The organism is Micromonospora sp. DH14 (genome assembly GCF_029809455.1).
Classification (GTDB): domain Bacteria; phylum Actinomycetota; class Actinomycetes; order Mycobacteriales; family Micromonosporaceae; genus Micromonospora; species Micromonospora parva.
In genome coordinates, this window is the sequence record NZ_JARVKT010000001.1 from 225,520 (window position 1) to 453,673 (window position 228,154).

206 protein-coding genes, 1 tRNA gene, 3 pseudogenes and 1 riboswitch (2 of these 211 running past the window's edge) are annotated in these 228,154 nt (G+C 72.0%); of the genes and pseudogenes, 123 read left to right on the forward strand and 87 right to left on the reverse strand.

Annotation, left to right across the window (positions count from 1 at the left end; translation table 11 throughout):
• A protein-coding gene (gene eccE / locus QCZ28_RS01080; RefSeq protein ID WP_279515279.1) for a type VII secretion protein EccE crosses the window boundary here: on the reverse strand, positions 1-230 show its 5' end (the start). Its footprint begins 1,585 nt before the window's first position; the window shows 230 of its 1,815 coding nt (coding positions 1-230); it begins with the start codon at positions 228-230; its stop codon lies off the left edge, out of view.
• A gap of 434 nt (positions 231-664) precedes the next feature.
• Here eccE and QCZ28_RS01085 point away from each other — a divergent pair, with 434 nt between their 5' ends.
• Together QCZ28_RS01085 and QCZ28_RS01090 are read left to right on the forward strand one after the other, a co-directional pair.
• Positions 665-985, forward strand: coding sequence for a WXG100 family type VII secretion target (locus tag QCZ28_RS01085; RefSeq protein ID WP_030334170.1), 321 nt, complete (start codon positions 665-667; stop codon positions 983-985).
• A gap of 21 nt (positions 986-1,006) precedes the next feature.
• Positions 1,007-1,300 carry a WXG100 family type VII secretion target gene (locus QCZ28_RS01090; RefSeq protein WP_030334171.1) on the forward strand — a complete coding sequence of 98 codons (294 nt, stop codon included), beginning with the start codon at positions 1,007-1,009 and terminating at the stop codon, positions 1,298-1,300.
• An 85-nt stretch (positions 1,301-1,385) separates the two neighbouring features.
• Here the strand turns inward: QCZ28_RS01090 and mycP (QCZ28_RS01095) are convergent, their stop codons facing one another.
• Positions 1,386-2,609 carry a type VII secretion-associated serine protease mycosin gene (gene mycP / locus QCZ28_RS01095; RefSeq protein ID WP_279514790.1) on the reverse strand — a complete coding sequence of 408 codons (1,224 nt, stop codon included), beginning with the start codon at positions 2,607-2,609 and terminating at the stop codon, positions 1,386-1,388.
• Between the two features lie 152 nt (positions 2,610-2,761).
• Between mycP (QCZ28_RS01095) and QCZ28_RS01100 the strand changes: the two genes are divergently transcribed.
• Together QCZ28_RS01100 and QCZ28_RS01105 are read left to right on the forward strand one after the other, a co-directional pair.
• Positions 2,762-5,635: an SseB family protein gene (locus tag QCZ28_RS01100; protein WP_279514791.1), complete on the forward strand. Its 2,874-nt coding sequence runs from the start codon at positions 2,762-2,764 to the stop codon at positions 5,633-5,635.
• Complete coding sequence (locus QCZ28_RS01105; RefSeq protein ID WP_030334177.1) at positions 5,632-5,997, forward strand: hypothetical protein; 366 nt, start codon at positions 5,632-5,634, stop codon at positions 5,995-5,997. The genes QCZ28_RS01100 and QCZ28_RS01105 overlap by 4 nt, the downstream gene beginning before the upstream one ends.
• Before the next feature lie 3 nt (positions 5,998-6,000).
• Here QCZ28_RS01105 and QCZ28_RS01110 read toward each other — a convergent pair whose 3' ends face one another.
• The 4 genes from QCZ28_RS01110 to acs form a co-directional block, all read right to left on the reverse strand.
• The gene (locus QCZ28_RS01110; RefSeq protein ID WP_279514792.1) at positions 6,001-6,933 is read right to left on the reverse strand and encodes an alpha/beta hydrolase; all 933 of its coding nucleotides are present in this window, start codon (positions 6,931-6,933) and stop codon (positions 6,001-6,003) included.
• A gap of 211 nt (positions 6,934-7,144) precedes the next feature.
• Positions 7,145-9,580 (reverse strand): immune inhibitor A domain-containing protein, encoded by a 2,436-nt coding sequence (locus tag QCZ28_RS01115; RefSeq protein WP_279515280.1) that lies wholly within the window; start codon positions 9,578-9,580, stop codon positions 7,145-7,147.
• A gap of 335 nt (positions 9,581-9,915) precedes the next feature.
• Entirely contained in the window at positions 9,916-12,711 is a 2,796-nt protein-coding gene (locus QCZ28_RS01120; protein WP_279514793.1) for an immune inhibitor A domain-containing protein, read from the reverse strand.
• Between the two features lie 233 nt (positions 12,712-12,944).
• Entirely contained in the window at positions 12,945-14,909 is a 1,965-nt protein-coding gene (gene acs / locus QCZ28_RS01125; protein ID WP_279514794.1) for an acetate--CoA ligase, read from the reverse strand.
• Positions 14,910-15,264: 355 nt separating this feature from the next.
• Here acs and QCZ28_RS01130 point away from each other — a divergent pair, with 355 nt between their 5' ends.
• Positions 15,265-16,011 carry an oxidoreductase gene (locus QCZ28_RS01130; protein ID WP_279514795.1) on the forward strand — a complete coding sequence of 249 codons (747 nt, stop codon included), beginning with the start codon at positions 15,265-15,267 and terminating at the stop codon, positions 16,009-16,011.
• A 143-nt stretch (positions 16,012-16,154) separates the two neighbouring features.
• On the opposite strand, the gene QCZ28_RS01135 is transcribed toward QCZ28_RS01130, so the two are convergent.
• Complete coding sequence (locus QCZ28_RS01135; protein WP_030334188.1) at positions 16,155-16,958, reverse strand: HAD-IB family hydrolase; 804 nt, start codon at positions 16,956-16,958, stop codon at positions 16,155-16,157.
• 387 nt (positions 16,959-17,345) lie between these two features.
• Here QCZ28_RS01135 and QCZ28_RS01140 point away from each other — a divergent pair, with 387 nt between their 5' ends.
• The 11 genes from QCZ28_RS01140 (at position 17,346) to QCZ28_RS01190 (ending at position 26,458) form a co-directional block, all read left to right on the forward strand.
• The gene (locus tag QCZ28_RS01140) at positions 17,346-17,816 is read left to right on the forward strand and encodes a hypothetical protein (protein WP_279514796.1); all 471 of its coding nucleotides are present in this window, start codon (positions 17,346-17,348) and stop codon (positions 17,814-17,816) included.
• Between the two features lie 159 nt (positions 17,817-17,975).
• Entirely contained in the window at positions 17,976-19,166 is a 1,191-nt protein-coding gene (locus QCZ28_RS01145) for a serine hydrolase (protein WP_279514797.1), read from the forward strand.
• A 108-nt stretch (positions 19,167-19,274) separates the two neighbouring features.
• Complete coding sequence (locus QCZ28_RS01150) at positions 19,275-19,829, forward strand: sigma-70 family RNA polymerase sigma factor (protein ID WP_279514798.1); 555 nt, start codon at positions 19,275-19,277, stop codon at positions 19,827-19,829.
• Complete coding sequence (locus QCZ28_RS01155; RefSeq protein WP_279514799.1) at positions 19,829-20,830, forward strand: CU044_5270 family protein; 1,002 nt, start codon at positions 19,829-19,831, stop codon at positions 20,828-20,830. The genes QCZ28_RS01150 and QCZ28_RS01155 overlap by 1 nt, the downstream gene beginning before the upstream one ends.
• A gap of 220 nt (positions 20,831-21,050) precedes the next feature.
• Positions 21,051-22,154 carry a septum site-determining protein Ssd gene (ssd, locus tag QCZ28_RS01160; protein ID WP_279514800.1) on the forward strand — a complete coding sequence of 368 codons (1,104 nt, stop codon included), beginning with the start codon at positions 21,051-21,053 and terminating at the stop codon, positions 22,152-22,154.
• On the forward strand, positions 22,151-23,362 hold the full coding sequence (locus tag QCZ28_RS01165) for a TadA family conjugal transfer-associated ATPase (protein WP_279514801.1): 1,212 nt from the start codon (positions 22,151-22,153) through the stop codon (positions 23,360-23,362). The genes ssd and QCZ28_RS01165 overlap by 4 nt, the downstream gene beginning before the upstream one ends.
• Positions 23,359-24,654: a hypothetical protein gene (locus QCZ28_RS01170; RefSeq protein ID WP_279514802.1), complete on the forward strand. Its 1,296-nt coding sequence runs from the start codon at positions 23,359-23,361 to the stop codon at positions 24,652-24,654. Before QCZ28_RS01165 ends, QCZ28_RS01170 begins: the two co-directional genes overlap by 4 nt.
• Positions 24,655-24,722: 68 nt before the next feature.
• Complete coding sequence (locus tag QCZ28_RS01175) at positions 24,723-25,406, forward strand: type II secretion system F family protein (protein WP_279514803.1); 684 nt, start codon at positions 24,723-24,725, stop codon at positions 25,404-25,406.
• Positions 25,407-25,428: 22 nt separating this feature from the next.
• Positions 25,429-25,596, forward strand: a complete 168-nt coding sequence (locus QCZ28_RS01180) for a DUF4244 domain-containing protein (RefSeq protein WP_081883916.1) — start codon at positions 25,429-25,431, stop codon at positions 25,594-25,596.
• A 47-nt stretch (positions 25,597-25,643) separates the two neighbouring features.
• Positions 25,644-26,039, forward strand: coding sequence for a TadE family type IV pilus minor pilin (locus tag QCZ28_RS01185; RefSeq protein WP_279515281.1), 396 nt, complete (start codon positions 25,644-25,646; stop codon positions 26,037-26,039).
• Positions 26,039-26,458 (forward strand): Rv3654c family TadE-like protein, encoded by a 420-nt coding sequence (locus QCZ28_RS01190; protein ID WP_279514804.1) that lies wholly within the window; start codon positions 26,039-26,041, stop codon positions 26,456-26,458. Before QCZ28_RS01185 ends, QCZ28_RS01190 begins: the two co-directional genes overlap by 1 nt.
• A 543-nt stretch (positions 26,459-27,001) precedes the next feature.
• Here QCZ28_RS01190 and QCZ28_RS01195 read toward each other — a convergent pair.
• The 3 genes from QCZ28_RS01195 to QCZ28_RS01205 all read right to left on the reverse strand — a co-directional run bounded on the left by QCZ28_RS01195 (position 27,002) and on the right by QCZ28_RS01205 (position 30,532).
• The gene (locus QCZ28_RS01195; protein WP_279514805.1) at positions 27,002-27,580 is read right to left on the reverse strand and encodes a hypothetical protein; all 579 of its coding nucleotides are present in this window, start codon (positions 27,578-27,580) and stop codon (positions 27,002-27,004) included.
• Between the two features lie 165 nt (positions 27,581-27,745).
• A complete protein-coding gene (locus tag QCZ28_RS01200; RefSeq protein WP_030334221.1) occupies positions 27,746-27,955 on the reverse strand; it encodes a hypothetical protein in 210 nt (69 codons plus the stop codon).
• A 99-nt stretch (positions 27,956-28,054) separates the two neighbouring features.
• On the reverse strand, positions 28,055-30,532 hold the full coding sequence (locus QCZ28_RS01205; RefSeq protein WP_279514806.1) for a DEAD/DEAH box helicase: 2,478 nt from the start codon (positions 30,530-30,532) through the stop codon (positions 28,055-28,057).
• Between the two features lie 140 nt (positions 30,533-30,672).
• On the opposite strand from QCZ28_RS01205, the gene QCZ28_RS01210 reads away from it, so the two are divergent.
• The 7 genes from QCZ28_RS01210 to QCZ28_RS01240 all read left to right on the forward strand — a co-directional run bounded on the left by QCZ28_RS01210 (position 30,673) and on the right by QCZ28_RS01240 (position 39,801).
• Positions 30,673-31,029, forward strand: coding sequence for an STAS domain-containing protein (locus QCZ28_RS01210; protein WP_030334225.1), 357 nt, complete (start codon positions 30,673-30,675; stop codon positions 31,027-31,029).
• On the forward strand, positions 31,026-31,463 hold the full coding sequence (locus QCZ28_RS01215; RefSeq protein WP_030334228.1) for an ATP-binding protein: 438 nt from the start codon (positions 31,026-31,028) through the stop codon (positions 31,461-31,463). Before QCZ28_RS01210 ends, QCZ28_RS01215 begins: the two co-directional genes overlap by 4 nt.
• A 316-nt stretch (positions 31,464-31,779) precedes the next feature.
• A complete protein-coding gene (locus tag QCZ28_RS01220; protein ID WP_279514807.1) occupies positions 31,780-34,140 on the forward strand; it encodes a sodium-translocating pyrophosphatase in 2,361 nt (786 codons plus the stop codon).
• A 51-nt stretch (positions 34,141-34,191) separates the two neighbouring features.
• Positions 34,192-34,731 (forward strand): hypothetical protein, encoded by a 540-nt coding sequence (locus QCZ28_RS01225; RefSeq protein WP_279514808.1) that lies wholly within the window; start codon positions 34,192-34,194, stop codon positions 34,729-34,731.
• Between the two features lie 131 nt (positions 34,732-34,862).
• Positions 34,863-35,468 carry a hypothetical protein gene (locus QCZ28_RS01230; RefSeq protein ID WP_279515282.1) on the forward strand — a complete coding sequence of 202 codons (606 nt, stop codon included), beginning with the start codon at positions 34,863-34,865 and terminating at the stop codon, positions 35,466-35,468.
• Between the two features lie 407 nt (positions 35,469-35,875).
• Positions 35,876-38,719 (forward strand): type I DNA topoisomerase, encoded by a 2,844-nt coding sequence (topA, locus tag QCZ28_RS01235; protein WP_279514809.1) that lies wholly within the window; start codon positions 35,876-35,878, stop codon positions 38,717-38,719.
• 116 nt (positions 38,720-38,835) lie between these two features.
• Positions 38,836-39,801 (forward strand): hypothetical protein, encoded by a 966-nt coding sequence (locus QCZ28_RS01240; RefSeq protein ID WP_279514810.1) that lies wholly within the window; start codon positions 38,836-38,838, stop codon positions 39,799-39,801.
• 57 nt (positions 39,802-39,858) lie between these two features.
• On the opposite strand, the gene QCZ28_RS01245 is transcribed toward QCZ28_RS01240, so the two are convergent.
• Entirely contained in the window at positions 39,859-41,175 is a 1,317-nt protein-coding gene (locus tag QCZ28_RS01245) for a D-arabinono-1,4-lactone oxidase (protein ID WP_279514811.1), read from the reverse strand.
• Between the two features lie 226 nt (positions 41,176-41,401).
• Between QCZ28_RS01245 and QCZ28_RS01250 the strand changes: the two genes are divergently transcribed.
• The gene (locus tag QCZ28_RS01250; protein WP_279514812.1) at positions 41,402-42,007 is read left to right on the forward strand and encodes a TetR family transcriptional regulator; all 606 of its coding nucleotides are present in this window, start codon (positions 41,402-41,404) and stop codon (positions 42,005-42,007) included.
• A 52-nt stretch (positions 42,008-42,059) separates the two neighbouring features.
• Here the strand turns inward: QCZ28_RS01250 and QCZ28_RS01255 are convergent, their stop codons facing one another.
• A complete protein-coding gene (locus QCZ28_RS01255; RefSeq protein ID WP_279514813.1) occupies positions 42,060-43,268 on the reverse strand; it encodes an amino acid deaminase/aldolase in 1,209 nt (402 codons plus the stop codon).
• Positions 43,269-43,576: 308 nt separating this feature from the next.
• Here QCZ28_RS01255 and tmk point away from each other — a divergent pair, with 308 nt between their 5' ends.
• The 6 genes from tmk (at position 43,577) to ricT (ending at position 49,532) form a co-directional block, all read left to right on the forward strand.
• Complete coding sequence (tmk, locus tag QCZ28_RS01260) at positions 43,577-45,676, forward strand: dTMP kinase (protein ID WP_279515283.1); 2,100 nt, start codon at positions 43,577-43,579, stop codon at positions 45,674-45,676.
• On the forward strand, positions 45,676-46,956 hold the full coding sequence (locus QCZ28_RS01265) for a DNA polymerase III subunit delta' (protein ID WP_279514814.1): 1,281 nt from the start codon (positions 45,676-45,678) through the stop codon (positions 46,954-46,956). The genes tmk and QCZ28_RS01265 overlap by 1 nt, the downstream gene beginning before the upstream one ends.
• A 121-nt stretch (positions 46,957-47,077) precedes the next feature.
• Positions 47,078-47,407 carry a YbaB/EbfC family nucleoid-associated protein gene (locus QCZ28_RS01270; protein WP_007454690.1) on the forward strand — a complete coding sequence of 110 codons (330 nt, stop codon included), beginning with the start codon at positions 47,078-47,080 and terminating at the stop codon, positions 47,405-47,407.
• Between the two features lies 1 nt (position 47,408).
• On the forward strand, positions 47,409-47,714 hold the full coding sequence (locus tag QCZ28_RS01275; RefSeq protein ID WP_279514815.1) for a hypothetical protein: 306 nt from the start codon (positions 47,409-47,411) through the stop codon (positions 47,712-47,714).
• Entirely contained in the window at positions 47,714-48,394 is a 681-nt protein-coding gene (locus QCZ28_RS01280) for a hypothetical protein (RefSeq protein WP_279514816.1), read from the forward strand. Before QCZ28_RS01275 ends, QCZ28_RS01280 begins: the two co-directional genes overlap by 1 nt.
• 298 nt (positions 48,395-48,692) lie before the next feature.
• Positions 48,693-49,532 (forward strand): regulatory iron-sulfur-containing complex subunit RicT, encoded by an 840-nt coding sequence (gene ricT / locus QCZ28_RS01285; protein ID WP_279514817.1) that lies wholly within the window; start codon positions 48,693-48,695, stop codon positions 49,530-49,532.
• 120 nt (positions 49,533-49,652) lie between these two features.
• Here ricT and QCZ28_RS01290 read toward each other — a convergent pair whose 3' ends face one another.
• Complete coding sequence (locus tag QCZ28_RS01290) at positions 49,653-51,395, reverse strand: metallophosphoesterase (protein WP_279514818.1); 1,743 nt, start codon at positions 51,393-51,395, stop codon at positions 49,653-49,655.
• A gap of 144 nt (positions 51,396-51,539) precedes the next feature.
• Between QCZ28_RS01290 and QCZ28_RS01295 the strand changes: the two genes are divergently transcribed.
• Positions 51,540-51,616: transfer RNA gene (locus QCZ28_RS01295), tRNA-Thr, on the forward strand.
• 374 nt (positions 51,617-51,990) lie between these two features.
• On the opposite strand, the gene QCZ28_RS01300 is transcribed toward QCZ28_RS01295, so the two are convergent.
• From QCZ28_RS01300 to QCZ28_RS01310, 3 genes are all read right to left on the reverse strand, one after another.
• The gene (locus QCZ28_RS01300; RefSeq protein ID WP_279514819.1) at positions 51,991-52,851 is read right to left on the reverse strand and encodes a patatin-like phospholipase family protein; all 861 of its coding nucleotides are present in this window, start codon (positions 52,849-52,851) and stop codon (positions 51,991-51,993) included.
• 67 nt (positions 52,852-52,918) lie between these two features.
• The gene (locus QCZ28_RS01305) at positions 52,919-53,563 is read right to left on the reverse strand and encodes a class I SAM-dependent methyltransferase (protein WP_279514820.1); all 645 of its coding nucleotides are present in this window, start codon (positions 53,561-53,563) and stop codon (positions 52,919-52,921) included.
• Positions 53,564-53,571: 8 nt separating this feature from the next.
• On the reverse strand, positions 53,572-54,189 hold the full coding sequence (locus QCZ28_RS01310; RefSeq protein ID WP_279514821.1) for a pyridoxamine 5'-phosphate oxidase family protein: 618 nt from the start codon (positions 54,187-54,189) through the stop codon (positions 53,572-53,574).
• A 154-nt stretch (positions 54,190-54,343) separates the two neighbouring features.
• On the opposite strand from QCZ28_RS01310, the gene QCZ28_RS01315 reads away from it, so the two are divergent.
• Genes QCZ28_RS01315 through QCZ28_RS01325 form a run of 3 tightly spaced genes read left to right on the forward strand, consistent with a single transcriptional unit; the run spans position 54,344 to position 56,513 of the window.
• Positions 54,344-54,847: a DUF2231 domain-containing protein gene (locus tag QCZ28_RS01315; RefSeq protein ID WP_279514822.1), complete on the forward strand. Its 504-nt coding sequence runs from the start codon at positions 54,344-54,346 to the stop codon at positions 54,845-54,847.
• The gene (locus QCZ28_RS01320) at positions 54,847-55,398 is read left to right on the forward strand and encodes an Hsp20/alpha crystallin family protein (protein WP_030334267.1); all 552 of its coding nucleotides are present in this window, start codon (positions 54,847-54,849) and stop codon (positions 55,396-55,398) included. The genes QCZ28_RS01315 and QCZ28_RS01320 overlap by 1 nt, the downstream gene beginning before the upstream one ends.
• A gap of 8 nt (positions 55,399-55,406) precedes the next feature.
• Complete coding sequence (locus QCZ28_RS01325; RefSeq protein ID WP_279514823.1) at positions 55,407-56,513, forward strand: glycosyltransferase family 9 protein; 1,107 nt, start codon at positions 55,407-55,409, stop codon at positions 56,511-56,513.
• Position 56,514: 1 nt separating this feature from the next.
• Here the strand turns inward: QCZ28_RS01325 and QCZ28_RS01330 are convergent, their stop codons facing one another.
• Positions 56,515-57,393 (reverse strand): glycosyltransferase family A protein, encoded by an 879-nt coding sequence (locus tag QCZ28_RS01330; RefSeq protein ID WP_279514824.1) that lies wholly within the window; start codon positions 57,391-57,393, stop codon positions 56,515-56,517.
• A complete protein-coding gene (gene rfaE2, locus QCZ28_RS01335) occupies positions 57,390-59,213 on the reverse strand; it encodes a D-glycero-beta-D-manno-heptose 1-phosphate adenylyltransferase (RefSeq protein ID WP_279514825.1) in 1,824 nt (607 codons plus the stop codon). Before rfaE2 ends, QCZ28_RS01330 begins: the two co-directional genes overlap by 4 nt.
• A gap of 169 nt (positions 59,214-59,382) precedes the next feature.
• Here rfaE2 and QCZ28_RS01340 point away from each other — a divergent pair, with 169 nt between their 5' ends.
• Both QCZ28_RS01340 and QCZ28_RS01345 read left to right on the forward strand, forming a co-directional pair.
• Complete coding sequence (locus QCZ28_RS01340) at positions 59,383-59,925, forward strand: type 1 glutamine amidotransferase (RefSeq protein WP_279514826.1); 543 nt, start codon at positions 59,383-59,385, stop codon at positions 59,923-59,925.
• A 131-nt stretch (positions 59,926-60,056) separates the two neighbouring features.
• On the forward strand, positions 60,057-61,733 hold the full coding sequence (locus QCZ28_RS01345; RefSeq protein ID WP_279514827.1) for an MDR family MFS transporter: 1,677 nt from the start codon (positions 60,057-60,059) through the stop codon (positions 61,731-61,733).
• A 14-nt stretch (positions 61,734-61,747) separates the two neighbouring features.
• Here the strand turns inward: QCZ28_RS01345 and QCZ28_RS01350 are convergent, their stop codons facing one another.
• Positions 61,748-62,380: a TetR/AcrR family transcriptional regulator gene (locus tag QCZ28_RS01350; protein WP_279514828.1), complete on the reverse strand. Its 633-nt coding sequence runs from the start codon at positions 62,378-62,380 to the stop codon at positions 61,748-61,750.
• 124 nt (positions 62,381-62,504) lie between these two features.
• Between QCZ28_RS01350 and QCZ28_RS01355 the strand changes: the two genes are divergently transcribed.
• Complete coding sequence (locus QCZ28_RS01355) at positions 62,505-63,539, forward strand: aldo/keto reductase (RefSeq protein ID WP_279514829.1); 1,035 nt, start codon at positions 62,505-62,507, stop codon at positions 63,537-63,539.
• A gap of 36 nt (positions 63,540-63,575) precedes the next feature.
• Here the strand turns inward: QCZ28_RS01355 and QCZ28_RS01360 are convergent, their stop codons facing one another.
• A complete protein-coding gene (locus QCZ28_RS01360; RefSeq protein ID WP_030334282.1) occupies positions 63,576-64,067 on the reverse strand; it encodes an NUDIX domain-containing protein in 492 nt (163 codons plus the stop codon).
• A 56-nt stretch (positions 64,068-64,123) separates the two neighbouring features.
• Here QCZ28_RS01360 and QCZ28_RS01365 point away from each other — a divergent pair, with 56 nt between their 5' ends.
• A complete protein-coding gene (locus QCZ28_RS01365) occupies positions 64,124-65,773 on the forward strand; it encodes a fatty acid--CoA ligase (RefSeq protein ID WP_279514830.1) in 1,650 nt (549 codons plus the stop codon).
• Positions 65,774-65,960: 187 nt separating this feature from the next.
• Here QCZ28_RS01365 and QCZ28_RS01370 read toward each other — a convergent pair whose 3' ends face one another.
• From QCZ28_RS01370 to QCZ28_RS01395, 6 genes are all read right to left on the reverse strand, one after another.
• Positions 65,961-66,971, reverse strand: a complete 1,011-nt coding sequence (locus QCZ28_RS01370) for an NADPH:quinone reductase (RefSeq protein WP_279514831.1) — start codon at positions 66,969-66,971, stop codon at positions 65,961-65,963.
• Positions 66,972-66,999: 28 nt separating this feature from the next.
• Positions 67,000-67,653 (reverse strand): HAD family phosphatase, encoded by a 654-nt coding sequence (locus QCZ28_RS01375; protein WP_279514832.1) that lies wholly within the window; start codon positions 67,651-67,653, stop codon positions 67,000-67,002.
• Between the two features lie 31 nt (positions 67,654-67,684).
• Positions 67,685-68,512 (reverse strand): hypothetical protein, encoded by an 828-nt coding sequence (locus QCZ28_RS01380; protein ID WP_279515284.1) that lies wholly within the window; start codon positions 68,510-68,512, stop codon positions 67,685-67,687.
• A 188-nt stretch (positions 68,513-68,700) separates the two neighbouring features.
• Positions 68,701-69,372: an FKBP-type peptidyl-prolyl cis-trans isomerase gene (locus tag QCZ28_RS01385; RefSeq protein WP_279514833.1), complete on the reverse strand. Its 672-nt coding sequence runs from the start codon at positions 69,370-69,372 to the stop codon at positions 68,701-68,703.
• 148 nt (positions 69,373-69,520) lie between these two features.
• A complete protein-coding gene (locus QCZ28_RS01390) occupies positions 69,521-70,159 on the reverse strand; it encodes a DUF4241 domain-containing protein (RefSeq protein ID WP_279514834.1) in 639 nt (212 codons plus the stop codon).
• A 73-nt stretch (positions 70,160-70,232) separates the two neighbouring features.
• Entirely contained in the window at positions 70,233-71,261 is a 1,029-nt protein-coding gene (locus QCZ28_RS01395; protein ID WP_030334296.1) for a Ku protein, read from the reverse strand.
• A gap of 85 nt (positions 71,262-71,346) precedes the next feature.
• Here QCZ28_RS01395 and ligD (QCZ28_RS01400) point away from each other — a divergent pair, with 85 nt between their 5' ends.
• Together ligD (QCZ28_RS01400) and ligD (QCZ28_RS01405) are read left to right on the forward strand one after the other, a co-directional pair.
• Positions 71,347-72,288 carry a non-homologous end-joining DNA ligase gene (gene ligD, locus QCZ28_RS01400; protein WP_279514835.1) on the forward strand — a complete coding sequence of 314 codons (942 nt, stop codon included), beginning with the start codon at positions 71,347-71,349 and terminating at the stop codon, positions 72,286-72,288.
• A complete protein-coding gene (gene ligD / locus QCZ28_RS01405) occupies positions 72,278-73,195 on the forward strand; it encodes a non-homologous end-joining DNA ligase (RefSeq protein WP_279514836.1) in 918 nt (305 codons plus the stop codon). The genes ligD (QCZ28_RS01400) and ligD (QCZ28_RS01405) overlap by 11 nt, the downstream gene beginning before the upstream one ends.
• Before the next feature lie 156 nt (positions 73,196-73,351).
• On the opposite strand, the gene QCZ28_RS34475 is transcribed toward ligD (QCZ28_RS01405), so the two are convergent.
• The 3 genes from QCZ28_RS34475 to QCZ28_RS01420 are packed head-to-tail and all read right to left on the reverse strand — an operon-like array spanning position 73,352 to position 76,776.
• Entirely contained in the window at positions 73,352-74,953 is a 1,602-nt protein-coding gene (locus QCZ28_RS34475) for an esterase-like activity of phytase family protein (protein WP_347815077.1), read from the reverse strand.
• Complete coding sequence (locus QCZ28_RS01415; protein WP_279514837.1) at positions 74,875-75,657, reverse strand: hypothetical protein; 783 nt, start codon at positions 75,655-75,657, stop codon at positions 74,875-74,877. Before QCZ28_RS01415 ends, QCZ28_RS34475 begins: the two co-directional genes overlap by 79 nt.
• A gap of 54 nt (positions 75,658-75,711) precedes the next feature.
• Positions 75,712-76,776 carry a hypothetical protein gene (locus QCZ28_RS01420; RefSeq protein ID WP_279514838.1) on the reverse strand — a complete coding sequence of 355 codons (1,065 nt, stop codon included), beginning with the start codon at positions 76,774-76,776 and terminating at the stop codon, positions 75,712-75,714.
• Between the two features lie 144 nt (positions 76,777-76,920).
• On the opposite strand from QCZ28_RS01420, the gene QCZ28_RS01425 reads away from it, so the two are divergent.
• The 4 genes and pseudogenes from QCZ28_RS01425 to QCZ28_RS01440 form a co-directional block, all read left to right on the forward strand.
• Positions 76,921-77,673, forward strand: a complete 753-nt coding sequence (locus QCZ28_RS01425) for a TIGR03089 family protein (RefSeq protein ID WP_279514839.1) — start codon at positions 76,921-76,923, stop codon at positions 77,671-77,673.
• Positions 77,674-77,832: 159 nt separating this feature from the next.
• Positions 77,833-78,795, forward strand: coding sequence for a zinc metalloprotease (locus QCZ28_RS01430; RefSeq protein WP_279514840.1), 963 nt, complete (start codon positions 77,833-77,835; stop codon positions 78,793-78,795).
• A gap of 156 nt (positions 78,796-78,951) precedes the next feature.
• Positions 78,952-79,692: a hypothetical protein gene (locus tag QCZ28_RS01435; protein WP_279514841.1), complete on the forward strand. Its 741-nt coding sequence runs from the start codon at positions 78,952-78,954 to the stop codon at positions 79,690-79,692.
• Between the two features lie 30 nt (positions 79,693-79,722).
• A pseudogene (locus QCZ28_RS01440) lies at positions 79,723-79,995 on the forward strand (TetR-like C-terminal domain-containing protein); the annotation flags it as partial.
• 22 nt (positions 79,996-80,017) lie between these two features.
• On the opposite strand, the pseudogene QCZ28_RS01445 reads toward QCZ28_RS01440, so the two are convergent.
• A pseudogene (locus QCZ28_RS01445) lies at positions 80,018-80,241 on the reverse strand (hypothetical protein); the annotation flags it as partial.
• Between the two features lie 285 nt (positions 80,242-80,526).
• Complete coding sequence (locus QCZ28_RS01450; protein ID WP_030329662.1) at positions 80,527-82,206, reverse strand: DNA repair helicase XPB; 1,680 nt, start codon at positions 82,204-82,206, stop codon at positions 80,527-80,529.
• A 171-nt stretch (positions 82,207-82,377) separates the two neighbouring features.
• Between QCZ28_RS01450 and QCZ28_RS01455 the strand changes: the two genes are divergently transcribed.
• Both QCZ28_RS01455 and QCZ28_RS01460 read left to right on the forward strand, forming a co-directional pair.
• Complete coding sequence (locus tag QCZ28_RS01455; RefSeq protein WP_279514842.1) at positions 82,378-83,256, forward strand: L,D-transpeptidase family protein; 879 nt, start codon at positions 82,378-82,380, stop codon at positions 83,254-83,256.
• 97 nt (positions 83,257-83,353) lie between these two features.
• A complete protein-coding gene (locus tag QCZ28_RS01460) occupies positions 83,354-83,590 on the forward strand; it encodes a hypothetical protein (RefSeq protein ID WP_210864968.1) in 237 nt (78 codons plus the stop codon).
• A 30-nt stretch (positions 83,591-83,620) separates the two neighbouring features.
• Here the strand turns inward: QCZ28_RS01460 and QCZ28_RS01465 are convergent, their stop codons facing one another.
• Entirely contained in the window at positions 83,621-86,104 is a 2,484-nt protein-coding gene (locus QCZ28_RS01465; RefSeq protein ID WP_279514843.1) for a helicase-associated domain-containing protein, read from the reverse strand.
• Between the two features lie 83 nt (positions 86,105-86,187).
• Between QCZ28_RS01465 and QCZ28_RS01470 the strand changes: the two genes are divergently transcribed.
• Entirely contained in the window at positions 86,188-86,811 is a 624-nt protein-coding gene (locus QCZ28_RS01470) for an HAD hydrolase-like protein (RefSeq protein WP_279514844.1), read from the forward strand.
• A 27-nt stretch (positions 86,812-86,838) separates the two neighbouring features.
• Positions 86,839-87,225, forward strand: a complete 387-nt coding sequence (locus QCZ28_RS01475; RefSeq protein WP_030329652.1) for a cold shock domain-containing protein — start codon at positions 86,839-86,841, stop codon at positions 87,223-87,225.
• Here the strand turns inward: QCZ28_RS01475 and QCZ28_RS01480 are convergent.
• The gene (locus QCZ28_RS01480; protein ID WP_279514845.1) at positions 87,186-88,034 is read right to left on the reverse strand and encodes a 1,4-dihydroxy-6-naphthoate synthase; all 849 of its coding nucleotides are present in this window, start codon (positions 88,032-88,034) and stop codon (positions 87,186-87,188) included. The two genes, QCZ28_RS01475 and QCZ28_RS01480, sit on opposite strands and share 40 nt — an antisense overlap.
• Before the next feature lie 464 nt (positions 88,035-88,498).
• Here QCZ28_RS01480 and QCZ28_RS01485 point away from each other — a divergent pair, with 464 nt between their 5' ends.
• Together QCZ28_RS01485 and QCZ28_RS01490 are read left to right on the forward strand one after the other, a co-directional pair.
• A complete protein-coding gene (locus tag QCZ28_RS01485) occupies positions 88,499-88,753 on the forward strand; it encodes a hypothetical protein (RefSeq protein WP_279514846.1) in 255 nt (84 codons plus the stop codon).
• A 92-nt stretch (positions 88,754-88,845) separates the two neighbouring features.
• The gene (locus QCZ28_RS01490) at positions 88,846-89,787 is read left to right on the forward strand and encodes a helix-turn-helix transcriptional regulator (protein WP_279514847.1); all 942 of its coding nucleotides are present in this window, start codon (positions 88,846-88,848) and stop codon (positions 89,785-89,787) included.
• A 12-nt stretch (positions 89,788-89,799) separates the two neighbouring features.
• Here the strand turns inward: QCZ28_RS01490 and QCZ28_RS01495 are convergent, their stop codons facing one another.
• Positions 89,800-90,450: a futalosine hydrolase gene (locus tag QCZ28_RS01495; protein WP_279514848.1), complete on the reverse strand. Its 651-nt coding sequence runs from the start codon at positions 90,448-90,450 to the stop codon at positions 89,800-89,802.
• The gene (locus QCZ28_RS01500) at positions 90,447-92,048 is read right to left on the reverse strand and encodes an MFS transporter (protein ID WP_279514849.1); all 1,602 of its coding nucleotides are present in this window, start codon (positions 92,046-92,048) and stop codon (positions 90,447-90,449) included. Before QCZ28_RS01500 ends, QCZ28_RS01495 begins: the two co-directional genes overlap by 4 nt.
• 88 nt (positions 92,049-92,136) lie before the next feature.
• On the opposite strand from QCZ28_RS01500, the gene QCZ28_RS01505 reads away from it, so the two are divergent.
• Positions 92,137-92,976, forward strand: coding sequence for a DUF3027 domain-containing protein (locus tag QCZ28_RS01505; protein WP_279514850.1), 840 nt, complete (start codon positions 92,137-92,139; stop codon positions 92,974-92,976).
• A gap of 36 nt (positions 92,977-93,012) precedes the next feature.
• Here QCZ28_RS01505 and QCZ28_RS01510 read toward each other — a convergent pair whose 3' ends face one another.
• Positions 93,013-93,258 carry a DUF2530 domain-containing protein gene (locus QCZ28_RS01510; RefSeq protein ID WP_030329642.1) on the reverse strand — a complete coding sequence of 82 codons (246 nt, stop codon included), beginning with the start codon at positions 93,256-93,258 and terminating at the stop codon, positions 93,013-93,015.
• Between the two features lie 88 nt (positions 93,259-93,346).
• Between QCZ28_RS01510 and QCZ28_RS01515 the strand changes: the two genes are divergently transcribed.
• The 5 genes from QCZ28_RS01515 (at position 93,347) to thpR (ending at position 97,953) form a co-directional block, all read left to right on the forward strand.
• Complete coding sequence (locus tag QCZ28_RS01515) at positions 93,347-94,825, forward strand: NCS2 family permease (RefSeq protein WP_279514851.1); 1,479 nt, start codon at positions 93,347-93,349, stop codon at positions 94,823-94,825.
• Between the two features lie 114 nt (positions 94,826-94,939).
• The gene (locus QCZ28_RS01520) at positions 94,940-95,389 is read left to right on the forward strand and encodes a MarR family transcriptional regulator (protein ID WP_279514852.1); all 450 of its coding nucleotides are present in this window, start codon (positions 94,940-94,942) and stop codon (positions 95,387-95,389) included.
• A gap of 71 nt (positions 95,390-95,460) precedes the next feature.
• A complete protein-coding gene (locus tag QCZ28_RS01525; RefSeq protein ID WP_279514853.1) occupies positions 95,461-96,744 on the forward strand; it encodes an MFS transporter in 1,284 nt (427 codons plus the stop codon).
• Positions 96,745-96,849: 105 nt separating this feature from the next.
• Positions 96,850-97,359, forward strand: a complete 510-nt coding sequence (locus QCZ28_RS01530; RefSeq protein ID WP_279514854.1) for a hypothetical protein — start codon at positions 96,850-96,852, stop codon at positions 97,357-97,359.
• Between the two features lie 12 nt (positions 97,360-97,371).
• A complete protein-coding gene (thpR, locus tag QCZ28_RS01535; protein ID WP_279514855.1) occupies positions 97,372-97,953 on the forward strand; it encodes an RNA 2',3'-cyclic phosphodiesterase in 582 nt (193 codons plus the stop codon).
• Here thpR and QCZ28_RS01540 read toward each other — a convergent pair.
• Entirely contained in the window at positions 97,923-98,435 is a 513-nt protein-coding gene (locus QCZ28_RS01540) for a MarR family transcriptional regulator (RefSeq protein WP_347815078.1), read from the reverse strand. The two genes, thpR and QCZ28_RS01540, sit on opposite strands and share 31 nt — an antisense overlap.
• 96 nt (positions 98,436-98,531) lie before the next feature.
• Positions 98,532-99,047: pseudogene (locus QCZ28_RS34480) on the reverse strand (helix-turn-helix domain-containing protein); the annotation flags it as partial.
• Here QCZ28_RS34480 and QCZ28_RS01550 point away from each other — a divergent pair.
• Both QCZ28_RS01550 and QCZ28_RS01555 read left to right on the forward strand, forming a co-directional pair.
• Positions 98,977-99,642 (forward strand): DUF4097 family beta strand repeat-containing protein, encoded by a 666-nt coding sequence (locus QCZ28_RS01550; RefSeq protein WP_279514856.1) that lies wholly within the window; start codon positions 98,977-98,979, stop codon positions 99,640-99,642. The pseudogene QCZ28_RS34480 and the gene QCZ28_RS01550 sit on opposite strands and share 71 nt — an antisense overlap.
• A 15-nt stretch (positions 99,643-99,657) precedes the next feature.
• Positions 99,658-100,488: an alpha/beta fold hydrolase gene (locus tag QCZ28_RS01555; protein ID WP_279514857.1), complete on the forward strand. Its 831-nt coding sequence runs from the start codon at positions 99,658-99,660 to the stop codon at positions 100,486-100,488.
• A 54-nt stretch (positions 100,489-100,542) separates the two neighbouring features.
• Here QCZ28_RS01555 and sepH read toward each other — a convergent pair whose 3' ends face one another.
• The 3 genes from sepH to QCZ28_RS01570 all read right to left on the reverse strand — a co-directional run bounded on the left by sepH (position 100,543) and on the right by QCZ28_RS01570 (position 104,237).
• A complete protein-coding gene (gene sepH, locus QCZ28_RS01560) occupies positions 100,543-101,622 on the reverse strand; it encodes a septation protein SepH (RefSeq protein WP_279514858.1) in 1,080 nt (359 codons plus the stop codon).
• Between the two features lie 185 nt (positions 101,623-101,807).
• Positions 101,808-102,935, reverse strand: a complete 1,128-nt coding sequence (gene serC, locus QCZ28_RS01565; protein ID WP_279514859.1) for a phosphoserine transaminase — start codon at positions 102,933-102,935, stop codon at positions 101,808-101,810.
• 195 nt (positions 102,936-103,130) lie between these two features.
• On the reverse strand, positions 103,131-104,237 hold the full coding sequence (locus tag QCZ28_RS01570) for a citrate synthase 2 (RefSeq protein ID WP_030329620.1): 1,107 nt from the start codon (positions 104,235-104,237) through the stop codon (positions 103,131-103,133).
• 279 nt (positions 104,238-104,516) lie between these two features.
• On the opposite strand from QCZ28_RS01570, the gene pdxH reads away from it, so the two are divergent.
• The 7 genes from pdxH to QCZ28_RS01605 all read left to right on the forward strand — a co-directional run bounded on the left by pdxH (position 104,517) and on the right by QCZ28_RS01605 (position 110,607).
• Positions 104,517-105,146, forward strand: a complete 630-nt coding sequence (pdxH, locus tag QCZ28_RS01575; protein ID WP_279515287.1) for a pyridoxamine 5'-phosphate oxidase — start codon at positions 104,517-104,519, stop codon at positions 105,144-105,146.
• Positions 105,143-106,441, forward strand: coding sequence for an MFS transporter (locus QCZ28_RS01580; protein WP_279514860.1), 1,299 nt, complete (start codon positions 105,143-105,145; stop codon positions 106,439-106,441). Before pdxH ends, QCZ28_RS01580 begins: the two co-directional genes overlap by 4 nt.
• Positions 106,442-106,459: 18 nt before the next feature.
• Entirely contained in the window at positions 106,460-107,389 is a 930-nt protein-coding gene (locus QCZ28_RS01585) for an aldose 1-epimerase family protein (protein ID WP_279514861.1), read from the forward strand.
• Positions 107,389-107,991: a nitroreductase family protein gene (locus QCZ28_RS01590; RefSeq protein ID WP_279514862.1), complete on the forward strand. Its 603-nt coding sequence runs from the start codon at positions 107,389-107,391 to the stop codon at positions 107,989-107,991. Before QCZ28_RS01585 ends, QCZ28_RS01590 begins: the two co-directional genes overlap by 1 nt.
• Positions 107,992-108,178: 187 nt before the next feature.
• A complete protein-coding gene (locus QCZ28_RS01595; protein WP_030329612.1) occupies positions 108,179-108,484 on the forward strand; it encodes a type II toxin-antitoxin system VapB family antitoxin in 306 nt (101 codons plus the stop codon).
• A 35-nt stretch (positions 108,485-108,519) separates the two neighbouring features.
• The gene (locus QCZ28_RS01600; protein WP_279514863.1) at positions 108,520-109,683 is read left to right on the forward strand and encodes an acyl-CoA dehydrogenase family protein; all 1,164 of its coding nucleotides are present in this window, start codon (positions 108,520-108,522) and stop codon (positions 109,681-109,683) included.
• Between the two features lie 99 nt (positions 109,684-109,782).
• Entirely contained in the window at positions 109,783-110,607 is an 825-nt protein-coding gene (locus QCZ28_RS01605) for a DUF4230 domain-containing protein (protein ID WP_279514864.1), read from the forward strand.
• A 213-nt stretch (positions 110,608-110,820) separates the two neighbouring features.
• Here the strand turns inward: QCZ28_RS01605 and QCZ28_RS01610 are convergent, their stop codons facing one another.
• Entirely contained in the window at positions 110,821-111,030 is a 210-nt protein-coding gene (locus QCZ28_RS01610) for a PspC domain-containing protein (protein WP_030329606.1), read from the reverse strand.
• 335 nt (positions 111,031-111,365) lie between these two features.
• On the opposite strand from QCZ28_RS01610, the gene QCZ28_RS01615 reads away from it, so the two are divergent.
• The 10 genes from QCZ28_RS01615 to QCZ28_RS01660 all read left to right on the forward strand — a co-directional run bounded on the left by QCZ28_RS01615 (position 111,366) and on the right by QCZ28_RS01660 (position 124,919).
• A complete protein-coding gene (locus tag QCZ28_RS01615) occupies positions 111,366-112,736 on the forward strand; it encodes an L-serine ammonia-lyase (protein WP_279514865.1) in 1,371 nt (456 codons plus the stop codon).
• Positions 112,737-112,807: 71 nt separating this feature from the next.
• Entirely contained in the window at positions 112,808-113,635 is an 828-nt protein-coding gene (locus QCZ28_RS01620; protein ID WP_279514866.1) for an ABC transporter permease, read from the forward strand.
• 1 nt (position 113,636) lies between these two features.
• A complete protein-coding gene (locus QCZ28_RS01625; protein ID WP_279514867.1) occupies positions 113,637-114,383 on the forward strand; it encodes an ABC transporter ATP-binding protein in 747 nt (248 codons plus the stop codon).
• 41 nt (positions 114,384-114,424) lie between these two features.
• Entirely contained in the window at positions 114,425-116,434 is a 2,010-nt protein-coding gene (locus QCZ28_RS01630) for a DUF5941 domain-containing protein (protein ID WP_279515288.1), read from the forward strand.
• Positions 116,435-116,449: 15 nt separating this feature from the next.
• Entirely contained in the window at positions 116,450-118,660 is a 2,211-nt protein-coding gene (locus QCZ28_RS01635; protein ID WP_279514868.1) for a bifunctional glycosyltransferase family 2 protein/CDP-glycerol:glycerophosphate glycerophosphotransferase, read from the forward strand.
• Between the two features lie 123 nt (positions 118,661-118,783).
• Positions 118,784-120,082, forward strand: a complete 1,299-nt coding sequence (locus QCZ28_RS01640) for an ABC transporter ATP-binding protein (RefSeq protein WP_279514869.1) — start codon at positions 118,784-118,786, stop codon at positions 120,080-120,082.
• 121 nt (positions 120,083-120,203) lie between these two features.
• Positions 120,204-121,172 carry a hypothetical protein gene (locus QCZ28_RS01645; RefSeq protein ID WP_279514870.1) on the forward strand — a complete coding sequence of 323 codons (969 nt, stop codon included), beginning with the start codon at positions 120,204-120,206 and terminating at the stop codon, positions 121,170-121,172.
• Between the two features lie 62 nt (positions 121,173-121,234).
• Positions 121,235-121,699 carry a DUF4442 domain-containing protein gene (locus tag QCZ28_RS01650; RefSeq protein WP_279514871.1) on the forward strand — a complete coding sequence of 155 codons (465 nt, stop codon included), beginning with the start codon at positions 121,235-121,237 and terminating at the stop codon, positions 121,697-121,699.
• A gap of 59 nt (positions 121,700-121,758) precedes the next feature.
• A complete protein-coding gene (locus tag QCZ28_RS01655) occupies positions 121,759-122,550 on the forward strand; it encodes a beta-phosphoglucomutase family hydrolase (RefSeq protein ID WP_279514872.1) in 792 nt (263 codons plus the stop codon).
• Positions 122,547-124,919 (forward strand): glycoside hydrolase family 65 protein, encoded by a 2,373-nt coding sequence (locus QCZ28_RS01660; protein ID WP_279514873.1) that lies wholly within the window; start codon positions 122,547-122,549, stop codon positions 124,917-124,919. The genes QCZ28_RS01655 and QCZ28_RS01660 overlap by 4 nt, the downstream gene beginning before the upstream one ends.
• A gap of 43 nt (positions 124,920-124,962) precedes the next feature.
• Here QCZ28_RS01660 and QCZ28_RS01665 read toward each other — a convergent pair whose 3' ends face one another.
• Positions 124,963-125,157: a hypothetical protein gene (locus QCZ28_RS01665; protein WP_279514874.1), complete on the reverse strand. Its 195-nt coding sequence runs from the start codon at positions 125,155-125,157 to the stop codon at positions 124,963-124,965.
• Positions 125,158-125,348: 191 nt separating this feature from the next.
• Here QCZ28_RS01665 and QCZ28_RS01670 point away from each other — a divergent pair, with 191 nt between their 5' ends.
• Complete coding sequence (locus tag QCZ28_RS01670) at positions 125,349-126,002, forward strand: dienelactone hydrolase family protein (RefSeq protein ID WP_279514875.1); 654 nt, start codon at positions 125,349-125,351, stop codon at positions 126,000-126,002.
• Here QCZ28_RS01670 and QCZ28_RS01675 read toward each other — a convergent pair whose 3' ends face one another.
• On the reverse strand, positions 126,003-127,103 hold the full coding sequence (locus QCZ28_RS01675) for an AI-2E family transporter (protein ID WP_279514876.1): 1,101 nt from the start codon (positions 127,101-127,103) through the stop codon (positions 126,003-126,005). It abuts the gene before it with no gap.
• A gap of 200 nt (positions 127,104-127,303) precedes the next feature.
• On the opposite strand from QCZ28_RS01675, the gene QCZ28_RS01680 reads away from it, so the two are divergent.
• Positions 127,304-127,486: an antitoxin gene (locus tag QCZ28_RS01680; RefSeq protein WP_279514877.1), complete on the forward strand. Its 183-nt coding sequence runs from the start codon at positions 127,304-127,306 to the stop codon at positions 127,484-127,486.
• Positions 127,487-127,547: 61 nt separating this feature from the next.
• Here the strand turns inward: QCZ28_RS01680 and QCZ28_RS01685 are convergent, their stop codons facing one another.
• Positions 127,548-128,153 carry a hemerythrin domain-containing protein gene (locus QCZ28_RS01685; RefSeq protein WP_279514878.1) on the reverse strand — a complete coding sequence of 202 codons (606 nt, stop codon included), beginning with the start codon at positions 128,151-128,153 and terminating at the stop codon, positions 127,548-127,550.
• Between the two features lie 172 nt (positions 128,154-128,325).
• Here QCZ28_RS01685 and QCZ28_RS01690 point away from each other — a divergent pair, with 172 nt between their 5' ends.
• Complete coding sequence (locus tag QCZ28_RS01690; RefSeq protein ID WP_279514879.1) at positions 128,326-129,642, forward strand: FUSC family protein; 1,317 nt, start codon at positions 128,326-128,328, stop codon at positions 129,640-129,642.
• A 10-nt stretch (positions 129,643-129,652) separates the two neighbouring features.
• Here the strand turns inward: QCZ28_RS01690 and QCZ28_RS01695 are convergent, their stop codons facing one another.
• The 8 genes from QCZ28_RS01695 to eccB all read right to left on the reverse strand — a co-directional run bounded on the left by QCZ28_RS01695 (position 129,653) and on the right by eccB (position 136,286).
• A complete protein-coding gene (locus QCZ28_RS01695) occupies positions 129,653-130,297 on the reverse strand; it encodes a C39 family peptidase (protein WP_279514880.1) in 645 nt (214 codons plus the stop codon).
• A 224-nt stretch (positions 130,298-130,521) separates the two neighbouring features.
• Entirely contained in the window at positions 130,522-130,929 is a 408-nt protein-coding gene (locus QCZ28_RS01700) for a TIGR03618 family F420-dependent PPOX class oxidoreductase (protein ID WP_279514881.1), read from the reverse strand.
• Between the two features lie 30 nt (positions 130,930-130,959).
• Positions 130,960-131,331, reverse strand: a complete 372-nt coding sequence (locus QCZ28_RS01705; RefSeq protein WP_279514882.1) for a YkvA family protein — start codon at positions 131,329-131,331, stop codon at positions 130,960-130,962.
• A gap of 33 nt (positions 131,332-131,364) precedes the next feature.
• Positions 131,365-132,183: a hypothetical protein gene (locus tag QCZ28_RS01710; protein WP_279514883.1), complete on the reverse strand. Its 819-nt coding sequence runs from the start codon at positions 132,181-132,183 to the stop codon at positions 131,365-131,367.
• Positions 132,184-132,337: 154 nt separating this feature from the next.
• Positions 132,338-132,712 carry a hypothetical protein gene (locus QCZ28_RS01715; RefSeq protein ID WP_279514884.1) on the reverse strand — a complete coding sequence of 125 codons (375 nt, stop codon included), beginning with the start codon at positions 132,710-132,712 and terminating at the stop codon, positions 132,338-132,340.
• A gap of 206 nt (positions 132,713-132,918) precedes the next feature.
• Positions 132,919-134,214 (reverse strand): hypothetical protein, encoded by a 1,296-nt coding sequence (locus tag QCZ28_RS01720; RefSeq protein ID WP_279514885.1) that lies wholly within the window; start codon positions 134,212-134,214, stop codon positions 132,919-132,921.
• Positions 134,207-134,617 carry a hypothetical protein gene (locus QCZ28_RS01725; RefSeq protein WP_245233545.1) on the reverse strand — a complete coding sequence of 137 codons (411 nt, stop codon included), beginning with the start codon at positions 134,615-134,617 and terminating at the stop codon, positions 134,207-134,209. The genes QCZ28_RS01720 and QCZ28_RS01725 overlap by 8 nt, the downstream gene beginning before the upstream one ends.
• 46 nt (positions 134,618-134,663) lie before the next feature.
• Positions 134,664-136,286 (reverse strand): type VII secretion protein EccB, encoded by a 1,623-nt coding sequence (gene eccB, locus QCZ28_RS01730; protein ID WP_279514886.1) that lies wholly within the window; start codon positions 136,284-136,286, stop codon positions 134,664-134,666.
• A gap of 163 nt (positions 136,287-136,449) precedes the next feature.
• Here eccB and QCZ28_RS01735 point away from each other — a divergent pair, with 163 nt between their 5' ends.
• Positions 136,450-137,637: a type VII secretion protein EccE gene (locus QCZ28_RS01735; protein ID WP_279514887.1), complete on the forward strand. Its 1,188-nt coding sequence runs from the start codon at positions 136,450-136,452 to the stop codon at positions 137,635-137,637.
• 16 nt (positions 137,638-137,653) lie between these two features.
• Here QCZ28_RS01735 and eccD read toward each other — a convergent pair whose 3' ends face one another.
• Positions 137,654-139,051, reverse strand: coding sequence for a type VII secretion integral membrane protein EccD (gene eccD, locus QCZ28_RS01740; protein WP_279514888.1), 1,398 nt, complete (start codon positions 139,049-139,051; stop codon positions 137,654-137,656).
• Positions 139,052-139,215: 164 nt separating this feature from the next.
• Between eccD and eccCa the strand changes: the two genes are divergently transcribed.
• From eccCa to QCZ28_RS01755, 3 genes are all read left to right on the forward strand, one after another.
• Positions 139,216-143,181, forward strand: coding sequence for a type VII secretion protein EccCa (eccCa, locus tag QCZ28_RS01745; protein ID WP_279514889.1), 3,966 nt, complete (start codon positions 139,216-139,218; stop codon positions 143,179-143,181).
• 208 nt (positions 143,182-143,389) lie between these two features.
• Complete coding sequence (locus tag QCZ28_RS01750) at positions 143,390-143,698, forward strand: WXG100 family type VII secretion target (protein ID WP_030329557.1); 309 nt, start codon at positions 143,390-143,392, stop codon at positions 143,696-143,698.
• A gap of 25 nt (positions 143,699-143,723) precedes the next feature.
• Positions 143,724-144,002, forward strand: a complete 279-nt coding sequence (locus QCZ28_RS01755) for a WXG100 family type VII secretion target (protein WP_030329555.1) — start codon at positions 143,724-143,726, stop codon at positions 144,000-144,002.
• 87 nt (positions 144,003-144,089) lie between these two features.
• On the opposite strand, the gene mycP (QCZ28_RS01760) is transcribed toward QCZ28_RS01755, so the two are convergent.
• Positions 144,090-145,319, reverse strand: coding sequence for a type VII secretion-associated serine protease mycosin (gene mycP / locus QCZ28_RS01760; protein WP_279514890.1), 1,230 nt, complete (start codon positions 145,317-145,319; stop codon positions 144,090-144,092).
• Positions 145,320-145,369: 50 nt separating this feature from the next.
• The gene (locus tag QCZ28_RS01765; RefSeq protein ID WP_279514891.1) at positions 145,370-145,705 is read right to left on the reverse strand and encodes a MarR family winged helix-turn-helix transcriptional regulator; all 336 of its coding nucleotides are present in this window, start codon (positions 145,703-145,705) and stop codon (positions 145,370-145,372) included.
• Between the two features lie 225 nt (positions 145,706-145,930).
• Between QCZ28_RS01765 and QCZ28_RS01770 the strand changes: the two genes are divergently transcribed.
• A complete protein-coding gene (locus QCZ28_RS01770) occupies positions 145,931-146,650 on the forward strand; it encodes a carbonic anhydrase (protein WP_279514892.1) in 720 nt (239 codons plus the stop codon).
• A 57-nt stretch (positions 146,651-146,707) separates the two neighbouring features.
• Here QCZ28_RS01770 and QCZ28_RS01775 read toward each other — a convergent pair whose 3' ends face one another.
• Both QCZ28_RS01775 and QCZ28_RS01780 read right to left on the reverse strand, forming a co-directional pair.
• Positions 146,708-147,727 carry a hypothetical protein gene (locus tag QCZ28_RS01775; protein ID WP_279514893.1) on the reverse strand — a complete coding sequence of 340 codons (1,020 nt, stop codon included), beginning with the start codon at positions 147,725-147,727 and terminating at the stop codon, positions 146,708-146,710.
• Positions 147,728-147,731: 4 nt separating this feature from the next.
• A riboswitch (cyclic di-AMP (ydaO/yuaA leader) is annotated at positions 147,732-147,862 on the reverse strand.
• A 166-nt stretch (positions 147,863-148,028) separates the two neighbouring features.
• Positions 148,029-149,399: a YibE/F family protein gene (locus QCZ28_RS01780; protein ID WP_279514894.1), complete on the reverse strand. Its 1,371-nt coding sequence runs from the start codon at positions 149,397-149,399 to the stop codon at positions 148,029-148,031.
• 360 nt (positions 149,400-149,759) lie between these two features.
• Here QCZ28_RS01780 and QCZ28_RS01785 point away from each other — a divergent pair, with 360 nt between their 5' ends.
• Entirely contained in the window at positions 149,760-151,796 is a 2,037-nt protein-coding gene (locus QCZ28_RS01785; protein ID WP_279514895.1) for a copper-translocating P-type ATPase, read from the forward strand.
• 7 nt (positions 151,797-151,803) lie between these two features.
• Here the strand turns inward: QCZ28_RS01785 and QCZ28_RS01790 are convergent, their stop codons facing one another.
• Positions 151,804-152,100 carry a metal-sensitive transcriptional regulator gene (locus QCZ28_RS01790; protein WP_030329541.1) on the reverse strand — a complete coding sequence of 99 codons (297 nt, stop codon included), beginning with the start codon at positions 152,098-152,100 and terminating at the stop codon, positions 151,804-151,806.
• 95 nt (positions 152,101-152,195) lie between these two features.
• On the opposite strand from QCZ28_RS01790, the gene QCZ28_RS01795 reads away from it, so the two are divergent.
• The 7 genes from QCZ28_RS01795 to QCZ28_RS01825 all read left to right on the forward strand — a co-directional run bounded on the left by QCZ28_RS01795 (position 152,196) and on the right by QCZ28_RS01825 (position 158,232).
• A complete protein-coding gene (locus tag QCZ28_RS01795) occupies positions 152,196-152,405 on the forward strand; it encodes a copper ion binding protein (RefSeq protein ID WP_279514896.1) in 210 nt (69 codons plus the stop codon).
• 13 nt (positions 152,406-152,418) lie between these two features.
• Entirely contained in the window at positions 152,419-153,366 is a 948-nt protein-coding gene (locus QCZ28_RS01800) for a hypothetical protein (RefSeq protein WP_279514897.1), read from the forward strand.
• A gap of 12 nt (positions 153,367-153,378) precedes the next feature.
• The gene (locus QCZ28_RS01805) at positions 153,379-155,625 is read left to right on the forward strand and encodes a heavy metal translocating P-type ATPase (protein ID WP_279514898.1); all 2,247 of its coding nucleotides are present in this window, start codon (positions 153,379-153,381) and stop codon (positions 155,623-155,625) included.
• A gap of 73 nt (positions 155,626-155,698) precedes the next feature.
• Complete coding sequence (locus QCZ28_RS01810; RefSeq protein ID WP_036410891.1) at positions 155,699-155,872, forward strand: CsbD family protein; 174 nt, start codon at positions 155,699-155,701, stop codon at positions 155,870-155,872.
• A gap of 162 nt (positions 155,873-156,034) precedes the next feature.
• Positions 156,035-156,382, forward strand: coding sequence for a helix-turn-helix domain-containing protein (locus QCZ28_RS01815; RefSeq protein ID WP_124818380.1), 348 nt, complete (start codon positions 156,035-156,037; stop codon positions 156,380-156,382).
• A complete protein-coding gene (locus tag QCZ28_RS01820) occupies positions 156,379-156,648 on the forward strand; it encodes a hypothetical protein (protein WP_279514899.1) in 270 nt (89 codons plus the stop codon). Before QCZ28_RS01815 ends, QCZ28_RS01820 begins: the two co-directional genes overlap by 4 nt.
• A 123-nt stretch (positions 156,649-156,771) precedes the next feature.
• Positions 156,772-158,232: an alpha/beta hydrolase gene (locus tag QCZ28_RS01825; protein ID WP_279514900.1), complete on the forward strand. Its 1,461-nt coding sequence runs from the start codon at positions 156,772-156,774 to the stop codon at positions 158,230-158,232.
• Between the two features lie 59 nt (positions 158,233-158,291).
• Here QCZ28_RS01825 and QCZ28_RS01830 read toward each other — a convergent pair whose 3' ends face one another.
• The 8 genes from QCZ28_RS01830 to QCZ28_RS01865 form a co-directional block, all read right to left on the reverse strand.
• On the reverse strand, positions 158,292-158,930 hold the full coding sequence (locus QCZ28_RS01830; protein WP_279514901.1) for a class I SAM-dependent methyltransferase: 639 nt from the start codon (positions 158,928-158,930) through the stop codon (positions 158,292-158,294).
• A gap of 92 nt (positions 158,931-159,022) precedes the next feature.
• On the reverse strand, positions 159,023-160,276 hold the full coding sequence (locus tag QCZ28_RS01835) for a DUF6596 domain-containing protein (RefSeq protein WP_279514902.1): 1,254 nt from the start codon (positions 160,274-160,276) through the stop codon (positions 159,023-159,025).
• A complete protein-coding gene (locus QCZ28_RS01840) occupies positions 160,273-160,629 on the reverse strand; it encodes a YciI family protein (protein WP_245233552.1) in 357 nt (118 codons plus the stop codon). The genes QCZ28_RS01835 and QCZ28_RS01840 overlap by 4 nt, the downstream gene beginning before the upstream one ends.
• 147 nt (positions 160,630-160,776) lie before the next feature.
• Entirely contained in the window at positions 160,777-162,036 is a 1,260-nt protein-coding gene (locus QCZ28_RS01845; RefSeq protein ID WP_279514903.1) for a DUF2786 domain-containing protein, read from the reverse strand.
• Between the two features lie 770 nt (positions 162,037-162,806).
• Positions 162,807-163,904, reverse strand: coding sequence for a CaiB/BaiF CoA-transferase family protein (locus QCZ28_RS01850; protein WP_279515289.1), 1,098 nt, complete (start codon positions 163,902-163,904; stop codon positions 162,807-162,809).
• A 116-nt stretch (positions 163,905-164,020) separates the two neighbouring features.
• The gene (locus QCZ28_RS01855) at positions 164,021-166,186 is read right to left on the reverse strand and encodes a 3-hydroxyacyl-CoA dehydrogenase NAD-binding domain-containing protein (protein ID WP_279514904.1); all 2,166 of its coding nucleotides are present in this window, start codon (positions 166,184-166,186) and stop codon (positions 164,021-164,023) included.
• A 14-nt stretch (positions 166,187-166,200) separates the two neighbouring features.
• Positions 166,201-167,415 (reverse strand): acetyl-CoA C-acetyltransferase, encoded by a 1,215-nt coding sequence (locus QCZ28_RS01860; protein ID WP_279514905.1) that lies wholly within the window; start codon positions 167,413-167,415, stop codon positions 166,201-166,203.
• On the reverse strand, positions 167,405-168,571 hold the full coding sequence (locus QCZ28_RS01865; RefSeq protein WP_279514906.1) for an acyl-CoA dehydrogenase family protein: 1,167 nt from the start codon (positions 168,569-168,571) through the stop codon (positions 167,405-167,407). The genes QCZ28_RS01860 and QCZ28_RS01865 overlap by 11 nt, the downstream gene beginning before the upstream one ends.
• Positions 168,572-168,772: 201 nt before the next feature.
• Here QCZ28_RS01865 and QCZ28_RS01870 point away from each other — a divergent pair, with 201 nt between their 5' ends.
• Positions 168,773-168,949, forward strand: a complete 177-nt coding sequence (locus QCZ28_RS01870; protein WP_279514907.1) for a hypothetical protein — start codon at positions 168,773-168,775, stop codon at positions 168,947-168,949.
• A 50-nt stretch (positions 168,950-168,999) separates the two neighbouring features.
• On the opposite strand, the gene QCZ28_RS01875 is transcribed toward QCZ28_RS01870, so the two are convergent.
• A complete protein-coding gene (locus tag QCZ28_RS01875) occupies positions 169,000-169,215 on the reverse strand; it encodes an AlpA family phage regulatory protein (protein ID WP_110564596.1) in 216 nt (71 codons plus the stop codon).
• 137 nt (positions 169,216-169,352) lie between these two features.
• Between QCZ28_RS01875 and QCZ28_RS01880 the strand changes: the two genes are divergently transcribed.
• From QCZ28_RS01880 to QCZ28_RS01890, 3 genes are all read left to right on the forward strand, one after another.
• Positions 169,353-169,610, forward strand: a complete 258-nt coding sequence (locus tag QCZ28_RS01880; protein ID WP_279514908.1) for a hypothetical protein — start codon at positions 169,353-169,355, stop codon at positions 169,608-169,610.
• 118 nt (positions 169,611-169,728) lie between these two features.
• Positions 169,729-170,358, forward strand: a complete 630-nt coding sequence (locus QCZ28_RS01885; RefSeq protein ID WP_279514909.1) for a TetR/AcrR family transcriptional regulator — start codon at positions 169,729-169,731, stop codon at positions 170,356-170,358.
• A gap of 143 nt (positions 170,359-170,501) precedes the next feature.
• Positions 170,502-171,851 (forward strand): hypothetical protein, encoded by a 1,350-nt coding sequence (locus QCZ28_RS01890; protein WP_279514910.1) that lies wholly within the window; start codon positions 170,502-170,504, stop codon positions 171,849-171,851.
• 42 nt (positions 171,852-171,893) lie between these two features.
• On the opposite strand, the gene QCZ28_RS01895 is transcribed toward QCZ28_RS01890, so the two are convergent.
• Positions 171,894-172,742, reverse strand: coding sequence for a zf-HC2 domain-containing protein (locus QCZ28_RS01895; RefSeq protein WP_279514911.1), 849 nt, complete (start codon positions 172,740-172,742; stop codon positions 171,894-171,896).
• A gap of 72 nt (positions 172,743-172,814) precedes the next feature.
• Here QCZ28_RS01895 and QCZ28_RS01900 point away from each other — a divergent pair, with 72 nt between their 5' ends.
• From QCZ28_RS01900 to QCZ28_RS01935, 8 genes are all read left to right on the forward strand, one after another.
• Positions 172,815-173,855, forward strand: a complete 1,041-nt coding sequence (locus QCZ28_RS01900) for an SAM-dependent methyltransferase (protein WP_279514912.1) — start codon at positions 172,815-172,817, stop codon at positions 173,853-173,855.
• Positions 173,856-174,328: 473 nt separating this feature from the next.
• Positions 174,329-174,418: a K(+)-transporting ATPase subunit F gene (kdpF, locus tag QCZ28_RS01905; protein WP_036410889.1), complete on the forward strand. Its 90-nt coding sequence runs from the start codon at positions 174,329-174,331 to the stop codon at positions 174,416-174,418.
• Complete coding sequence (gene kdpA / locus QCZ28_RS01910; protein ID WP_279514913.1) at positions 174,418-176,073, forward strand: potassium-transporting ATPase subunit KdpA; 1,656 nt, start codon at positions 174,418-174,420, stop codon at positions 176,071-176,073. Before kdpF ends, kdpA begins: the two co-directional genes overlap by 1 nt.
• Before the next feature lie 20 nt (positions 176,074-176,093).
• Complete coding sequence (gene kdpB / locus QCZ28_RS01915) at positions 176,094-178,268, forward strand: potassium-transporting ATPase subunit KdpB (RefSeq protein WP_279514914.1); 2,175 nt, start codon at positions 176,094-176,096, stop codon at positions 178,266-178,268.
• Complete coding sequence (locus tag QCZ28_RS01920) at positions 178,268-179,149, forward strand: potassium-transporting ATPase subunit C (RefSeq protein WP_279514915.1); 882 nt, start codon at positions 178,268-178,270, stop codon at positions 179,147-179,149. The genes kdpB and QCZ28_RS01920 overlap by 1 nt, the downstream gene beginning before the upstream one ends.
• A 73-nt stretch (positions 179,150-179,222) precedes the next feature.
• Positions 179,223-181,775 (forward strand): DUF4118 domain-containing protein, encoded by a 2,553-nt coding sequence (locus QCZ28_RS01925; protein WP_279514916.1) that lies wholly within the window; start codon positions 179,223-179,225, stop codon positions 181,773-181,775.
• Entirely contained in the window at positions 181,772-182,452 is a 681-nt protein-coding gene (locus tag QCZ28_RS01930) for a response regulator (RefSeq protein ID WP_279514917.1), read from the forward strand. The genes QCZ28_RS01925 and QCZ28_RS01930 overlap by 4 nt, the downstream gene beginning before the upstream one ends.
• A gap of 99 nt (positions 182,453-182,551) precedes the next feature.
• Entirely contained in the window at positions 182,552-184,561 is a 2,010-nt protein-coding gene (locus QCZ28_RS01935; protein WP_279514918.1) for an FAD-dependent oxidoreductase, read from the forward strand.
• On the opposite strand, the gene QCZ28_RS01940 is transcribed toward QCZ28_RS01935, so the two are convergent.
• Both QCZ28_RS01940 and QCZ28_RS01945 read right to left on the reverse strand, forming a co-directional pair.
• Positions 184,462-184,875, reverse strand: a complete 414-nt coding sequence (locus QCZ28_RS01940) for an SAV_915 family protein (RefSeq protein WP_347815074.1) — start codon at positions 184,873-184,875, stop codon at positions 184,462-184,464. The genes QCZ28_RS01935 and QCZ28_RS01940 overlap by 100 nt on opposite strands.
• Positions 184,876-184,895: 20 nt before the next feature.
• The gene (locus tag QCZ28_RS01945; protein ID WP_279514920.1) at positions 184,896-185,828 is read right to left on the reverse strand and encodes an SDR family oxidoreductase; all 933 of its coding nucleotides are present in this window, start codon (positions 185,826-185,828) and stop codon (positions 184,896-184,898) included.
• Between the two features lie 182 nt (positions 185,829-186,010).
• Here QCZ28_RS01945 and QCZ28_RS01950 point away from each other — a divergent pair, with 182 nt between their 5' ends.
• Positions 186,011-186,766, forward strand: a complete 756-nt coding sequence (locus tag QCZ28_RS01950) for a dienelactone hydrolase family protein (protein WP_279514921.1) — start codon at positions 186,011-186,013, stop codon at positions 186,764-186,766.
• A gap of 25 nt (positions 186,767-186,791) precedes the next feature.
• Here QCZ28_RS01950 and QCZ28_RS01955 read toward each other — a convergent pair whose 3' ends face one another.
• From QCZ28_RS01955 to QCZ28_RS01990, 8 genes are all read right to left on the reverse strand, one after another.
• Complete coding sequence (locus QCZ28_RS01955) at positions 186,792-187,895, reverse strand: L-dopachrome tautomerase-related protein (protein ID WP_279514922.1); 1,104 nt, start codon at positions 187,893-187,895, stop codon at positions 186,792-186,794.
• Between the two features lie 100 nt (positions 187,896-187,995).
• On the reverse strand, positions 187,996-188,877 hold the full coding sequence (locus tag QCZ28_RS01960; RefSeq protein ID WP_279514923.1) for an SMP-30/gluconolactonase/LRE family protein: 882 nt from the start codon (positions 188,875-188,877) through the stop codon (positions 187,996-187,998).
• Between the two features lie 20 nt (positions 188,878-188,897).
• Positions 188,898-189,839 carry a sugar kinase gene (locus tag QCZ28_RS01965; protein WP_279514924.1) on the reverse strand — a complete coding sequence of 314 codons (942 nt, stop codon included), beginning with the start codon at positions 189,837-189,839 and terminating at the stop codon, positions 188,898-188,900.
• On the reverse strand, positions 189,836-190,456 hold the full coding sequence (locus QCZ28_RS01970; RefSeq protein ID WP_279514925.1) for a bifunctional 4-hydroxy-2-oxoglutarate aldolase/2-dehydro-3-deoxy-phosphogluconate aldolase: 621 nt from the start codon (positions 190,454-190,456) through the stop codon (positions 189,836-189,838). Before QCZ28_RS01970 ends, QCZ28_RS01965 begins: the two co-directional genes overlap by 4 nt.
• 10 nt (positions 190,457-190,466) lie before the next feature.
• On the reverse strand, positions 190,467-191,303 hold the full coding sequence (locus tag QCZ28_RS01975) for a hypothetical protein (protein WP_279514926.1): 837 nt from the start codon (positions 191,301-191,303) through the stop codon (positions 190,467-190,469).
• Positions 191,300-192,445 carry a galactonate dehydratase gene (gene dgoD / locus QCZ28_RS01980; RefSeq protein ID WP_279514927.1) on the reverse strand — a complete coding sequence of 382 codons (1,146 nt, stop codon included), beginning with the start codon at positions 192,443-192,445 and terminating at the stop codon, positions 191,300-191,302. Before dgoD ends, QCZ28_RS01975 begins: the two co-directional genes overlap by 4 nt.
• Complete coding sequence (locus tag QCZ28_RS01985) at positions 192,442-193,152, reverse strand: FadR/GntR family transcriptional regulator (protein ID WP_279514928.1); 711 nt, start codon at positions 193,150-193,152, stop codon at positions 192,442-192,444. Before QCZ28_RS01985 ends, dgoD begins: the two co-directional genes overlap by 4 nt.
• A gap of 35 nt (positions 193,153-193,187) precedes the next feature.
• The gene (locus QCZ28_RS01990) at positions 193,188-193,934 is read right to left on the reverse strand and encodes an SDR family oxidoreductase (RefSeq protein WP_279514929.1); all 747 of its coding nucleotides are present in this window, start codon (positions 193,932-193,934) and stop codon (positions 193,188-193,190) included.
• A gap of 160 nt (positions 193,935-194,094) precedes the next feature.
• Between QCZ28_RS01990 and QCZ28_RS01995 the strand changes: the two genes are divergently transcribed.
• From QCZ28_RS01995 to QCZ28_RS02015, 5 genes are read left to right on the forward strand one after another with little or no spacing between them, the layout of a single operon-like run.
• Positions 194,095-195,390, forward strand: coding sequence for an extracellular solute-binding protein (locus QCZ28_RS01995; RefSeq protein ID WP_279514930.1), 1,296 nt, complete (start codon positions 194,095-194,097; stop codon positions 195,388-195,390).
• Between the two features lies 1 nt (position 195,391).
• Positions 195,392-196,309 (forward strand): sugar ABC transporter permease, encoded by a 918-nt coding sequence (locus QCZ28_RS02000; RefSeq protein WP_279514931.1) that lies wholly within the window; start codon positions 195,392-195,394, stop codon positions 196,307-196,309.
• The gene (locus QCZ28_RS02005; RefSeq protein ID WP_279514932.1) at positions 196,309-197,130 is read left to right on the forward strand and encodes a carbohydrate ABC transporter permease; all 822 of its coding nucleotides are present in this window, start codon (positions 196,309-196,311) and stop codon (positions 197,128-197,130) included. Before QCZ28_RS02000 ends, QCZ28_RS02005 begins: the two co-directional genes overlap by 1 nt.
• The gene (locus QCZ28_RS02010; RefSeq protein WP_279514933.1) at positions 197,127-199,214 is read left to right on the forward strand and encodes an alpha-galactosidase; all 2,088 of its coding nucleotides are present in this window, start codon (positions 197,127-197,129) and stop codon (positions 199,212-199,214) included. Before QCZ28_RS02005 ends, QCZ28_RS02010 begins: the two co-directional genes overlap by 4 nt.
• 45 nt (positions 199,215-199,259) lie before the next feature.
• The gene (locus QCZ28_RS02015; protein ID WP_279514934.1) at positions 199,260-201,473 is read left to right on the forward strand and encodes a glycoside hydrolase family 27 protein; all 2,214 of its coding nucleotides are present in this window, start codon (positions 199,260-199,262) and stop codon (positions 201,471-201,473) included.
• 38 nt (positions 201,474-201,511) lie between these two features.
• On the opposite strand, the gene QCZ28_RS02020 is transcribed toward QCZ28_RS02015, so the two are convergent.
• From QCZ28_RS02020 to QCZ28_RS02035, 4 genes are all read right to left on the reverse strand, one after another.
• A complete protein-coding gene (locus tag QCZ28_RS02020; RefSeq protein WP_279514935.1) occupies positions 201,512-204,013 on the reverse strand; it encodes an AAA family ATPase in 2,502 nt (833 codons plus the stop codon).
• Positions 204,014-204,112: 99 nt separating this feature from the next.
• Positions 204,113-207,139 carry a S8 family serine peptidase gene (locus QCZ28_RS02025; RefSeq protein ID WP_279514936.1) on the reverse strand — a complete coding sequence of 1,009 codons (3,027 nt, stop codon included), beginning with the start codon at positions 207,137-207,139 and terminating at the stop codon, positions 204,113-204,115.
• Positions 207,140-207,664: 525 nt separating this feature from the next.
• Complete coding sequence (locus tag QCZ28_RS02030) at positions 207,665-208,915, reverse strand: HNH endonuclease signature motif containing protein (protein ID WP_279514937.1); 1,251 nt, start codon at positions 208,913-208,915, stop codon at positions 207,665-207,667.
• Positions 208,916-209,179: 264 nt separating this feature from the next.
• Positions 209,180-209,659, reverse strand: coding sequence for a helix-turn-helix domain-containing protein (locus QCZ28_RS02035; protein WP_279514938.1), 480 nt, complete (start codon positions 209,657-209,659; stop codon positions 209,180-209,182).
• Positions 209,660-209,762: 103 nt separating this feature from the next.
• Here QCZ28_RS02035 and QCZ28_RS02040 point away from each other — a divergent pair, with 103 nt between their 5' ends.
• On the forward strand, positions 209,763-211,325 hold the full coding sequence (locus QCZ28_RS02040) for an MFS transporter (RefSeq protein ID WP_279514939.1): 1,563 nt from the start codon (positions 209,763-209,765) through the stop codon (positions 211,323-211,325).
• Between the two features lie 155 nt (positions 211,326-211,480).
• Here QCZ28_RS02040 and QCZ28_RS02045 read toward each other — a convergent pair whose 3' ends face one another.
• Positions 211,481-211,930 (reverse strand): helix-turn-helix domain-containing protein, encoded by a 450-nt coding sequence (locus QCZ28_RS02045; protein WP_279514940.1) that lies wholly within the window; start codon positions 211,928-211,930, stop codon positions 211,481-211,483.
• A gap of 167 nt (positions 211,931-212,097) precedes the next feature.
• Between QCZ28_RS02045 and QCZ28_RS02050 the strand changes: the two genes are divergently transcribed.
• The 5 genes from QCZ28_RS02050 (at position 212,098) to QCZ28_RS02070 (ending at position 216,611) form a co-directional block, all read left to right on the forward strand.
• Positions 212,098-212,430 carry a nuclear transport factor 2 family protein gene (locus QCZ28_RS02050; RefSeq protein ID WP_279514941.1) on the forward strand — a complete coding sequence of 111 codons (333 nt, stop codon included), beginning with the start codon at positions 212,098-212,100 and terminating at the stop codon, positions 212,428-212,430.
• Between the two features lie 52 nt (positions 212,431-212,482).
• Positions 212,483-213,025: a TetR family transcriptional regulator gene (locus tag QCZ28_RS02055; RefSeq protein ID WP_279514942.1), complete on the forward strand. Its 543-nt coding sequence runs from the start codon at positions 212,483-212,485 to the stop codon at positions 213,023-213,025.
• Between the two features lie 87 nt (positions 213,026-213,112).
• Positions 213,113-214,144, forward strand: coding sequence for a medium chain dehydrogenase/reductase family protein (locus QCZ28_RS02060; RefSeq protein WP_279514943.1), 1,032 nt, complete (start codon positions 213,113-213,115; stop codon positions 214,142-214,144).
• 117 nt (positions 214,145-214,261) lie between these two features.
• Positions 214,262-215,476: a PP2C family protein-serine/threonine phosphatase gene (locus tag QCZ28_RS02065; RefSeq protein WP_279514944.1), complete on the forward strand. Its 1,215-nt coding sequence runs from the start codon at positions 214,262-214,264 to the stop codon at positions 215,474-215,476.
• A 67-nt stretch (positions 215,477-215,543) separates the two neighbouring features.
• Positions 215,544-216,611 carry a DUF2855 family protein gene (locus tag QCZ28_RS02070; RefSeq protein WP_279514945.1) on the forward strand — a complete coding sequence of 356 codons (1,068 nt, stop codon included), beginning with the start codon at positions 215,544-215,546 and terminating at the stop codon, positions 216,609-216,611.
• Positions 216,612-216,617: 6 nt separating this feature from the next.
• Here the strand turns inward: QCZ28_RS02070 and QCZ28_RS02075 are convergent, their stop codons facing one another.
• Together QCZ28_RS02075 and QCZ28_RS02080 are read right to left on the reverse strand one after the other, a co-directional pair.
• The gene (locus QCZ28_RS02075; protein WP_279515290.1) at positions 216,618-217,340 is read right to left on the reverse strand and encodes a SigB/SigF/SigG family RNA polymerase sigma factor; all 723 of its coding nucleotides are present in this window, start codon (positions 217,338-217,340) and stop codon (positions 216,618-216,620) included.
• Positions 217,341-217,632: 292 nt separating this feature from the next.
• A complete protein-coding gene (locus tag QCZ28_RS02080) occupies positions 217,633-217,818 on the reverse strand; it encodes a hypothetical protein (RefSeq protein WP_279514946.1) in 186 nt (61 codons plus the stop codon).
• Positions 217,819-218,137: 319 nt separating this feature from the next.
• On the opposite strand from QCZ28_RS02080, the gene QCZ28_RS02085 reads away from it, so the two are divergent.
• Complete coding sequence (locus tag QCZ28_RS02085) at positions 218,138-220,009, forward strand: sigma-70 family RNA polymerase sigma factor (protein WP_279514947.1); 1,872 nt, start codon at positions 218,138-218,140, stop codon at positions 220,007-220,009.
• Positions 220,010-220,038: 29 nt separating this feature from the next.
• On the forward strand, positions 220,039-220,692 hold the full coding sequence (locus QCZ28_RS02090) for a DUF305 domain-containing protein (protein WP_279514948.1): 654 nt from the start codon (positions 220,039-220,041) through the stop codon (positions 220,690-220,692).
• 17 nt (positions 220,693-220,709) lie between these two features.
• Here the strand turns inward: QCZ28_RS02090 and QCZ28_RS02095 are convergent, their stop codons facing one another.
• Complete coding sequence (locus tag QCZ28_RS02095; protein ID WP_279514949.1) at positions 220,710-221,270, reverse strand: GNAT family N-acetyltransferase; 561 nt, start codon at positions 221,268-221,270, stop codon at positions 220,710-220,712.
• 81 nt (positions 221,271-221,351) lie between these two features.
• On the opposite strand from QCZ28_RS02095, the gene QCZ28_RS02100 reads away from it, so the two are divergent.
• The 6 genes in view from QCZ28_RS02100 to QCZ28_RS02125 are tightly spaced (at most 50 nt apart) and all read left to right on the forward strand, a layout consistent with a single transcriptional unit that may run on beyond the window.
• The gene (locus tag QCZ28_RS02100; RefSeq protein WP_279514950.1) at positions 221,352-222,062 is read left to right on the forward strand and encodes a siderophore-interacting protein; all 711 of its coding nucleotides are present in this window, start codon (positions 221,352-221,354) and stop codon (positions 222,060-222,062) included.
• Complete coding sequence (locus QCZ28_RS02105) at positions 222,059-223,345, forward strand: MFS transporter (RefSeq protein ID WP_279514951.1); 1,287 nt, start codon at positions 222,059-222,061, stop codon at positions 223,343-223,345. Before QCZ28_RS02100 ends, QCZ28_RS02105 begins: the two co-directional genes overlap by 4 nt.
• Complete coding sequence (locus tag QCZ28_RS02110; RefSeq protein ID WP_279514952.1) at positions 223,342-224,841, forward strand: MFS transporter; 1,500 nt, start codon at positions 223,342-223,344, stop codon at positions 224,839-224,841. The genes QCZ28_RS02105 and QCZ28_RS02110 overlap by 4 nt, the downstream gene beginning before the upstream one ends.
• A 50-nt stretch (positions 224,842-224,891) precedes the next feature.
• Entirely contained in the window at positions 224,892-226,061 is a 1,170-nt protein-coding gene (locus QCZ28_RS02115) for a siderophore biosynthesis protein (RefSeq protein ID WP_347815079.1), read from the forward strand.
• Positions 226,058-227,686: an IucA/IucC family siderophore biosynthesis protein gene (locus tag QCZ28_RS02120; RefSeq protein WP_279514954.1), complete on the forward strand. Its 1,629-nt coding sequence runs from the start codon at positions 226,058-226,060 to the stop codon at positions 227,684-227,686. The genes QCZ28_RS02115 and QCZ28_RS02120 overlap by 4 nt, the downstream gene beginning before the upstream one ends.
• Positions 227,683-228,154: the start of an IucA/IucC family protein gene (locus QCZ28_RS02125; protein ID WP_279514955.1), read on the forward strand. The gene runs 1,127 nt beyond the window's last position; 472 of the gene's 1,599 nt are visible here — the first part of the coding sequence; it begins with the start codon at positions 227,683-227,685; its stop codon lies off the right edge, out of view. Before QCZ28_RS02120 ends, QCZ28_RS02125 begins: the two co-directional genes overlap by 4 nt.

A 228,154-nucleotide genomic window follows, 5' to 3' on the forward strand; every position in this document is an offset into this window, starting at 1 on the left:
CGGGTGAGGTGCCCGACGGCGGTGCCCAGCCACTCGAAGAGCCACCGCCCCCGAAGCGGCACCCAGGCGGCCGCCACCAGCAGCACGGCCACCAGGGCGGCCGCCGCGACGACCGGTGCGGGGCGGCCCAGGGCGACGAGGACGAGCGCCGCCGCGACCTGCGCGGTGACCAGTTGGCCGGCTCGCGTGCGGGCACCCGCGCGACGGCCGACCGCCACCCAGCGGCCCACCGTCGACCGACGACCGGGCGCGCGCTGACCGGCCGACGCCGGGCCACTGTCGGTGGGTCGGGCCGGCCCGGTCGCCGGTGCGCGGGCCCCTGCCCCGGAGTCGACAGGGGTCGGTGGGTGCGGCCCTCCGGTGGTGATCGCCGGCACCGTGCCTCCTCGACCAGTGGGACCGGGTCGGGCGGTCGGCCGCCGCTGACGGCCCGTCACGCGCCGCGACGTGGCTGCGGCACATCGTAAGCGACCGATGGCCGCCTCGGTTGTCCACAGGGGAAGCCCGTGGGGTGGCAGAACTGCTACGAGGTCGCTACCGTCAGCCACGAAGTCCTTCGCTGACCCGTGTCTCAGTGCTCGACGACCGGGCCAAGCGACGACGCGTCGCCCACCGTGGACGCGTCGACGGCCAGGTTCGATCCGAGAAACGAGGTGACGTCCGGGTGTCCCAAACCAAGGCAGAAGCCGCAGTCATGCAGCAGACCGCCGCGAAGTTCGAGCAGGTGGACCAGTCGTTGCAGTCCATGCTGACCGGCCTGTTGGCCGAGCTGGAGGTGTTGCAGCAGGCCTGGCGTGGCGCTGGCGGCCGGTCGTTCGAGCAGGTCAAGCAGCAGTGGTCACAGGACCAGGCCGCGCTGCACCGCGCCCTGCGGGAGACCGCCGGTGCGATCCGCACCGCCGGCCGGCAGTACGACGTGTCCGACGACGAGGTGGCCAGCCGGGTGGCCGGCACCAACCGCGGCGGCATCCAGCTGCCGCTCTGATCCCGCTGGGGAGGGAATCCGATGGACCATGGTGTGCTGGTCGTCAACTTCGCCGCGCTGCAGCAGGCCGGCGCTGACATCCAGAAAGCGTTGAACACCCTCGACGCGCAACTCGGTCAACTCGAACGGGACGCCGCCCCGCTGGTGGCGAGCTGGACGGGCGAGGCGCGGCAGGCCTACGAGCAGCGGCAGGCGCGGTGGCGCTCGGCCTCACAGGACCTCCAGGCGATGCTGCGTGACATCAGGCTGGCGGTGAACGACTCCGCCACCGACTACCTGGACACCGAGAAGAAGAACACCGGGCTGTTCCAGTGAGCGATGTGGGCCGGGAGCGCTGACCGTGTCCGGGTCAGCGCCCCGCCCGCGGCCGGTCGCAGGGCCGGGCCGCGAGTGGGTGGGCTCAGGCCGGGCCGGCCGGGCGCCAGCGCCGACGGGCGCCCCGGGGCACCACCACTGCCAGCAGCGCCACGGTGAGCGCCGTCATGCCGACCACCGCGCCGACCAGCAGGGCCCGGTCCCGCGCGGCGGCCCGGCGGGTCTGGCGGGCGCGTTGCGCCGGGTCGGCCCGGTCGTCGGCGAGCGCGGCGACCGGCACCGCGCCCGCCGGCCGGCCGCCGCTGGTCTCGGTGACCGCCCGGTATGGGTTCAACACCCCGGCGCCGTACCCGCCGCCGTGGCCCGCGCCCGGAGCTGGATCGGCGGTGGCGATGATCCGCTCCGCGACCTGGGCGGCGGTCAGCTCCGGCCGGTACTCCCGCAGCAGAGCTGCCGTGGCGGCCACGAAGGGCGCCGCGTAACTGGTGCCTTCGACCCGGTGGTGGCCTGCGCCGGGGGCGGCGGTCAGCACCTCGCTGCCGGGTGCCACCAGGTCGACGTACGGGCCGGTCTGCGAGAAGGTCGCCCGCCCGCCGTCCGCCCCGATCGCGCCCACACCGAGCACCCCGTCGTAACCGGCGGGGAACGGTCGGGGGTTCCCGCTGTCGTGCAGGTTCCCGGCGGCGGCCACCAGCACCACGTTCCGGTCGACCGCGTACCGGACGGCAGCACGGACCTCGGGGTCGTCCGCGTACAGCACCACGGACAGGTTCACCACGTCGGCGTCGTGGTCGACGGCCCACCGGATGGCCCGGGCGAACTCGTCGGCGCTGACCGTACGCCCCGACTCCCGCCCCTGCACCACCTGTTGCTCACTCACCCGCACCGGCAGGATCCGGGCACCCGGCGCGAGCCCGCGGAAGGCGACGTCGGGGTGGGGCGCCGCCGCGATGATGCTCGCCACACCGGTGCCGTGCCCGGCGCAGTCCCGACGGCCGTCCCCGCCGGGGTCGAGCAGGTCGGCACCGGCCAGCACCCGCCCGGCCAGCTGCGGGTGCACCCGGTCCACCCCGGAGTCGACCACCGCGACGGTCACCCCGACGCCGGTGGCCAGCGGCGCGAGCCGGGCGGGGTCGTACCGTTGCTGCGGCCAGGGCGCGGCGGTGACCGGCCGGACGGGGGCGAGTGCCGTCGCGCAGGCCGGCGCCGCCCGGAACCCGGCGGCGACGGCGACGGTCGGAAGGGCCGGTACGGTCAAGAGGCTGGCGGCCAGACCGGCGAGGACCGGGCGCGTGATCGACCGGGACATCGACGCCCTCCGTATCGTGTCGGCTCCGGAACGGGATGTTATCGCCTCCCCGACACCCTGACCGGCCGCCGCCGGCCAGCCATTGTGATCTTGGTGCCACCTTGTAGGTTGTACGCGATACCTGTGGCCTGTTCTCGGAAGGGGAGGTGGCCGTGACCGCATGGGAGCCGGCCACGGAGGCCGAGGTGGCGATGCGCGACGCGCTGCGCGCCAACGACCAGGAGCTCTACTTCCGGCTCCTATCCCGCACCGATGTGCTGCTGCCGGTCTCCGCGCCGACGCGGCCCGGCCAGCCACCCGCCGGATGGGGCACCTGGACCACCGGCGGCCGGACCCACGTCCTGGCCTTCACCTCCGCCGCCGCACTGCGGGCCTGCCTGGGCGACAACGCCGGCAGCAACCGGCGCATCCCCTTCGCCGATCTCGCGGCCAGTTGGCCCAACCACGAGTGGTGGCTCGCCGTCAATCCGGGGCTGCCGGTCGAGGGTTACCTGCCGGCCTGGTTCGTGTCGCAGCTGTCCCGGGGCGACGTGCGGCTGCCCGGCCGGGCCATGGGTGCCCGCGCTCGGCTGGAGCGAGCCGAGACGTTGGCCCGCACCCGGCCCGGCATGCCACCTCGCGACGCCGCGCCAGCCGCCGGATCGGCCCCGGCGACCGGGGCGGCCCCGTCCGGGCCCGAGAGCGCTCCGATCTCGCCCCGAAGGCCGAGCCGGGGCGGACTGCCCCGGGTCGGTACGCCGTCGGTGCCGGGCCCGGCACCCCGGCCACCCGTTCCCGCCGAGCCGCCGCGCCGCGCCGGCCAGGAGGACCTGCCCGCCGCCGGCCAGCGGCACCCGAGCGAGCCACCCCGGCCCGCACCCGGCAGCGGAGCCCTGCCCCGCACCGGCCGGCCGTCCCGGTTCACCCCGTTGGCGTCCGCCGCCCCCACCACCGAGCAACAGGGGCCGAGCGGGGGCTGGCCGGCGCCGACCCGGCCGGTGGACGACGGCCCCGCCGTGGGTAACGGCAACAGCGGCCCCCAGGCGGCGCCCCGGCGCTCCTTCTTCGACCCCAGCCCCGCCCGCGATCCGGCCCCGAGCGGGGGTCGTCAGGGTGACCGGGCGGCCCCGCCGACCCGGTTCGGGCGAGGCAGCCAGCCCTTTCCCCGCCGTCGCCCAGCCGACGCTCCGGCCGACGAGACGGCGACGCGGGCCTTCCAGGTGGCAGCGGACCCGGCGGCCACCCAGCCGATCCGGCGGCCGGAGGGCGGCCCCGGCACGTCCCGGAGGGTGGACGTGCCGGCATCCGGCGAGGAGATCACCCAACCGCTGCGGCCGCGTCGGCACAACCCGCTTGCCGAGGAGCCCACCCGCGCGTTCCGGGTGACCGCTGAGCCTCCCCTGACCGGTGCCCCTGGGCGGCCCGATCCCTCGGCGGAGGCGACGCAGGCCATCCCGCAGGACCGGCAGGGCCGGTTCGGGCCGACAGAGGACCTGCCGGAGTCCGTCGCGGAACCGGTCTCCGGGCCACCCGCGCCGCGCCGCGGCTTCACGCCCATCGTCATCGAGGGCACCATCATCGAGTCCCGCGACCTCACCGACCCGGTCGAGAGCGGCGCGCCGGCCGAGACGGCCCACCGGCCCAGCCCCGCCGAGGCCGCCCCGCCACCGTTCGGCTCGCCGCCCCCCGGTCCGGGCCTGTTCGTTCCCTCGTCTCCCGGCCCCAGCGCCGCCGAGGCCGCCCCGCCACCGTTCGGCTCGCCGCCCCCCGGCCCCGGCCTGTTCGATCCGTCGCCCCCCGGCCCCTCCGCTCCCGCGTCGTTCAACCTCGGTCAACCGGTCGCGAGCCCGCCCGTCCCGCCCCCCTCGATTCCGACGGAGGCCGGCGATGGCAGCGGTGATCCGGGTTTCGACGGCCGTGTCGACACCCCGCTCGGTGCCGACCGCGCCGACAGCGGTGCCCCGTCGGCCGGCCTGAACGGTTCGGAGCAGGCCGGCGGCGAGGGCATGTTCGGCGGCGAGAGCGTGTTCGGCGGCGACGGCCCGCATCCGCCGGCCGACGAGCCGGCGCCGGTCGAGTTCGAGCCGGCCAACACGGTCGAGGAGGACCTGCTCAGCGCCGCCAGCTCCGGCAGCACCGACACCTTCCTGTCCACCCTGCTGCTGGCCCGGGTGCTGCTTCCGGCGGCACCGGACTCGGCACCGGGAAGCCGCCCGGGAGATCCCGGCTTCGTCTGGCGTACCGGGCAACTCGACGGCGAGACGTACGTGGTGGTCTACACGTCACCGGAGCGCCTCGCCGACCACGTCGACGGGGACGTCGACACGGTCCGGGTGAAGTTCGCCCAACTGATCCGGCGCTGGCCCGACGAGGACTGGTCGTTCGCGGTCAACCCGGGCACGCCGGTCGGTGCGAAGTTACCCGGCGAACAGATCGTCGCGTTGGCCAACTGGGCCGCCGAGGTGGGGCTCGGCGACGACCTGGAAGTCGACCAGGTGGAGGCGCCGGCCGCGGCCGAGCCGGCCGCCCGCCCCCGGTACGCCCCGGCGGCTGTCGACCCGACCCGGCCGACGGTCATGCAGAAGGCGATCGCACCGAGCCAGCTCGCGTACTACCTGGACCGTGGGTACGACCGGGTGTCCGGGTTCGTGCACCGGGCCGGTGAACTGTCCCACCTGACCACACCGGCTCAGCTGCACGAGGCGCTCGGCCTCAGCTACCCCGGCTCGCCGTTCGCCCCGGACGCCGACGAGATCTACGTGCTGCGCTGGCCGGCGCACCGGCCGAGTCTCTACCGCATCCCCTACGGCGGTCAGAACGAGTCGGCGATGCGGGCCATGGAGGGCTGGGTCATCGAACGCCCGCCGTTCCGGGGCAACGGCTTCGCCCCGGGCGAGAGCAGCGACGTGGTGGCGGAGTTCAAAGTGGACAGCGCGCGCCTGCCGCACGGTGCCCAACTCTGGCGGATCGGCGCGGACGGCACCGAGCGGGTGGTCGCGGAACTGGACACCGACTCGGTCACCTGGCGACGGGTCGGGGAGGCGTGATGCGCGACGGTTACGTGGCCCGGTGGCAGGGCCGGGAATACCAGGCCAGCCCGGACGGCGACGACATCCGCCTCTACCAACCCGAGCCCGGTGAGGGCTTCGAGGAGGTCCGGGCGGGCCGTTACGTCCGGGTGCTGCCGGCGAGCGAGATCGAGGATCTGGCGTACGTGCGGACCACCTGCACCTGGAAGGGGCAGCCGTTCATCGTGCTCGGTGAGCACGACGCGTGGCTGCGGGTGGAGTACACCGGTGGTCGCTGGCCGGTGGCCGAGGCGATGCGGCTGGAGGTCTTCGACTTCGGCGTCTACCAGGGTTGGGCACCGGCCGCCGAGGTCACCGACCTGCGCGAACAGCGGGTCTGACGGTCAGGTCTTCGCCCACCGCAGGATCTCACCGAGCACCAGCTCCGGTGCCTCCAGGTGCGGGAAGTGCCCCACCCCGTCGAGCAGTCGCCACTCGTACGGGGCGACGACGTACCGGCCGGACCCCAGCGCGGTCCGGGGCAGCGAGGCGGCGTCCAGGGCGCCGTGCAGTTGCAGGGTCGGGGTGGACAGCGGCTTCTGCATCAGGCGGACGAACCGGTAGCCGTGCAGCCGCAGCAGGGAGCGGAACGCCCAGCGGTAACCCTCCAGCGCGCAGAACGCGGCCTGCGGGATGCACATCGCCTCCCGGCACCGCTCGGCGTACGCCTCGAAGCCCGGCCCGGCCACCCACTGTGGGCCGCCCCACCGGCGCATGATCTCGCCGACCGCCGCGGCGCCGTCGCGGGTCAGCACGTGCTCGTAGCGGGGTAGCTGGAACTTCAACGCCGGCGTGGAGGCGGTGAACTGCCCGCGTGGGTCGGCGAAGATGGCGGCGCGCAGCCGCAACGGGTGCGGTGCCGCGAGCACCACGAGCCGGCGGACCAGGGACGGGTGGAACGAGGCCACCGTCCAGGCCACCATGCCACCGAGTCCGCTGCCGACGATGGTCGCGGATCGTTCACCGAGCGCGCGGATCAGCCCGGCGATGTCGGCGGCGAGGGTGTAGCCGTCGTACCCCCGGGGTGGTTTGTCGCTGGCGCCGTAGCCGCGCAGGTCGACGGCGACCGCCCGGAAGCCGGCGTCGGCGATCGCCGGCAGCATTTGGTGCCAGGCCCACCAGTGCTCGGGGAAGCCGTGCAGGAAGAGCACCATCGGCCCGGTGCCGGCCTCGACCACGTGGAACCGGCTGCCGTTGGCGCCGACGAAACGGTGCGTCCACGGCCCCTCGGTGAGGACACAGGACTCGTCGACGGCTCCGTCGCGCTGGTCGGTCATGGCAGACAGCCTAGGACCCGGTTGCCGCAGCCGGCCCCGGTGGTCGCGTTGAACAGGGGAAAGCCCCGGGTTGTCCCGGACCGGGGGCCAGGGAGGCCGGCTCGACCGTCAGTGGGGGAAGCCGGTCCGGGTCGTCACCGGGTCTCGTACAACGGGCGACGCCCGGGCAGTTGACCTGCCCGGGCGTCGCTTGTTGGTGCGGGATCAGTGGTCAGCTGATCCGGATCTTCATCGAGGTGCCGTCCTGCTCCAGAACCTTGATCTTGACACCGGTCGCGGGGAGCTTGACGCCGTGGTTCGGCAGCTCCTCGTAGAAGTACTTCTTGGTGTCGTCGAACAGCGGCTCAGCGGCCTGGCCACGGATGTACTGCGGCTGGCTGTTGAGGTGCAGGGTGAACGAGTCGGCCTTGTTCAGGCTGAACGGGGCGTCGTACATCTGGACGCGGGCCCGCCACGGTGCCCCGGTCAGGTTGTAGATCGGGCGCGGGTGCGCGTCGATGTACAGGTTGCGACCCTCACCGGGGTGACCACCCGGGTTGGTCGGGGAGGCCGGGGCGGTGTTGTTGTCGGAGAACCGGGTGTTCCAGTACGAGATGAGCAGGCCCTCCTGGTACGCGTAGTGGTCCACCCAGTCTGGGCGGGTGTTCGCGTAGCCGAAGAAGTACGGGCCGGTCTTCAGGTACTTGTCGTACGAGACGTACGACCGGTTGCCGGCGATGTAGAAGTTGTCGAACAGTCGGGTGTAGGTCGCCCCGACCACCTCGAACTTCTCCAGGTTCCAGCCGGCGGCGGTCTCGGCGCCGTCGCTGAACACGGTCTGGCCGTCGGCGGTCACGGTGATCGCGTCACCGAAGAAGCCGCCCTCGGACACGCCACCGTCGGTGACGTAGTGCAGGCGGACCTGCGCCGACTTGCCGGCGACCGAGGTCAGCGGGATGTTGATGTCCGCCCAGGCGCCGTTGCTGCTGCCGGCGAGGGCCGGGCGACCGGCACCGTCCACGCCGATCGGCTTGCCGTTGACAGTGCCGTCGAGGTCGGTCCAGGACTGACCGCCGTCCGTCGACGCCTCGAAGTAGAGGTAGTCGTAACCCGCTTCGATGCTGTACTTGCCCTTGAGCGACAGCGCCGCCGAGGACTTGCCGGTGAGGTCGAACGTCCTCGTCATCTTGCTGTCGAGGTTGTCCTCGTTACCGGAGAAGTACTGCTTGGAGCCCTCGAACGGCGGACCGTAGTTGAAGGTGTATTCCCTCTGGGGCAGCACGACCACGACGGCCTGTGCTTCCTTCGAGTTGTATTCCTGTGGGCCGAGCTTCAGCGTCTGCTTCTGCCCCGCCGCGACCACCTCGTAGTCGAGCCAGCCGAGCTGGAACTTGTTCCACGCGCCGAGGTCGCCGCCACGGTCACCGATGCCGACGTCGTTCTTCGCGCCGAGCCGGCTCTGGGCCATCAGGGTCCAGTGCTCGTTGCTGTTGTCGGCGGGGCCGTAGTCGTCCGGCAGGCCCAGGTCGTGGCCGTACTCGTGGTAGAAGACGCTGCGGCCGCCGTTTTCCGGCTGGATCGTGTAGTCGCGGATCCAGACGCCGGTGTTGCCGATCTGGGTGCCGCCGATCGGGAAGTTCGGCGGGCCCACGGGCGAGCTGTTGAAGGCCGACCAACGGTGGCTCCAGATCGCGTCCTCACCCTGCTGCGGGTCACCGTCGGCCTGGTCGCCGCCGGAGTGGACGATCTGGAAGTGGTCGATGTAGCCGTCCGGCTCGTTGAAGTCGCCGTCACCGTCGTAGTCGAAACGGTCCCACTGGTCGAAGGACTTCATCTCGGTGGCGATCTGCGCGTCGGTGCGGCCCTTGGCCTTCTGGTCGGCGACCCACTGGTTGGCGGCGTCACGGATCAGGTTCCAGGTGTTCGAGCAGACGTTGTCGCCGCAGACGGCGGGGTCGCCGGTCGGGTCGTCGTCGGCCTTCGGGTCGTCGGAGCGACCGTAGCGGGCCTCGTTGTACCGGACCTTGACCCAGTCGGTCACCTCACCCTCGACGGTGTAGCGACCCGAGGACTGCGCCTCGTAGTACTGCTTGAGCGACTCGTCGCCCGGGTTGGTGCCGAAGTAGAGCTGGCGGAAGTGATCCGGGCTGAAGTCCGGCTGCCAGATGGTGGAGTTGTCCACGGCCCGGTTGGGCTCGGGGATCTTGTTGTGCAGCGGGCCGTCGAACGTCGCCGGTCCGGCGATGTCCGGGTTCATGTCCTTGTCCGGGTAGGACGGGTGCCGCTCGTCACCGAACTCGGCCAGGATCACGAAGATCTTGTCGGTCCGCTCACGCTTGAGCTCGACGTACTGATCCCTGGTCTCCTGGCCGCCGCCGGCGGCGGAGCGCGCCTTGGCGTTGGTGCCCGTCTTGCCGACCTGGCCGACCTTGACGACAGTGCTGCCGTTGCGCTCGATCGGCTTGCTGCGCCCGCTCAGCACGTCGGCGAGGCCCTGCTCACGCAGCTCGCGGCGCTTGTCCTCGAGCTTGTCGGGGAGCTCATCCTTCAGCGCCTGTGGTTCGGCAGCGGCCGGTGCCGCTGCCGGCAGTTTGGGCTGCGGGGCGGCCGAGGCGGACGGGCCGAACGCCAGGCCTGTCGCCGTCAGTGAAAGCCCGAGCAGACCCACTGCGACTTTGCGCACGTGGTACCTCCGGTGTGAGGGATCCGGCCCAACGGGGGTACGGGCCGGTGGGAGATCGATCCCACTAGTGGGACCATTGGTGAACATAGACACTGGCGGGACGGGTGGGAAGACGATCGCGTCGATTTGTTGCAAGATTTTGTTGGGAATGCTTTTCACCGTCACACCCCACCGGTTCATCAGCCGTGCTGAGCAGCTCGGACCCGGACGTGAACGTATACAACGACGTCCCTCGATCACGTTGATCGCACATACGACAGTGGGGCCGGCAGCGTCTCCGCCACCGGCCCCACCGTTTCAGTTGTCGATCTGCGAAACCGTTACTTCTTGGCCGGCGTCACGTAGATCGTGGCGGACGAGTTGTCCGCGGCCGCCTTCTTGATGGTGAGCGAGACGCCGTAGTTCACACCCTGGTCACCGGGGTTGCCGGTGCCCAGCACGATCGCGCCACCGCCCAGGGTCACGCCGTAGAACTCCGGCGCCGGGCTGCCGTCCGGGTTGGTGACCCGGGTGGTGTACGGCGCGTTGCCACGCGACGGCAGAACCACCGACGCGTCGTTGTCCCGGGCGTACGCCGCGCCGTCGCGCATCTCGATGCCCGGGTACCAGCCCTTGGCGTCGGTGAACGCCTTGACCGGCGCCTGGCCCTTGAACTTCGTGCAGTACGCGCTGTACGGCTCGTTCGCGGCCTCCAGGCACTCGGTGAACGGGTAGGTCCGCTGCAACGAGAAGGCCGCGTTCGACGACTGCGGACGGCTGGGCAGGTTGTCCGTCACCGACGGGTCCTTCACCGCCGCCTCACCCGTACGCCGGTACGGGTCGAAGTGCGAGTCGACGATGAGCAGGCCACCCTTCGCGCCGTAGCTGGGCAGCGCGGTCATCTGCCCGGTGACGTGGTTGACGTCGCCGAGCGCGGTGTCCCGGTACCAGACCAGCATGCCCGGCGCGTTGTACTTGATCCGGTCGACCTTCCACGCCTCGTGGGAGTAGATGGTGTCGTAGGTGTACTGCAGGCCCTTGTCGAAGCCGTCGAAGTTGCGCCACTCCGCCAGGTAGTACTGGGCGTGGACCTCGGTGCCGCTGGAGACCTTCCAGCCCGCGCCGGTGGTGTCGACGAAGGTGCCGCCGGTGGCGGTCCAGCCGTTGTCGCCGCCCTCGACGTCGTCACTCCAGGTGGTGGCGCCGCCGCCGGTGACCGAGAAGTCGTCGACGAACCAGTTGCGCTCCTCGAACGCCTCGTCGGTGGCGAGGCGCAGCCGCAGCTGCACGGTCGTCCCCGCGTACGCCGACAGGTCGACGTAGTCGTGCCGCCAGCCGTCGGTGCTGCCGGTCAGGCCGTACTTCTTGCCGCCGAAGTCGTTCATCCGGCCGTTCGGGTCCGGGTAACCGTCCGGCGTGGTGACGACAGTGCCACCCTCGTCGTACACCTTCTGCTCGGTCCAGGTCGTGCCACCGTCGGTGGAGAGCTCGACGAAGCCGTAGTCCCAGTCGTCCTCGATGATGTAGTTGTTCCACATCCAGAACTTCGAGTCGGCGGCCGCCGGTACGTCGACCGAGCGGCTGAGCTTGACGTCGGCCCACTCCTGGTCGTTGTTGCTGTGCCACATCTTCGTGCCGCTGTGCGGGGTCGCCAGCGTCGTCACCTTGTCCGGCAGGTCGACCTTGATGCCGTCCTCGGAGTCGATCGGGGTACGTGACGTCTGGCCCAGCTTGACCTCGCGGGGGTTCGACCCGGGGCGGATGGTCAGCGGGTCGGCCCAACCGAGCACCCACTTGTCCCAGATGCCCATGTGCGTCGGCAGCGCCTGGAAGATCTCACCCGAGTGCGAGCCGGAGGCCATCAGGTCCCAGAAGTCCACGTCGGAGTCGGCGTTGCCGGACGTGTCGTAGAGGTCCGGCAGGCCCAGGTCGTGGCCGAACTCGTGAGCGAAGACGCCGACACCGGCGTCCTCCGGCTGCACGATGTAGTTCGAGGCCTTGAGGTTGGTGCCCGGGATGGTGTAGCCACCGGCGATCGTGGAGGAGTGCGCCCACACGGCGTACACGCCCTCGGCGCCGCCGCCACGGGACTTGCCCTGACCGGCGTGCACCAGCACGAGGTGGTCGATCACGCCGTCCGGCTCGAAGACGTTGCCGTCACCGTCGCGGTCGGCCTGGTCCTCGATGTCGTAGTCGGCCCAGGGGAAGTTCGGGTCCTTCGCGACGAGCGCGTCGATCGCGTCGGTCGCCAGGCGGCCCGCGCCGGCCGGGTTGTCCGGGTGGCCGTTCATCGACTGCTCACGGCCGGGAACCCAGGCGCCGGTCTCGTCCTGGAAGCAGCGGTTGGCCGCGTACCAGCCCTCCGAGTGCGGCACGGTGATCCACGGGCTGGCCTGCCCGTCCACCGTGTACGCGTTCTTGGACATCTCCAGGTACATGTTGTGCATGGTGCGACCGGACAGGTCGATGCCCTTCTTGCCGTCCGGGCCCTTCAGGTCCGTGCGGACCCGCTCGGTGATGCCCTTCTTGCTGTACAGCATCTTGTTGTAGTGCTGCGGCGAGAAGTCCGGCACCCACATCGAGTTGTTGTCCTCGTGGGGCAGGCGCGCCGGGTCCGGGATCTTGTTGTGCTTCGGGCCGTTCTGGACCGTGCCGGGCACGCAGGTGCGGTCCTCGAACACCGTCTTGGGGACCATCACGTCGGTGAAGTCGTCGTTGGCCTTGTCGTTGAACTCGACAAGCAGCGTCAGCAGCTTCGCCGTCTGGGTGGTCGGCGCCTTCTTGAACTTGCGCGGGTTCTGGCCCGTCTTCAGCGACTTGGCCTCGTCCTTGGCCAGCTGCCGCGCGGTCACCGGGTTGCCCCGGGCGTGCTTCTGGTCGAACTCGCGCGCGGACTCCACGGCAGGGGTGTAGACGCCACCCTTGCCCTTCACCTCACGGCCGGCGGTGTCCGGCTGCACCTCGGGCTCGGCGTAGTTGATGTAGTACTCGTCCGCCCCGATCACCGCCCGCGGGGTGTCGGACGAAGGCTTGGCGGCCGCGCTGCCACTCACGGTCAGTGACGTGGCCGCGAGGGCGATGACGGGTAGCGCGACGAGTAGTCGTCGGCGCGACCCCGGACGGGAGTTTCTGTTCATGCCACTCCGTTTCTCGGGCAGAGGACGTCGGCCGGATCCGGTGGCGTGGGCTCATCGGGGCCGCCCGACGAGCGTGAAACTAAATGACAAACAACCCGTACGGCGGGATCGTGATCGATGCGTTATCTGTTTAACTCCCGTATCACATATGCGCGGCGGGCGTGCCTCCACAAAAGACGACGGTGGGTGACGGTCCGTCCGGACCGCCACCCACCGTTGGGGTACGCCTACCGTCAGTCCTCGTCGGACTTCGCGCCGCCCATCCCTGACGAGATGAGGTCCATCACCGAGGAGTCCTGCAACGTCGTCACGTCGCCCAGCGACCGGTTCTCCGCCACGTCCCGCAGCAACCGGCGCATGATCTTGCCGGAGCGGGTCTTCGGCAGCTCCGGCACCAGCATGATCTGGCGCGGCTTGGCGATCGGGCCGAGCGTCTTCGACACGTGATTGCGCAGGTCGGCGATGAGCTGCTCGCCCGCGTCACCACTGATGTCAGTGCTGCCCCGCGGGATGGCGAACGCGACGATCGCCTGACCGGTGGTCGGGTCGGTGGCGCCGACGACCGCTGCCTCGGCCACCGACGGGTGCGACACCAACGCCGACTCCACCTCGGTCGTCGAGATGTTGTGCCCGGACACCAACATCACGTCGTCCACCCGGCCGAGCAGCCAGATGTGCCCGTCGTCGTCCTTCTTCGCGCCGTCACCGGCGAAGTACATCCCCTGGAAACGCGACCAGTACGTGTCGATGAACCGGTCGTCGTCACCCCAGATGGTGCGCAGCATCGACGGCCACGGCTCACGCAGCACCAGGTAGCCGCCACCACCGTTCGGCACCGACTGGCCCTGGTCGTCCACCACGTCGGCCACGATGCCCGGCAGCGGCGTCATCGCCGAACCCGGCTTGGCAGCGGTGACCCCCGGCAACGGCGAGATCATGATCGCGCCCGTCTCGGTCTGCCACCAGGTGTCCACGACCGGCAGCTCGCCCCGGCCGACGTGCTGGCGGTACCACATCCACGCCTCCGGGTTGATCGGCTCGCCGACGCTGCCCAGCAGGCGCAGCGAGGACAGGTCGAAGCCGGCCGGAATGTCGTCGCCCCACTTCATCATCGTCCGGATCAGGGTGGGCGCGGTGTACAGGATGCTCACCCCGTACCTGTCGATGATCTCCCAGAACCGGCCCTTGTGCGGCGTGTCCGGGGTGCCCTCGTACATCACCTGGGTGGCGCCGTTGGAGAGCGGGCCGTACACGATGTAGGAGTGCCCGGTGACCCAGCCGATGTCGGCGGTGCACCAGTAGACGTCGGTCTCCGGCTTGAGGTCGAACACCGCGTGCGTCGTGTACGACGCCTGGGTGAGGTAGCCGCCGGTGGTGTGCAGGATGCCCTTCGGGCGGGCCGTGGTGCCGCTGGTGTACAGGATGAACAGCGGGTGCTCGGCGTCGAACGGCTGCGCGGTGTGCTCGGCCGAGGCGGTCTCCACCGTCTCGTGCCACCAGTGGTCCTTCGCCGACCACGCCACGTCCTCGCCGGTGCGGCGAACCACCAGCACGTGCTCCACTGACGGGGAGTTCGCCACCGCCTCGTCCACAGTGGGCTTCAACGCCGACGGCTTGCCCCGCCGGTAACCACCGTCCGCGGTGATCACCACCTTGGCGCTGGCGTCCTGGATCCGGTTGCTCAACGAGTCGGCGGAGAAACCACCGAAGACCACGCTGTGCGCGGCGCCGATCCGGGCGCAGGCCAGCATGGCCACCGCCGCCTCCGGGATCATCGGCAGGTAGATCGCCACCCGGTCGCCGGCGGTCACCCCCAGGTCGGTGAGCGCGTTCGCCGCCCGGCAGGTCAGCGCGTGCAGGTCCGCGTACGTGATGGTGCGGGTGTCGCCCGGCTCGCCCTCCCAGTGGATCGCCACCTTGTCGCCCAGGCCCGCCTCGACGTGCCGGTCCAGGCAGTTGTACGCGACGTTGAGCTGCCCGCCCACGAACCACTTCGCGAACGGCGGGTTCGACCAGTCGAGCACCTCATCCCACTTCTTCGACCAGGCCAGCCGGTCGGCCTGCTTCGCCCAGAAGGCCAGCCGGTCGGCCTCGGCCTCGGCATACGCGTCGACGGTGACGTTGGCGTGCGCGGCGAGTTCGGCCGGCGGGGGGAACTGGCGCGTCTCGTTCAGCAGATTGGCCAATGCCTCGCTCATGCCGTGACTCCTCATCCTCGGGGTGACCTGGGTCTCGATGGCACGAGGGTAGTCGCGGACCCCCCCACCCGGCCACGGCTGCCCACTCCGTCGCGCCGAGTGGCCCCCGCCGCGCGCCCGACGGCCCGTGCTGGCCGGTCCCCGCCCGGGTCGTCTGCGCGGGGCACCTAGATCGACACGGGTTCCTTGAAGTTGCGGTGTCCTGGTGAGGTGGACGCCCCGACTTCAAGAAACCCGTGTTGACCTTGCGCCGCGCCGCGCCGCGCCGGGTCGGGGTGGGGCGGCTCGGGTGGTCCGGGTCGCGTTGCGGGCGGGTGCGGCCCGCCGGGTCGGGTCGGGTCGTTAGCGTGACGGGGTGACCACCGACCCGCTCGCCCCGTTGCTCGCGCTCGCCGACATCGCCGCCGCCGTCGAGCAGGCCCGCGAACGGTTCGACCAGGCGCTCGGGCACCGGGCGCTGCGCCGACACGGCGGACAGGTCGCCGCCGAGGTCAGCCTGCGCTCCGCGGTGGCCAGCGCCGCCCTGGAGGGGGCCGGACACGAGCGCGAAGCCGTCCGGGCCGGCACCGTCACCGACCCGGTGCTGCAAGGGGCGCTGCGCGTCGCCGGGGCGTTGCCGGGCCTGAGCGAGCTGTGGCCGAAGGCGCCCCGCCAGGCACTCGCGAAGCTGCACGTGCTCGCCGCCCGGGACCTGGTGCCGGAAGCCGAACTGGGCCGCCCGGTGGCCGACCCCGTCGTCGCCACCCGGCTGGACGGGCTCGCCGGCCTCATCGCCGGTGGCACGAAGGTCTCCCCGTTGGTGCTCGCCGCCGTCGTCCACGGGGAGCTTTTGAACCTGCGCCCGTTCGCCGGGCCGTCCGGCGTCGTGGCGCGCGGAGCCGCCCGGCTGGTGCTGCTCGCCACCGGCCTCGACCCGCGTGGCCTGCTCGCCGTCGACGTCGGGCACCGCGAACGGGAACCCGAGTACGTCGGCGCGGCCGGTGCCTTCGCCACCGGCACCCCCGACGGGCTGCGCTCCTGGCTACGCCACTACATGGCGGCCGTCGAGGTCGGCGCCGACCAGCTCACCACCATCGGAGACGAGATCCTCGCCGCCGCCTGAGCGGCGATCAACCCCGCCGCCGCCGGAGCGGCCCGCCCTCGGCGTCGATCATGGAGTTGTGGTCCCCCGCAAAGGGTGCCCATTGGTCGAAGTCGCCCACCATACGTCCAAGATCGACGTGAGGGGGCGGGTGAGCGGCGTAGTCAGGCGGTGGTGGCAGCCCGGGTGCGACGGTGCCGCCCGTACCAGGCGATGCCGATGGCCACACCCACCCCGACCCCCAGGGCCGCCGCGGCCACCGGAACCGCAGGCCGTTCCCGCCAGCGCCGGCCCAGCGGGATCGGGTGCCGGAACTCCAGCACCGGCCACGCGTTCTCCGACGCCAGCTTGCGCAACTGCCGGTCCGGGTTGACCACGCTCGGGTGGCCCACGCACTCCAGGAGCGGACGATCGCTGTACGAGTCGGAATAGGCGTACGAATCAGCCAGGTCGTAACCCCGGACGGCGGCCAACTCGCTGACCGCCTCCACCTTGCTCGGGCCCGCCGCGTAGAACTCGACCTCGCCGCTGTACCGGCCGTCGCGCACCGTCATCCGGGTGGCGATCACGTCGGTCACCCCGAGCAGCTCGCCGATCGGACGGACCATCTCCTCGCCGGACGCCGACACCAGCACCACGTCCCGCCCAGCCGCCTGGTGCTCCTCGATCAGAGCGGCGGCTTCGGCGTACACATAAGGGTTGATCAGCTCGTGCAGCGTCTCCGCGACGATCTGACGAACCTGCTCCACCTGCCAGCCCTTGCAGAGCGCAGCCAGGTAGTCCCGTGTTCGGGCCATGGTCTGCTCGTCGGTGCCGCCCAGCCGGAACATCAGCTGCGCGTACGCCGACTTGACCACGTCACGTCGAGTGATCAGCCCGTCCCGGTAGAACGGCCGACCGAACGCCAGGGCGCTCGACTTGGCGATGACGGTCTTGTCCAGATCGAAGAAAGCGGCACTTCGGCCCACGGCGCGAAAGTCTAGCCGGATGGTCTATCGTCGGCGGGTGCCCGGGGTCATGCCACCCCTCAGACCTGCGGGCTGGCAGCACCATCTCCGCTCCGCGTGATCACGCTCACACTCTGCGAGGAGATTTTCGCACTGAGTGGAGTCGGCACCACTCGACGTGACGGGCCCGCTCAGGCAGACTTGTCCGTACGACGAGCTTTCACATCCTCGAAACAGGCAGACCCTCAGCGGTTGCACCCCCCGTGACCGCTGAGTGGTTCGGCTCGACCCCCCCGGAGCCGAACCTCCGACGACCCCCGTCTCCCCCCGACGGGGGTCGTCCCTTTCTCCTGGGAGCGCGCCACCGCAGCTCATGCTGACGAGCCGCACTCCGACTAGCCTGCCCCCATGGCCCCGCCGTTGGACCTCTCCAGTCCGGCCGCACGTCGGGAAGCGCTCCGGATGGTTGACGTGGACGATCCCGGCCCGCGGCACGCGATGCTCCGTGAGATCTTCGACCTCGAAAGAACATGGCGCGAAGGTCCGGACCCGGGCGAGAACGACGAGTACGAGCAGATCTACCTGGCAGCGTTCCTGCTGTTCCTGATCGGCGATCCGGCGGACTCGCCCCGCCTGTACGGGGCGAAGTTCCGCACCGGCGACATGGACCTGGGTATCGGCTTCGATGCGCAGGCGATCTTCGGAGCGGGCACCGGCGAAACGCTCCGGTGGCTCCTGGCCAACGGCTACACCGACGAGCACGCGCATCTGTCTGAGTGGCTGTCGCAGGGGGCGGACCCCACGATCGAAGACTGGGCCACGCACGTACGCCGGTACTTCTACTCCGCAAACGGCGCACTGCGCCTGGATCCGCTCTAGGCGCACGCAGTTTCAGCCGTCCGTCCCTCGCGGCCTTGGCGATGACGTCCTTGAACCTGAGCGGGTCGGATTCAGCCCTCCCGCCCCACCTCGTGGCGGACAGTGCGATCGCCGCGTGGCGGGTAATTTGCCGAACGGGACGAGCTGAGGAGGTAACAGGTGGCTGCTGGTGGCTTCTCGTCGAAACGGCTGGCTCGGGTTCGGGGGTTGCTGGAGCACCACGTCGAGTCCGGCTTCGTCCCGGGCGCGGTGGTCGTCCTCGCCCGCCACGGTGAGGTGCACATCGAGGCAACGGGTCGCCTCGCCTTCGAGGGGTCCGGGTCGCAGACGCCGATGGCGGCCGACACGATCTGTCGCCTGGGCTCGATGACGAAGCCCATCGTCGCCGTGTGCGCGATGACCCTCGTCGAGGACTGCACCCTCCGCCTCGATGACCCGGTCGACGATTTTCTGCCGGAGTTGGCGGACATGACAGTGCTCGCCGATCCGCACGGCCCACTGGACGACACCGTCCCGGCGGCACGGCCGATAACGCTGCGGGACGTCCTGGACGGCACCCTTGGCACGGGCATGGTCCCCGCCGAACCCGGAACGGTACCCATCGCCGACGCGCTGGACGCTCTCGTCTATCCGTCGCTGGACGAGTGGATCCGCCAGCTCGGCGCTCTTCCCCTCGTCCACCAGCCGGGTGAGCGTTGGATGTACGACACCGCCGCCAACGTCGCCGGTGTGCTCATCGCCCGGGCCACCGGCATGTCCTTCGGGGATGCCATCCGGGAGCGGGTCTGCAAGCCACTGGGCATGACCGACACCGCCTTCCACGTGGGTAGCGAGAGCATCAGCCGGCTCGCGACGGCGTACGAGCGCGACAACGCCGCCACCGACGAACCGGTTGTCGAAGACGCTCCCGACGGACGGTTCAGCCGACCGCGGTTGTTCGAGTCCGGGGGCGGCGGGCTCGTGTCCACCGCCCAGGACTACCTCGCCTTCGCGTCGGCTCTGCTCGCGGGCGGCACGCATCGCGGTGAGCGGGTGCTGTCCCGGCCGGCGGTGACGCTGATGACCAGCGACCACCTGACCTCGGAGCAGAAGGCCCACTCCGGGTTCTGGCCGGGGTACTTCGACGCCATCAGCTGGGGTCTCGGATTGTCGGTCCGCACCCGCCGTACGCACCTCGGGCCCTCGGTCGGCAGCTACGGCTGGCCCGGCTTCTATGGCACCGCCTGGTACAACGATCCCGCCGAGGACCTGACGGCGATGGTGTTCATGCAGCGGGCGCACGCGGGTGACCAGCGGCTGCCGATGTGGCACGACTTCTGGACCACCGTCTACCAGGCGATCGACGACTGACCGCAGCGTTCGCTTCCCGGTCGGGCATCCGCCCTTGGCCGCGCGGTAATCCCGAGGCCCTCAGCGACACAAGCCAGGGTGAGAGTCACCGAGGCAATGGGGGTTCGGGTGGGTCCACCGAAGAAGCGGGACGAGGGCTGGTTCACCAGTCTCTACGCCGCCGAGTACGAGCACATGGTCCGATACGGCCTGCGCCGGCTGGCTGATCGGGATGCGTCGGCGGAGCTTGCCCAGGAGGTCTTCGTCGTCGCCTGGCGTCGTCGCGCCGAGGTGCCTGACCGCAGTCTTCCCTGGCTGTACGGGGTGGCCCGGCGCCTTCTGGCGAACCAGTGGCGGTCGCGACGTGCCGCCCCGGACCTCCTTTCGATCACCGATGTCGACCTTGAGCGGCTGGCCGGATCATCGGGTGCCGACACGAGCGTCGGGGTCGCCGACATCTGGGCTGCTCTGACCGGCCTCAACGACCTCGACCAGGAGATCCTCCGGCTGGTCGGGTGGGAGGAGCTGACGGTGTCCGAGGCGGCCAAGGTTCTCGGTTGCACCGGGGCCACCGCTGCGGTGCGCCTGCACCGCGCACGTCGCCGTCTTGCCGAAGTGATGTCGGACCGGCCCACGCCGACCCGGCGTAGCCCGATGTTGGTGACCAGCCGAGAGGATCTGTGATGTTCGGAGCAGAGCGAACCCGTACTCTTCTCGGCCCGGCCGACCCGGCCCGGAACGCCGCCGTCGGGCCACCGCTGGTCTCGGCGCGAGAGCTGATCGACCGCGCCGACGCTACTGGCACGGTGGCCGGGCGTCGTCGCGTACGACCGACCCGCCGGGTGGTCCTGACCGCCGGGACGCTGGCGGTCGCGGCCGGTGCGGTGGCTGTGCTCCAACCGTTCGGTGGGGCCACACCGGACACCCCGGGGTCGGCGCCGGGCACGGTGCTCGTGCCGGTCGCGTACCAGTTCGACGCGGATCCGCCGGCGGCGGGCCCGCAGCTGCGCCTGCTGGCCGACAAGATCAAAGATGCGGGGTACGACCACCAGAGCGGGCGCTACATGTACCACCACACGAAGGTGTGGGGCGATCCGGTGATGACCTCAGCCGACGGCCGCCACCACGTGGCCTTCGCCAGTGAGACGAAGCTCTGGCAGGCCGTCGACGGGACCGGTAACCAAATCAGGACCCAGCTGGAGCCGCAGTACCCCGACCAGGAGTCTCGGGACTACTGGCAGCGCGAGAGCATCGGGCGACCAGCAGCTACCGGCACCCCCGCACCGAGCGTCAGGCCGCTGCCGCCCGAGGCGCTCAGGCCGCTGTCGGCCGACCCGTCCGAGCTCCGGGAGCGGCTGAAGGTCGAGTACGGCGCGGGGGCGGCGAGCAAGTGGGTCGGCACGCTCTATGGGCAGTACGTCGTGCCCCGTGCGACCCGAGCGGCGGTCCTGCGGGTTCTCGCCGACGTGCCCGGTTTCCGCTGGCGGGGGCAGGTCACGGACCGTGCCGGCCGCAATGGAGTCGCCGTCACCTTCGACGACCGCGAACACGACCAGCAATCTCTTCTGATCTTCGATCCGAACACGGGCGAATTGCTCGCCCATGAGCTGTTGACGCTGTCGCCCATGCGGATCAGCTCGTACGAGGTGATCCTCGATGCCGCCTGGACAAATCAGCCCGGCTGACCACCGACTCGCGGGGCCGCTCCGTTCGGGAGCGGCCCCGCTGTCTTCACCGCAGCGGCGCTAGCTGCGGGGTTGCCCGTGCCCGTAGCAGATCAACTGTCTCGTCGGGTGTTATCCACAGCCCACCAGGTTGTCCACAGGCGGCGACATTGGGGCGGCCTACGTGGCGGATTCCGAGCAGGGTCGGCGGCATACCAGAGCCCGACCGCTGGAGGCCGCGATGCCACCCCGTACCACGGTTCCGCCGATCCGCCGGCTTCCGCTGGTCGTCACCGGCGACGACGATCTGCTCGATGATGTGCTCCGGCTCGCCGCCGTCGGCGGGACGGAGGTGGAGTTCGCCCGCGACGCGGCGGCTGCCCGTACCCGCTGGCTTCCCGCACCTCTGGTGCTGCTCGGCGCCGACCAGGCGCAGGCGTGTCTGCGGGCTCGGCTGCCGCAGCGGCCCCGGCTGGTGCTGGTCGGCCGGGCCGGTCAGCTCGACCCCGGCTGGCAGGTGGCGGAGCTGATCGGCGCCGAGCACGTCGCCACGCTGCCGGCCGCGGAGCCGTGGCTGGTGGATCGGTTCGCCGAACATGATCCGGACCGTCCGGCCGGCGTCGGCGCCCGGATCGTCGCGGTCCTCGGCGGTCGGGGCGGTGCGGGCGCGAGCGTGCTCGCCGGTGGCCTCGCGGTGACCGCCGCCCGGGCCCGGCTGCGCACTCTCCTCGTCGACGCCGATCCGCTCGGTGGTGGCCTCGACCTCGTGCTCGGTTGGGAGCAGTTGGAAGGCCTGCGCTGGCCGTCGCTGACCAGCGCCGACGGACGGGTGGACGCGCCGGCGTTGGTGCGGGCCCTGCCCAGCCGGGGTGATCTCGTGGTGCTCTCCTGGGATCGCGGCGAGATGCTGGCATTGCCGGCGACGGCGATGGCGGCGACTGTGGACGCCGCCCGGCGTGGGCGTGACTTCGTGGTGATCGACCTGCCCCGACAGCTCGACGACGCGGCGGTGGTGGCGTTGCAGGCCGCCGACCAGGCATTCGTCGTCGTGCCGGCCGAGTTGCGCGCCACCGCGGCGGCAACTCGGGTGGTGGCCGCAGCCGCCCCGCACTGCGCTGCGCTCTCGGTGGTGGTGCGTGGGCCCGCCCCGGGGCGGCTGAGGGCGGCGGAGGTGGCACGCGCGTTGGGCCTTCCGCTGGCCGGCACGCTGCGCCCCGAGCCGGGGCTCTGCCGTGGGCTGGAGCGGGGTGAGGCGCCGGCCGCCGGGGGAAAGGGCCCACTGGCCGCACTCTGCCAACGGATCGTCACCGACCTGACCGGCGTACCGGCCACGGGTGCGGCATGACCGGCCGGCCGGAGGACGGCACGCTCGCCGCCCGGGTGCGGCAGCGGATCGCCGCCGCCACCACCCCGGTCACCGCGGCGGCGATCGTCTCCGCGGTACGGGCCGAGCCAACCGCCGCGGTGCTCGGTGACACGGCCATGCTGCGCATCGCCGACCGGGTACGCGACGACCTCGTCGGCGCTGGGCCGCTGGCGCCGCTGCTCGCCGACCCGGAGGTCACCGACGTCCTCGTCAACGGCGTTCGGGTCTGGGTCGACCGGGGGTCGGGGCTGCATCAGGTCGCCGTTGCGTTGGGCTCGGTGGACGACGTCCGCCGGCTGGCGCAGCGGCTGATCGCCAGCGCCGGGCGGCGACTCGACGACGGCTCCCCGTACGCGGACGCGCGCCTTCCCGACGGCACCCGACTGCACGCCGTGCTGCCGCCGGTGGCCACCGAAGGTCCGTACCTGTCCCTGCGGACCTTCCGGCACCGGCCGTTCACCCTCGACGAGTTGGTGCGCCAGGGGACGGTGCCGCGACCGCTGGCACCACTGCTCGCCGCCGTCGTCGCCGCCCGGCTGGCGTACCTGGTGACCGGGGGCACCGGGTCGGGCAAGACGACGTTGCTCAACACGCTGCTGGGGATGGTGCCGGCCACCGAACGGATCGTGCTGGTGGAGGACGCCGCCGAGCTGCGTCCGGGGCATCCGCACGTGGTGAGCCTGCAGGCGCGTACCGCCAATGTGGAGGGCACGGGCGTGGTCAGTCTCGCGGACCTGGTGCGGCAGGCGTTGCGGATGCGCCCGGACCGGCTGGTGGTCGGGGAGTGCCGGGGCGGTGAGGTTGTCGACCTACTGGCCGCGCTCAACACCGGCCACGACGGGGGTGCCGGCACGCTGCACGCCAACGCACCGTCCGACGTGCCCGCCCGGTTGGAGGCCCTGGGCATGTTGGGTGGGCTGCCCCGCGCCGCGCTGCACGCCCAGGTGGCAGCCGCGTTGCAGGTGCTGTTCCAGGTGCGACGCGGCGATCAGGGCCGGGTCCTGGAGTCGGTCTGCCTGCTACTGCCCGAGGGGCCCGAACGGATGGTGACGGTGGTGCCCGCCTGGGTGCGCGGCGGTGGGCTCGGGCTCGCCGCCCGTGCTCTCGGGGCGCTGCTGCGGGAGCGTGGGGTGGCGGTGCCGCCCATCCTCAGCGAGCCGTGGCCCGGATCGGCGGGTCCGGCATGACCGCCCGGACGATGCTGGGGGCGGCGCTGCTCCTGGTCGCCGCCGCCCTGGTGGCATGGCCCGTACGGAGCGTGCGGGCCCGTCGACGTCGGGTGCTGACGCCGGGGCGGAGGGTCGGCGGTCTCGATCCGGATGACGCCCTGGTGCAGTGGATCAGGGAACTCGGCAGCACTCCGGACTTGCTGGTCGACGGCATCGGCGCTGCCCCGACCTCGGGTCGTCCGGTCCGGATCACCGATGAGCCGGGTACCGCCGCCGGTGCCAACGGAAGGCGGACGGCACTCGGCTGGCCCGACCGGGACGTCATCCGCAGCCCGAGATGGCCGGGCGCGAAAGGCGGCTTCACCCGTCCGGAGGGCCCGACGCGTCCGCCGGCCCGTCGAGATCCCCGACGCCCGATCGGCACCGCCCGGCCGGAGCAGGCCACCACCATGCTCGACGCGGAACAACCGCCTGCGGCGGCGGCCACGGTCACGATCGCTGTCGGTGGCGTGGACGTGGACGGTCCGACCGGCGTCCCCGGCCCGGCAACTGCCGACGGGTGCGGCCAGCTGGATGCGGGCTCTCGGGGCGACGTGTCCGGTGCGGCGGTGGCCGGCGGATGGGCGATCGCCGATCACCACGACGACCTGCGCGTCGACCCGACCGGCAGAACGCCGGGTACGCCTCCGTCGGTGCGCATCTCCCGATCGGCAAGGCGCGTGCTGCCGCTGGTCGGCCTCTTCGGCGGCGCTGTGGGCGCCCTGGTCGGCGGTCCGGTGGCGGCGGTGGCGATGGCCGGGTACGGCACGCTGGCAGTGCGCGCCGCGCTGCGTTGGCGACTGAACCGGAGCGCCGAGCGGACCCGACGACGCGGACTGGACCAGCTCTGCGGCCTCGCGGCGGACCTGCGGGCCGGGCTGCCCGTCGCCCGTGCGCTCGACGTCGCGACCGTGGAGCGTGACGGGGCCGGCCGACTCCGCCGGCTGACCTCGGCGGCGGTGCGGTTGGCCGACCGGACCGGCGCGCCGCTGGCGGAGCTCGTCGAACGGATCGAGGCGGACGCCCGGGCGACCGATCGGGGCCTGGCCGCAGCGGCAGCCCAGGCAGCTGGTGCGCGGGCCACCGCCTGGCTACTGGCAGCGCTGCCGATTGGCGGGATCGGGCTGGGGTACGGCATCGGTGTCGACCCCATGGCAGTGCTCCTGCACAGCACAGTCGGTGGAGCCTGCGCCGTTGTCGCGGTCGCCCTTCAGGCGGTGGGTCTCCTCTGGGCGGAACGGCTGGGCGCGACCCCGGGGCGGGCCGGATGACGGCCCGGCGCCCTGCTGGCCAGGCCGGCCCGGCGGACCAACGCAGGGCAACGGGCCAGCAGGTCTCAATGGGCCAGCCCAATGGAGCGAGTCAGCCCAGCTCAACGGGCCAGCCCAGTGCAGCGGGTCAGCCGATCTCGGCCGGTCGCCGTCGGCGGCGGCCGGACGCGATCCGGCTCGTGGCGGCGCTGGGTGGGCTCGCCGTGGCCATCGTCGTCGGGGGCTGGCTCGGGCTGCTCGGTGCTGTCCCGGCCGCGTTCCTGCTCGATGTCCTGCTGCGGCGGATCGAGTCGCCCGCTGCGCGCAGGCAGCGGCAGCAGGAGGCCGCCGACCTGCCGCTCGCCGCCGACCTCCTGGCCGCGGCGATGCGGGCGGGAGCCCCGGTGGACCGCTCGGTGCTGGCCGTCGCCGAGGCGTTGGACGGGCCGCTCGCCGGTCGGTTGGCCCGGGTGGGCCGCACGCTGCTGCTCGGTGGTGGTCCAGCGGAGGCGTGGTCCGCCCTGGACGGAGTGCCCGGCGCGGATCGGCTGACCTCGGCGGCGTTGCGCTCGGCCAACAGTGGTGCCGCCCTGGCCGGCGCACTGACCCGGCTCGCCGACGACCTGCGCGCCGACCGGGCCACCGCCGCCGAGGCGTCGGCCCGCCGGGCGGGTGTGCTCATCGTCCTGCCGCTGGGGCTCTGCTTCCTGCCGGCGTTCATTCTCGCCGGACTCGTGCCGGTGATCGTCGCCGTTCTCGGCGACGTGCTCTGACCCATCGAGAAGGGAAACAATCATGCGCAAACTCATCGCTCGCCTGCGCGGGGATGCCGGAATGAACACGGCCGAGTACGCCGTGGGCACCCTCGCCGCGGTCGCCTTCGCCGGGATCCTGCTGAAGGTGCTGACCTCCGGCAACGTCCAGTCGGCGCTGACCGCTGTCATCGACCGGGCACTGAAGTGATCAGGCGCCGGCGGGCCGGCCGTCCCTCAGGATCGAGCGTTCCCGGGCTGGCGGCAGGCGGCGGGCGCAGAGGTCGCCTCCTCGTACGGGCCGCTGGTGGGGACCGGGGGTCCTTCACCGCCGAACTGGCGGCCGGCCTGCCGGCGCTTCTGCTGCTCCTGCTTGCCGGCCTGACCGCGGTCAACGCCGTCAGCGCACAGGCGGGTTGTCTGCACGCGGCCCGGGAGGCGGCGCTCGCCGCCGCCCGGGGCGCGGACGGCGACGCGGAGGGTGGCCGTGCGGCGCCGCCGGGGGCGGCGGTGTCGGTGTCAGTCGAAGGCGACCGGGTGCACGCGACGGTAAGGGCACCCGTCCGGACGTTGGGCGGGCGGCTACCCCGGATCACCGTGGTCGCCACCGCCGTCGCGGCCGTCGAACCGGGTGCAGACGAGAGGAGTTGGTAGTGCGACGAACTCGCGGTCCGTCGCTCGGCTCCGGTCACGCCCCGGCCGCCCGAGGGCTCGTCGCTGGTCGGCCGGACCGGCAACGCGGTGGCGCGACAATCCTGCTGCTGGCGATGGGGCTCGTCTTCGTGGTGTTCGGGACGTTCGGCGCGGCCATCGTCGCGGCCGGCATGGCGAGCCAGCGGGCGGCGGTGGCAGCCGACCTCGGCGCGCTGGCCGGGGCCGCCCGGGCGCTCGACGGCGACGCGGTGGCCTGCGCGTCCGCGTCCGACCTCGCCGGTCGCAACAACGGCCGGCTGGTCAGCTGTCACCTCGACGGGCTGGACGTGCTGGTGACAGTCGAGGTGGCGTTCACGCCGCTACCCGGCCTGACCAGGGTGGCTGCGGCGAGCGCCCGTGCCGGCCCGGTGCGAAGCTGACCCTCGCGGTGGCGTCGCTACTAACCGCTGTCGCGGCTAGCACAGGGCGCGGCCAGCGGAGGGCGCGGCCAGCGGAGGGCGCGGTCCGTCGAGGGTTCGGCCGGTGGACGGTTCGGCCGGTGGGGGGCGCGGTCTGTCGAGGGCGCGGCCGGTGAAGGGAAGGGCTTGGCCCTCATCGCAGCGTGAAGCACAAGTACGGGCTGGCGCGTGGTCGGAGGAACCAAGGGCCTGCGTCAGATTGGTGGGTGCTTTGGAGCTGAATCGGTTACGACATCAAGGCCGATGCGTTTACGACATCAGCTCCAAAGGGGCGCCAGACCAGTCAGGGGGTCGAGTCACCAGCGGCCCGCTGTCTGGGGCAGCGCGGTCCGACGGCCTGCCGGCCGGGGGCAGTGCGGTTCAACGGTCTGCCGGCCGGGGGCAGTGCGGTCCGGCGGCCTGCCGGCCGGGACTGGTCCAGGTCCAGGCCGGCAGCCGAGGATTGGGTGGCCGCGACGGCGACCGCTGAGGGTCATCGCACCGCCCTCGTCCGGGCCGGTTGCGTCAGCGGGACTGGAGCGCGTCGAGGGCGACGGCCATCGCGATGACCAGGCGACGGTCGATCTGCGGGTGCTGCACCTCGACGACGTACTTGTCGCGCAGGCCCCACTTCTTGATCACAGAGAAGACCGGCTGGCCGCCCGCGGTGAAGTCGAAGTGGTACGGCAGCCAGGACAGCGAGTCGACGAATCGACGCAGCAGCGCCACCGGCAGGCTCCGCTCCTGGCCGGTCACCTGCGGCAGGCCGGCCTGCTCGACGTGCCAGGTGGAGCGCAGCAGCGACTGGGCGAAGTCCTTACGGAACAGGCCGATCGGGTTGCCGGCCGCGTCGGTGACGTCGTACGTGGCCCCGAGGTCGATGCGCTGGCGGGCCTTGAAGCCGAGCAGCGGCTGCTGCTTGGAGTCATCCGTGTAGATGGTCACCTGCTCCTTGAAGGCGAGCCGCTTCTGCTGCGCGAACGCCAACAGCTCACCCTCGCTGCCGTCCGGGGAGACCGCCCGGACCTCGTACTGGTTGACCATCATGCGCAGGCGCTGGCGAATGTGGAACTGGTGCTGGCCCTGCAAGTTGTCGAGCTGCATCTGAACTCCTCTGGGGGTTGGTGCGCCGGAGTCTCGCACAGCCCGACAACCGTCGCGCCCCCTGCGGTCCATGATCAGTTGCTGCTGGGTAGTCGTCGAGCCCGTCGGACGACTACCCAGCCCGGAGTGATCACTGGTGCCCTTGCAGGACCACCCCGGCAGACCTCAGCGACTGTCGACGGAGGTCGCGGCCCGCAGCGCCCAGGTGTTGAGCACCTGGTGGATGCCGCGCAGCCGCTCGTTGATCTGTTCCAGCCGTTCCGCCTGGGCCAGGGCGGCCAGTGCCGACCCCAGCGCGATCTGCTGGTCGAGGGTGAGATTGTCCTGGTCGATGGTGTAGAGCAGGTCGACGGTCTCGGCGATGGTGTCGGCCACAGCTTCTCCTCGGGCACGGGGGGCGATCAGCAACAAAGGCATCGATGGAAGCGCTCCCACATCATTGTGCCCCGTGCCATGCCGGTTCATGCAAGCTGCTCAGCGCGGCAGGTTGGCCAGCACCACGTCGAGCACCCGGATCGCGTCCGGTTTGGAGAGGGGGTTGTTGCCATTGCCGCATTTCGGTGACTGCACGCAGGATGGACATCCGGTCTCGCAGCCGCACTCAGCGATCGCGTCCCGGGTGGCCCGCAGCCACGCCGCCGCCGTCCCGTACGCCCGCTCGGCGAACCCGGCGCCACCCGGGTGCCCGTCGTAGACGAAGACGGTCGGCGCTTCGGTGTCCGGGTGCAGTGCGGTGGAGAGCCCGCCGATGTCCCAGCGGTCGCAGGTGGCCATCAGCGGCAGCAGGCCGATCGCGGCGTGTTCGGCGGCGTGCAACGCACCCGGCACATCGGCCGGCTGGACCCCGGCGAGGGCCAACGACTGCGGCGACAGGGTGAACCAGACCGCCACGGTGCGCAGCTCCCGGGTCGGCAGGTCGAGCGGCCGGGTGTCGATCACCTCGCCGGTGGCGATGCGCCGCCGCTGGTACGACACCACCTGGCTGGTCACATCCACCTCACCGAGGAACATGCCGACCGGCCCGGCGTCCACGTAGGAACGCACCGACACCACTGACAGGTCGGTGACGTCGCGGGCGTGGGTGGACCAGTCCGGCTCCTCGGCGTGCACCAGCGCGCACCCGTCGACGAGGTCGAGCCGGTCGACCACGTACGAGACGCCCTGGTGCAGGTAGACCGCGCCGGGGTGCAGCAGGAAGTGCGAGGAGCCACCGTCGACGGTGCCGAGCAGCCGGCCGGTCGACGACTCCACCACGGCGACCGGGGCGCCGCCCTCGCCGCGCAGGTCCACCTCGGGCCGCTCCCGGTGCCGCCAGTACCAACCGGTGGGCCGTTGCCGCAGCGCCCCCGCCGCGACCAGCTCGTCGACCGCCTCCTTCGCCCCGTCGCCGAAGAGCGCCAGGTCGGCCGGGGTGAGCGGTGCCTCCGCCGCCGCGCAGGCGAGCTGCGGGGCCAGCACGTACGGGTTGGCCGGGTCGAGCACCGTCGCCTCCACCGGTGCCCCGAAGATCGCCTCCGGGTGGTGCACCAGGTAGGTGTCCAGCGGGTCGTCCCGCGCCACCAGCACCGCCAGGGCCTCCTGCCCGGAACGCCCGGCCCGGCCCGCCTGCTGCCACAGTGACGCCCGGGTGCCCGGGTAGCCGCAGATCAGCACCGCGTCGAGCCCGACCAGGTCCACGCCCAGCTCCAGCGCGTTGGTCGAGGCCAGGCCGAGCAGGTCGCCGTGCAGCAGGGCGCGTTCCAGCTCGCGCCGCTCCTCCCGCAGGTAGCCGCCCCGGTAGGCGGCCACCCGGTCGCCGAGCCCCGGCACCGCGTCGTCCAGTGCGCGACGGGCGTTGGCGGCCACCACCTCGGCGCCCTTGCGGGACCGGACGAACGCGAGGGTGCGTACCCCTTCGGCGACGGTGTCGGCGAGCAGGTCCGCGGTCTCGCGCAGCGCCGACCGGCGGACCTGCCGGAGGTCGTCGTGGTCACCGTTGCCCTGCGGCGGCACCGACCGGGAGGGGTCGTCGCCGGTCGCCTGCGGCGGCACCGGGGACGACGAGCCCGGTGACACCGGCGGGGACGAGCCCGCGTCGGGTGGCAGCAGCGGCGGCTCCCAGAGCGCGAAGGTCACCCCGCCCCGGGGGGAGGCGTCCTCGGTGACCGCCGTCACCGGCAGACCGGTCAACCGCCCGGCCGCCGTCGCCGGGTCACCGGACGTCGCCGAGGCGAGCACGAACACCGGGGTGGCCCCGAACCGGGCGCACTGCCGGCGTAGCCGACGCAGCACGTGCGCGACGTGCGAGCCGAACACGCCCCGGTAGGTGTGGCACTCGTCGATCACCACGTACGCGAGGCGGCGCAGGAAGCCGGACCACTGGGCGTGCCCGGGCAGGATGCCGTGGTGCAGCATGTCGGGGTTGGTCAGCACGAACCGGGAGTGCCGGCGGATCCACTCCCGCTCGGTGCGCGGAGTGTCGCCGTCGTAGCAGGCGGGGCGTACCCCTTCCAGTTCCAGCGCGGCGACGGCGCGCAACTGGTCCGCGGCGAGCGCCTTGGTCGGCGCCAGGTAGAGCACTGTCGCCCGGGGGTCGGCCAGCAGGGTGGCCAGGGCCGGAAGCTGGTACGCCAGGGACTTGCCGGACGCGGTGCCGGTGGCGACGACCACGTGCTGGCCCTCGTACGCCAGGGTGGCCGCCTCGGCCTGGTGCTGCCAGGGCGCGACCACGCCGCGCCCGGTGAACGCCGTGCGCAGTTGCGCCGGTGCCCACGACGGCCAGGGCGCGGGCACCCCGGCGCGGGCCGGCACCCGCTCGACGTGGGTGACCGGGTCGGCGGCACCCCGGGCGCGCAGCCGGCGCAGCAGGTCGACCGGCGCTGGCCCGGGACCAGCGGATACGGTGGCCGCGGACGACGACTCCAGGTCGTGGCGCGGTGTGCCGCGCGCGGAGCTGAAGTCGTTGGAGGTCACGCCCTGCACTCTCGCACTGGTGTTCGGAGATGAAAAGTCGGACACCGGGGTAAGGGGTAGCCTCCGCTGGCGTCCGCAGGCCGCCCCGGCGGTAGTGGTTAGATGCCCACGAGAGTTTACGGCTCTGGCGAGGAGGACCGATGGAGCTGTCACTGGCGACCCGCACCGTGGGCGAGCACACGGTGCTCGAGGTCGGTGGTGAGGTGGACGTCTACACCGCACCCCGGCTCCGTGAGCGGCTCCTCGAGCTGATCGACGGTGGGGCGCGTCACGTGGTGGTCGACCTCGGTCGGGTGGACTTCCTCGACTCCACCGGGCTGGGTGTGCTGGTCGGCGCGCTCAAGCGGCTCCGTTCGGCCGGCGGTTCGTTCGCGCTGGTCTGCGACAAGGAGCCCCTGCTCAAGATCTTCCGGATCACCGCACTGGACCAGGTGTTTCCGCTGCACCCGACTGTCGACGCGGCGGTCAGCGCCGACTCGGCGGGCGCCGGCGCGTGATGGCGACAGTCAAGCTCTCGTTCTCGCCCGCGCCGGTGCACGTGCGTACCGCCCGTCTGGTCGGCGTCGCCGTCGCCCGACGGGCCGGGGTCCGCGAGGACCTGCTGGACGAGGTGCGCCTGGCCATCGGTGAGGCGTGCACCCGCGCGGTGGCCCTGCACCGGCAGTACGGCTTGGCCGACCCGGTGCTGGTGGAGATGTCCGACGGTGGCTCGTACGCCGTGCGGGTGGTGGACCGGGCGCCGATCGAGGCGGGCATCGGTCTGACCGCGTTGCCGCCGGACGAGCTGGCCAACGAGTCGCTGACCGACGAGGCGCTGACCACCGGTGTGGGCTTCGCGCTGCTCGCCGGGTTCGTCGAGGACCTGCAGGTGCGCCCGGTCGACGAGGGCATCGGCACCGAGGTGCGGATGGTGTGGCCGGTCGGCCGCTGAACGGTTCCGCTGCGTAGGTCGCGTCCCCAGCTGGGGACGCGGCCTTCTTTGCATGGACCGGGCCCTATATCAGATTTCGTTTCATAACACAGCGACGAAGATCATCGCGACACGGTGCCACCTGGGTGTGACCTCTAACACTGGGGAGGGCTACAGTACCCGGGTTGTCAGCAAGTGACCCATCCCGCAGCCAGCGGGTATGGGTGGTCATCGCTGGTCCGCTGGTGGGTTGGCGCGCGCTTGCGAGTCCGCATCCAGGCGTCGGTCAGTGCGTCTCCACTCACCGGCGCGAGTGTTCGGTAACAGGAGGACACAGATGTCCGAGACCTTGGCCGCCGACGGCGGCGGGCTTTCCCTTACCGGAAGCAATGTCACCTACGTCGTCATCGCCGCGGTTGTCGCGCTGGTGGCGCTCGGTTTCGCTGCCGCCCTGACAAAAACGGTGCTGGCCGCTGGTAAGGGCACCGAGAAAATGCAGGAGATCTCGGGGGCGGTCCAGGAGGGCGCCTCGGCCTACCTGCTCCGTCAATTCCGCACCCTGGCGATCTTCGTCGTCGTCGCCGTCGTCCTGCTCTTCCTGCTCCCGGTGCACGACACCGATGGCAGCGAGCTGGCGGTGAAGATCGGCCGTTCCCTCTTCTTCGTGGTGGGCGCTCTGTTCAGCGCGTTCATCGGCGGGGCCGGCATGTGGCTGGCCACCCGAGCCAACCTGCGCGTGGCCGCCGCCGCGAGAGAGCGAGCAGGCGGCCGCGAGGCGGCCATGAAGATCGCCTTCCGCACCGGTGGCGTCGTCGGCTTCCTCACCGTCGGCCTCGGCCTCTTCGGTGCGGCGATGGTCGTCATCGTCTACCGGGGTGACGCGCCCACCGTGCTGGAGGGCTTCGGCTTCGGCGCCGCGCTGCTCGCGATGTTCATGCGGGTCGGCGGCGGCATCTTCACCAAGGCCGCCGACGTCGGCGCCGACCTGGTCGGCAAGGTCGAGCAGGGCATCCCCGAGGACGACCCGCGCAACGCCGCCACCATCGCCGACAACGTGGGCGACAACGTCGGCGACTGCGCCGGCATGGCCGCCGACCTGTTCGAGTCGTACGCGGTGACGCTGGTCGCCGCGCTGATCCTCGGTCGCGCCGCGTTCGGTGAGGAAGGCCTGGTCTTCCCGCTGATCATCTCCACCATTGGCGTGCTGATCGCGATCGTCGGCGTCTTCATCACCCGGCTGCGCGCGTCCGACCGCAACGGCCTGACCGCGATCAACCGGGCCTTCTACCTGTCGGCGGCGCTCTCCGCCGTGCTGGTGGCGATCGCCGCGTACGCGTACCTGCCGGCGACCTTCGGCGAGTTCGACACTGGCCTCACCGACGCTCCGGGCAACCCGCGGCTGGTGGCCATCGGCGCTGTCGTGATCGGCATCGTGCTGGCCGGCGCGATCCAGGCGCTGACCGGCTACTTCACCGAGACCAACAAGCGTCCGGTGCAGGACATCGGCAAGAGCTCGCAGACCGGTGCGGCGACGGTGATCCTGGCCGGCATCAGCGTCGGTCTGGAGTCGGCTGTCTACTCGGCGGTGCTGATCGGTGCCGGTGTGTTCGGCGCGTTCCTGCTCGGCGGCAGCTCCATCACGCTGTCGCTGTTCGCCGTGGCGCTGGCCGGCACCGGCCTGCTCACCACCGTCGGCGTGATCGTCGCGATGGACACCTTCGGGCCGATCTCCGACAACGCCCAGGGAGTCGCCGAGATGTCCGGCGACATCGACGAGCACGGCGCGCGCACGCTCACCGAGCTGGACGCGGTGGGCAACACCACCAAGGCGATCACCAAGGGCATCGCGATCGCCACGGCGGTGCTCGCCGCGACCGCCCTGTTCGGCTCGTACACCGACACGCTGCGCAGCGCGTACGCGGACGCCGGTGTGGCTGATGTCGGTACGGAGATCCTCAACTCGCTGAACGTGGCGAACCCGCGCAACCTGGTCGGCCTGATCATCGGCGCGGCGGTGGTCTTCCTCTTCTCCGGTCTGGCCATCAACGCGGTGTCCCGCTCGGCCGGTGCCGTGGTGATGGAGGTCCGTCGGCAGTTCCGTGAGCTGCCCGGCATCATGGACGGCACCCAGCGCCCGGAGTACGGCAAGGTCGTCGACATCTGCACCCGGGACGCGCAGCGCGAGCTGATGACCCCTGGCCTGCTCGCCATCCTGGCGCCGATCGCTGTCGGTTTCGGCCTCGGGCCCGGCGCGCTCGCCGCGTACCTGGCCGGTGCGATCGGTGCCGGCACCCTGATGGCGGTGTTCCTGTCCAACTCCGGTGGGGCCTGGGACAACGCCAAGAAGCTGGTCGAGGACGGCGCGTACGGCGGCAAGGGCTCCGAGTCGCACGCCGCCACGGTCATCGGCGACACCGTCGGTGACCCGTTCAAGGACACCGCTGGCCCGGCGATCAACCCGCTGATCAAGGTGATGAACCTGGTCTCGTTGCTGATCGCGCCCGCCGTGGTGGCGTGGAGCGTCGGCGACGACCGCAATGTCGGCCTGCGCGTCAGCATCGCGCTGGTAGCAACGCTGATCATCGTGGCGTCGGTGGTGTTCAGCAAGCGCAAGGGCATCGCGATGTCCGACTCGGACGTCGATGGCAACACCGGCGCGGGCAGCACCGATCACCGTCCGGAGACGGTGAACGCCTGACCCAGGAACGGCCCGGTGCCACACCTGGCCAAAGGCCGTACGCTGCAACGCATGCGTACGTGCCGGGCGTCTGCCGCCGGAAAGCTCACGGTGGTCCTGGCCACGATCGTCGTCCTGGCCGGCTGCGGCGGCGGCCCCAGCCCACGGGCCTGGGCGGCCTCGGTCTGCGGCGCGCTCACGCCGTGGCGCTTGGAGATCAACAAGCTGACCAGCAGCACCGACGAGCAGATGACCGCGCAGACCACGCCGGCGCAGGCCAAGGAGAACCTGGTGCGGCTCTTCGACGGGGCGGAGCAGGCCAGCGAGGCCGCGCGCCGCAAGGTGGAGAAGGCGGGCATCCCGGAGACCGACAACGGCGAGGCCATCTCCGTGGGTTTCCGCAGCTCGCTGGGGAAGATGCGGGACGCGTACGGCCGTGCCCGGGACACCATCGACGGTCTGGGCACCGCCGAGCCGACCGTCTTCTACGACGGCGTGCGGGCCGCGGTGGAGACGCTCAACAAGGAGTACGACGCCAGCGCGCTGGACACCAGCAAACTCAACTCCGAGGAGTTGAAACAGGCATTCGACGAGGTGCCGGAGTGTCGCTGAGCGGGCTCGGTGACACCGGGAAGGCGCAGCCGCCCCCGGCGCTGTTCCCCGCGCCCGAGTCCGACACGCCCACCCCCGGGCGACGCCGTGGCGGCGCGCCGCGGAACGGCCCGTCGCAACACGGCTCCCCAGTGAACGGCCCGGCCCCGGGTGACGACGCGGGCCGGCAACTTGTCTTCTTCGGCGCGGATGCCGCCGAACCGGCCGTCGCCGACCTCGCCGGGTTGCTCGCCGGGCCGGCTGAGGTGGTCCGGATGGGCGGGACCGCCCGGCTCTCGGTGCGGGTGGACGCCGCGTGGCGGGTGCACGTGCTCGTCGCCGAACTGGCGTCGCGGGGGCTGGCGGCCAGCTGGGAGCCGATCGAGGGCGAGGGACACGCCGTGCGTACGTCGTACACCCGGGTCTTGAAGCCGCTCGCGGCCGCCTGGCTGCACGGTTCGACGAAACGCCCGCCGGCGGCCTTCCATCTGACCGGCCGGCGGTTGCGGCTGTGGCTCGCCGCCGCCGGGACGCCGGAGCCTCCCGACTGCTACCTGTTGGGGCTGGGCCCCGACGACCAGGAGTGTTGGGAGTCGATCGGCGTCGCGCTCGCGGCGGCCGGGCTGGCCGGGACGCTGCTCGGCCCGGCGGAGGGTGGCCCGGCGTACCGGATCACCGGCCGCCGCCGGTTGGCGCGGCTTGCCGAGCTGGTCGGCGGACCGCCGCCCGCGGCACCGGTCGACGCCTGGCCGACCTGACCCTGCACCCGGCGCGCGTCGATCATGGAGTTGTGGTGGGGGACAGACTGCTTGTCCGGGGTGAAAACGCCCACCATAAGTCCATGATCGACGCGGTTGGGCGGCGGCCCGGGGTGCGGCGGACGGGTGTCCGGTGCCGGACAGCCGGCGGGTCGATCCAGGCGGAAAACGGGCGGGTCGGACCTCGGTCGTGCGTCCGCCATCGTCACAGTGACCCGCTTCGAGCCCTACTCACGGTGTACGGTGGCGCCGTCCGGCAGTGCCGAAGCGGTTTGCGGCCCGCGAAACCCGAATCGCGGGCAACGCGTTACGTTGGACATCCGGACCGCCGGTGCTACGGCGGGGTCGAAAGCGGTCGCTGTCCGGGCGCCGGCAGGCCACGAGCAGGAGTGAGGTCGGGGAGAGACGTGCCGAGCAACGCTGGAACCACCCGTCTGGTCATCGTCGAGTCACCGGCGAAGGCCAAGACGATCTCGGGCTACCTCGGCCCGGGGTACGTCGTGGAGGCCAGCTTCGGTCACGTCCGCGACCTGCCGCGTAACGCCGCCGACGTGCCGGCCAAATACAAGAAGGAGCCCTGGGCCCGCCTCGGGGTGGACGTCGACAACGGCTTCCACGCGCTCTACGTCGTCTCCGCCGACCGCAAGCAGCAGATCAGCAAGCTGGTGAAGCTGGCCAAGGAGGTCGACGAGATCCTCCTGGCCACGGATGAGGACCGCGAGGGCGAGGCGATCGCCTGGCACCTGGTGGAGACGCTCAAGCCCAAGGTGCCGGTCAAGCGGATGGTCTTCCACGAGATCACCAAGCCGGCGATCCAGGCGGCGGTCGCCAACCCCAGGGAGATCGACCGCGATCTGGTGGACGCCCAGGAGGCGCGCCGGATCCTCGACCGCCTGTACGGCTACGAGGTCTCCCCGGTGCTGTGGAAGAAGGTCATGCCGCGGCTCTCGGCGGGCCGGGTGCAGTCGGTGGCGACCCGCATCGTGGTCGAGCGGGAACGCCAGCGGATGGCCTTCCGCACCGCCGAATACTGGGACATCCTGGCCACCCTCGCGGTGGCCAACGCCGGCGAGGGGCCGCGCAGCTTCAACGCCACCCTGATCGCCCTGAACGGCGACCGGATCGCCACCGGCAAGGACTTCGAGCCGACCACCGGTCGGGTCCGGGCCGGCGCCGGGGTCGTGCACCTCGACGAGAGCGGTGCCCGGGGTCTCGCGGCCCGCCTCGACGGGCGGCCGTTCACCGTCACCCGGGTCGAGGAGAAGCCCTACCGTCGTCGCCCGTACGCGCCGTTCATCACCTCGACCCTCCAGCAGGAGGCGGCCCGCAAGCTGCGCCTGTCCTCGCAGCAGACGATGCGCACCGCGCAGCGCCTGTACGAGAACGGCTACATCACCTATATGCGTACCGACTCGGTCAACCTGTCGGAGACCGCCATCTCGGCGGCCCGTCGACAGATCGTCGAGCTGTACGGCGAGCGCAGCGTTCCGCCGGAGCCGCGCCGCTACACCGGCAAGGTGAAGAACGCGCAGGAGGCGCACGAGGCGATCCGCCCGGCGGGGGACAACTTCCGCACCCCGGGCGAGGTGGCCAAGGAGCTGTCCGCCGAGGAGTTCAAGCTCTACGAGCTGATCTGGCGGCGCACCATCGCCTCGCAGATGACCGACGCGGTCGGCTCCAGCGTGTCGGTGCGCATCCGGGCGGTCTCCACCGCGCAGGAGGAAGCCGACTTCGGCGCGACCGGCAAGACCATCACCGACCCGGGCTTCCTGCGCGCGTACGTCGAGTCCAGCGACGACGAGAACGCCGAGGCCGAGGACGCCGAGCGCCGGCTGCCCACCCTGGCCAAGGACCAGCCGCTGACCGCCGACGAGCTGGCCGCGCAGGGCCACCACACCCAGCCGCCGTCGCGCTACACCGAAGCGTCGCTGGTCAAGGCCCTGGAAGAGCTGGGCATCGGCCGCCCGTCCACCTACGCGTCGATCATGCAGACGATCCAGGACCGGGGGTACGTCACCAAGCGCGGCCAGGCGATGATCCCCACGTTCCTGGCCTTCGCGGTGATCGGGCTGATGGAGCGGCACTACCCCCGCCTGATCGACTACGACTTCACCGCCACCATGGAGAACGAGCTGGACGAGATCGCCGGCGGCGACCACGCCGCGGTCGACTTCCTCACCGCGTTCTACTTCGGCGGCTCCAACGGTGCCGGCGACCAGGACATCGCCCGTTCCGGCGGGCTCAAGAAGCTGGTCACCGAGAACCTCAGCGACATCGACGCCCGCAGCGTCAACTCCATCCCGCTCTTCACCGACGACGACGGTCGCGAGGTCGTGGTGCGGGTCGGCCGCTACGGGCCGTACCTCCAGCGTGCGGTGCCCGGCGAGGCCCCGGCGGCACCTGCCGAGGGCGAGGAGGCCGGTGCCCAGGGTGACCGGGCGCCGATCCCCGAGGGCCTGGCCCCGGACGAGCTGACCCCGGAGAAGGTGCACGAGCTGTTCCTCGGCGGCAGCGGCGAGCGCAAGCTCGGCGACGACCCCGCCACCGGCGAACCGATCGTGCTCAAGTCCGGCCGGTTCGGCCCGTACGTGTCCAGCGGGGAGCGGAAGTCTTCGCTGCTGCGTACGCAGACCCCCGACGCGCTGACGCTGGAGGAGGCGCTCAAGCTGCTCAGCCTGCCCCGGCTGGTCGGTGTCGCGCCGGACGGCGTCGAGGTCTTCGCGAACAACGGTCGCTACGGCCCGTACGTGAAGCGGGGCGAGGAGTTCCGCTCGCTGGAGTCCGAGGACCAGATGTTCACCGTCGGTCTGGACGAGGCGCTGGCCCTGCTGGCCGCTCCGAAGACCCGGGGCCGGCGTGCCGCGGCACCGCCGCTGCGGGAGATGGGCGTGGACCCGGCGACCGAGAAGCCGCTGGTGATCAAGGACGGCCGGTTCGGCCCGTACGTGACCGACGGGGAGTTCAACGCGTCGCTGCGGCGTGGGCAGACGCCGGAGGCGTTGAGCCTCGAGGAGGCGTCCGAGATGCTGGCCGAGAAGCGGGCGAAGGGTCCGGCGCCGCGCAAGAAGGCGGCGGCGAAGAAGGCGCCCGCGAAGAAGGCCACGGCCACCAAGAAGACGGCCGCGGCGAGCAAGTCCACGGCCACCAAGAAGACCACCACGGCCAAGGCGACGACGGCCAAGGCGACGACGGCGAAGAAGGCCCCGGCCAAGAAGGCCGCCCCCCGCAAGGCCGCCACCAGCACGGAGTAGACCGGATCTGCGAGATCTTGGAAGGAAACGACCCCTCCAGGGGCAGACTCCTTCCAAGATCTCGGCGTTGTCCACAGGGACAGCTTGCGGGGTCGGTCATCGGGAGACTGGCGGTCATGAGTCTTCGGGGAACGTCGTCGTTGGCTGGCTGGGGTCGCCGGCTTCCGGGCGACGACGCGGACGAGTTGACCTGGTTGCTGTTCCATCAGGACGACGTGGTGAGCCTCGACCAGGCCCGGCGGCACCTGTCGACCAAGGCGATTCGGCACCGGGTGGCGACCGGAAAGTGGCGACAGGTCCACCGAGCTGTGTTCGTCGCGCACAACGGGCCGGTCAGCCCCGACCAGCTCCGGTGGGCGGCGGTCCTCGCCGCAGGGCCGCGGGCGATCCTCGGTGGCCTGACCGCGGCGCAGGCCGGAGGGCTCCGGGGGTTCGCCGCTCGTCCGATCCACATCCTGCTCCCCGCCTCCTGCCGGCGGGGCTCTTTGCCAGCGGGTGCGGTGGTGCACCGGAGCACGATCCTGAGCGACGATGACGTGCTCGCTGTCGGGCGACCCCGGCGGACCGCGGCGGCTCGTTCAATCGTGGACGCCGCCCAGTGGGCCGGTGATGACCAGCAGTCGCGGGCGATCATCGCCGCCGCCTTTCAGCAGCGGATCGTGGCCGGCGATGACCTGCGCCAGGTCGTCGACCGGTTGCCACGGGCCCGCCGTCGCCAGCTGATCCTGGCCGCGGCCGCAGACGCCGCAGGCGGTGCCCACTCCCTGGCGGAGTTGGATTTCCTGGATCTGGTTCGTCGTGCAGGGCTTCCCGAGCCGGCCCGGCAGAAGGTCCGCTACGACTCGACCGGACGACGTCGCTACCTGGACGCCTACTTCGAGCAGTGGGGTGTGCACGTCGAGATAGACGGTGGCCAACACGCCGATCCACGGGCCTGGTGGGCGGACATGCGCCGCCAGAACGGACTCTGGGTGGCCGGTGACCGCCTTCTGCGCTTTCCGGCCTGGGTCGTCCGGGCTCACCCCGACGAGGTGGTAACCCAACTCCGCGCCGCACTGGAAGCCGCAGGCTGGCCAGGCTGATCTTGGAAGGAAGCGGCCCCTGGAAGGGCAGATTCCCTCCAAGATCTGCAACGGCCGCTACGCGCCGAGGACGTGCGTCAGGTGGGGGTTGGTGAAGACGCGGTCCGGGTCGAGGCGGTCGCGGACGGCCTGGAAGTCCGGGAAGCGGGGGTACGCAGTGGCCAGCGAGGCGGCGTCGCGGTAGTGCAGCTTGCCCCAGTGCGGGCGACCGCCCAGCCCGGCGGCCACCTTCTCGAAGGCCCGGAAATACGGCTCGTACGGCATGCCGACGTACTGGTGCACGGCGATGTAGGCGTTGTCCCGGCCGTAGCCGTGCGACAGCCAGATGTCGTCGGCGGCCGTGAACCGCACCTCCACCGGGAAGAGCACCTTGAACGGCAGGCCGTCCACGATGCGCTGGAGCGCGGCGAGCGCCTCCGGCAGCGCCTCGCGGGGCAGTCCGTACTCCATCTCCACGAAGCGGACCCGGCGCGGGGTGCAGAAGACCCGGTCGGAGCGGCCGGTGTACTGGCGTTCGGTGAGGGCGCGGGCGGAGACCGCGCTGATCCCGGGGGCCAGCGCGGGCACGGCCCGGCCGAGCCGGCAGGCCCCGGCGAAGACCCGGTTGGACAGGAAGTCGTCGTCCATCCAACCGCGCCAGCGCGACAGCGGCCGGTCGTTGGCGGGTACCCGGTCGTTGGCCTTGACCTGGACCCGGGACGTGTACGGGAACCAGTAGAACTCGACGTGGTCGTGCCGGCCGATCAACTCGGGCAGTTCGCCGAGCACGTCGGCCAGTTCGGCCGGGCGTTCGTGGGCGCGCAGGACGAAGGCGTCGACGCAGCGCAGGGTCACCTCGACCAGGACACCGAGCGCGCCGAGTGACACCCGGGCGGCGGCGAGGACGTCGGGGTTCTCGTCGGCGGAGCAGCGCAGCACCTCGCCGGCACCGGTGACCAGTGTGATCGCCTCGACGAAGGTGGAGAGACACCCGTAGCCGGCGCCGGTGCCGTGGGTGCCGGTGGAGATCGCCCCGGCGACGGTCTGCGCGTCGATGTCGCCGAGGTTGGGCAGCGCGAGGCCGTGCCGGGCGAGCAGGCCGTTGAGCGCGTTCAGGGTCATTCCGGCCGGAACTGTGACAAGTCGATGGGCGACGTCCACGCTGACCAGGGTGTCCAGCTCGGACAGGTCCATCCGCCGATCGTCGGCGAGCGCGACGGCGGTGAACGAGTGGCCGCTGCCGGTCACCCGGATTCGAGCGCCGTCGGCCACTGCGGATCGGACGGCTTCTGCGACGTCGGCCGGCGAGCCGGGGCGCAGGATCGTGCTGGCGCTGCCACGCTGGTTCCCGGCCCAGTTGGACCAGCCAGCCCGGGGCGGTGCGATGCGAACCATGCGCACTCCTCATTCATGAATATGAACTGACTTCATATCAGGAACGTTGTAGCTGGTAAATACCGCAATTGCGATCCGCTCGTTGTACCGGTAGTCACGGACTCGTGACGTGGAGATATGTTCATCCGTCGAAGGGGGGTGGCGCAGAGTGTCCACACCAGCCGCCACGACCGGGCCGCTGCGCCGCGTACCGGTGCAAGGTCGAAGTGTCGCGCGGGTACAGCGCATGTTGGATGCCTGCGCCGAACTCGTCGACGAGGTGGGGTACGAGGGGCTGACCACCACCCTGCTCGCCGAGCGGGCCGAGGTGGCGATCGGGTCGGTCTACCAGTTCTTTCCGGACAAACGGGCGATCGTGCAGGCGTTGACCCTGCGGACCATGGAGTCCTACCTCCAGCGCCTCGACGAGCGGTTCGCCTCCGACGAGATGACCCACTGGTGGGACGGCGTCGACGCGGGCATCGACGAGTACATCACGATGCACCGCACCGTCCCCGGCTTCCGTACCCTGCACTTCGGCGACGTGGTCGACCTGCACCTGCTCGACGAGCAGCGGGACAACAACGGCGTGATCGCCGACCAGTTGGCCCGGGTGCTCACCGAGCGTTTCGGGCTCACCGACGTGCCCCAGCTGCGCTTCGTGCTGGAGATCGCGGTCGAGGCGGCGGACGCGCTGATCAAGCTCGCGTTCCGCCGGAAGTCCGACGGCGACGAGCGGGTGCTGCTGGAGGCGAAGGCGCTGATCCGGGAGTACCTGCACCGCCAGGTCGACGGCCCGGACAACGGCCGGCCCGCCGCCGGGAAGCAGACCGAGGCCGCCCAGCCCGTCTGAGTCGGCGCGGGGCGCGGGCTCCGGCCGGCGGTGGGGCGCGGCCCTCCGGCCGTCAGAGGAAGGCCTGCCCCTCACCCCGGTAGGTGGGGACTGTCGCCACCACCGCGTCCCCCTCGACCAGGTGCAGCTCGTTGACCCGTTCACACAGCTCACCTGCCTTGGCGTGGCGGAACCACACCCGGTCGCCGACGCGCAGGTCGGCCGCCGCCGCGCCGGACAGCGGCGTCTGCACCTCGCCGGCACCCTCGGTGCCGACCAGCTTCAGCCCCGCCGGTAGCCATGGCCGGGGCAGCCGACTGTCGGCGGCCGGGCCGGAGGCGATCCAGCCGCCGCCGAGCACCGTGGCCAGCTCCGGCGTCGGCCGGCGGACCACGGTGCAGGCGAAGAAGGCCGCCGGGGTGGGCCGCCAGGCGCGGTACGCGTCGAACAACGTCGGCCCGTACAGGCCCGATCCCGCGGTGACCTCGGTGACCGCGGGATCGGCGCTGGTCGCGGCCACGCTGCCGGTGCCGCCGCCGTTGACGAACTCCAGGTCGGCGTGTTCGCGTACCGCGGCGACCGCCGCACCACGGCGGGCCAGCAACTCGCGGTACGACCCGCGCTGGGCCAGCCTGATCGCGCCGGCCAGCAGCGTCTGCCCCGGCGGCGCGTCGCCCAGGCCGGCGATCTGCGCCTCGTACGACATGAGCCCGACCAGCCGGAAGCCGGGCCGACCGGCGACGGCGGCGGCGAGCGCTCCGGCGGCCCGCGCGCTGTGCACCGGTGAGCGGCGGACGCCGACGTGCACCCGGCCGCGCAGCGGTCGCCAGGAGGCGTCCAGATCCAGGCACAGCCGTAGCTCGGCGCGCTGCCCCGGTGCCGCGACGGCGTCGATGAGGTCGAGTTGGCCGGTGCCGTCGATCATCAGGGTGATCGCGGCGGCGAGCGTCGGGTCGGCGCCCAGCTCGGCGAGGGCGGCCCGGTCCCCGCTCGGGTACGCGACCAGCACGTCGTCGCTGACGCCGGCGCGGACCAGCCAGATCGCCTCGGGCACTGTGAACGCCATGATGCCCCGCCAGCCGGGTCGCCCGAGAGCTCGGCTGATCAACTCCCGGCTGCGGACCGACTTGCTGGCGAGGCGGACCGGCTTTCCGGCGGCGCGATCGGCCAGGGCGGCCGAATTGGCGTCGAAGGCGCTGAGGTCGACCACCGCGTACGGGGGGTCGAGATGGGCAGTCGCCCGGTCCAGGCGCTCGCGAAGTTTGTCGCTTTCGATGGCCACGTGTGCACGCTAACTGTCTGACGGAGAATGCGAAATACCCTCGCGTACGTCCGGGCTGCGGCCGGTACCTCCGGCGGCCTAGGCTCAGCGAGCAGGAGAATGTCGCCCGGAGGGTGGCCCCCACCCGGGTCTAGAGTGTTGCACCGGAGGTGCCCAGCGATGGGCCGGCACGTGGAGGTACGGCCATCGAAAGCCAGAACAGCGGCGAGTCGCCCGGCGTGTCGCGATCGAGCGACCATCCGGGCAACGCCGCCAACCCGTCCAGCGGTGGTCAGGTAGATCCGTCCGGTTATGCCGCCATCCGGTCCGTGCTGCGCATCCAGCCGTTCCGGCGGCTCTGGATCGTGCTCGGCGCGGCCTCCTTCGGCGACTGGCTCGGCCTGCTGGCCACCGCCCTCTTCGCCGCCTCGCAGGTGCAGGGCAGTACCGCCCAGGGTGCCGCGTTCGGCGGGGTCACCGCGATCCGGCTGCTGCCCGCGCTGGTGCTCGGCCCGGTGGCCGGCGTCTTCGCCGACCGGTTCGACCGGCGCTGGACGATGGTCATCTGCGACCTGCTGCGCTTCGTGCTCTTCGCCTCCATTCCGCTCTACGCCCTCAGCGGCGCCGCCGGCGGCCTGGTGGTCGGCTGGGCGCTGATCGCCACCTTCCTGATCGAGTCGCTCACCCTGCTGTGGATTCCGGCCAAGGAGGCCGCGGTCCCGAACCTGATCCCCCGGGCCCGGCTGGAGGCGGCCAACCAGCTCACCCTGATCACCACCTACGGCCTCACCCCGGTCGCCGCGGCCATCGGCCTTGCCGTGCTCGACCGTGGCGTCCGTGGCGCCGTGGGCGGCGACCTGCCCTCCTGGGCCGAGCCGGCCCAGCTCGCGCTCTGGTTCAACGCCTTCTCCCGGCTCGCCACCGCGTTGGTGGTGGCGTTCGGGATCAAGGAGATCAGCGAGGCGCAGCGCGGCGAGGCGGAGCGTGCCGAGCAGAGCATGTTCCGGCAGTTCTCCGAGGGCTGGAAGTACATCGGCCAGACCCCGCTCGTCCGGGGCCTGGTGCTGGGCATCTTCGGCGCGTTCGCCGGCGGCGGCATCGTGGTCGGCACGGCCAAGTTCTTCGCCAACTCGCTGGGCGCCGGTGACGCCGCGTTCTCACTGCTCTTCGGCGCGATCTTCGTCGGTCTGGCGCTCGGCATCGGGCTCGGCCCGATGGTCGTCAAGGAGATGTCCAGGCGTCGCTGGTTCGGCATGAGTATCGTGCTGGCCAGCGCCGCCGTGATGACCCTCGCCTTCGCCATCCACCTGTCGATGGCGATCGTCGGCGCGGTGCTGGTCGGCGCGGGCGCCGGGATGGCCTTCCTGGCCGGCACCACCCTGCTCGGCGGCGAGGTTGCCGACGAGGTGCGCGGCCGGGTCTTCGCCGTGGTGCAGATCGGCACCCGGCTGGTGCTGATCCTGGCCATCGGGCTGAGCAGCGTGTTGGTCGGCGTCGGCGGCTCGCGCAAGCTGGAGATCGCTGACCTGGGCCTGTCCATCTCGTCGACTCGGCTGCTGCTGCTCGCCGCCGGTGCCGCCGGCATCTTCGCCGGGATCAGCGCGTTCGGCCAGATGGACGACAAGAAGGGCGTACCGGTCCTCGCCGACCTCTGGGGCTCCATCCGGGGCCGGCCGCTGATGCCGGCCGAGCCGTTCGTCTCCGCCGGGCTGTTCGTGGTGTTCGAGGGTGGCGAGGGTGCCGGCAAGTCCACCCAGCTCACCGCGCTCGCCGAACGGTTGAGTGGCCAGGGGTGCGACGTCGTGGTCACCCGTGAACCCGGGGCCACCGCTGTCGGTCAGCGGATCCGGTCGCTGGTGCTGGACACCTCCGGCGACGACGCGCCCTCCCCCCGGGCCGAGGCGCTGCTCTACGCCGCCGACCGGGCGCACCACGTGGCCACCGTCGTCCGGCCCGCGCTGGTCCGGGGCGGCGTGGTGATCAGCGACCGGTACGTCGACTCGTCCCTGGCGTACCAGGGCGCCGGCCGTACGCTGCCCGTCGACGAGGTTTCCTGGCTCTCCTCCTGGGCCACCGGTGGGCTCAAGCCCGACCTCGTGGTGCTGCTCGACGTCGAGCCGCACACCGGCCTGTCCCGGGTGGCCTCGCGCAACACCGGCACCGACCGGCTGGAGGCCGAGTCGATCGCCTTCCACGAGCGCGTCAGGTACGCGTTCCTCGACCTCGCCGCCGCCGACCCGAAGCGCTACCTGGTGCTCGACGCGTCCCGGCCGGTCGACGAGATCACCAAGCTGGTGGTCCGGCGGGTCGAGGAGATGCTCGGTAAGCCGGGCGGCATCGTGCACCCGCGCCCGGCGCAGGGCCCGGACACCTCGGTGCAGCCCGAGTTATCCGACGCGGAGCTGGTGACGATGGAGCACAAGACCTGATGCCCGACGTTTTCGCCGACCTGGTCGGTCAGGACGAGGCGGTGGTGGAGCTGCGCCGGGCCGCCGCCGCGGCGGCGGCCGTGCTGCGGGCCGGCGTGGCCGACCGGGCACCCGCGTTGGTCGCCGCCGGACCGGCCAGCGGCGACGAGTCCGCGCGCACGGCCGGCGATGCCGCGCCCGGTGCCGTGGACCCGTCGACCGGGATGACCCACGCGTGGATCTTCACCGGGCCGCCCGGCTCCGGTCGCTCGGTTGCCGCACGGGCGTTCGCCGCCGCGCTGCAGTGCCGGCACGGCACCGGCTGCGGTGAGTGCCCCGGCTGCCACACCACGATGGGCGGCACCCACGCCGACGTGCGGATGGTGGTGCCGGAAGGGCTCTCCATCGGCGTCGGCGAGATGCGCGCGCTGGTGCTCCGCGCGGCCAGTACCCCATCCGGCGGGCGCTGGCAGGTGGTGATCATCGAGGACGCCGACCGGCTCACCGAGGCCGCCGGCAACGCGCTGCTCAAGGCGATCGAGGAGCCCCCGCCGCGAACTGTCTTCCTGCTCTGCGCGCCGTCCACCCACCCGGACGACATCTCGGTGACCATCCGGTCGCGCTGCCGGGTCGTACCCCTGCGGCAGCCCCCGGCAGCCGCGGTGGCCGAGGTGCTGGTTCGTCGGGACGGCATCGCGCCCGACGTGGCCCAGTGGGCGGCGGCGGCCGCGCAGGGCCACGTGGGTCGGGCCCGCCGGTTGGCGCGCGACCCGGAGGCCCGCAAACGGCGTGAGGCGGTGCTCGCGGTACCCCGCCGGTTGACAGGTGTCGGCGCGGCGTTCGACGCGGCGTCCGCGCTGATCGAGGCGGCCGAGGCGGAGGCCGCGGCGTCGGTCACCGAGGCCGACACGGCCGAACGGGCGGCCCTGGAGACCGCGCTCGGCGCGGGCGGCACCGGCCGGGGCGCGGCCGGCGCGATGCGGGGCGCCGCCGGGCAACTCAAGGAGCTGGAGAAGCGACAGAAGTCCCGGGCCACCCGGGCCCAGCGTGACGCCCTGGACCGGGCGCTCGTCGACCTGGCGGGCTTCTACCGGGACGCGCTCACCATGGCGCTGCGCGCACCCGTCGCCCCGGTGCACACCGACACGGCGGCGCTGGCCGGTGCCGGCGCCCAGAAGTGGGACGCCGAGGGGGCGCTGCGCCGGCTGGAGGCCGTGCTCGCCTGCCGCGCGGCGATCGAGGCGAACGTCAAGCCGCGGATCGCGGTCGAGGCGATGATGCTCGCCCTCTGGAAGGGCTGACCCGCACGTCCCGGCGTTGTCCACAGGCATCGACAGGTTCGATTGCTGTGCGGTACGGTCCGTGTGCCGTGGTGACGGTGGCGGCACACTGAGTGATGAATCGCCCGGGAGGAGTCGGCCGATGCCGCGGGGGGAGATCGACGAAGCCTGGATCGAGGAGGCGGTGCGACGCTACCGCCGGATCGAGTCCCTCCAGGCCGAGTTCGACCAGGCGGTGTCGACCGTCGAGGTGACCGTCCGGTCGCCGGACGGTCTGGTCGAGGTGGTGGTCACCGCCGGTGGGCGGATCACCGACGTCCGGTTCCTCGGGCCGCTGCACACCCGCAGTCCACGCGACGTGGCCGGGTCCGTGCAGGCCGCGGTCACCGCGGCGGCCGACGCCGCCGAATGGGCCCGGGAAAAGCTGCACAACGAGACGTTCGCCGCCTACCGACCGCTCGCGGGGGCCTGAGATGGACACACTGCGCGCGCTCTCCGCCCGACTGGACGAGGCGAGCGCCACCCTCACCCTGGTCTCGCACACCGTCACCGCCAGCGATCCGGCCCAGGCCGCGTTCGGTGCCGACGCGCCGGGCCGGCCGGGTGAGATCGGTCGGGCGCTGCACCGGCAGTGGACCACCGCCACCAACGACCGGGCCCGGGAGGCCCGCGCCGCCGCCGGTCGACTGGCCGCCGCCGCGGCGGCGGTGCGGGAGGCCGCCGACCGCTACGCAGAGGTCGACCGGGCGGCCCGCCGCCGACTCACCGGGGAACCGTGATGGACGCACTGGACCGGCTCGCCGAGCCCGGCCTCGACCTGCTCCGCCGGGTGGACACGCTGATCGCCGCCGGCGTGCCCGAGGGGCACCGGGTCTGGCCGCTGCTGCGCCGCATGCAGGTGCTGCCGGGCGACGCCGTCCGCAGCTTCCTCGACCTGCACCCGGCGCCGCTCGCCAGCGCCGGGCACGCGGTGCGCCGGCTCGTCCGGGGGTACGACGACGTCTGCGCCGCGCTCACCGACTCGGTGCTCTGGTCCGGCCCGGCCGCCACCGCGTACGGGCAGCAGCGGGCCGCGCTGCTGCGTCACCTCGACGAGGGGCCGGACAGCCTGGTCGGGCGACTCGACTCCACCGCTGGATACGCCGACGCCCTCGCCGACTGGGTGGAGGGCAGCCGTCTCGCGCTGGCCCGCACGTTGGCCGACGTGCTCCGCTCGGCCGAGGCGGTCGCCGTGGTCGCCGCCACCGCCACCCGCGCGTCGACGCGCCCCGGGCCGGTCGGGCCCGGCGTCGCCGACGCGGCCGAGATCGCCGCCCGGGTGCTGGCGGTGCTGTGCGTCGCGTACGACGGTGCGGAGACGCTGCTGCGGCAGTGGGCGCCGAGCCTGGCCGAGACCGCGTGGCGTCCGCCGACGGACGGGCGACCCCGCTACGACCAGCCCACCCGGGTCGGCTGGTGACCCGACCCTTGTGCCCCGCGCCGCCCCGGACAGGCCACGGCGTCGCTCGCGGGCACCTGACCTGAGCCGGTGCCCACGGCGACGCCGTGGTCTTCCCCCTGCACCCCCCGCAGGTCTGTCTCCACTCAACGCGGTCGCGGCGCGTTTTGTCTCCTGCCCGGCCCCGGATTCAACCGTCCGGGCGAGGAGCAACGGCACGACGGGACGCCCGGCAATGGGTCGAGTCGACGGCGATGAATGGCAGCGGTGCGTAGCCGGCCGGTGCGCCCTGCGCCGCGACCCGTCGTAGGGTGGGGGGATGGGCATGCTCTGCGCGGTCAGCTTCAACCGGTACGGGCGGCTCTACTACCTCGACCCGGGTGACCTGCGTCCGCAGGTGGGCGACCGGGTGCTGGTGCCCACCGATGACGGGCCCGAGGTGGCGGAGTGCGTGTGGGCCGCGCAGTGGGTGACCGAGGACACCGACGGCTTCCCCCGCCTGGTGGGGCTCGCCGGCGACGACGACCTCCGCCGGGACGAGGCGTTGCGGCGGCGCAAGGCCGAGGCGAAGGTGGCCGCGAAACGGCTGATCCGCTCGCACGGCCTGCCGATGAAGGTGGTGGCGGTCGACCACGTGCTCGGCTCCGCCGAGAGCGGCGGCGAGCGCAGCACCGTCTACTTCACCGCCCCGCACCGGGTGGACTTCCGATCCCTGGTCCGCGACCTGGGTGCGACCCTGCACTGTCGGGTGGAGCTGCGTCAGCTCTCCGCCCGCGACTCGGCGCGGGTGCAGGGCGGCATCGGCTCCTGCGGTCGGGACCTGTGCTGCGCCACCTTCCTCACCGACTTCGAGCCGGTGACCATCCGGATGGCGAAGGACCAGGACCTGCCGCTCAACCCGCTACGCATCTCCGGCGCGTGCGGCCGGCTGATGTGCTGCCTCAAGTACGAGCACCCGCTGTACCAGCGCTTCCAGGAGACCGCCCCGGCGGTCGGCAGTCGGGTCTCCACGCCGGAGGGTGACGGCCGGGTGGTCGGCCACAGCGTCCCGAGAGACGCGGTGACCGTACGCCTGGACGCGGACGGCTCCCGCTGCTCCTGCTCCCGCGCCTCCGTCTGCGCCCCCCGCCAAGCCCACGACCAGCACTACACCCAGTAACCCCCCACCCCCACCCCCGCCGGTCCCCGTTGATCATGAAGTTATTGCCATCCGGATCGGCGTGTCGTGGCAATAACTTCATGATCAACGGGGTGGGGAGGGAGGGGTTAGGGGGGTGGGTTAGGGGAGGACTGTGGGGGGTTCGGTTAGGTGGGGGGTCAGGGGGGATTTGGGGGTCAGCCAGCTTTCGGTGGGGGACTGGTCGGGGTTCACCTGCCAGTCGCGGGAGACGCGGTCCACCCCGATCGGGTAGATGGTCAGCGTGCCGTCCGGGTCGATGCGCAGCCGCAGGAACGACTTGGAGTCCTCAATGCCCTGGCCGGCGAACAGTTCGTTGACGTTCACCCCGAACGAGCTCGCCACCAGCAGGTACGCGGCCACCAGCTGGCTGGCGACCAGACCGATCACCGGGCCGTAGAGCACCGCCGCGGCGACTGCCGGAAGCGGCCACGGCCAGTCGTAGAACGGCAGCGCCAACCAGACCCAGGTGCCGGCCGCCCCGAGGGCCACCTGTGCGACGCCGTGGCCGACGCCGAGGATCCAGTGCCGCGCGTGGCGCTTGCCGCTCGCGTTCGGCGGCTTGGCGAACAGGGCCGCCGCCAACACCGTCACCAGCACCATCGCCACCAGCGGGACGGTGAACAGCCGCTGGTCGGTGCTGTCGGCCCAGTTCGCCGTCGCGCCCGCCATGGCCAGCATCAGCAGGGTGTGCAGGGTGCCGAGCAGGGTGGTGAAGCCGGGATTGCGGAACGGCAACCGGGCGAAGATGCCCCACCCGTAGCGACGGGACCGCGCGGCGTCCGGGTAGCGGGCCACCAGGTCGTACGGCTGGGCGGAGCTGGCCTTGCGGGTCGGCGTGTCCCGCGGTGGCACCTCGATGTGCTCGGGCAGCTTGTGGGTGGGATAGAGGTACGCGCCGCCCCCACCGCAGGTGATCAGCTGCCGGTCCGCCCCGGAGTAGCGGGCGTAGTGGTGCAGGTCGCCGGAGAGCAGCAGCCGCACCCGCGCCCCGGTCGGGTCGATGATCGTACGGATGAAGTAGTCGATCGAGTCGTACGCCGTGGGGTTGTCGACGGCCTTGACCCAGGTCGGCGCCGGCGCCGCGATGATCACCTTGGACTCGGGGCCGAGCCGCCGGGCCACCTCGTCGAAGTAGGCCAGCTGCGGGTCGTCGAGGTACGAACCGGACTGGTCGTCCACGCCGAGCAACCACCAGTCGGCCGGCAGCTCCACGGCGAAGTACGACCGGGACTGCCCGGTGCCCCAGCCCGCGAAGTTGCGGTCCCGGGAACGGACGAACAGCCGCAGGAAAGCGGTGAGACCGTCGTACCAGTCGTGGTTGCCCGGCACCGCGAAGAGCGTGGGCTTCTCGGCCGGCGCCACCGGCAGCGCGGCCTGGTACGGCCCCTTGCACCGGTCCTCGTACGCGGCGTAGGCCGCCGACGGGTACACCTGGTCGCCGCCCATCACCAGGGTCTGCGCCCGGGGCAGGCGGTGCCCGTCGACGGTCAGCTCGGGCTGCGCCAGCAGGTACGCCACCGAGTAGGTGGCGTTGAAGCCGTCACCCAGGTCGGCCACGTAGTCGAGCCACAGCCCGCCGTCCGGCCCGACCTGGCGGAAGATGCCGTCGCCGAACGCGTTCTGCAACTCGCGCTTGTCGAGGTACGCCCCGAAGAGCACCGCGAGCAGCGTCCGGATGCCGGTGCTGACCAGCAGGAACGGTGCCAGCCACGGCACCGGCTTGCGGGGCGTGAAGCCCAACTCCAGCGGGTCGGTGCTGCGCGGCCGGTGGGCGGCGCGTTCACCGGCCGGCGGGCGGTCGGGACGCTCCGGGCGGGGGGAATCGTCGCGTTCGTCGCTCACCCGCCGCAGCGTAGTCCCGGTCCCGATCATCCGCTGTCCGGTAAACGTCCAGATGGCGGCCGATGTCCGGTTGGTGCTGGCGGGCGCGACGGGGGTATCCCGTTCGGTCGCTGCCGCCGGGGTGCCGTACACTTGCTGATCGTTGCCGCCTTAGCTCAGTCGGCTAGAGCGACGCACTCGTAATGCGTAGGTCGACGGTTCGATTCCGTCAGGCGGCTCCATAGAAAGGCCCAGGTCATCGGTTTGATCGCCGATCATGACCTGGGCCTTTTGCTTGCCTTCGACCGCTCCCGGCGAAGGCCGTCGTAGCCCCACCCGTTCGGCAGCACGAACCCGGGCTTCCGGTGACCGGTGTCGGCGTGGCCGGCATCGGTGGCGCTGCGATCGTACTGCTGGCCGCCGGTGCCGGGCTGCTTCTGATGGTCCGCCGCCGCCGTAGGGTCAGGTTCACCGTCTGAACGACAGGGTCCTGAGGCCGGCGGGGACCGTCCCGCCGGCCTCAGTGGTCCCGCCGACTGTGGCAACTGCTGCCCGTCGCTGGCCTGCAGCAGGCAGCGCATCGTTATCCGGGCCGTTTTGCATGTCGCCGTGCCGCTTATGGATGGCTGGCTGTCGACAGTGCGGCGGCCACCCGGGATGCCTCGCGCCGCCCTTGTTCGCGGGCGGCGGCTACGAGCGCCGGCACCACGGATCGGTCCATCACGCTGGTGCCCTGGGCTCGTTTGCAGGCGGCGTCGCGCAGCAGCAGCTCCACCCGGCGGCCCGTACCCAGCGCTGCCCGTTGTTTGTCGATGCGCGCCCACGGCCCGATTGCGGCGGTGCTCGGTGCGAGGGCGATGACCGGGCCGTTTCCGGGGGCGAGGTCGAGGTTGAGGGTGGACCGCATACCGCCGTCCATGTACCGGCGGCCCTGGATGGCAATCGGGGCGGCGGAGATCGGCATGGCGCAGCTCGCGGCGACGGCGTCCACCAGGGGTACGCCGTCGTGTCGGGTGATGGTGCGGCTGGCGCCTGTCTCGGTGTCGACGACCACGACGCGGAGGTCGGCGTCGGTCTGCCAGTCGTGGCTGGGCAGGCGGGCCTCGGCTGTCCGGCGCTGCCGGGACGGGTCGTCGATGTGTGCGGTGCGGGCGAGCCGACCGAGGCGGCGCGCGGCCTGCTCGGGGCTGCGCGCGAACAGTTGGGCCCGCGCGAGCCGGAGCAGGTCGAGCAGGCGCAGGGCGGGTGAGGTCTCGTGGGGGACGCCGCCGCGCTGGCGTTCGAAGAGCTCCGTCAGCGGGGTGCCGCTGGTGAGCTGGGCGCCGACGACGGCACCGGAGCTGGTGCCGATCAGGACGGCGTCCGGGGTCGCCGTCACCCCCTCGTCGGCCAGCCCGGTGAGGATGCCGACCTCCCAGGCGATGCCGGCCACTCCGCCGCCACCGAGCACCCAGACGGGCCGCGTGTCGTCCGTCATCAGTTCCCCCTCGCTCCCAATACTGCTAACACCGTTCGCAGTTGAGGGTAGCATTGACGACGGCGGATCACCGTTGTCGTCGTCCGACGATGATCCCGCCGAGCCGGCTCTCCGCCGAGGTGACAGTGGTCTGCGAGTCGACGGTGAACCCGTTCTCGGCCAGCCAGGTTGCCACCTGGGCTGGCTGCCGACGATGGACGTGCACGTTCATCGGGTGGCCGCCGTAGCCCTGCGTCTTGAGCGTCGTCTCGTCACCCACGTGGAAGCCGAGCAGCAGCGGACCGCCGGGACGGACCACCCGCCGGAAGTGCGCGAACACGGCATCCATGTCGCCGTCGGGGATGTGGATGAGGGAGTACCAGGCGACCAGGCCGGCCACCGAGCCGTCGGCCAGATCGAGGTCGGTCATCGAACCGACCTCGAACCGCAGCCCAGGGTGATCACGGCGGGCCACCTCGATCATCCCGGGTGAGAGATCGATCCCGAAGGCGTCGACGCCGAGCGTGTGCAGGTGGGCGGTGATGCGACCCGTTCCGCAGCCCACGTCCGCGACCGGCCCACCGCCGGCAACCCGCACGAGGTCGGCGAACGACGCCAGCGCGGCTCGTTCGTGCGGTGCTCCCGCCAGGAGGTCACCCACCAGGCGCGCGTAGCTGACCGCGACCGTGTCGTACGAGGTGCGGGTCTCCGACAGCCAATCGTCTGCTGTCACCACGATGATCAGACGTAGATTTTCTTGGCGTACTCCGGGCCGTAGTGCCGTTCCAGGTCCTCCAGGGTCTCCGCCGGCGCCTCGACCTCCTTGATCAGGCGTGCCCGGGACGGCAACACCTCGGGCTGCCAGGTCTCCGGCCGCCACAGCTCGGACCGCAGGAACGCCTTCGCGCAGTGGTAGAAGATCTGCTCGATCTCCACCACCACGGCGAGCACCGGCCGGTGCCCCTTGACCACCATGTCGTCGAACCAGGGCGCGTCGCTGACCAGGCGGGCCCGCCCGTTGATCCGCAGCGTGTCGGTCCGGCCGGGGATCAGGAAGAGCAACCCGATGTGCGGGTTGTCGAGGATGTTGCGGTAGCCGTCGGCCCGCCGGTTGCCGGGCCGCTCCGGCAGCGCGATGGTCGTGTCATCCAGCACCAGGGTGAACCCTGCCGGGTCGCCCTTGGGTGAGACGTCGCAGGTGCCGTCCGCGCCGGAAGTGGCCATCAGACAGAACGGCGAGGCGTCCAGCCACTCGCGGTCCCGGTGGTGCAGGCGGGGGCGGTCCTTGCTGGCGGCCCGCGGGTGCGGCACGCCGAGCAGCTCGCGCAACTCCTCATGAGTGGTGATCTCCACCGTCACGTCGATCCTCCCTCGACCGTTGAGCCGGTGGCGGGTACCACCATTCGTCAGCCTAGGCCGCCGTGACCAGCGCGAGGTTTGCGCCGGACCGCGGGGGGTACGGCCCGCCGTACGAGACCGTCGCGCAGTGCAGCCGACCAGTGGAGGCCGGGAGATGGAGAGCCGACTCAAGGTGCTGGGCCACCCGGTCCACCCGATGCTGGTCATGTTCCCGGTCGCGTTGCTGGCCACCGCGGTGCTCTTCGATGTGGTGGACACCGTCGGTGGTCCCGACTTCCTCGGCGAGGTCGCGTACTGGAACATCACCGTCGGCCTGATCGGCGGCCTGCTCGCCGCGGCCGCCGGCTCGTTCGACCTGCTGGCGATCCCGACCGGCACCCGCGCCAAGCGGGTGGGTCTGCTGCACGCCAGCGCCAACGTCGCGGTGATCCTGCTCTTCGCCGCCGTGTGGGCCGTCCGGCTCAACGCGGATTCCCGGGCCGCCGGTGGGGCCCTGGTCGCCATCGAGGTGGTCGCGGTGGCGATCCTCGGCGTGAGCGCCTGGCTCGGTGGTGAGCTGGTCGACCGGCTCGGTGTGGGCGTCGACCGCGACGCCGGCCTGGACGCGCCCAGCTCGCTGCGGTCGTCGGCGGCCACCCAGCGGATCGGAGAGATGTGATGAGTGAGCAGCAGTTCGGCGGCTTCGGTCGGGGATGGCGGGGCGGCCGGCAGCAGGGCTGGGACCCGATGGGGGAGCTGCAGTCGCTGCGCGCCGAGTTGAGTCGCCTGGTCGGTGGTCGCGCCGGGGCGTCCGACGTCGAGTTGACCGAGACCTCGGACGGCTGGGAGGTCGTCGTCCGGCTGCCCGGGGTGGCGCCGGAGGAGGTGGCGGTCGAGTTGGACGACCGCGAGCTGTGCGTACGGGCCCGCTCGGAGGCGGAGGTCAACGCCGATCAGGGCATCCCCGGCGGCTTCGAGACGCGCGGCTTCGAGTACCGGGTCAACCTGCCGGCGCGGGTCGACCCGGATGCCATCGACGCGGTGATGGACCACGGTCTGCTCCGGGTCCGGCTGCCTCGGGCGACCCGGCCCGCGCCGCGCACCATCACGGTGGGTCGCACCGGGCCGCGCTCCGGCGACCTCCTGCCGGGTACGCCGATGCCGGCCGACCCCGCCGCGGACCGGGAGCTGCACCGCCCGGACACCGCTGACGAGATCGACCGGCCGTAGCGGGCCGCGTGGTCAGCCGTCCCGTGCTCGTCCCGACCGCCGAGCGCCTTCCCGACGTGCGGCGGATCGCCGTGCTGCGCGCCAACGCGCTCGGCGACTTCATCTTCGCCCTGCCGGCGCTGGACGCGTTGCGCGCCGCGTACCCCTCGGCGGAGATCGTGTTGCTCGGTGCGCCGTGGCACGCGAAGCTCTGGCGCGACCGGCCCGGCCCGGTGGACCGGGTGCTGGTGGTGCCGGCGGCGCCCGGCATCCGTACGGCGGAGCCGGGTGAGCCGGAGTCGTCGATGGACGACTTCCTGGCCGCTGCCGCCGGTGCGGAGTTCGACCTGGCGGTGCAGATCCACGGCGGGGGCGCCAACTCCAACCCGCTGGTCAGTCGGCTCGGTGCCCGGTTGACCGTCGGCCTGCGCAGCGAGGACGCGCCGCCGCTGGACCGGTGGCTCCGCTACGTCTACTACCAGCACGAGGTGATCCGCTACCTGGAGGTGGTGGCGCTGGCGGGAGCGCCGGCCACGACCATCACGCCGAGGCTCGCGGTGACCGACGCCGACCGGGCCGAGGCCGCCCGGGTACTCGGCCCGGCCGACCGTCAGCGGGTGGCGCTGCATCCGGGTGCCACCGACACCCGCCGCCGCTGGCCCGCCGAGCGCTTCGCCGAGGTGGCCCGTGCGCTGCACGCGGACGGCTACGAGGTGCTGGTCACCGGCACCCCGGCCGAGCAGGAGGTGGTGGACCGGGTCGTCGCCACGGCGCAGGTGCCGGTGCGCCCGCAGGTGGGCACGCTCAGCCTCGGTGGGCTGGTGGGTTGCTACGCCGACTGCGCGGTGGTCGTCTCGAACGACACCGGCCCGCTGCACCTGGCCGCCGCGGTGGGCGCTCCCACGGTGGGGATCTTCTGGGTCGGCAACCTGATCAACGGGGCGAGCCCGCTGCGGGGCCGGCACCGACCGATCAGCTCGTGGACCGTGCACTGCCCGGTCTGCGGGGTCGACTGCACACCGGGCATCTACCCGCACCGGCCGGGCGACGGCGAGTGCCCGCACCGGGACTCGTTCGTGACCGACGTCCCGGTGATCGAGGTGCTGGAGGCCGCCCGGGAGGTGCTCGGCCGGTAGGTCACGCCAACTGCGGGGTGTCCTCGTCGGCGAGGACGACCTCCCACGCCTCCACGTCCCGGTCCGTGACGGTGGTGGGGGACTCCAGGTGGTACGCGCCGCTGGGCAGGATGCCCGCGCCGCCGTAGCGGGACATCACGGCGAGCTGCGCGGCCACGTCCTCGCCCTGGTGCTTCTCCTGCACCCGACGCCAGAAGTCGAAGCCGCCGGCGTCGACGAGCTTGGCCCGGTCGTAGAGCACGCAACCGCCGATCCAGGAGACCTTGTACGCCCGCCACGCCCCCGGCGGCAGCGCCAACTGCTCGGTGATGTGCAGCAGGTTCGCGGCGGAGTGGATCCGGGCCCGGTTCCACTGCGGGGTGTCGGGCCGGATCCGCTCCGGGGTGGGCGGGCCGGCCCACTCCTCGTAGAGGCCGTGCGTCTCCGGCCGCACGTCATCGGTGTACGACAGCCCGTGCACGCCGTTGCCGACGAACCCGCAGCCCAGCTCGCCGATCGCGGTGACCAGTCGGCGCAGCGCACCCGGTGCCAACCAGATGTCGTCGTCGAGGTTGAGGACGTACCGGGCGGTCGAGGCGGCGAGCAGGTACGCCCGGTGTTCGGCCAGCCCTCGCCGTGGCAGCCGGCGGGTCAGCAGCACCGGGTGACCCCGGTGGCGCAGCGCCCGGACCATGGTGGCTGCCGCGGGGTGCGCGTACGCCGGTTCACCGTCGGACTGATCGCTGACGACCACACCGAAGCCGGGCAGCCCGTCCTGGGCGGCGAGCCCGCTCAGCGTGACGGCCAGCTCGGCGGGCCGGTTCCGGGTCGGAATCAGCACGTCGAGCAGCCGGTCCGCCCGGAATGCCGCCGGGGTGCCGAGGTCGAGGGGGCGGTTCACGACGCCTGGGTGTGGGTGCGCAGCGACGGGTCCGGCTCCCGGTCGTCGACGTGCGGCGACAGGTCCTGGCTGTGCGACCGGATCCGCTCGATGATGGCGGAGGTGGACCGGTCCGGCACGTACCCGAGGGTGCGCACCTGGCCGCCCAGCCGGCGCACCAGCGGCGCCTCCGGCACCAGCTCCGGCGGATAGTCGCCGCCCTTGACGTACACGTCCGGCTGGACCGCCTCGATCAGCGCGGCGGGTGAGTCCTCCTCGAAGACCACCACGTGGTCCACGCAGGCGAGCGCGGCGAGCAGGGCCCCCCGGTCCTCGACCGGGTTGACCGGCCGGTCCGGGCCCTTCAGCCGCCGTACGCTGCCGTCGGAGTTGACCGCCACGATGAGCAGGTCACCCAACGCGCGGGCCTGCTCCAGGTAGCGCACGTGCCCCCGGTGCAGCACGTCGAAGCAGCCGTTGGTGAAGACGATCGACCGTCCCGCCTCGCGGTGTTCGGCGACGATCGTGTCCAACTCGTCCCCACCGACCAGCGCGGGGTGGCCCGTGGTGTCGGTCGGCTGGTCGAGCGCGGCGAGCAGGTCGTCGCGTCGGCACACGCAGGTGCCGGTGTCCGAGACGGTGATGGTGGCCGCCAGCTGGGCGAGTTGGGCGGCGGTGGGCAGCGGCGCGTCGGCGGCCAGGGCCAGCGTCATCGCCGCCAGGTACGCGTCGCCGGCACCCACGGCGTGGCTGGCCGGCACCGGGGTGCTGTGGCTGCGTCGTGGCTCCCCGTCCGCGCCGCCGACCACCGCGCCCTCGGTGTCCAGGGTCACCGCGACCACGTCGGCGCCGGTGTGCGCCCGCAGTTCGGCCAGCCGCGACTCGGCCAGGACGGCCCGGTCGACGCCCTCACCGGCCCGGGTGTTCACTGTGACACCGGTGCCGGTGACGCTGAGCCCGTCGTCGGTGAGGGCCACCCGTCCCTCGCCCGGGGTGGGCTCACCGACCGGCCCCGGGGCAGTGCTGCCGGTGCCGTCGTCGGCGCGTACCGCGCCCGGGGCGGCGCCCACTGTCATCTCGGAGGGACCGTCGGTCGGGTCGCCGTGCGGGTGTTCCAGGTGCAGTTCCGTCCCGCCGGTCGGTCGGGTGGTGCCGCCCGCGCGGGCCAACAGCCGGGTCGCCTCGGCGAAGCTGGGGGTGACCACTGTCGGCGCGAGGCCCCGCCAGTCGGCCAGGTCGTGGGCGTCCAGCGCGACGGTGGCGTACCGCTCGCGGTTGTCGACCAGCCACGCGCGGACCGGCGCGGGCAGCGCGCCCAGGCCGTAGTCGCAGACCACCAGGGTCGGCGCTTCCCCACCGGCGGCGGCGCGCAACTCCTCGGTGGCGCACCTCAGGGCGGTCAGCAGTCGGGCCACCCCGTCGTGGTCCAGGGCGTCCTCCGGGTCGCCGGAGTCCTCGCGCAGGAGGATCTGGTTGCCGGCCAGCATCCGCCGCTTCACCGGGGTGGGCCGCCCGGGCTGGTTGACAGTGCGGTCCCAGACGCCCGCCCGGTCCAGGCAGTCGTGCAGTTCGTCCCCGGCGACGTCGGCGCCGACCGGTGCCACCAGCACCGCCCGGCCACCGAGGGCGGCGACGTTGACGGCGGTGTTCGCGGCCCCACCGGCGGCGGAGATCCGCCGTCGCAGGGTGAGGACGGGGGCGGGTGCCTCCCGGCAGAGCCGGTCGGAGTCGGCGAACCGCCATTCGTCCAACATGGCGTCACCGACGATCAGGACTGGGCGTTCGAGCCAGCTCTCCACGACGGTGGCGAGCCGGCGCTGTTCCGCTGCTGCTCCTGCCATGCCCCTCCGGGTCCCCAGCGGCCTGGCCGACAAACCTGGCTGGCGACTGGTCCCGCCGCTGGTCATGCCACCTTCGGTGGCGCCTGGCCGGTCCGAACGTCTCCGACCCGTTTCGGGCGTTCGAGCGCGGGAAGGGGATTGAGGTACCCCCGGAGAGGAGATGTCCGAGATGGCAGCGACATTGCAGGGCAAGCGGATCGCCTTCCTGGCCGCCGACGGCGTCGAGGAGGTCGAGTACGTCCAGCCACGCGAGGCGGTGGAGAACGCCGGCGCGACGGCGGAGCTGGTCTCGCTCAAGCCCGGTTCCATCCAGTCCTTCAACCACCTGGACCAGTCCAAGACCTACGACGTGGACGTGACGGTCGACAAGGCCGACGCCGCCGGGTACGACGCGCTGGTGCTGCCCGGTGGGGTGGCGAACCCGGACTTCCTGCGCGGCGACCCGGACGCGGTGCGGTTCGTGAAGGCGTTCTTCGACGCGGGCAAGCCGGTCGGGGTGATCTGTCACGGCCCGTGGACGCTGATCGAGGCGGACGTGGTGCGCGGCCGGCGAATCACGTCCTGGCCCACCCTGCGTACCGACCTGACCAACGCCGGAGCCACCTGGGTGGACGAGGAGTGCGTCACCGACGGCAACCTCACCAGCAGCCGCAAACCCGACGACCTCCCCGCCTTCTGCGCGGAGATCACCAAAACCTTCACCACCCCCTGACCCCGAACCTCCCCGGTTGATCATGAAGTTATTGCCGCCTCGCGCGGCGTGTCGTGGCAATAACTTCATGATCAACGCTGCTGGGGTGGGGTTTCGGCGCATGTTCTGCGGGTGACGGGATAGAAGGGCACATGACCACCGAAGCCTCCGACGCGCCGGTGCTGAACCGTCAGCAGATCCGGCTGCTCATGCTCGGCCTGATGACCGGCATGCTGCTGGCCGCCCTCGACCAGACCATCGTCGGCACGGCACTGCCGACCATCGTGGGCGAGCTGGGCGGGATCAACCACTACTCCTGGGTGGTCACCGCGTACCTGCTCGCCTCGACCGCGTCGACGCCCCTGTACGGCAAGATGGCCGACCTGTACGGGCGTCGACCGGTCTTCCTCTTCTCGATCGGCACGTTCCTGGTCGGGTCGTTGCTGGCCGGGCTGTCGCAGAACATGACCCAGCTGATCGTCACCCGAGGGATCCAGGGTCTCGGCGCTGGTGGTCTGCTGACGCTGGCCTTCACCATCATCTCGGACGTGGTGTCACCCCGTGAGCGTGGCCGCTACCAGGGTCTGTTCGGCGCGGTCTTCGGGATCTCGTCGGTCGCCGGGCCGCTGGTGGGTGGTTACTTCGCGGAGACCGACTGGCGATGGATCTTCTACATCAACGTGCCGTTGGCGATCCTGGCCATCGTCGTCTGCTACCACGTGATGCGGCTGATCCCGTTCGAACGTCGGGACCACTCGATCGACTGGCTCGGTGCCGGTCTGCTGGTGGCCGGGGTGAGTTCCCTGCTGCTGGCGCTGAGCTGGGGTGGCAACGAGTACCCCTGGGGCTCTGGCGTGATCATCAGTCTCTTCGTGGTCGGCGCGGTGCTGGGGGTGCTCTTCGTCCTCCAGGAGGCCCGGGTGGCCGAGCCGATCCTGCCGCTGCGGTTGTTCCGCAGCGCCACCTTCGCGCTGGCCAACTCGGCGCTGCTCGTCATCGGTCTGGTGATGTTCGGTTCGATCATCTTCATCCCGCTGTACCTGCAGATCGTCAAGGGCGCGTCGCCGACCCAGAGCGGTCTGCTGATGCTGCCGATGATGGCCGGCATCATCATCACCTCGATCCTGACCGGTCGCGCGATGACCCGGATCGGCCGCTACAAGTGGTTCCCGGTGGCCGGTTCGGTGACCCTTCTGGCCGGCATGTTCCTCTTCACCCAGCTGGCGGTGACCACCTCGCTCTGGGTCGCGTTCGGGTACATGGTGGTGATCGGCATCGGGTTGGGTCTGTGCATGCAGTCGCTGATCCTGGCGGTGCAGAACGCGGTCTCCGTCCGCGACCTGGGGGCGGGCACCTCCTCGGCGACGTTCTTCCGGTCGCTGGGCGGTTCGTTCGGGGTGGCGATCCTCGGCACGGTGCTCTCGTCCCGGCTGACCGGCGGGCTCGCCGACCGGTTGCCCGGCGCGATCGCGCAGCTCCCGCCGCAGGAGCAGGCCGCCGTGGCGGCGAGTGGTGGCACCAACATCTCGATCAACGATCCGGCCACCATCCTGGCCCTGCCGGGGCCGGTCCGCGCGGCCATCCAGGGCGCCTTCGTCGACGCGCTGGACATGGTCTTCCTGACCGCCGGCCTGATCGCGATCGTGGCGGTGGTGGTCACCCTGACGCTGCCCAACACCCAGCTGCGGGGCGCCGGCCCGAAGGGCGCCACCGGTGGTGCCGACCCGCTCGGCGGCGAGGCCCCGGCCCCGGGTGGCAAGCCGCTGACCCGCGAGTCCAAGGAGGAGGCGGCCGCCGACATGGAGGCCAAGTCCCAGACGATGATCTGAGTGCGGCCGGTTGGTCAGGCGGGGCGGCGGTAGACGCCGTACCACCAGGTCGCCGCCAACTCCCGGGCGGCCGCCGCGTCGGTCTCGGGGTCGGCCGAGGTGGCGCTGACGTGATCGGCGAGGAAGCGGTCACCGCCGATCACGATCAGTCGGCCCGCGGTCTCCGGGTCGACGCCGGCGGGGGTCCGTCCGGCCTCCTGCTCGACGCGGAGCGCCTGAACGGTACGAGCCACGAACCGCTCCAGCCCCGCCGCCCAGTACTCGCGGACCACCTCGTCGTACGCGGCGACCTCGCTGACCGCTGCCAGGACCGGGGCATATGTCCGGTAGATCCGGATCACGTCGGCGAAGACCTCGGTCAGCGCCACGAGCGGATCGCCCGGCCCGGCCGGACTCCACTCGCCGGTGCGGCCGAAGGAGGTCTCCCGCATGGTGCCGGCCAGGCGCATGAGCAGTTCGGTCTTGTCCCGGAAGTGGGTGTAGAAGGTCGATCGCGCCACCCCCGCCTCGGCGGCGATCCGCTGTACCCCGAGATCGGTGAAGCGGATGCCCTCCCGCAGCAGGCGCTCGGTGGCCGCCAGCACCCGTGCCTCGACGGCGGCTCGTCCGTCGGGGTTGCGCGGGCGGCGGCGGGTGATCGAGGGCATAGCCGGAATCCTAGGTGGCCGGGGGCCGGATGGGCGACGTACGCTCGTTGCCGGACACAGTGTCCGACATAGTGACCAGGGAGGGCCTGACCTCGGCCTCCCCCCACCACGAGGAGCAAGACACGTGAAGTACCGACTGCTGGGCACCACCGGGGTGTACGTCTCGGAGATCTCGCTCGGCGCGATGACCTTCGGCGGCAGCGGGCACCCACTCTGGGGCACCCTCGGTGGGCTGGCGCTGCCCGAGGTGCAGCGGCTGGTGGACACCGCGCTGGACGCGGGCGTCAACTTCGTCGACACCGCCGACGGCTACAGCGACGGCGAGAGCGAGGAGCTGCTCGGCAAGGCGCTCGGCAAGCGGCGACGCGACGTCGTGCTGGCGACGAAGGTGCACTCCCGCACCGGGCCCGGCCCGAACGACGTCGGCACCTCCCGGCTGCACATCATGCAGAACCTGGAGGACAGCCTGCGGCGGCTGGGCACCGATCACATCGACCTGTACCAGATCCACAACTTCGACCACATCACTCCGATGGAGGAGATGCTGCGCGCGCTCGACGACGCGGTCCGGCAGGGCAAGGTCCGCTACATCGGGGCCGCCAACTTCGCCGCCTGGCAGATCTCCAAGGCGCTGGGCATCTCCGCCCGGGAGAAGCTGGCCGGGTTCGTCTCGGTGCAGGAGTACTACTCGCTGCTGGGCCGGGACGTGGAGCGCGACGTGGTGCCGATGGCGCTCAACGAGGGAGTCGGGCTGACCGTCTGGAGCCCGCTCGCCGGTGGATTCCTCTCCGGCAAGGTCAGCCGGGACGGGGCCGTCGCCGACAGCGGCGCGCGCAGCGCCCAGCCCGGTTACGCCAGCTTCACGCCGTTCGACCCGGAGCACGCCTTCGGGGTGGTCGACGTGCTCAAGGGCGTCGCCGAGCGGCACGAGGTCAGCCCGGCCCGGGTGGCGGTCGCCTGGCTGCTGTCCCGGCCCGCGGTGACCAGCGTGATCGTCGGAGCCCGCAAGCACGAGCAGCTGGTGGACAACATCGCCGCCTCGGACCTCACCCTGACCGAGCAGGACCTCACCGAGCTGGACGAGGCCACCAAGCTGCCGGTCGCGTACCCGAACTGGATCCAGGAGGGGTACTTCGCGGGGGTTCGGCTGCCCCAGTAAGGCACGGCCCCGGAGTCAGCGGACTCCGGGGCCGACCTACTTCAGGATGAGCCGGTTCGTCTGCTCGAAGACGTCCAGATCGGCCAGGGTCTCGATGACCGAGGTGGAGAGCGGGGCGGGGAACCGGTCCCGGGCGAAGAAGCCCGCGTCGGTGGTCTCGTCGGTGACCCGGGCCAGTTGCCCGTCCCACTCCTCCACCTTGAACGCCGTCGTGAACACCTGGTACGTGTGGCCGTACATGTTGGTGCTCGTCCGGTCGGGGCCGGTGTAGAGGGCGAACGCGCAGACCCGCAGGGCCCGCAGCCCGGTTTCCTCACGGACCTCGCGGACCGCGCAGTCGGCGATCGACTCGCCCAGTTCCATCGCGCCGGCCGGCATGGCCCACTGGCCGTTGTCCGAGCGTTTGATCAGCAGAATGCGTCCGGCGTCGTCGTTCACCACGGCACGGGCGCCGACGAACATCAGCGTCCGGTCCCCGGCGAGCGCGCGCAACTGCCCCACGTATGAGTCGGCCCAGGAGATGCTCACCTGCGACAACTTACGGGGGTTCCCAACGTGTGACCCGCGACACTAGCTTGTTACCCATGCGTAGCACGATGATGGACGCCCCTCTGCAGATCTCCCGGATCCTCGAGCACGGCGCAGGAGTGCACGGCACGGCCGAGGTCGTCACCTGGACGGGTGCCGAGCCCCGCCGGATGACGTACGCCGAGGTGGGCCGGGCCGCCGCCCGGTTGGCGCACGCGCTGCGCGACGAGTGCGGGGTGACCGGCGACGAGCGGGTCGCCACCTTCATGTGGAACAACAACGAGCACCTGGTCGCCTACTTCGCGGTGCCGAGCATGGGCGCGGTGCTGCACACGCTCAACATCCGGCTCTTCCCCGACCAGGTCGTCTACATCGCCAATCACGCCGAGGACCGGGTGGTGCTCGTCGACAGCACGCTGCTTCCGCTGCTGGCCCGGGTGATCGGCGAGCTGAGCACGGTGCGGCACGTCGTGGTGGTCGGTGGGGGTGACCCGGCGCCGCTGGTGGCGGCTGCCGGTGACCGGATCACCGTGCACCACTGGGACGCGTTGCTCGCCGACCGGCCCGAGGCGTACGACTGGCCCGAGGTGGACGAGCGCGACGCCGCCGCGCTCTGCTACACCTCGGGCACCACCGGGAACCCGAAGGGTGTGGCCTACTCGCACCGGTCCATCTACCTGCACTCGTTGCAGGTCTGCATGCCGGAGGGTTTCGGTCTCGGGCCGACCGACCGCGAGTTGGCCATCGTGCCGATGTTCCACGCCATGTCCTGGGGGCTGCCGTACGCGGCCTTCCTCTCCGGCGCGTCGCTGATCATGCCGGACCGGTTCCTCCAGGCCGCGCCGATCGCCGAGATGATCGCCGCCGAGCGACCCACCCTGGCCGGTGCGGTGCCGACCATCTGGACCGACCTGCTGGCCTACCTGGACACCCACGACGTGGACACCTCGTCGCTCGGTGAGGTGATCGTCGGCGGGTCGGCGTGCCCGCCGGCGTTGATGCACGCGTTCGACGAGCGGCACGGGATCGAGGTCATCCACGCCTGGGGGATGACCGAGATGTCTCCGCTGGGGTCGGTCTCGCGTCCGCCCGCCGGTGCGACAGGTGAGCAGGCGTGGCGTTACCGCTACACGCAGGGGCGGGTCCCGGCGGGCGTGCAGGCGCGGATCGTCGGCCCGTCGGGCGAGCCGATGCCCGCCGACGGCACGGCCGTGGGCGAGTTGGAGGTCCGTGGGCCGTGGGTGACCGCGCGGTACGTCGGTGACGACGCCCCGGAGGAGGAGAAGTTCCGCGACGGCTGGCTGCGTACCGGCGACGTGGGCACCCTCTCGCCGGACGGGTACATCACGCTGACCGACCGCGCCAAGGACGTGATCAAGTCCGGTGGTGAGTGGATTTCGTCGGTGGAGCTGGAGAACGCGCTGATGGCCCACCCGGCGGTGCTGGAAGCGTGCGTGGTGGGTGTCCCGGACGAGCGGTGGGACGAGCGGCCACTGGCGACCGTGGTGGTCCGGGAGGGCGCGTCGGTGACCGCGGAGGAGTTGCGGGACTTCCTGGCCGCGTCGGTGGCGCGCTGGCAGTTGCCCGAGCGCTGGGCGTTCATCGACACCGTGCCGAAGACGAGCGTGGGCAAGTTTGACAAGAAGGTCGTCCGTTCGCGGTACGCCGGGGGTGAGCTGACTGTCCGGGAGCTGACAGCCCCGTAACGTTTTGCCGGGCACTGTCGCCTGTTGGGGCGGGAGTACTCCTGCAACAACCCTCCCCAGGGGCGGCCCCGGCGTTCGCACCGCGCCGGGGCCGCCCGCTCCATGCGGGGTGACCCGCACCATCATTGTTGCGAAAGTTATTCGCTTCTGTCCTGCTGACGGGGAAATCAGGCGGTCGGCGACCCGATCAGGCGTCGCTGGTGGTGATGAGCACCTTGCCCACCGTCGAGTCCTCCACCGCCTGGTGCGCCGCTGCCGCCTCGGCCAGAGGGTAGTAGTGCAACGGCAGCCCGGCGTCCGCACCCACCCGGATGCCGCCCTGGCTGGCCGCCGCCGCCACGTCCTTCACGCCCAGCGCCTTGGCCGCCTTCGGCTCCGTGTAGACAAGCACGAACTGCCAACGGGCGTTCGGCGCCATCATCGCCCGGATCGGGATGCTGACCTCGCCCCCACCGTCGTCGGCGTACATGCAGACCGCGCCGCCGTGCCGCAGCACCTGCGCGTCGATCGGGGCGTTGCGGGCGGGAGAGACCTCCACGATCGTGTGGACCCCGTCGGGGGCGATCTTGTGGACCTCCTCGACCACGTCCTGCTCCCGATAATTGATCACAAAGGAGGCGCCGGCCGACGCGGCGAGCTGCGCCTTCTCCGCGCTGCTCACTGTGGCGATCACCGTGGCGTCGGACCACAGGGCGAGCTGGATCGCGGCGTTGCCGACCGCGCCCGCGCCGCCCTGAACCAGGACCGTGTGATCCGCCAACGCGCCGGCCCGCAACGTGTCCGGCATGAACTCACCAGCGGTCAGACAGCGGTGCGCGGTGAGGAACGGAATGCCCAGGGCGGCGCCCAGCTCGAACGGGGCGTCGCCGAGGCGTACCGCCTGCCGGACCGGCACCAGCGTGTACTCCGCCGCCGTACCCCACTGTCGCTGCCAGGCCGCTTCCCAGATCCACACCCGCTCACCGATCAGGTCGGGGTCGACCCCCGCGCCGACCGCCTCGACCACCCCGGCGCCGTCCTGCCCGGGAATCTGCCACCCGTCCGGCGGTGAACTGCGGCGGGACTTCCAGTCGGTCGGGTTCACCCCAGAGACCGCCACCCGCACCAGGACCTCGCCCGCACCCGGTTCCGGCACCGGCCGGTCGACCAGACCCAGCACCGACGGGTCGCCGGTGCGCTCGTACACGATGGCCTTCATCCGTGGTCTCTACCCGGCTCGGCCCCGGTCAACCCAGCTCGTCCACCAGCTCCGGGGTCAGCGCACCGATCGCGTCGAGCGTCACCACCGCCAGCCCGGCGGCGTCCGGATCGAGCGGGTACGAGCCGTGCGGCACCGCCACCACCCGCATCCCCGCCGCCGCTGCCGAACGCACCCCGTTGGACGAGTCCTCCACCGCCACGCAGCGGGTCGGGTCGACGCCCAGGCGCCGCGCCACGCTCAGGTAGACGTCCGGCGCGGGCTTGCCCCGCTCGGTCTGCTCGGTGGAGAGGGTGGCGCCGAACGCGTCGGTCAGGCCGGTCGCCGCCAGCGCCGCCTCGATCAACCGGGTCGGCGACGAACTCGCCAGCCCGAGCGGCCACCGCGCGGCCAGCCGGCGGACGACCTCGTCGGCACCGTCGATGAGGGGTACGTGCTCCCGGTAGCGGCGGGTCATCTCCTCGACCACCTCGACGGCGACCTGGTCGGCGGTGCGCCCGACGCCCAGCTCCCCGCTGAGGTAGTGGGCCCACTCGCCGGTGCTCATCCCCATCAGTCGGCGTTGGGTGTCCGGCTGCCACGTTCCGCCGTGCGCCGCCACGTACGCCCGGCGGACCTCCTCCCACACGGGCTCGGAATCCACGATCACGCCGTCCAGGTCGAAGACCACCGCATCCGTCACGGGCCCATCCTGCCCGACCGGCGGGTGATCGTCAGCCGGGCAGCGCCGGCAGCCCGACCGGGCTGCCCTCCGGGACCAGGGTGTGGCAGGAGCGGGCGATCGGCTCCAGCAACTCCCGGAGCCGGTCCGTGTCGTGCGGGGTGAACGCCCGCCACGGGTGCGCGGCGGCCCGGTCGGTGGCGTCCTCGACGGCCTGGAGCCCGGCCCGGGCATCGTCGGTGGCAGCACCGTCACCGGTCAGCCAGCAGTGCTCGGTGAGCCGCTCACGGGCGGCCTGCCACTGCTCCTCGGACCAGCCCCGGCCCAGCAGGTACTGCGGCGGCGAGCCGTCCAGCGCCACCCGCGCGGTCAGGGTCTCCACCGGGTCCAGCCCGGCGGCGACCAGCGCCGCCACGTGCCCGTCACCACGGTGCTCGCGCAGTGTGGTGGCGGCCTGCCACAGCCGGGCCAGCGGGTACTCGCCGGCCGGGAGCGCCGCGTTGGCCGCGCCGAGCACCCGGCCGGCGGTCTGCGCCGCCGACGCCGCCCGCTCCAGCAGGTCGGCCGCCTCCACCAGGTGTGACTCCGGCAGCTCGTAGGTCAGCTCGGCGAGCGCCTGCACCGCGCCGGTCAGGCGGGCCCGCAACGCCTCCTGCGGGGTGGCCAACCGCCACACCGCAGGCAGCGCGCGGGCCACCATCGGCGGTGCGAAGGTGAAGAAGGCGGCGACCACCGGGGCCGCCTCGGTGGCGCCCAGTGGCGCGGCCCGGCCGGCGAAGTAGCCGCGCCAGTAACCGCGCAGCCCCACCGCCTCGTACGCGGCACGGGCCCGGGGGTGGAGGTAGGTGACGGCGTGCACCGGCTCGAAGTACGCCCACATCGACCGGGCGGTCCGCCCCGGCTCGTCCAGCGCCGTCACATGCACCTCCGCGTCCGGTTCCAGCTGGGCACCCCGGGCGGCGAACCGCCCGGGGTGACGCCGAACCTACTGCCGCTGGGTGACGGGCCGGAAGCCCCATGTGAACAACCCCATCGCGTCCCGGCAACAACCGGGACGATCCGGGCAGGTCACTGGGCGGCGAGCACGTCCACCACGAAGCGCAGCGGACCGGTCGGACGTCCACCGGCGGCGGCCTCGTCGTTGCCGTACGCCAGCTCGCCCGGAATGTCGAGCTGCACCCGGCTGCCCACGGTCACCCCGACCAGGCCCTGGTCCCAGCCCGGGATCACCTGGCCGACGCCGATCGGGAAGGTGGCCGGCTGGCCGGCCTTCCAGGAGGAGTCGAACTCCTTGCCGTCCTTGTAGAACACCCCCACGTAGTTGGTGGTGATGTTCTGGCCCTTCTGCACGGCCGGCCCGGTGCCCTTGATCAGCGGCGTGACGACGAGCTTCTTGAGCTCACCGGTGCCCGGCGTCACCGTCGGCTTGCTGCCCAGCGCGGGATCGGCGCCCTCGGGCAGCTGCGGCGCGGGAGGTGCGCCGGCCTCGTCGGGGGCCGGGGCGGAGGCGGACGGGGTGGAGTCGGCCGAGTTCTTGGGCTTGTCGTCGCCACCGCCGATCGTCACGAAGACGCCGATCAGCACCCCGACCACGGCGACGGCGGCGAGGCCACTGGCCCACGCGTTGCGCTTCCGCCTCCGGTCGGCGGCCTTCTTCGCCGCCAACTGCGCGGCCAGCCGTCGCCCCGACTTGGTCGCCGGGCTCTGGTCTGGGCCCTTCTGCTGCGTCCGCTCGCTCACGTCGTCGACTCCCTGCTGCGAAGTGTGGCCGGCACACCCGGTGCCGGGGGGAAAGCCGACGCACACGGTACCCGCAACGCGGCCTACCGTGCCCGCCGCGGACGCCCCGGATCGCCCAGCGCGACAGTTCCGGGGCGTTCTCGGGCGGCTATTCCGGGACGACCATGAAGTCGGTCACGAACGAGGTGACCCGGTCATCGGCGGCCCGACCGATCCAGGTGCCGTAGCAGCCGTCACCCCAACCGCTCGCCACGGTGACCACGTTGGCGCCGCTGACCTCGTCCAACACCGCACCGATCAGCCCCGGGACCGGGGACGAGGGCAGTTCGGCGGGGATGAAGACCTCCTCGACCCGATCGGAGTCCCAACCCTCCAGGACGGCGAGCGCGCTCGGGTCGGCGAAGGTGCCGACGCCGGCGTCCACCCCGTACCCGAAGTAGTCGTCAGCGCCGAGCGTGGCGACGTCCTGGTCACCCGCGACGGCCGGATCCCAGCGGACCGTCGGCTCGGCGGAGACGACCAGCTCCAGCGCGGCGACCCGGCGGTCCACCTCGGCGTCCTCCCGGAGCACCACCGCCACCCAGGCGCGGGCGGGATACCGCCCCGGGGGCACGGTCACCGTGAACGGCTCCGCCTCCGGGCAGACCAGCGGGTCACACCCGACCACGCGGCCGGTCGGCAACACGATGTCGCCCACCGGGTGGACCTCGATCAGGTATCCGCCGTGCTCGTCGGTGAAGCGGGCGCCGGGCGTCAACAACCGGTCCAGATCAGGGGTGTACGGCATGGGGGCTCCTCCGGTCGCCAGCGGCCGGCGGAGCGTACCCGGCCCGACGGACACCGCCGTCGGGGCCGTACGGTCAGGCGCTCTTGCGGGGTGCGGTCTTGCGCGCGGCGGTCTTCTTCGCCGGCTCCGCCTTCTTCGCGGCGGTCTTCTTCGCGGCGGTCTTCTTCGCCGGCTCGGCCGCCTTCTTCTCGGCCGTCTTCTTCGCCGCGGTCTTCTTCGCGGGCGCCTTGGCGGCCTTCTTCTCCGCTGCCTTCTGTGCGGACCGGGCCGACGAGATGGGCGTCGGCTCGCCAGCACCGCCACCCGCGCGGGCGGGCTGCTCGCCGCGAGCCGCCTTGGCGCGCTCCACCGACGCCTTCAACGCGGCCATCAGGTCCACCGCCGCGGCCGGGGCCTCCTCGACCTCCTCCGGCTGGACGACCTCGCGACCCTCCACCTTGGCGTCGATGACCTCCTGCAACGCGGCCCGGTAGTCGTCGGTGAAGACATCCGGCTCGAACTCGCCGGTCATCGAGTCGATCAGGGAGCTGGCCATGGCCAGCTCCGGCGGGCGCACCTTCAGGTCCTCGTCGAGGAAACCGAAGTCCGGGGTACGGATCTCGTCGGGCCAGAGCATGGTGTTGAGCAGCAGCACACCCTCGCGGACCCGCAGCGTGGCCAGCTGTTCCCGCTGGCGCAGCGCCACCTTGACGATGGCCACCCGCTCCGAGTCGATCAGCGCGTCGCGCAGCAGCACGTACGGCTTGGTGGCCGCGCCCTCCGGCTCCAGGAAGTACGCCTTGTTGTAGAGGATCGGGTCGACCTGTTCGGCCGGGACGAACTCCAGCACGTCGATGGCGCGGGAGCTGGTCAGCGGCAGGTCGGCGAAGTCCTCGTCGGTGAGGATCACCATCTCGCCGCCGCCGATGTCGTAGCCCTTGGCGATGTCGTCGTAGGTGACCTCCTCGCCGCAGACCGAGCAGGTGCGCTTGTAGCGGATGCGACCGCCGTCCTCGCGGTGCACCTGGTGGAACCGAATGTCCTTCTCCTCGGTGGCGGAGTAGAGCTTCACCCCGATCGAGACGAGCCCGAACGACACGGCTCCCTTCCAGATGGCACGCATCCTGCGCTCCCTTCCCCGGTATCGACCATGCTCGCATCCGAAAGAACCGGACGCGAGGTGTTCGGCCTGCTACTACAGTCGGGTCGTGCCCGGCGCGCCGCTCAAGCCGATGCTCGCGATGACCGGGCCGCTCCCGGCGGGTGACGGCTGGGCGTACGAGTTCAAGTGGGACGGCGTCCGCGCGCTCGCCGACATCTCCGGCGGCGACCAGCACCTGTATGCCCGCTCCGGCGTGGAGATCACCGCCGCGTACCCGGAGCTGGCCACCCTGCCCGAGCAGGTCGACGACGCGCTGCTCGACGGCGAGGTCGTGCTGCTCGGGCAGGGTGGGCAGCCGTCGTTCACCGCGCTGGCCGAGCGGATGCACGTACGGGACCGGAACAAGGCGGCCCGGTTGGCGGCGGTCATGCCGGTGACGTACATGATCTTCGACCTGCTGCGGCTGAACGGCGACGACCTGACCGGCTGGCCGTACGAGCGCCGCCGGGAGGCGCTGGACGTGCTCGCTCTCGGCGGCCCCCGGTGGGCGGTGCCGCCGATGTTCGCCGACGGCCCGGCGACCTACGAGGCGGCCGGCGAGCACGGCCTGGAGGGGGTGATGGCCAAGCGCGTCGGTGCCGTCTACCGCCCGGGGGTGCGCTCGCCGGACTGGGTGAAGGTCAAGCTGGAGGTGACCGGCGACTTCGTCATCGGCGGTTGGCGACCGGGAGCGCGCCGGATCGGCGGACTGCTGGTGGGGGTGCCCGGCCCGGACGGCCGGCTGATCTACCGGGGCCGCGTCGGTGGTGGGATCGGTGCCGCCATCGAGCGGCAGCTCCTCGCCGAGCTGGAGCCGCTGCGCTCCGGCGTGTCACCGTTCGCCGCGGGTGTGCCGCGCGAGGATGCCCGGGGCGCCATCTGGGTAGAACCCCGGGTGGTGGTGGAGGTGAAGTACGGCCAGCGCACCCCCGACGGCCGGCTGCGCTTCCCCCGGGTGCTGCGGTTGCGCCCGGACAAGCCTCCGGAGGAGGTCGACGATGCCGGCTGAGCGGCTACGGGTGGACGTCGAGGGCCGCTCGCTGGAGCTGTCCAATCTGGACAAGGTGCTCTACCCGGCGGCCGGGTTCACCAAGGGTGAGGTGATCGACTACTACACCCGGATCTCCCCGGTGCTGCTGCCGCACCTGCGGGACCGACCAGTCACCCGGATCCGCTTCCCCAACGGGGTGGACGACAAGTCGTTCTTCGAGAAGAACACGCCGGCCGCGACCCCGGACTGGGTGCGGGTGGAGAATCTGCCCGCGCCCGGGTCGACGAAGGGCCGGGAGACCATCGACTACGTGGTCGCCGACGACCTGCCCACCCTGGTCTGGCTGGCGAACCTCGCCGCCTTGGAGCTGCACACGCCGCAGTGGAAGGTCGGCGAGCACCCGGACATGATGGTCGTCGACCTGGACCCGGGACCGCCGGCCGGGCTCGCCGAGTGCTGCCCGGTGGCGGTCCTGATGCGCGACCGGCTCGCCGACGACGGCATCGAGTCGTACCCGAAGACCTCCGGCAAGAAGGGCATGCAGCTCTGCTGCCCGATCGCCGGCACCCAGTCGTCGGACGACGTCTCCGCCTACGCCCGCCGGATCGCCCAGGAGTTGGAGAAGGCCCACCCGAAGCTGATCGTGTCGAAGATGGCGAAGAACCTCCGACCGGGCAAGGTCTTCATCGACTGGAGCCAGAACAACGCGGCGAAGACCACCGTGGCGCCGTACTCGCTGCGGGCCCAGTCGGTGCCGTCGGTGTCGACGCCGCTGACCTGGGACGAGGTGGAGACCGGCGCGCGCGGCCGGAAGCCGGCCGTCCGCCAGTTCACCGCCGCCGAGGTCCTGGACCGGGTCGAGGAGTACGACGACCTGCTCGGCCCGCTGCTCGACGGCGGCCCGGAACTGCCGGTAACGGGCTGAACCTGACTCGGCCGGTCGGCGGTCACCGTCGGTCACCTCCGTCGGGGCGGATGTGACAGTGAGCGGTATGCCTCAGAGGCATCAATATGACTCTGAGGCATACCGCTCAACAGCACGTCGACCTGGCGGGCCGGGTCGCGCACGGCCCGTGCCGGATCAGCGGTGTCCGAAGACCTTCCGGCTGGAGCCGAGGCGCAGCAGCACCGTCTCGCCGGTGGCGTCCTGGACCGCGTCGTTGTCGGTGATCGCGTACACCTCGCCGTTGCCGGCGACAGTCAGACCCTCCAGCTTCTCCTGGGTCCAGCCGTTGGTGGCGCGCAGCGCGGGCAGCACGTCGACGGCGAGGCTCTTCGGCAGCACTGTCAGCGGGCCGGTGGCAGCCGCACCGGGCAGCGGCACCGTGTAGATCCGCTTGACGGTCGCGGCCGGGCCGTTCAGCTTGTCCCGCTCGATGACCGCGAGCCGGTCGCCGACCACCGTGATCTCGGAGAGGCCCATCCAGTCGCCGGGCACACTGGTGGCCCCCAACCGGTAGCCGAACCAACTCCAGGTGCCCGCCGCGACGTCGTACCGACCAAGTCGGACGATGCCGGCCGGATCGGTGCTCAGCTCCCGCTGCACGGCCACCCAGACGATTTCCCGACCCTGCCGGTCGGTGGTCGCGGTGACCCCCTCCAGGCCCTGCTTGCCGAGGCCGGCGGCGACCTCGGCGGGCAGCGCGACGGTCTGCCGGGTGACCCCGGCGGCGTCGAGCCGGACCAGCTTGTTCTGCGCGCCAGTGGCGCCCTCCACGGCGAGCCAGAAGCCACCCTGCGGGCGGGCGAACACGCCCTCCGCGTCGTAGCCGACCGGCGCGCCGGCCGCGTCCCGCACCGGCAGCGCACCGGTGATCACGGCCGGCGTCCGCTTCGTGTCGATGGTGAGGATGCGGGTCTGGCTGTACGCGGCGTCGGTGACGCTGTAGAGCTGGTCCCGCTTGCCCGGGACCGCGCTCAGCGCGCCGAGCGCGCCCCAACCGATCGGGGCGCCCGCCCGGTCGGTGCCGGAGACGATGCTCGGGAAGGCCGGGGTGCCAGTGCCGAGCTGGAACAGCGACACCGAGGCCCGGACGTTGACCGAGGCGTCGTCCTCCTCGCTGGAGACCGCGAGCAGCCCGCGCGACGGGATGGGCAGCAGCCCCTCCGGCCCGTTGGTGGTCGGCAGCACCTGCCGGAACACCGGCCGGGTGGGGTCGCTCAGGTCGTAGACGGCGACGAAGTTGCTCCGTTCCGAGCCGACGAACGCGTACCGCACGCCGTCGTACTCGGCGACCGCCACGCCCTCCGGCTCGGTGCCCTTCTTGCCGGCCCGGTCCTCGTTGTGCAGCCCGTAGGTGACGGCGAGCCGCTCGAACGTGCTGCCGGCGTCCCAGGCGACCCGTCCGCTGCGGCTGTCGAAGACCGACCAGCCCCGGGTGCCGCCGCGCCAGTCGCCCTCGTTGGCCGTGGCGAGATAGCGGTCGTCGATCCAGGCCACCGCGTCCGGCTCGCGCGGCACGTCGGTGATGCTGCCGGTCAGGTCGATGACACCGTCCTTCCTGGTGTCGATGCCGCTGATCGTGGCGGTGCCGGCGCTGAACACGCTGGTGATCCGCCCGGTGGGCAGGTCGACCACCGCGACGCCGTTGTTCTCCTGCAGCGTCACTGCCAACTGGTTCCGGCTGTTGATCGAGACGTACTCCGGCTCGGGGTCGGTCGGCGCGGCGAGACCGGCCCGCACCAGCGCGGGCAGCGCGCTGCCGTCGACCCGGTCAGCGCTACCGGCCGCAGCCGCCAACCGGCCGGGGACTTCCCGGTCAGGTCGACGATCTGCACGAAACCGGCGGGTGCCTGGGGCAGGTCGCCCTCCTCGCCGCCGGGCGGGGTGGCCTCCTCGTCGCGCTCGTTCTCGATGGCGATCGCGGCGTACCGCTTGTCAGCGCTGATCGCGATCGAGTCGGGCTGGCCGCCGAGGTCGAAGCTGGCCACCCGCTGCCGACTGGCCAGCTCGATCACGTCGAGCCGGCCGGACGGCGCGGTGAAGCTGGCGCTGGTGTTCACCACCACCAGCACGTACCTGCCGACCACGGCGACCGAGGTCGGCTCGTCCTCGGCGTCGCCGAGCTGCGCCAGGGAGAGCGTGCCGAGGCCGCGCGGCCGGTCGGCACGGGAGATGTCCAGGAAGCCGATGCGCCGGGCCAACGCGTCGGTGTGGATCAGAGTGCGACCGTCCTCGCTGACCGCCGAGATCTCGGCGACCGTCGCTGTCGTCGGATCCTCGCCGGCCGGGCGGTTCTGGAAGACCGGGTACGTGGCGACCCGGTCGAAGGCGAGCGACCTGGCTGGGTGGTGGTGCCCGCCGGCCGACGCGGGAGTGGCCCCGGTCAGGCTGGCGGCGGCGACACCGGCTGCGGTGAGCGCGGTGAATGCTCTTCTGAGTGTCAAGGACTTCCTCCGTTAGGTCGTACCCGCACGGAGGCTGACAGCCGTTGGGGAGCATCAGCTTGCGCCGACGTGAACAGTCGGCGAAGCACGGCGCAGCCGCCACCAGGCGCCGCCGACCAGGGCCACGGTGATGACGGTGACCGCGACGTCGCCGGCCAGCGCCGCCGCCGGGTTCCCCGGGGAGTACGGCGGCACCAGGTAGGCGAACGCGGCGGCGCTGACCACGCTGGCCGAGCCGGCCGCGAGCACGTGCCGCTGCACCCAGCGCACGCCCGACGACCAGTACGCGATGGCGGCCCCCACGACGGCGGCGAGCCCCAGCGCGATGGTCACCCCCGCCCAGCCCGGCGCGAGGTCGGCGCCGAGCCGGACGAGGACGACCAGCAGGCCCAGCCACAGCGGATGCGGCAGCCGGCGGGGTCGGCGCGGAGCGGGGCGACGCCAGCGGGGCAGCATCGCCGTCGCGACCAGGGCGAGCACGACCACTGCGGCGAAGGTCAGTTGGAGGGGGCTGGCCAGGAAGTTCTTCCGGCCCCCGTCGGACGCGAAGATCAGCAGACTGCCGAGCAGGTACAGCACGGCGACCACGGCCAGCCCGGGTCGGCCGAGCCACGGCCGGAGGCGGCGGCCCGGTCCGAGGAACGACTCGACGAGCACGATCGGCGCGCAGATGGTCAGCACGATGTGGTTGCCCACGTAGTCGAAGGCCTGCCGGAGACTGAATTCGAGCCCCGGCACCAGCGACGCCTCGGCGGCGGCACGGGTGTCGGCGTACTGGGTGTCGTCGAGGTAGTGCGGGTTGAACAGCGACTGGTCGACCAGGCCGGCCTGGAGGACGCCGAACGCGGCGGCGAGCAGCACGATCGTCGGCCAACCCGCGCCGAGGTGCCGGGCGGTCTCCCGGATCAGGATCGCCGCCCCGCCGTACATCGGGCCGAGGAAGATCAGCACCGGCAGGAAGTCGTCGATGGCGAAGCCACCCCACGAACACTCGGCCGCCCACGGCGCGAGCAGCAGCAACGCGATCACCGGCAGGAGCCGCCGACGCGGACGGTCAGCGGCGGCCGGGCGGCCGACGGCGGGATCGGTGGCGGTGCCGGGGTCGGATCCGGTCGGCATGAGTGCTCCTCGGCGGTGTTTCGCTGTCGTCCCCCGCACCGTGCGCGAGCCACCCGGCCAACCGCTACGGCCATCGGCCGACGACGGGTACAACCAAAGTCGTTGAGTAGGCTGAAGCCGTTGTCGTCACCGGGGAGCGCGCAGATGCAGCCAACCGTTACCGCCGACCTGGCGGCCCGACCCGTCGAGGCCGAGAGTCCGCTGCTCAGCTACCGCGACGAGGCGACCGGCGAGCGGGTCGACCTGACCGCACAGCAGGTCGGCTCGTGGGCGGCGCGCAGCGCCAGCCTGCTGCGGGACGGCTGTGGACTTGGCCCCGGCAGCCGCGTAGCGGTCCTGCTGCCGCCGCACTGGCGTACCGCCGCGGTGTTGTTGGGCGCGTGGGCCTCGGGCCTGGCGGTGTCGTTCCGGCCGCGCGCCACGGCGGGCCTGCCGGTGCTCGAACCGGGCGGTGACCGGCCGTTCGACGCGGTCTTCGTGACCCCGCAGCGGCAGGACGACTGGCTGGAGGACGTGCCGGACGCCCCGCACCGCTACCTCGTCGGCACCGAGGCGGGTCGGCTGACCGACGTGCCGTTGGGCTGGCTGGACTGGTCCGCCGAGGTGCTCCGCCACTCGGATGTCACACCCGACCACACCGCCATCCGCCCGTCGGACCCGGCCAGCGCGGACGGCACCACCTACGGCCAGTGGGGGGCGCTCGCCCGGGAGGTCGCCGCGATGATGGACCTGCGGGCCGGCGACCGGCTGCTGGTCGACGCGGCCGAGACCGAGCAGCCGCTGAAATGGTTGCTCGCGCCGCTGTCGGCCGGCGCGTCCGTGGTGATCAGCGCCAATCTCGACCCGGCGCGGCGGGACGCGGTCGTCGCCGCCGAACAGGTGACCCGGGTCCTCTGAACTTCGCCGGGAGCGCCCCAAACAGCGCTGCCCGGTCCGGTTCCGTTACATCGCCATCTGCCCTGCTCAGAGGGGCTTTTGTCGATGCCGTCGGCGTGTTCTCATACCGAACAGCGACGCCATCGACCCGGCACCGCCTCCCTCACGAAAGGTGCACCGATGCGCAGAAGATCGACCTTCCGACTTGCGGTCCTCACCGCCACCGCCGCGACGGTCCTGGCGTCCGGCGGCGCCTCCGGGGCGCTCGCCACGGCCGCGCCCGCGACCGTCTCCCCGGGCGTCGCCGCCTGCGAGCCGGGTGCCGACGCGCCCGGCGCGGCCCGGGTCGCCAAGGGCGCCACCGTCCAGGAACCGGCGCTGTACGCCAAGAACGAGGCCAACGCCTACGGCGTGATCAAGGACGCGCCACGCCTGCCCAACGGCAGCGTGACCATCCCGACGGTCTTCCACATGATCTCCGACCATCCGCTCACCGCAGCCGAGACGGCCAGGTGGAACACCCTGATCGCCGCGCAGATGACGGTGCTCAACGACTCGTTCGCGGGCCGCACGGCCGGCGACGCCGCCAACACGCCGTTCCGGTTCTCGCTCGTCGACACCACCTGGACGGTGAACAGCGCCTGGTACACGGTGGTGCCCGGCAAGAACGAGCGGGACATGAAGAAGGCGCTGTACACCGGCGACTCGGAGACCCTGAACGTGTACGCGGCCAACATCGGCGGTGGGCTGCTCGGCTGGGCGTACTTCCCGAAGGGCTACAACAACGGGCGCGACTACATCGACGGCGTGGTGATGCTCGACGAGTCGATGCCGGGTGGCACGGCCGGCAAGTACGCCCTGGGTGACACCCTGACGCACGAGGTCGGGCACTGGCTGATGCTGGAGCACACCTTCGCGCACGGCTGCTCCGCGTCCGGCGACTTCGTCGCGGACACCCCGCGCGAGGCGGCCCCGCAGTTCGACTGCCCGGTGGGTGCGGACTCCTGCACCGCGCCCGGGCTCGACCCGATCCACAACTTCATGGACTACACCGAGGACTCCTGCATGAACATGTTCACGCCCGGTCAGGCCGACCGGATGAGCGACGCCTGGGTGGCGTTCCGGGCCGGCGGTGCCGGGTAACCCACCTGAGACTCTGGGCCGGCGGGTCGCTGCGGTGACCCGCCGGCCCCGTCCGCCTCACCCTTCCGGTGGAGCCCGACCATTACGGCAATCCTCACGTTCTGCCTGCTCCTACGCTTCGCCGAGAGCATCTGGCACTTTGGCGGCGGAGGGCGCATGGCGTCGAGGCGTACCCATCGGACACTGCTGTCGGCGGTCGCCGGTGGGCTGTTCGCGCTGGGCGTCGTCGCGCCCGGCCCGGCAGCGGTGCCCGGTCCGGCAGCGGCCCCTCTGCCCCGCGCGGCCCAGGCCGACGGTCCTTCGGTCCCCGACCCGCGCGAGCCGCGCCCGCCGCTGCTCCCCGCGGACTTCCAGGGCACCGGCCGGTACATCGTGCGGGACCTCGGCATCGACGTGCCGTTCTCGTGGCAGGGCCGCGACGGCAACAGCCAGATGATCGCCGGCGGCCCGGACCACCCGATCTGGTTCACGAACCTGATCTACGAGAACACCCTCTACACGCTCACCTACAAATGGCCGAACATCCCACTGTTCCCGCCGCGCGAATGCAGCAAGGTCCCGGGGTTCCTCAACCGGCAGATCTTCAACGACAAGCTGAAGACCGCCCGCTACGTGGGGCCGGAGATCCTGCAGGGTGCCAAGGACCGGCACGTCGACCACTGGCGGGTCGGCGTCGTCGGCGGGTCCACAGTGCCGGGGGAGTTCTTCCGGTTCCCGCTCGCGCTCGGCGACATCTACGTCGACCAGCGCGACCCGAGCCGCTGGTGGCAGGTGTTGCAGTTCGGCCTGCAGAACCTCTTCGACCCGGAACTGGACGAGTGGTTCACCATGGACACCTTCGACCACCGCCCCGGCGAGGTCACCCTCCCCGACCGCTGCCCACCCCCCACGTCGTGAGCCGGGGGCCCGGCGCGCTACGTCGCGTACGCCCAGCAACGACCCGCGATCTACGACGCGATGTTCACCCTCGCCGTGGACCTGCCGTTCGCCAGCCAGGACGTCCCGACCGATCTGGCTCGGGGCATCGCCGAGTTGGCCGAGACGGTGCGCCCGTTCGTCGGGGACGACGACCTGGAGGCGGTCACCGAGACGTTCTGGAGCGGCCTACACGGGCTGGTTACGTTGATGCGCAGCGGGCGGCTCCGCCGCGCCGACCACGATCGCCGGCTGGCGATGCTGGTGGACCGCTTCTCCCGCTGAGCGTCGCCGGTCGGGGCTGACTCGGCCGCCGCGCGCACGGTGCGAGGTGGTCGACCGGCAGGGCGCATCGCGCGCCGCGCCGGGTAGTGGTCGATCGCAGAAGACCCAATGTCGTACGCCCCGCTGGTCCTCCGCCGAGACGGTCACCTCGCCCGGCTCGACCCGCGCGCCGAGCCGGACCAACACCCGAGCCGCGGTACGCGCGAAGATCCGGGCGGAGCGCGAAATCGTTGAGATCTTGGATATTTTCCGTTCGGACGGAAAGTGTCCAAGATCTGGAGCGACGGACCAGCGGCACGGATCAGGGTGGCGCGACGACAGTTACCGCGTGCTGCTGGCGGCCCCACGCGGGCGACTGATTCGTTTACGACATCAGCTCTATAGCGAGCACGAGAGACATCCCGTTCCCGGGCCGTGCCCCGCGCTCACCGAGCTGATCGACTCGGCTTTCAGGAAACTGGGGCATCACAGCGCGGCGGACACCGCGACTTCCTGAAAACCGAGTCGATCGAGGCCGCGCGTGGCGTGAGGTCAGTCGAAGGACGGCAGGGACGGGCCGAGGACGTCGTCGGCGTCGACGATCGTGTACGCGTACCCCTGCTCGGCGAGGAAGCGCTGCCGGTGCGCCGCGTACTCCGTGTCGATCGTGTCCCGGGACACCACCGTGTAGAAGTGCGCCTGCCGGCCGTCGGCCTTCGGCCGCAGCACCCGGCCCAGGCGCTGCGCCTCCTCCTGGCGTGACCCGAACGTCCCGGACACCTGGATCGCCACCGCCGCCTCGGGCAGGTCGATGGAGAAGTTGCCGACCTTCGAGATCACCAACGTGCGGATCTCCCCGGTGCGGAACGCGTCGAAGAGCCGCTCCCGCTCCTTGTTGGTGGTCGAGCCCTGGATGATCGGCGCGTCGAGGTACTCGCCGAGCTGGTGCAACTGGTCGATGTACGCGCCGATCACCAGCACCTGGTCCTCCGGGTGCCGGTCGACAAGCGCCTTCACCACCGGCAGCTTCGTGCGGGCGGTCGCCGCCATCCGGTAGCGCTCCTCGGCCTCCGCCGTCGCGTACGACATCCGCTCCGCGTCGGTCAGGGTCACCCGTACCTCGGTGCACTCGGCCGGGGCGATCCAGCCCTGCGACTCGATGTCCTTCCACGGGGCGTCGTACCGCTTCGGGCCGATCAGGCTGAACACGTCACCCTCGCGGCCGTCCTCGCGTACCAGGGTCGCCGTGAGGCCCAGCCGACGGCGGGCCTGGAGGTCCGCGGTGAACCGGAAGATCGGCGCGGGCAGCAGGTGAACCTCGTCGTAGACCACCAGGCCCCAGTCGCGGGCCCCGAACAGGTCCAGGTGGGTGAACGCGCCGCCGCGCCGCGAGGTGAGCACCTGGTACGTGGCGATGGTGACCGGGCGGATCTCCTTGCGCTCGCCCGAGTACTCGCCGATCTCCTCCTCGGTCAACGAGGTGCGGGCGATCAGCTCCCGCTTCCACTGCCGTCCCGCCACCGTGTTGGTGACCAGGATCAGCGTGGTCGCCTTCGCCTCGGCCATCGCCGCCGCGCCGACCAGGGTCTTGCCGGCGCCGCAGGGCAGCACCACCACGCCCGACCCGCCGGCCCAGAACGCCTCGACGGCCTCCCGCTGGTACGACCGCAGCGTGAACGGCTTGCGCCCGTCCTTGCCGGCCTCGGCCAGCTCGATCGGGTGCGCCTCACCGTCGACGTAACCGGCCAGGTCCTCCGCCGGCCAACCCAACTTCAGCAGCGCCTGCTTGAGCCGGCCCCGCTCGGACGGGTGCACCCTGATGGTGTCGTCGTCGATCTTGTCTCCGAGCATCCCGGCGAGCTTCTTGCTCTTGGCCACCTCGATCAGCACCAGCCGGTCCAGTGCGCGCAGCACCAGCCCGTACGCCGGGTCGTTGGCGAGCTGCAACCGGCCGTACCGGTCCATCGTCTCGGCCACGTCCACCAGCAGCGCGTGCGGCACCGGATAGCGGGAGTACTTGATCAGCGAGTCGACGACACCCTCGGCGTCGTGCCCCGCCGCACGGGCGTTCCACAGGCCCAGCGGGGTCAGGCGGTAGGTGTGCACATGCTCCGGCGAGCGTTCCAGCTCCGCGAACGGCGCGATCGCCATCCGGCAGGCCTGCGCGTCGGGGTGGTCGATCTCCAGCAGCAGGGTCTTGTCCGACTGCACGATCAGTGGTCCACCGCTCACGCCAGCGTCCTCTCCTCGGTTGACCGTCGGCCGGAACGGGTCGCATACCCGCCGCTGGCCGACCATCCAGTGTTGCACGATGCGGGACGGCGGAAGAAAGATGCGCACCCGGCGCAACCGTGACGGCACTCACGAACGTCTAAGAAGGGGACGATTGTCAGGGGAGGCTCCATGAAGCGCTTTCGGACCACTTCCCGGCTGCTCGCCCTCGTGGTGGTCGTGCTGGTCGGCGCGGGTGCGTGCGCGTTCGAGGCGCAGTCCGGTGGGAGTGGTGGCGGGGGAGCCGCCCCAGCCGGTGCGGCAGAACGGGCAACGGGGGCGAGCGACACGCCCCGGCCGGACCAGCACGGCCCGCCCACGTCGGCCGTACCCACTCCGAAACCCTCCCGGAAACCCACGCCGAAGCCGACCCGCACGAGCACGACCAAACCGACCCCCAGCGGTACGCCGACCGTCGCCGGCTGCCCCCAGGGCCAGCACCAGCGCGCGGTGGAGACCTACCTGGCCCGGTTGGGTGGGTTCGGGGCGGTGACCGTTGACGGCCGGCAGTCCGCCGCCGACTGCGCCGCGATCAAGAAGTTCCAGAAGAGGTACGGCATTCGCCCCGTCGAGGGTCGCGCCGGGCCGACCACCCTCGACGTGGCCCAGCGCCTCGCCACCACCGACCCGGCCCGCTGCAAGGGCGGCACGGGCACCACGTTCTGCGTGGACCTGACCCGGCAGACCGTCTGGGCGCTCCGCGCCGGCAAGGTGATCATGGCGCCGACGGTGACCCGCACCGGCATGTCCGGCTACCGCACCCCGGCCGGCACCTACACCGTCAACTACCGCAACCCCAAGGAGTGGTCCGACCCGTACGAGGTGTGGCTGCCGTACTGGCAGCACTTCACCCAGGGGATGGGCTTCCACGAGACCACCACCTACCTGCACGAGAAGTCGATCGGCTCGCACGGCTGCGTCAACCTCCTGCACGCCGACGCCGTCCGGATGTGGGAACTCGGCAAGGTCGGCACCCGGGTGGTCCTGATCGGCCGCCGCCCCGGCACTTGAGCGACACGCAGCGAATTGCGGCGGTAACCCCCTGTCCGACCGGACTCTCGAGTGTCACTCTTGGAGTCCAGGGCCGGACCGGGCGGGGAGGCTGGGCATGACGGTCGACCATGACGTGATCGCGGAGCATGAGCAAGCACCACCGGACGAGGTGTCCCGAGCGACCGTGATCGCGTACGCCGTCGCGGCGACGCTCCTGCTCGGGTGGTTCCTCTTCGGCTGGCTGGTGCTCCAGCAGGGCTTCATCGACTCGGTCGGGGAGGCCGCCGGCGCCGGCTTCGCGCTGCTGCTGGTCATCTCGGTGATCGGCACCGTGCGCCGCAGCCGCCGCTGACCGAAGCGCCCCGCGCGACGGCGCCGTCGGTCAGTCCGCCACCACCGCCGCGGTGATCCGGTGCAGCGCGAACGTGTGCAGCATCTCGGTCCGCTCGTCCTCGGCCCGCAGGTAGCCAGCGCCGATCGAGACCGGTTTGAGCAGACGCGACGCGGTCGCCCCGTGCGCGTCGACGTAACCGACCCAGACCAGCGCCTTGTCCCGGACCGCCTGCTGGAGCACCGCCAGGGCCTCGCTGTGGGTGTGCGCCGGCACCGGGCCGCCGCCCAGCCCCGGAGCGCCGCCGCGCACCACCGCCGGTGCGCGTCGGGCCGCCCGCGCCGCCGCGTCGCCCCGCCGGATGTGCTCCACCACGCCGAGCAGCCGGGGCATGGGCAGCTTCGGGGCGGCCAGCGGATCAGTCGTACGACTGGTCACCGACACCCGGGGCGGGGCCCGCCGGATGCGCGGCCGGGCCAGCACGGTGCTGCCGGTGCCGTCCTCCTGCACCGGCGCGTACCCGGCGTCGCGGAGCGCGCCCAGCAACCGGCCGACCTGGTACTGCGTGCACAGCACCGTCGGCGCGAGCCGGCGCAACGCCAACGACTCCAGTCGCCGGTCGGCCAGCACCTCACTGATCAGCGTCTCGTCGTCGCTGCGCAGGTACGCCCCGGCCAGGCCGACCCGCAACCCGCCGTGCTTACGGGCCACGTCGTCGATCAGGTAGGTGAGCCCCTGCGGCACCGGGGTACGTGACCGGCGCCGGAACACGTCGTGCAGGTCGTCGGCGGTGTAGCCGGAATCCAGCGCCCGTCGCACGCTCGCCGTGGTGACCCGGTGCACGCTGGCCCCGCCGGCCGACTCCAGCTCGGTCATCGCCTCCAGTTCGGCGGCGAGCGCCGGCTCGGGTGGGCCGGGCACCACCACGGTCAGGTCGGCCTGCACCAGGAAGTGGTCGACCGGCGCGGGCAGCAACGCGTCCAGCGCCCGCGCGGCACTGGACGGGTCACCGCTCTCGATGTCCGCGTGCACGCCCAGCGGGTCGTCGGTCCGCTCGTCGGTCGACGTCAGGTCACCCAGCAGCAGCCGACCGTACGTGGTGAGCGCCCCCAACCCCGTCACGCCCAGCTGCGCGGCTTCGGCCAGCACCTCCCGGTGGGCGGCGTCCCGGCCCCGGCTGCGGCGCGGGGCCCGCCAGTCCAGCAGGTCCTGCACCTCCTGCGGGGTGGGCGCGGTGGCCGGTTCCAGATCGGCGAGTACGCCCAGCACCGCCCGGCGGGTGGCCGGCACGCCGGCCCGTTCGGCTTCGGCGGAGAGCGCGGCGATCGGCCGGTCCCGGTCGTCCCGGCGGCCGACCAGCCCCACCTGCCGGGTCATGGTCAGCCACGCTCGGGCGAGCTGCTCCCACCGTTGGGCCAGTGAGGCGGCCCGCCACACCTCGTACCCGCCGGTCGGCAGCACCTGCTGGTCCGCACCGTACCGGCCGGTGGCCGAGCCGGGTATCTCCAGCTCACCGGCGAGCCCCGCCGCGTACGCGACCTCCAGCAGCAGTGCGGTGGCCGGTTCGTCCAGCCCGGCGGTACGCGCCAACCGGCGCAGATCCCGCACACCGATGCCACCCGAACGCAGCACCGGCGCGGGCTCGTCGGCGAGCTGCTCCAGCAGCCCTTCGGTGTTCCGGACCACCTCCATGGTCTGCCCGGCCCCGGCCGAGTCGACAGCCTTCGGCTCCCGCGGTGCGGCGGCCACCGGCGGTGGGCTGGTGCGCAGCGGCCCGAGCGGGCCGGTGTCGCGGCGCAGCAGCAGGCCGACCTCGCGGGGCAGCTCCACAGTTCCGCTGGCCGTGGACGAGCCGGTCGTCACGGGGACCAGCAGCCGGTTGTCGACGAGCCACCGCACCGGGGAACCGGTCGGGGCACCCCCGTTGGTGGGGTCGGAGAGGACCGGGTCCTCCGTACCGAGCGGCGGCGCCTGCAACGCCCCCGGCGGCACGCTGCCGACCGGCGGGCCGGCCGCCAACCGGTCCAGGATCGCCCGGGCCGAGGGCGGGGCGGCGAGCACCGTCCGGCGGAGTTTCGCCGGGTCCGCGCAGAGCGCTGCCGTGCGCGGGTCCAGCTCCGCGGCGGGCCGGCCGAGCCCGGCGGGGTACGGGGACACCTCGTCGACGGCGGGCACCACCTGGAGCGCGTGCTCCGGGCCGTACAGCAGGAAGAGCGCACGCAGTCGGCCCACGGCGGCCCGGACGGCCGTCGGAGCCGGCGGCTGCGGCCCGGCGGTCGCCATCGCGAGCACGGTGTCGGTGGCCGTGGTGGCGTCGTCCGGGTTCCGGGTGAGGCGGGCGGCGTCGAGGATCTGGAGGGTGAACTGGTCCAGCCCGTCCAGCGCGCGGGCCACGGAGACCCGGGACTGGGCCCGGATGGCCAGGGCGGAGACATCGGCCGGCACGGGCACGACGAGGTCGGGCCGCAGCTGGAGGAGCGCGGCCAGTGACTCGTCGGGCAGCGACCGCAGGTGGTCGGCGAGTGAGGTGGTCATCGTCTTTCCACGCTAGCCCGGCATTGGGCTTCCGCGCCCCTCGGACGTCCGGCCGACCGGGAGTAGCCGGTACGTTTCTCGACATGCCCGCACTGACCGTCGGATTCGACCTCGACATGACCCTGGTGGACTCCCGCCCCGGCATCGCCGCGGCGTACCGGGCGCTGACCGCGAGGACCGGTGTGCCGGTCGACGCCGAGCTGGCGGTGTCCCGGCTGGGGCCGCCGCTGCGTACCGAGATCGCGCACTGGTTCCCGCCGGAGCAGGTCGAGTCGGCCGTACGGGTGTACCGCGAGCTGTACCCGGCGTACGCGATCACGCCGACGCTCCTGCTGCCCGGTGCCCGGGAGGCCATCGACGCGATCCGGGACCGGGGTGGCCGGGTGCTGGTCGTCACCTCCAAGATCGGCCGGTTGGCCCGGTTGCACCTGGACCATCTCGGCCTCGCGGTCGACGAGTTGGCCGGCGACCTGTTCGCCGAGCAGAAGGCGACCGCCCTGCGGGAGCACGGCGCCACCCACTACGTCGGTGACCACGTGGCGGACATCGCGGCGGCGGCAGCTGCCGGGGTGCCCGGCATCGGTGTCGCGACCGGGCCGTGCTCCCGTGCTGAGCTGCGCGCGGCCGGGGCGGAAGTGGTGCTGGACGAGCTCACCGAATTCCCAGCGGCGCTCGACGGGATGATCCAGCTAGCCTTGGAGCAGTAGCGGCTCAAGTGAAGCAGGGGTTTTCAGGTGCCTACGGGTCGAGTGAAGTGGTACGACACGGCCAAGGGATACGGCTTCGTCACCAGTGACGAGGGCGGCGACGTGTTCCTGCCCAAGGGGGCGCTGCCGGCGGGTGTCACCGACCTCAAGGGTGGCCAACGGGTCGACTTCAGCGTGGTGGACAGCCGCCGGGGCGCGCAGGCCATGGGAGTCAAGCTGCTGGACGCGCCGCCGTCGATGGCGGAGCTGCGCCGTCGACCGGCCGAGGAGCTGCACGGCCTGGTCGAAGACATGATCAAGGTGCTGGAGGCGAAGGTCCAGCCGGACCTGCGCCGGGGACGGTACCCGGACAGGAAGGCCGCGCAGAAGATCGCTCAGCTGGTCCACGCGGTGGCCCGCGAGCTGGAGGTCTGAGGCACCAGGCCGGCGGTGGCGGCCCGGTCGAGCAGTGCCGCCACCGCGGCGAAGCCGGCTTCGCCCAGGTCCGCGGTGAACTCGTTGACGTAGAGGCCGATGTGCCGGTCCACCACGTCGAGTTCCATCTCCTGGGCGTGCGCCAGCACGTACTCCCGGCTGGCCACCGGGTCCGCCCAGGCCTGCCGGACCGACTCGCGGATCCAAGCGGCCGCGGCCTCCGGGTCGACCGCGCCACGCTTGGCCAGGATCGCGCCGAGCGGGATGGGCAGGCCGGTGTCGGTTTCCCACCATTCGCCGAGGTCGACCAGGGCGCTCAGGCCGTGCCGGTGGTAGGTGAACCGGGCCTCGTGGATGACCAGCCCAGCGTCGTAGCGGCCCGCCGCCACGCCCGGCATGATCTCGTGGAACGGGACCACCTCGATCCGGGCTGGCGGTCGCCCGGCCGACCAGAGCCGGAACAGCAGGTACGCGGTGGTCCGGTCGCCCGGCACCGCCACCGTCGCGCCGGTCAGGTCGGTGCGGTCCGGCCCGCCGTCACGATCTCCCCGGGTGAGCACCAGCGGGCCGCACCCGCGACCGAGCGCGCCGCCGCAGGGCAGCAGGTGGTAGTCGTCGAGCAGCCAGGGCAGCGCCGCGAAGCTGACCTTCACCAGGTCGAACGCGCCCCGCTCGGCCGCCGTGTTGGTGACGTCCACGTCGGCGTACGTCACCTCGACCGGCGGCGCGTCGGGCACCAGCCCGTGCACCAGCGCGTGGAAGACGAACGTGTCGTTGGGGCAGGGCGAGATCGCCAGAGAGAGCGCCACACTCCCACGCTAGCCCCGCCGCCGCCTCGCCGTCCGCGCCCACCCCGCTCGGTGTGATCCGCGACGGAGATCGGCGACGGAGATCGTCGACGGGAGGTCCGTGACGGAGGTCCGCGACGGGTGTCCGTGACGGGAGATCCGTGACGAACGGCCGTCGGCACCGGGACTGTGGCCGGCCGCTGGCCGCCGGCAGCAGCGTGAGCGGTGATCCGCCCGGGGCGCGGGGTCCGTCACCTGCCTCGGACTCCCTTTGGAGCTGATGTCGCAAACGAATCGTGCTGGACCCAGCGTCGGAAGGGTCCGCAGTCCTGGTGCGGCCGACGTGTTCCGGAGTGGGCCGAAGTCGTGGTGCGACCACAGCGGTACGGGGTCGTGGTGTGGGCCGCAGCGGTCCGCAGTCGTCGTGGCGCGGGTCGTGGTGGTGCGGGTCGTGGTGGTGTGGGCCGCAGCGGTCCGCAGTCGTCGTGGCGCGGGTCGTGGTGGTGCGGGTCGTGGTGGTGCGGGCTGTGGTGGTGCGGGTCGTGGTGGTGCGGGTCGTGGTGGTGCGGGTTGTGGTGGTGCGGGTTGTGGTGGTGCGGGTTGTGGTGGTGCGGGTTGTGGTGGTGCGGGTTGTGGTGGTGCGGGTTGTGGTGGTGCGGGTCGTGGTGGTGCGGGCTGTGGTGGCGCGGGCTGTGGTGATGTCGCAGACGATTCAGCTCCAAAGGAGGTCTGCGGAGTAGGTCGTCCACCGATCCGAGGGGTTGTCCACAGCTTTATCCACAGCCCCGATGAGGGTGTTGATAGTGCGCTGACCAGCGGGGAGCATCGGTCCGTGACCGAGACGAGCGACCGCACCGACGAGGGCGACGGCACCGACGGGGGCAATGGCACCGACGAGGGTGACGGCGTCGACGAGGGCAATGGCGCCAGCGAGGGCAATGGCGTGGAGCTCGGCGTGGCGCTGCGCGCATTGCGTCGGCGGGCCGATCTGAGTCAGCGGCAGTTGGCCGAGAGATCCGGGGTGCCGCAGCCGACGCTGGCCCGAATCGAGTCGGGGCGGTCGGCCGATCCCCGATTCCGGACAGTGGAGCGTCTCGTCCGGGCAGCGGGTGGGCGGTTGGCCGTCGGCACCCCGACCGCGACCTCCGGCATCACCGAAACCACGCCGGTGCCGCACGACGACATGCGGGACGAGGCCGACCGTCGTTACCCGGCTCACCTGGACGTGTGGCCGGTCCACGAGCCTCGGGACTGGCCCGGCGCGTGGTGGGCGGAGTGGTACAGGTTGCCGCCCCATCGGTATCCACTTCCGCTGCCACCGGCGGCCTACGAGCTGAACCGGCGCTACCGCGACAACCGACGGTGGGGTGCCGAGGTCCGACGAACTGCGCGGGTGCGTCGGGTGATCGGTGGCGACCTGCCGGCCACCTCCTGGCGGTACGTCGCCGAGCTTCCCGACGGGAAGCTGGTTGGTGAACTGCGGGCCCACGAGCGCAGCCCGTTTCTGGAGTTCGGGGAGTGGCATCCGGGCATGCCAGAGCGGGAGATGGTGCTCGACGGTGTGCTCGTCGATGCCCGCTATCGGCGGTTGGGGCTCGGACGTCGGCTGGTCACCGCACTGGTGGCTGACATGCGCGAGGCCGGCATCGACGACGCGGCCGCCATCGCCGAGGGGTTCGGCACCGATCTGCTGCTGGCGTGCGGCTTCGAGATCGAGGGACCACGTCCAGCCGCACTGCGTCTGGGCCAGCCGGGCAAGCGTTGGTTCTCCTGAACGCAGGCCTGGTCAGCGCAGTGCCGGGGCCGCTGCGGTCAGGGCGGCGAGGGCTTCGCGCAGCCGCCAGGCGTCCCGGTCGCGCGGGCCGATCGGGTTGGAGATGGTGCGCAGTTCGGCGAAGGGCAGCCCGGCCTGCGCGGCGGCGACCGCCACGCCGTACCCCTCCATGGCCTCGGCGACCGCTTCCGGATGCCGCCGGCGCAGCTCGTCGGTGCCGGCGCTGGTGCCGGTGACGGTGCTGACCGTCAGCACCGGCCCGGTCGTTGCCGTCGGGAGGGCGGCCCGCAGCGTGGCCAGCAGGCCCGGGTCCGCCGTCACCCTGCTGCCGGCGCCGAGCAGCGCGGGCGGCATGCCCAGCTCGTCGACGGGGATGAAGCCGTCGGGCGACTCGGCACCCAGGTCGGCGGCGATGCTGGCGGTGCCGAGCACCGTGTCGCCGACCTCGGCCCGCCCGGTGAAGCCGCCGGCCACACCGGCGCTGACCACCGCACGGTACGGCCGGCCGGCGGCCTCGGCGAGTGCCAACAGCCGGGCGGTGGCGGCACCGGCGATGGCCGGGCCCACACCGATCGGGGCGACGGTCACGGTGCTCTCGGTCAGCCCGGCGCGGACCGCGTCCGCCTCGGCGGGAACCGCCGTCACCACCAGCAGACCGGTCACGAGACTGAGCCGGGGGACTCCCGGCGGGTCTCGTCGTCGGCCCCGCCACCCGGGCCGCCGACCGCCGACGACGGGCGGTAGATGTGGTAGCCCGGCGGGGCGAGGCTCGGGTCGTCGTGCTGCGGGGAGCTGGTCTGGGCCGGCGCCGGTGAGGTCGGTGCCGAATCCCCGGGCTCGTCCGCCGGCTCGTCCTCGGTCAGCTCGTCGTCGCCGAGCGGCCGGCCGGCCAGCTTCTCGCCGCGCAGCCGGGCGGCGGCCAGCACACCCCGGATCGCGGCCAGTACGCCGACCCCGGCGGCGACGGCGATGCCCATCCGACCGTCGAACGGCACCAGCCCGAGCCCGCCGCCGGCGACGAAGGCGAGCATCAGCACCGTCTCGGAGTGGGCGAAGGAACTGGCCCGCAACCGTTCCGGGATGCGCTCCTGGATCGAGGCGTCCACGGCCAGCTTCGCCACCCCGCTGACCAGAGCGGCGACCAGGCAGAGCAGGGCGACCATCACCAGCGAGAACTGGATCACGGCGAGCACCGCGACGCCGGCCACGATGATCATGCTGCTCGACTGGATGGCGGTCGGCCGGTGGATGCGCAGTCGGGTGCCGATGGCGGTGGCCAGGAAGGTGCCGACCGCGAGCGCGCCGCCGACGACGCCGAGCGCCCACTCGGCACCCAGGTCCCGGCCGAACACCACTGTGGTCAGGTCGCCCTTCTTGATCGCGAAGGCGAGGAAGAGCAGCAGGAAGCCGTAGAGCGCGCGGAGCATCGCGGCGCCGATCAGGGTGGCGATCACCAGCCGGCCGGACGGTCGGCCCCGGCCCAGTGGCCGGTCACCACGACGGCGGCCCAGCGCGCGCAGGGGCCGGGGGACCCGCTCGGGTGGCTCCGAGTCGGCCTTCGGTGGCAGCCGCAGCGAGATCACCATGCCGACCAGGAAGATCACCGACGCGACCCGTAGCGGCCACTGCGGGCCGAACCAGAACGCGGCCAACCCGATCGGCGCCACCAGCGCGCCCGCGACAGTGCCGTAGACGCTGGCCCGGGCGCCCACCTGGGACAGGCCGAGCCCCTCCGGCAACAGCCGGGGCACCGCCGCGGAGCGGGCCACACCGTACGCCCGGGAGAGCGCGAGCACCCCGAACGCGGCCGGATAGAGCCCGAACCCGTGGATGTAGTCGGAGATCAACCAGGCGAGGAAGGCGCGGCCGAGCATCGTCGCGGCCAGGGCGTACCGGCGGCCGTGTCGGAAATGATCCAGCAGCGGGCCCACCACCGGGGCGAGCATCGCGAAGGGAACCATGGTCACCAGCAGGTAGAGCGCGACCTTGCTGCGGGCCTCGCCGAGCGGCACGTTGAAGAAGATCGTGCCGGCCAGGCCGATGGCGATCAGGGTGTCACCGGCGCAGGAGAGCGCGTGCAGGTCGAACAGGCGAACCATGCCGACCTCGCCGCCGGCACCCCGGGCGCGGGCCCGACCGGCCCGGCGGGTCACCCAGCGGCCGCTGCCCACCGAACCGCGCAGCAGCAGACGGACGGCGCGAATGCCGGTGCCGACGGTCCGCCCGAGGACGGAACGCCCGGAGCGGGAGTACGACGGCATGTGCACCATCCTCGCCCATCTGATCCGGGTACGCCGCACCACCGCTGGGAAAGGTTCCCCGGGAGTCCCTGTCACCCCTGCGAGGCGCATGGGGAACAATGGTGAGGTGACCAGGCCCGCCTCCACCCGTGCCGCCCGCCTCGACCAGGTCTGCGCCGCCGCCGTCGAGGTGGCTCGCGCTGGCATCACCGAGGTGGACGCCGACGAAGTCGGCGACCACCTGCAGGTTGTGGCCGAGGGTGATCGGCTGGTCACCCACTACTTCGAATGCCGCCTCGCCGGTTACCGCGGTTGGCGCTGGGCGGTCACCGTCACCCGGGTGCCGCGCAGCAAGACGGTGACCATCTGCGAGACGGTCCTGCTGCCCGGCCCGGACGCGCTGCTCGCGCCGGGCTGGCTGCCCTGGCAGGAGCGGCTCAAGCCGGGCGACCTGGGCCCGGGTGACCTGCTTCCGACCTCGCCCGACGACGACCGACTGGTCCCTGGTTACCTGCTCTCCGACGACCCGGCGGTCGAGGAGACGGCGTGGGAGTTGGGCCTCGGGCGTGCCCGTGTTCTCTCCCGGGAGGGCCGCATCGACACGGCGCAGCGCTGGTACGACGGTGACCACGGCCCCGCCGCGGCCATCTCGACCGCTGCCCCGTCCGCCGCCCGCTGCGGCACCTGCGGTTTCTACCTGCCGTTGGCAGGTGCGATGCGGCAGGCCTTCGGGGCGTGCGGCAACTTCTACGCTCCCGACGACGGCCGGGTGGTGAGCGCCGATCACGGTTGCGGCGCCCACTCCGAGACGTTGATCGAGGCGGCGGAGACCGCTGTCGACGAGCTGCCCACGGTGTACGACGACAGCGCGGTGGAGGCCATGTCGGTCAGCCGGGCCCCGGGCTCGGTCGAGGCGGCCGAGCCGGCGGAGCCGTACGGGCACTCCTGATCGTCCGCGCCGGAGCGCGCCGGCGCGGTGCCCAGCTCACCTAGCGCGGCGGCGGCGTCGGTTGGCGTCGTGGCGCATCATCACGGCGAGGCCCGGGAAACCCCAGAGGAAGCCGGCGAGGCAGGTCCAGAGCCAGTTCTGGTGACCGTTGTCGGTGAGCCAGCCCCGGAAGAAGATCAGCAGGACCAGTCCGGCCACCGCCCACGCGACCAACCCGGCGAGCGCGAACGGCACCATCGGCGGATCCAGTGGTGCGGGTCGCGGTGGCTGCTCGTTCGGCACCCGGCAAGCGTACGGGATGTACTTCCGCTGCCCACCGACGATCTGGGACGATGCGCGCGACAATCGGAAGATCACCTGCGAGGACCTGATGGCCGTAGCGCCGCCCGAGAACGGCACACCTCCCAACCCTGCTCATCCGCGTAACGGTTTCGACCGGTTTTTCGAGATCTCCGCCCGTGGCTCGACGTTGAGCCGCGAGGTACGCGGTGGCCTGGCGACCTTCTTCACGATGGCGTACATCGTGGTGCTCAACCCGCTGATCCTGGGCGGCGCCGTCGACGGTGACGGCAAGAGCCTCCCGATTCCCGCACTGGCAGCCGCGACCGCGCTGGTCGCCGGCCTGATGACCATCCTGATGGGCGTGGTCGGCCGATTCCCGCTGGCGCTCGCCGCCGGTCTGGGTGTCAACGCCCTGGTGGCGTACGAGATCGCCCCCGAGATGACCTGGGCCGACGCGATGGGCCTGGTGGTGATCGAGGGTGTGATCATCGCGGTGCTGGTGCTGACCGGTCTGCGGACCGCGGTCTTCCGCTCGGTCCCGACCCAGATGAAGACCGCGATCGGGGTCGGCATCGGCCTGTTCCTGACCATCATCGGTCTGGTGGACGCCGGCTTCGTCCGGCGCATCCCGGACGCCGCCAACACCACCGTCCCGGTCGGCCTGGGCATCGGCGGCAAGTTGGTGAGCTGGCCGATGCTGGTGTTCGTGGTCGGTCTGCTGATCACGCTGGTGCTGGTGGTCCGGCGGGTGAAGGGCGCGATCCTGATCGGCATCCTCGCCTCGACGGTGCTGGCGGTGATCGTGGAGGCGATCGGCAACATCGGCCCGTCGTTCGTCAACGGTCAGCCCAACCCGAAGGGCTGGTCGCTGAACGTGCCGGAGCTGCCGAAGACGGTGGTCGACCTGCCGGACCTGTCGCTGCTCGGCAAGTTCAACGTGCTGGACTCGTGGGGCCGGGCCGGCTGGCTGGTCGTGCTGATGTTCATCTTCACGCTGTTGATCACGGACTTCTTCGACACCATGGGCACCATGGTCGCGGTTGGCCAGGAGGGTGGTCTGCTCGACGAGCAGGGCACTCCGCCGAAGGCCAAGGAGATCCTGCTTGTCGACTCGATCGCCGCGGCGGCCGGCGGTGCGGCCAGCACCTCCAGCAACACGTCGTACATCGAGAGCGCCGCCGGTGTCGCGGAGGGTGCGCGGACCGGCGTGGCCAACCTGGTCACCGGCGCGCTCTTCCTGCTCGCGATGTTCCTGGCGCCGCTGGTCGTGATCGTGCCGTTCGAGGCGGCGTCGACGGCTCTGGTGGTGGTCGGTTTCCTGATGATGACCGCCGTGCGGACCATCGACTGGTCCGACTACGAGATCGCCATTCCGGCGTTCCTCACCATCGTGCTGATGCCGTTCACCTACTCGATCTCGAACGGGATCGGCGCTGGCCTGATCACCTTCGTGGTGGTCAAGCTGGCGCGGGGCAAGGCCCGGGAGATCCACCCGTTGCTGTACGGGGTGGCCGCGCTGTTCGTGTTGTACTTCCTGCGGGGGCCGATCGAGTCCCTGGTGCTCTGAGGTACGTGCGGGCGGGGAGTCGGTCAGGATTCCCCGCCCGTACCATCTGAGGCCCCTCGTGAGCCTGGTCATAACGGATGTCGTTAGCCATGCTCATTAGTTAAGCTAACTACTGTGACGGAGCGGACGGTGACGGCGAAACGCGTGCCACCGGCGCAGCTGGCTCCCCAACTGCGTGATGCGATCACCCGACTCAACCGACGGGTCCGACAGGCCCGGCCGGTCGGCGACCTCACGGTCACCCAGGTCTCCGCGCTCACCAGCCTGCGGCTGGCGGGCGCGATGACACCCCGGGAGCTGGCCGACGTGGAGCGGGTGCAGCCGCCGACGATGACCAAGATCGTCGGGAAGTTGGAGGAACGCGGCCTCGTGCAGCGGACACCCCATCCGACCGACGGACGGCAGGTCATTCTCGCGGCGACCGAAGGAGCGCAGGCCGTGCTCGACCAGTTCGAGCGGGCCCGCGACGAGTGGTTGGCCCACCGGCTGGCCGCACTCGACGAGGACGAACGGGAGACCCTGCAGAGGGCCGCCGAGATTCTTCAGCAGCTCGCTCGCGCCTGAGCCGCACCCGCGCCACCGGGTCCGTGCCGTCACCTGTCGATGACGCGTACGTCCGAGGAGGCGCACCAAGAGTGCAGGCGAAGCTGAGCACGATGTTCCAGTCCCTACAGGTCCGCAACTACCGCCTCTTCGCATCCGGGCAGCTGATCAAGCTGATCGGCGTCTGGATGATGTTCATCGCCCAGGACTGGCTCGTCCTCGATCTGTCCGACAACTCGGCGACCGCGCTCGGCGTGGTCACCGCGTGTCAGTTCACCCCGGTGCTGCTGCTCACGCTCTTCTCCGGCCGGCTCGCCGACCGGTACGACAAGCGGGTGCTGCTCTTCGCCGCGAACGCCTTCTGGACCGTGCTGGCCCTCGGCATGTCCGTGCTGGTCCTCACCGACCTGGTGCAGCTCTGGCACGTCTTCGCGTTCGCCGCGCTGCTCGGCACCGCCAACGCCGTGGAGACCCCGGTCCGCCAGGCGTTCGTCTCCGAACTGGTCGGCACGCCCCTGCTGCCCAACGCGCTGTCGCTCAACGCCGCCGTGTTCAACTCGGCCCGGATCGTCGGCCCGGCCGTCGCCGGCCTGGCCATCGCCGCGTTCGACGTGGGGCCGGTCTTCCTCTTCACCGCACTCAGCTCGGTCGCGCCGCTGGTCAACGTGGTCCGGATGCGGACCGCCGAACTGCACCGCGACGCCCTGCTGCCGCGCGACGAGCGGGCGTCCGCGAAGGTGGTCGACGGGCTGCGGTACGTCTGGCGCCGCCCCGACCTGCTGCTGCCGATGGCGGTCATGTCGGTGATCGGCATGTCGCTGTTCAACTTCCAGCTCACCCTGGCCGCGCTGGCCAAGACGGTCTTCCACACCGGGGCGGCGTCCTTCGGCCTGTTCAGCACCGCCCTGGCCGTCGGCGCGCTCGGTGGCGCGCTCAGCGGCACCGGTCGGCGCAGCCGCCCGTCGGTCTGGCTGGTGCTGGGTGCGGCGATCGCCTGCGCCAGCTTCGGCACCCTGGTCGGCTTCGCCGGGACGTACTGGCTGGTGGTGGTGCTGCTGGTGCCGACGGGCTTCTTCATGGTCTTCTTCGCCCAGGCCGCCAACCAGCGGGTCCAACTGGGTGTGGACGCGGCCTTCCGGGGTCGGGTGATGGCCCTGTGGGTGCTGGTGTTCCTGGGGACCAACCCGGTCGGCGCGCCGCTGATCGGCTGGGTCGCTGAGCACTTCGGTGCCGGTGCCAGCATCTGGATGGGCGGGCTCATCTCGCTGGCCGCCGCGCTGGTCGGCCTCACCTGGCAACTGCGCCACTCCGGTGCCCGGCTGCGCTTCCGGGTGCTGCCGATGCCCCGCTTCTACGTCACCTCCACCGACTGCTGAGGTTTGCCGCGCGCCCGAGCGGGGCGGGCCACGCCCGGTTGCACGGATCGCGCGGATGCGGCCAAATCGCTGGCGGGGTGGCACGTCGGGGCTTAGCGTCGATACGTGGGTGTCGGACGCGCGCTGATGCTGGCCCTGGCGTTCCTCGCCGTGGCCACCCTGCCGGCGGCATTCGCCCTGCTCTTCTGTTACGACGAGATCGTCGACCGGGTGGTCTGCGGCTGGTCCGAGTGGCGTGAGCGCCGACGGGAGAAACGCACCATCGCCCGCCTCGACCGGGCCGTCGAGGCCGACGCGCTGACCCGGGACATCGACCTCAGCGAGTTCGACAGCGATGACCGCCGGCCGCTGGAGCAGCTCGCCGCCGACCTGCGCCGGCTCGGCGGTCAGCGGATCGGTGGCGCGGGCCGGTCGATGGTCTGGCACAGCGCGCTGCTGCAGGCGTACGACGACCGGCTTCGCCGCGCCTGCCGTGCCCTCGGTGTCGCCGAACACCTCGCCGAGTTGGAGGGCGTCGACCAGGAGATCGAGCGGGTCCGGGTGGAGGGTGTGCTGCACGCCGCCGGGCTGTCCCTGCCGGCGGCCCGGGCCGGGCACCGGCAACGGCACCGCTGAGAGACGTGGCGGTTGCGGCTCTTCTGCGCGGTCTACCCGGGTGCCGAGCCGGTGCGTCACCTCGCCGGGCAGGTCGCTGCTCTGCGGGTCGCCGCGGCGGCTGCCACCGGCAGCGGCGTCCGGCTCGCCGACCTGGGTCACCTGCACGTCACGGTGGCCTTCCTCGGTGACATCGAGGCGGCCCGGCTGGTCGACGTGGAGAGCGCGCTCGGGCTGGCCGCCGAGTGCTTCCGGGACGGCCGGCACTCCTCGCCCCGGCTCAGCCTCGGCGGCGGTGGCCGCTTCGGCCAGGGCCGGCTCACCGTGCTCTGGGTGGACCTGCGGGGCGACGTCGAGGCTCTGCACGAGCTGGCTGGGCTCGTCCGGGACCGGCTGCGCCGGGCCGACCTGCCGTACGACGGGAAACCCTTCCGCCCGCACCTGACCGTGGCCCGCCCCGGCGACCGGATGGACCTTGCTGACATCGACGCCGACCGGGTGGCCCTGGACGACTACCGGGGACCGGAGTGGCCGGCGACCGAGCTGGTGCTGATGCGGAGCCGCCTCGGTGCCGGGCGACCGCGCTACGACCGGCTCGCCGGCTGGCCGCTCTGACCCGACAGGGTCGGCGCGACGGCTGGCTGCCCGTCGTCCGGACCCGGCGGGGTCGGGTCGCCCGGCGGGGTCGCGCGTTGGCTGTGCAGAACTTCGCGGGCCTGCTCGGCGGCGCGGACGATGCTCTCGCTGATGAAGTCGAGGAAGCGGGCGATGTTCTCCAGCCGGGCTGCGGCGGGGGTGTGCGCACCGAGGACGGCGACGCCCTGGCGTGCGGTCTCGACGAGCTGGTCGTTGGCCCGGGCGCTGGCGATCGTCGCCTGGTAGAAGAGCTCGTCGTCGACGAGGTAACGGTCGCGCCGCCGATCGTCGCGTTCCCGGCGGACGAGGCTCTGGCTTTCCAGGAAGGCGATCGCCTTGGAGATGGACGCCGGGCTGACCTGGAGGCGCTGGGCGAGCTGGGACGCGGTGAGGCTGCCCGCGTCGGTGGTGAACAGGCAGGTCAGCACCCGGGAAGCCATCTTGTTCAGGCCCGAGGCCATGAGGACCGTGGTGAACCCCTCCTCGTACTCGGCCAGGGCCTCGGCGTCGCGTCCGTGCGGCTGGGCGAGGGCGGCTGCTGCCCCGGGGGTCGAGCTGGGTCTGCGCCGGTGGGCGCGGCGTGCGGTGGCACGGTGGGCCAGGTCGGCGCGGTAGGCGGTGGGGCCGCCGTTGCGCATCACCTCGCGGGTGATGGTCGAGGTGGGCCGGTCGAGTCGTCGGGCGATCTCGGCGTAGGGGAGGTCGTCGGCCAGCCCCAGCGCGATCTGTTGACGTTCCTGCTGGCTGAGTCTGCCACCCGGCATCGCGATCTCCCTGGTGCTCCTGTGCGGCTTCGCTGACCCGCGCACTATAGCGTTCACGTTCTGGCCATTGCAATGAATGACTTGGCACCTGTTGCGTTGCCCGGCAACTGGTTGCAACGAAATAGTCATCTTGAACTGGTGTGATGCCAGTCCATCGCAATAACGGCGTTGCCTGATTCTTGAAACGCAACGTAGCGTTTCCAATGTCAGAAACAAGCAGCGAGCACCGGAGAGCATGATGCAGACGTTCGACACCCCCACCCCGATCTCCGCCGTCCTGGACATCCCCGCCGGCCGCATCCAGCTCATCGCCGCGGACCGCGCCGACACCACCGTCGAGGTCCGGCCCACCGACCCCGCCAGGAGCCGCGACAGCAGGGCCGCCGAGCGGACCACTGTCGCCTACGCCGACGGCGTCCTGCGGATCACGGCGGCACCCTCCGGCAACCCGCTGGTCGGCCCGTCCGGGTCCCTGGAGATCACCGTCCAACTGCCCGCCGGCTCGCGCATCGACGCCAGGACCGCCAGCGCCGAACTCCGTGGTGTCGGGCGTCTCGGCGATGTCGCCTTCGAGGGCGCGTACCGGCAGATCAAGATCGACGAGGCGGCGAGCGTCCGGCTCACCGCGATCGACGGCGACGTCGAGGTCGGCCGGCTCAACGGCCCCGCGGAGATCAGCACCGCGAGGGGCGACATTCGGATCGCCGAGGCCGCGCGCGGCACCGTCGTGCTCAGCACCCAGTCCGGCAACATCTCGGTCGCCGCAGCCGCCGGAGTTTCGGCCGCCCTGGACGCCGGCACTGGCCACGGCCGGGTCAGCAACGCCCTCAGGAACGACGGCACCGTCGCACTCGACATCCGCGCCACCACCCAGCACGGCGACATCAACGCCCGCAGCCTCTGAACAGGACGGATCAAGATGACGAAGAACAGCACGTCCCCGACCGGCTCGCCCTGGCACGGCCTGGTGCCGGTCGACGACACCGCACTGGCCGTCACCGACACCGGCGGCCCCGGCATCCCCGTGGTCTACCTCAACGGCCAGTTCGCCACCCAGGGCTACTGGCGGCGGGTCATCGCCGATCTGGGCACCGGGTTCCGGCACATCACCTACGACGAGCGGGCTCGTGGCAGAAAGTCCAAACGCTCAGCCGACTACTCGTTCGAGGCGGCCGTCCGGGACGTCGACGCCGTTCTCGCCGCCCGCGGGGTGCACCAGGCGGTGCTGGTCGGCTGGTCGTACGGCGCGGTGGTCGGGGCGCACTGGGCCCGCCGGAACCCGGAGCGTGCCCTGGGGGTGGTCCTCGTCGACGGCGCGTTCCCGCACGACTGGCTCGACGAGGCCATGGCGCAGCGGATCCGCAGGATGTTCCGGCGGATGAACGTGTTCATGCCGCTGCTACGCCCGACCGGCCTGACCCCACGGATGACCGCCGACCAGATGGCGAACAGCAACATCGAGCTCGGCGAACTCTCCCGCGAGCGGGAACTCGGCCCGGTGCTGGACGCCATCACCGTCCCGGTGCGGTACGTGGTCGCCTCGGGCACGTCCCTCGGCAGCCGCGGCGACGAGCAGGAACAGATCCGGGCCGGCCTCGACGCGGTGATCGCCCGCAACCCGAACATCACGATCGGCGCGAAGGTCGCCAGCAACCACGGCGCGATTCTCAAGAAGGACTTCCGGGCCGTGGCCGACGCCGTACGCCTGGTCGCCGCGCCGCACCGCGAAGCCGCCGCAGACAGTCGGTGAGGTCCGAACGCCCGCGTTGACGGGTGACACGAGGTCACCCGTCAACGCGCGGCGTCAGGAGGATTCGCGGGCGGCCGGGCCGCTGCCGAAGAGCACGTCGTCCCAGCTCGGCAGCCGCTTGCGCGGCTTGCCGGTGGCGTCGGTCGACTCGCCGCCGGCGGCCGCCGCAGCGCCCGCGCGGCGGGGCCGGAGCACCGCCAGCGACGGCACGGCCGGCACCTCCTTGGGCGCGTCCGAATCGTCGTCGAAGGCCGACCCCTGGCCACCGCCGAGCAGGGCGGCGGCACCCCCACCGACCGGCCGCTGCCGGGGCGCGTCCGAACCGGCGAGCGCAGCCGGGGTACGCGGCTCCAGCCCACGACCCGACGAGGCGCCGAGCGGACGGTCCAGCGACGCGAGCAGGGCGTCCCGGCCGGCCCGGATCGGATCGCGGCCCGGGCGCGGGTGCTCGGACGCCGCCGGCAACCCGTGCCCACCACGACTCGGCTCACCACGCGACGGACCAGGCAGGCCGTGCCCGCCCCGCTCCGGTGCCGGCTCCTGGCCGAGGATCGGCGTGGGCCGCTCCGCGCACAGGTACTGCGCCATGTCGTCGTGCGGGGTGACCTGCTGCCGGGTCTTGTCGAGATCCCAGATGGCCTGCGCGGTGGCCTTGCCCGACGGCCAGGTGGCGATGATCCGCCAGGTGCCGTCGTCACGCCGGTACGCGTCCCAGGAGATCTTCTCGGTGTCGATGCCGTGCTGGCTCAGCCGGCCGTTGACCACCTCGGCGAGCGGGGTGGGCTTCTCCGCGCCCTTGAGACGGGTGCGGCGGGCGTGCTGGGCGAGCATCGCCCGCTCCTGCAGCACCGGGCCGGCATAGCGCAGCACCCGGTCGACCGGCACGCCGGCGATCCGGGCGACATCCTCCGCGGACTCACCGGAGCGGATGCGGGCCTGAATGTCCCGAGGAGACAGAGACGGAACCGGGTCGGCGGCGGTCGGTGCCACCGCGAGCGGCGGCGACCCGGGCTCGGCGTGCAACGCACCGGAGATCCGTTCGTCGATGGGCAGGGCGAGCAGCCGCCCCACCTCGTCGGCGAGAACCAGGGCATGGCCGTCCTCGGAGAGGGCGACGAAGCGTACTGGGCGCATAGCGTTGCCTCCGTCCCGCTTCGCTGGCCGCACGCCACGAGTCGGCCACCCAGGCGTCTCGGACCACCGTACGCGCATCTGCCTCGAGGTGGGGGAAGCGACACCCCGCATGTCGTGACTGAGCTGCGGCAATGATCACGTTCGGTGTCCGTGGAGGCCTCCACGGACACCGAACGTGACGAACCTCAGAGTCGCTCGACCACGTAGTCGATGGACGCGGTCAGCGCCTCGACGTCGGCCGGCTCGACGGCCGGGAACAGCGCCACCCGCAGCTGGTTGCGACCGAGCTTGCGGTAGGGCTCAGTGTCCACGATGCCGTTGGCGCGCAGCGCCTTGGCGATCGCCGTGGCGTCCACCCCGTCGGCGAAGTCGATGGTGGCGACCACGTTGGAGCGCAACGACGGGTCGGTGACGAACGGGGTGGCCACGCTGGACCGCTCCGCCCAGCCGTAGACCGCGGCGGCGCTCTCGGCGGTGCGCTTCGCCGCCCAGGACAGACCGCCCTGCGCGTTCATCCAGTCGGTCTGCTCGGCGGCCAGGAAGATGGTGGCCAGCGCCGGGGTGTTGTAGGTCTGCTCCAGCCGCGAGTTGTCGATCGCGGTGACCAGATCGAGGAAGGCCGGGATGTAGCGCCCGGACGCCTTGATCTCGGCGGCCCGGTCCAGTGCGGCCGGGGACATCAGAGCCAGCCAGAGCCCGCCGTCGGAGCCGAAGCACTTCTGCGGAGCGAAGTAGTAGACGTCGGTCTCGCCGACGTTGACATCCAGGCCACCCGCGCCGGAGGTCGCGTCGACGAGCAGCAGCGCGCCCTCGTCGGCCCCGGCCACCCGGCTGATCGGAACCGCCACACCGGTCGAGGTCTCGTTCTGCGGCGTCGCGTACGCGTCCACGCCGGACTCGGCGACCAGGGTCGGGGCGCTGCCCGCGTCGGCCTTGCGGACCGTCGGCTCACCCAGGAACGGGGCGTCCTTGACCGACTTGGCGAACTTGGCGCCGAACTCGCCGAAGCTGGCGAACTGGGCCCGGTCGCGGATCAGGCCGAAGGTGGCGACCTCCCAGAACGCGGTGGTGCCACCGTTGCCGATCACCACCTCGTAGCCCTCGGGCAGCGAGAAGAACTCGGCGATGCCGGAGCGCAGCCGGGCCACCTGGTCACGGACCGTCTTCTGCCGGTGCGAAGTGCCGAGGTAGCTGGTCGCGACCTCGGCGAGAGCGGACACCGCCGCCGGGCGGACCTTGGACGGGCCGCAGCCGAAACGTCCGTCGGCGGGCTTGATCTCATCGGGAATCCGGATGATCGGTGCGTCAGCCACGGTCTTGAAGATCCTTCCGCAAGGGCGAGGGCGGGCCGGCGACACTGCCGGCCCCCATCCTCGCACCCGGACCCATCGGTGGAAGCCGGGCCCCCGAGGGCAGGTCTGAGGCCTTCGCCACAGTTGGCGCCGGCAGCCGTCGAAAGGGGCCCCGCCCCGACGCCCGGCGTCGAGGAAGGGCCCCTTTCGCACCGCTCAGACGCCGTGCGGAATGGCCGCCCAGCCCTCGACGTCGGACGGCTTGCGGGTCTCCGGGCCGACGTAGCGGGCGGACGGGCGGACCAGCCGCTGCAGCCGCTTCTGCTCCAGGATGTGCGCGCTCCAGCCGCCCATCCGGGCGCAGGTGAACATCGAGGTGAACATGTGCGCCGGCACCTCGGCGAAGTCCAGCACCACCGCCGACCAGAACTCGACGTTGGTGGCCAGCACCCGGTCCGGGCGGCGGGCCTGAAGCTCGGCCAGGGCGGCCTTCTCCAGCGCCTCGGCGATCTCGAAGCGCGGCGCGCCCAGCTCCTTGGCGGTACGCCGGAGCACCCGGGCGCGCGGGTCCTCCGCGCGGTAGACGCGGTGGCCGAAGCCCATCAACCGCTCGCCGCGGTCCAGAACGCCCTTGACGTAACCCTCCGCGTCGCCGCTGCGCTCCACCGCCTCCAGCATGCTGAGCACCCGGGACGGGGCACCGCCGTGCAGCGGGCCGGAGAGGGCGCCGATGCCCGACGAGATGCAGGCCGCCGCGTCCGCCCCGGTGGAGGCGACGATGCGGGCGGTGAAGGTGGACGCGTTCAGGCCGTGCTCGGCGGCCGAGATGAAGTACGCGTCGACGGCCTTGACGTGCCGGGGGTCGGGCTCGCCGCGCCAGCGCTTCATGAACCGCTCGACGATGGTCTGCGCCTTGTCGATCTCCTTCTGCGGCACGGCCGGCAGGCCGAGGCCGCGAGCGGACTGGGCGACGAAGGAGAGCGCTGTCACCGAGACCCGGGCGAGATCCTCACGGGCCTGCTCGTCGGAGATGTCCAGCAGTTGGTTGAGACCCCAGTACGGGGCCAGCATGGCGACCGCGGACTGCACGTCGACGCGGATGTCACCGGAGTGCACCGGCACCGGGAACGGTTCCGCCGGCGGCAGGCCCGGCCCGAACCGGCCGTCGACCAGCAATGCCCAGACGTTGCCGAACGACACCTGGCCGATCAGATCCTCGATGTCGACCCCGCGATAGCGCAGCGCGCCGCCCTCACGGTCAGGTTCGGCGATCTCGGTCTCGAAGGCGACGACGCCCTCCAGCCCGGGTTTGAAATCGGCCATGTCGCTCTCCTGGATCTGGTCGGTGCGCCCGAACAGCTCATCCGGCCCGATCGGCCGGGCGCCTTAGGCGACCCTCAGGGATGTGTTCGGAACATCTTGCCTGCTGAGTAAGGGATACGCGACCCGCTGCGACTGTGCTGCACGCGACATCCCCGGACGCGCATTCTCCGCCTGGCTCAGTGAGACTGGGCAGGGCGGGCTGGTCAGCGCGGGAGGGTGCTGGCGGGGCCCCCGAGAAGGAGTGGGGACGTGACGGGTGACACACCCGCCCCGGCCGCGATGCGTAACGAGTACGCCGCGGACCTGGGCCTGACCGAGGCTGACCTGGCCGCCGACTGGCACACCCAGTTCGACAGCTGGTTCGCCGACGCGGTGGCCTTCGGGCTGCCCGAACCGAACGCCATGGTGGTGGGCACCGCCGACCCGGCCGGCCGGCCGAGCGGGCGGACGGTGCTGTTGAAGGGGTACGACCCGGACGGCTTCGTCTTCTTCACCAACCACCTGTCGCGCAAGGGCGTCGAGGCGACCGCGAACCCGTACGCCAGCCTGGTCTTTCCGTGGTTTCCCATGCAGCGTCAGGTGGTGGTCGCCGGGCGGGTGACGCCCGTCGACCGCGCGACGAGCGAGGCGTACTTCGCCAGCCGGCCGCGCGGCTCCCAACTGGGCGCCTGGGCCAGCCCGCAGTCGCAGGTCGTGTCGGGCCGGGTGGCGCTGGAGCAGCGGTACGAGGAGGTGGCCGAACGCTTCGCCGGTCAGGCCGAGATCCCGACCCCGTCGCACTGGGGCGGGCTGCGGGTGCAACCCGAGTCGGTGGAGTTCTGGCAGGGTCGGGCCGGCCGGCTGCACGACCGGCTCCGCTTCCGTCGCCTGGACGAGGGCGCCTGGATCGTCGAACGGTTGGCGCCGTGACGGGAGTGCAGGAGAGCCGGCCGCGCGCCGCGCGCCGCTGGGCGATCGACGTGCGTCCGCTGCGGGTTCCGGCGTACCGGCGGCTCTGGCTCGGCAACACCGTGGCGATGTTCGGCTTCCAGTTCACCGCCGTCGCGGTGCCGGTGGAGATGTACGCCCTGACCCGGGACTCGTTCTGGGTGGGCCTGCTGGGGGTTGCCGCCTTCGTACCGTTGCTGGTCTTCGGGCTCTGGGGCGGCGCGGTCGCCGACGCCCGCGACCGGCGTGCGGTGCTGCTCGGTGGCTCATTGTTGCTTTGGGCATCCACCCTCGGTCTGTTGCTCCAGGCGGTGCTGGACGTGGGCAGCCCGGTGCTGCTGCTGGCGTTGATGGCGGTGCAGTCGGTGGCCTTCGCGATCAGCTCGCCGGCCCGCAGCGCCATGCTGCCCCGGCTGGTGCCGGACGACCTGGTGGCGTCCGCCACCACGCTGAACTACACGACCTTCACCGCCGCCTCGGTCGCCGGCCCGCTCGCCGCCGGCCTCATCCTCTCCGCCTCGCCGGACACCACTGTGGTGCTGCCGATCGCGTACGGGTTGGACGCGGTGCTGTTCACCGCGATGCTCTGGGCCGCGCTGCGGCTGCCGTCGCTGCCGCCCGAGCCCACCGCCGACGGCCAGGCCCGAAAGGCCGGCCTGGCCAGCGTCATCGACGGGTTCCGCTACCTGGCCACCACCCCGGTCCTGCTGCTGTCCTTCGCGGTGGACCTGATCGCGATGATCCTCGCCATGCCGCGGGCTCTCTTTCCGGAGATCGCGCACGAGCGGTTCGGCGGCGGTGGCGCGGTCGGCCTGCTCTACAGCGCCATCGCGATCGGCTCGATGATCGGCGGGCTGACCTCCGGCTGGATCGGCCGGCTCCGCCGGCAGGGGCTCGGCCTGGTGCTCGCGGTGGTCGGCTGGGGCCTGGCGATCGCCGCGGCGGGCTTGGCCCACCAGCTCTGGCTGATGGTCGTGCTGCTCGCCGTGGCCGGCGCGGCCGACCTGATCAGCGCGGTGCTGCGTCAGTCCATGTTGCTGGTCTACGCGCCGGACCGGATGCGCGGCCGACTCCAGGGCGTCAACACGGTGGTGGTGGCCGGTGGCCCGCGCCTGGGCGACCTGCGGGCCGGCACCATGGCTGCCGGGTTCGGCGGCGGGGTGGCCTGGGTGGCCGGTGGGCTCGCCTCCGCGGTGCTGGTGGTGGTGCTCGCTGTCGCGTTCCCGGTGCTGCTGCGTTACCGGGCGGCGACGGCGTCAAGCGGGGACCGGGCCTGACCGGTTAGGGTCGCCGGCATGGAAAGCCCCGATCAGCGCCCGTTCTCCGGCGCCCAGTGGACCATCTCCGCCGCCGGCCACGAGGCCGTCATCGTGGAGGTGGGCGGTGGGCTCCGGACGTACCGGCACGACGGCGTCGACGTGGTCGACGGGTACCGGACCGACGAGGTCTGCCCGGGTTGCACCGGGCAGGTGCTGGCCCCCTGGCCGAACCGGATCCGCGATGGCCGCTACTCGTTCGGTGAGCGGACGCACCAGCTCGCACTGACCGAGCCGGAGCGGCACGTGGCGATCCACGGGCTGGTCAACTGGGTGCCGTGGCAGTTGCTGGAGCAGTCCACGGACGCCGTGACGGTCGGCTACGATCTGCCGCCGCAGCTCGGCTACCCGTGGCCGCTGCGGCTGCGCAGCCGGTGGAGCGTCGACGCGGACGGGCTGCGCGCCGAGCACGAGGTGACCAACATCGGCACGGAGTTGGCCCCGTTCGGCTTCTCCGTGCACCCGTACCTGCAACTGCCCGGCGTCGCGGTGGACGACCTGGTGCTGCGGCTGCCCACCCGCCGTCGGGTGCTGGTGGACGGTCGGCTGCTGCCGGTGGGGGTGACCCCGGTGGGCGGCACCGAGTACGACTGGACCAGCCCCCGCCGGATCGGCGCCGCCGTCCTGGACTCCTGCTTCGGTGACGTGATCCGTGACGCCGACGGCGGTTCGTCGGTGAGCCTCTCCGCGCCGGACGGCTCGACCGGTGTGAGCATCTGGGCGGATGCCGAGTTCGGCTGGTGGCAGGTGTTCACCGGGGACGCCCTCACCGGTGAACGGCACCGCCGCTCGGTGGCGGTCGAGCCGATGACCTGCCCACCGGACGCGTTCCGGTCGGGCAAGGATCTGCTCACCCTCAAGCCCGGCACGACCTGGCGAGGTGCCTGGGGCATCCGCCCCGGCGCCTGATGGAGTTCGCCGAGGTCGTCCGCCGTCGGCGGATGGTGCGCAACTACGACCCGGACCGTCCGGTCCCGCCCGAGGTGGTGGACCGGCTGCTCGACCACGCGGTCCGCGCGCCGTCGGCCGGCTTCGCCCAGGGCTGGGGTTTCCTGGTGCTGGAGGAGCCGGTCGACCGGGACCGGTTCTGGGCTGCCACCACCCCCGACGGGGGCGGGCGTCAGCGGTGGCTCGCGGGCATGCGCCGCGCTCCCCTGATCGTGGTGCCGCACGCCAACGAGTCGGCCTACCTGCGGCGGTACGCGGAGCCGGACAAGGGTTGGACGGATCAGTCCCCGGACCGGTGGCCGGTGCCGTACTGGCACGTGGACGCCGGCTTCGCCGCGTTGCTGATGCTGCTCACCGCGGTGGACGAGGGGCTGGGGGCGTGCTTCTTCGGCATTCCGCCGCAGCGACTCGGCACCTACCGGGAGGCGTTCGGCGTGCCGGCGGAGTATCAGCCCATCGGTGCCGTCACAATCGGTTACCGGGCCGCTGACCATCGGTCACCGTCGTTGCGTCGAGGGCGTCGTCCGATGGACGAGGTTGTGCGGCGCGGCCGGTGGAACTGAGGCTGACGTCCTGTTCGTCCGGTTGAGGATCGGACGAGCGATAGCGAAACTGACATCAGGGAGCAGAACGCAGCGTGCGCTGGGCGGCTAGGCTGGCACGGTCATCGGTGCCGCGCCGCGCGGTGCCCGCCGCGGCCCGGCTCGGCGCCGTCGGTCGGCCCGGCCACGGGGAGGGGAGCGTGCCGTCGTGATCTTCAGAGCGGTCCGGGACGGGCGTCCCTATCCGGAGCACAATCTGACGCTCAAGCAGTGGGCGGAGATCCCGCCGCGGCCACTGCGCCTGGACCAGATGATCACCACCAAGCGCGAGCTGGCGCTGGACAAGCTCCTCGCCGAGGACTCCACCTTCTACGGTGACCTCTTCCCGCACGTGGTGCAGTGGAACGGCGGGCTCTACCTGGAGGACGGGCTGCACCGGGCGCTGCGCGCCGCCCTCCAGCAGCGCAACCAGATCCACGCCCGGGTGCTGGTGCTCTCCGAGCCCATCGAGTGAGCGGTCCGGCCTGAAGCTTCGTTAGGGTGGCGTCCATGACCGCTCCGCTGGACCTGCTCGACCTGGACCCGTCGCTCAGCGAGGAGGAGCGGCAGGTCCGTGACGTCGTCCGCCAACTCGTCGACGACCGGGTGCGGCCCCACGTCGCCGAGTGGTACGAGGACGGCCGGGTGCCCGCCCGGGACCTGGCCCGCGAGTTCGGCAAGCTCGGCCTGCTCGGCATGCACCTGGCCGGCTACGGCTGCGCCGGCACCTCAGCGGTCGCCTACGGGCTCGCCTGCCAGGAACTGGAAGCCGGTGACTCCGGCATCCGCTCGCTGGTCTCGGTGCAGGGATCGCTCGCCATGTACGCCATCTGGCGCTACGGCAGCGAGGAGCAGAAGCAACGCTGGCTGCCGTCGATGGCCACCGGTGAGGCGATCGGGTGCTTCGGTCTGACCGAGCCCGACCACGGTTCCGACCCCGCCTCGATGGCCACCCGGGCCCGCCGCGACGGCGACGACTGGGTGCTCACCGGCGGAAAGATGTGGATCACCAACGCTCCGATCGCGGACGTCGCGGTGATCTGGGCCCGCACCGACGAGGGCGTACGGGGTTTCGCCGTACCGATGGACACGCCCGGCGTCACGGCCCGGGAGATCAGCCGCAAGATGTCGCTGCGCGCGTCGGTGACCGGCGAGATCGTGCTCGACGACGTCCGGCTCCCGGCCGACACCCAATTGCCCGAGGCGGTCGGCCTCAAGGCGCCGCTGAGCTGCCTCACCGAGGCCCGCTACGGCATCGTCTGGGGTTCCGTCGGCGCGGCCCGCGACTGCCTGGAAACCACACTGGCGTACGCCACCACCCGCACCCAGTTCGGTCGCCCACTGGCCGGGTTCCAGCTCACCCAGGCGAAGCTCGCCGACATGGCCGTCGAGTTGGTGAAGGGGCAACTGCTCGCGCTGCACCTGGGCCGGCTCGCCGACGCCCAGCGGCTGCGGCCCGAGCAGGTCAGCGTGGGCAAACTGAACAACGTACGGGAGGCGCTGGCCATCGCCCGGCAGTGCCGCACCATCCTCGGCGCCAACGGCGTCTCCGGTGAGTACCCGGTGATGCGGCACGCCAACAACCTGGAGAGCGTGCTGACCTACGAGGGCACCTCGGAAATCCACCAACTGGTCATCGGGCAGCGACTCACCGGGCTCTCCGCATTCGCCTGACCTGCACCTTTGTCGCTTCCTGGCGCTCGCCGCGCGACTGTCGTAACGGGGCCGTACCGTCATTGACAGACGACGTGTCTGACGAGGACGGTGAGCGTGATGGCCCGCGACGCTGGCAGCAACGAGCCCACGAGGGAGTTCCCCGGTTACCCGACCGGCGACGATCTCAAGGTGCGGTCGACCGCTACACCCGAGTGGACCACCGACACTGCGGAGGGCGCCGCCGACCCGGCCGACCCGGCTGGTCCCGGTGGCCCGACGGCCGGTGGCACCGGCGGGGGTGGTGGGGCGGCCCGAGGTCTGCTCCTGCTGCTCGGCGCCGCCGCGCTGGCCGTGATCGTGCTGCTCGGCATTCAGGCGACCGGCATCCTGCCGGAGTTCCGCAACCCGTTCGCCAAGGAGCAGACCGACCGCAGCCAGCCACCGCTGCTCAAGTCGATCCAGGACCTCAGCCGCTACGTGGCCGCCGAGGGCAACTTCCAGGTCGTGGTCGACACCCAGAACGACCGGCGCAACGTTCCGGACTTCCTGCTCAACGAGCGCACCCTGTTCGTCGGCGCCGGCAGCGTCGAGGCGTACGTCGACTTCACCAAGATCGGTGACGGGGCCATCGTCCAGTCCGCCGACGGCAAGTCCGTCGAGATCAAGTTGCCGGCGCCGCAGCTCGGCGAGACCAACCTCGACATGGAGAAGAGCTACGTCTTCGCCGAGCAGCGCGGTCTGCTCAACCGACTCGGTGACCTGGTCGGCAACGACCCCAACCGGCAGCAGCAGGTCTACCAGCTCGCCGAGGAGCGGATCACCGCCGCCGCCCGGGACAGCGGGCTCTCCGCCCGCGCCGAGGAGAACACCCGCAAGATGCTGGAGGGGCTGCTCCGCTCCCTCGGCTACCAGCAGATCACTGTCACCTACGTGGCTCCCTGACCTGCCCTCCGTACGCCGAAGCGCCCGGGCCGACTTCCGTCGGAGCGGGCGCTCCCGCATGTCGTCCTGCTCGTGTCGCGTCCCGCCCGCCCGCGCCGTCGCGCGGCAAGATCCGCGCAACATCAGGGATGTTGGTGCTTCGAGGGGCCGGGAGGCAGCAACATCACCGATGTTGCTGCCTCGCCTGGCCCCGGGCGGGGTGTGCGGGGCGGGTCAGTGGCCGGTGGAGGCGAGGTAGCGGTCCTCGTTCGGCATCAGCACCCAGAGGATCAGGTAGACGATCACCTGCGTGCCGGGTAGCAGCAACGACAGCAGGAACAGCAGTCGGACCATCCCGGCGGACATGCCGAACCGTCGACCGAGGCCGGCACAGACACCGGCGAGCATGCGCCCCTCACGGGGCCGGACCAGTTTGCGACTCATCGTCGTACTCCCACTCTGCGGCGGTGCGCCGCGTCTGCAATCCACGGTAGAAGGGGATGACCAGCTCGCCCTCGGTCCCGAGGTGGAGTGGCAACCAGTGGACCCGTAGGTGCATTACCCGGGCGGACCCCCGCTGACGCCTCCCCGAACCGTCCGCCGTGTTCACGTCCCGGACCGGGTGGGCGGTGACCTGGGCGGGTAGGCTGGCTGATCGGCCTTCCACACCCCGGAGGGCCGGCACCCATACCCCGGACGGTCACCATCGGGGCCGCCAGACCGGTGGTCACGACCCGCCCGGGTCCCGTACGCCGGGACGACGGCGAGGAAGCGCAGCCATGATCAGTGTTTTCGACCTCTTCAGCGTCGGTATCGGGCCGTCCAGCTCGCACACGGTGGGGCCGATGCGGGCCGCGCGTACGTTCGTCGGCGGGTTGAAGGCCGACGGGTTGCTCACTGACACGGCGCGGGTGCAGGCCGAGTTGTTCGGTTCGCTGGGTGCCACCGGGCACGGCCACGGCAGTGACCGGGCGGTGCTGCTCGGGTTGGCCGGTGAGTCGCCGGAGACTGTCGACACGGACACCGTCGGTCCTCGGGTCGAGCGGATCCGCGCCGAGCGGCGGATCAACATCCTCGACGTGCACGAGATCGCCTTCGACCCGGATCGGGACCTGACGCTGCACCGCCGTCGGTCGCTGCCGTACCACCCGAACGGGATGACCTTCGTGGCGTACGACGGTGCCGGTGCGGAGCTGCGCAGCCGCACCTACTACTCCGTCGGTGGCGGTTTCGTGGTCGACGAGGAGGCGGCCGGCGCGGACCGGATCAAGCCGGACAGCACCGTGGTGCGGTACCCGTTCCTGACCGGGGCGCAGCTGCTCGACGTCACCACCCGCACCGGTCTGTCGATCAGCGAGGTGATGTTGGCCAACGAGCGTTCCTGGCGCAGCGAGGCGGACATCCGGGCCGGTCTGCTGGAGATCTGGCGGGTGATGCGGGAGTGCGTGCAGCGCGGCTGCGAGCGGGACGGCGTACTCCCTGGGGGGTTGAAGGTCCGGCGGCGCGCGGCGGAGCTGCGGCGCGGCCTGGAGGCGGAGGCCGGGACGGTCGACCCGCTGCACGCGATGGACTGGGTGACGCTGTTCGCGCTCGCTGTCAACGAGGAGAACGCGGCGGGCGGCCGGGTGGTCACCGCGCCGACCAACGGCGCGGCCGGGATCGTTCCGGCGGTGCTGCACTACTACACCCGGTTCGTGCCGGGCGCCGATGACGAGGGTGTGCTGCGGTTCCTGCTGACGGCGGGCGCGATCGGTGTGTTGTTCAAGGAGAACGCGTCGATCTCGGGTGCCGAGGTGGGCTGCCAGGGTGAGGTCGGGTCGGCGTGTTCGATGGCGGCGGCGGGGTTGGCCGAGGCGCTCGGTGGCACCCCGGAGCAGGTGGAGAACGCGGCCGAGATCGGGATGGAGCACAACCTCGGGTTGACCTGTGACCCGGTGGGTGGCCTGGTGCAGATCCCCTGCATCGAGCGGAACGCGGTGGCTAGCATCAAGGCGATCACGGCCGCCCGGCTGGCGCTGCGCGGCGACGGTGTGCACAAGGTGTCGCTGGACAAGGTCATCAAGACCATGCGGGAGACGGGCGCCGACATGAAGGTCAAGTACAAGGAGACGGCGCGTGGCGGTCTGGCCGTCAACGTGATCGAGTGCTGAGTCCGGTCGATTCGGGGCAATCGTTCACCGACTGCTAACCTGTCGTCCGTTTCAGGAGGCGGGAGGCGGCGGTGACCTCTGGCGTCGCGGCGTTGTGGTCGCACCGCAACTCGCTGCGCATCCTGGTCAGGCGGGATCTGGCGGTCAAGTACCAGCAGTCGGTGCTGGGCTACTTCTGGTCGTTGATCGAGCCGCTCGGCATGGGCGCCATCTACTGGTTCGTCTTCGGGGTGCTCTACTCCCGCGACACCGGTCGGCACCTCGGTGAGGCGGCCGGGTCGTACCCGTTGTTCCTGATCACCGGCATCTTCGCCTGGATGTGGACCAGTTCGGCGCTGAGCGAGGCGACGAACGCGCTGACCGGCCAGTCCCGGCTGATCACCACGATGAACGTGCCGCGTCAGGTCTTCCCGATCGGCCGGGTCACCGGCCGGTTCGCCGAGTACGCGGCCGGCCTGCCGATCCTGGTCGCCATCGCGGTGATCTACGCGGTGCACGGTCGGATCCACCCCGGTTGGTCGCTGCTGTCCCTGCCGCTGGCGGTGGCCGTGCAGGCCGTCCTGCTGACCGGGCTCGCCCTGCTGCTGTCCGCCTGGAACGTGCTGATGCGCGACGTGGAACGGCTGATGCGTCTGATCATCCGGGTGCTCTTCTACGCCACGCCGATCATCTACCCGCTCAGCCTGGTCCGGGAGTCCGGCCTGCCGGGCTGGTTGAAGGTGGTGTACGAGCTGAACCCGCTGGTGGGGATCTTCCAACTGCACCACGCGATCTGGTACCCGGACGAGTTCCCGGACGCCCGTCTGCTCGCCACCACTGTCGGCGGCAGCCTGCTGGTGCTGGTCGCCGGTTGGTGGTCGTTCCGCCGGCTGGAGCCCGCCGTGCTCAAGGAGCTGTGACGTGGCCACGCCGATCATCGAGGCGGACGGCCTGGGCATCCGGTTCGTCCGCAACCGTCGCCGCCAACTGCGGCTGCGTGAGTTGTTCATCCACCGCGGGAAGCGCGGTGCGCTGCCCGGCCAGTTCTGGCCGCTGCGGGACGTGTCGTTCACCGTGGAGCCCGGCGAGACGGTCGGGGTGATCGGGCGCAACGGCACCGGCAAGAGCACCCTGCTGCGGCTGATCGCCGGGGTGCTCATTCCGGACGAGGGTGGCATCCGGGTGCACGGCGCGGTGGCGCCGCTGCTGGAGTTGTCGGCCGGTTTCTCCAACGACCTGACCGGGCGGGAGAACCTGCACCTGGTCGGTGGCCTGCACGGACTGTCGGCTGGCTACCTGAAGCGGCACTTCGACGAGATCGTCGAGTTCGCCGGTGAGCAGGTGGAACGGGCCATCGACACGTCGGTGCGGCACTACTCGTCGGGGATGAAGGTGCGGCTGGGCTTCGCGATCATCTCGCACCTGCCGCATCCGATCCTGCTGATGGACGAGGTGACCGCGGTCGGCGACGCGGAGTTCCGCAAGAAGTGTTACGCGACGATTGATCGTCTGCTCGGGGAGGGGCGCACGCTGGTGCTGGTGTCACACAACGAAAAGGACCTGACCCGGTTCTGCCGTCGGGGGTTGTACCTCGACGCGGGCCGGTTGACGCTCGACGGCACCATCGCCGAGGCGCTCGACGCGTACCACGCAGCGGTTCCGCGGTGACGCTCGCGATCGTGCTCGCCGCCGGACCATCCGCGGCGGGCCTGACCACGGCGACCGGTGAGCCGCTGGCCGACCGACTGGCCGCCCAGTTGCGCCGGGCCGGTGCGGACGAGGTGCGCTTCGCCGCCACCCTCGACGAGCTGACCGACCTGATCGCCACCGCGACCGCCCCGGTGCTGATCACCGGAACGGACCTGGTCGCGCACACCGCCGTCCTGCGGCACCTGGCCACCAGCCCGGTGGGGCCCACGGTGGCGCTGGTGCTCGGCGACCCGCCGGTGCCCGGTCGGACCGCCGTCCGGGAGGAGCGCGGCCAGGTGGTCGACGCCGCCGCGTTGGACGCCCTCGACGGGGACGCCACCGGCGTGTTCGGCGGTGCGCTGCGCGTCGGCGTGGACGACCTGCCGACCCTCGCGGCCGCCGCCCGGGCCGCCGCGTCCGGGATGCTCCCCGTCGCCGCCCCGATCGGTCCGGTCGGCGACGTGGCGCCGATGCCGACGACCGCCGGGGGCGGCGGGTCGGTCGCGGCCGGTGCCCCCGGGCCCGCCGTGGACCGGCTCTTCGCGGGCCTCGCGGCGCTCGGCACCCTGATCTTCGCCCAGCGGGTACGCCTGCTCGTCGCGCACCGGGTCGAGGACCCGGCCGGGCTGGCCGCTGCCGAGGCGGCGGTGACCGCTGTCGACGAGGACCGGGCCGAGCTGCGGTTGTCGGTGAAGGAGAAGGACGACTTCTTCTCCACCTACTTCGTCAGCACCTGGTCGCCGTACCTGGTCCGGCTGTCGGCGCGGCTCCGGCTCACCCCGACCGGGGTGACGGTGATCTCGGTGCTCTTCGCGCTGGCGGCGGCGGTACTGTTCGGGGTCGGTGGGCGACCCGCGCTGGTCGGTGGCGCGGTGCTGCTCTACCTCGGCTTCGTGCTGGACTGCGTGGACGGCCAGCTGGCCCGCTACACCCGGCACTTCAGCGCCTGGGGCGGCTGGCTGGACACGATGGCGGACCGGGCCAAGGAGTACGTGGTCTACGCCGGTCTGGGCTTCGGGGTGAGCCACGCCGGGCTGGGCAACGGGTGGGCGCTCGCCATCGCCGCAATGACGTTGCAGACCGTCCGGCACATGACCGACACCTGGTACGGGGTGCTGCACGACGAGGCGGCCCGTCGGCCGCGTACGGCGACGAACGCCAGCGGCGGGATCGGTGACCGGCTCAACGCGGCGTCGACCCGGGTGCAGGCGGACACCGGTTCGCTGTCGTACTGGCTGAAGCGGACCGTGGTCTTCCCGATCGGTGAGCGGTGGGCGCTGATCGCGCTGACCGTGGCGCTGTTCAACCCGCTGGTCAGCCTGATCGCCGTGCTGGTCTGGGGGGTGCTGGCGTTCGCGTACACCGGGGCGTTGCGGACGCTGCGGGCCCGCTGGATGTGGGTGCCGGTGCTGGACACTGTCGACGCCACCCTGCACCGCGACGACGGCCCGTTGGCCCGCTGGTTGCCGGTGGTCCGCCCGATGGGGCCGCTGACCCTGGCGGTGATCGCCGCGCTCGGCCCGGCGGTGCTGCTGGTCGGGGCGCTGCTGGACGACGCGCCCGATCAGCTCCGGTGGGCGGTGCCGGTGGCGCTGCTGGTGCTGCTGGTCGGCGGCCTGGGTGCCGGGGCGGCGCACAACGGTCCGCTGGACTGGCTGGTCCCGGCGGCGTTGCGGGCCGCCGAGTACCTGTTCGCGATCGCCGTCGGCGTGGTCGGCGGGGTGCCCGGCTGGCTGATCTTCGGGTACGTCTTCGTGCTCACCGTGCACCACTACGACCTGACCGCCCGGCTGGAGAAGCGGCAGGCGGCACCGCCGCTGCACGCGGCGACGCTGGGCTGGGAGGGACGTTCGGTGCTGGTGGCCCTCGCGGCGATCGCCGGTATTGCGGGTGTTGGACTGGCTACACTCGGTGCGTACCTTCTCGTGGTTTTCGTGGTGAGCGTCGTCCTGGCCTGGTTCGTGCGACCGGCCCGTAGCGCGCGGGCGTCGGTCGCGCCGGCGGGCGTTGGAGGTGCCGCGCCGCGCTGACGGAGGGACGGCCGGATGACCCTGATCAGCTTCGTGGTGCCGGCCTTCCGGGTGCAGGGGTACCTGCGGGAATGCCTGGACTCCATCCTCGGTCAGCCGGAGACCGACATCGAGGTGATCGCCGTCGACGACTGTTCGCCGGACGCCAGCGGCGACATCATCGACGAGTACGCGGCCCGCGACCAGCGGGTCCGCTCGGTCCGGTTGCCGGAGAACGTCGGCCTCGGTCCGGCCCGGAACATCGGGCTGGACCGGGCCGTCGGCGAGTACGTGTGGTTCCTCGACGGCGACGACTGGCTGGCGCCGGAGTGTCTGACCGAGGTCGCCGAACGGTTGCGGGTCACCCGCCCGGACGTCCTGCTCGTCGATCACGTCCGCACCCACTGGAACAACACCGCCACCCGCAGCGCGATGGCGGAGGTGTTTCCGGAGTCGCCGGGCTCGGGCACCTTCCGGTTGCGGGACCGGCCGCAGGCGATGCACCTGCTGCACACCGCGTGGAACCGGCTGGTCCGTCGGGAGTTCCTGGTCGACCTGGGGCTGCGCTTCGCATCCGGCTGGTACGAGGACGTCTCGTTCAGCTACCCGGTGCTGATGGCGGCGCGGCGGATCGGCGTACTGGACCGGGTCTGTGTCAACTACCGCCAACGCCGCGCGGGCGCGATCACCCGGACCCGGGGCGACCGGCACTTCGAGGTCTTCCCGCAGTGGCACCGGGTCTTCCATCTGATGGAATCGTGGGGGTCGGCGACGGAGGCGCTGCGGCCGGTGGTCTTCGAACGGATGATCTGGCACTACCTGACGGTGCTCGGCAACGGTCAGCGGATCGCGCCGGAGCTGCGGGAGGCGTTCTTCGCGCAGATCACCGCCGACTACGAGCGTTGGCTGCCGTCCGGTGGCTATCCGGTGCCCGACGGGGTCGAGGGGATCAAACACAAGCTCGTCGCCACCGGCCGGTGGCGTACCTTCAGCGCGTTGCGGGCCGCCAGCCGGGCCCGGGACGCCGCCCGCCGGCGGGCCCGCACCGCTCGGCGCACCGTCGGTCCGGTCGCCCGGCGTGGTGCCCGGCTGACCCGCGACGGGTTGCTGCGCGAGTACTACCGGGCCGAGTTGCGGCGTCCCGTCGACCCGACGCTCGCGGTGTACGCCGCGTACTGGTACCGGGGCTACTCCTGCAACCCGGCGGCCATCTACGAGGTCGCCCGCCGGTTGGCGCCGGGGGTGCGCGGGGTGTGGGTCGTGCGCCGGGACCGGGTGGACGCCGTGCCGGCCGGGGTGGAGTACGTGGTGGCCGGCACGCCGGCGTACTACCGGGTGCTCGCCCGCGCCCGGTGGTTGGTCAACAACGTCAACTTCCCGGACTTCGTCCGCAAGCGACCGGAACAGGTGCACGTGCAGACCCACCACGGCACGCCGGTCAAGGTGATGGGGTTGGATCAGCAGCGCTACCCGATCGGCGCGGGCCGGATGGACTTCGCCGGGCTGCTGCGCCGGGTGGACCGCTGGGACTACAGCGTCAGCGCCAACAGCTTCTCCACCCAGATGTGGGACCGGGCGTACCCGGCCACGTACACCACCCTGGAGGTGGGGTACCCGCGCAACGACCGCCTGGTCACGGCCGGTCCGGACGAGGTGCGTCGACTCCGCGCGGAGTTCGGTCTCGACCCCGACGAGCAGGTCGTCCTGTACGCCCCGACGCACCGCGAGCACCTGCCCGGCTACCGGCCGCCGTTCGACCCGGACCGCTTCGTGCAGGCGTTGGGTGACTCGGGCCGGTTGCTGATGCGCAGCCACTACTTCCACGACCGGGATCGACGTCCGGGTCGGCCGAAGGACTGGGAGCGGGTGCGGGACGTCAGCGGCCACCAGCGGGTGGAGGATCTCTACCTGGTGGCGGACGTGCTGGTCACCGACTACTCGTCGGCCATGTTCGACTACGCGGTGCTGGACCGGCCGATCGTGCTCTACACCCCGGACTGGGAGGCGTACCGGCTGGCCCGGGGTGTCTACTTCGACGTCACCGCCGAGCCGCCGGGCGCGGTGGCCGCGACTTTCGCCGATCTTCTCGATGTGTTCCGCACCGATGCGGCGCGCTCGGACGCGGCGGCGAAGGCGCGTGAGCAGTTCCGGGCCCGGTTCTGCACAATGGACGACGGGCGGGCGGCGGAGCGGGTGGTGCGCCAGGTGTTCCTCGGGGAGCCCGGCGAGAGGTCCACGCACTGCTGATCGACCGTCTGTCGTGTAATAGCAGCGACATCGATCGAACATGAGACGTTTACCCGATGTGCTAAAGCCATGATCCTGGTCACAGTCTTGGAGGGTTCGGCCGACGCGCTGGGGGGGAAGACGGTGAGCACCGTCACGCTCAAGGATGTGACCAAGGTTTTCCGGGATGGCACTGTTGCCGTCGACAGCATCAATCTCGATGTCAACGACGGTGAGTTCATGGTGCTGCTCGGGCCCTCCGGGTGCGGCAAGTCGACGGTGCTGCGAATGATCGCCGGGTTGGAGGAACCCACCACCGGCGCGGTGATGCTCGACGGCGAGTTGGCGAACGACCTCCCCCCACGGGACCGCAAGATCGCCATGGTCTTCCAGGACTTCGCCCTCTACCCGCACATGACCGTTGGCGACAACATCGCGTTCCCGCTGCGGCTGGCCGGGATCGAGCCCGAGCCGAGGGGTGAGCGGGTCAGCGACGTGGCGAGCGCGCTGGGCATCGGTGACGTGCTGGCCCGCAAGCCGGGTCAGCTCTCCGGCGGGCAACGGCAGCGGGTGGCGATGGGTCGGGCGATCGTCCGCCGGCCCGGCCTGTTCCTGATGGACGAGCCACTGTCGAACCTGGACAGTGGTCTCCGTGCCGAGCTGCGCGCGGAGATCTCGGGCCTGACCCGTGAGCTGGGCGTCACCACCGTCTACGTCACGCACGACCAGGCCGAGGCGCTCACCATGGCCGACCGGGTGGCCATCATGCGCCGCGGCGTGCTCCAGGACGTGGGCACACCGACCCAGGTGTACGGCCGGCCGGCGACGCTGTACGTGGCGGCGTTCCTGGGCAGCCCACGGATGAACCTGCTGGAGGCGTCGGTCTACGTCCACCTCGACCGGTACGTCACGCTCAACCTCGGTGACCAGTCGCTCTACCTGCCCTGGAACGACATCCGCAGTCGGGCGGTGGCGCACTACCACGGTGAGCGGATCGTGGTCGGCATGCGTGCCGAGGCGCTCACCCCGGTCGCCCCGGACAGCCCCGGTGACGTGCTGCGCGGGCGGATCCGCTACCTGGAACATCACGGGCACGAGTCGTTGGCGTTCCTCGACATCGGCGCGACCGCGATCATGGTGGACGAGATGGGCACCCCGCTCGATCCGCCGCCGGTCGGCCAGCGCGGCCTGCGCCGGTTCGGCTCGGTGATGCAGCGGCTCACCGGCAAGCCGGTGGAAACGCAGGAGCCCACGACAGGTGGCGTCCAGACCAGCGTGCTCCCCGATCCGGGCCGGCACCACCGACGGCCGGCGGAGCTGGCGGTGCGGCTGGCGCCGTACCCGGCGGTCAGTGCCGGTCACCCGCTCGCCGTCTCGGTGCGGATGGACGCGCTGCACTTCTTCGACGAGCGTGGCGACCGGATCGACGTGGGGTGGCGCTGACGACGCGCCGGAGCGGGGTGGCGGACCGGCCACCCGGTGCCCTACCGTCTGCCCACCCAGTCCACTGTGCAAAAGCATCGAGAGGGGTCCACCCGTGTCGGGTGACCGTCCCAGCCCGCTCGTGATCGAGCGAATCCTGCGCGATCGCGAGGGCATCTGGCAGCAGATCGTGGCCGAGCGTGACCTCAACGGCCTGACCGGGCGGATGCTGACCAGCTCCGCCATCGCGTTGGCCTGTTACGGGGCGGTGTTGGGCTTCTTCCACAGCCCGCTGATGGCGCTGACCTCGGCGCTGAAGCTGCCACTGCTGTTCCTGGTCACGCTGGCCATCTGCCTGCCCACGCTCTACCTGTTCAACCTGGTCTTCGGCGCCCGGCTCTCGGTGCGGCAGTCGTTGGCGCTGGTGATGGTGGCGATCACCGTCACCTCGATGCTCGCGGTGGCGTTCGCGCCGATCAGTCTCTTCTTCCTGATCACCGCCAACGACTACGGGTTCTTCAAGCTGCTCAACGTGGCGATCCTGACCCTGTCGGCGCTGGTCGGGTTGCGTTTCCTGACCGGCGGCATGCAGGTGCTCAACGACCACGGCCTGCTCGCGCCGGAGGCCCCCGCCGCCAAGGCCACCGAGCAGGTCAGCGCCCCGGCGCCGGCCCAGGCTGTGCCGGCCGCGGTGCCCGCCGGGGCGACGCCGGTCGGCACTCCGCCCGCCGGTCAGAGCGCCGCTGCGGTGGCCGTGCCGGCCGGGGCGGCGGTGGCCGAGTCGACGTCGAACGGCGCGGTGACCACCGCTCCAGCTCCGGCGCAGGTTCCGGCCCAGTGGACCGGACAGCCGGCGGGTGCCTCGTTCCCGCCTGGCTACCCGCCGCAACGCCCGTGGGACAACGCTCCGATCCGACGCGGCGAGCCGACGCAGCGGCCGGCGAGCATGACCCTGCTCTACATCTGGATCCTGCTCTTCGGTTTCGTCGGCACCCAACTGGCCTGGACGCTGCGGCCGTTCTTCGGTGACCCGGGCCAGGACTTCGCCTTCTTCCGCAGCATCGACGGAAACTTCTACGCGGAGATCCTGCGCACCATCGCCAACCTCTGAGCGTGCCCGGTCGGCGGATGTCGCTGGTTGCCGGCCTGGTTACCGATGAGTAACGTCGGGTCATGACTATCGACTCCCGCCAAGTGGCGGCCGGCATGCTGGAAGCGGTGCCGTTCGCTCGTACGCTCGGACTTGAGTTCGTCGAGGTGGCACCCGAGGCGGAGGGTGGCGTCCGGGCGGTCGTCCGGCTGCCCGACTCGCCGGCCACCCACAACCACATCGGCGGGCCACACGCCGGCGCTATGTTCACCCTCGGCGAGACGGCCTCCGGTGCGGTCGTGCTGGCCGCCTTCGGGCAGCTGCTCGACCGGGCCGTGCCGTTGGCCGTCCGGGCCGACATCGCCTACCGGAAACTCGCCATGGGGCCGGTGCTGGCCACCGCGCGACTAGGTCGGCCGGCCGCCGAGGTGATCGAGGAGTTCGCGGCCGGGCAGCGTCCGGAATTCCCGGTCGCCGTGGAGATCTCCACCGAGAGCGGAAAGCCGACCTCGGTGATGACAGTGATCTGGACGCTGCGACCGAACTGAACCGCCTCGGGGCGGCGGAAATGGGTTTGCGGGTCCAGCAGGGTGGATAGATTCGTACCGTGCTGGGCCTACCTGCTCACGTGACCGCCTGTCTCTTCGATCTGGACGGTGTGCTGACGCAGACCGCCCGCGTACACAACGCCGCCTGGACGCAGACCTTCGACGAGTTTCTCCGCCAACGCGCCGTGGCCTCCGGCACGCCGTTCCAACCATTCGATCCCGGCCCGGACTACAACCGCTACGTCGACGGCCGGCCCCGGGCCGACGGCGTCCGGTCGTTCCTCGCCTCCCGGGGGATCGTGCTGCCCGAGGGCGACCCGGACGACCCGCCGGAGGCCGAGACCGTCAACGGCCTGGGCAACCGCAAGAACGTCCTGCTGCTGCACCGGCTGCGCAGCTCCGGCGTCGAGGTCTACCCGGGCTCGGTGCGCTACCTGAAGGCGGCGGCCGCCGCCGGGCTGCACCGCGCCGTGGTCACCGCGAGCGCGAACGGGGCCGAGGTGGTCGCCGCCGCCGGCTTCGAGCCGTTGCTGCAGGCCCGGGTCGACGGGCTGGTCGCCCGCGCCGAGGGACTGCGCGGCAAACCACACCCCGACACCTTCCTCGCCGGGGCCCGGCTGCTCGGCGTCGACCCGACACAGGCCGCCGTCTTCGAGGACGCACTCTCCGGGGTGGCCGCCGGCCGCGCCGGCGGCTTCGGCTACGTGATCGGCGTCGACCGGGTCGGGCAGGCCGACGAACTGCTCGCCCACGGCGCCGACACCGTCGTGACGGACCTCGCCGACCTGCTCGACGTCGCCGACCCGCCGACGCCCACCCGCACCGCCACCACCGAACGGGGCTCCGCATGATTCGTGAGCGCGCCTATCCGGTCGAGCCGTGGCACGTCCGGGAAACCCGGCTGGACATGGACGTGCTGGCCCAGTCGGAGTCGGTCTTCGCGCTCTCCAACGGGCACGTCGGCCTGCGGGGCAACCTCGACGAGGGCGAGCCGCACGGCCTGCCCGGCACCTACCTGAACTCGTTCTACGAACTGCGCCCGTTGCCGTACGCCGAGGCGGGCTACGGCTTCCCCGAGTCCGGGCAGACCATCGTCAACGTCACCAACGGCAAACTGATCCGGCTGCTGGTCGACGACGAACCGCTCGACGTGCGCTACGGCGAGCTGCTCGCCCACGAGCGGATCCTCGACCTGCGCGCCGGCACGCTGCACCGGGAACTGCACTGGCGCTCACCCGCCGGCCGTGAGGTCAAGGTGCGCAGCACCCGCCTCGTCTCGTTCACCCAGCGGTCCGTGGCCGCCATCAGCTACGAGGTGGAGGCCGTCGACGGCCCGCTGCGGCTGATCGTGCAGTCCGAGCTGGTGGCCAACGAGTCGCTGCCCGCGCAGAGCAAGGACCCACGGGTCGCGGCGGTGCTGGAGTCGCCGCTGCAGGCCGAGGAGGAGTTGACCACCCCCGACGGCGGGCAGCTGATCCACCGCACCAAGGTCTCCGGTCTGCGGGTCGCCGCCGCCATGGAGCACGAGGTGCACGGCCCGGACCACACCACCATCGAGTCCGAGGGCTACCAGGACTGGGTGCGTACCACCATCGCCTGCGTGCTCAAGCCCGGCGAGAAGCTGCGGGTGATCAAGTACCTGACGTACAGCTGGTCGAGTCGCCGGTCCCTGCCGGCGCTGCGCGACCAGGTCGGCGCGGCACTGGCCGGCGCCCGGCTGGACGGATGGGACGGGCTCCACCGGGAGCAGCGCAACTATCTCGACGCGTTCTGGGACGCCTCCGACGTGCTGGTCGAGGGCGACCCGGAGGTGCAGCAGGCGGTCCGGTTCGGTCTCTTCCACGTGTTGCAGGCCGGCGCGCGCGCCGAGCAGCGGCCGATCTCGGCGAAGGGGCTGACCGGCCCCGGTTACGACGGCCACGCCTTCTGGGACACCGAGATGTTCGTTCTGCCGGTGCTCACGTACACCCAACCGAGCGCGGTACGCAGCGCCTTGCAGTGGCGGCACAGCACGCTGGATTCGGCGCGGGAACGGGCCGAGACGCTCAACCTGCGGGGCGCCGCCTTTCCCTGGCGGACCATCGAGGGCCCCGAGTCATCCGGTTACTGGCCGGCCGGCACCGCCGCCTTCCACATCGCCGCCGACATCGCCGACGCGGTGCGCCGCTACGTGATGGTCACCGGGGACACCCAGATGGAACGGGAGATCGGGCTGGAGCTGCTGGTGGAGACCGCCCGGCTGTGGCGCTCGATCGGCCACCACGACCGGCACGGGCAGTTCCACATCGACGGTGTCACCGGCCCGGACGAGTACACCGCTGTGAAGAACGACAACGTCTACACCAACCTGATGGCGCAGCGGAACCTCCTCGCCGCCGCCGACGTGGTGATGCGCTACCGGGACGAGGCGTTCCACCTCGGGGTCACCGACGAGGAGGCCGCGAGCTGGCGGGACGCCGCCACCTCCATGCACGTCCCGTACGACGACGAACTCGACGTGCACCAGCAGGTCGAGGGCTTCACCCGGCTCCAGGAGTGGGACTTCACCCACACCCCGGCGGAGAAGTACCCGCTGCTGCTGCACTACCCGTACTTCGAGCTGTACCGCAAGCAGGTGGTCAAGCAGGCCGACCTGGTGCTCGCCATGCACTGGCGGGGGGACGCCTTCACCCCCGAGGAGAAGGTGCGCAACTTCCTCTACTACGAGCGCCGCACCGTACGCGACTCGTCGTTGTCGGCCTGCACCCAGTCGGTGCTCGCCGCCGAGGTGGGTCACCCCGAACTCGCGCACACCTACCTGCGTGAGGCAGCGCTGATGGACCTGCACGACCTGAACGAGAACACCCGCGACGGCGTGCACATGGCGTCGCTGGCCGGTGCGTGGCTCGCCCTGGTCAGCGGGTTCGGTGGTCTGCGGGACCACGACGGCGAGCTGTCCTTCGCCCCCCGGCTCTCCAGCCGGCTCAGCCGGTTGGAGTTCTCGCTGCAGTGGCGCGGGCTGGCGTTGCGGGTGGACGTCCGACCGCACCAGACGACGTACTCGCTGCGCCACGGCGGCCCGGACGACGTGGTGGAACTGCGCCACCACGACCAGATGCTGCGGGTGACCTGCGACGAGCCGGTGACGGTGCCGGTCCCACCGGCCGATCCGTCCGGCCCCGCGCCCGAGCAGCCACCGGGCCGCTCGCCGCTGCTGCGGTTGCCCGAGCGCGAACAGTGACGGGTGGGGCGGGAGTGTTCCCGCCCCACCCCGCACTGGTCGATCAGACCGGCTCGCCGGTCGACGGACGGCCGATCGCGTCCCTGGGCGCCGCCGCCTTCGGGTCGTCGGGCAGCCGGGCCGACGCGGCCTGGTCGCCGAAATCCTGATCCCCGACGTCCTGGTTACGCCCGGCATCCTGTTCCCGCTGGGCCTGCTCGGTCAGCTGCTGCTGCCGGGAGATCTGCTGCTTGGCCATGGCGATCCTCGCGATCCGTCGGGGCGCGGTGGCGCCGACACGGTCTGCGGTCGCTCGTCGCGTACCCGACGCCCCAGCGGGCAAACGCGGCCCGCCGGCGTGCCCACGGCCCGGCGGTGACACCGCCCCGGCGTGCGTGGCGCGCGGCGGGCCGGGTACCCGCAGCACCGGTGAGCACTCGGAGGTGAGGCATGGACGAGCAGCGCAGCACGGTGATGGTGCCGACCGGGGAGGCCCAGCTCCCCGCCGACCTGACGCTGCCCGCCCAGCCGGTCGGCGTGGTGCTGTTCGCGCACGGCAGTGGCAGTTCCCGGCACAGCCCGCGCAACGTGTCGGTGGCCCGGACGCTGAACGACAGTGGGCTCGCCACCGTGCTGGTGGACCTGCTCACCCCGGTCGAGGACGAACTGGACGCGCGAACCGCCGAACTGCGCTTCGACATCGGGCTGTTGGCCAGCCGGCTGGCCGGGATCGTCGACTGGCTCGCCACCGGGCATCCAGCCGGCGACGTGCCGATCGGCCTGTTCGGGGCCAGTACGGGTGCTGCCGCTGCCCTGGTCGCGGCGGCGTCGCGCGCCGATCGGGTGGCTGCCGTGGTCAGCCGGGGCGGTCGACCGGACCTGGCCGGGGACGCGCTGGCCCAGGTGCGTACCCCGACGTTGCTGTTGGTGGGCGGGCTGGACGAAGAGGTGATCGCGCTCAACGAGCAGGCGCTGGCCGAGCTGGGGGAGGTCGGCGAGCTGCGGGTGATCCCCGGCGCCACCCATCTCTTCGAGGAGCCCGGCACCCTTGAGCAGGTCGCCGACCAGGCCGGCGCCTGGTTCACCACGCACCTCAGCCGATGATCACTGCGTGGGTAGCAGGGCCGAGGCCGAGCGGCGCTGTTGAACGGTGTCGATGATCCGCCAGAGGACGGCGGTGATCGGGACGCTGACGAAGGCGCCAGCGATCCCCGCGATCAGCGTGCCCGCGGTGACCGCCACCAGGATCACCGCCGGATGCAGCCGGACCTGCCGTTTCATGACCAGCGGTTCCAGCAGGTTGCCCTCGATCTGCTGGACGGCGATCACCGCCGCGAGGGTGAGCAGGGCGGTGGTGGGACCGTTCGCGGCCAGCGCCACCAGCACCGCCACCGCGCCCGCCACCGTCGCCCCGATGATCGGCACGAACCCGCCGAGGAACGTGATCAACGCCAACGGCAGGGCGAGGGGCACCTGGAGCACCACGAGAGCCAACCCGATGCCCAGCGCGTCGACGGCGGCGATGAACATGGTGCCCCGGCTGTACGCGCCCAACGTCTGCCAACCGGCCCGGCCGGCCTCGGCCAGCACCGGCTGGTTCGGGCCGGACACCCGCGACAGCACCCAGTGCCACATCGAGCGGCCATCCTTGAGCAGGAAGAACAGCAGCACCAGCGCCAGCAGCGCGGAGCCGAACACCTCGGTGGCGGTCCGGGCGCCGGCCACCGGGTCCGGAGAACTGCCACTGAGCCCCTCCCGGGCCTGGTCCGTCAGCCGGTCCAGCTGAGCCTCGCTGACCGGCAGCGTGGACGTCACGAAGTCGCGGCTGCGATCCACCCCCTGCGTCAACTCCTGGCTGAGCTGGTCGAACTGGCTGGCGGTCAGGTTCCACACCAGCGCGCCGACGCCGACCAGGATGCCGAGCAGCAACAGGACCGTGCAGAGCGCGGCGAGCGCCGCCGGCAGCCGCAACCGGCGCAGCAGCAGCAGGACCGGATCGAGCAGCGCGGTGAGGAAGATGGTGGCGGCCAGCGCGATGGCCAGCGGCGCCAACAGGACGGCGATCCGGCCCAGCAGATAGAGCCCGGCGGCGATCACCACCAGGCAGGCGCTCCACAACACCGCGGTTCGGACCAGCCACGGCAACGCCGTCCAGGTCTGGCGCGGCCCGGGGCCGCCTGTCGCTCCGGCTTCCTCTGCGGCCATGTCGGTCCTCCTCGATCTCGACGAGGTCGGTACCCGGTCGGTCGTGCCGCGACACCCGAATGACCGGCCGCCGCCCGCGCGGATCGTACGCCGGCCGGGGTGACGCGGGTAGGTGTTCGCCAATCGCACCCGCAACGGCGGCGTTTGCGCTGTCGGGTCGAGGGAACGCGAAGGGACGGACCGGACTGAGGAGGAACGCCGTGGGTGACTTCATGGACAAGGCCAAGGACTTCGCGGACAAGCACGACAAGCAGGTCGACCAGGGCGCGGAGAAGGCCGGCGAGATGGCCGACAAGCGCACCGGCGGCAAGTACGGCGACCAGATCGACAAGGGCGTGGACCAGGCCCAGGCGCGTACCGGTGAGGGTGACCAGGTCCGCTGACCCGCGCTGCTCCCGGGCCGCGTCGGCGACCCGGGAGCGCCCGGTCCACCCGCTGCGCGGGTCAGCGCTGTCGCTTGTGGTGCAGCTCGTCCATCGAGGTGGGCCGGCCGCTCAACGCGTCGCGCAGCCGGTCGACCAGACCGATGCCGGGTGCGATCAGCTTGTTCGCCGGCGGATGGTCCGGGCTTCCCGGATGTGGCCGGGTCGGCCCGATCTCCTTGATCGCCGTCACCTTGGCCGCCGCCTCGACCAACTCCTCCCGGGCGGTCGCCGCGCGCAGCCGCGGAAAGAGCTCCTTCTCCTCCTCCGCCACGTGGCCGCGCACGATGGCGGTCAACTGGGTGAGCAACTCGTCGAAGCGGGGGTCGGACGCGTCGGTGGACTCCAACTCCTTCATGGTCCGCTCGGCGTCGGCGTGCTCCGCGATCTCGCGGTCGGCGATCTCGTTTCCGTCGGGCAGCACCTTGCGGGCGACCGGATACACGTACGCCTCCTCGGCCACCGAGTGGCGGACGAGTTCGGCGATCACCACGTCGACGAGGTGCCGGCGGTGCTCGGGGGTGCCCTGCCGGGTCGCCAACTCGACGAGGACTGCCTCGATCTCCCGGTGGTCGGAGACCAGGATGTCGACGGCATCGTGGTCGTCGGCGGTCGGTGGATTGGTCATGTCACGGCCCCTTACCGGTTGCGGATCGGTGGGAGGTGTGTGGCTCTGATACCCCCACGGGGCTGCGCAAACCAATGGTTGACGATGTGTTCGAGGGTGTCGTTGGGGCGCGCGGAGACACCGGCTGACCAGCCGTCGAGATTGCAGGGCCATTGCCGGGGTAACCGCCGCCATGGCCGACGACCGCCCACCCGCCGACCCGCGACGGTCGCGGCTCGACGAGACCGCCGAGCGGACGGTTCGGCGGGTGCGGCACCGTGGTGGGCAGGCCGGCAAGATCCGAGCCCGGCAGTGGGAGGTCACCCTGGTGATCTCCGTCCAGTCCGGGTTGGCCGCGGCGATCGCCGCCCTGCTCGCCAACCACCTGCTCGGCCAGGGATCGCACGTCTTCGCTCCCGCCGCCGCCGTCGGTACGATCGCCACCGCCATCGGGCAGCGGGCCCGGCGTACCTTCGAGCTGTTGGGCGGCGTCGCCCTGGGCATCATCATCGGCGACACGCTGCGGTTCGTGCTCGGCTCGGGGCCGTGGCAGACCGGCGTGGTCGTCGCACTGGCCATCGCCGCCGCGTTGCTGGTGGCCGGGAAGGGGGGCCCGCTGGTCGGTCAGGCCGGTGGTACCGCGGTGCTGATCGCCACGCTGGCACCGATGGAACGTGGCCTGGAGCTGCCCCGGATCTTCGACGCGCTCGTCGGCGGGGCGGTCGGTCTGGTGGTGGTCGCCCTGTTGTTGCCGGTCAACCCAATGCGGGTGCTGGACCGGGCCGCGGCGCCGATCTTCACGATCGTCTGCGACCAACTCGCTGAGCTGGCGCAGGCGCTGCGCGACCGCGACGGTACCCGGACCCTGGGCGTCCTGGAGCGGCTGCGCGGCACCGATGACGACCTGGGCCGGCTGCACGACGCGCTCAGCGGCGCTGAGGAGGTGGTCACCATCGCTCCGGTCCGTTGGCACCGCCGGCAGCAGTATCACCGGTACGCCCGCAGCGCCGCTCACCTGGAGCGGTTGTTGCTGGACAGCCGTGCCATGGCCCGCTGGTCGACCACCGCGCTGCAGTACGACGAGCCGATCCCGGCGGAGCTGCCGGAGGCGATGCGTCGGTTGGGTCAGGCGGTGGTGGTGATGCGTACGGAGTGCAGGGTCGGTGACGACCCCCGGTGCACCCGCCAGTTGGTCGAGCAGTGCGCCGAGTTGGCCGGGCGGGCCTCGGCGAGCGGGGTCCACTCGTTCGGCGAATCCCTCGTCACCGGACTGCGTACCGCCGCCAGCGACCTGCTCCGGGCCGCCGGTTGCGAACCCGAGGACGCGAACCGGATCGTGCGCCGGGCGGCCGGCGCCGGCGAGGCGGAGATCCACCCGCCGGTCCGGCGGCAGCTGCACCGCACCCGACCGACGCGGGCCGCTCGGGCCCGTCGGCGCGCACACCTCGCCGCCCGGAGCCGTAACGAGGGCCGGGCCGGCCTCCCCGCACGGGAGAGGCCGGCCCGGTGAACCGTCACGGTCAGGAGGAGTAGCCGCGCTCGGCGATCCAGTTGGCGACCTTCGGCAGGCTCATCCAGTACTCGCCCACCGCCGGGTCGGCCGGGTCGGCGACCCGGATGGTGTCACCACCGTCGCGGTAGCCGACCAGGGTCAGGTAGTGGCCGCCCTCGTACGAGTGCGGGTTGCCGTCGGTGTCGACCGTCGTGCCCTTGATGTTCGCCACCACGGGCCGGCCGGCGTCCACCGCGGCCAGCACGTCCCGGCGCAACTGCTCGACCTGGTCCGGGCGGGCCACCGAATCACGGATCTCGGTGGTCCGGTACTTGCCGCCGGTCAGTTCGTTCAGCACCCGGGTGGTGTCCAGGGCCGAGGGGGTGCCCGCCTCGGTGGTGCCGAGCAGTCGGGCCACCTCGTCCTGGGAGAGCGCCTTGCCCTGGGCGGACAGTGCGATCCGGGTCGCGGCCGGGCCGCAGTAGTAGAAGTTCGGCTGGGCCTGGTAGTCGACGCCGAGGATCCGCTCGGCGTGCCGGTCGTTCTGGCTCGACGACGCCGGGGCGGCCGGCGCGGGGGCGGCCTGCGCGGCCACCGCCGGGCCGAGGGCGCAGCCACCGGCGACAAGCAGGCCGACGACGGACAGGCCGCTCTTCTGGACGATCGGGTTCATTGTCGAGTCTCCGTTCGGGGGTTGGCGCCTCCGGCAGGCGGACGGCGGCAGCACCGGGAATGGCGCTCGGCGCAACAGAGGGGCCGACCATCGGTGGTCTCGGCCCGGGGCGTACCGACTGCGTAACCGCTCTGCTTCACCGAGAATTCCGCCGGCTGCGGGCACCGGGGGATGGCACAACCTCCCGGTCGGCCCGAACCGGGCACCGGGGACGAACGGTCAGCTCAGAGACTGCCCAACAGCCTGGTCACGGTGATCTCGATGACCACCCGCTCCGGATTCGGGCGCGGTGTCCGATACCGCTCGGCGTACCGCCGCTCCGCCTCCGCCACGGCGGCCGGATCCGACCGCAGCACGGCGCGACCCTCGACGGTCAACCAGCGGCGGCCATCCACGTGGCACACGGCCACCGCCGCGCCCTCCGGGCCGGCCGCCGCCACCTGGCGGGCCTTGCGGGAGGTACCGGAGGTGATCACCCGGGCCAGCCCGGCCGCCGGGTCGAGGGTCACCCCGACCGGTACGACGTGCGGGGTGCCGTCCGCACGCAGTGTGGTCAGCGTCGCGAGGTGCCGTTCCGCGCAGAAGGCGACAACACGCTCATCGTGCAGGTCCAACCGATGATCGCCCGCCATGCCCGTCCCCCGTCCCCGAACCGACCTGGATCATCGCACGCGGCGGCGGGCCCGGTCCGGGTTCGGGTTCGGGTTCGGGTTCGGGTTCGGGTTCGGTGGAGCGTCCGGCTGACCGGGCAGCTGGCGACCAGCCGCCCGCCGCTGGTGCACCAGCCGGGTCAGATAGATCAACGCGGCGGCCAGCACCCCCATGTCATCCAGGTAGATCGGGTCCGGCAGCACGTCGACCGGGAAGATCGTGTAGATCAGCGCCCCGTAGAAGGCGACCTTGCCGCCCGCGCCGAGCCCGGTCAGCATCCGCCGGGTACGCACCACCCGCACCGCCAGCACCACGGCACCGACCAGTGTGGCCAGCGCCAGGATGCCGGCGACCACCACGAGGACCCACGCCTGTCGGGACATGCCGTCACGCTAACCCAGATGAACCCGCCGGGCTCAGAACGCGGGCACCGTCGCGCGGCCGCGGGCGGCCACCTTGTTCTCCCGGGTCTGCTCCACGTTCTCCCGGGCCTGCGCGCCCAACGGTCGGGCAACCTCGCTCAGCGGCAACACCGACGCCGACTCGGCGACCCGTCGTCCGGTCGCCGCGTGCGCCTCCTCGCGCAGACTCCGGGCCGCGGCCACCGCCAACTCCGCCGCCCGCCACGCGGCCTGCTCCCGCTCGCGGGCCGCAGCGTGCCTGGCCGCCAGGTTGTCCCGGATCGCCCGCTGGAGCACCAGCTCCTGCTCGACCGGGTGCAGTCGCGGGTCCCAGCCGTCGCGGTGCGCGAAGACGTCGCTGAGCTGCTCCACCGACAGCTCCCGCCGCCAGTACGCGTCCAGGGCGGCCCGGTGCAGGTAGCGCTCGCGGTCGGCGTACTCCGCGGGAGTCCGTGCGGTGTGCGGCAGCGGCATCGCGGCCGCCGCGTCGAGTCGCCGCACGCCGGCCTCGGCCGCCTCGTACGCCGACCAGGCCGCCTCGACCTCCTCCTGGGCGGCCACCCACTCCGACCGGCGACGCCGCACCGTGGTGCTCGCCCGTTCGGCGGCCACCGCGACCTCCTGGGCGTAGCGGCTCTGCTCCCGTTCCTCCTGCGCCTGTTCCAGTTGGCTCGGCATGGCGGCGCGGCGGATCCGGGCGCCCGGGTCGAAGCGGAACCGGCCCGGCCGCAGCAGCAGCGCGGAGACGGCGACGGCGACCACCCCGAGCAGGCTCAACCAGATGACGGCGGCCCGGGAGAGGTCCGGCAGGACGGCGGAGAGGACGGTTTCCATGATCAGCACCTCGCGGTCGAAGGCGGGTATCGACGGGCGGCAGGAGGGCGCGGCAGCACCGGTCGGCCCGGTGGCGGGATCGTCCCGTCGACGGCCAACTCAGGTGCCGTACGGGATCAGCCGGGATCGGGCCCCGGGGGTCGCCGAGCCTGGATCAGCGGGCGGGCGGGCCGCGTCGCGCGGGAGTGTCACGGCCGGGATCGATGGCCGGAACGTACGCCAGGACCGCCGCGACCGGACCGGTCGCCGTGGCGGTGTCGGCAGTGGCGGTGTCGCGCGTGCCAGCCGGCGGGGCGACAGCGGGTCGGCTGGCCCGTTCGATGGCCGGGCTGGCGTCGGGGCGGACACTCGCCACCCGACTGCTCACGGCACTGGGCCGCAGCTGCGTGGGGGCGGGCGGCGGGGACGCGGAGAGAGCGGCACCAAGGCCGACCGCGAGCACCAGGGCGGTGACCGCCAGGCGGGTCAGTTCCCGCAGTGACCGCAGCACAGCCCACCGAACCGGGCGGACAGCAGCTGCGGACGACACCCGACCAACCTATCGCCAGCGCTGGCGAACCGCAGCACGGCGACGGGCCGCGCTGAAGTGACAGCCACCACCCTGGGCACTGTGGACGCCGCCGACCGGGGCCTCCAAACGGCGGCGCCCCCGACCGGATCGGGTCCGATCGGGGGCACCCCGCGTGGTCCGGGTGGCGTCGCCGGTGGTGCGGGCCCGCCGGTGGCGGACCGTGGTCAGTTGCCGGTGCCGAGCACCGGGGGAGCGGGCTTCTCGTCGCCCTGCCACACCATCTCGTCCTCGGTCAACCAGGTCAGCCGCTCGTCGGAGTCGTCGTCCTGCCCCCGACCGTGCCCACCGAGCACACCGGGACGGCCGCCGCCGGAGCCCGGTCGGGCGTTGCCGCCGGCCACAGCCGCCCGGCCGCCGGCCCCGCCGCGCTGCCCGTCAATGCTGCGCCCGACGCCGTTGGCGGCGCGACTCTCCGCCGGGGACGCGGCACCACCGGCCGGCCGAGCCGACGCGGGGGGCGCGTTGCCCGAGCCGGCGAGCGCGCCACTGCGCAACACTCCGCCCGCCGGTGCCCCGCCCGGTGCTCCGTACAGCAGGCCGGGGCCGGTGCTCGTCGCGGCGGGCGCGCCCGCCGGCGTGGACAGGCCCGCCAACCCTGCGACACCCCCGCCCAACAGCGCGCCGCCGACCACCGGGTCGGCCCCGGCGAGGGAGGTGCCGCCGCTGGGGATGACGCTGCCGGCGCCGACCGGGCCGGTGCCCACAGCCGGGCTGCCACCGGTGCCCGCGCCGACCTCGTCAGTGCCGGAACCGTGGCCCGGCAGCTCGGCGGCGCGGTCCGGCGTCGAGATGGTCGCGTCACCCGTGCGCGCGGTGTGCGTGCCGGTGTTGGGCCCACTCGTCACCTTGGCGATGGCCGAGACGCTCTGCGGCGTCGTCGGATCCTTGCGGGCGGTGGTCGGCGTGTCCGGGTCCGGCGGAGGCGGGTCGACCACCCGGTCGTAGGCGGAGATGTCGTAACTGCTGGCCAGATCGGCCACCAGGTTCACCATCCGCTGGTGGGCCTTCTCCTGCTCGGCCTTGTCCTGCTGGTGGCCGGCGATGCCCCCGACGATCAGACCCGTCAGACCGAAGACCGCGCCACCCTTGATCGCACCGCCGATCGCCTTGTCGTTGTCGTCGGTCTCCTCCGGGCTCTCGGCCTGCTTGTGAGCGGCCCGCAGGTGGTCGGCCATCATGGTCAACCCCTGCTTGACGCCGGCCATCCCCTCGCCCAACGCATCGGTGTGGGCGACGATCAGGCTGAGGCGCCGGTGGAACTCCCGACCCGCCGAACCCGTCCAGGTGTTGGCGAGCTTGTCGAGGTCGCCGCTCAACTCCCGGCCGAGGCCGTCGAGGATGCCCTTGAGCTCGGCCCACTGGGCGGCCACGCCCTCGATCTGCTCCGGCTTGCCCGCCATCAGGCCGTCGTACAGCTGCTGGTGGCTGCTGCCCTGGTAGCGCTGGGTGTACTCAGACACGCCCGTCCTCCTTCGGCTGGAACGCCCGGTCGACCGGGTTCAGCGCGGCGGTGACGTCGTCGGCGTTGGCCGCGTTACGCGCCTCGGCGGTGCGGTAGTTGCTCAGGATCGTGCTCGTCGCCTGCTGAGCCGCCAGCACCGCCTGTCGGATGCGCTCGGCCTGCTCCACGTAGGACTGGTGGACCTCGCTGTAGCGACGCGCCTTGTCGGTGGCGTCGAAGAACGAGCCCAGCGCCGGAGGGCGGCACTGCATCTCGGTGTTGAGCTTGCGCAGCACCGACTCGGCCTGGCTCAACCGAGACGCCAGGTGATCGTGGAAGTCCTCAAGGGACAACAGGTCGACTTCCGTACGCCCGGCCATGGCAACATCCCCGTCGTTCTGGTTGACAACCGTCAGCGACATCAAGGTTAGTCCACCCGTGCGACTCCGGGCGACCCGTCCACGCTGCTCAGCCGTCGGCGTCGGTCGATTCCGCCGACCCCCCGCCGCCGGTCCCGCCACTCGCCGGTGCGCCGCTCGCCGGCGCCGACGGGGTCGAGCCCGACGGTGGACCGGCGGACGGCGACCGGGACGGTGGCGTGGCGGACGGCGAGCCCGAGGGCGGTGTCGCCGATGGCGAGGCCGACTTCGGTGCGGCCGACGGTGACGCGGCCGGCGCCGGCCCGTCGGGAGCGAAAACGGCGAACGCGTCCTCGCGCTTCAGGGTGGGCCCGGTCGGGATCAGCGCGAGCAGGGAGCCGGGCACCGCCAGCGGGGTGACCCCGCCGTAGCCGAGCACCTCCAGCGTCTCCGCCGAGCCGAGCGGATACCGGACGCCCTGCGGGCTGATCAGGTAGATCGTCGCCCCGGCGGCACCGGACCCGCTGGTCCCGGCACCCGGCGAGGCCTGCGCGATGACACCCTTGCCGCCGGGCAGCAGCACCGCCTCGGCGGTGCGTACGGCGTCGCGCCTGGTCTGCCGCACCGGCACCAGCCCCGGATCGCTGTCGGCCAGCTCATCCGGCACCCGGTCGAACACCTCCAGGGTGGTGGTCGGCGGACCACCCGCGCTGCCCTCGCGGTACGTCGCGCACACCGTCGTCTGACCGGGCTGGGCCGGGTAGAGGGCGGGCACCGTCGGCGGCAACCCCTCCTCCTCGATCCGCTGCTCCTCGAACGCCTCGCTGGCGTCGTTCGGCGTGATGTCGGTGATCCGACCGCTGCCGCTGGTCTGGAGCAACGCGGTGATCTCGCTGATCGGCACGAGCGCGTCCCGGGTCAGCACGTAGTGTCGCCCGGCCGCCTTGAACACCGAACCGACGTTGTACGACTTACCGGCCACCTTGCGGTTGCTGGACCCGCCCTCACCGGCCAGCGACAACCTGCGCAGCGGTGGCCCGGCCGGCACGGCGTTGAGCAGTTGCTGCCCGATCTGGAGCCGCTCGGTGCCGGCCATCCGCAGCGCCGTCATCGTGCGGGCCGGGTCGAGCAGTTGGAGCCGCCTGTTGTTGGTGATGAGGTAGCGCTGGTCGTCCACGGAGACCAGCACCCCCCGGTCGCCGAGCGGCGTGCCGCCGGGCAGCGCCCGGTCGATCACCAGCCGGGTGCTGGAGCGCTGCCGGTCGACCGGATCGGGCACGTCACAGACCGACCACGGCAGCCCGGTCAGCGACTTGCGGTCGGGCAGGGCGTCCGGTGCGCCGACGATGCCGACGGTGACGCCCCGGGGCCGGTCCCGCAGCGACGCCTGCGACATCGTCCGCACCTCGGCACCCGCGTCGTTCACGATGAGGCGCGCCGACGTGTAGTTGAGCGTCGGGTGCAACTTCCCCTCGATGAACACGTACGTCGCGCCGGTCTCCCGTTCGATGACCAGGGTCTTGTCGTCCAGCGGCGCCGCACCGCCGGTCAACTGGCCGTACGCCCCCACCCCGCCGAGCACGATGGCCGCGGTGAGGACACTGCCGAAAACGGCCATGCCGAGCCGTCGCATCGGCAGGTTGGTGGTCTCCGGGTCGCCCGACAGCAAGGCGGAGACGATGCGGCGGGTGACGAAGCGGTACGCCTGCACCTGATCGCGGCGGGTCCGCATGACTTACCTCCGGCGGGGTGTTTCCGCGACGATCAGGGGCAGGGTGCCGTCGCGGGCTTCCCTACGATAAGGGGCCGACGGTGCTTCCTTGGGACCACCGCTCGTGGCCGGCTCCGGAGGAGACCCGGCGCAGAGTCGTACCGTGCAGGAGGGACAGTCAGCGATGACGCAGGTTCAGGCGCCACCCGCCCGAGCGGTCACGGACCCTGTCGACGTTCCGACCCGGCTGACGCCGCCGGCCGAGCGACCCGGCCGTGGACGGGTCGGTCCCGTGCTGGTCGGCCAGCTCGTCGTACTGGAGTTGTGCGTGGTCGGCGTCTGGGCCGCCACGGCCGGGCCCAGCTGGCTGCTCGCCGCGGTGGGCGCGGTGGCGTTGCTGGTCGTCCTGGCGGTCTTCGCCCGTCGCGGTGGCCGCTGGTGGTTCGAGGACCTGCTGCTGCGCCGCCGGCTGCGGCGTCGCGGTGAGCGGGCGTCGGCCGCGCTGGCCGACGGCACGGCGGCCGACCCACGGTTGGCTGCGCTCGCCCCCGAGTTGAGCATCATCGAGCTGACCGACCGTGGCACCCGGCTCGGCATCGGGCGCGACGACCAGGGCTGGTTCGCCGCCGTCGCCCTGCAGTCCGCCACCGGCGCGGCGGTCGGCTCCGTCGACGCGTCCGCTGTGGACCGCGCGCTGGGTGTGCTCGCGGACTTCAACGCCCCGGTCTCCCGGGCCCAGGTCGTCGCGCACACGCTGGTCTGGTATCCGGCACCCGATGCGCCGCCGGCGGCGCACCGGACCGTCTGGGTGGCGCTGCGGCTCACCGTCCGCGACGCCCGGGTCGAGGCGGTGAGTCGGGGCGGCGGGCTGACCGGCGTACACCGGACGGTGGCCGCCGGGATCGGCCGGCTCGGCAAGGCGCTGACCTCGGCGGGGCTGGCCCACCGCCCGTTGGGCCGGGAGGAGCTGCGCGCGGCGATCGTCTCGGCCGCCGGGCTGGACCTGGTGCCCGAGGTGCCGGCGGAGAGCTGGCATGGGCTGCGCGGCGGCGGCTGGACGCACCGCTGCATGGCGCTGCGGGGCCGCTCCAACGCCCCGCTCGGCCCTCTCGTGGACGCGATCACCGCCACCTCGGCGCCGTCGCACACGGTGGCCGTGACCGTCTCGGCGGACGGTCGGGCAGCGGCGCCGCTGGTGCGGGTCGCGGCAATGGACAACCACGTCGAGGCGCTGGTCAAGGTGGTCCGCGAGGTCGCCGGTCGCGCGGGCGGGTCCACCCGGCCGATGGACGGTCAGCACGCTCCGGGCGTCTACGCCACCGCTCCGGTCGCGTCGGCGCTGGGCGTCCTGACCGGTCCGCGGTCGCGCTGACGGCGGCGAGACCCGGTCAGGGTCGGAGGTTGACGATCCAGCCGTAGAGGCCGCAGACCCAGAAGGCGAGCGGCACCAGCGAGATGATGAGCAGGATCTCGACGATGTCGAGCAGGCGGCCCCAGACCGGGGAGATGCGCTTGCCGGCGACGCTCAGACCGTAGATCAGGCTGATCACCGCGGCCAGCACCAGCCCGCCCAGGATCAGGCCGAGCCGGACCGGCAGCGACCCACCGGCGAAGGTGGTCGCGGCGGCCAGACCCAGACCCACGGTGCCGGCCAGCAGCACCGGGGTGCGCTGGGCCCGGCCCAGCAGGGGGCGAGCCCGCAGCAGCGCCAGCAGGGCCAGCACCAGGCACAGCAACACCGCCGGCAGCCGCCCGTCCACTGCCAGCACGATCTGCGCGCCCAGCACCAGCACGGCGACCGTCCACAACAGGCCGGTCAGGAACTCGTCGGCCCGCTCACTCTGCTGGAGCACCTGCCGACCGTCCACCGACTCGCTGTCGGTCTTCAGGTCCTCCGGACCGGTCGGGATGGACGGCACCGGCAGCCGGGCCAGCCGGTAGGCCATCATCGGCAGCGCCGGCACCACGCCGAACGCCACCGCGGCGATCACCGCGGCGGAGGCCGCCGCGTCGAGGCCGAGGACCAGGCAGAGCACCGCGCCCAGGCCGGTCGCGGCCGCGACCCCGATCGCGGCGAAGAACAGCGGGTACCGGTCGCCGACCGCCAGCACGGCCACCGCGCCGGCCACCACCGCGGCGGTTGCCGCGAGCAGGACGTGCGGGCTGGCCAGCTCGGTCAGCGATCGGTCGCCGGCGAGCAGCAGCAGGCCACCGGTGGCCGCGTGCACCAGGCCGACCATGGCCAGCACCGCGCCGGTGCCGCTGTCCCCGGCGGCCCGGGACAGCACCGCGGCGCCCACCAGCAGCGCCACCGCGACCAGCAGCGCGGCCACCGCGCCGGGCAGGTGCGGCGGGCCGGCGAACAGGGCGGCCACCGCGCCGGCGCCGAGCGCCGCCGCCGCGAAGATCACCGCGAAGGAACGGGTCGCGCCGACCTGCCAGGCGCCGGGGCGCTGGTTGGTCGCGGTGGCGACCGCGTCCACCACGTCGTCGAAGACGATCTCCGGTGCGGCGTCGGAGCGGGGGTTGAAGTAGAGCACCTCACCGTCGCGGACGCTGAGCTGCGCCGCGGTACGACCACCGTCGAGGGGTGCACCGCCCAACCGGGACAGTGCCCAGCCGCCGTGCCGCGCACCCTCGTCGGCCATGTCCTCGCCGGCGTAGCGCAGCAGGGTGGGCAGCAGGTCGGCCATCGGCACGTCCGACGGCAGCGCCAGGTCCATCCGGGTACGCGGAGCCACGATGGTGATCCGGCTCAGACCGCCGGTCGCCGTCTTCGTCGCCACAGTGGCCTCCAGGTGCGTCTGTCATCGGCTGGCTGTGATGCTGCGGTCCGGGTCCACCGCGCACACGGCAGATTACCTACGATGACGGGCACGTACGATGCCCACCCGCGGGCGGTGTTCCGCGGCGGCACGTCATCAGGGCCGCTTCTGGGGAGGAGACAGCCGTGAGCACTGTGGTGTTCCGTCGGCTCCCGCGTCAGCCGGGGCCGGCCCTGCCGCGCGGCGAGGTGCTGCTGGAGTCACCTCCCGAGCTGCCCGAGCCGACGCCCCGGGGGATGGGGCAGCTGCTCATGATCCTGCCGATGTTCTGCGGGGTCGGTGCCATGGCGTTCCTCTACGCCGGTAAGGGCGGCGGCATGATGACGTACGTCGCCGGTGGTCTGTTCGGTGTCTCGATGCTCGGCATGGCGATCGGCTCGCTGGCGAACAACGGTGGCAAGGACAAGGCCGAGTTGAACGCCGACCGCCGCGACTACATGCGCTACCTGGCGCAGATGCGCAAGCGCACCCGGCGGGCCGCCGAGCAGCAGCGGGCGGCGATGGCCTGGCGACACCCGGAGCCCGACGCGCTCTGGTCGATCGCCGCGTCCCGGCGACTCTGGGAGCGGCGGATCACCGAGGACGACTTCGGGGAGACCCGGATCGCCCTCGGCCCGCAGCGGCTCGCCGTGGAGATCGTTCCGCCGGAGACGAAGCCGGTGGAGGACCTGGAGCCGATGAGCGCCATCGCGCTGCGCCGGTTCGTCCGCGCCCACTCCACCGTGCCCGACCTGCCCACGGCGCTGTCGGTGCGCGCGTTCAGCCGGGTGGTGCTGCGCGGCGACCGTGAGCCCGTGCTCGATCTGACCCGGGCGGCGCTGGGGCAGCTGGCCACCTTCCACGCGCCGGACGACCTGGTGATCGCGGTGGTTGCCGCACCCGACCGGCAGACGTCCTGGGGTTGGGTCAAGTGGCTGCCGCACGCCCACCACAGCGGTCGTACGGACGCGGCCGGCGCCCGCCGGCTGGTCTTCGCCAGTCTGGCCGAGGCCGAGGCGGCGCTCAGCGCCGAGCTGACCGGGCGGCCCCGGTTCGCGCCGGAGGCGAAGCCGCTGACCACCGCCCCGCACCTGATCGTGGTGATCGACGGCGGGGAGATCTCACCGACCTGTCAGCTGGTGGGCCCGGGGTTGCTCGGCGCCACGGTGATCGACCTCTCCGGGACGGTGCCGCGCGACGCCGGCCGCTGGCTGCTCTGCCTCGACGTGGGCGACGGAAGCTCACTAGATCTCGTCCGGGGCAGCTCGTCGTCGACGTTGGGCCGGCCCGACCGGCTCAGCGCCGAGGCCGCCGAGGGGCTGGCCCGACAGATCGCCCCGTTCCGGCTCTCCCAGCAGCAGACGGGTGGCGACGAGCCGTTGGCGCGCAGCACGGAGCTGCCGGACCTGCTCGGCGTCGGTGACGCCGCGGCGGTGGACGTGCAGAACACCTGGCGTCCGCGTGGTCACCGCGACCGGCTGCGCATCCCCCTCGGTGTCGGCCCGGACGGCAACGTGGTCGAGCTCGACTTCAAGGAGTCGGCGCACGAGGGCATGGGCCCGCACGGCCTGGTGATCGGTGCCACCGGTTCGGGCAAGAGTGAGCTGCTGCGGACGGTGGTGGCCGCATTGGCGGTGACCCACTCGTCGGAGGAGCTGAACTTCGTCCTGGTGGACTTCAAGGGCGGTGCGACCTTCGCCTCGCTGGAGGCGCTGCCGCACACCAGCGCGGTGATCACCAACCTGGCCGACGAGCTGCCGCTTGTCGACCGGATGCGCGACGCCCTCGCCGGCGAGATGGTGCGCCGGCAGGAGCTGCTGCGGGCGGCCGGCAACTACGTCTCCCGTTTCGAGTACGAGAAGGCGCGGTCGGCCGGTGAACCGCTGGACCCGATGCCCAGCTTGTTGATCATCTGTGACGAGTTCAGCGAACTGCTCGCCGCCAAACCGGACTTCATCGACCTGTTCGTGATGATCGGCCGGTTGGGGCGGTCCCTCGGCGTGCACCTGCTGCTGGCCAGCCAGCGCCTCGAAGAGGGCAAGCTGCGGGGCCTCGACACGCACCTGTCGTACCGGATCGGTCTGCGGACGTTCTCCGCCGTGGAGAGCCGGATCGTGCTCGGCGTGCCGGACGCGTACGAGCTGCCGAACGCGCCGGGCCACGGCTACCTGAAGACGGACACCAGCACCATGCTGCGGTTCCGGGCCGCGTACGTGTCGGGGGCGTACCGGGCCCCGGGGCAGCAGGCATCCGCGTCGCAGGCGCTGGTGCAGCGGCGGATCGTGCCGTACGGCCTCGACTTCGTTCCGGTGCAGGTCCCGCAGGTGCCGGTGGACACCGCCCCGGAGCCGGAGCAGCCGGCCGACGGCAAGGCCGTGGCGATGCTCGACGTGCTGATCGACCAGCTCAGGGGTCGGGGCCGCCCGGCCCACCAGGTGTGGCTGCCGCCGCTGGCCGACCCGCCGGGCCTGGGTGAGCTGCTCGGTCCGCTGGCGGTCGACCCGACCTACGGGCTGTGCACCGCGTCCTGGCCCGGGCGCGGGCGGCTGACCGTGCCGGTCGGTGTCGTGGACCGCCCCTACGAGCAGCGTCGGGACCCGATGATGGTCGAGTTGGCCGGGGCCGGCGGCAACGTGGTCATCGTCGGTCGGTCGCTCAGTGGCAAGAGCACGATGCTGCGTACGCTGCTCGCCTCGCTGGCTCTCACGCACACGCCACGGGAGGTGCAGTTCTTCTGCCTGGACTTCGGCGGGGGCGCGCTGCGCAGCATGGAACGGTTGCCGCACCTGGCCGGGGTGGCCGGTCGGCGTGACGTCGAGGCGGTCCGCCGGACGGTGGCCGAGGTGGTCGCGGTGCTGGACGACCGGGAGAGTCGGTTCGCCCAGCACGGTATCGACTCGGTGGCGAGCTACCGCCGTCGTCGGGCCGCCGGCGAATTCGCCGACGACCCGTTCGGCGACGTGTTCCTGGTGGTGGACGGCTGGAACACGCTGCGCCAGGAGTACGAGGAGCTGGAGCAGACCATCACCACGTTGGCCAACCGGGGCCTCGGCTTCGGTGTGCACGTGGTGCTCACCGCCGTGCGGTGGGCGGAGATCCGGATCAACATGCGGGACCTGCTCGGCACGAAGTTGGAGCTGCGCCTCGGTGACGCGTCGGAGTCCGAGATCGACCGCCGCGCGGCGAACAACGTGCCGGAGAAGTCACCCGGTCGGGGTCTGACCCGCGACAAGCTGCACTTCCTCACCGCCATCTCGCGGATCGACGGTCGTCGCGACATCGACGATCTGAGCGAGGCCTCGGTGTCCCTGGCCGGGCACGTGGCGGCGAACTGGCCGGGTCGCCCCGCGCCGAAGGTGCGGTTGCTGCCCCGCCGCCTGCCGGTGGCGGAACTGGCCCGGATCATCGACCGGTCGGCGCCCGGGATCCCGATCGGTGTCAACGAGTCGGCACTCGCGCCGGTCTACCTGGACCTGGCCAACGAGCCGCACCTGACGGTCTTCGGCGACGCGGAGTGCGGCAAGACCAACCTGCTGCGCCTGATCGCCCGGGGGATCACCGAGCGGTACACCCCAGCGCAGGCCCGGTTGGTGATCGCCGACTACCGGCGGGGCCTGCTGGGGGCGGTGGAGGGTGACCACCTGCTCGACTACGCGCCGTCGAACCAGGCGTTCGCCCAGGGGCTCGGGTCGATCCGCAGCGCGTTGTCCAACCGGCTGCCCGGCCCGGACGTGACGACCGCCCAGCTGCGCGACCGGAGCTGGTGGAAGGGCCCGGATCTGTACATCCTGGTGGACGACTACGACCTGGTGGCCTCCGGCGGGAGCAACCCGCTCAGCGCCCTGCAGGAGTTGTTGCCGCAGGCCCGCGACATCGGTCTGCACCTGATCATCACGCGCCGGGTCGGCGGTGTGTCCAGGGCGCTCTACGAGCCGGTGCTGCAACGGCTGCGTGAGCTGGACTCGCCGGGCCTGCTGATGTCCGGCAACCGGGAGGAGGGCGCGGTCTTCGGCACGTTGCGGCCGAGCCCGCAACCGCCCGGCCGGGGCACCCTGGTCCGTCGTCGCGACGGCCAGCAGTTGATCCAGACCGCCTGGTCTGAGCCAGCCTGAGCGCGGTCGGCCGTTCGGTGGGGGTGGGTGGTGGGCTGTCCCGGCCCGATTCACCACCATCCATCGAACCGCGCCGGCCAGGGCTGCGAGGGCTGGACAGGTTCCGCTACGGTCTTCACAGGAGTGTCCGTCGGTGGGGTGTTGCTGCCTTGCCGCGGGGGAGGGATGCGGCGAAGCCGCCACCACAACAGACGGAAGGGTGTGAAGCATGGCGTTCGAGGTCGAAGCTGCGACTCTGCATACCGCCGCGAGTGACGTGCGGTCCACGCGCAGCGAGGTCGACGGTGAGCTGAAGAAGCTGTGGAACGTCGTCGACGACCTGGCCATCGCGTGGAAGGGTCAGGCGTCCACGGGCTTCCAGTCGCTGATGACGCGCTGGAACGAGGACACCGTCAAACTGCTGACGGCGATGGACAGCATCGCTGACCTGCTCGACAAGTCCGGTACGACGCACCAGGTCAACGACGAGGAGCAGCAGCAGATGCTGGACAAGTTCCACTCTGCTCTCAACCCGTGATCCGTAGCCGGCAGAGGAGGAAATCGTGACGATCAAAGTTGACTATGCGGTCCTCGAGAGCAGCAACCAGCAGATGCAGGCCATCTCGAAGACCCTCGAGGAAAAGCTCGACACGCTGCGGTCGATGCTGACCAAGCTGCACTGGGACGGCGAGGACCGGGTTGCCTACGAGCAGCACCAGGCGAAGTGGGATGCCGCGGTCCGGGACATCAACCGGATCCTGAACGAGATCGGCGGTGCCGTGGGCATCGCCCGGGAGAACTACCTCACCACGGAGATGAGCAACTCCAAGGTGTGGAGCTGAGGCATTCGCACAGGCGGCTCCGGTCCGGTTCGCCCGGCCCGGAGCCGCTTTGTGTGGGGGCGTCGGCACCGCGTCGCGGTGCGCCGCTCAACCGGCGGTCGGTGCGTCGGTGCGTCGGCCGGGGCGCCAGTCGCGTCGGCGGCCCCGGGTCATGATCGGTCGGGCGACCAGCAGCAGCCCGGCGAGCAGCGCGCCGATGACCGCCGCCCAGATCGCGGTGGGGCGCTGCCAGCTCAGCGGGTCGTCCCGCACGGCCGGCGCCGGCAGCGCGCCGGCGGGCGGGTTCGTCCGGGTGCCGAGCAGGCTCGACACCGCCCGGTACGGGTTGACCATTCCGTGGCCGATGTCGGCGTTCTGACCCTCGGGTGGGTTGTCCGCGGTGCGCTTCAGCCGATCCGCGACCTGCTGCGGGCTGAGACCCGGGTAGGCGGCCCGGACCAGGGCGGCCACTCCCGAGACGTACGCGGCCGCGTAGCTGGTGCCGCCCTCCGGCACGGTGCGGTAGCCGCTGTTTCCGGGCGCCGGCCCGACGATGTTCATTCCCGGTGCGGCGATGTCGACGTAGTCGCCGCTGATCGAGGTGCCCACGTGGCTGCCCTGCTCGTCCACGCCACCGACGGCGATCACCCCGGGGTACGCGGCCGGGTAACCCGGCAGGTTCTGGGAATCCTCCGACCGGTTGCCGGCGGCGGCGACCAGCACCACGCCCTTGTCCAGCGCCCGCTCGACGGCCGCCGTCAGCTCGGGGCGGGGAATCGTCGTGAGGGACAGGTTGATCACGTCGGCGCCCTGCGCGACCGCCCAGTCGATGGCCGCCGCGATCTGGGCGGGGAGCTGCGGATCGTTCACCGCCCCGAGCTGGGGCAGCACCCGGATCGGCAGGATGCGGGCGGCCGGGGCGATGCCGCTGAAGGGGACGACAGTGCCCTCCCGGCCCGCGATGATGCCGGCGATCAGCGTGCCGTGCCCGGCCTCGTCGCACTGGCCCTGCCGGGCCGGTAGGCCGTTGAAGTCGCGACCCTCGAGCACCTGCCCCTTGAGGAGCGGGTGGGCGGCGGAGACACCGGAGTCGATCACGGCCACGGTGACCCCTGCCCCCCGGGACAGCGGCCACGCCGAGGACGGCTCCAGACGGCGTAGCGCCCACGGCATCTGGGTCAGGCCGTCGGAGCCGGAGGGACCGCAGCGTGGCGGTGCCGCCGCCGCGGGGGAGGGTGCCACCAGGCCGGCGCCGAGCACTGCCGCCAGCGTTCCACTGAGGACGCCGCGAAGGGCACGTCGGGACGAGGTCGCGCTCAACGGCGGGCATTCGCGCACCCGCAAAGGTTACCGCCGCCGCCGTCGGGCAGCGGCCCCCGGTGACGAGGTCAGGCCCGGGGGTGCGCTTTCGCGGTGGAGGGGTCGGCGAACAGCGCGAGCAGGTCGCCGACCTGCCGGTCGGCCTCGGCCGGGTGCCGGAACCGGCCGGCCGGGTTGAGGGTGTACTCGTTGCGTCGTCCGACGCGGGTGCGGTGCAGGTAGCCGCCCGCCTCCAGGTCGGCCACGATCGCCTGCGCGGCCCGTTCGGTCACGCCGACCTCGGCCGCGACGTCGCGTAGCCGGGCGGTCGGATTGCGGGCGATGGCCAGCAGGACGTGCCCGTGGTTGGTGAGGAACGTCCAGTTCCGCCCGCCGTCGGTGTCGCCCGTCACCGTGCTCGTCATCGTTGACCGCCCCTTCCGGATGTCCGCCTGCTCTCGGAGAGTCTTGTCCGCCCCGCCCTGGGAGGGTTGCCCAGGGGGCGGCCGGGGTCAACGTATGAAATCTAAATCACGCATACCTTGACGCATCTTAGCGTGCGTGTGACCGTGGAGCGCGACTGAGCGCCCGCCGCCCGGTCGGCGGAAAGTCGGTCTGACCAGGTGAGATGCGTCGAGACGAGGTGCGGGATGAGTCATGCCGGGAACGCCGGTGGTCAGCCGGGTACGCAGCGGACCACCGATCGAGCGTCAGTGCTCAGTGAGCCGAGCCGGGCGTACGCCGAACTGGTCGCCGGCAATCGACGCTTCGTCGGCGGCGCGCCACACCACCCCAACCAGGACGCCGGGCACCGGGCCGCCGTCGCCGACGGGCAGCACCCGTTCGCGGTGATCGTCGGCTGCTCCGACTCCCGGCTGGCCGCCGAGATCATCTTCGACCGCGGCTTGGGTGACCTGTTCGTGGTCCGCACGGCCGGGCACACCGCCGGCCCCGAGGTGCTCGGCAGCGTCGAGTACGCGGTGACGGTGCTCGGCACTCCGCTGGTGGTGGTGCTCGGTCACGACCTGTGCGGGGCGGTGCAGGCCGCCCGGGAGTCCGCCGCGACCGGCACCGCGCCGAGCGGCCACCTGGGCGCGGTGGTCGACGCCGTGCTGCCCAGCCTGCGTCGCGCCGAGGCCGAGGGCGTTGACGACATCGACGGCATCGTCGACATCCACATCGCACAGACCGTCGAGACGTTGCTCGGGCAGTCCCCGGTGCTGGCCGACGAGGTGGCCCGGGGGCGGTGCGCGGTGGTGGGGATGTCCTACCGGCTGGCCGCCGGGGCGGTGCGCCCGGTTGCCACCGTGCCGGCTGGCTTCGCGACGCTGGCCACCCCGGCCGACCCGGCTGCCCCTGCCACCGTGTGACGCGACGAGGGCCGCCCCGCGTCACGCGGAGCGGCCCTCGAAACGGGGTCGTACGGGTCAGAGCAGCGACATGTGCACGTGGTCGGTGTGGTTCGACGGCCCGCTGTACGAACTCCAGCCGGTGGCCGGGAACCAGATCTGCCGGTTCCAGATCACGTAGTAGATGCCGAGCCGGTCGGCGTTACGGATGAGGAACGCGGCGACGTTGTTGCCGTACATCCGGGTGTCGTTGTTGTGCCACGGCGAGAAGCCGCTCTTCTGCAGCGACCAGTCGCAGGCGCGGCCCTTCGGGTGCTCCCACGGCCCTCCGGGGCGGTAGCAGCCGACGAACCGGTTGAAGCCGGCCGCCTTGACCTCCTTGTACGCGTGCAGCGTGCGCGGCGTGACGCAGCCGGACGTGGTGGGGTCGTTCTCGCTGCACGACTGGGGCTTCCAGTCACCGTCGGCGGTGCGACCCGGGCCGATCTTGGCGACCTTGGAGGTGGCGTCCACCAGGCCGCCGGTGAAGCCCTTTCCGCCGACGAGGGCGAGCGCCTTGTTGGCCTCGCTCTTCCGCTTCGCCATCAGGGCGGTCTGCTTCTGCTGCTCGCGGACCTCGGTGTCGAGGGCCAGCTTGGCCTGCTCGGCGCGGGCCTTCGCCTCGTTGACCGCGGAGAGCTTCTTCTCGTTGACCATGTTCATCTCGTCGAGCACCGCGGCGCGCTGGACGAACGAGTCGGGGGCGTCGCTCTCCAGCAGCATCGCGATCGCGCCGATCCGGCCGGTCCGGTAGGCCTGGGCGGCGATCTGCCCGACCTGCGGGGCCAGCGCGGCCAGGTCGGCGTTGGCCCGGTCGACCTCCGCGGCCAACTCGCTCTGCCGCTTCTTGGATTTGTCCAGCTTGGACTTGGCGGCGGAGTAGTCGCGGTTGGCCTGCTCGATGACGTCGTTGAGCAGCTTGGGCTCGCCGTCCTCCTCGTGCCCGGACGGTGTGGGGTTCGTCGGGGCGGCGTGCGCCGGGAGTGGCCCGGCGAACACGGTCAGTGCGGCGATCACGGCCACCACGGGTGTCAACCAGCGGCGTAGGGGTGCCGTCACAATGTTCCCTTCCGTCGACCGCCGACCGGGTTAGCTGACGGGTTCGGGGCGGAAGCGGCCCCTACCGCTGACGCGGATTCACCCCACGTACCTGGGTCCCCGGCTCGCCGGTTGGCGATTGGGCGGTGGCACCGCAGGCGCCGCTTCGCGCCTTCATCGGTGACCGGCAGCGAGGTTACCCGAGAGTCGACCGGCTGAGCTACGCCTGGATGCCGACCAAAAACGTCATTTCGCCATAGCGTTGAGTGACCAGTGACGTGGTTCTCAGGGTGGTTGCCCGATCTGGTCACGCTGAGGAGTGTCACCATGCCGTATCCGTGCTCCTGTTCGACTCCGGCCACCGGTCGGTGGCCTCGGGTGGGGGTGCGGTCCGCTGCCGGTCCGGCTCGTTGGAGCCGGCCGTTCGCGGTGAGCTGAGCGCGGCGAGTGCCTCGCTGCGGTCCGGCTGGGGGCGCGCGGCGGGAGCGTCGGCCGGCGGCACGGCATCGGTACGCCCGGCGGCGGTCACCACCGCGGCCAGCCCGGTGGTCAGCGGCACGGCGGCGATCAGACCGAGGGTGGCGACCGCGCTGCGGACGATCTCCTGGGCGAGGAACTCACTGGTGAGGATCTGCCCGATCGGTCGCGCGTCGGCGGTGAGCAGGAGCAGCAGGGGCAGCGACGCGCCCGCGTACGCCAGCACGATGGTGTTGACAGTGGAGGCGATGTGCGCGCGACCGACCCGGGTGGCCGCCCGGTACAGCTGCAACCGGGTGAGGCCGGGGTTGGCGTTGGCCAGTTCGGTGACGGTGGCCGCCTGGGTGACCGTCACGTCGTCGAGCACCCCGAGCGATCCGATGATGATCCCGGCGAGCAGCAGTCCGTGCAGGTCCACGTCGCCCTGGAACATCGACAAGGTGGTGGCGTCTTCGCTGCCGAAGCCGGTGAGGTGGGTGGCGGCCGTGGCGATGGTGGCGAGTGCGCCGGTCAGCACCAGGCTGCCCAGGGTGCCGAGCACGGCGACCGAGGTCTGTGCGGTGACCCCGTGCGTCAGATAGAGCACCACGAACATGATCAGGGCCGCCCCGACCACCGCCACCAGCAGGGGTGACCTGCCGGCACCGATACCCGGCAGCACGAAGGTGAGCAGGATGGCGAAGCTGGCGGCCAGTCCGGCGAGCGCGGCCAGACCCCGCCACCGACCGAACGCGACGATCGCGGCCGCGAAGACCACCGCCAGCCAGATCATCGGGGTGCCGCGTTGGTGCTCGGCGATGTTCCAGTTGCTGGTGGTGGGATCGGTGGGATCGGTCAGCTCGACCAGGATGACCTCGTCGCCGACCTGGACCCGGGGTGCGCCGGGCCCGTCCGGCACCGGCGTCCGTACCTGCTGGCCGACGGTCGGCCCGTCGTCCACCCGGACGTCGACGGTGCCGCACCGTTCGTTGCCGACCCTCGGGGTGCCCTCGGGGACCGACGGCGCGGGCGGGCACGGCTCGTTCACCACCCGGGTGACAGTGCCGGGGTAGCGCGGCACGTCCGCGCCGCCGTCGGTCTGCGGTGACCCGCCGCGCGGCCAGAGCAGCACCGCGGCCAGCACGGTGGCGACGAAGAGGGGTACCACCGTCACGACGAGGATCCGTCGCACCCTCGGTGGGGCGGACGGAGCCGGGCGGGTGTGGTCGGAACCCAAGGCGAGACTCCCAACGATCCGGTGCGGGGTACGGGTCAGCGAGCCGGGCGGTTCACCGTTTCGGGGGAAACGCGGCGGTCGGCGGGACGATTCGCTGCCTGACGACCGCTTGATCACGGACGGTCAGTGCTCGGCCCGGCCTGCCGGAGCCGACGTCACGTCGTGGCGGCGTCAGTGCCCGACTGCGCGGCGGCATCCGGAGGGCCATCGGGGAGATGCTAGCCAGCCGGTGGCGGGGTCGCAGGTCGTGGCGGAGTGTCGGTGGCCGAATCGCTCGCGTGGTGGCCCTCGGACCGGCATGTTGGAGTCATGCCCGCTCCGTCGCCGTCCGACCCCGACCATCGGCAACACGCCGGACCGATGCCGCACGACAGGCCCACCGGGCATTCCGGGCATTCCGGGCACGACAAGCACGCCGGGCACGATCCGGCGATGTTCCGCCGCCGGTTCTGGGTCTGCCTGGTGTTGACCGTCCCGGTGGTGCTGACGAGTCATCTCGTGTCGGACCAGCTGGGCCTGGCCCTGGACGACGTTCCCGGCCGGTCCTGGGTGGGCCCGGTGCTCGGCTCGGTGGTGTTCTGGTGGGGTGGTTGGCCGTTCCTGGTCGGCGCGGTCCGGGAGGTGCGGGACCACGCGCCGGGGATGATGCTGCTGGTCGCGATGGCGATCACCGTCGCCTACACCGCGTCCCTGGCGACCAGCGTCGGCGCGTTCGACCTGGACTTCTGGTGGGAGTTGGCAGCGCTGGTCACCATCATGCTGCTCGGGCACTGGCAGGAGATGAAGGCCATCGGGCAGGCCCGGGGTGCGCTGGCGGCGTTGGCCGCGTTGCTGCCGGACGAGGCCGAACGGGTGGCGGCGGACGGTCGGGTCGAGGCGGTGCCGGTGGTCGGTCTGCGGATCGGCGACGTGGTGCTGGTCCGGCCGGGAGGTCGGGTGCCGGCGGACGGCCGGGTCGTCGAGGGCGGCGCCGAGCTGGACGAGTCGATGATCACCGGCGAGTCGCGACCGGTCGCCCGGTCGACGGGCGACCGGGTGGTGGCCGGCACCGTCGCCACCGACTCGGCGATCCGGGTACGCGTCGAGGCGGTGGGTGAGCAGACGGCCCTCGCCGGCATCCAGCGGATGGTCGCGCAGGCGCAGGGCTCGGGTGGGCGCGCCCAGTTGCTGGCCGACCGGTTCGCCGCCGCGCTGTTCTACCTGGCCACCGGCACCGCCGTGCTGACCGTGCTGGTCTGGACCGCGCTCGGTCAGCCGGACGAGGCGGTGGTCCGTGCGGTCACCGTCCTGGTGATCGCCTGCCCGCACGCGCTGGGTCTCGCCATCCCCCTGGTCGTCGCGCTCTCCACCGCGCTCGCCGCGCGGTCCGGGATCCTGGTCAAGGACCGACTGGCGTTGGAACGGATGCGGACCGTCGGCGCGGTGCTCTTCGACAAGACCGGCACCCTGACCCGGGGCGAGCACGGGGTGACCGACCTGGTGACGGTGCCTGGCGTCGAGCGGGACGAGGTGTTGCGGATCGCGGCCGGCGTCGAGTCGGAGAGCGAACATCCGTTGGCCCGGGCGATAGTGGCGGCGGCCGGGTCGACCGGCCCGGCCCGTGCCGCCGAATTCCGGTCGCTGCCGGGCCGCGGGGTGCAGGCGACCATCGACGGTGCGCGGTACGCGGTGGGCGGGCCGACGCTGCTGCGCGAGCTGGACGTGTCGCTGCCGGCCGAGCTGGAGGTGGCGACCGGGCGGTGGTCGGCGCGGGGTGCCGCGGTGCTGCACCTGGTGCGGTTGCCGGACGCCGTGCTCGGCGCGTTCGCGTTGACCGACGAGGTGCGTCCGGAGGCCCGGCGCGCCGTCGACGAGTTGCGGGCCGAGGGTGTCCGCACCATCGCCATGATCACCGGTGACGCGCGGCCGGTGGCCGAGGCGGTCGCCGCCGACCTCGGGTTCCGGCCCGGCGTCGACGAGGTCTTCGCCGAGGTGCTGCCGGCGGAGAAGGACGATCGGGTGGCCGAGCTGCAGCGGCGGGGGCTGGTGGTGGCGATGGTGGGCGACGGGGTGAACGACGCGCCGGCGCTGGCCCGAGCGGACGTGGGCATCGCCATCGGCGCGGGCACCGATGTGGCGATCGAGTCCGCCGGGGTGGTGCTGGCGTCCTCGGACCCGCGCGGGGTGGGGGCGGTGGTCCGGCTGTCCCGGGCGTCGTACCGGAAGATGCGACAGAACCTGGCCTGGGCGGCCGGCTACAACGTGGTGGCGCTGCCGCTGGCCGCCGGGGTGCTGGCCGGGGCCGGGGTGACGTTGAGCCCGGCGGTGGCCGCGGTGCTGATGTCGGCGTCCACCATCGTGGTGGCGCTCAACGCGCAGTTGCTGCGGCGCGTCCGTCTCTATCCCGTGCCGGACTGAGGAGCCGTCAGCCGCGCTTCATGAGCCGGCCGACCGCCGCCATCATCTCGGTGGCCATCTCGTCGGCCCTGCCCTCGGCGGCGCCCTCGTGCATGCAGTGCCGGGCGTGCCCGTCGAGCAGCCCCAGGGCCACCTTGTCGAGGGCGGCCTGGATCGCGGAGATCTGGGTGAGCACGTCGATGCAGTAGCGGTCGTCGTCGACCATCTTCTCGATGCCCCGGACCTGGCCCTCGACGCGGCGGAGCCGCGCGAGCAGCTGATCCTTGCTGGCGGTGTATCCGCGGATCGGGGTGGGTGCGGTCATGCCGACCAGGATAGCGTACCCCTGGGGGGTATGGTACGGTCGTGTCCCGGTGGGATACCCCCACCGGGTACCGGTACCGTAAAGGAGACGATCCGATGGTCAACACGACGTACCAGGTGCAGGGCATGACCTGTGGGCACTGCGTCAGCGCCGTGAGCGCCGAGGTCGGTGCCCTCGCGGGCGTGTCAGACGTCCAGGTCGATCTCGCCTCCGGCCGGGTCACCGTCAGCAGCGATCAGCCGCTGGACACCGCTGTCGTCCGGGCCGCCGTCGACGAGGCCGGTTACGACCTCGTCGACGCGTGATCGGAGGGCCGGCGTGCGCACCGTGACGAAACTGGCCGGGTTCGCCGTCGGCCTGACGGCGGTCTTCGGCGCCACCTACGGGATCGGCCGGGTCGTCGACCCCGCCACGGTCGCCGAGAGCCGGCACGACACTGCCGCCACCCCGTCGGCCGACGAGCACGGCGGGACGGCCGACCAGCTCCCCGGCGGGCTGCTCGTCTCCGAGAACGGCTACACCCTCGAACCGGTCGACGCCCCGGCCGGCGAGTTCGCCTTCCGGATCGCCGGCCCGGACGGCCGACCGGTCACCCGGTACGAGGTGGCGCACGACAAGCAGATGCACCTGATCGTCGCCCGACGGGATCTCTCCGGCTTCCGCCACGTCCACCCCGAGCTGGCCCCGGACGGCACCTGGCGGGTCGACACCCCGCTGGCCGGCCCCGGGCAGTGGCGGGCGTTCGCCGACTTCACCCCGGCCGGGGGCGGGCCGCTGACCCTCGGCGTCGACGTGACAGTCCCCGGCGAGCTGACCGAACGGCCGTTGCCCGCCCCGGCGACCAGCACCACCGTCGACGGCTACACGGTCACCCTGACCGGTGCGCCGCAGCCGGGCCGTACGTCGTCGCTGACCCTGAGCATCAGCCGGGACGGGCAGCCGGTCACCGACCTGGAGCCCTACCTGGGCGCGTACGGGCACCTGGTGGCGCTGCGCCGGGGTGACCTGGCGTACCTGCACGTGCACCCGGACGGGACGCCAGGCGACGGGCGTACCCAGCCCGGCCCGGCGGTCACCTTCTTCGCCGAGGTGCCCTCGGCCGGCAGCTACCGGCTCTACCTCGACTTCAAGCACGGCGGGCAGGTGCGCACCGCCGAGTTCACCGTCGTCGCCGGCGCTGCCGCGGCCGGAGACGTCAGCGGCCCGAGCGGGCCCGCGCCGACCGCCACGGCCGACCACGGCACCCCCGGGCACGGACACAACTGACGGGACCAGACGATGACCACCACCAGCAGACCGCTGCCCGAGGCGCCGAACCGGATCGAACTCGCGATCAGCGGGATGACCTGCGCCGCGTGCGCCGCCCGGATCGAGAAGAAGCTCAACCGGATGGACGGGGTGAGCGCCACCGTCAACTACGCCACCGAGAAGGCGACAGTCCGGTACGCCGACGACGTCACGCCGGACGACCTGATCGAGACCGTCCAGAAGACCGGCTACACGGCGGCGCTGCCGGCCCCGCCCAGCGCGGAAACTCCGGTCGACCCGTTGCGGGGCCCGCGTACCCGGCTCTGGGTCTCGGTGGCCCTGAGCGTGCCGGTGGTCCTGCTGGCCATGGTCCCGGCCTGGCAGTTCGACTACTGGCAGTGGCTGTCGCTGACCCTGGCCGCCCCGGTGGTGGTCTGGGGCGGGCTGCCGTTCCACCGGGCCGCCTGGACGAACCTGCGGCACGGCGCGGCCACGATGGACACACTGGTGTCGCTCGGCACGCTGGCCGCGTTCGGTTGGTCGCTGTGGGCGCTCTTCCTCGGTGACGCGGGGATGCCCGGGATGACGCACCCGTTCCGCTTCGACATCACCCGCACCGACGGCGCCGGCAACATCTACCTGGAGGCGGCCGCCGGGGTCACCGTGTTCATCCTGGCCGGCCGCTACTTCGAGGCCCGGTCCAAGCGCACCGCCGGTGCCGCCCTGCGGGCCCTGCTCGACCTCGGCGCCAAGGACGTGGCGGTGCTGCGCGACGGCGTGGAGACCCTGATCCCGGTGGACCGGCTCGTCGTCGGCGACCGGTTCGTGGTCCGCCCCGGCGAGAAGATCGCCACCGACGGGGTGGTCGACGAGGGCACCTCCGCTGTCGACGCCAGCATGCTCACCGGTGAGTCGGTGCCGGTCGAGGTGGCCCCGGGCGACAACGTGGTGGGCGCGACGATCAACGCGGGCGGACGGTTGATCGTCACCGCCACCCGGGTCGGCGCGGACACCCAGCTGGCCCGGATGGCTGACCTGGTGGAGCAGGCGCAGAGCGGCAAGGCGGCGGTGCAGCGGTTGGCGGACCGCATCTCCGGAGTGTTCGTGCCGATCGTCATCACCCTCGCCGTCGGCACGCTGGGCTGGTGGCTCGGCACCGGGGCGGGCCCGACCGCCGCGTTCACCGCCGCCGTGGCCGTGTTGATCATCGCCTGTCCGTGTGCGCTCGGCCTGGCCACTCCGACCGCGTTGCTGGTCGGCACCGGTCGGGGCGCCCAGCTCGGCGTGCTGATCAAGGGACCGGAGGTGCTGGAGTCGACCCGCCGGGTGGACACCGTGGTGCTCGACAAGACCGGCACCGTGACGACCGGTCGGATGACAGTGGTGGACGTGGTGCCGGGCAGCGGTGTGGACCGGGCCGAGCTGCTCCGGCTCGCCGGGGCGGTGGAGGCCGCCTCCGAGCACCCGATCGCCCGTGCGGTCGCCGCCGCGGCCACCGATGCGGGCGCGCTGCCCCCGGTGACCGGCTTCGGCAACCTCGAAGGATTGGGGGTGACCGGCGCCGTCGACGGCCGGGCCGTGCTGGTCGGCCGGGTCCGGCTGCTGCGCGAGCGCGGGTTCGACGTACCGCCGGAGGTCGAGTGGGCCGTGCGCGACGCGGAGGCCGCCGGCCGGACGGCGATCGTCGCCGGCTGGGACGGGCGGGCGCACGGCGTGCTCGCGGTCGCCGACGTGGTCCGGCCGACCAGCCGGGCGGCGGTGGCCCGACTGCGCGGGCTGGGGCTGACCCCGGTCCTGCTGACCGGGGACAACACCGTCGTGGCTCGCGCTGTCGCCGCGGAGGTGGGTGTCGACGAGGTGATCGCCGAGGTGCTGCCGGCCGGGAAGGTCGACGTGGTCAAACGGCTCCAGGCGCAGGGGCGGTCGGTGGCGATGGTCGGTGACGGGGTGAACGACGCCCCGGCGCTGGCCCAGGCCGATCTGGGGCTGGCCATGGGCACCGGCACCGACGTGGCGATCGAGGCGGCTGACCTCACCCTCGTCCGGGGTGACCTGGACGCGGCGGTGGACGCCATCCGGTTGTCCCGACGCACGCTCGGCATCATCCGGGGCAACCTGTTCTGGGCGTTCGGCTACAACGTGGCGGCCCTGCCGTTGGCCGCCGCCGGGCTGCTCAACCCCATGATCGCCGGTGCCACGATGGCGCTCTCGTCGGTCTTCGTGGTGGCCAACAGCCTGCGGCTGCGTCGCTTTCGTCCGGCCGCTGCCGATCTGTGACGACGGTGACGGTTGAGCCGGTGACAGCGGGGGTACCTCTGTGGTGTAGCGACGCTGGCAATGGAGGTTGGCAATGGGTTTCGACGACAAGATCAACAACGCCACCGAGGATGCGACCGGCAAGCTGAAGGAAGGCGCCGGTCGGGCCACCGACAACGAGCAGCTGGAGGCGGAGGGTCGCGCTGACCAGTCCACCGCCAAGCTCAAGCAGGCGGGCGAGAAGATCAAGGACGCCTTCAAGAGCTGACGTACGACGTAACCCGCACGCCGGGCCGGTGATCATCACCGGCCCGGCGTGCTGTGTGTCCGGGCCTTTCCGCGACCCTGAGATCCCCCTGATTCCGCTTTGGACCCACCCTGCCGCGCGCCGGCACCTGCTAACTTTCCTTGGCATGTGCAAGGGCTGGTTATGAGCACCGCTCCACCGCCGACCGGCGACGACCTGGTCCGGGTGCTGGCCACCCTGGCCAACCCGCACCGGCTGCGGGTCGTCGCCGCGCTGGCCCGCGAGCGTGCGTACGTCAGCGGGCTGGCCCGGCAACTGGGCATCAGCCGGGCGCTGTTGCAGGTCCACCTACGGAAGCTGGCGGCGGCCGGGTTGGTCACCGCTCGCCTGGAGTTGTCGGAGGACGGAAAGGCCATGAACTACTACGAGGTGGAGCCGTTCGTGCTCACACTCACCCCCGCGGTCATCGCGGCGGCCGTCGAGACGCTGACCGTGCCCGACTCGGGCGAGCAGCCGGGAGCCCAGCGATGAGCGAGCACGACTGGACCGAGGTGGTCGGCGCGATCGGCATCTTCGGCTTCCTGATCAGCGTGGTCACTGTGACCGTCGTCCAGATCGCCAAGACCCGGCGGGCCCGGTACGAGGCGGCCCGCGCGGACGACTACCGCCAGCTCGCCGAGACGGCCGCGCAGGCCCAGGCGGAGAACACCCGACTGCTCGCGGCGATGGATGGCCGGCTGGGCGGGATGGAGACCCGGATGACCACGCTGGAACGCGTCCTGCGAGAGGTCGACTGACCCGGCGGGCGAGAGGCCCCGGGCCGTCGAGCGGCTACTCGACGGCCCGGGTGGAAGCAGCATCACCTCGCCCAGTGGGCGAGTTTCACCGGCAACGCTCCTTCGAGGAGAGGACAGCACCTCATGCTGCGCGTACGCAAATCCGCAGTGGTCTGGGCGGTCGCCCTGGCCCTCACCGCCGCCGGCCTGACCCCGGCGAGCCCGGCCGCCGCCCGACCACAGCCCGCCCCGACGATCGACTGGCGGCCCTGCGCCACGGACGCCAGCGCCGAGTGCGGCACCCTGTCGCTGCCGGTGGACTGGGACCGGCCCCGGGGTGAGCGCTTCGACCTGTCGTTGGCCCGCCGGGTCGCCGCCCCGTCCACCCGGCAGGGCGCGCTGGTCTTCGGCCCCGGCGGTCCGGGCGACAGCGGGGTCGACCGGGTGGTGAACGGCAGCTCCCGGTTCAGCGCCGACCTGCGTGCCCGGTTCGACATCGTCAGCTTCGACCCACGCGGCACCGGCGGCAGCCACCCGGTGATCTGTGCCCGGGACCTGCTCGCCCGGCAACCGCAGCTGATCGCCGACCAGGCCCAGTTCGACGCCGTCCTGGCCAACAACGCGCTGCTGCGCGCCGACTGCCGGGCCCGCACCGGGGCGCTCTACGACCACGTCGACAGCACCAGCGCCGCCCGTGACCTGGACGCGGTCCGCGCCGCGCTCGGCGAGCGGCAGCTGACCTTCCACGGCAGCTCGTACGGCACGGTGCTCGGGCAGCGGTACGCCGAGCTGTACCCCGACCGGGTCCGGGCCATGGTGCTGGAGGCGTCGATGGACCACAGCCTCGGCACCCGCGCCTTCCTGGACACCCAGGCAGTCACGGCGGAGGGCGCGTTCGACGAGTTCCTGGCCTGGTGCGCCCGCTCGGCCGACTGTGTCCTGCACGGTCGCGACGTGCGCGCCAGCTGGGCCGGGCTGCACGCCCGGGCGGAGCGGGGCTCGCTGCCCGACCCGGACCGGGCCGGGGCGGCGCTCGCACCGTTCGAGTTGAGCCGCCTCGCCCACAAGAAGCTCTACGACACCTGGCGGTGGCCGGAACTGGCCGAGTGGATCGTCCGACTGGAAGGCACCGCCACCACGTCCAGCGTCCGCCCGCTGGCGGACGAGGCCGTGGCCCCGTACCCCTTCGCGGTCTTCTGTCAGGACTGGAGCCTGCCGGTCCGGGACTACCGGGAGTACGTCGGACACCTGGGACGGGCGGCCCGGCTCGCGCCGGACCTGCGCTACCCGCCGGCGCTGTTCGCCCTGGTCACCTGCCTGGGAACCCCGACGCCGGTCGCCAACCCGCAGCATCGGCTACGGGTCGACACCGAGGTGCCGCTGCTGCTCGCCGCCACAGTGCACGACCCGGCCAGCGGCTACGGCTGGGCGCGCAACGTGGCGCGGCAGCTGGGCCGGCACGGCGCGCTGCTCACCTACCACGGGTGGGGACACGGCAGCTACACCAGCAGCCCGTGCGTGGCACGAGCCGTCGACGCCTATCTGATGGGTCAGGCGGTGCCCGCTCGGGGCGCCAGCTGCCCGGCCATCGAACCCGAGGTGTAACCCGCAGCCGTTGGCGGCCGTCGGGCGGTCGCGCCACCCGACGGCCGCCAGCGGTTTGCTCAGCGGCGTCGGGTGGCGCGGACAACCACGTCGTTCAGCGGGGCCTGGCGGCCCGGCATCGAGCGGCGCTGCTCCTCGGCGGTGACGATCTCCCAGCTGGCGCCGTCCAGGCCGGCGGTGATGTCCGCGACGGTGACCGACGCCTCGTCCGGCGGGTGGTGCCCGTGCCCGTGCCCGGTGGCTTCGGAGCTGTGCAGGTGCCCGACGATCAGCAGGGTGCCGCCGGGTGCGACCCACCCGGCGATGCGCTCGTAGAACGCCAGCTGCGGCATCGCGGGATGCGCGTAGTGCGTGGTGACCAGGTCGAACGGCGTTTCCGGGGCCCAGGCCGTCAGGTCCGCCGACACCCATCGCACCCGCTCGGACACCCCGCTCTCGGCCGCGCGTTCGGCGGCCCGGGCGAGGGCAACGGGGGCGATGTCGACAGCGGTGACCTGCCAGCCGTGGGCGGCGAGCCAGATCGCCTCGGCACCGGCGCCGCACCCGGCGTCCAGCGCCGAGCCCGGCGACAGGCCGCCGGTCTCCCGGGCCAGGTACGGGTGCGCGGGGCTGGTGCTCATCGCGCCGGGACGGCCGGGGTGCGCCTGCTGCCAGTGCCGCTCCCAGTAGTCCTTGTCGAACTCGTGCTGCTCGGTCATCGCTGCCTGCTCCTTCGCGCGTCGCCCACGACTGTGACCGGTGACCGGGGCAATGTGCAAAGTTAATTGCCGAAATGGCAAGATGTCACCGGTCACCCCTGGCCGGTCAGCCGGGCCGCCCGCACCTCCAGGTACCGCTGCTCCGGACGGCTCGTGGTGCCACGCGCCGCCGCCAGGTACGCCTCCCGCGCCGCACCGACCTCCCCGGCCAGCTCCAACAGGTGCGCCCGGACGGCGGCCAGCCGGTGGTGTCCCGCCGTGCGGTCGTCGGCGTCCAACGGCGTGAGCACCGCGAGCCCGGCCCGGGGCCCGTCCACCATGGCCACCGCCACCGCCTGGTTCAGGGTGACCATCGGGTTCGGCGCGACCCGGGCCAGCAGCCGGTAGAGCGCCACGATCTGCCGCCAGTCCGTCTCGGCCGCCGTGGGGGCTTCGGCGTGCACCGCGGCGATCGCCGCCTGGAGTTGGTACGGGCCGGGCGGCGACCAGGTCAACGCCTCGGTGATCAGCGCGACCCCCTCGGCGATGGCGGCGGCGTCCCACCGGGAGCGGTCCTGTTCGGCCAGCGGCACCAACTCTCCGTCCGGCCCCACCCGCGCCGCCCGGTGCGCGTCGGTCAGCAGCATCAGCGCCAGCAGCCCGGTCACCTCACCGTCGTCGGGCAGCAGCCCGCGGAGGATGCGGGCCAGCCGGATCGCCTCGCCGGTCAACTCGGCCCGGCGCAGGTCCGGGCCGCTGGACGCGGTGTAGCCCTCATTGAAGATCAGGTAGAGCACCCGCAGCACCGCCCCCAGCCGCTCGGCCCGGTCCGCCGGACCGGGCATGGTGAACCGGGCCCCGGCGGCCTCGATCCGCTGCTTGGCCCGCCGGATGCGTTGACTCATCGTCGCCTCGGGCACCAGGTGCGCCCGGGCGATCTGGGCGGTGCTGAGACCACCGACCGCCCGCAGGGTCAGCGCCACCTGCGCCGACCCGGGCAGCGCCGGGTGGCAGCAGAGGAACAGCAGCGTGAGGGTGTCGTCGTCGGCCGGAACGCTGGGCTCCGCGTCGGCCGCCGGCGCCACCCCGGCGTCCGCCGGCTCGCGTCGCGCCACCGCCACCTCGCGGTCCCGGCGCGCGCTCTCACTGCGCCACTCGTCGGTGAGCCGGCGGGTGGCCACGGTGAGCAACCAGGCGCGCGGATTGTCCGGTACGCCCTGCCCGGGCCACTGCGTCGCGGCGGCGAGCAACGCCTCCTGGACCGCGTCCTCGCACCTGTCGAACTGCCCGTGCCGACGGACCAGCAGGCCGAGGACCTGCGGCGCGAAGGTGCGCAGCAGGTCCTCGACCGTCCGGTCCTCGGTCACATCTCCGTCCCGGCCTCGTCCATGATCGGGCGGACCTCCATCGCGCCGCCGTACCGGACGTCCGGCCACCGGGCGGCGATCTCAGCGGCCCGCTGCGGGCTGTCACAGTCCACCGCCAGGTAACCCGCGAACTGCTCCTTGCTCTCCATGAACGGACCGTCGAGAACCTCGGGGCTGCCGTCGACGAGTCGGACCGTCAACGTCTGCGACGGATTGGCCAACGCCTGGCCGCCGATCAGCTCGCCGGTCTCGGTCAGCTCCTTCATGATCTCGTCGACCTCGCCGAAGAGGGCGGTGCGATCCTGCTCGCTCAGCCCCTCGGTGAAGCCGGGCCGGTTCCAGATCAGCAGCATGTACTTCACGGCGATGCTCCTCAGGCTCAGGTCGCACCCCGATCGGGGCGCGGCTCACCGGAGGGTCGGAGCCGTTCCCCCGATCCCTACCGCGTACCGAAGAAAAGCGCAGAAACCTGCGCCGAGGGCGGTCCCACGCCGCAGCGTTCAGCGCGGATCGGGTCGGCCGGGCACCTGTCGCGGTTTCCGACCGCCGCCGACGTCCAGCGACGCCCGGTCGGCGGCCGAGGTGCCGGACGACCAGCCCTCGGCATCGCGCACACTGAGCCGGCGGCGGGTGACCCCGGGGAAGAGCGTGTCCAGCCGCTCCCGGACCGCCTCGCCCCGCGCCGCGAGCACCGGCAACAACCGTTCCGCCCCGGCCGTTGCCTGGTCCGCGTCGGTGGCCGCCTCCGTGGCCGCCTCGGTGGCCGTTCGCAGCCGCTCACCGATCCGCAGCGCGAACGCGTTGAGGAAGGACTCGTCCCAGACCTTCGTCCGCCGCCCCGACCCCGGCCGCCGCTCGGCGCGCCCGCGCAGCATCGCCGCAGTGGCCTGGACCAGCAGCGACGTGTAGAGCAACTCCACCGCCACCAGATCGGCGGGCCAGCCCAGCACGGTGGCGAAGCCGAGATCGTCGGACCAGACCGCCTCGCACCGGTTTGCCGCCGCCACCTCCTGCACCAGCAGCGCCTTCGCGCCCGCGTACGGGGTGTCGGTGCTCAGCCGCACCCCGCCCGGCAGGTCGCCGCTCTCCGCCCCGGCGGCCAGCAGCGCCTCGTCGATGCTGTGCCGGGCGATGAGCTCCTGGGCCTTACCGGTCAACGCCTCCGCCTCCGCCGGGAAGGTGGTCGACTCGGCCTTGGCCAGCAGCGCGCGTACCCGATCGAGCATCGGTGACCCGCTGCGAGCCCGGCCGGTGGCGCGGGACAGCGCCGCGCCGCTGGTGCCCGGCGGTGGGCGCAGCACGGCGATCGGCGGCAGGCTCTCCACCAGCGCGAGAGTGTCCACGGCGGTCCGGAGCGCGTCCGCCCGGTCCAGCCCCTCCCGCGCCGCCCAGCTGGTCAGCACGCTGCGGTCGTCACCGGTGGTTGCCGCCAACGCGCGTAGCTGATCGTCCCACCAGGCCGGGACCGGCTCGGCCTGGTCGCGGCGCTGAGCCGCCATCGCGTCGCGGACCAACCGGGCGGCTCGGGCGTCGAGGCGCCGACCGGTGATCCGGTCCACGTCGACCGGCTGCCACCCGCGCGGCCACAGCCGGCCGAGAGCACGGACCAGGCGACGCAGCAGTGCCGCGTCCACAGCCGTGGTGCCGTCCGCGACGCCGGTGCCGACCATCAGGTGGTCCAGCTGCCGTTCGGCGTGCCGGACGTCAGTGCCGCGTACCGCCGCGAGCGCACTGGCGACGAGTTCGTCAGCGTCCGGCACGGGCACCTCCTTCTCGGGATCTCGCTGTGGCTGCACCTCAGGCTCCGGCCGTCGCTGCCTCTCCAGGCTCCATGATCATGCCGTCCGTGGCCCGGGAGTCGCGAAACGGGGAGGTCATCGGCCATCCGACCATCCGCCCGACCTTGATCAACACGGCTTCCTGGAAGTCGCGGTGTGCCGCTCAGCCGGACACCCCAGTTTCACCAAACCCGTGTTGATCACTCCTCGCGCGGTCGCCCGTCATCGGCTTCGCCGGCATGATTCGTCTGGTCCGTCGCCGCCCGCGTCGATCAAGAGGTTGGCGTCGCCACGGGCGGAGCCCTGACACCACACTCCTGATCAACACCGTGGTGGTATGTGTGTGGTGCACAACCCGCTGCTAACCTGGGTGGTGCAGGAGGCTCTCGCTTGAGGGTTCCCGCAGCCGCCTTAGGGCCCGCTCACGCGGGCCCTTCGTGCATCTGGCGGGCTGTGGGCGACCAGCACCAGGAGTGGTACCGCCGCTGCTCGACCCAGGACTAGAGCTTTTCGTTCGCCGCCGCCTCGCGTGGGTCGTGACCTGTGTTCAGCACGACCTCGTCGAGGGCTGTACTCAACGGGATGGCCACGTTGTCGGGGACCATCAGCGCACCTATCCAGTACCACCGGTCGGTGTACGACTCGTCCAGATAGGAGCAGCACCCACAAAGGATAAGACGTCGCTACACACTGTGTTTGGCTCGACTCGCCCTCTGCCAGCGGGTCGAAATGGTTCACCGACCACCTGGCTGTCAGGTGCGGCGCGGCCAACCGTTCAGGATTTCCTCGACCGGCATCGCGTCGCGCTGTGGGTCGGGTGCTGGGGTGGGCCTTTTCGGTGGTGTGCGCCCGAAGCGGGGTGCCGGTGCCGGTTGGATCTCGCCGTCCACCTCGACGAACGTGCCCCGGGCGGCGTTGTGTGGATGCTGGTGCGCCTCACCGGGGGCGAGCACTGGCGCGACGCACGCATCCAGGTCGGCGAAGACCGCCGTCCACTCGTCCCGGGTCCGCTCGGCGAACCGCGCGGTGAACCGGCGGCGCAGCTCGTCCCAGCCGCTCGGGTCGTACTGGGCCGGCAGGTCCGGGTCGTCGGCGAGGTCGAGGCCGGTGAGGAGTACGGCGTAGAAGGCCGGTTCCATCGCGCCGACGGCCATGAACCCGCCGTCGGCGGTGGCGTACGTGTCGTAGAACGGCGCCCCGCCGTCGAACATGTTGCGCCCGCGCGGCGCGGCCCACAGGCCGATGCCGAGCAGCCCGTGCAGGAACGAGGTGAGCAGCGCCGAACCGTCCACCATCGCCGCGTCGACCACCTGACCGAGGCCGGAGCGCTCCCGCTCCAGCAGCGCGGCCAGCACACCGACGGCAAGCAGCATGCCGCCGCCGCCGAAGTCGCCGAGCAGGTTCATCGGCGCGTACGGGCGTTCGCCGGCCCGGCCCAGCGGCTCCAACGCCCCGGCGACCGCGATGTAGTCGATGTCGTGCCCGGCTCGGGCGGCCAGCGGGCCGTCCTGCCCCCAGCCGGTCATCCGCGCGTACACCAGGCGGGGGTTGCGGGCCTGGCACACCTGCGGGCCGAAGCCGAGCCGCTCGGCCACCCCCGGCCGGTACGCCTCGACCAGCACGTCCGCGCGTTCGACAAGGTTCAGCAGGTCCGCCACCCCGGCCGGGGATTTCAGGTCCAGTGCGGTGACGCGCCGCCCGCGCTGCAACGGCCCGCCGGTCGGTGCGGCCAGCCGGCCTGCACCCGGTGCGCCCGGCCGGTCCACCCGCACCACGTCCGCGCCGAGGTCGGCGAGCACCATGCACCCGAACGGCGCCGGCGCGAGGCTGGCGAGCTCGACCACCCGTATCCCGGTGAGCGGACCGCCGCGCGTCGAGCCGTCCGGCGCAGTGCGCGGGCCGTTGTGCCCGGCAGCGCCCGGGTCGTCGGCCGGAGCCGAACCGTCGGGGCTCGGCCAGGAGGCCGTCACGCGACGCCCACCGGTTCGGCGGGGTGGTCGGCCGGGGCGGCGAGGCGGTCGACCAGGTCGGTCGGGGGCGTGAACCGGTCGCCGTAGCGGTTGGCCAACTCGCTGGCGCGGGCCGCGAAGCCGGCCGGGCCGCCCGCGTACTGCCGCACGTAGCGGATCACCCCTCCCGTCCAGGCGGGGAAGCCGATGCCGAAGATCGAGCCGATGTTGGCGTCGGTCTCGGTACGCAACACTCCCTCGTCGAGGCAGCGCAGCGCGTCCAGCGCCTCGGCGAAGAGCATCCGTTCCTGAAGGTCGGTGAACGGCACCGCCCGGCCGGCGTCGGTGATCAGGTCGGCGAGACCGGGCCACAGCCGTCCCCGGGTGCCGTCGTCGTAGGAGTAGAAGCCGCGTCCGGCGGCGCGCCCCGGCCGGTCGTACGCGTCGACCAGTTCGTCCACCAGGCGGTGCGCCGGCAGCGGCCGGAACTCGTCGCTGGCCGCCTCGAACTGGCGGCGGATCCGCTGGATCAGCGTGAGGCTGACCTCGTCGGCCAGCGCGAGGGGCCCGGTCGGGTAGCCGGCCTGGAGGGCGGCCTGTTCCACCGACGCGGCGGGGACACCGTCGGCGACCATGCCGATCGCCTCGTCCATGAACCGGCCGATCACCCGGCTGGTGAAGAAGCCCCGGCCGTCGTTGACCACGATCGGGGTCTTGCCGATCCGCCGGCCCAGGTCGAACGCGCGGGCCAGCGCCACGTCCCCGGTCCGTTCGCCGACCACGATCTCCAGCAGCGGCATCCGGTCCACCGGGGAGAAGAAGTGCATGCCGATGAAGTCCGCCGGCCGGTCCACTCCCTCGGCCAGCCCGGTGATCGGCAGGGTGGAGGTGTTGGAGGCGAGCAGCGCGTCGGGTGCCAGCACGGGCAGCACCTCGGCGAAGACCTGCTGTTTCAACGCCGGGTCCTCGAAGACCGCCTCGATCACCGCGTCGCAGCCGGCCAGGGCGTCCACCTGGTCGGTGGTGGTGATCCGGCCCAGCACGGCGCGGGCGTCCGCCTCCGTCGCCCGGCCCTTGCGGACCTTGCGGGCCAGCAGCCGTTCGGCGTGCTCGCGGGCCCGGCCGGCGGCCTCCGGCGTGACGTCCCTGACCACGACGTCCAGCCCGGCGGTGGCGCAGGCGTACGCGATGCCCGCGCCCATCATGCCGGCCCCGAGCACCGCCACCCGGCGTACCGGTGGGGCGTCCACGTCGGCCGGTCGGGCCGCGCCACCGTTGACGGCCTTCAGGTCGAAGAAGAAGGCACCGATCATGTTCTTGGCGACCTGCCCGGTGAGCAGGCCGATCAGGTGCCGGGTCTCCACGGTCAGGGCGGTCTCCAGGTCGACCTCTGCGCCCTCGACGGCGGCGGCCAGGATCGCCTCAGGAGCCGGTAGCCGGGCCCCCTTGAGCTGCTTGCGCAGGGTCGCCGGGAAGGCCGGCAACTGCGCGGCCAGTGACCGGCTGGCCGGTGTGCCGCCGGGCATCCGGTAGTCCGGGCGGTCCCACGGCTGCTTCGGCTGCGGGTTGGCCGCGATCCAGGCCCGCGCGCGGTCCAGCAGCTCCGCCGGCGTGGCCACCACCTCGTCGACGATCCCGGCGGACAGGGCGTCGGCCGGGCGCATCCGCCGGCCGGTGAGCAGCACCGTGGTCAGCGCACCGGCCAGGCCGAGCATCCGTACCGTCCGGGTGACGCCGCCGGCCCCGGGCAGCAGGCCCAGGGTCACCTCGGGCAGCCCGAGCCGGCTGTCGGGCGCGTCCAGCGCGATCCGGTGGTGGCAGGCGAGCGCGATCTCCAGGCCACCGCCGAGCGCGGAGCCGTTGACCGCCGCCACCACCGGCCGGCCCAGCGTCTCCAGGCGGCGCAGGTCCCGTTTGATGGTGCCGAGCAGGTCGGCCAGCGCGGGCGCGTCCTCGCGGGTGGCCTTGATCATCTCCGGCAGGTCGCCGCCGGCGAAGAACGTCGGCTTCGCGCTGGTCACGATGACCCCGACGAGATCGGGCTCGGCCTCCAACCGGTCGAGCGCCGCGCTCATCGAGGCGACGTACGCCCGGTTCATGGTGTTGGCGGACTGGGTGGGGTCGTCCAGCGTGAGCGTGACGATGCCGTCGGCGCCGCTGTCGTACCGGATGGTGTTTGTCATTGTCGTCCTCCGGGTCAGCAGCGTTCGAGAACGGTGGCGACGCCCATGCCGCCGCCGATGCAGAGGGTCACCACGGCGCGGCGCAGGTCGCGGCGCTCCAACTCGTCCAACGCGGTGCCGAGCAGCATCGCTCCGGTCGCGCCGAGCGGATGGCCGAGGGCGATCGCGCCGCCGTTGACGTTCACCCGGTCCGGGTCGAGGCCCAGGTCGCGGACGTACTTGAGGACCACCGCGGCGAACGCCTCGTTGATCTCGAAGAGGTCGATGTCGTCGACCGTCAGCCCGGCCACGGCGAGCGCCTTGTGGGTGGCCGGGATCGGGCCGGTCAACATCAGCGTCGGGTCGGCACCGGTGACCGCCGCGCCGACGATGCGGGCTCGTGGGGTGAGGCCGAGATCCTGACCCACCTGCTCCGACCCGATCAGCACCAGCGCGGCGCCGTCCACGATGCCGGACGAGTTGCCGGCGTGGTGGACGTGCTCGATCGCCTCCAACCAGTGGAACTTCTGCAACGCGACGGCGTCGAAGCCGGCCGCCTCACCCATCGTGGCGAAGGACGGGGTCAGCCGTGCCAGCGCCTCCCGGGTGGTCTCCGGGCGCGGGTGCTCGTCGACGGTGAGGATGTCCAGGCCGTTGCCGTCGCGGACCGGCACCAGCGAGCGGCCGAAGTATCCGCCGGCCATCGCCTTGGCGGCCCGCTCCTGCGACCGCAGCGCGTAGCCGTCCACGTCGTCGCGGGTGAAGCCCTCCAGGGTGGCGATCAGGTCGGCGCTGACGCCCTGCGGCACGAACGACGTGGCCAGCGCGGTCTGCGGGTCGGTGGCCCAGGCCGCCCCGTCGGAGCCCATCGGCACCCGGGACATCGACTCCACCCCGCCGGCCAGCAGCAGCTGCTCCCAGCCGGAGCGGATCCGGGCGGCGGCGGAGTTGACCGCCTCCAAACCGGAGGCGCAGAACCGGTTGAGCTGCACCCCGCCCACCTGGTCGGGCAGCCCGGCCAGCAGCGCGGCGGCCCGCGCCAGGTCGCCGCCCTGCTCGCCGACCGGGGTCACGATGCCGAGCAGCAGGTCCTCCAGCCGACCGACGTCCAGGCCGGGGTTGCGCTCGCGCAACGCGTCGATCAGGCCGACCACCAGGGAGATCGGTTTGACCCCGTGCAGCGCGCCGGTGTCCCGGCCGCGTCCGCGCGGGGTGCGGACCGCGTCATAGACGTACGCCTCAGAGGGCACGGGCGATCAACTCCTTCATGATCTCGTTGGTGCCGCCGTAGATCTTCTGGACGCGGGCGTCGGCGTACATGCGGGCGATCGGATATTCGGTCGTGTAGCCGTAGCCACCGAAGAGCTGCAGGCACCTGTCGACGACCTCGCACTGCCCGTCGGTGAGCCACGACTTCGCCATCGCCGCAGTGGCCACGTCCAGGTCACCCCGGTCGTGCCGGACGATGCAGTCGTCCAGGAAGACCCGGCTGACCCGGGCGCGGGTGGCGCACTCGGCGAGCACCATCCTGGTGTTCTGGTGTCCCATCAGGGGCTTGCCGAAGGCGGTGCGCTCCTTGGCGTACGCGACGGTCAGCGCGACCGCGCGTTCCATCGCCGCGACCGCGCCGACGCCGATGACCAGTCGTTCCTGCGGGAGTTGCTGCATGAGCTGGACGAAGCCCAGCCCTTCGGCGCCGCCGAGCAGGTTGGCCGCCGGCACCCGCAGCTCGTCGAAGAACAACTCGGCGGTGTCGTTGGCGTGCAGCCCGATCTTGGACAGCAGTCGGCCTCGCCGGAAGCCCTCCGGGTCGCCGCCCACCTCGCAGACCAGCAGCGAGACGCCAGCCGCCCGCTGCTCGGGGTCGGTCTTCACGGCCACGATGATCAGGTCGGCCAGGCCGCCGTTGGTGATGAACGTCTTCGCGCCGGTAACCAGGTAGTCGTCGCCGTCGCGGACCGCCCGGGTACGCATCGCCTGCAGATCGGAGCCGCCGTCCGGCTCGGTCATCGCGATCGCGCCGACCAGCTCACCGCTGCACAGGCCGGGCAGCCAGCGTCGCTTCTGCTCCTCGCTGCCGTACGCCACCAGGTAACCGGTGACGATGCCGCTGTGGACGGCCAGGCCGAGGCTGCTCTCCCCGGTGTACGCCTGCTCGTGCAGCATGACGGCCTCGTGGGTGAATCCGCCGCCACCGCCGCCGTACTCCTCGGGGACGGACAGGCCGAGCAGCCCCAGCTCGCCGGCGCGCCGGTAGTGCTCACGGTCCGGGTGGCCCTGCGCCAGCAGGCGTTCGGCGTGCGGCAACACCTCCTTGGTGAAGAAGGTGCGGGCCAGGTCGGCGAGGTCGTCGTGCTCCGGCTCGCGCCACGGTGAGGGGGAGCCGTCGGTCGGGGGAGTCGGCATGTGCACCACCCTCGCGCGCTGTTGGCGGCATGTCAATAAGCTGTGGGCGCGCACTGTTGCCAGGCTTGATCGACTCCGTTTCCTTGAAGTCGGGCCATGCGCCCGACCTTGATGCCCCGTCTTCAGCAGGGTCGAGTCGATCAAGGTGTGAGAGGCGTTGTGGGCGCGGCCCAGGTGGGCCTGAGCGGCGAGAATCGTGTCATGGGAACCACGCCTCCGGCCCTGCTCGACGGAGCCCGGGTCACGATGTTCGCCAACCTGGCACCGGGCCAGTTGCCGACGGGGGCGACACACCACTCCGTCGCCGACTTCGCAGAAGTGGTCGCCGATCTGGCGATAGCCCGCTATGGCGGAGTCGAAGGTGATCCGGAGGCCTAGCGTCGCTGGCAGGGGCAGCGCGGCCGCTGGGCTACGTGCGCTGAAGGGTTTTACTCGGCCTCGTCGCCATCCGTCGGGCGCGGCGGGCGGTGCTCGGCGATCCACGCTTCGACATCGGCGCGCAGCCACACCGTCGTGCCGTGCAGTCGCTGGAACGGCGCGGGGAACGTGGGGTAACGGATGAGCTGACGCATGCGGGTGCGGCTCACGCCGAGCAGGTCTTGCACCTCGTGCGGACCGACCAGTGGACCCGGGACTTCACCCATCACTCGACGGTAGGGCGATCAGGAATGCCTAATTGCGTCTACCTACTTGCGCAGTCCTTCCGAATGGGTGAGGGTGAACACGACGATGCAGCCACGGGCGAGCCACCTGGGCAGCGTGAGCGATGGGAGGGGTGCTGGTGGATCAGGCAACGGAGTTGGCGTGGTTGCGGGAGCGGGTCGGGGGTCTGGAGACAGCGCTGCACTGTGCGCGGAGGGAGTTGTTCGATCTCCGTTGTCGGCTGACGTTGATCGGCCGGGTGGTCCAGGACGTCGACCGGGTGCAGCGGGCGCCTGGGGTCGCCGTCGGTGCGATCAACGCGGCGCTCTACTTCGAGGCGTCCAATCTGCGTCACCTGGGACGGCACGTGGTTCGGCGTCGCCGAGGCGTGCGGTGATCAGGTGACGAAAAGTAGGTCCGGAGCGGCTTCCACAGCTCTTTCTCATCACATGATCAAGGTGCGGTCGCTCCTGACACCGAGGGTGATGCGGTGAGCTGCCGATAGGGTCGGGCAGATGAGTGTCGAGACGGCTCCCCGTCGCCGCCGTCTGGAGCCGGACGCCAGGCGCGGCCAGATCCTGGCCTGTGCGGTCCGGTTGTTCGGTGAGCGCCCGTACGCGGATGTGTCGACCACCGACGTTGCCCGCGAGGCAGGTGTCGCTCGCGGCCTGGTCAACCACTACTTCGGTGCGAAGAAGGACCTCTACCTGGAGGTCGTCCGGGTAATGGTGACCATCCCCGAGGTTGCCCTGGAGCGGCTACCCAAGGGTGACCTCCGGACCCGGGTCGACGCCAGCGTCACCTGGTTCCTCGACGTGGTGTCCCGGCACAGCACGTCTTGGCTGGCTGCGGTCACCGCGCGGGGGATGGGCGGGGACGCCGACGTGGAGCGGGTGTTGGCCGAGGCCGAGGAGGTCGCCGCGGACCGCATGCTCGTCGCCGTCGGGTTGGCCGGCGAGGCGCGGCACCGCGAGGACCTGCGCGGGATGGTCCGGGCGTACGGCGGGCTGGCCACGTCGACAGCCCGGGAGTGGCTTCAGCGCGAGGCGCTGACCCGCGAACAGGTACACCTCCTGCTGACCACCACCCTGCTGACCATCGTCGAACAGGTCATCCCGCAGGTCCTCGCCGGCGACCCGTCCTGACCGGGGTCGCCCTCGCGTCTGCACTCGTGTTGGCCGCCATTCGGTCAAACGGGCGTTTCCGCAGTTCAGGGCTTTGACAACGGGCAACTTTATCGCCAATCCTCAATGTCGAATTGTTTCCGTTCGAGAGGATTGGTAGAGAAGTGAGAAGTTTGCCGATCGGGTGGACCGTCGCGGCGGTCCTGGCCCTGACGACAGCGTTGACCCCGGCGGCATCGGCCGCCCCGATGCCGCAGCCCGACCCTGCGACCACCCGGGTCAGTGTGTCCAGCGCCGAGGTCCAGGGAAACACGCGCAGTGCCGCCAGCAGTGTCTCGCGTACCGGTCGATTCGTCTCGTTCGAATCGGGTTCCACGAACTTGGTGCCGGGGGACACCAACGGCACCTTCGACATCTTTGCCCGGGATCGGCTCCTGGGCACCACAGCTCTGGTCAGCCTCTCCAGCACTGGCGCCCAGGGTAATGACGTGAGCTTCGGCTCTGCGACCAGCGGCACCGGCCGCTACGTCGCCTTCATCTCCGCCGCCTCCAACCTGGTGCCGGGGGACACCAACGGCGTCCTCGACATCTTCGTTCGGGACCGCCTCCTGTCGACTACCAGCCGGGTCAGCCTTCCCGCAGCGGGCGGGCAGGGAGACGGTGAGAGCACCGTGCCGAGCATCAGCTACGACGGGCGCTACGTCAGCTTCACCTCGTACGCGACAAATCTCGTCCCCGGGGACACCAACGGCGTGCCGGATGTCTTCGTCCGCGACCGGTTGCTCGGGACGACCACCCGGGTCAGCGTCTCCAGCGCGGGCGCACAGAGCAACGGGCCGAGCGGGTTTACCTCGACGATGATCAGCGGTGCGGGGCGCTACGTGATCTTCTACTCGGAGGCGTCCAACCTGGTGCCGGGCGACACCAACGGTGTCGCGGACATCTTCGTCCGGGACCTGCTGCTCGCCACCACCATCCGGGTCAGTGTGTCCTCCGCCGCTGCCCAGGGCGACGGCGACAGCAGTGGGCCGGCGATCAGCGCCGACGGCCGCTTCGCCGCCTTCAGTTCCTGGTCGTCCAACCTGGTGCCGGGCGACACCAACGGCTACGAGGATGTCTTCGTCCGGGACCTGATCACCGGAGTGACCCGGCGGGTGAGCGTCGCCTCTGATGGCGCACAGGCCGAAGGCTTCAGCAACCAACCTGCGCTCAGTGGCGACGGCCTCCGAGTCGCCTTCGTCTCGACCGCGTCCAACCTGGTGCCCGGGGATACCAACGTTGGCGAGGAAGTCTTCCTGCACGAGTGGCCCACCGGCACTACCACCCGGTTGAGCGTGTCCGCCGCGGGTGAGCAGGCCAACGACCGGAGCAACGACCCGTCGATCGACTACAGCGGCCGATTCGTCTCCTTCACCTCGTACGCCACCAACCTGGTGTTCGACGACACCAACAACAGCCTGGACGTGTTCGGCCGCCACGCGGGGAAGCCCAACACCCAGCCACCCCCGGGCTGAACGTTGTCTTCGGGGTGAAGGCTGCGGCCAAACCGCCGAAGCTCAGGCGGCGCGGCGGTCGCCGGCCCGACGCGTGGCCTGACCTGCACGCGCCGCCGGTGCGGCGTAGCGGTCGGCCGCCTGGGCTGGATACGAATCGGGGCGTACCACCCGCAGCGGCCGGTCCACCTCGTCCGCGCCGAACCGCCAGCGCGACGGCGCCGGCTGCCGCTGCGGCGCGGGTCCGCCGGGGCGCAGACCGGGCCGGGACAGCAGCACGGTGATCAGGTAGCCGACCACCAGGAACCCGTGGCTGATCAGGCGTTCCCCGCCCACCGATCCGGTGGCCAGGTCGTTGACCGACAGCAGCAGCAACGTGCCGACGAACGCGCTGAGCATCGGCAGCAGCCCGGCGGGCGGGCTGCGGCGCAGCGCCACGAACAGGAACCCCGCGCCCACCGCCACGTTCCACGCCGCCGACTCGTGCCACAGGTGCTGGCCGGTGGGGTGCAGGTGGTCGGCGGTGGCGCCCCGTCCCACCTGGGCCAGGCCGAGCACCAACTGCACCGCGCCGAGCAGCCCGAGCGCCGACCGCAGGCCGACGACGAGCGCAGCGCGGCCGGGCAGGCGGGGCCGCCAGCGCGACCGGCGGACCGGCGGCGTGTCACCGGCGCTGGCAGCCGCGTCGCCAGCGGCGCTGCCACCGACGGCGGCCAGGATCGCCGCCGTCCGGTCCGGCACCTCCACCACCAGTCGGGTACGAACCCGACGGGTCAGCGCTGCCGCCGCCGTGAACCAGGCCCGGCAATCGGCGCACCCGTCGAGGTGCCCCTGCACCGCCGTCAGTTCGGCGGCGGTCTCCTCCCCGTCCAGTTGCGCGGACAGGACCTCCCGCCACTGCTCACACCCCATGTACCGGTAGTCGCTCCGGCAGCCGCTCCGGTTCCCGGCGACAGTGACTGGTTGTGGAATACTCGCCGGATCATGACGCGTTACGGCCTGCTGATCCTGCCCGCCACCAACCGGGTGTACGCCCGCGCCGCCGTCGACCTCACCCAGGCGGAGCTGGAGATCTTCGGCCGCTCGGCGCTGGACGGTCGGATCGGCGAGCTGGACACCGCTGTCGTCGGAGGGGCGTCGTACATCACGTTCACCGGTGACGGGCTGACGGAGCGTGACCTGGCCGTGCTGGGCAACCTCTCCGCCGGGTACGCATTGTTCGAGATCGTCGGCGAGCTGCTGCGGCCGATCGAGTGGAGCCGGCTGGACCGCTACGACGACGACCTGCTCACCATCCAGAAGTACCCGGGCAAGACCAACGAGCAGTTCACCAAGCTGCTGCTCAACGTCACACTGCTCGCCTCGGCCTGGGCCACCGAGATGACCAGCCGCCGGTTCCGGGTGCTCGACCCGCTCTGCGGTCGGGGCACCACCCTCAACCAGGCGCTGATGTACGGCTTCGACGCGGCCGGGATCGAGCGCGACCAGAAGGACGTCGAGGCGTACCGGGCGTTCGTCACCACCTGGTTGAAGCAGAAGCGGGTCAAGCACCGGGTGCTGGAGTCGGGGCCGGTGCGGCGGGAACGCAAGGTGGTCGGCCGGCGGGTGCGGATCGAGCTGGCGCCGACCCGCGAGGAGCACAAGGCCGGCCAGACTCAGCTGCTGGACGTGGTGAACGCCGACACCGCCCGGTCGGCGGAGTTCTTCCGCCCGCAGACCGTGGACCTGGTCGTCGCCGACGCGCCGTACGGCGTGCAGCACGGCAGTCGTACCGCTGGGCAGGGGTTGACCCGCGACCCGCTGGCGCTGCTCGCGGACGCCGCCCCGGTCTGGGCCGGGTTGTTGCGCCCCGGCGGTGCGTTGGGGATCTCCTGGAACACCCACGTCGCCAGCCGGGACGACGCGGCGGCGGCCCTGGCCGACGCCGGCCTGACCGTCGTCGACGAGGAGCCCTACCGCGCGCTGCGGCACCGGGTCGATCAGTCGATCATGCGCGACGTGCTGGTGGCCCGCCGCCCGGCCTGACCCGCCCGCGCGCCCGCGCGCCCGCGCTTCCGATCCCGCACCACCCGCCGGCCCGCACCCCTGGTGGCTCTCGTACGCCCTTTGCTCTGCACCCGCGCAGGCGACGCTCACGGCCGGTAGCTGGCGCCTCCGCGGGTGCAGAGCAAAGGGCGGCGGGGTCATCCGCGACCGGCGGGCGAGGTCGACCCGTGTAACCGGCCTCGACCTCGCGGGCGGCCGAGTTTGTGCCGCATTTCACCTGTTCGGGTGCCCGCGTGAAAACCGCGTCAAGAAAAGGTTCGCCGCCGTCATGGGTGCGTTATGACCCCTGCCGTCCGGCGGGTGGTGGGGCTTTGATTGCCCGGCGCGACCGGAAGGCGGTCGCGACGAACCTTTCCGGTATGAGGAGTCAGCGTGTCTGACGTGGTGTTCGTGGTCCTGACGGTGGCGCTGTTCGCAGCGCTCGCCCTGGTGGTCCGGGCGGTGGAGAAGCTGTGAACGCGGTAAACGCCGTCGGTCTGGTGCTCGCGGTGGTCCTGGGCGCGTTCCTGGTGTTCGCCCTGCTGTTCCCGGAGCGCTTCTGATGACCATGACAACAGCGGGCGTCATCTTCGTGCTGACGCTGGTGGCGGCGATCGTCGCCGTCTACAAGCCGTTCGGCGACCACATGTTCCGGGCGGTCTCCGGCACCAGACAGTCGCGGGTCGAGCGGGGCATCTACCGCCTGGTCGGGGTCAACCCCGCCGCCGAGCAGACCTGGGGCGTGTACGCCCGCAGCGTGCTGGCGTTCTCCGCGGTCTCGATCCTGTTCCTGTACCTGTTCCAGCGGGTGCAGAACCACCTGTGGCTGTCGCTGGGCTTCGACCCGGTGGTGCCGCACGGGGCGTGGAACACGGCGGTGTCGTTCGTGACGAACACCAACTGGCAGTCGTACTCGGGTGAGTCGACGATGGGTCACCTGGTGCAGATGGCCGGCCTGGCCGTGCAGAACTTCGTCTCGGCGGCGGTCGGCATCGCGGTGGCTGTCGCGCTGGTGCGCGGCTTCGCCCGCAGCCGCACCGGGCAGCTCGGCAACTTCTGGGTCGACCTGACCCGGATCGTGCTGCGCATCCTGCTGCCCATCGCCGTGCTCGGCGCCATCGCGCTGATGATCGGCGGGGCGGTGCAGAACCTCTCCGGTGGCACCGACGTGACCACGTTGACCGGCGGCACCCAGACCATCACCGGTGGTCCGGTCGCCAGCCAGGAAGTGATCAAGGAGCTGGGCACCAACGGTGGCGGCTTCTACAACGTCAACAGCGCCCACCCGTTCGAGAACCCGACCGCCTGGACGAACTGGCTGGAGATCTTCCTGATCCTGCTGATCCCGTTCAGCCTGCCCCGGGTGTTCGGCCGGATGGTCGGGCAGAACCGCCAGGGGTACGCCATCGCCGCGGTGATGGGCATCCTGGCCGTCGCCAGCATCGCCATCACCAACATCTTCGAGCTGGCCGGCCACGGCACGGTGCCGCAGGCCGTCGGCGCGGCGCTGGAGGGCAAGGAGGTGCGGTTCGACGTGTCGAACTCGGCCACCTTCGCCGCCGCCACCACGCTCACCTCGACCGGTGCGGTGAACTCGTTCCACGACTCGTTCACCTCGCTCGGCGGCATGATGACGATGGTCAACATGATGCTCGGCGAGGTCGCGCCGGGCGGCACCGGCTCCGGTCTCTACGGCCTGCTCATCCTCGCGGTGATCACGGTCTTCGTGGCCGGGCTGATGGTCGGCCGCACGCCGGAGTACCTGGGCAAGAAGATCGGGTCGCGCGAGATCAAGTTCGCCTCGCTCTACTTCCTGATCACACCGATCCTGGTGCTGGTCGGTACGGCGGCGGCGTTCGCCACCGGCAACAACGCCACGGCGCTCAACGTCGGCCCGCACGGCCTCTCCGAGGTGCTGTACGCGTTCACCTCGGCCAGCAACAACAACGGCTCCGCCTTCGGCGGCATCACCGTCAACACCACCTGGTGGGACACCGCACTCGGGTTGTGCATGCTGCTGGGCCGGTTCCTGCCGCTCATCTTCGTGCTCGCGTTGGCCGGTTCGCTGGCCCGCCAGGCACCCACCCCCGTGTCCGAGGGCACCCTGCCGACCCACCGACCGCTGTTCATCGGCATGGTCGTCGGCGTCACCGTGGTCCTCGTCGCGCTGACCTTCCTGCCCGCGCTCGCGCTCGGCCCGTTGGCAGAGGGGCTCTGACCACCATGAGGAACGAGGACATGTCCGTGACATCCGGGCAACTCGCCACCGGCGGCAACCGGATCGGCGGGGGCCTGCTCGACCCCAAGCAGTTGGTCCGGTCCCTGCCGGACGCGGTACGCAAGCTCAACCCCGCCACCCTGTGGCGCAACCCGGTGATGCTGATCGTCGAGGTCGGCGCGGCCTTCACCACCGTCCTGGCGGTGACCGACCCGTCCGTGTTCGCCTGGGCGATCACCACCTGGCTCTGGCTGACAGTGGTCTTCGCCAACCTGGCCGAGGCCGTCGCCGAGGGTCGGGGCAAGGCCCAGGCGGCGACCCTGCGGCAGGCGAAGAAGGACACCATCGCCACCCGCCTGATCGACTGGAAGCCGGGCGCCCGGGCCAACACCTACCGCGACGAGGCGGTGCCCGCGCCTGACCTGTGTCAGGGCGACATCGTGCTGGTCGAGTCGGGCGGCATCATCCCCGGCGACGGCGACATCGTCGAGGGCATCGCCAGCGTCGACGAGTCGGCGATCACCGGCGAGTCGGCCCCGGTCATCCGGGAGTCCGGCGGCGACCGCAGCGCGGTCACCGGCGGTACCAAGGTGCTCTCCGACCAGATCATCGTGAAGATCACCCAGAAGCCGGGGGAGAGCTTCATCGACCGGATGATCGCCCTGGTCGAGGGCGCCAACCGACAGAAGACGCCGAACGAGATCGCGCTGAACATCCTGCTCGCCGCGCTCACGATCATCTTCCTGCTGGCCGTGGTGACCCTCCAGCCCTTGGCGATCTTCTCCAAGGCGTACCAGGCGGCCGCACCGGACAGCGGGGCGATCACCGACTCCGGCGTCACCGGGGTGGTGCTGATCTCGCTGCTGGTCTGCCTGATCCCCACCACCATCGGCGCGCTGCTCTCCGCCATCGGCATCGCCGGCATGGACCGCCTCGTCCAGCGCAACGTCCTGGCCATGAGCGGCCGGGCCGTCGAGGCGGCCGGCGACGTCAACACCCTGCTGCTGGACAAGACCGGCACCATCACCCTGGGCAACCGGCAGGCCGCCGAGTTCGTACCGGTCGAGGGGGTCGACGCCGCGACAGTTGCCGACGCCGCGCAGCTGTCCAGCCTGGCCGACGAGACCCCCGAGGGGCGTTCGGTGGTGGTGCTGGCGAAGAACGAGTTCGGGCTGCGCGAGCGCGAGCCCGGCGTGATGCCGCACGCCACCTTCGTGCCGTTCACCGCGCAGACCCGGATGAGCGGCGTCGACCTCACCCCCGACGCCAGCGTGGACGGCGGCGCGTCGGGCACCGGCCGTCGGGTCCGCAAGGGCGCCGCCGCAGCGGTGATGAAGTGGGTACGCGAGAACGGCGGCCACCCCACCGAGCAGGTCGGCGAGATCGTGGACGCGATCAGCGGCACCGGCGGCACCCCGCTGGTGGTCGCCGAGCACGTCGACGGTGAGCCCGCCCGCGCGTTGGGCGTCATCCACCTCAAGGACGTGGTCAAGTCCGGCATGCGGGAGCGGTTCGACGAGATGCGCCGGATGGGCATCCGGACCGTGATGATCACCGGCGACAACCCGCGTACCGCGAAGGCGATCGCCGACGAGGCCGGGGTGGACGACTTCCTGGCCGAGGCGACGCCGGAGGACAAGCTCGCCCTGATCAAGCGGGAGCAGGAGGGCGGCCGGCTGGTCGCGATGACCGGCGACGGCACCAACGACGCGCCGGCGCTCGCCCAGGCCGACGTCGGGGTGGCCATGAACACCGGCACGTCGGCAGCGAAGGAGGCCGGCAACATGGTCGACCTCGACTCCGACCCGACCAAGCTGATCGAGATCGTCGAGATCGGCAAGCAGTTGCTGATCACCCGCGGCGCGCTCACCACGTTCAGCATCTCCAACGACATCGCGAAGTACTTCGCGATCATCCCGGCCATGTTCGCCGGCCTCTACCCGAGCCTGGACGCGCTGAACATCATGCGGCTGTCCAGCCCGGAGTCGGCGATCCTCTCCGCCGTCATCTTCAACGCCCTGGTGATCATCGCGCTGATCCCGCTCGCCCTGCGCGGCGTGCGGTACCGGCCGGCCACCGCGTCGAAGCTGCTCAGCCGCAACCTCCTGGTCTACGGGCTGGGCGGCATCATCGTGCCGTTCATCGGGATCAAGCTCATCGACCTGCTCATCCAGTTCTTCCCGGGGATTTCGTGATGCGTCTACCCACCTGGATCGCCCAACACCTCGCCGCGCTGCGCGCCGTGCTCGTCTTCACGGTGCTGCTCGGCCTGGTCTACCCGTTGGCCCTGGTGGCGCTCGGCCAACTGCCCGGCCTCCACCACAAGGCCGACGGCTCGCTGATCGTCTCGAACGGAACGACGGTCGGCAGCGCGCTGATCGGCCAGTCCTTCACCGACGCCGACGGCAACCCGGTCGCCCGCTACTTCCAGTCCCGCCCGTCGGCCGCCGGTGACGGCTACGACCCGACCTCCACCTCGGCCAGCAACCTGGGCCCGGAGAGCGTCGTCGACACCATCGCCACCGACCCGGAGGAGTCCAGCGAAAGCCTGCTCACCCAGGTCTGCGGGCGCAGCAAGGCCGTCGGTGAACTCAACGGCGTCGACGGCAGCCGCCCGTACTGCACCGACGACGGGGTGGGTGCCGTGCTCGCGGTCTTCCGCGCGGACGGTCTGACCGGCCCGGTGACCCGGGTGGTCAGCGTCAACCAGGCCGCCCCGGCGACTCCGTTCGTCACCGAGTACCAGGGGGTGATGGTGGAGCCGGCCCAGCCCGGCGAGGACTACGTGGCCGCCGGTGGGGTGGTCACCCCGATCCGGGGCGACGCGCCCGCCGACCCGGCGGTGCCCGCCGACCCGGTCACCGCCAGCGCCAGCGGTCTCGACCCGCAGATCAGCCCGGCGTACGCGGAGTTGCAGGTGAACCGGGTCGCGCGGGAGCGCGGCGCGGACCCGGCGGCGGTTCGCAAGCTGGTCGAGGAGCACACCAGCGGGCGGGCGCTCGGCTTCATGGGGGAGCCCGGCGTGAACGTGTTGGAGCTGAACCTCGCCCTCGACAGGCAGTTCCCCGCACGCTGAGCACCCGCGCCGGTGGGGCCGCGCCGATCGGGCGCGGCCCCACCGGCCGACCTGACCAGGGAGGATGGTCCCCGTGCCACGCGGAGAACTGCGCATCTATCTCGGCGCCGCCCCCGGCGTCGGCAAGACGTACGCCATGTTGGAGGAGGCCCAGCGGCGGGCCGCGCGCGGCACCGACGTGGTGATCGGCTTCGTGGAGACCCACGGTCGGCAGCACACCGCCGAGATGCTCGGCGACCTGGAGCAGGTGCCCCGTCGGGCGATGACCTACCGGGGCGCCGAGTTCACCGAGATGGACCTGGACGCGGTGCTGGCCCGCCGGCCCGAGGTCGCCGTGGTCGACGAGTTGGCGCACACCAACGTGCCCGGGTCCCGGCACGACAAGCGCTGGCAGGACGTCCAGGAGCTGCTCGACGCGGGGATCGACGTGCTGTCCACCGTCAACGTGCAGCACCTGGAGTCGGTCAACGACGTCGTCGCGCAGATCACCGGCACGACCCAGCGGGAGACCGTGCCGGACGAGATCGTCCGCGCCGCCGAGCAGGTCGAGCTGGTCGACATGACCCCGGAGGCGCTGCGCCGCCGGATGGCGCACGGCAACATCTACCGACCCGACAAGATCGACGCCGCGTTGGGCAACTACTTCCGGGTCGGCAACCTCACCGCACTGCGCGAGTTGGCGCTGCTCTGGCTGGCCGACAAGGTCGACGAGCAGCTCGACCGCTACCGCAGCCAGCAGGGCATCGCCGCGACCTGGGAGGCCCGGGAACGGGTGGTGGTCGCGCTGACCGGTGGGCCCGAGGGGGAGACGCTGATCCGTCGGGCCGCCCGGGTCGCCGCCCGCAGCAAGGGCGCCGACCTGCTCGCCGTGCACGTGGCCCGCAGCGACGGCCTGGCCGGCGCCGACCCCGCCCAGCTGGCCCGCCAACGGGTGCTCGTGGAGAGCCTGGGCGGCACGTACCACCAGGTGCTCGGCACCGACGTGCCGGCTGCGTTGCTGGACTTCGCCCAGGGTGTGAACGCCACCCAACTGGTGCTCGGGGCCAGCCGGCGGGGCCGGCTCGCGCAGATCTTCGCCCGGGGTGTCGGGGTGACCACCACCGCGCTCTCCGGCTCGATCGACGTGCACCTGGTCACCCACAAGCAGGCCGGCAAGGGCCGCCGGGCGGCGGCCGTGCCGGCGGCGTTGTCCCGCCGCCGCCGACTGCTCGGCTTCGGCCTCGCGGTGCTGGGCATGCCGCTGCTCACAGTGCTGCTGCGGACCCTGCCCGACCTGACGCTGACAAACGACATCCTGCTGTTCCTCGCCGGGGTGGTCGGCGTCGCGCTGGTCGGCGGGGTGTGGCCGGCCCTGGTCGCCGCGCTCGGCGGAAGCCTGCTGCTCAACTGGTTCTTCACCCCGCCCTTCAAGACACTGACCATCGCCGAGGCGGACAACCTGCTCGCCCTGGCCGTCTTCGTCGGGGTGGCGCTGGCGGTGAGCTGGATCGTCGACGTGGCCGCCCGGCGTACCCGGGAGGCCGCGCGGGCCGCCGCCGACGCGCAGACCCTCGCCGCCGTCGCCGGTGGCGTGCTGCGCGGCGAACGCCCCCTGCCCGCCCTGCTGGACCAGATCCGGGAGACCTTCGGGCTGCGCGCGGTGAGCGTGCTGGAGCTGGCCGAGGAGGCGAGCGGGCGTCCGGAACGGGCCCGCGAGGAGCATGCCTGGTGCGTGGTGGCCAGCGTCGGCGAGCAGCCGGCCTGCACCCCCGACGGCGGCGAGACGGCGGTACCCGTCGACGAGCGGATCACCGTCGTGCTCAGCGGTCGACGGCTGGAGGCCGCCGACCGGCGGATCGTCGAGGCGTTCGCCGCCCAGGCCGCCGTCGCGCTACGCCAGGAACGACTCGCCGAGGAGGCCGCCACCGCCCGACCGCTCGCCGCCGCCGACCGGATGCGCACCGCGCTGCTCGCCGCGGTCAGCCACGACCTGCGTACGCCGCTGGCGTCCGCGAAGGCGGCGGTGACCAGCCTGCGCAGCCACGACATCGAGTTCGACGAGTCCGACCGCGAGGAGTTGCTGGAGACCGCCGAGGAGTCGCTGGACCGGCTCGCCCGGCTGGTCGCGAACCTGCTGGACATGAGCCGGCTCCAGGCGGGTGTGCTGGGCATCTCGGCGACCGCCGTCGGCCTGGAGGACGCCGTACCCCTGGCGCTCGACGAACTTGGCCCGGCGGCCGCGACCGTCGGCACGGACATCCCGGCCGACCTGCCGGCGGCCACCGCCGACCCGGGCCTGCTGGAACGGGTGCTGGTCAACGTCGTCGCCAACGCGCTGCGTTACAGCCCACCCGACCAGCCGCCGGTGATCACCGCCAGCGCGCACGCAGGTCAGGTGGAGCTGCGGGTGATCGACCGGGGTCCGGGTATCCCGGAGGACCAGTGGGAGCACGTCTTCCTGCCGTTCCAACGCCTCGGCGACCGGGACAACCAGACCGGTGTCGGTCTCGGTCTCGCCCTGTCCCGGGGGTTGGCCGAGGCGATGGGTGGCAGCATCACCCCGGAGACCACCCCCGGCGGTGGGCTCACCATGGTGCTGCGGCTGCCGGCTGCCGTGCAGACCAGCTCGGAGGGGCCCCCGGAATGACGCGCATCCTGGTCGTCGACGACGAACCGCAGATCCTGCGTGCCCTGCGGATCAACCTGCGGGCTCGCCGGTACGACGTGGACGTCGCCGCGACCGGGGCCGCCGCGTTGAGGGCCGCCGCCAGCCACCCACCCGACCTGGTGGTGCTCGACCTCGGCCTGCCCGACATCGACGGTGTGGAGGTGATCCGGGGCCTGCGCGGGTGGACCACAGTGCCGATCATCGTGCTCTCCGGCCGGGCCGGCAGCGAGGACAAGGTAGCGGCGCTCGACGCGGGTGCGGATGACTACGTCACCAAGCCGTTCGGGGTCGAGGAGTTGCTGGCCCGCATCCGCGCGGTGACCCGCCGCCTCGGCGCGCCCAGCGAGGCGGTGCCGGCGTTGCGGATCGGTCAGCACACCGTCGACCTGGCCGACCACAGCGTGCGCAGGGACGACGGCACCGAGGTCAAGCTGACCCCCACCCAGTGGAGCGTGCTGGAGAAGCTGCTGCGGCACCCCGGCAAGCTGGTCAGTCAACGGCAGCTCCTGCAGGACGTGTGGGGGCCGGAGTACCAGAACGAGACCAACTACCTGCGGCAGTATCTTGCCCAGCTGCGGCGCAAGCTGGAGGACGACCCGGCTCGCCCCCGGCACCTCATCACCGAGCCGGGAATGGGCTACCGCTACCGCCCCTGACCCGTTGACACCCGCCGGCAGAGATTGAAGAATTTCGCTAGCAGCGGCAGCGGCGTGCTTCTGTAACCGTCCCCTCCGGTTACCCCTCGGGAGTTCGCCGTGTCAGTGCCCCTGTCCCGCCGCCGTCTGCTGACCGCCGGCGGTGCCGGCCTCGTCCTGGCCGGTCTCTCCGACCCGTTCCGGGCCGGTCCCGCCCGAGCCGCCGTCACCACCGCCGACCTGGTCGTCTACGGCGCCACCTCCGGTGGGCTGGCCGCCGCGATCACCATGCGCCGACTCGGCCACACCGCCGTCGTGGTCGAGCCCACCAGCCACGTCGGCGGGCTGAGCACCGCCGGGCTGGGCGCCACCGACACCGGGGTCCAGGCGTCCATCGGCGGGCTGGCCGCCGAGTTCTACCGCCGGGTGTACGTCAAGTACCACGGCGGCACCCTCACGCCGACGTCGCCGCTGCGGATGACCTTCGAACCGCGCGTCGCCGCCGCCGTCTTCGCCGAGATGCTGGCCGAGGCCGGCGTCCCCGTGGTCGTCGGCGCGCGGCTGTCCGGCCTCGGCCGCAGCGGCAACCGGATCACGGAGTTGCGCACCGAGGACGGGTCGATCTACTCCGGCGGCGTGTTCGTCGACGCGACCTACGAGGGCGACCTGCTGGCCATGGCCGGGGTGGGGTTCACCGTCGGGCGGGAGTCCAACGACACCTACGGCGAGACGATCAACGGGGTGCAGTCCCGCAACACCCACCAGTTCGTCTACCCCGTCGACCCGTACGTGACGGCCGGCTCGCCCGCGAGTGGTCTGCTGCCGGGCATCTCCGCCGCCCCGCTCGCCCCGCAGGGCAGCGGCGACGACCGGATCCAGGCGTACTGCTTCCGGATGTGCCTCACCCAGGCGGCCAACCGGATCCCGTTCGGCAGGCCGTCCGACTACGACCCGATCCGGTACGAGCTGCAGCTGCGCCACATCCAGGCCGGCTTCACCGGGCCGTACTTCACCACTCACTCGATCGGCGGTGGGAAGACCGACTCCAACAACAACGGCGCGGTGTCCACCGACCACATCGGCTTCAACCACGCCTACCCGACGGCGACCTGGGCGGCGCGGGAGAGCATCATCGCCGAGCACCGCAGCTACCAGCAGGGGATGATGTGGTTCCTGGCCAACGATCCCCGGCTGCCCGCGTCGGTGCGTGAGTCCACCGCCCGGTGGGGGCTGCCGGCCGACGAGTTCACCGGCACCGCCGGCTGGCCGCCGCTGCTCTACATCCGGGAGGCCCGCCGGATGGTCTCCGCGTACGCGATGACCGAGGCCGACTGCCGGGGCCGGGTACGGGCCACCGACTCGGTGGGCCTGGCCAGCTACACGATGGACTCGCACAACTGTCAGCGGGTGGTCGTCGACGGTCGGGTGCGCAACGAGGGCGACGTGCAGATCGGGGTGCCGTCGCCCTACCCGGTCAGCTACCGGGCGATCGTGCCGCACCAGGCCCAGTGCGCCAACCTGCTGGTGCCGGTCTGCCTGTCGGCGAGCCACATCGCGTACGGCTCGATCCGGATGGAGCCGGTGTTCATGATCCTCGGGCAGGCCGCCGCCACGGCGGCGTCGTTGGCGCTCGCCGGGAACCTCGCCGTGCAGGCGGTGTCGGTGCCCGCCCTCCAGGCCCGGCTGCGTCAGGACGGCGCGGTGCTGGAATGGGGGTCGACCAGCGAGGTGATCCTGGACAACGCGGCGGCCGGCGGGATCACCCGGGCCGGGACGTGGCTGCGCAGCACCAGCATCGGTGGCTACTACGGCCCGGACTACGAGCACGACGGCAACACCGCCAAGGGCGTCAACCGACTGCGGTTCCGCCCGACGCTGCCCGCCTCCGGATCGTGGACCGTGCAGCTGCGCTGGACCGCGGACCCCAACCGGGCGAGCAACGTGCCGGTCGACATCGCGTACTCCGGCGGGGTGGCCACCCGGACCGTCGACCAGCGGCAGTCCGGGGGTCAGTGGGTGCCGCTGGGCACCTACCCGTTCACGGCCGGCACCGAGGGGAGCGTGCTGATCCGTACCGAGGACACCGACGGCCACGTCATCGCCGACGCGGTGCGCTTCGTCCGCGCCTGACCGGCGGAGGGTGCGGGGCCGACCGGGACCGGGACGGCCTGCGCCCGCTGGCCGGCGGGTGCGGTCGGTGCGCGGGCGGGCACTGTCGGCGCGGCCGGGTCGCCACCGCTCGGGTCGAGTGGCGGTGCCACCAGCAGCGCGTCGACCTGGATCACGTCGATGCCGAGCGGGCGCAGCATGCCCCGCAGCGCGGACTCGCACAGCTCTTGCCAGTGCTGATCCGTGCCCATCGCGGCGACCAGCAGCTCCGGTCGGGTGAAGGCGATACCCACCCGCTGTCCCTGTGGCGAACGGCCGGTTCGCACCGTCCGCACCAGTCGTCCCCGTGTCGCGGTCAGTTGCCGGAGAACTCGACGCCCACCAACCGTTCCGAGACGGTCCAGAGGCGGGTGGCGTCAGCCGTGCTGCGCGCCGAGCGGTAGACGGCGAGTTCGGTCGGCGCGCCGGTGAACTGCCCCAACCCGTCCGGGCCGTAGAACCGGCCGCCCTGCGCCTGCGGGCTGGTTGCCGCGTAGAGGGCGGGACGCAGCCCGGCGTCCACCGAGTGCACCAGGAAGCCCCAGCGGGCCAGCCGGTTCATCACCGAGTGGTGCAGCGAGGGCCGGCTACGGCCCAGGTTGGGGCCGGAGGCGTACAGGTTCGTCATGGTGGTGCCCGGGTGGGCGACATTGCTGACGATGCCCCAGCCGCCAGCGCGACTGCGTCGGTCGAGTTCCAACCCGAAGTGCAGGGTGGCCAGCTTGGACGCGTTGTACGCGCGGATCGCCGCGTACCGCCGGGTGCCCTGGAGGTCGTCCCAGTCCAGCCGGCCGGAGCGGGCGGCGCTGCTCGACATGGTGGTGACCCGGGCCCGCCCGGCCCGCAGCAGCGGCAGCAACCGTCCGTTCAACGCGAAATGGCCCAGGTGATTGGTGCCGAGTTGCAGCTCGAAGCCCTCCGCGGTGCCGTGCCGGGTGGGAGGTGTCATCACGCCCGCGTTATTGATCATGAGGTGGATCGGCCGGCCCTCGGCCAGCAGCGTGTCGGCCAGCGCGGCCACCGAGTCCAGCGAGGCGAGATCCAGCTCCCGGGTCGACACGACGGCGCCCGGTGCGGCGGCCCGTACGGCGTCCAGTGCGGCGGCACCCTTGGCCGGGTTGCGGACCGGCAGCACCACCTCGGCACCGGCCTGCGCCAGCCGGGTGGCCAGGCCAAGGCCCAGCCCGTCGCTGCCGCCGGTCACGACGGCGAGTTTTCCAGTCAGGTCCGGAACGGTCAGGTCGAGCACAGCATCTCCCAGGTTGAGGGTGTCCGTCAGGTGTCGTGGACAAGCCTGGATCGATCGCCGGTCACCACCCAGGGTGGCCTTGTCCAGGGATCACCGGTCCCAGGCTCGGGGGGAGCGGCCGGGTATCCAGCTACGGCGAGTAACGTCCCAGGCGGACCAAGATCGGCGTACGAGGAGGCACGGTGCTGACGACGACGGTGGACATCCCGACCGGCGACGGGGTCGCGGACGCGTCCCTCACCCGACCGGACGGCAACGGCCCGTTCCCGGCGGTGCTGCTCTTCATGGACGCCTTCGGGCCGCGCCCGCGCCTGGTGGAGATGGCCGAGCGGATCGCCGCCCGGGGTTACCTGGTGCTGACGCCCCACCTGTTCTACCGGGGTGGTCGGGCACCGCTGTTCGACCTGTCCCGCCTCGGCGAGGCCGACCAGCGCGGTGCGCTCTTCGAGAAGATCATGCCGCTGGTCGGCGCGTTGACCGCTGACGTGATCAGTCGGGACACCGCCGCGTTCCTCGACTTCCTGGCCGCCCGCGACGACGTCCGGCCGGGCCCGGTCGCCATCACCGGCTACTGCATGGGCGGCACCAACGCGCTGCGGGCCATCGAGGCGCACCCGGACCGCATCGCCGCGGTGGCGAGCTTCCACGGCGGGCGGATCGTCACCGACGCGCCGGACAGCCCGCACCTGGGCGTCGGCTCGATCAGCGGCGAGCTGTACTTCGGGCACGCCGACGCCGACCAGTCGATGACGCCCGAGCAGATCGCCACGCTGGAGAACGCGCTCGACGCCGCCGGGGTGCGCTACCGCTCCGAGGTGTACGAGGGCGCGCACCACGGCTACACCATGGCCGACACCCCGGCGTACGACGAGCAGGCCACCGAGCGTCACTGGGCCGCCCTGTTCGACCTCCTGAACCGCACCCTGCCGGTGAACTGACGGCGCTGTCGGCTCGGCCCGGTGCTCAACGACGCAGCAGCACCGGGCCGGCGTCGATGCGGGTGCGGAACAGCGCGTACGGCTTGCGCCGCAGGTCCTTGCCGCGCTGGTACTGCGGCTGCCGGTGCAGTTGGTTGGCGGTGACGTAGAGGTACCCGTCGGTGGCCACCGACATGGTGTCCGGCCAGAGCAGTCGCGGGTCGTGCACCAGCGTCTCGTACTCGCCGTCGGGCAGTCGACGCAGCACCGCGTTGTGCTCGTACGAGGTGATGTAGAGCCGCCCCGCGTCGTCGCTCTCCAACCCGTCCGAGGCGGTGCCCCGGTCGCCCTCGTCGACAACCGTCGCGGCGACCGCCTCCTGGGTGACCCCCGGGTCGGCCAGCGCCTCGGTGGAGACGCTGTAGAGGCGCCGGGACGCCAACGGGCAGTAGTAGAGCCGGGTGCCGTCGGCGGAGATGGCGATGCCATCGGAGCCCATGCCCACCGGCTTCGGTGGCCCGTCGGCCGGTCGTTCCAGGAAGGGCCGGCCCTCGACAATCGGGCGGAACGACGTCAGCGGCTCCGCCTTGGTGGACGGGTGGTCGTGCAGCCGCCGCCAGGCGGCACCGCTGGCCAGGTCCACCACGACGATTCCGTTCGGCCCGGCGAACGCGGAGTCGGTGATGTACGCGACGCCCGCCTCGCCCCGCCGCAGGTCGAAGCGGACGTCGTTGAGGTACGTCGTCGGCAGCGCCACGTCCGCCGGAAAGGTGATCACCTGGGCGACCGTGTCGGTGTCCAGGTCGACCCGGACCAGCTTCGGGCCGCCCGGCTTGGTGGGTTGCAACATCGGACTGCCGGTGTCCAGCACCCAGAGCCGGTCGGCCGGGTCCACCACGATGCTCTGCACCGAGACGAACGCGCCAGCGTCGTCCTCGCCGGACGGGTCGTTCCACGCCTGGTCGGGGTAGGGCGTCTCCTGACCGTCGCGCAGCTCGACGACGGTGGCCGGCACCTCGTCGCCCCACTTCGGGAAGTTGACGAAGATCCGGCCCTGGTGCGAGACGCTCACCCCGGTCGGCATCGGGCCGGTGAAGGTGTGCACCAGCTCCAGTTCCCCCATCGGCTCGTCGCCGACCGGCCCGTTCACGCCGCCCACCCTGTGCTGCTCATCGGCTCGCTCCCCACCTGTCGGCTGTTACCGCCCTGCGGTGCGGTTGTTCCCGCCGTGGCGTCCGGTATGCCTGCGGTCAGCCGATCGGTGCGGCGGCGCGCGCGGCGGGCAGGCCGGGCACCTCGACGTCCACCGCGAGCAGCGCGCCGTCCTGCGGGCCCGCCGTGTCCAGCCCCACCCGGGCGGTGCCGATGAAGAGTCGCCGCAGGTCGGGGCCGCCCAGGCAGATTCCGGCCGGCTGCTTCGCCGGCAGCCGGATCTCCCGGTCGAGGGTGCCGTCGGGCCGGTAGCGGCGGACCGCGGAGCCACCCCACAGCGCGATCCAGAGGTGACCGGCCGCGTCGAGCGTCATGCCGTCCGGGCCGCCGTCGGCGGGGGACAGCCGCAGGAACGGCTCCCGCCCGCTCAGGGCCCCGGTGGCGGGGTCGACGGTGAACCGGTCGATCTGGCCGAGCGGGGTGTCGGCCAGGTACATGGTGGTGCCCGTCGCGTCGAACGCCGGCCCGTTCGGGATGGTCAGCCCGGTCACCGCGGGAACCGGCTCGGCGCCCGGGGTGAGGCGGAACAGCGTGCCCCCGCCGGGTGTCATCGCGTACGTCATGCTGCCGGCCCAGAAGCGGCCGTGCGGGTCGGCGACCGCGTCGTTCATCCGGGTCGGCTCGGGGGCGTCGCCGACCAGGTCGGCGACCGGTCGGGGGTCACCGGTGGCGGGCAGCACCGTGACGCCGGTCCCGGCGGCGGCCAGCCATTCGCCGGGTCGGTCGAGCACCGGGGCGACCGCGCCGAGCGGCACGTCGAGGCGGCGCAGCTCCCGCAGCGGGGTCGGGGCGTCGCCGTCGGTCTCCAGCAGTCGCCCGGCCAGCAGGTCGACGAGGACCAGCCGGTCGTCGACCCAACGCAGGCCCTCACCCAACTCCAGCCGGTCGGTGCTCCAGACGGTCGGCTCGGTCAGCTCCATGGTGTTCCTCCCAAAGGTCGTCAGCGGACCGTACCGCCGGGGCCGTGGTCGAGCAGCGTCAGCTCGGCCCGGTCGGGCAGACCCTCCCAGTCGCCCCGGGTGGCGACCGCGAACGCGCCGGTGGTGACGGCCCGGTCCAGTCGGGCCGGCGCGTCGAGGCCGTCGAGCCAGCCGGAGAGCAGCCCGGCGACGAAGGCGTCACCCGCGCCGACGGTGTCCACCACCGGCACCGTCCGGGCTGGACGGTGGATGACGCCGGTCGCGCTGTGACTGGTCGCCCCGTCGCCGCCGTGCTTGACCACGACCTCGGTGACGCCGGCCGAGAGGAGCGCCGAGGCCGGGTCGCTGGCGTCGGTCAGCACCACCAACTCGTCGTCGGAGGCGATCACCAGGTCGATCGAGGGCAGCAGCGGGCGCAGCGCGGCGGCGGCCTCGGCGGCCGACCAGAGCCGGTTGCGGTGGTTGACGTCCAGGCAGACGGTGCTGCCGGCCGCGCGCGCGCGCCGAACGGCCGCCACCACCGCCTGGTACGGCTCGACGCCGAGCGCGCAGGTGATGCCGGTGACGTGCAGCAGTCGGGGTGGTGGCCCCGGGGCGTCGAAGGCCCCTGTCACGTCGGCCGGGCCCAGTCGGGAGCCGGCCGACCCGGCACGGTGGTAGGTGACCCGGTTGATGTCGGCGACCCGGTTCTCGAAGAGGATCAGCCCGGTCGGGGCGGTCGGGTCGACCCGGGACCAGGTCAGGTCGACGCCCTCGGCGCGCAGCGTACGGCGGACCAGCTCGCCGGGCTCGTCGGCCCCGGTGACCCCGATCCAGGCCGGCCGGTGGCCGAGCCGGGCCAGGCCGATCGCCACGTTCGACTCGGACCCGGCGACGGAGATGCCGGCGGTGCCGCCCAGCCGCAGCGGGCCGGTGGTGCGGAACGCCGCCATCGTCTCGCCGAGCGTGAGCAGGTCGGTCACGGCCGGACCGCCGCGAGGAAGGCGGCGGCCCGCTGCCGCAACGCCGTGGTGTCGCCGCCTCGGACGGAGTCGCCGAGCAGCGGGGAACCGACGCCGACAGCTGTCGCACCCCGGTCGAGGTAGCGCCGGGCGCCGTCCGCGTCGACCCCACCGACCGGCACGAACGGGGTGCCGGGGAACGGGTCGCGCAGCGCGCCGAGGTAGTCGGGCCCGCCGAAGGAGGCCGGGAAGAGCTTGATCGCGGTGGCCCCGCCGTCGGTGGCCTGCACCACCTCGGTGGGGGTGAGGGCGCCGGCGAGGACCGGCAGGCCGAGCCGGCCGCCCTCGGCGAGGCTCGCGGCGATCGCCGGGGTGACCAGGAATCCGGCGCCTGCGTCGGCCGCCGCGCGGGCGTCGTCGGCGCTGAGCACGGTGCCCGCGCCGAGGCCGAAGTCGGGCCCGAGGGCGGCGCGGGCGCGGCGGATGACGCCGAGCGCGTCGGTGCCGGTCAACGAGACCTCGATCAGGGCGACGCCGCTCTCGGCCAGGGTGAGCACGGCGGTCAGCGCGGCGGCCGGGTCCGGGCCGCGCACGATGGCCAGCAGCCGATGGGTACGCAGCTCGTCGAGCAGGTTCATCACGGTGTCCTCAGTGGGTGCGGTGGGCGGAGATGGTGAGTCGCCAGGTGACCTCGCCGGCGGCGGGAACCACCGCCGCGTCGGACGGGCCGGCGTCGGCCAGGTCGAAGGCGGCGCCGAGCATCGGTTCGACGCCGAGGCTGCGGTAGGGGGCGTCGGCCGGCCAGCCGCCCAGGTTGCGCCAGAGGGCCGTGCTGCGGGGCTGGTCGGCGCACTCCAGCTCAAGGGTCAGCCGGTCGGTGCCGTCGATCACCTGGACCCGTGGGCAGTCGAGCAGCACCGCGCCGAGCGCTGTCCCGTCGTCCGGGCCGAACGTGTCCAGCGTCAGCCCGGCCGGGGCCGGCCACGGCCCGGTCAACCACGGGTCGCCGACGGGCCAACCGCCCGGCGGCAGGAGCGCGGCGGCCTCCGGGTGTAGCCGGGTCGGGGTGCCGGCGGGCGCGTCGAGGCGGGCGTCGGGCGAGAGGCCGAGCAGGGCGTGCGCGGCCCAGACGAACCGGTACCCGGGGTCGGCGGCCAGCCGGTAGTCGGCGACCACCGCACCGCTGTCGTCGCTGATCCGGCGGGTCAGGACGAACGTCGGGCGCTGGATGACAACGGTGCCCGGCCCGGCGCCGCGCCAGGGGCGGGACCACACCTCGCCGTGGTCGGGCTCGCCGCGCACGGTGGGGAGGCACTCCTCCAGCCCACCGGCGTCGACGAACGCCGCGCCGGGGCGTACCTCGTGCCGGCCGGGTTCCGGGCCGCGCCAGAGCCACTCCCGGTCACCGCCGCGCAGGCTCGTCCACCGGCCGCCGTGCGCCGCGTCGTACGCCACCCGCAGCGGCACCGGCCGTGCGCCGGTCACCACTCGGCGAACGACCCGTCGGCGTGCTGCCAGAGCGGGTTGCGCCAGGCGTGTGGGGTCTGGGCGGCCTTGCGGACCGCCGCCTCGTCGACAGTGATGCCCAACCCGGGCCGGTCGAAGCGGGCGATGTGCCCGTCCACGAACCGGAACGGCTCCGGGTCGACCAGGTAGTCCAGCAACTCCGAGCCGGCGTTGTAGTGGATGCCGATGCTCTGTTCCTGGATCAGGAAGTTCGGCGTCGCGAAGGCCACCTGGAGGCTGGCCGCCAGGGAGATCGGGCCGAGCGGGCAGTGCGGGGCGAGCAGCGCGCCGTACGTCTCGGCGAGCGCGGCGATCCGGCGGACCTCGGAGATCCCACCGGCGTGCGACAGGTCCGGTTGGACCACGGCGACCCCGGCCTGCAACGGGCCGAGGAACTCGGACCGACCGTAGAGCCGCTCGCCGGTGGCCACCGGGATCGGCGTGCTGGCCACGATGTCGGGCAGGTGGTGGGCCTGGTCGGGCAGGACCGGCTCCTCCACGAAGAACGGGCGCAGGGCGGCCAGTTCGGGCAGGATCCGGCGGACGGCGGCCATGCCGGCGCGACCGTGGAAGTCCACGGCGATGTCCCGGTCGGGGCCGAGCACCTCGCGGGCGGCGGCCACCCGGCCGACGACGGCGTCCACCTCGGCCGAGGTGGGGATCGGGGAGAGCCGCCCGCAGGCGTTCATCTTGACTCCGGTGAGGCCGGCGGCGACCTGCGCGGCGGCGGCGTCGGCCACCTCGTCGGGCTCGTCCCCGCCGATCCACGAGTAGATCCGCACCCGGTCCCGGACGGGCCCGCCGAGCAGTGCGTGCACCGGTGCCCCGTACGCCTGCCCGGCGATGTCCCAGAGCGCCTGGTCGAGGCCGGCGACCGCGCTGGAGAGGATCGGCCCGCCCCGGTAGAAACCGCCCTTGGTGAGCACCTGCCAGTGCTGCTCGACGCGCAGGGGGTCGGCACCGATCAGATATTCGGAGAGCACTTCGACCGCGCTGCGCACCACCTCGGCGCGGCCCTCGACCACCGGCTCACCCCACCCGACCAGCCCGTCGTCGGTCTCCACCCGGCAGAACAACCACCGTGGCGCGACCAGGAAGGTCTCGATCCGCTCGATCTTCACTGACTGCCCCTTCGTCCCCGTATCTTCTCGACGTCGCGGACGGCCTTGTCCAGCAACTGACGCATCGCGGTCTCGGCCGCTGTCTCGTCCCGGTCGCGCAGCGCGTCGACCACCGCGCGGTGGCTGGGCACCGGGTCGTCGTGCGGGGTGCCGCCGTGCACCAGCCGGTCCCGTTCGGCGAGCCCGGTCTCCATCACCACCTCCATCCGTTCCAGCAGCTCGTTGTGGGTGGCGGTGAGTAGCGCGCGGTGGAAGGCGAGGTCGGCGGCGATGGCGGCGGCGGGATCGCCGTTGGCCTCGGCCATCTCGTCCAGTGCCCGGTCGAGGGCGGTCAGGTCGTCAGCGGTGGCGCGGGTGGCGGCCAGCCGGGCGGCGGCCGGCTCGATGATGGCGCGTACCTCGTGCAGTTGGTCGAGCAACCGCTGGTCGGTGCCCTCGGCGAACTGCCACCGGATCACGTCGCCGTCGAGCAGGTTCCAGTCCGCCCGGGGTCGGACGAAGGTGCCGCGCTTCTGTCGGGCGTCGACGATGCCCTTGGCCGAGAGGACCTTCAGCGCCTCGCGGAGCGCCGTGAGGCTGACGTCGAACTCCTCCTGCAACGCGACGATGTTCAGGGTCGCGCCGGCGGGGATCTCGCCGGTGAGGATGCGACGGGCGATCGCTTCGACGGTCTGCCCGTGGACGCCGCGGCGTGCGTACTGTGCCAATGCTCCTGGCCTTTTCGCTGGTCGGTATCGATCTCTCAGGCCGAGGCTTTCACCGCTGTCCAGCCACCGTCCACCACGAGGCTCGCGCCGGTGACGTAGGCGGCGTCCGGCGAGGCGAGAAAGGCGACCGTCGCGGCCACCTCATCCGGTGTGCCGAAACGCTTCGCGACGGTTTCTGCCACGCTGCGCTGCCGGTCCTCTTCGGACACGTCGGCCCAGGCGGCGGTGAGGATCGGCCCGGGCAGCACGGTGTTGACCCGGACCTGCGGGCCGTACTCCACGGCGAGTTGGCGCCCGAGCGCGACCAGGCCACCCTTGGCGGCGGCGTACGCGGGCCGGCCGGGCAACCCGACCAACGCGTGCACCGAGGAGATCAGCACCACCGCGCCGGAGCGGGCCCGCAGGTCGTCCAGGCAGGCGCGGACGCCGAGGAACGAGCCGGTGAGGCTGACGCCGAGCTGGTGGTCCCAGGACTGTCGGCTGGTTTCGTGGGCCGGGGCGACCCGCACGGCGTACGCGGTGCTGACCAGGATGTCGACCGGGCCGAGCTGGTCGCGTACGGCGTTCACGGCGGCCGTCCAGTCAGCCTCGTCGCTGACATCGCCCACTACGGACAGTGCGTGGTCGCCTCGCGCCGTCAATTCCTCGGCCAGCGGGGCGGTGTCTGCCACGTCGAGCAGGGCGACAGCTGCCCCCTCGGCGGCGAGCCGTCGGGCGATGGCCGCGCCGATCCCGCCCATAGCGCCGGTGACCAGCGCGTTCTTGCCATCAAGCCGGCGCATAGGCTGATCCACCTGACCCCTGACCTTGGTCTCGTCTAATCATTAATTACGAAGATATCTTGACAGCCGGCGAGGGTCGATGCAACCTTCTCGTCACAGCATTCACATGGACGACACATCGCGCCGTAACGCTACGTGTCGTAAAGGAAGGGATACCTCCGTGAGCGACTTCGACCCCGGTCGCCGGCGATTCCTTGGCCACCTCGGGCTCGCCGGCCTGGGCGCGCTCGGCGCCAGCTCGTTCCTCAGCGCGTGCGCCAGCTCCGCCAGCGGGCCGACGACGAGCAGCGGCTCGGGCGCGGTCACCATCCAGTCGAACCTCTCCTCGCCGCAGGCCAAGGCCGCGATGGAGAAGCTGATCGAGACCTTCAACGGGCAGGGCAAGGGCACGGCGAGCCTCAACACGATCGCCTCGGAGACCTTCCGGACCCAGCTGCCGACCTACCTGACCTCGGCCAACCCGCCGGACCTCTACACCTGGTACGCGGGCTCGGTCGCCAACGACTACGCCAGCAAGAACCTGCTGCTGGACGTCTCTGAGGTCTGGAAGTCGCTGGACGACTACCCCCAGTCGCTGCGCACCCTCTCCACCGACGCCAGCGGCAAGCAGATCTTCGTGCCGATGAACAACTACTGGTGGGGCTTCTTCTACCGCAAGTCCAACTTCGCCAAGTGGGGCGTGCAGGAGCCGAAGAACTGGACCGAGTTCCTGGCTCTCTGCGAGACGTTGAAGAGCAAGGGCATCCCGCCCATCGGCATCGGCCTCGGCGACACCCCGTGGGTGGCCTCGGCCTGGTTCGACTACCTCAACATCCGGATCAACGGCGCGCCGTTCCACCGCGAGCTGCTCGCCGGCAAGCAGCGCTTCGACGACCCGAAGGTCAAGGCGGTCTTCACCCGCTGGCGCGAGGCCCTGCCCTACTTCGACCCCAAGGGCAAGGCGTACCCGTTCCAGGAGGCGACCACCGCCCTGCTGGCCGGCAAGACCGGAATGTTCCTGATCGGCACGTTCTTCGCCGACGCGGCACCCAAGGACGCACTCGGTGACCTGGACTTCTTCCGGTTCCCGATCATCGACCCGGCGGTGCCGCTGGCCGAGGAGGCGCCGACCGACGGCTTCTTCGCCAGTGCGAAGACCGCCAACCCGACCGGCACCAAGGCCCTGCTCAGCTACCTGGCCGGGGTCGAGGCCCAGGAGGCGTACGTCAAGGCCAGCTCCGGGATCGTGCTGCCGGCCAACCCCAGGGCCAAGGCGTCGGACTCCCCGCTGGTGGCCAAGGGCAAGGCGATGCTGAACGAGGCCAAGGAGCTGACCCAGTTCTTCAACCGCGACTCCAGCGACGCGCTCCAGCCGACCGCCGACACCGCGCTGACCAAGTTCATCGACAAGCCGGACCAGATCGACGCGATCCTGCGGGAGTGGCAGGCCGGCGCCGAGAAGGTCTTCAAGGGCTGACGTGACAGCAACGATCTCCACGACTTCGGTCACCCCCACCCGGCGGCGGCGACGGTCGGCCCGACTGTCGCCGCTGTTGGTGGCGTTCGTCCTGGTGCCGTTCGTGGTCGAGAGCATCTGGGTGTTCTGGCCGGCGCTCCAGGGTTTCTGGTTCTCCCTCACCCGCTGGGACGGGATGACCCCGCCGACCTTCGTCGGCACCGACAACTACGTCGAGCTGGCCGGCGACGCCACCTTCCGGGGTGCGCTGGTCAACACGGTGATCTGGCTGGTGCTCTTCGGCGGCCTCTCCGTGCTCGGTGGCTTCGGGATGGCGCTCGTCCTGCAGAAGGAGCGGCGCGGGGTCGGCTTCTACCGGGCCGCGCTGTTCACCCCTGTGGTGTTCTCGCTGGTGGTGACGGCGCTGGTCTGGCGGGTCTTCTACCAGCCCGACGGCATCGCCGACACGCTGCTGCGGGCGGTCGGCCTGGAGAACCTGATCAGGCCCTGGCTCGCCGACCCGCAGACGGCCCTGTACGCGGTGATCCTGCCCGCGCTGTGGCGCCAGATCGGGTACGTGATGGTGCTGTTCCTGGCCGGGCTGAAGGCGATCGACCCGGCGCTGCACGAGGCGGCCCGGATGGACGGCGCGAACTCCTGGCAGCGGCTGCGGCACGTCACCATCCCCCAGCTCAAGGGGGTCAACGCGGTGGTGCTGTCGGTCATCGTGATCGACTCGCTGCGCTCGTTCGACATCGTCTGGTCGCTGACCAAGGGCGGGCCGTACCACTCGTCGGAGCTGCTCAGCACCTACATGTACTCGACCGCGTTCCAGAGCCTGCGGCTGGGCTACGCCTCGGCGATCGCGGTTGTGATCTTCGTGCTCGCGCTGGCCGTCATCCTCGGCTACCTGGTCCGCGCGTTCCGGGAGGAAGCGTGATGAACAAGCTCCGTACCGGGGCCTTCCACACCGGCATGATCCTGCTCTCGCTGCTCTGGCTGGGTCCGGTGCTCTGGGTGGTGGTGATGTCCACCCGGTCGTTCGACGACATCGCCGCGCACGGCGTGGGCAGCCTGCCCCGCTCGTTCACGCTGGACACCTACCGGCAGGCGTGGACCGACGGCGGCGAACTGCGCGCCCTGATCAACAGCATGATCGTCACGATCCCGTCGGTGGCGTTGAGCCTTGGGCTGGCCGCGATGGCCGCGTTCGCGCTGAGCCGATTCCGGATCCCTGGCCGGCGGACCATCCTGCTGCTGATGCTCGCCGGCAACCTGCTGCCACCGCAGATCCTGCTCATCCCGGTGGCCAAGTTCAGCGAGCTGACCGGCCTGTACGACACGCTCTGGGCGTTGATCGCGGTGCAGGTCGGCTTCGGGCTCGGCTTCTACACGTTCGTCCTGCACGGCTTCATGCGGGACCTGCCGGGCGAGATCCAGGAGGCGGCCACCATCGACGGGGCAGGCACCGCGCAGATCTTCACCAGGGTGATGCTGCCGCTGACCCGCCCCGCGCTGGCGGCTCTCGGGGCGCTCTCCTTCACCTGGATCTTCAACGACCTGCTCTGGGCGATCACCGTGCTGCGGACCGACGACAACATGCCGGTCACCCCGGCGCTGCTCGCGCTACAGGGGCAGTTCGTGTCGTCCTGGAACGTCATCGCCGCCGGTACCGTCATCGCCGCCGTGCCCACCGTCGCGGTGTTCCTCCGCTTCCAGCGGCACTTCGTCTCCGGCCTGGCGCTCGGAGCGGTCAAGTGACCGCCGAGGCCGGGCAGCGCTGGACGCTGCGCGGCACGCACACCGAGTACACGGTGCGGGTGCCCGAGCACGGTCGCTGGCTGGAGCTTGTCGCCTGGGGGCCGCACGGCGTCTCCGACGGGCCCTCGCCGGTCGGCTACGACGGCCCGGTCCCGTTCCTCACCGCCGGGGACGCGGCCCCCATCGAGTACGCCACCGACGCCGACCGCCCGTTCACCGGCCCCGACCTGGTGATCGAGACCTCGAACGGGCAGCGGCGGGTGGGTTTCGTGCACACCGACGCGCGGATCGACGCCGACCAGCGGGAGCTGGCCGTCGAGTTCGCCGACCCGGTCACCGGGCTGCGCGCCACGGTGCACTACCGGATGCCGGTCGGCACCGACGTGGTGCAGCGGTGGGTCGAGCTGACCAACGACGGCAGCGACGCGCTGCGGGTCATCCGGGCCGGTTCGGGCGGGTTCTGCGTACCCACGCCGCACGGCGCGCTGCTCAGCCACCAGTGGGGGCAGTGGGCGCAGGAGTTCCAGCTCTCCCACGTCGAGCTGGGCCACGGCACCTTCAGCATCGGCAGCTCCCAGGGCGTACCCGGGCACCTGCACGTGCCCTGGCTGGCGGTGCGCGACACCGCCGAGCCGACCGGCCCGGCCTGGGGGATGGCGCTGGCCTGGACCGGTTCGTGGGAGATCAGCGCCGAGCGGGACACCGGCGGTCTGACCCGGGTCCGGGTCGGTCGTCAGCTGGTCGACGGCCCGTTGGAGCTGGCCCCCGGCGGCTCGCTGACCCTGCCGGTGGTCACCGGCGCGTACAGCCCGGACGGGCTGGACGGGCTGGCCCGGGTCTGGCACACCCACCAGCGGCTGCTGGCCGGCGACCGGCTCAGGCCGCGTCCGGTGCTCTACAACTCCTGGGAGGCGACCTACTTCGCCGTCGAGGCGCAGAGCCAGCTCGCGCTCGCCCGGATCGCGGCCGAGCTGGGTGTGGAGACCTTCGTCGTGGACGACGGCTGGTTCGTGGGCCGCGACGACGACACCGCCGGGCTGGGCGACTGGACACCCGACCCGGCGAAGTTCCCGGCCGGGTTCGACACGTTCATCGCCGACGTCCGCGCCCTCGGGCTGAACTTCGGCCTCTGGGTCGAGCCGGAGTGCGTCAACCCGAAGTCGGCCCTGTACACCGAGCACCCGGAGTGGGTCTACTCCGTCGACGGCCGACCGATCACCCCGGTCCGCAACCAGTACCTGCTCGACCTGGGTCGCCCGGAGGTCGCCGAGTTCGTCCACTCCACAGTCGACGGGCTGTTGCGCCGGTACGACATCGACTACCTGAAGTGGGACTTCAACCGGCCGCGTACCGAACCGGGTCGGTCCGGTGGGCTGGGCCCACTCGACCTGGACGGCGCGCACGTCGCCAACCTGCACCGGATCTACGAGCGGTTGCGTCGCGACCACCCCGGGGTGCTGATCGAGGCGTGCGCCGGCGGTGGCGCGCGTACCGACCTGGCGATGGCCGCCCGGGCCGACGTCTTCTGGTCCAGCGACAACACCGGCCCGCTGGACCGGCTGGCCATCCAGCACGGCTTCCTGCACGCCAACGCCCCGCACCTGCTCAGCTCCTGGGTCACCGACGCGCCCGGCCTGTTCGACCCGCGCCCGCGGACGCTGGCGTTCCGGTTCGTCCTGGCGATGGCCGGTGTGCTCGGCATCGGCGCTGACATCCGGGCGTGGACCCCCGCCGAGCGGGCCGAGGCGGCTGGCTGGATCGCCCGCTACAAGGAGATCCGGGACGTCGTCACGCACGGCGAGGTGCACCTGATCGGTGGCCCCGACCAGGCCCGCTGCGCGGTGCAGTACACCGCGCCGGACGAGAGCCGGGTGGTCGTCCTGGCCTGGCACACCGGCCGGCTCGACGGCGCCGGGCTGCTTCCGTCCCGCCCGGTCCGGTTGCCGCTGCGCGGCCTCGACCCGGCGGCCCGTTACTCGCACGGCGATCGGCACTACTCCGGCAGCCACCTCACCGCCGCGGGCCTGCCCGTGCAGTGGAGCGCTACCCACGACGCCGACCTCATCGTGCTGACCCGCGACTGAGCTCGGAGCACCACCACCCCCACCCCGAGGGACAGGAGTACCTCCATGCGCCTGAACCGACAGCTGACCGCTGCCCTGGCCGTGCTCGGCCTGGGCCTGGCCAGCCCCATGCCGGCGATGGCCGGCCCACCCCACGCCGACCCTCCGAAGGCCGGCCACGGGCCCGGCCGCCCCGATCCCGCCCCGGCAGCCACCGGAGCGGAGGACCAGGGCGCGCCGACCTTCTTCAACAGCGGCCTCGCCCCCACGCCCTACCAGGGCTGGAACACCTACTTCGGCCTCGGTGGCGATCCCACCGAGGCCGAAGTACGGTCGGTCACCGACTACATGGTCCACAGTGGCCTGCGCGACGCGGGCTACACCTACGTCTGGATCGACGGCAACTGGGCCGCCCCCACCCCGCGTGACGAGGCCGGCAAACTGGTCGCCGACCCGGCCCGCTTCCCCGGCGGAATGGCGGCGCTGGCCGCGTACATCCACAGCAGGGGAATGAAGGCCGGCATCTACACCGACGCCGGCCCGTACCTGCCGGGGCAGTGCGGGCTTGGCAGCAACGGCCACTACCAGGCGGACATCGCCCAGTTCGCCGGCTGGGGCTTCGACGCGCTCAAGGCCGACTGGCTCTGCGGTCGAGCCGCCGGCCTCGACCCGGAGGCCACCTTCCGGGAGTTGGCCGAGGCGGTACGCCAGTCGCCCCGACCGATGCTGCTCAACATCTGCAACCCGGTCAGCTCGGACTGGGGCGGCGGCCCGTACACCCCGGAGCAGCTCTCCACCTGGAGCTACACGTACGCGCCCACCGTCGCCGACTCCTGGCGGACGTACACCGACGTGGGGCTCACCGACCCGACGCCGCAGTGGGCGTTCCCGTGGGTGCTGCGCAACATGGACGTCAACGCGTACCACCCGGCGGCCACCGGGCCGGGGCACTACAACGACCCGGACTACCTGCTGCCGATGCGCCCGCTGCCCGACGGCGGGTACGAGCTGAGTCTGGAGGAGTCCAAGACGCAGCTCGGCATGTGGGCCATCATGGCCGCGCCGCTGGTGATCGGCTCCGACCCGCGTGGACTGCCGCAGGAGATGATCTCGGCGTTGACCAACCCGGAGATCATCGCTGTGGACCAGGACCCGCTGGTGCGACAGGGCGTCAAGGTCGCCGACACCGGCACCGACGCGCAGGTCTGGAGCAAGGTGCTCGCCGGCTCCGGCAAACGGGCCGTCGCGCTGCTCAACCGGCACGACACCGCCCAGCAGATCACCGTGAACTTCGCCGACGTCGCCCTCGGCGGGTCGGTCCGGGTCCGTGACCTGTGGTCCCGGTCCACGATGGACGCCCAGCCGGGCACCCCGGGCGTGCAGCCGTTCACCGGCTCCTACACCGTCGAGGTACCGGCGCACGGGGTGGCGATGCTCGGCCTGACCGGCGCCGACCAGGTCGCCGGCGCCGACCTCGGCGGCACCGCCAGCGCCAGCCCCGCGCTGGTCCGGGTGGACGACACGCACGCCACCGCCTTCGTCCGCGACGCGCAGGGCGCCCTGGCGGTCAACACCCGTTCCGGTACGACGTGGGGAAGCCGGTGGACCTCCCTCGGCGGCCCGGTCGGCGGCCGGATCCTCGGCCAGCCGGCGGCGTACGGCTCCGCCGACGGGCGGATCGACGTCTTCGTCCGGGGCACCGACAACGCCGCCTGGCAGCGCAGTTTCGTCGCCGGTACGTGGGGGCCGTGGCGCAGCCTCGGCGGCACGCTGACCGATGCGCCCACGGTGGCGTGGACCAGCCCGACGCAGTGGACGCTTGCCGCCCGTGGTGCCGACGGCAAACTCTGGACGCGTACGCCGAGCGCCGGCTGGACCGGTGTGGGGGCTCCCGAGAACCGGTCGTTCTACGGTCGGCCGAGCGCTGTCGTCGACGACGCCGGCGTGCTGCACGTGGCGGTCCGCAGTCGTACCGACGAGGTGTGGTGGAGCAGCCGGACCGGCGCCACCTGGTCAGGCTGGACCAACCTGGGCGGCACCACCAGCGGCAGCCCGACCCTGCTCGCCACCTCCGGCCGGGTCTACCTGTTCTCGCTGGCCGCCGACAACCGGCTCTGGCAGCGCAACCTGGCCGACGGTGCCTGGGGCGGCTGGTTCCGACGCGGTGAGTTCGCCACCGACGCGTTCCGGGGTGCGCCCGGGGCCGCCGCCGGAGCCAACGGCAGCGCCTGGCTGGCGGTACGCGGCGTGGACGACCGGGTGCACCAGGTCATCCTGTGATCCACGGGGCGGGCCGTCGACCGACGGCCCGCCCCGGCTCAGGCCGGGACGAGGTCCCGGCAGCGGCGCAGGGCGGCCCGGGCCAGCGGCGTGTCCCGGCCCGCGATCCCGGCTTCCAGTTCGGCGACCGCCGCCGCGGCTCGCGCCGGTTCACCCTGCGCGGCCGCGGCCTCGGCCAGCACCAGCACCGCGTCGGCGGCCCACGCCAGGATGCCCTTCCCGCGTACCACCGACAGCGCCTCCGTCGCGTGCCGGACGGCCTCGTCCGGCTGCCTGGTCAGGGTCAGCCGGGCCAGCGCCGACAGCGTCTGCACCAGCGGCCAGATCGCACCGACGCGGCGGGCGTCGGCCACCACCTCCCGCAGCGCCCGCTCGGCCAGCGCCACCTCGTCCAGCCCGCCGGTCCTGTCGCCCAGGCCGTTCGCGGTGCCGCCGTTCGCGGTGCCGCCGTTCGCGGTGCCGCCGTTCGCGCCGCTGGCGGTGAGGGCCAGCACGGTGGCCAGTTCGGCCCGCGCGTCCAGCAGGGTGACCGGCATCCGCTCGGCGCTGGCAACCAGCCGGCTCAGCCGTTCGGCGAGCCCGTCCAGCCGGCCGGCGGCCCGGTCCAGTGACAACTGGGTCGCCTCCACCAGGGACGTCAGCCGCTCGTACCCGGTCTCCTCGACCAGCGCCCGGCCGGCCGCCAGCAACGCTTCGGCCTGCTCGGGATGACCGGCGTGCAGCGCGCCCTGCGCCCAGTTCAGGCAGGCGCGGGCGTGTTCGCGGGGCCGATCGGCCAACTCGGCGGACGCCCGCAGCTCCGTGATGATCGCCCAGGCCGCCGGGTCGCCCAACTCCAGCAGCAGCGAGGCCCGGGCGATGCGGACCGCGAGGTGCGACCCCGGATCCCCGCTGGCCGCAGCGGCGGTCTCCGCCTCCGTACAGCGGGCCAGGTGGTCGTCGACGTGCCGGCCCACGACGGTGTCGGGGGCCGCCAGCACCGCGAGCGCCGGGGCCTTGCGGCGCGGCGCGCGCAGGTACGGCACCGCACGCTCGATCTCGGTGTACCCGCGCAGCGCCTCGCCCTGCTGGCGCAGCATCCGACCCAGCACCAGGCCCAGCTCCCCTCGGGCGCCCGGCGGCAGCCGTCGGTCGGCGAGCAGCCGTTCCAGCACCGGGATCGCCTCGGCCTGGCTGAGCCCGTCGATGGCCGACCGGCCCAGCTTGGCGGCGAGTCGAACCCGTACCGGTCGGGGAAGCTCGGCGACGTCCATCGTCTGGAGCAGGAAGCTGGCGGCGGTTGCGTCGTCGCCGCGTTCGGTGGCCAGGTCGGCCGCCGCCTCGGCGTTGCGGACGAAGTCCGCCCCGCTGCCGGCCCGACGGTAGTGGTGCGCCAGCTGGGCCACCGGTCTCGGCAGTTCCTGCTCCAACACCCGCGCGACCCGCAGGTGCAGCCACTCCCGGCTCTCCCGGGGCACCAGGTCGTAGACCACCTGTCGGGCCAGGTCGTGGCGGAACCGCAGGCCGTCACCTGCGTCGTGCAGCAGGCCCGCCCGGTGTGCGGCGGTCAACGCCGCGCCGATCGCCACCCGGTCCAGGCTGAGCACCGCGGCGAGGATGCGCTGATCGGGCGTCATGCCCAGCACGGCCGCCGCGCCGAGCACCTCCCGGGTGGCCTCGTCGAGCGGGCGCAGCCGCCAGAGCAGCACGTCACGGAGGACGAACGGGACACTGTCGTCGGCCAACGGGTCGCCGCCCCGCTCGGCGAGCGTACGCAGCACCTCCTCGACCACGAACGGGATTCCGGCGGTGCGGTCGAGCAGGGCGGCGGTCAGCTGCTGCGGCGGGTCGTCGAGCCGCAGGGTGCGCGCCGCCAGCCGGCGGACGTCATCGGCGTCCAGCGGGCTGAGCGCGACGCGCGTGACGCTCCACGGGGGAGTCCGCGCCAGGGCGTCGTGGATCGGCGTGCTGCTCCCCGGCGTCGCCGTCCGCGCGGTCAGCAGCACGGCCAGCCCGTCCACCGGGTGGGTGCTCAGGTACGCGAGGAGTTCGCAGGTCGCCGGGTCGGCCCAGTGCAGATCCTCCAGCAGGAGGGTGGCGGGGCTCAGCGCGGCGAGCACCGCCGCGACGGCGCGGAACAGACGATGACGCTCGGCCGCCGGGTCGGTCAACGGGGGCGGCGCGTCCGGCAGGACGTCGGCGAGTTCGGGCAGCAGTGGCGCGAGGGCTCCGGCCACCGGGCTGAGTGGACCGGGTCGCTCGGTGCTGCCCCGGATCGCGTCCAGCAGCACGCCGAGCGGGAAGGGCTCGGGCACGTCGTCGCACTCGCCGACGAGGTGCCGCCCGGGGAGTTCGGCGAGCAGCTCGGCGACGAGCCGGCTCTTGCCGATTCCGGGCTCACCCTCGAGCAGGATCAGGCAGGGCGGGGTGGCGACGAGCCGGCGCAACTGGGCCAGTTCCGCCGTTCGGCCGACGAACTCGACGGGCCCGCGCAGACGTTCGGGGCGGACGGGAGTTGGGCTCCCGCCGCCCCGGGTCTTGTCCTCGCCGCCGTCGATCACCGTGGGGCGAGCAGATCATCTCTGCGGTTCCCGCCGGTCATCCGGCGGACCGGCGGTGACCTGAGTCACACGCCGATCCGCCGGGTCGGGGGAGCGGGGTCAGGACTGGACGGTGACCGGCACGGTCTTCAGCGAGCCGTCAGCGTTGCGGAACTCCAACACCCCGACGTAACGCTGCCCCGGGGCGAGACCGGACCAGCGCAGTGTCAGGTTCGCCGTCGCGCCCGGCTGCACGCTGCGCTGCTTCGGGTCGATGGTGAACCGGCCGGTGGAGGTGCCCGGCGCGCCCGGCAGGTAGCTGGTGATGGTGTACGCGTTGGCCTCGTCCTTGATGTTCTCGGTGAACTCCTGCTCGACGACCACGATGTAGTCACCGGCACCGTCGGGCAGGGCCACCTTCGCGCCGATCCGGGTGCTGGCCGTGGCGGTGACGAACTTCCCGGACATGTCGTAGACGTTGAGGCTGAACTCGGTGCACTCCATCACGCCCTCCTCGTCCTCCCAGTCGATGTGGGAGCAGGTGGGCCGTGCCGACGTCACGTGGATCTCCGGGCTGCGGGTGCCGGCCGGTACGTGCAGGGTGGTCCGGCTGATCGACGCGGGCAGCGGCACCGGCAGGTTGTTCGACGTGCTCCAGTCCCAGCTCGGCCCGTCACCCTTCAGGGTCACTGAGGTGCTGGTACCCGAGGTCAGGCCGGACAGCTGGGAGATCAGCTTGCCCTTGTAGCCGACCTCGGCGGCGATCCGGACGCTGCCGGAGGTGCCCGTGCCGGTGACGGCGTCGGGGGCGACCAGCCCGGAGTTGTGCACGACCAGCGGGCTGCGTACCGCGTGCTTGAACTGGTCGTGCCAGGTCAGCGAGCCGTCGGCCCAGGTGTCGAACGCGCCGCCGGTGTTGGTGACCTCGACGGTGAAGCGGGCGCTCTGGCCCGGACGGATCTGCATCTTCTTCGGGGTGACAGTGACCTTGTAGCCCGGCGGGGCCTGCACCGACGAGGTGTAGGTGCTGGTCTTGTCGCTGACGTTGGTGACCGTACGGGTCACGCTCTGCTTGCCGACCATCCGGCCCAGCGAGATCGACGGGTAGTTGAGCTGGGCGGTGTCGATCGCACCGATCGTGTCGCAACCGTCCAGGTCGGCGAGCCCGTAGTCGCTGCCCCGGTCGGCGGACACCCCGCACAGGTACTTGATCCAGTCCTGCTGGTTGGAGTCGTAGACCAGACCCGGGTCGAAGGCGCTGCCCGGCTTCACCTGACCGGCGCCGTAGTTCAGGGGAGTGGCGTCGTACGTGCCGATCTTGATGGGGTTGCCCTTGTCGGTGGTGTCCACCGCGCTGGTCATCAGCGCCGAGCGGACCGCTGCCGGCGACCAGTCGGGGTTCTTGGCCAGCAGCAGCGCGGCGATGCCGGCGATGTGCGGCGCGGCCATCGAGGTGCCCGACTCCAGGGCGAAGTCGTTGCCGCCGATGGACGGGGAGAACGCGGCGATGATGTCCTGACCGGGCGCGCTGATGTCCGGCTTGAGCAGCTCACCGGCGTTCAGGTTCGACGGGCCCGCCGAGGAGAACGCGGCGACGGCGGGAGCCTCGACCGTCTCCAGCTTGCTCGGCGAGATGGTCGCCGTGGCGTTGCCCTTGGCGACGTACGCGGTGACAGTGGCCAGGTCGACCTCGTTGATGTGCACTGTCGGCACGGCCTGCACGTCGGCGTTCAGGGAGTTCAGCTCTTCGTTGTACAGCACCATGCCGACGCCGCCGGCCCGCGCCACCTCGATGCTCTTGTCGGTACGCGGGATCTCGCCGCGCAGGCAGAGCACGATCGCGCCCTTGACCTTGGCCGGGTCCAACGTGTCGTCGGCGCAGAGGCCCGCACCGTAGGCGCCGTCCGGGTCGACCGCGCTGTCCTTCGCGAAGACCAGGCGGGCCGGCCCGACGCCGGTCTCGCCCATGCCCACACCGGCGATGGTGGTGCCGTCGCCGAGGGTGAGCGTGCGGCTGTTCTGCCGGTCGGTGGTGCTCGCGGCAACAGTGGTCAGCCACGGCGTCGAGTTGTCGACGGTGTTGGCGAACGGGCCGGAGTTGCCGGCGGCGGCGGCGACGAAGACCCCGGCGGCGGCCGCGTTGAAGAACGTCGCGTCGACGGCACCGAACCGCTCGGTGTCGTCACCGATCGAGTAGTTGATCACGTCGACGCCGTCCGCGACCGCGTCGTCGATGGCGTGCACGATGTCGATGTCGGTGCCGGTCGCTCCGCCCGCACCGTTGTCGTACAGCGCCTTGTAGATCGCCAACCGCGCGGCCGGCGCCATGCCGGAGATCATGCCCAGGTCCTGGTTGCCCGACGTGGCCCGCACGCCGTGGATGCCGGCGGCGGTGCTGGCGGTGTGGGTGCCGTGGCCGTTGCGGTCGCGCGGCGAGGAGTAGTCGTCCGGGAACGCGTCGGCGATGCCACTGTCGTTGTACCAGCGTGCCCCGATCACCTTGTTGTTGCAGGTCACCGGTGCTTCGACGCCAACGTCGCAGGTGCCCTTCCACTTGGCGTCGATCACGGCCTGGTCGGGGCGCGGGCTGGGCAGCGGCGCGAAGCTCGCGCTCTCCGGCCAGTATCCGCTGTCGATGACCCCGATGATCACACCCTCACCCGCGTGGGGGTCGCCGCCGAACTCCTTGTCCCACACCCCGCCCTTGCCGGTCAGGCCCAGGTAGTCGGGGGTGTGTGCGGTGGCGGCGTGCACCTTCTGGCTCTCGTACACCGCGCGGACACCCTTGGTGGCGCGCAGCCGGGCGGCCTGCGGCCCGGTCAGGTCGGCGGCGAAGCCGTTGAACGCGGTCTCCATGGTGACGCGGGTGCGCTCGGCGGGCACGCCGACCCGGTCCAGCACCGACTTGCGCTGCTGACGCAGGTGGTCCCGGTACGCGTTGGCGTTCCCGGACGTACGGTTCAGCTTCGCCCCGTCGGCCGGCTTGGTGGCGGCGATCCCGGGAACCCCGCCGGTGTAGGTGGCGAGCGGCTCCTCGGCGAGCTGGACGAGGTAGCGGGCGGTCGGTCCGCTGCTTGCCGGCGCGGCGGTGGCGCTGGCGGGCAGGCTGGTCAGGCCGGCCGCGGTCAGCGCCACGGCGGCCAGCATGCTGACCCCGTGCCTGGCCCGTCCGGTCCGATGGGTGTTCGGTTGTGGCACGTCGTTGCCTCCACGTTCGGTGCCGGCCGCCACGACTGATGACGGTGGCCGAAACCTAGGATCGGTACCGATCATCGAGAAGCACTCGTAACCTGGCCGTCATCTTGGAAACAAGCTCGTAACACAACGGGTACTTTGCGCGTCATTTAGGAACGCCGACTTGGGGGGTCTGTGGCATTTGGTCGGTTGCCCGTGCCGTCCGTCGACTCGGCTTTCGTGGTCTTCGACGCACAGGGTTCCGGCTGCCTGTCCTACGGGGTCGAGGCTTGGCGGGCAACAACGATCAGCGCCGGGTCGTGGAACGAGCGACGAGTCAGCCCGCCTGCTGTCGAACGGACGAAGAGCAGCGCCAGCCCACGGCTTGGCCACCGGGGAAGCAACTTTCCTTGCCCTTGGAGCACATGTTCCCTTGCTTCGAACCATGTGCGGACTGACCGCCCGGCTTCACGGGGCCGGCCGGGCGGCTGGCTGCTCTCATGTTCGTCGGTGGTAGTGGTTGCGGCGGGGGAGTTGTTCGGGGTCGAGCCATGCGGGTGGGGTGAATTCGGGGTGGCCGTCGTCGGCGAGTCGCACGGTCCAGTCGCTGTGGTGAAGGTGTCGGTGGTGGTGGCCGCAGAGCAGGACGGCGTTGTCGAGATTGGTGCGCCCGCCGTCGGCCCAGTGGTGGATGTGGTGGGCGTGGCACCAGCGGGGTGGGCGGTCGCAGCCGGGGAAGGCGCAGCCGCGGTCGCGTAGGACGAGGGCGCGGCGGAGGGGGCCGGTGATGAGGCGGCGTTGTCGGCCGACGTCGAGGACCTGGCTGGTGCTGCCGAGGACGGCGGGCAGGATGGTGGCGTCGCAGGCGAGCCGGCGCACGGTTTCGGGGGTGAGGTGGAGGCCGGTGTCCAGGGTGCCGGTGGACAACTGCCGGGTCAGCTCGTCGTAGGTGGTGGTGACGACGATCTGGGCGGGGTCGCCGCTGCTGTCGGGCAACTCGCCGGTGCGCAGGGCCAGGCGGCAGACGTCGGCGAGAGCGTCGTGGCGGCGTTGCCCGGCGGAACGGGAGTCGTCAGGGCCGGAGGGGGCGGTCTGTGGGTCGATGGCGGCGCGCAGGAGGCCGGCGGTTTCGGCGTCGAGGGTGGCGGTGAGTCGGAGTCGGCCGTCGGTCTGCACGGAGAGGGTGAGGTGTCGGTCGCGGGCGGCGCGGCGGGCGTCGGCGTCGAGCGCGGCGTGGGCGGCGGCGTCGGCGAGGTCGGGGGCGACGTGGTCCAGGATGCGGGTGCCGAGCTTGCGCAGCACAGTGGGGTCGAACTGCCCGGCCCAGCCGACGAGCACACCAACCGCCTTGTCAGCGACCTCTGCACCGGCGGTGGTGTGCACGGTGTCGACCGTGTCGGTGATGACCCGGGCCTGGTCGAGGGTGACGTGTCCGTCGGCGAGCGCGTGTCGTACCCCGGGGTTGCCGGTGTCGAGGGCGGTGGCGAGGTCGACGAGGCGGCGGGCGGCCGTGATGGTGAGTCGCAGTCGCTCGCGTAGCCAGACCGGGGTGCAGGACGCGCCGTGGGCGGTGGCGGTGCTGCGGCCGTCGATCTCACGGATCAGGGCCAGCTTCACGGCGGCGAGGCGTTGCTCCAAGCGGTGCGCGGCGTCGAGCGCGGCGATCAGGTCGGGCTCCGCAAGGGCCCAGGCGGCGGCGTCGACGCAGGCGGCAACGGCGGCGTCTGCCTGCGCCAACTCCTCGACCATGACCAGAGACTAGAACAGGTGTACGACACTTTTAGTCATCATGATCGATTGACGGCGCAGCCGCCCACGGCGATCCACCCGAAGCGCCTGCGGGATGCCCACCCAGCCCGAGATGCTGGGTGGCCGGCTGGTCGGGCGGCTGTTCGCCGCGCTGTTCGCCGCGCTGTTCGCCGCGCTGTTCGCTGCGGGGGCCGGGCTGCTCCGGGTTGACAGGCGCGTGACCGGGTGGCGCGGCGGCACCGGTCCGGCCGTGGCCCCGGAGTGTCAGTCGCGCCGGACGAGACCCGGGCCGGCGGTGATATCGATGTCGCCGTCCGCGACGTCGTGACCGGCGGCGCAGCGGAGTACCGCGCGGATCGGCTCGCCGCAGTCGTGGTGGGTGGCGATGACCGACGGGCCGGTGTCGGTGGGGGCCCAGGTGTCGCCCCAGTTGCGCAGCGCGGTGATGACCGGCAGGAGTGCGCGCCCCTTGCTGGTGAGTTGGTACTCGTGGCGGGTGCGCTGCCCTGGCTCGCGGTAGGGGATTCGTTCGAGCAGGTCGGCGGCGACCATCTCCTTGAGTCGGGCGGCCATGGCGGGCTCGCCGACGCCGACCCGGCGGACGAAGTCGTCGAAGCGGCGCGTGCCGAGCAGGGCCTCGCGCATGATCAGGACCGTCGACCTGCTGCCCACGATGTCCATCGCCCGGGCCACCGAGCAGTTCTCGCTCGTCCAGGAATCGCGGTCGTCTCGTAGGTCCTTCATGCCGTCCAGCGTACCTGGCTTGCGTTAGGGCTAGCCAGGTGCTTCACTGGGTCGCGCTGACTTCAGCATACGCAAGTCAGCCCATCAGCCTGAAGGATCTTCAGTGACCACCAGCACCGCAACCCCGATCCCACCCGGCGCGGCAGCACCCGGGCCGGCAGCTACCGCCCGCTCATCCCTGCGCGGCTCCCGCGCGGTGACCCTGATCGCCACCTGTCTGGGCGCGATGATCACGTTCCTCCAGATCACCGCGACGGTCTCCGCGCTGACCACGATCCAGCGGGACCTGGGCGTCGACCCGACCACGCTGGTCTGGATCCCCAGCGCCTACACCCTGATGGTGGCGAGCGTCGTGCTCTCCGCGGCCACCCTGGGCAACCGCTACGGGCGTAAGCGCATGTTCGCCGCCGGGGTCGTCGCGATGATCGTCGGCGCTGCCGTCGTGGCCGGCGCTCCGACCGTCGGCTGGGTGATCGCCGGACAGTTGGTCGCCGGCCTCGGTGGTGCCCTGATCCTGCCGAACAGCCTGGCGATCCTCGGCGCGACCTTCACCGACCCGCACCGCCGGACCGAGGTCATCACCGCCTGGTCAGCGGCGTCCGGCATCGGGCTCGCGATCGGCCCGCTGATCGCCGGTGCCCTGCTGCAGCACTACCAGTGGCACAGCGTCTACCTGTCGACGATCGCGCTGGGCCTGGTCACCCTCGTCGTCGCCGTCGTCGGGGTGGCCGAGTCCCGGCCGAGCGCCGCCCGGCTCGACGTGCCCGGCCTGCTGCTGGGCACCGTCGCCATCGCGGCCGCCGTCTACGCGCTGATCCAGGGCGGCAAGGTCGGCTACACCAGCCCGGTGGTGTCGACGGCCTGGGTCGTCGCGGCCGTCGCACTTGTCGCGTTCGTGCTGGTCGAGCTGCGGACCAGCGCGCCGATGCTCGACGTACGGCTGTTCCGGTCCGCGTCTTTCAGCGCTGTCATGGTCGTCGGTGCGGTGTCGCTGTTCGGTTTCACCGGCGTGGCGATCCTGCTGGTCCTCTTCCACGAGCGTGCTCAGGCGCTCAGCCCGCTGGACACCGGGTGGCGGCTGCTGGTGCTCTTCGGTGTCTACGTGCTGGTCGCCTTCGGTGCCGGGCGGGCGATTCGTCGTACCGGATTCAAGGCGCCACTGACCCTCGGCCTGGTCCTCGGCGCGGTGGCCAGCTTCGCGCTGGCGAACCAGGGGCCGACCACGTCGTTCGGTCACCGGTGGGCGTTGTTCGCGTTGTTCGGCGGGGCCAGCGCGCTGGTGGTGGCCCCGGCGACCGCGGCGGCACTGGCCAGCGTCGCGCCCGCCCAGGCCGGGATGGCCTCCGGGGCGGTCAATGCGGCGCGCCAGGTCGGCTCGGTGCTCGGCTCGTCCCTGCTCGGCACGCTCCTCACCACCACGATGGTGGCCGACCTGCCGGGCCGGCTCGCCGCACACCAGGTCGACGAACCCACCCGGACCGCCGTGCAGGCGGCGGTGGCCTCCGGGGCCAACGGCGACCAGCCACTACCCGACCCGGTCCGGGCGGCGATCGCGGAGGCGCTGACCTCCGGTGTCCAGGCCGGGCTACGGATCAACGGCGTCGTCTTCCTCGTCGCCGCCGTGCTCGCGCTCACCCTCATCCGCAACCGGCCGCACCAGCACTAGGGTCTGTTCCATAAGAACTGGCCGGCCTGCGGCGGGCCCGGACGACGCCCGGCCGCGCCTTGCCGGATCGCCGCCCGGACTCCGCCTCGGCTCGACCGCCCTTATGGAACAGGCCCTAGGGCCGGACCGCGTCGGGCCGCCGGAGTGCGCGCCGGTCACCGCTGCGGCGGGGCCGGCCGGGTGGGGATGTGCTCGTAGCGCTTGCGCATGGTTTCGCTGGCGGCCGGGCCGGCGGCGAACACGAAGGTGGCGTCGTCGAGCGGGCGACCGGTGTTGCTGTCGACGAGCACCGGGTCGGCCTCCACCCCGGTGGCCCGGTCGACGAGGATCATGCTGCGCTCGCTCGGATCGAGGCGTGAGTTGCCCCAGGCCGCGAGGGCGACGATGACCGGCCGCAGGCTGCGGCCGAGGTCGGTGAGGACGTACTCGTAGCGGTCCGGTCTGGTCTGGTATCGGCGACGTTCCAGCAGCCCCTGGCCGGTGAGGGTCTTGAGCCGGCTGGTCAGGATGCTGGACGAGACGCCCAGATTGGCCTGGAACTGATCGAACCGGGTGTAGCCGTCGAAGGCGTCGTGCAGGATCAGCATCGTCCACCACTCACCCACGTGGCCCAGCGCACTGGACAACGGGCATTCGCGGTCCGCCAAGCGGATCTTTCCGGCCACAACCGTGCCCTCTCCCGAGTAGGTGCTACTGTCGAAGTTAGTAGGTGCTGTTTCGGAAGTAACCATACGACGGGCCCTCGGCGACGTCGGAGAGGGACGAGGAGACCATGACCGCCACCCAGGCCACACCAGCCATCATTCGCCGCTACTTCGCGCTCGCCGGCCAGCCCGACTCCGAGGACTACTTCGCTCTCTTCGCCGAGGACGCCGTGGTCGAGGACGAGTCGAACGAGTACCGGGGCATCGAGGCCATCCGTCAGTGGCGTCGTGCCGTACCGCTGGTGTCGTACGAGATCACCGACGTCGAGGAGACTCCCGCCGGCGCGGTGGTTACCGCCACGATCACCGGCGACTTCCCCGGCAGCCCGTTCGCCGGCCTCCGGTACCGCTTCAGCGACTACGACAACAGTGCGATCCGGATGCTGCGCATCGCGCCCTGACCGCTGAACGGCGAACTTGACGATCGTTGTTTGTGAGTGCACACTTACAAACATGCGATCGACCGCCGAGGCCCGCCGGGTCACCGTCCTGAACACCGCGGTGTCGGTGTTCGCGCGCGCCGGCTTCCACGCCACACCGGTCACCGCAGTGGCCGCCGCCGCCGGCATCTCCGAGGCGTACGTCTTCCGGCTCTTCGCCGGCAAGCTCGGGTTGTTCGTGGCGGCGGCCGGCGCGTGCTTCGACCGGATCGCCGAGGCGATCGAGGCGGGCGCCGAGCGTGCCACGGGCGACAGTCCGGAGGGGATCCTCGACGCCATGGGCGGTGCGTACGCGGAGCTGATCGCCGATCGCGACCTGCTGCTCTTTCAGGTGCAGGCGCAGGCGGTCACGGACATCCCGGAGATCGCCGAGGCGGTGCGGGCCGGCTACCGGCGGGTCGCCACCTTCGTGCAGGATCGGGCCGGTGCCAGCGACGCGCAGGTGCAGCAGTTCTTCGCGTACGGCCAGTTGTGCCACCTGATCGTGACCGCCGGTCTGGAGCAGGTCCCGGAGCCCTGGGCCCGTGCCCTGACCGCCGGCATTCGCCACCCCTGACCTAACCCGATGTCGGGCCGCTTCGGCGGCCCACTCTTCGGCCTCGACAAGTGTGTGAGTGCACACTTACAAACAAGGGAGAATCCGATGACGACCGACGCGATGATCACCGAAGTGGTGCTGCCCGGCGTGGTGGAGCCCGACGGACTCCAGCTGCGCCAACGCCCGATGCCAGTCCCCGGCCGGGGGCAGGCGCTCGTCCAGGTCGAGGCGACCGGCATCTCGTTCGCCGAGCAGCAGATGCGCCACGCGCTCTACCCCGGCCAGCCGAAGTTCCCGTTCGTGCCCGGCTACGACCTCGTCGGCACCGTCCGGGCGGTCGGTCCCGGCGGTGACGACGCCCTGGTCGGCGAACGGGTGGCGGCGGTCACCAAGACCGGTGGCTGGGCCACCCACGCGCTGGTCGACCTCGACGCCCTGACCCCCGTACCGACCGGCCTGGACCCCGCCGCGGCCGAGACCGTCGTCGTCAACGGGGTGACCGCCTGGCAGATGCTGCGCGACGCCGACCTGACGGCCGGGCAGACCATCCTCGTGCACGGCGCGAACGGCGGCGTCGGGAGCGTGCTCGTCCAGCTCGGCCGGCACCTCGGGCTGCGGGTCATCGGCACCGCCGCCGCACGGCACCACGCCGGCCTACGTGAACTCGGCGTCGAACCGCTCGACTACCGCGACCCGGACATGGCCGCCCACGTTCGCGAGCTGTCGCCGCGTGGCGTCGACGCCGTCTTCGACCCGGTCGCGGGCCCGGGCGTCCGCACCTCGTACGCCCTGCTCGCCCCGGGCGGCAAGCTGGTCGTCTACGGCAACGCCGCAGCCGTGGGCACCGGGCAGTCGGTCCTCTGGGTCTTCGTGAAGCTGTTGGCCCGCCTCTACACCTGGAACGCGCTGCCCAACGGTCACCGGGCTGGCTTCTACAACTTCTGGGCCGGTCAGCTCACCCGCCGCGCCGCGTTCCGCCGCCGCCTGCGTACCGACCTCGGCACCGTGCTCGACCTGCTGCGACAGGGAGTGATCGTGCCGCGGATCGCCGCCCGCTACCCGCTCGACGAGGTCTCCGCCGCGCTGGCGTTCGCCGAGGCGCGCAGCCGGGCCGGCAAGGTGGTGCTGGAGCCCTGAGCGCCGGCACGCTCGCGCCGAGGCGACTCGGTGGCCGCCGGGTGCCAGCCGGGCGGGGTAGCCTCACCGCTCGCACCAGATGCTCCTGCGAGCGGGCAGGACAGGGGGAGGTGGAGCGTGGTCGACGTCGGCGAGGTGGTGCGTTGGTTGCAGCTCAACGCGCCCCAGGGCGGTCCGGACGAGGTGTCGCGGCTGGTGACCCGGGCCGCGCCCATGATCAATGCCAGCGAGATCGTGATCTATCTGGCCGACTACAAGCAGACCCTCCTCGTCCCGTTGCTCGACGCGGGCTCCGACCGGGAGCAGTTGTCGATCGAGACGACGCTCGCCGGTCGGGCCTTCACCACCCTCGACATCCAGCGCGCGCCCGACAGCCCGGACCGGGTGTGGGTGCCGCTGCTGCTCGGGTGCGAGCGGATGGGCGTACTGGAGATCGTCTCGCCGGCCGCCGCCGACCAGACAATGGATGCTCCGGTCTGGGAGGTGGCGGTCAACGTCGCCCAGATCCTGGTCAACCGCCGGTCCTACGGTGACGTGGTCGAGCGGATGCGGCGGCGGATGCCGATGCAGGTCGCGGCCGAGATCGTGTGGGGCCTGCTGCCGCCGCTGACCTTCGCCACCGACGATCTGGTGGTCACCGCCATCCTCGAACCGTGCTACGACGTCGGCGGCGACATCTTCGACTACGCGTTGAACGGTGACGTGCTCAGCGTCGGGCTCTTCGACACCTGTGGGCACGGCATCAAGGCGAGCACTCTGGCGTCGCTGGTGGTCAGCGCGTACCGCAACGCCCGTCGGTGCGGCCTCGACCTGGTCGACACGGCGATCAGCATCGACCGGTGGGTGCGGTCCGAGCACCCGAACTTCTTCGCCACCGGGTTGCTGATCGAGTTGGACCGTCGGACCGGGCACCTCAGCATGATCAACGCGGGGCATCCCGGTGCCATGCTGCTGCGCGACGGCAAGGCCGTCCGGGAACTTCCGGGGCCGACGGCTCTGCCGCTGGGGCTGGGTCACCTGTCCGCTCGCCGACCCCGCGTGCACGTGGAGAATCTGCACCCGGGCGACCGCCTGCTCGCCTACACCGACGGCATCACCGACGCCCGTAGCGCGCAGGGTGAGCAGTTCGGGCTGGACCGGCTCGTCGACTTCGTCAACCGCGCCCTCAACGACGGGCTGCCCAGCCCAGAGACGATGCGTCGGCTGGTCCGCGCGGTGGTCAGCTATCAGGACGACCATCTGGAGGACGACGCGACAGCCCTCTTCGTGGAGTGGCGGCCGCCGCACCTGCCGCTCGCGCATCTGCGTGGCCTCGCCGCCGCCGGCTCCTGAGCGAGTAGTGGGATTTTGCACTCGCAGTGCACTTGTCTCCGATTGCGGGGCTGTCTAGCGTCACCTCATGGCTGACTCATGGACCTTCGCGGTGGCTCGGGACGACCTCGGGAAGACCACGCTCGTCGATGGCCCCGTCCCCGCCGTGGCCGACGGCGAGGCGCTGCTGCGCGTGGACCGCGTCGGCCTCACCGCCAACAACGTGACCTACGCGGTGCTCGGTGACGCGATGCGCTACTGGCAGTTCTTCCCGCCGGCCGCCCAGGGGCTCGGACCGCAGTGGGGCCTGCCGCCGCTCTGGGGCTTCGCCGAGGTGGTCGACTCGGCGGTGGCGGGGGTCGAGGTGGGGCAGCGGATCTACGGTTACCTCCCGCCCGCCGGTCACCTCGTGGTGCGCCCGGACCGGGTAGACGGGTCCGGGTTCCGCGAGGCGAGCCCGCACCGGGTCGAGCTGCCGTCGCCGTACAACGCGTACCGGTCGACCATCGGCGACCCGGCGTACCAGCGCGACCAGGAGGATCTGCTGATCCTGTTCCGGCCGCTCTTCTTCACCTCGTTCATGCTGGCCGACCAGGTTGTCGACAACGACTTCTACGGCGCCGAGGCGCTGCTGGTGTCGTCGGCGTCGAGCAAGACCGCGTACGCCGCCGCGTTCGAACTGCACCGGCGCGGGCCGCGCCTGGTCGGTCTCACCTCACCCGGCAACCTGGCCTTCACCAGGTCGCTCGGCTGCTACGACGAGGTCGTCTCGTACGACGACATCGACGCCCTCGACGTGGTCCCGACCGTCTACCTCGACCTGTCCGGCGCGCACTCGACCCGTGCCGCCCTGCGGCGGCGCCTCGGTGACCGGCTCGTCCGGGACATCGCTGTCGGGCTCACCAACCAGACGCCGAACGCCGCTGCCGCCGAGGAGGTGTTCTTCGCGCCGGTGCAGATGCGCAAGCGCGGCCACGACTGGGGCCGCGACGGGCTCGACGAGCGGTTCACCGCGGCGTGGCAACGCTTCGCCGCCGTGGTGAGCGGGTGGCTCGACGTTCGGGTCGGTGTCGGGCCGACGGCGCTGCAACACGCGTGGCTCGACGTTCTCGCCGGTCGTACGCCGCCACGGGTGGGCCACGTCGTCCAGCTCTGACCGGGCTCAGGCTGCGATGTCCTCGCCCAGTTGGCGGCGCAGCGCGGCCAGCGAGCGGGTGATCAGTCGGGACACGTGCATCTGCGAGACGCCGATCCGGTCGGCGATCTGGGCCTGGGTCAGGTTGCCGTGGAAGCGCAGGCTCAGGATCTGCCGTTCGCGTTCCGGCAGCGTGGCGAGGGCCGGCCCGAGGGCGATGCGGAGGTCGACAAGGTCGAAGGCCCGGTCGTCGTCGCCGAGGGTGTCCCCGAGTTCCCGGTTGCCGTCGGCCCCGACCGGAGTGGACAGCGACGTGGCCCGATAGGCGCGCGCGCCCTCCAGCCCTTCCAGGACGGTCTCCTCGGACACGTCGAGGTAGGACGCGATGTCGGCGACGGTCGGCGAGCGGCCGAGGGTCTGGATCAGGGTGCTGTTCGCCGCGCTGATCGACAGGCGCAGTTCCTGGAGGCGGCGGGGCACGCGGACCGCCCAGGTGCGGTCCCGGAAGTACCGCTTGATCTCGCCGATGATGGTGGGGATGGCGTACCCGCTGAAGTCGACACCTCGGCTGTGGTCGAAGTTGTCGACGGCCTTGATGAGCCCGACGAAGGCGGTCTGGGCCAGGTCGTCGTCGGGCGCGCCGCGTCCGCCGTAGCGGCGCGCCAGGTGCCGGGCGAGCGGCAGCCACGCCTCGATGGCGCGGTCGCGCAGGGCTGGCCGGCGGGGGTCGTCGGCCGAGGTCGCCTTCATCTCGGCGAGGAGCTCATCCGGGCTCTGGTCGGTGTGGGTGCTGGTCGCGTTGTCGACGATGGTGGCCACGTGGGTGGTCCTTCCCGCAAGCCCGTCGATCGACCGGAAGGGTCTCCGAACCGGCTACCGCCGGGGCGCACGTACGGGTGAAGGTGCGCTGTCGCAAGGCCACGAGCACGGGCCTCGCCGCCGCGTCATGTCGTTCACGTGATGCCTCGGACACTACCCGAAAGGCCGACCATTTCCTAACCGAAAGTATGAGCCCTGGCGTTTGCGGGAGAACGCCGCCGGGTCAGCCGCGCTGCTCCGGGGCGTCGACAGCGGCCGGGGCCGGCGGGGCCGACAGCACCGCGAACGGGTGGCGCAGCTGCCGCATCGCCTCCTCGCTGCTGTCGAAGGTCACCGCCGGTCCGTCCAACGCCTCGCCGTTGGAGGTGGCGAGGAACAGGACGGGTCGACCGTTGTCGTTCGGTGTCATGCGGAGATCCTGTCTCTACGAGAGGGGTGCGTCTCGGCCTCGGCAACATCGGCCGTGCGACCTGGTGACGCGTCGGCGCACACCTGGCGCCCGAATGCGGATGTCCTGTGCACGGGCGAACGCCCGGCGACACCGACACCCCGCACCATACCCGGCATCGTCGCCCGGTATGCGCCGCCGGCGAACCCGCGTCGGTTGTGGCGAACCGACCGCCCGGGAATTCTGTAATCCCACCCGCTGCCGCGAGTCTCCGATCCTGAGGGCGGTCAGCGCACCCAGCGTGGGCACCGCGCGGACGAGCACACGAGGAGTGAGACGCATGTCGTCAGCCGGTCGAGCACTGCCCGATGTCGGGTCGGTCGTCGCGGCGCGGCAGGGCGACCAGCGCGCTCTCGACGACGTCGTCACGGCCTCGCTCCCGCTGGTCTACAACATCGTCGGGCGTGCGCTGCGCGGGCACGCCGACGTCGACGACGTGGTCCAGGAGACGTTGGTACGGGTGATCCGGTACCTGCCCGCGCTCAACGACCCGGCGGCCTACCGGTCCTGGCTGGTGGCGATCACCATCCGGCAGGTCCGTGACTGGGAGACGCGCCGACGCGTCGCGCTCAACCGCGACGCCGGGCTCGACGCGATCCACAACGTGCCCGACCCCGCCTCCGACTTCGCGGGGATGACGATTCTCCGGCTCGGCCTCACCGACCAACGACGTGAGGTGGCCGAGGCGACCCGCTGGCTCGACCCGGACGACCAGGAACTGCTCTCGCTGTGGTGGCTGGAGGAGACCGGCGAGATCACCCGCAACGAGGTCGCCGACGCGCTCGGGTTGTCACCCGGGCACGTCGCGGTGCGGATCCACCGGATGAAGGAGCAGATCCAGAGCGCCCGCGCCGTCGTACGCGCGCTCCGCGCCCGCCCCGGCTGCCCGGAACTGGGCGCCGTGACCGCCGAGTGGGACGGCACGCCCAGCTCGCTGTGGCGCAAGCGACTGGCTCGACACGTCCGCGACTGCGCGTTCTGCGTCCGGTTGGGAAGCACGCTCCTACCCATCGACCGGCTGCTCGCCGGCCTGCCGTTGCTGCCGCTGCCGGCAGGCCTCGGCGCCCACCTGCCGAACGTGTCCGCCCCGGCGGCCGCCGCGCCGGCCGTCGCGCCGCCGAGCCCGGCGGTCGGAACCGCCACCGGGCCGACCCCGCCCACCGATGGCGGCGGTGGTCAGAGCGTCGTCGGCCTCGCGGCGAACCGGCCCCGTGGCCTGGTGCCGTCCCTCGTCGCCGGGGCGGCCGCCGCCGTCCTGGCCATCACCATGGCGGTGGTGATCCAGCCGGACGATCCGTCCGCACCCTCCTGGGCGGCGCCGCCGTCCGCGGTGCCCACCGCCGTCGTCACCCCGAGCATCGCACCGCCGCCGAGCGCACGACCCGCGTCGAAAGCGCCGGTGCCGCCGGTGGTCAGCTCCGCGCGCAAGGGCGTCGGGGTGTGGAACTTCGCCGGGGCGAGTCAGGCGTTGGCGAACTCCAAGGCCGGCTGGTACTACACCTGGGGCACCCAGCACCCGGGAATCAGTACTCCGCGCGGTGCGACGTTCGTGCCGATGATCCGCAGCGCGGAGAACGTCACCGCCACGGAGCTGGCGCGGGCCAAGGCCGCCGGGCCGTACCTGCTCACGTTCAACGAGCCGGACCTGGCCGAGCAGGCGAACATGACCGTCGAGCAGGCGTTGGACCTGTGGCCGCAGTTGATGGCGACGGGCAGCAGGCTGGGCAGCCCGGCGGTCGCCTGGGGCGGGCCGGACCCGCAGGGTTGGCTGGACAGGTTCATGACCGGGGCGCAGGCCCGCGGCCACCGGGTCGACTTCATCACGCTGCACTGGTTCGGTGCCGACTTCACCACCGCCACCGCCGTGGTCCAACTCCGGCAGTACCTACAGGCTGTCTACCAGCGGTACCGGAAGCCGATCTGGCTGACCGAGTTCGCGCTGATCCGCTTCGGCGCGGGCGGGTCGCAGTTTCCCTCTCCGGAGCAGCAGGCGGCCTTCCTCACCGCGGCCACCGCCATGCTCGGGCAACTCCCGTACCTGCAGCGTTACGCCTGGTTCGGGCTACCCGCCACGGACCAGGACCGGTCCGGGTTGTTCCGCGACGGGACCGAGGCGACAGCGGTCGGCCGCGCGTTCCAAGCCGCCCGTTGAGCACCGACGGACGGAGGGCCGAGCAGATCATGGCGGAGCGCCCCGGGCCTCGCGTCCGGACCGGGCGGATGGTCGGCGTCGTCGTGACAGTGGTCGCCACCGCGCTGGCCGTCGGGCTCACCAACGGTTGGGGACGAACCGAACCGGCCCCGGTGGCCCCGCCGGCAACCACCCCACCGGCCGCTGCGGTGCCGACCGTGCCGGTGGTGCTCAACGGCACCGACGACGCCTTCATCCAACTGCTGATCCCGATGAACGAGGGCGCGCTCGCGCTGATCGACCAGCTCGACACCCGACCGGCGGACGCTGATCCGTCGTTGCGGGCCCTCCTCGGCGAGCTTCGGACGGCTCATCAGGCCGAGCTGCGGGACCTGCGTGGGCTGTTGGCCGCGGGCAACGTGCCGGAGCTGAACATCCACGCGGGGCACCAGATGCCCGGCATGGTCACCGAGGCCAGCCTCGCCGAGCTGCGTGCCGCCCCCGACGTCGAGGTGCCGTCCCGCGCCGCCGCGCTGATCCGGGCGCACCTCGCGCAGACAGTGGTGCTGTGCCGGGGCGAGCAGACCGCCGGTGGGAGCCCGGAGTTGAAGGCGCTCGCCGGCCGGATCCAGCAGGCGCGCACCGCCGAGCTGAGCGCGTTGGACAACCGGCTCGGCGCGCCCACCGCCACCGGCCAGCAGTAGTCGGTGGGCGTCGGCGGTCAGGCCGCTGTCTGGTGTCTCGCCGCGAACCGGGCGCGCGTCAGGAACGCGAGTTGGGCCCGCTTGTCCGGCATGTCGATCTCCGAGTCGAGGGTGAAGCCCTCGATCTCCAGTCGGCGCAGGGCGAGGTGGTTGCGAACGTCCGGCTCGACCACGATCCGCTGCGCGGCCGGATCGCGGAACAGGAAGCGGGCCACCGCCGGGCCGACCGCGTTGGTGATGCTGCGGGCGAGGCGTCGGTCGGGGCTGAGCAGCAGGTGCATTCCCACGTCGCCGGGCTGGACCGGGTAGCGCTCGCCGACCGGGTCCGCCTCGGGCTGATAGGTCTGGAAGAGGCCGACCGGCTCGTCGTCGATCAAGATCAGGTACGCGTGGTGAGTGGGCAGACTGTCCACAAAGGCGTAGATCTCGCGCACTTCATCCAGGGTGTGGGAACCCATGCCCCAGAAGGAGTTGCGGGGAAGGGTCACCCATCCGTGCAGGAGGGCGGCGTCCCGGTCGGGGTCCACGGTCACCAACGACAGCTCGCCGAGGCCGGCGATCGTCTCCTGGTACGTCATCGGGCGCTGTCCTCTGTTCCATCCGGGGCGCAACTTAGGTTAACCTCCCCTAACCAAGGATGACCTTACCTGGAGGGGTGCGTGAAACGGAACTGGGAGGCCCTGGTCCTCAAGGCCATGGGAGGTCGGGACTTTCGGTTGACCGTCCTCAGCACCGAGTCGATCGATGGGCACTACCAGCGGCTCCTCCTGGACGGGGGTGGGCTGCTGGAGGCGTGCGGGGTGCACCCCACGATGTGGATCCGGCTGTGGTTCGACAACGACGGGCGGGCGCACCAGCGCGCCTACACGTTGGTCGACCCCGACCCGGCCACCGGCCGCTTCACCCTCGAATTCGCCATCCATGACGGCTGCGCGGCCCGCTGGGCCACCACGGCCACTGTCGGCGACACCATCAGCGCGACCGTTCAGGGCAGCGCGTTCGAGTTGCCCGACCCCGCGCCCGAACATCTCTACCTCGTCGGCGACGCGGCCTCCCTGCCCGCGGTGAACAGCCTGCTCGACGCCGGTGCCGACATTCCGGCGACGGTCTGGCTGGAGTACGCCCACGAGGGCGAGAAGGCGCTCGCGCTGCGGGCCCGGGCGCACCACGAGGTCACCTGGGTGCCTCGGCGCGACGCGGGGCAACATCTCGTCGACACGGTCTGCGCCGCCCTGCCGACCAGCGACACGGGCCACTACTGGGTGGCCTGCGAGGCGGCCACCACCAGGGGCATCACCCGGCACCTGCGCAAGACGCTGGGCGTCGACAAGGACCGCCTGACCTCCCTCGGCTACTGGAAAGCGGCATGAAGGGCCGGCTCGGCACCCTGACCACGCTGTACGTCACCCAGTACCTCGGCGTCGGCTTCATCACCGTCGGGCTCACCGCCATCCTGCGCGACGGCGGCACCTCGCTGGACACGCTGGCGCTGTTGCAGATCGTCGGCCTGATCTGGCCCATCAAGTTCCTCTGGGCGCCGGTCCTCGACCGGTACGGCTCCCGGCACCGCGGCCACTACCGTTCCTGGCTGCTCGTCCTGCAGAGCGCCCTGGTGCTGGCCCTGTTGGCGCTGCTGCCGTTCGCCAGCCCGGCCGACGCGCTCGGCCCGATCGTCGCGATCTGCGCCGCGTACGTGTTCTTCTCCGCCACCCAGGACATCGCCGTGGACGCCGTCGCGGTGCGGATGCTCGCCGAGTCGGCCCGGGGGACCGGCAACGGCATCCAGGTCGCCGCGAGCTACCTCGGCAACCTGCTCGGCGGTGGAGCCTGCGTCCTGGTCTACGACCAGTTCGGTTGGGCGTCGGCGATCGGGCTGCTGGTCGCGATGACGGCGGTCGGCCTGGTGGTGGTGTGGCGGTTCCGGGAGCCTCCCCGTACCGATCGGGTGGCCCGGATCGGCACTGCCTACCGGGCGCTGCTGTCGGTGTTCGGGCAGCCCGGCTGCCGGTGGTGGACGTTCGGCGTGGTGCCGCTGGTCTACGTCGGCGCGGGAATGGCGTACGCCCTGGTCACCCCCGCCCTGGTCGACGCCGGCTGGTCGTTGGGTCGGATCGGCGTGGTCACCGGCGTGGTGACCAGCGCCCCGGCCATCGTCGCGGGTCTGGTCGCCGGGCTCGGGGTCGGACGGTTCGGGCGCGGTGGCGTGCTCGTGGCCGGTGGCCTCGCGCTCACGGTGTCGACGTTGCTGCTGCTGCCCCTGATGAACGGCCAGGCGCCACTGGGTGGGACGGTCGCCGCGCTCTGCTGCTTCATGGTGGCCTACACCATCGCCAACGTCGTGCTCTACACGGTCAACATGGACTACTCGCGACCGGACACCGGTGGCACCGACTTCACCGTCCTGTCGTCGTTCGGCCTGGTCTGCTCGTTCGTGGCGTCGTCCATCGGTCTCGCGGCGGCCGAGCGGGTCGGCTATCCGGCGGTCGCCGTCGCGGCCATCGTGCTGGTGGCCGCCGGGGTCGTCCTCGGCCTCGCCCACCAGCGGCGATTCCCGCACCGGCCCGGCCCGACCGCTGGCCTGCCGGTCGGCCAGCCGACCCCCGACGCGCCTGTCGAGCGGCCCGCAGCGGACGGCGCCAAGGCGGTGGCGTGACCAGCGTCCAGCCGGCCACCGACACCGCGACACCGGTACGACTGCCACAGCGATGGCTCATCCTGGCCGTGCTGTGCGTCGCGCAGCTGGTCGTGGTGCTGGACAACACCGTGCTGACGGTGGCGGTGCCGGTGCTCACCACCGAGCTGGGCGCCAGCACCGCCGAGGTGCAATGGATGATCAACGCGTACGCGTTGGTGCTGTCCGGGTTGCTGCTCACCGCCGGCAGCGCCGCGGACCGGTACGGCCGCCGCCGGATGTTGCTCGCCGGGCTCGTCCTGTTCGGGGCCGGCTCGCTGGCCGCCGGTCTCGCCGGCACCAGCGGACAGTTGATCGCCGCGCGGGCCGGCATGGGTGTTGGCGGCGCGCTGCTGGTCACCTCGACGCTCGCGGTGGCGATGCAGGTCTTCGACGCCGCCGAGCGGTCCCGGGCGATCGGCATCTGGGCTGCCACCAGCGCGCTGGGGTTCGCCATCGGGCCACCGATCGGCGGCACCGTCCTCGCCCATCTGCCCTGGGGCGCGATCTTCCTGATGAACGTGCCGATCGTGCTGGTCTGCCTGCTCGTCGCTCGCGCGCTGGTCCCCGAGTCCCGTGGGCCGGCCGGCGGTCGACTCGACGTGCCCGGCGCTGTGCTCTCCACCGCCGGTCTGACCGCTGTCGTCTGGGCGATCATCTCCGGGCCGGAGCGCGGGTGGACGTCGACCGAGGTGATCGGTGTGGCGATCGTCGGCGTACTGGTGCTCGGGATCTTCGTGCGGTGGGAGCGACGGATCCCACATCCGATGCTGGACATGGGCTTCTTCCGGGACCAGCGCTTCGTGGGTGCGATCTCCGGGGTCGTGCTGATCACGTTCGGTGCCACCGGCGCGCTCTTTCTGCTCACCCAGCACCTCCAGTTCGTGCGGGGCTACCCCGCCTGGGAGGCCGGCCTGCGGATGGCACCCTTCGCGCTGTCCATCGTGCTGCTCAACGTCAGTGGTGTCGTCGCGGGCGTGATCCGTCGGCTCGGCCTGGCGGTCGCCATCGCCGTCGGTATGACGCTGCTCGCGGCCGGGCTGGCGCTGGTCACACTCTTTCCGTCCGACGGGTACGCGGTGCTGCTGGCGGGACTGCTCGTCATGGGCGCCGGTTGCGCGCTGGCCAACCCGGCCATCGTCGAGGCCGTGATGAGCGCGATCCCGGCGGCGAAGGCCGGCGCTGGCGCGGGGGTCGACGGCACCATGACCGAGGTGGGCAGCAGCCTCGGCATCGCGGTGCTGGGTGCCGTGCTGAACGCCCGGTTCGCGGCGCTGCTGCCGGCGGCAGTGGCCGGCGCCGGATCGTTCCCCGCGGCTCTCGCCACCGCCCGCGACGGTGCCGAGCGGGAGGCGGTGACTGTCGCCTTCGCCTCGGCGCTGGAGACCGGGCAACTGGTGGGCGCGGCAGCGGTGCTGATCGGTGGTCTGGTGGCCGCCGGACTGCTGCACCGGGCAGACCGCGCCATATCCGCCTAATAAGGGTAGGCTACCCTAATCGTGACATCGTGGTAGTCGACGGAGGCGGTATGCGGCTCTACCTGACCGCGCTCAACCCCACCGACGCCGTCCTGCACGGGTTCCTTCCGGCGGCGGCGTCCCTCGGGCTGCCGGCCACCGTGCTGACCGACCGGCCCGCCGAATGGCCTGCGGACGTGCCGGTGACGCGGTGCGCGGTCCGCGACGCGGCAGCCGTGGTCGCGGCGACGGCAGCGACCCGACCGGCGGCGCTGCTGTCCAACAGCGACCACCTCCAGGAGACCACCGCGATCGCCGCCCGAAAGCTCGGCCTGCCCGGCAAGGACCCGGACGCCGCCCGTCTCTGCAAGGACAAGGCCGCCGCCCGCCGGGTGATCGCCACCGCGGGCCTCGATCGGGTACGCGTCGTCACCGTCGACCCCGCAGCCCCGCCGAAGGTGCCGAACGAGATGTTCCCGGCGGTGGTCAAGCCCCGCGAGGGGGTGGCCAGTGAGGACGCGTACCTGGTGGCCGACCACGCCGAGCTGGTCGCCCGGGTCGCCGAGATCCGCAACCGGCGGCCCGACGTGGCCCTGGTGGTCGAGGAGTACCTCGACGGTGAACTGCGGACCTTCGAGACCCTCGGCGACGGCACCGAGCTGGCCTCCCTCGGCGGGTGGCGCACCGACCTCGGCCCACCACCGACCTTCACCGAGGAGAGCCTCGCCTGGTCGCCCCCGGCGCAGCCGGCGCGCACCCAGCTACGGGCCCGACTCGACGCGCTCGGGGTCGGCTTCGGCGCCTGCCACACCGAGTACGTCATCGCCGACGGCCGGGTCCGGCTCATCGAGGTGAACTACCGCCTCATCGGTGACCGGATGGACCTGATCCTCGCCGAACTGCTCGGTGTGCCGCTGTTCGAGTACGTCATCCGGCTGCACCTCGGCGAGCCGCTGTCCGCCCTGCGCCTGCCCTCCGCTGTCGACCGGCACGCCCGGGTCGAGTACGTCTGCGCGGACCGGTCCGGCCGTCTCGTCGCCGCGCCGGGCCGGCTGGACACCGTCCACGGCGACGTCCGGTTGGGCTGCCACCCGCTGCGCGAGGTGGGCCGCAGCGCCGTGCACACCGGCACCAACCGCGACTACCTCGCCGTGCTGCACGGCATCGGCCCCGACGAGAACGCCGTCCGGCAGTCACTGGCCGCCCTCCGCGGCGACCTGCAGTGGACCATCGTCGAGTGAGCGACGACTGCGAGCGCGAGGTCTTCACCCGGGTGCTCGACGCCCTGCTGCGCGAGGATCACCTCGGTCTGCTCACCGCCGGCCGCCCGGACGGTCCCGACTGGTGGCAGGTGTCACACCCCGCCGGCCGGCTGCGCATACCGGTCCGGGCGGACGGGTTCCAGCAGGCCCTGCGCAGCTCCGCGCCGACGGTGCTGCTGGTGGACGGCAGTGGCGACGCGCGGCGTACGGAGACTCTCGAAGGGTTGTTGACGCTGCTCGCCCCGCACGGCAACGCCGAGGCCGAGGCCGGCTGGCGGGACTTCGCCGTCGAGTGCCGCGCCGACCTGCGGGCCCGGCGGCTCGCCGCCCGGAACCGGCAGCGGGTGTTCACCGAGGTGGCGGCCGAACGGGTGGGCACCTCGACCGGCCCGCCGGCGGCGCTGCTGGACGACGTGCTCGCCGCTCACCTGGGGCACCCCGTCTACCCCACCGACCGGTGCCGGCACGGTCTGCGCGACGAGGAACTGCTCCGGTACGCCCCGGAACACGCCCCACGCTTCGCGCTGCGCTGGTACGCCGCCCCCGCCACGGACGTCCGGCTCACCGGCCAACTCCCGCCCTGGTGGCCGGCCGCGCCGCGACCGGATCAGCTGCTGCTGCCGGCGCATCCGCTCACCGTGGCACGCGACGCGCTCCCGGTGATCGACCTGCCGGTTACCCCGGTGCGACCCACCCTCTCCATGCGGACGGTGGCACTCGACCACGACCCGTACCTGCATCTCAAACTGCCGCTGCCGACAGCGAGCCTCGGCGCGCGCAACCGACGCACCCTGCAACCGGGCTCGCTCGCCGACGGTGCGGCCGTCGCGGCACTGCTCGACCGCATCGCCGCCACCGAACCCCGCTTCGTCGGCCGGGTCCGGCACGCCGACGAGAGCACCTGGGCGCAGGTCGACGGCGACGAGCGACGCGGTTTCCTGCTCCGCCGGTTTCCGCGCGACCTGGCCGGCGTCCAGGTGGTGCCGGTCGCGGCCCTCGCCGCCGTCGACCCGGTGGCCGGCACGGTCCTCGACCGGATCAGCCCGCAGCGGCCCGTCGCACTGCTGGAGTCCTACCTGGACCTGCTGCTCGACTGGCACGTCTTCCTCTGGCTCCGGCACGGGATCGCGCTGGAGGCCCACCCGCAGAACATCCACCTGCTGGTGCGCCCGGACGGCACCGTCGGCCTGCTGTACAAGGACAACGACGGCGCGCGGCTGGACGCGCGGCACGACGGCCCGACCGGGATCGCCCTGCACGACGACCGGATGTGGGCGGGTGACCCGCAGGAGTTGGCCGACGTGTTCATCACCATCACCCTGCACCTGGCCGCCGCCGCGCCACTGGTCGCGCTGGCCGCCCGCGGGCTGCCGGTGCCGACACCGGCCGAAGCGCTGGTGCCCCGGCTCGTCGCCGCCCGGGACCGGTGGGGCGACGGCCCGGCGGCGCGGAGCTTCACCGAGCGGGTCCTGAACGCCACCCAACTGCCCGTCAAGGCGATGCTCACCGCCGGCACCCTGCTGCCCAAACAACGGCTGGGCTGCACCGACATCAACAAGTACTACCTGCGTACCGGCCCGAACTATCTGCGGGAGACACGATGACGAGCGCCCAGTTGCGCTCCCGGCCGGCCACCGACACCGGTCAGCTCGCCGACCTGGCCGCCGCGCACAGCGTCTTCGGTTGCCTGCTGCGCGAGCTGGCCCCACCGGACGGCACCCCGGCAGTGGTCGACGGTGCCGTCCGGCTGCTGCTGCGGCACCTCGACGTCACGGTGCGCTGCGCGGTGGCCCGAGCCTCGGCGCTCGGCGCGCACCGCTACACCGGCCCGGTGCAACGGGACATCGGCGGCGGACGGTGGGCGGACCTGGACGCGGACGGGCTGGCCGCCCTCGTCGCGGCGGAGCTGACCACCCGTACCGGGCTGGCGAACGACGAGTTCGTCGACCAGGTCCGGGCCAGCCGGGACACCGTGGCCCGACTGCTGGCCGACCGGCCCGCCGCCGACCCCACCCCCACCGGTGAGCCCGCCATCGACGCGTACGTCGACTCCGAGCAGTCGCTGGTCCTCG

Coding starts and splice junctions, on each gene's coding strand:
- QCZ28_RS02050 (WP_279514941.1), top strand. CDS start 212,098: ATGACCGCCACCCAGGCCACACCAGCCATCATTCGCCGCTACTTCGCG.
- QCZ28_RS01155 (WP_279514799.1), top strand. CDS start 19,829: ATGTTCGGAGCAGAGCGAACCCGTACTCTTCTCGGCCCGGCCGACCCG.
- QCZ28_RS01870 (WP_279514907.1), top strand. CDS start 168,773: ATGGGAACCACGCCTCCGGCCCTGCTCGACGGAGCCCGGGTCACGATG.
- QCZ28_RS01500 (WP_279514849.1), bottom strand. CDS start 92,048: ATGCCGTCGTACTCCCGCTCCGGGCGTTCCGTCCTCGGGCGGACCGTC.
- QCZ28_RS01515 (WP_279514851.1), top strand. CDS start 93,347: ATGGCCGTAGCGCCGCCCGAGAACGGCACACCTCCCAACCCTGCTCAT.
- QCZ28_RS01210 (WP_030334225.1), top strand. CDS start 30,673: ATGGAGCTGTCACTGGCGACCCGCACCGTGGGCGAGCACACGGTGCTC.
- QCZ28_RS01785 (WP_279514895.1), top strand. CDS start 149,760: ATGCCGCACGACAGGCCCACCGGGCATTCCGGGCATTCCGGGCACGAC.
- QCZ28_RS01460 (WP_210864968.1), top strand. CDS start 83,354: ATGACGGTCGACCATGACGTGATCGCGGAGCATGAGCAAGCACCACCG.
- QCZ28_RS01435 (WP_279514841.1), top strand. CDS start 78,952: ATGGCGTCGAGGCGTACCCATCGGACACTGCTGTCGGCGGTCGCCGGT.
- QCZ28_RS01810 (WP_036410891.1), top strand. CDS start 155,699: ATGGGTTTCGACGACAAGATCAACAACGCCACCGAGGATGCGACCGGC.
- QCZ28_RS01895 (WP_279514911.1), bottom strand. CDS start 172,742: ATGGGGTGTGAGCAGTGGCGGGAGGTCCTGTCCGCGCAACTGGACGGG.
- QCZ28_RS01585 (WP_279514861.1), top strand. CDS start 106,460: ATGGAAAGCCCCGATCAGCGCCCGTTCTCCGGCGCCCAGTGGACCATC.
- QCZ28_RS01555 (WP_279514857.1), top strand. CDS start 99,658: ATGACGAAGAACAGCACGTCCCCGACCGGCTCGCCCTGGCACGGCCTG.
- QCZ28_RS01340 (WP_279514826.1), top strand. CDS start 59,383: ATGGCAGCGACATTGCAGGGCAAGCGGATCGCCTTCCTGGCCGCCGAC.
- QCZ28_RS01505 (WP_279514850.1), top strand. CDS start 92,137: ATGGGGAACAATGGTGAGGTGACCAGGCCCGCCTCCACCCGTGCCGCC.
- QCZ28_RS01900 (WP_279514912.1), top strand. CDS start 172,815: ATGACGCGTTACGGCCTGCTGATCCTGCCCGCCACCAACCGGGTGTAC.
- ligD (WP_279514836.1), top strand. CDS start 72,278: ATGCCGGCTGAGCGGCTACGGGTGGACGTCGAGGGCCGCTCGCTGGAG.
- QCZ28_RS01960 (WP_279514923.1), bottom strand. CDS start 188,877: ATGGAGCTGACCGAGCCGACCGTCTGGAGCACCGACCGGCTGGAGTTG.
- QCZ28_RS01635 (WP_279514868.1), top strand. CDS start 116,450: ATGACCCTGATCAGCTTCGTGGTGCCGGCCTTCCGGGTGCAGGGGTAC.
- QCZ28_RS01110 (WP_279514792.1), bottom strand. CDS start 6,933: ATGACCGACCAGCGCGACGGAGCCGTCGACGAGTCCTGTGTCCTCACC.
- QCZ28_RS01420 (WP_279514838.1), bottom strand. CDS start 76,776: ATGCCGACCGGATCCGACCCCGGCACCGCCACCGATCCCGCCGTCGGC.
- QCZ28_RS01165 (WP_279514801.1), top strand. CDS start 22,151: ATGACCGGCCGGCCGGAGGACGGCACGCTCGCCGCCCGGGTGCGGCAG.
- QCZ28_RS01765 (WP_279514891.1), bottom strand. CDS start 145,705: ATGACGAGCACGGTGACGGGCGACACCGACGGCGGGCGGAACTGGACG.
- QCZ28_RS01795 (WP_279514896.1), top strand. CDS start 152,196: ATGGTCAACACGACGTACCAGGTGCAGGGCATGACCTGTGGGCACTGC.
- QCZ28_RS01465 (WP_279514843.1), bottom strand. CDS start 86,104: ATGACCACCTCACTCGCCGACCACCTGCGGTCGCTGCCCGACGAGTCA.
- QCZ28_RS01700 (WP_279514881.1), bottom strand. CDS start 130,929: ATGGCGGGCGATCATCGGTTGGACCTGCACGATGAGCGTGTTGTCGCC.
- QCZ28_RS01770 (WP_279514892.1), top strand. CDS start 145,931: ATGAGTCATGCCGGGAACGCCGGTGGTCAGCCGGGTACGCAGCGGACC.
- QCZ28_RS01220 (WP_279514807.1), top strand. CDS start 31,780: ATGTCCGAGACCTTGGCCGCCGACGGCGGCGGGCTTTCCCTTACCGGA.
- QCZ28_RS01470 (WP_279514844.1), top strand. CDS start 86,188: ATGCCCGCACTGACCGTCGGATTCGACCTCGACATGACCCTGGTGGAC.
- eccB (WP_279514886.1), bottom strand. CDS start 136,286: ATGCGGACCCGCCGCGATCAGGTGCAGGCGTACCGCTTCGTCACCCGC.
- QCZ28_RS01710 (WP_279514883.1), bottom strand. CDS start 132,183: ATGGAAACCGTCCTCTCCGCCGTCCTGCCGGACCTCTCCCGGGCCGCC.
- QCZ28_RS01225 (WP_279514808.1), top strand. CDS start 34,192: ATGCGTACGTGCCGGGCGTCTGCCGCCGGAAAGCTCACGGTGGTCCTG.
- QCZ28_RS01550 (WP_279514856.1), top strand. CDS start 98,977: ATGCAGACGTTCGACACCCCCACCCCGATCTCCGCCGTCCTGGACATC.
- QCZ28_RS01430 (WP_279514840.1), top strand. CDS start 77,833: ATGCGCAGAAGATCGACCTTCCGACTTGCGGTCCTCACCGCCACCGCC.
- QCZ28_RS01540 (WP_347815078.1), bottom strand. CDS start 98,435: ATGGCCTCGGGCCTGAACAAGATGGCTTCCCGGGTGCTGACCTGCCTG.
- QCZ28_RS01265 (WP_279514814.1), top strand. CDS start 45,676: ATGCCCGACGTTTTCGCCGACCTGGTCGGTCAGGACGAGGCGGTGGTG.
- QCZ28_RS02025 (WP_279514936.1), bottom strand. CDS start 207,139: ATGCTGGCCGCCGTGGCGCTGACCGCGGCCGGCCTGACCAGCCTGCCC.
- QCZ28_RS01570 (WP_030329620.1), bottom strand. CDS start 104,237: ATGGCCGATTTCAAACCCGGGCTGGAGGGCGTCGTCGCCTTCGAGACC.
- QCZ28_RS01390 (WP_279514834.1), bottom strand. CDS start 70,159: ATGCCGTACACCCCTGATCTGGACCGGTTGTTGACGCCCGGCGCCCGC.
- QCZ28_RS01750 (WP_030329557.1), top strand. CDS start 143,390: ATGGCGTTCGAGGTCGAAGCTGCGACTCTGCATACCGCCGCGAGTGAC.
- QCZ28_RS01195 (WP_279514805.1), bottom strand. CDS start 27,580: ATGCAGCTCGACAACTTGCAGGGCCAGCACCAGTTCCACATTCGCCAG.
- QCZ28_RS01875 (WP_110564596.1), bottom strand. CDS start 169,215: ATGGGTGAAGTCCCGGGTCCACTGGTCGGTCCGCACGAGGTGCAAGAC.
- QCZ28_RS01675 (WP_279514876.1), bottom strand. CDS start 127,103: ATGGCCGCAGAGGAAGCCGGAGCGACAGGCGGCCCCGGGCCGCGCCAG.
- QCZ28_RS01735 (WP_279514887.1), top strand. CDS start 136,450: ATGACGCAGGTTCAGGCGCCACCCGCCCGAGCGGTCACGGACCCTGTC.
- ricT (WP_279514817.1), top strand. CDS start 48,693: ATGGGCATGCTCTGCGCGGTCAGCTTCAACCGGTACGGGCGGCTCTAC.
- QCZ28_RS02085 (WP_279514947.1), top strand. CDS start 218,138: ATGTCGTCAGCCGGTCGAGCACTGCCCGATGTCGGGTCGGTCGTCGCG.
- QCZ28_RS01590 (WP_279514862.1), top strand. CDS start 107,389: ATGGAGTTCGCCGAGGTCGTCCGCCGTCGGCGGATGGTGCGCAACTAC.
- QCZ28_RS02105 (WP_279514951.1), top strand. CDS start 222,059: ATGAAGGGCCGGCTCGGCACCCTGACCACGCTGTACGTCACCCAGTAC.
- QCZ28_RS01855 (WP_279514904.1), bottom strand. CDS start 166,186: ATGACAAACACCATCCGGTACGACAGCGGCGCCGACGGCATCGTCACG.
- QCZ28_RS01815 (WP_124818380.1), top strand. CDS start 156,035: ATGAGCACCGCTCCACCGCCGACCGGCGACGACCTGGTCCGGGTGCTG.
- QCZ28_RS01280 (WP_279514816.1), top strand. CDS start 47,714: ATGGACGCACTGGACCGGCTCGCCGAGCCCGGCCTCGACCTGCTCCGC.
- QCZ28_RS01830 (WP_279514901.1), bottom strand. CDS start 158,930: ATGACCGAGCAGCACGAGTTCGACAAGGACTACTGGGAGCGGCACTGG.
- QCZ28_RS01275 (WP_279514815.1), top strand. CDS start 47,409: ATGGACACACTGCGCGCGCTCTCCGCCCGACTGGACGAGGCGAGCGCC.
- QCZ28_RS01685 (WP_279514878.1), bottom strand. CDS start 128,153: ATGACCAATCCACCGACCGCCGACGACCACGATGCCGTCGACATCCTG.
- QCZ28_RS02090 (WP_279514948.1), top strand. CDS start 220,039: ATGGCGGAGCGCCCCGGGCCTCGCGTCCGGACCGGGCGGATGGTCGGC.
- QCZ28_RS02070 (WP_279514945.1), top strand. CDS start 215,544: ATGGCTGACTCATGGACCTTCGCGGTGGCTCGGGACGACCTCGGGAAG.
- QCZ28_RS01180 (WP_081883916.1), top strand. CDS start 25,429: ATGCGCAAACTCATCGCTCGCCTGCGCGGGGATGCCGGAATGAACACG.
- QCZ28_RS01920 (WP_279514915.1), top strand. CDS start 178,268: ATGCGTCTACCCACCTGGATCGCCCAACACCTCGCCGCGCTGCGCGCC.
- QCZ28_RS01650 (WP_279514871.1), top strand. CDS start 121,235: ATGACTATCGACTCCCGCCAAGTGGCGGCCGGCATGCTGGAAGCGGTG.
- QCZ28_RS01825 (WP_279514900.1), top strand. CDS start 156,772: ATGCTGCGCGTACGCAAATCCGCAGTGGTCTGGGCGGTCGCCCTGGCC.
- QCZ28_RS02095 (WP_279514949.1), bottom strand. CDS start 221,270: ATGACGTACCAGGAGACGATCGCCGGCCTCGGCGAGCTGTCGTTGGTG.
- QCZ28_RS02035 (WP_279514938.1), bottom strand. CDS start 209,659: ATGAAGGACCTACGAGACGACCGCGATTCCTGGACGAGCGAGAACTGC.
- QCZ28_RS01345 (WP_279514827.1), top strand. CDS start 60,057: ATGACCACCGAAGCCTCCGACGCGCCGGTGCTGAACCGTCAGCAGATC.
- QCZ28_RS01120 (WP_279514793.1), bottom strand. CDS start 12,711: ATGAACAGAAACTCCCGTCCGGGGTCGCGCCGACGACTACTCGTCGCG.
- QCZ28_RS01820 (WP_279514899.1), top strand. CDS start 156,379: ATGAGCGAGCACGACTGGACCGAGGTGGTCGGCGCGATCGGCATCTTC.
- QCZ28_RS02030 (WP_279514937.1), bottom strand. CDS start 208,915: ATGGTCGAGGAGTTGGCGCAGGCAGACGCCGCCGTTGCCGCCTGCGTC.
- QCZ28_RS01140 (WP_279514796.1), top strand. CDS start 17,346: ATGGCCCCGCCGTTGGACCTCTCCAGTCCGGCCGCACGTCGGGAAGCG.
- kdpB (WP_279514914.1), top strand. CDS start 176,094: ATGTCCGTGACATCCGGGCAACTCGCCACCGGCGGCAACCGGATCGGC.
- QCZ28_RS01605 (WP_279514864.1), top strand. CDS start 109,783: ATGGCCCGCGACGCTGGCAGCAACGAGCCCACGAGGGAGTTCCCCGGT.
- QCZ28_RS01865 (WP_279514906.1), bottom strand. CDS start 168,571: ATGCCGACTCCCCCGACCGACGGCTCCCCCTCACCGTGGCGCGAGCCG.
- QCZ28_RS02005 (WP_279514932.1), top strand. CDS start 196,309: ATGAACAAGCTCCGTACCGGGGCCTTCCACACCGGCATGATCCTGCTC.
- QCZ28_RS01665 (WP_279514874.1), bottom strand. CDS start 125,157: ATGGCCAAGCAGCAGATCTCCCGGCAGCAGCAGCTGACCGAGCAGGCC.
- QCZ28_RS01380 (WP_279515284.1), bottom strand. CDS start 68,512: ATGTGGGCGTACTTCGAGCCGGTGCACGCCGTCACCTACCTCCACCCC.
- QCZ28_RS01840 (WP_245233552.1), bottom strand. CDS start 160,629: ATGCTGCTGATCTGGAACCGGCCCGGCTTCACCGAGGGGCTGAGCGAG.
- QCZ28_RS01300 (WP_279514819.1), bottom strand. CDS start 52,851: ATGACGGACGACACGCGGCCCGTCTGGGTGCTCGGTGGCGGCGGAGTG.
- QCZ28_RS01695 (WP_279514880.1), bottom strand. CDS start 130,297: ATGAACCCGATCGTCCAGAAGAGCGGCCTGTCCGTCGTCGGCCTGCTT.
- QCZ28_RS01670 (WP_279514875.1), top strand. CDS start 125,349: ATGGACGAGCAGCGCAGCACGGTGATGGTGCCGACCGGGGAGGCCCAG.
- QCZ28_RS01315 (WP_279514822.1), top strand. CDS start 54,344: ATGGAGAGCCGACTCAAGGTGCTGGGCCACCCGGTCCACCCGATGCTG.
- QCZ28_RS01610 (WP_030329606.1), bottom strand. CDS start 111,030: ATGAGTCGCAAACTGGTCCGGCCCCGTGAGGGGCGCATGCTCGCCGGT.
- QCZ28_RS02060 (WP_279514943.1), top strand. CDS start 213,113: ATGACGACCGACGCGATGATCACCGAAGTGGTGCTGCCCGGCGTGGTG.
- acs (WP_279514794.1), bottom strand. CDS start 14,909: ATGAGCGAGGCATTGGCCAATCTGCTGAACGAGACGCGCCAGTTCCCC.
- QCZ28_RS01370 (WP_279514831.1), bottom strand. CDS start 66,971: ATGAAGGCCATCGTGTACGAGCGCACCGGCGACCCGTCGGTGCTGGGT.
- kdpA (WP_279514913.1), top strand. CDS start 174,418: ATGACCATGACAACAGCGGGCGTCATCTTCGTGCTGACGCTGGTGGCG.
- QCZ28_RS01395 (WP_030334296.1), bottom strand. CDS start 71,261: ATGCGTGCCATCTGGAAGGGAGCCGTGTCGTTCGGGCTCGTCTCGATC.
- QCZ28_RS01600 (WP_279514863.1), top strand. CDS start 108,520: ATGACCGCTCCGCTGGACCTGCTCGACCTGGACCCGTCGCTCAGCGAG.
- QCZ28_RS01170 (WP_279514802.1), top strand. CDS start 23,359: ATGACCGCCCGGACGATGCTGGGGGCGGCGCTGCTCCTGGTCGCCGCC.
- QCZ28_RS01455 (WP_279514842.1), top strand. CDS start 82,378: ATGAAGCGCTTTCGGACCACTTCCCGGCTGCTCGCCCTCGTGGTGGTC.
- QCZ28_RS02075 (WP_279515290.1), bottom strand. CDS start 217,340: ATGAAGGCGACCTCGGCCGACGACCCCCGCCGGCCAGCCCTGCGCGAC.
- QCZ28_RS01660 (WP_279514873.1), top strand. CDS start 122,547: ATGATTCGTGAGCGCGCCTATCCGGTCGAGCCGTGGCACGTCCGGGAA.
- QCZ28_RS01885 (WP_279514909.1), top strand. CDS start 169,729: ATGAGTGTCGAGACGGCTCCCCGTCGCCGCCGTCTGGAGCCGGACGCC.
- QCZ28_RS01350 (WP_279514828.1), bottom strand. CDS start 62,380: ATGCCCTCGATCACCCGCCGCCGCCCGCGCAACCCCGACGGACGAGCC.
- QCZ28_RS01990 (WP_279514929.1), bottom strand. CDS start 193,934: ATGCGCCGGCTTGATGGCAAGAACGCGCTGGTCACCGGCGCTATGGGC.
- QCZ28_RS01240 (WP_279514810.1), top strand. CDS start 38,836: ATGAGTCTTCGGGGAACGTCGTCGTTGGCTGGCTGGGGTCGCCGGCTT.
- QCZ28_RS01250 (WP_279514812.1), top strand. CDS start 41,402: ATGTTGGATGCCTGCGCCGAACTCGTCGACGAGGTGGGGTACGAGGGG.
- QCZ28_RS01970 (WP_279514925.1), bottom strand. CDS start 190,456: ATGAACCTGCTCGACGAGCTGCGTACCCATCGGCTGCTGGCCATCGTG.
- mycP (WP_279514790.1), bottom strand. CDS start 2,609: ATGTCCCGGTCGATCACGCGCCCGGTCCTCGCCGGTCTGGCCGCCAGC.
- QCZ28_RS02080 (WP_279514946.1), bottom strand. CDS start 217,818: ATGACACCGAACGACAACGGTCGACCCGTCCTGTTCCTCGCCACCTCC.
- QCZ28_RS01725 (WP_245233545.1), bottom strand. CDS start 134,617: ATGTCGCTGACGGTTGTCAACCAGAACGACGGGGATGTTGCCATGGCC.
- QCZ28_RS01245 (WP_279514811.1), bottom strand. CDS start 41,175: ATGGTTCGCATCGCACCGCCCCGGGCTGGCTGGTCCAACTGGGCCGGG.
- QCZ28_RS01270 (WP_007454690.1), top strand. CDS start 47,078: ATGCCGCGGGGGGAGATCGACGAAGCCTGGATCGAGGAGGCGGTGCGA.
- QCZ28_RS01930 (WP_279514917.1), top strand. CDS start 181,772: ATGACGCGCATCCTGGTCGTCGACGACGAACCGCAGATCCTGCGTGCC.
- QCZ28_RS01705 (WP_279514882.1), bottom strand. CDS start 131,331: ATGTCCCGACAGGCGTGGGTCCTCGTGGTGGTCGCCGGCATCCTGGCG.
- QCZ28_RS01090 (WP_030334171.1), top strand. CDS start 1,007: ATGGACCATGGTGTGCTGGTCGTCAACTTCGCCGCGCTGCAGCAGGCC.
- QCZ28_RS01790 (WP_030329541.1), bottom strand. CDS start 152,100: ATGACCGCACCCACCCCGATCCGCGGATACACCGCCAGCAAGGATCAG.
- QCZ28_RS02015 (WP_279514934.1), top strand. CDS start 199,260: ATGCGCCTGAACCGACAGCTGACCGCTGCCCTGGCCGTGCTCGGCCTG.
- QCZ28_RS02115 (WP_347815079.1), top strand. CDS start 224,892: ATGCGGCTCTACCTGACCGCGCTCAACCCCACCGACGCCGTCCTGCAC.
- QCZ28_RS01175 (WP_279514803.1), top strand. CDS start 24,723: ATGGGCCAGCCCAATGGAGCGAGTCAGCCCAGCTCAACGGGCCAGCCC.
- QCZ28_RS01425 (WP_279514839.1), top strand. CDS start 76,921: ATGCAGCCAACCGTTACCGCCGACCTGGCGGCCCGACCCGTCGAGGCC.
- QCZ28_RS01805 (WP_279514898.1), top strand. CDS start 153,379: ATGACCACCACCAGCAGACCGCTGCCCGAGGCGCCGAACCGGATCGAA.
- QCZ28_RS01615 (WP_279514865.1), top strand. CDS start 111,366: ATGATCAGTGTTTTCGACCTCTTCAGCGTCGGTATCGGGCCGTCCAGC.
- QCZ28_RS01320 (WP_030334267.1), top strand. CDS start 54,847: ATGAGTGAGCAGCAGTTCGGCGGCTTCGGTCGGGGATGGCGGGGCGGC.
- rfaE2 (WP_279514825.1), bottom strand. CDS start 59,213: ATGGCAGGAGCAGCAGCGGAACAGCGCCGGCTCGCCACCGTCGTGGAG.
- QCZ28_RS01365 (WP_279514830.1), top strand. CDS start 64,124: ATGCGTAGCACGATGATGGACGCCCCTCTGCAGATCTCCCGGATCCTC.
- sepH (WP_279514858.1), bottom strand. CDS start 101,622: ATGCGCCCAGTACGCTTCGTCGCCCTCTCCGAGGACGGCCATGCCCTG.
- QCZ28_RS02055 (WP_279514942.1), top strand. CDS start 212,483: ATGCGATCGACCGCCGAGGCCCGCCGGGTCACCGTCCTGAACACCGCG.
- pdxH (WP_279515287.1), top strand. CDS start 104,517: ATGCGTAACGAGTACGCCGCGGACCTGGGCCTGACCGAGGCTGACCTG.
- QCZ28_RS01690 (WP_279514879.1), top strand. CDS start 128,326: ATGGCCGACGACCGCCCACCCGCCGACCCGCGACGGTCGCGGCTCGAC.
- ssd (WP_279514800.1), top strand. CDS start 21,051: ATGCCACCCCGTACCACGGTTCCGCCGATCCGCCGGCTTCCGCTGGTC.